Source organism: Undibacterium sp. TJN19 (genome assembly GCF_049339485.1).
GTDB lineage: Bacteria > Pseudomonadota > Gammaproteobacteria > Burkholderiales > Burkholderiaceae_D > Undibacterium.
The window spans coordinates 1-230,686 of sequence record NZ_JBMPPL010000007.1; the positions used below are offsets into that span (position 1 = coordinate 1).

Sequence of the window (230,686 nt, forward strand, 5' to 3'; positions counted from 1 at the left end):
ACCCAACTGCCGAATGGTCGGGCGAATGCGCTTCCCGAGCTTGATATAAAGCTTGACCGCTCGAATACGGTCTTCGTATGAATACATGAACTACCTCCAAGTAGTCCAAGTTATTGTCCGCACCCCCACTTTGCTGGATAAATTGCATCTACTGTGACCCACGTTTAGCACACAACCCTACTTATCTTAATGAGTAGGGAGCAGGATTGATTGACGTTGCATTACTAGGTTTTATTCGACGCTGGCACATTCCTGACCAGATTCCATTACGCGAGATCGCCAGACGACTGGGCATCTCTCGCAACACAGTCCGGCGCTATCCGCGCGACGCTATCTGCGCTCTGAAGTCACAGAGCCAGCCTATGCGGATCGACAAACAACAAGCGCCATCGATAAAAGTGCCATCGATAAATGTGCGTTGCAGCTTTCAAGCTGGCTTAAAACCGAAGCGAGCAAGAATCGTAAGCAGCGACGAAGCTTAAAACAACTTCATCTGGATTTGAAAAAACCGGGATTTGAAGGGGCGTATGACCCGGTGACAGCCTTCGCCAGGAAGTGGAAGGTGGATCAAACTGACAGGGTCAATTCAGCTAGCAAACGCACAAACTGAATTCAATTGCCTCTGGTGAACAATGTTTGGGTCTCATATTGATTAGTCATTCATAACTTTCTAGTTTGAATGTAGCTTCATATCGCTGCGGAAAAATTCGCAATTATTCTTGCCTGCAGTTTTCGCACAGTACATAGCAGTGTCTGCATTTTTTATCAAGGTTTCTGCATCCTCGCCATCGCCCGGATAAAGGCTGATACCGATGCTTGCCTTTGCATATAAATTTTTTTGCTCATGCTGAATTGGACGAAGTAATGCTGTCCGTATTTTTTCTGCAATCAGCGCTGCATCTTCTGCATACTTGCCCCCGACTAAAAGAATGACAAACTCATCACCACCATACCGGCTGACAGTATCAGAACTACGAACACAATCACCGAGACGCCGGGCAACGGATTGCAATAATGCGTCACCGCTGGCATGCCCCATTGAATCATTAATATGCTTGAAATTATCAAGATCCAGAAACAATACAGCAAGTCGTGTATCGTTTCTCTTGGCCAGATGAATTGCCTGCGCTATGCGGTCATTGAGCAGAGTGCGGTTAGGTAAATTAGTGAGGGCATCATGTTGCGCCAGGTGGGTCATTTTGACAGTCACCGCCTGGGTGATACTGACATCATGGAATACAATGACCGCGCCAGCAAGTTTGCCATCATAGTCATGAATGGGTGAAGCAGAATCTTCGATGTGGACTTCACTGCCGTCTTTCCTTATCAACAGTGTGTTTGCAGGCAAATCTACTATTTCATTCTTTTTCAAAACAAGGTCGACAGTGTTGATTTCTACTTGCCGGGTTTTACCATTAATTGTTTTAAAAATTTTTTCTATCTGGTGCCCATGTGCATCTGCTTTATCCCATCCAGTGAGATCTTCCGCTGCGCCATTGAGAAAATCAATTTGCCCGTTGATATCTGTGCATATGATCGCGTCACCAATTGAATTCAATACGATTTCAGCCCTTGCCTGTTCTTGGTAAAGCTGATTTTCTACATTCTTGCGCAGAATGATATTTTGTAATGATTGAGGAACCAGGCTATTCACAAAATGACCCTTTGATAAATATCCTTGTGCACCAAGTTGCACCGCTTCAATGGCAGCAGCCTCTTCTTCCTGAGCACTCAGGGTCATGATTGGTATAGTAGGGAAAGCTGCAAATAACTCTTTAAAAGTATTAATTCCCTGGCTATCAGCAAGTGACAAGTCCACCAAAATCAAATCGATGTCAGCTTTTCGCATTCGTAACAAGCCAGCATCAAGCCTGCTCAGACATTCGGTAAGAAAAGGACCGTCCCTTGAATGCCTGAGTGCATCCTCCAATATCTTTGCATCACCAGAATTATTGGTAAGGATAAGAATACGATATTCCATAGAGCCTACTTTTCTAACGAAAAAATGACTGACCTTAAGAAGAACATGCGGGATTAACCCAGCTTTATATTGGCTTTATATCGGGCGTGTCACTCCCTCATATAAGAATGCGACTTCAAGATATATATTCACCAGACTGAATTGACCGGCGCGGCAAATCTATAATAAATAGGCAACCATGACCTGGCACACTCTCGACTGTGAGCAAGCCTCCGTTTGCTTCTATACTACGTCTGGCAATAGAAAGTCCTAGACCCAGCCCGCTCCTGTTCAAGCCACTTTGGGTGAATGGCAGGAAAATTTCCCGTGCAGTGTCTTCGCTCATACCAGGGCCGCTATCCTGAACTTTGATCTGTATGCGTTCAGCAGTTGCATCAACACTGAGTGTGACGAGGCCGTCTTTACCGCTGAATTTAAACGCATTTTGTAATAAATTGCCAAGCGCCGAAAACAGCAAGTCCTTGTCAACATCAACCAGCAGTATTGAAGAAGTTTGCTCAACGTGAAATCTACAATGTAGCATTTCAGCTTCCAGCGAAGCAGAGTATTTCACCTCACTGATAAAATTGGCAAGGCTGAAAACAGCTCGGTGTAAGGTCATGCCAGGTCCAATACGGACCTCTGCAAGTGAACGATCAATCAGCCTGCGAAGCCCCACCAGGCTGCGATCCAGAACGCCACCGGTAGACCCCATCAAACCAACATGACCAGTCTTGATAGCAGCCAGCGCGAGCATTGCCGTGTTCAGATGATTGCGTAATTCATGCGCGAAGAAACCCAGGCGCTCATTTGTCTCCAGCGCTTGCTCATCTGCGATGACCAAATCGCGATGCTCACTGAATGAAGTCACTGCATCAGCAATACCATTATCCAGACAACGGTTCAGTGTACGGAATTCGCTGATTTCAAATTTCTGCCCAAGATCCATAGAGAGATCAGATACTGCCTGGCAAACATCGCCATAATTATGGACAACTTCATTAATCGTATAACCAAGCGTCAAGAGGTCCGCGCCATGAATTGCAGCCGACACGCCGATTTCCGCATGCCGGTCAGGATCGCCAGAAGCAGGGCCGGACACAGCCATGGCAATGGCTTCCTTCCCTTTGCTTTCAGCTTGCAGGGTGCGTATCAGCTGGTTAAGGAACATGGGGACACCTTGTTCCATTTGCTGCTTGTTTGCTGGTGTTCTGTTCGGACGGCTTGCGACTTTTTCGCGGCATCGTCGCTCAAGTTCGGCCCGGTTGGCGATTAAAAAATCGTGCATCATGGAAGACCTTATAGGTATCCCATGCCTGTCAATTGAAGGCCTGCGGCAAGTGCTGCTGTTTTGGGGGTTTACATCAATAGATATTGACGCATTCGATAATTATAGATGGCAAATTTCATAACGTCTGTGCGTTATCGCGCTTATAGAGCATATTTTTGAAGCTAAACCTGGGCGAGGTTTGAGAATCAATGACTTGATAGCGTGCGTTCAATTGGAAACTGCAATCATTCGGGAGTCGACTCACCGCTTAACATCGTAGTCGCTGACGTAAGCCCATCCCCTACCCGTAGCTGCGAACTTGATTGAGTATTTTTTACCGCTCAACTCAAAATTGCAATCCGCGCTCTTCTGATCTTCACTGACTTTACAATGTTTGTTTTTTATGTCTACCTCATCGAACTTGGACAGATCTAGGAAACTACCTTCACGCTTTTGTTCTGAAGCAGCGGCAGCGGCCTTCATTGCATAATCCGAGGGGGCCGCATCTGAACATGCTTGCAGTGAAAGCAAAATAGTCAAAGAACTCAACGCAAATAAAATTCGCATAGCATTGAAATGATTGGTAAAAAGTAAATGAAGTATACCACTTTCTATGTTTTTAATAGCTGCTGCACGATAATTTGTGTAGTCGCTGCTCTTAGATTACTAATTAATTCAGTTCGGCTAACAGATGCATTAAAGCATCCATGTCAACAGGTTTTACCATATGGTGCTCAAAGCTAGTGTCGATGTTCATTTAACTTTGAACTGCCGAAACAGCTAAATCAAGCACTTACAAAACGGTATGCAATTTAAGTCTGAACCATTTTTTCGTTTAACTCTGAATTCGTAGGGGTTTTTTTCATTTAAGTTTGAACTTTTATGGATGTATAAAGTAGATCGAAAATACGAGCTCGCGGATCGTAGATAGAATGTTGCTTATTAGTCAATTTTATGGACTTCACGTTTGAATGATGTTCAAGGTGTTGCAAATTTACTTCAAGGCATGACATAATATTTGGGAGGGCTTTTGCAGGAGCCTGCCACCCGTCTTAGCAAAGCTGTTGACAGCACTGCATGTAATGCAATTCCTTGTTGATGCCAATTTTTTGGCTCAAGAAGCGGTAGACGGGTGACGTTTTGTGAGGGCCAGGAAACTGTCATGACAAAAGAATCTTTACGCCCCTCTACTCTAATTGGCATTAAGTCCTTAGCCAAAGATCTCAAACTAGAGAAAAAAATCCAGCATTCAGAAGCGTTGAACCAGGCAGCAAGGATGGCCGGCTTCAGTAATTTTTCGCATGCGCAAAATCAGCTTCTCCCCACACTTGTAAAGCACAGTGTTTTTTTGACCGTTTATTGGCGTGATACGGAAACAAAAAAAACAGGTAGGGAAACGCTGACTTTGCAGCTTTCTAAAGAGTGGAGCGACCTAATTACGTCCAGGCACTTACAAATCGCGAGGGCGCTAAGCACATTTTTACCTGAAGGCCCAGACCATCTAGTTCGTCAAATTGCCACAGGCTCTCAATCTGCTGCTCGCAGAGTTATATGCGCTGCCGCTCGTACACTACAGTTTATAGATGCAACTAAATTGAGACCAAGTAAGGCGTATAGCCGCGTATTACCAAAAGGTATCTCGACCAATATTGTTCCTGAGAGCGACCACAGCAGTGTCTGGTTTTCTCCCGAAACTAAAAAGTATTTGTTCGCAGATGAACCTTATGAGGCTGCAGTGAAGAATAAACATGAGCAGCGTACAGCTTGGGCAATCAAGCATGACTTTGTGATCGAACGCCCATCTTGGCCCGGCATGTACAATCCTGACGGTGGGAGCCAGTTGTATCTCATTTCGGATGCAAAAAAAGGTATTCCACTTGCTCATATTCTTGCTGCTCTGAGTGATTTACCAATTCCAATAGTTGAGGATACTTGGAACGGAGAGTCGGCTGAAATATACCCTCGTTTTATCAGTCCTGGGCAACTGAAACATCTGACTGCGACAAAAAAAGAAACTATTGATGCACCGAATAAGCCAATCGCAGCACGAAAGTCCATGTCATTACCGGCGCGAAGGCAATTGGATTCGAAAAGGTCTCGCGATTTTAAAATGCCAGTAACGGGACACCGAGAAGTTGGTCGGTTACTCAAAAGCGTCCTCATCGTTTCTTTTCATAGAAAGGGTGTCTACAATCGTCTCAATCAAGTGCGTTCTAATCTTGATGAATGGGCTCATCGTGAATATCGTGAATTGCCAAGTCATCAAATCGTGGATTTCTATTATCGTGAAAATGGAATGACGTTTTCGCGGGCAATTTCTTCGCAAGAAAGAGAAAAACAGATCCGTAATCTCGAGGAGGCTAGGCGAATTTTGAGTGAGCATTATTTAAATTCTGCATCTCTCCGTCCTATGTTGGGCCGATTAGATAGCGCGATTAAGTCGATGCAAACCTGGAAGTGAAAATGCAGTAGGCATTAATTTTTGAAATAAAGCTGGATAGAAAGGAGAGCTGTTGCAGATATCCGATTAAGTAGCTACCGTACTTATTGACGATAACTCCAGTAAATACTATATTCAGTTTTTTTAAAGCAATATGAAGGTTCCACAGCCGACGCAAGGAACCACCCGCCAAAAGGCAACTTCTGGTCTAGCTAGATCTAAGTAAGAGAGTAAAAGGGATCGGAATGTATCAAGTAAAAGCCTCCGTTCGCGGAGGCTTTTACCCTTATGCTTTCTGAAAAAAAGGCATAAAATCTTTCCTTGCTGGTACTTGGAAATTTAGAGCATGCATATTTTTGACTTTGGTTTGAATTTGGTAGAAAATAGTAATAAGCTGCGTAGCAGCGTTAAAATGTAGTAAATGAAAAAGTAGCTAGGCTTAAAACTAGCATTTAAATGGCCCCTCCGCCAAGCGCAAAAAAGCAGCGCTGACAAACTGGTTTGTGTTTAGCAAACCTTATCTATCATTGGGCTGTAGGTATTCGCAGCTACTTTATATAGAAGACACACGCTCGCCCTAAATGCGGCGATCCATTCTGTCTTGCGTTGCCCCAAAACGCACTCTTAAATTTCAAAAAAAATTTTTTGCTTTCGACTTTTGGCGGCCAGGTCGATAAGCACGCACACGCCTAGAAAAAACGTGTATCCCCTGGCCATTAACGTCTGAAAAAAGGGTCAAAAAATGATTCCCAAAATTCCTCACGCCTGTGCGGCTGGCATCACCGTAGTTTGTCATTTTTTAGGAAAATGGCTGTATATAAATTTTGATCAGCCGTTACCTGTGATCGATGAGAATGATATTACTACTCTTCTGTTTTTGTGTAGCTGGTTGCAGGTGCTGCAAAGGCGTTTTGTAAAAAAACAAAAGGAGAAGGATAACAAGTAATTTGATGAAGGGAGGAGGCAATTTTTGCCTCCCTTTTTAAATAACAATGTCTCAGGGTTAGTTATAACGCTGACGTGAATTAGCTCTTCGTTTGCGAAAAATAACAATACGAAAAAACTCACAAAGATGCTTGATGCAGTCATTCTAGTGGAGGAATATTGCAGCCTGATAACTATAAGAAGGAGCAGCAAATTTTTAGAATTCTGTTGATGATCTGCAGTACAAGTGGGTAATTTCAAAGGATTCTGCAGTCAACGAAAACCCGTGGACCAAGTGTGAAAAACTTACCTCTGTATGAGCGGCTTTTCCATCCCCAGTAAGAGCCAATTAAACGACACATTGCTAGGGAAAAGTAGTACAAATATTATGGATGTCGGCTCAAATATAGATACAACTATTTGCGGTGAGAACTTCGCGTCAGGTTCACGTGGAAATTGGTTTTTACATGCGAGTCAAAATGCAGTAGCGCAAGTGTCTTCAGGTGACAGCTATTGCGACTTGCTGTATCATCCTTGAACAGAGTGTGCGTGAGTCTCCCCGCTCTTAAAATCCAGATGAGATCCGCGTAGGCGCCCGTCATGGCCGGCTTGTAAAGAGCAGATAGTGGCAGATTAGGTAGCGGCTAATCCTTTGTTCTCGGCCGTTCAGATAATTCCGAGAGGGGCAATTTCCCCCCCCCTCAGAACGGTATGTCTGTTAATTCAACATTCGAAATACATCATTCATTTAGCAAACGCCAGCATTTTTCTCCTATTCTGCCGTTCGGCGGTTTTTACATACTTGATCAGTTTTCCTAGAGCTTTTGTTTGCTTCGCACCTTTTGCCGTGGAAATAAATTTCTGTTCCTGAGTTTTGGCATGATGATCAATTGAGTTTAAGTGTCGGCTCCAGGTCTTCGCTCCAAAAAGAGGGAAAATCCAGGAGCTGTGCTCGATTGGTGCCTGGAGCAAATTGGCTCTGTATAAGTGGAACATCGACGGCAAGCTGAATTTTTCGTTTAATGGTTGAATTTCGTAATAGCCATGAACTATTGCAGCCATCATGCTTTGCTGTACCGTCAATTTTTCTGCACTGCATATGCTACCCACAGGGGGTGGTGCATTGATTGCATTTCTAAGGTCGAACTGGCAGAAGAAGCAAAATGCCAGATTTGGCATGGCATTACCAGAAACCAAAAGAGGATTTTTTAATTCTGGAATGTTAGTGCAGCGTGGGCACCGGGTCAGCAAGTTGATCAGATGTCTTGGACATATTTTCCAAAAATGGAACCGCCATTCGATACGATAAAAAGGTATCGTGTCAGTTTTTAAGCAGGACACACAGAAAGCGGTGACTGGCGACTTATTAAAGCCGGTTCTCACCTGGCCGTAGACATCTGCGTTGAATAAAATGGACTGATTGGTTGCCTTAACTAGGTGAAAATTTTCGATACCATGCCTTGTCATTGACATCAATCTGAGAATACCGTCAGATATCCTCTCACTATCTATGTCTTTTGGCGGTGCACATTCCAGGACCTGGAATAGCTTTTCAACAGATATACCTTGCCGTTGACAAAGGCGGTGTATCCACGAGGACAGCGTTTCCCCTTGAATTATTCTAGGTGCAACCAAGAAATTTTTTATGGTCATTTTAAAATAACCTCATTTGTGATAGAGGGTTCAAGTGGAGCAGGCTGGATTTAGGATTTTCTCGTTGTTTGCCTTGTAATAACAGTTGAGAAATTAAAGCCTGGTCTGCTGTGCACTCTGTTTCGTCGAGCAATGACCGTAAATTCGTTTCCGAAAACAGAGGCCGGATATTCCCGATGTTTTGCCGCGTCAAAATTTCTTCAAGCCGGGACAAGCTGCGCTCTATGCACCGGGCAGCGCGACGAGTGCTCAGGGCTTTAGCACCCGTGCCGACATCTACCTGATCTTCTGGGCATTTCTTGATGCCTGTTGCCCAAATAACTCTCAGTGCGCCATCGGTGGATAAGTTGTCCAGCAGGGAGAGTACTTGGCGGTAGTTGCCCGCATCTAGCAGCCATTCGCAATCAGGACAAATGCGTTCCTGCAGCCATGCTGCAAAGACTGCTGTTTCCTCATTGATTTCCAATTGCTGGCTTCGGCGGATGTCATAGCCACATTCACATTGGCAGACGCCAGGACGATCCCAGCTTAGAGGTTTTAAACAGCTCCCGCACCGATCAATCAGTTGCAACCCATGAAATGGGCAATTGGTCATCATCGAAAAGTCCCAGGATTTTCTGATGAAGTGGTTTTCATCAAGACACATGGTGCAAACCTGAGGATGACGGAATCTGAGTAAGAAACTTCTTTTGATGACGTGACCGTAAGCACTGAATATAGTATGTCCGCTTTCCTGGCAAGAAAAAATGCAAAGCTCTGGTGCGTTGACAATGTGGGCATCAAAAATGTAGGCAATATCCGGAATATGCTGTAACGACAGATGATGAATCTTCTGCCTATCGAATACTCGGGAAAGCCATTGAATGCCGCCCATGTGATTTGCCTCAAACATCCGTAGCACATACCCCATAAAGGACTCGTCATCGATCGGATCACTGCGTACAGGGAGTTTACTGGGGATCATGATTGCACCTTGAATGGGTTAGCGAGACTTGCTGATGTCCCAAATGTCGTTAAAAACGCAAATGAAAAATGCTCTTCACCGACTTTGTCAGCTTTTTTCTCCATGGCGTTGATTATGGCCGCAATGACCAGGTATTTCAGTGTGCGTGGTGATCCCTGTGTTGCGTTGTGCAGTTTTTTTGCCAGGCTTGGTAAGATACTGATATCAAATGTCGAAACCTGCATCTGGAATGCCTTTATAAATCCCTGCCATTCGTCCCCCCAGCCGAAAGGGCGAATCTGGAAGCGAGCTGGTATGCGCGAAGCAAACTGCGAATCCAAATGATGTAAATCACCCAACTCATCTGTACCAAAGACAAATACCGGGACGCCGGTTTTATCCATGATTTCTTTGAATAGGTCAGTTATCTCAGACGCTATAAATTTCCCTTTGCCCCGGAACAAATGCTGAAATTCATCGATGATGATGACCCGTACTCCTCGTTCCTTGATCGCTTGTATCAATACTGATTGCCGCAAGTCTTGTAGTCGCGTTGTCCTTAATCCGGGAGGATGCCCAAGTGCTTGCAGCATGCGGTCGATCATTGACCCCATATTTGGTGCTGCCGCAGCAGATATAGAGATGACCTCACTTTCTGTTTCCATCAAATCTGTTTTCTGGGTGTGCCGTCTGACGATAATATTGATAAGATGGGTTTTTCCGGATCCGGTTGGTGCAACGACGCTTGCGCCTAAAGGAATGCCGGAAGCTGAGCTTTGGTTGATCAGATTGCATATGCCGTCAAATGCAGCCTTGAATTGCGGATGCATCACGGTGATTGCATTGATCTGCTCTGAAATGTATTCGATATTCATAGGTAGACTCCTTAATCCAAAAGATAGGCATCAAAAGTAGGGATCACCACGTTTTCTTTGTGATGTTCTGTTGGGACACAGAGCTGGGATGGCGAAGGTGTTACCTGAACCGGATTGTCGGACTGCAGGCACTTAGCACTGCTTAGTCCGGCGAATTTCAAAGCCAGCTTGTTGTTCCTGTTTACTCCCTTGCCTCGTGACATACTCAGCCACATGTCGGCGAGATCGATTTTTGCCTGTAAATGTGTTTGATAATTTCCTGCTTTCATATGGGAGTTTTTGATATGCTCACGAATAGCTTTGTGCTGGATAATTGACAGGTTATTTGCATATTCTGGGTGACAGTTCGGTACATAAAGCCAGTCCAGGGTTTTAGGATGTTGGACGTAAACAAATCCAAGATTTTCCGGATCATATTTCACTTGAGTTTTGAATTTCAGCGATAGCTCCCGTCGGACTGATTGCAGTTCCTGACAATTGAAATGGAGACCAGGCATAACAATGCCTTCATTGCCAACAGTTAATGTTTTCTGGTGCGCCGCGATTAAGCCAAGACTATCCAAATTCGAGGGCAAGAGCGGAGGTGGTGTTTGCTCAAAACTTTCCCGAAATAAATCGATTGGTCGAGCTAAGGTCCTGGAATTAATTTTAAGTGGGTGGACATCGACGAAATACTGCAATAGGCCTTTGCAGAGATTGCTAAATGAGATACAAGCTGTTTTCTTTGGATCAAGCGCCAAGCTGTTAGTAACAGGTTTAAACACTTTCCCCTGATCAGGAAGGTGATACCCCAACTCACCGAAAAAACGCTCCACATTTGGCTTTAACCAGGGTTGTCGGACCGGGCAGTATTGGATATCTATATTGAGTTCCGTAGCTGCTGATACAAATTGCCGAGAATGGAATTCAAGACCGTTATCTACGACATACATTTCGCCAAGACCATAGCCGTACCAAGTCTGCTGAAGGAACGGAGCGTTGTCGGTGTACACGCTTTTTGGCATGATGCCGACTTTCATTGCGTTTAAGACAGGGGCAAGACCGGCGCCCGCAAATGAAATATAGAACCCAATGCAGTAGCTGCTGTAAGCATCGATGATGATGGTGATGACAGGACGACCCAAGGGCATTCCTGCAGCGTCTTCAACAACAACCATATCAAGGATAGTGTGATCGACCTCCAAGTATTGAAGTACTCGGATTGCTTCTGTCCCCTTTAGTGAATAGCGCCATTTGTTTCGTGCGTATGCAGCACCAAATCGATGGACGTCGCGAGTATATGGGCTTACCTGCAACACGCGCCGACGCAGTGAAGAAAGGCTAATGGTCTCTTTGGCTTGTCCTGCTTGTTTATTACCGGCTAGCTCCTTTAAGCGCCGATTCAAAATCATGGCCACATATTGGAGCGTCGGGCGACTACGCGTGAAATACTCCTTCAGCAAAACCTTCGTTATCTCCGCCTCTTGATCCTGGGAAAAAGCTTTAGGGCGCGATTTACTAAAATTTTTTGTGATAAGAGCGGATGGATTTGCACCGGACTCGTCCCACAAGCGTATCCAGACCATTGCAGTAGAAGCCGTAGGTATCTTATTGGGGTCGTTACTTTCTTGCGGGAGTTTCTTTAATATCGCTGAAATTGCCCTGCGCTGACCACGTGATATGCCATTCTTTTTGATCCATTTAACAATACGGATGCGGAACTCAAGCGCATTTTTATATTTTTCTGGAAGTGAATCGATGTTTGTCAGCAGTCCCGCTGTGCCATCATTTTTGGAGGTGTTTGCGTTTCCAGAAATGGCATCTCCGCCGATCACCGTTAATTTATGGCTAAAGATCTGACTCGTCACCTTGGCGATATCCCACGTGTAATTTTGGCGAGTAATTGGGTCTTCGAACTGGACGCGGTTCTGGTCTATCTTGCGCACAAACTCCAGAGTCTGGGTTCCACGACGCAGCGTCAAGCCAACTTGGAATGCAAACATCTTCATGATTAATCTCCATCGAAATAGGTTTAATGAGCGTGTTATCAGCCAGTGAAATACTGTCGTTGAACATGAGTGTTCTCCTGCCTAGCATATGTAGCAGAACTGTTTTATCGGCTTGCGCCATCTGCATGACGACGGCAATCGGCACGGGATCTGTCGTCGCTTGCATGACACGTAAAACTGCCTGTACTGATTGATCAGGAATGCTGCCTCTCGCGTATCGGAGGAGGAGCTCAATTTTGGCTGGCAGGTCTCCATCATCGATCATGCGGTCAGTGACCACATGGAATGAAAAGGTACGTTGTTTGAGAATGGACGAAACTTGGTTAAACATTTCAACTGATTTCTTGACGAATACTTCTGGTTTGACTTCAACGATTAGAGTTCTTCCTGAAGAAAATTTCACTAGAAAATCTGGTGTATAAGATTTGTCCTCTTCTTCCCCATAAGTCACTGTAAATGGCTGGTCGATAATGTGCTTTACGCCAGGCGTCAGTAGCATCCTTTGTATGAACCTGCGTTCAAGCTGGCTTTCATATTCAATGACTTCTTTTTGCAGCCAGCCACAAGACACTAGGCCAACGGTTCGATGAGGTGATCTTGTAATCACTTTGCGTTTGGGTTTCATAAGCAGCACCCAATGACAAGTGAAAGGGCTGTGGAGGGTATTACAAGCTGGGGCTGCAGCGACTCACGGTGATTACATCCAAGATAGCGTGATAACAAGGTTAGTCTGGCCGACTTGAGGGGCACCTGCCGTGCGAATAGATGGTTGAGTTCGACGAGTGCATACGCCTTCCGAAACAGAGGGAGAAGCGGGATTGATGCTTGGAAATATGCGTCCTTTTTCATGCGATTTCTCCTGCGTACAGGCGTGCGAGAGCGGTGCCCGCATGTACGCGATCACAAAAATGATAAAAAAGGGGTTGACGCGCGCGAGTGGCGCAGGTAGATTTGAGTTGTTGAGACAGAAATCTGGGATTCACCCCCCCGACATTAGAGCGCCTTGGTTTGCAGACCTTGGCGCTTTTTTGTTATGGGTCCATGTTTGATCCTCCTTTTGGCTGAGATTGGCTTTCTCTGAATATAGAATCAGATTCAGTCATAGGGTCTGGAGGCGCCTTCACGCCCAATGGTGCTGGTGAGGGTTTTAATCCAAGTGCAACGGCGATACGGTGGCTTTCTCCACGTTTTGCCTTTGCCCTGCCAGAAAGCACCGCATAAACGAGAAACGGATCAAATTCATGGGCGCGAGCCCACTCCCTAATGCAGGTGCCTTGCTCAAAAAAGCGCTGCTTGACTTCGTCAATGGCAGTCTGGGAAAGGCTCATGATTTAATTGATTAAATTTAAAGGAAATTGATTGCTATTTTGCAAAAATTACCGAGATTTATGATATTAGTTTATTGTAAACAAATATGAATATCAACAAGAACCCATCAAGCGGCTCAAAAAATTACAAAAACTAAGAGGAATTGCATACATAGCGCTTTATAAAATTTTTAAATATCTGATAAAAACATGCTTAAAAATCGAATTTGAAATATTTAAGAATGTATATAGGGGTTGACCGTCAACCCCTATATTTATGTACCTAAGGGTTGACCGTCAACCCCAGTGTGTATGTATCTAGGGGTTGACGGTCAACCCCTAGATGCGTATCTTTGGAAGGATTGCGGGCGCCCCTAAAAAGTGAGATTTTTTAAAGAGTTTAGATATGGCTATAGAAGACTTGGGGGCAGGTACTGCTCGAAGATTGTTGGAAGAGCGGACGCGGCTTGGATTGACCCAAGGTGCGCTGGCTGAGCTTGCGGGTTTGTCCAGGGTCAGCATTGCAAAATATGAGTCTGGCGGCACACTTCCTAGTTCGGAGGCACTTATTGCTCTTGATAGAAGTGGAGTTGATATCCGTTATGTCTTAGTTGGAATCCACTGCACGGGAGAAAGCGTTTTCCGGGATCGTTTTCGTGTTGCATTCGAGGAAGTTAGCCGACAGGCGAAGGCAAATAAAGAGACGCTTACTGATGCTGCCCACTTGGAATTGGCCTGGCGTATTTATGATGCGTTTGAGATTTTTGAAAAATACAAGCAGAACTAATTAGGTTGGATTGATGTTGTGCTGTTGTATCTGCTTTTGATGTCACGAACACTGTTTGAAGAGCCGCACCTCTGCAACAGATCATTAACCAATATTAATGTCTGGAAAAACATTTCGATCACTACATGGTGAATGTTAACGCAATGAATATTTGGAGCAGAAGTAGTGTTTTGGGTTCCATACCGAGATGGAGTTATACGGTGTACTTTAAATTTGCATTTAACAATTATCAACAAAGTAAGCTATTTTCATGACACTTTAACAATTGTCATGTAATCTAGTTATATTTATAATTTGCATGCAAAATTTACAATGATATATCCAATCTGTGTCGACTGAATTTGGATTTGCATGCTTGTCACGCAAATTTGCTTCGGCTTAATAGTGTCAGTTATCAAGGGTGTTCAGCAGTAAAGCTCACCTGAAAAATCATGAACTGGTGCTGTTTTTTAATTTCGGCAACTCGCATGAGCGGTATTTCTAACAAATTTTCTGAGCTTTAAGATATTGCTATCTATGGGAATTTACCAAAATGTTTCATAAATTCATGCTTTATCCGCTTTGGATGAATGGCCTGCAGACCATAAAATTGTCCTTCTTTTACACCGTACAACTCACAGCCACAATTGATCGATTTTCAACTCGATTGCCACAGCGATGATTTCGTCTGAAGATCTAAAACTTAAGCGCGCGGTTCAACTGCTTTGTTCTACCGGAATTCGTCGCCCACTCGCATCTGAGAGGATGCGAACTTGGCTGAAGCAATTTTCTTCTGGCCCAGAACATACCTTAGCGTTACTAATTCTGCGTCATCTGATCTATCGAACATCCAACCAGATAGAATCGTCTCTAACGCAGGCACTGCGTCGAATGGCATTGCACTTTGCGCTTAACGATAAGGATCGATCAACCATGTACTGGAGAGATATCCTTGAAGGTCGAGCACAACTGAATTTCTATTTTGGGCCACCGGAACATGAATATACTAGGCCTGGCAAAAGTGGTGAACTTATTATTCGGTTGTTAAAACAGATATTTTCTATTAAGTCCGAGCAGATAGAATATCCTTCTTCGAACAAAACACTTTCGACCAACGAACGGTTTCTCATGATTGACGATGGGACTTTCAGCGGCGACCAACTAAGTAAAATTATTGAGGCCAATTCAACGCTTATGAAAAGGCCTGGTCAGACAGGCGTCGTAGTCTCTATTGCGCACGAAAGAGCCCTTCAGCGGTTTGAGCGTGATTTTCCAGAAATCCCGGTGTTTTACGGCGAAAAGATGACTGAACAGGATGGGTTGGTGGCTATTTCTGAGCAATGGATTGTGGCAGGCAATTGGCCATATGGAAATGACTTGCCGTGCGAAGTCTACAATGAAATCGTCAAGAAGGCAGGATTTAAGACGGTCCAGCCGCTCGGATATGCTGGTCTAGGTCTCATGGTTGCTTATGAACATGGTATTCCTGATGATTCTTTGCAACTCCTTTGGGACAAGTCTGACTCGTGGACTCCTCTCTTCGATAGGTAAAATGGATGATAATTCTTGACCACGCAATTCTCGCTAAGACTCGTGCTGAGGAGCATGACGCAGACGTTTGGGGAAAATTCTTTATACCACCTTACTTCCATAAACTGGGGTTAAAGTCAGCAACGAAAGCAACCTATATTGTCGGTAAGCGTGGATGCGGAAAGACCATGTTACTAAAGTATATGGACTACCATACTGCGTTTTCCCCTCGTCGAAATGTAATTCCTAATGATGAACTAAAGCATGTCGGCATATATTGGCGAGTTGATACTCAGTTCTGTAACTCCCTTAAATCTAGAGGTTTAGATGAGACGGAATGGATATCTGTTTTTGAGAGCTACTTTTCACTTGTTGTATCTGTTGAGATTATTCGAGCTACTCGAGCGATTGCCGAAAGTGCATATCAAAACTTCACAGAAGCCGATTTTGCTAAACTAAAGTTTAGTTGCGCGACAGACTTCCATCCGGATTTTCCAACGGTACCGAGTGAACTTGAAAAATTCCTTGAGGGGCGGAGGCGTTTATTCTCGACATGGGCTTCGAATATGTCGTCGATGACCAAACCATTGCTGCCGCCAGGGCGCGCATTTATCGACGCACTTATTCTGGATCTAAAAAATACGCCTGCACTTAAAGATATAGCGTTTTATGTCTACGTTGATGAGGTGGAGAATTTAGTTCCGTACCAACGCAGAGTTCTGAATTCATATCTTAAGCACAGCCAAAAGCCGTTTATCGTCAGTTTCACATCCAAAGAACTCTCAGGGGAGAGCGCAACTACAGGCCCTGAGTCTGTCAATGCAACTCATGATTTTCGTCTTATTGCTCTTGATGAGCAGTTGGATGAGCAAAGTTGGAATGTTTTTTTTGCAGAAGTATATTTGGCCAACCTTGACTTGGCAGCTGGAAACGAGAATGGTTATTTTATTCAATCGGTATTGTCGCCTGACGGATTAGTCAAACGCCAGGTGGATGTCTATCGTGCACAGACATTAAAAACTATACGTGCACGCTTTCCATCAAAAACATCAAAGGAACTCGCGAAAGACGCTTTGGAGGAACCTCGCATTGAACGAATACTCATTGAGAGAATTGATCGAGCGCTAATGAAGAAAAAGACCAAGATCAAGGTCGATACTTTTATAGAATTCAAAAATGTGCCTGAAGCCTTAGTGATTGTGCCTGCATTGCTTAATCGCTCTACGCAAACTCCAGAGCGAGTGATTGAGGAGCTAGAGAAATACAGATGCGACGGAACAGGGGCATTTGAGACAACTTGGGTACACAATAATTTGGTTGGCGCGCTACTAGAACTCTACCGACCTTACCAGTCGATTTGTCCGATCTACAGCGGATTTGATACGTTTTGTACGATGGCTAGTAACAATCTACGCCACTTCCTTATACTTGCTTACAAGGCGCTTGAGGTCACGGAGCTGTTGGATGGAGATGTAGATATTTTCGCTATTGATATTCAGGCTAAGGCCGCGTATGAGGCAGCTGACAAGTTGATAGATGAGATAAAAACATTTGGTGAGTATGGAGAGCGGCTGCGTATGTTCGTTTTACGTCTGGGTGGTGCTTTCCGTGGCCTTCAGGCGCAACCAGCTATGAGCGAGCCTGAACAAAATCAATTCACCATTAATTCTGGGCGCGCTTTGTCACAAGAGGAAGTCAGATTCATGAGGGAGGCGATGAAGTATGCGATCTTGATTGAGCAGCTAGAGACCAAAACGAAGGGGGCGGCGGGTCGGGATACCGTTGATTATCAATTAAACCCAATTTACGCTCCCTACTTTCAGATTAGCTATCGTAGGAAAAGAAAAATCGAAGTGTCAGTTGAAGATTTTCACATACTTGCTCTTGGCACGGAAGACGAATACCGCGGATTCTGCTCTCGCTTGATTAAAGATGATTCAAGTCCGGCTATAACGTCGCAACAAATGGGATTGTGGTAATGGCTGCTACCGCTCATTTCTATTCCAGTAGCCACAATAGCGTTGTTCAGTTGGGATTGTCATCTGGTGGTGTGCTTTTCCACGGAACTGCCGTCGATGATCGCGGCGAACTTGCTGTAAACACTGAGGAAGCACCTACGCACGAGAAAGTGTTAGTCACCTACGATGTCGAGAATATGACTGTCAGTGTCGGTGGTATAGCTGCTAGTGCCGATGCATGTGCCGATCTTGTGCAACGTTATATGGATGGCCGACAAATCGTTTTGGAGGCAACTACATTGGGTTTTGCTGAATTATTCTGTATAACGCGGGCACTCATTGCGCTTGGTGTCAATACCTTTCACATTATCTATGCAGAGCCGGATAACTATACCAAACCTGTCGGCGGGGACTCGTACGCGCTATCAGAACTTATTCCAGGATACAAGCCTATTCCTCATGCAGTTGTTGATCTTTCAAGTGATGAGGTTGAGGCTGGTGTATTTTTCTTGGGTTACGAGCCTGACCGGATGGCCAGAGCTCTGGCGGAGTATCAGATGATTGCCGCAAAATCGGTAAAGGTCGTTTTTGGCGTTCCAGCGTTTCGTGCTGGCTGGGAACTCAATGCGATAGTTCCACATTTACCAATGCTTTCCGAACAAGGGGATTTTGACATTGCATATTGCTCTGCAAGCGATCCTGGTTCTGCCTTCGAATGTCTTGAACGGACTCGTGATTCTTTAACTGCAGGGGCGAAGATGTTTATTGCACCCATAGGTACCAAGCCATGCGGCATCGCCACTGCTGTATTTGCAAGTCTTTTTCCTTCTGAGACAGGAATAATTTTTGATCATCCCCGCAAAAAATCGAAGCGCTCGACTGGTGCTAACGTATGGCATCTATATGTTGTACGTGTTGACCGTGAGTAGTCCTTGTTTGTGATATCAATGGATCATGTTGCCTGGATGGCGTTGCGCAAGGAAATTGTCAGTGCTTCTTTGCGTGTACGCGGATTAATGTCCGCGTTGAATTTAGTTCTTAAGAGAGAGTGTAATAGTTCCGCAACGCAATTTTGGGGGCACGAATTGCTACGCCCCTTTTTGCTACGGTCGTTATCAACATACAATTGCATGACTATTTGAATACTGTTATTCTTTTTTGAGAATAATATTCTATGCATTATTTCTGTTGAAAACTTTATGGAACCTAAAGACATTGTCTGCACAGCATGGCAAAATTCGGGTTCATCTCAAGTAAGGTTTGCTGCGTTGTTGAGCAAGAGCCAGCCAATGCTGTCGAAGTATATCTCCTGCGATGCTGTTCCTCCCGTTGAGGTAATTATTCTTTGTATGAATAAATGCGGATTCCGATTAAGTCCTAATATATCCGCAACAGCACTTTTTGCGCGAATCCTAAAGGAGTTGTCTGGTGACGTGTTCGCAGATGCGCGATTAGCTATCAATCAAATCCTTGATTACATCGCAGGGCATAGTGATAGGATAGTGCGCCACTGATATGTCCTGAGAGAAAAGGAGCCAAATGAAATCACTCCAAACTGAACAGGCCAAACAAATGCTTGTGCTACAGGCCAGAATGAATGCTACTGTCAATCCCGATTGGCTAACGGCAGGCTATCCCTTCTTACGCGCGGTTGTGGTGGAAGTGAGTGAGGCACTTGATCATTTTGGGTGGAAGTGGTGGAAAAAGGAGCTTCCAGATATTGAGCAAGCGGGAGTTGAATTGATTGATATTTTGCATTTCATGTTGTCTCATGAATTGGTGCGAGCGCGGGGTGACGTCGAGTTGGCTGCCGTCCGCGTGGCGAACTCTTCAGATCCAAGTGTCAAGATCATCATATTTGACGGCACCCTGCACTCACTTGATAGATCGGATCCGCGACGTCTGCTTGAACTCTTGGCCGGTCTCGCTGTTTGCAGACGAAACGAGTTTTCCGTGTTGGAAGCCTGTTTTCAAGCATTGAATATGTCATGGGATACTGTTCTTGTTCAGTATATATCCAAAAATGTCTTGAATATTTTCAGGCAGGATAATGGCTATAAGTCAGGAAGCTATGTGAAGCAATGGAATGGGCGAGAGGATAATGTTCATCTGGTGGAAATAGTTTCATCAATGGACGTGAACAACAAATCTTTTAGCGTCGATCTATATAAAGCTCTAGGCGCTCGGTATGTTGCAGTGTTGAAAGCAGGATAAGGTTAAATTATGGAAGTTTATAATTGCAAATCACATGTCACCTCTTTGCTTTAGAGCTGCTTTTGCTGATTTGAGAAGTTGAATTTCTTCGATACCTGATTGTGGGTTTTAATGCATGCATATTGTTGCGCAGGCTTATTGGAAATATAATATGTGGGCTAAGTAATTTATCTGCTGCGCAATGCACTACAATATAGAAAGTAATATGACACTTGCTCCGCAGCTTGACTTAATTCGACCCGGCATGACTTCGGATAGCTGGGGACGTTATTACACGGCACCAGCCGTAAGCGACATTTTGGTTAATTTAATTGACCATGTGAAGCCAAAGCTCATTGTTGAGTTAGGCGTGGGACAGGGCTCCATATCAAGTGCAGCAGTTCGAAAGTGGGGAGGGGCTCGGTTAGTCACTGTAGATGCCGATCATAGTACTCGACCTGAGTTAAGTGATCACGGTGGTCAAGCCCATATGCACTACGTCCAAGACGCGTTGGATGACGAACTGGCAAATAAGATTGGTTTGTCTTTTGGTAGTGTGGACATCGGTCTGTGCAACCCGCCATACGTTCGTCCGAAGTGGCGAGCTGGTTATGGTGCCATTCTTGAAGAAGCCGGATTTTCCGGAGCTCTTGATTCAATACATGACGCCGGAGCAGATTTACTGTTCATCGCACAAAATCTCCGTTTTCTTAAACGCAAAGGCAAACTGGGATTAATACTTCCTGATGGATTGCTAACCGGCCAGAAATTCGAACGAGTCCGCGCAGTGCTTTTAAGGCAGCACCTCATTAAAGAAATTGTCCAGCTTCCCCGACGGGTGTTCAGCGGTACTGATGCACAAACTCATCTTTTGGTTCTTGCAAAGTCAGGCGGTACTACTGAACAAGTCGTGCTACGGAATTTATCCATGCAAGGTGAACTGTCCGCACCTCTCGTTATCCCAGCAGAGATTGCAGAGAAGAGGCTTGACTATGGATTTCATTTTTCAAGACAATCTGTAGCAAGTTCAACGAAACGTAGAAAAACGATGACCATTGAAAATATGGGGGCGTCGCTTCAACGAGGTTCATTTAGTTCCAATCAACTCGATTCTTTACCAGTTCCTATTTTTCATTTAAGTGATTTTCCCCGTCGTCTAGATGGCGTTTTTGCGCGGGTTCCTAAGAAATTTCTCAGGGCGGCTAGGACGTTAGGAAAATTACCTGGTCAAGTTCATATCGCAGAGCCAGGCGATATTTTGATCGCACGAATAGGTCGCAATTTACACGATAAAATTTGCTTGGTCGAGGGAGAGGGGTGTGTAATTAGCGACTGCATATACGCGTTGCGAGTGCCACCGAAATATCGTGACAGTATCATGCGGTTCTTTTCTAGCGCAGCTGGACGCAATGCACTTGAGACATTGGCTCACGGGGTTGGAGCAAAATATCTCTCTAGGTCAGACGTATTGCAAATGGCTTTGCCTTTATAAAGTAAAAATGAAAACAGCAGAAAACGACGGCGTTACAAAAGACGAAGATTTGGTGCTAGAACAACGGGCCGACTACATACCTGTCGAAGATTTGGTTTCCGAGACTGCACCTGATAGCGAGCTGTTTAAAAGCGTGTTAAAAGCTTTACTTACACCATCATTAAAAACAATTGTCGGTCCCCGCGGCTGTGGCAAAACCCACATGATGCGGTACTCTTGGATTACATGCCAAGAAGATCAGTCTAAGCCATTTTCAGTATATGTCTCCTTTAATAAATATTATCGGTTGGAGCCTCTGCTTGTATCAAGGGCATCGCCACCAGATGAATTTCATGCCTGGGCATTGGGGTTGGTAGTGTTGGCAACATACGGGAGTCTTGAGTACAAAGGGAAGAATGCGTCAGGTGTTGCTGAGATTGAAAAATTGCTTAGTCTGCCAAAACATCGTTTAGAACTGTTAATTGCGGCATTGGAACGAAACCAACCACTTTCTGTTGATGAGCTCGCACTTTCTAGGTCAATTACAGTTACGAAAGTTCAGCAATTGCTAGATGCTGCATGTGGCATCGCAGGGCGAAAACGGACAGTGCTCCTGCTTGATGACGCGGCACTGACACTTACGCCAAGCTATCTTATCGAACTACTTGATATTGTGCGTGCTCTTAAGTCTTCAACCATAGCTCCTAAAGCATCAGTCTACCCCGGAACAACTGAGTATAGCCCCCGCTTTCACGCTGGTCAGGACAGTACGGACGTGTTCGTTTGGACCTCTTTCGAAGCACCTACTTACGCATCAGATCTGGATCAAATTGCTCGATGTCGATTCCCTGATTTCGAGCTTTTTCCTAATGATATTGTTGAGATTTTGCGATTTGCGGCTTTTGGTGTTCCTCGTGCTTACTTAACGATGTTGCAGTCGTTTAAGGAGAATCGAAATAGGTCTATGCAAGCCCGAGTCAACCAGGTTATTGAGGATCACCTTTCGGCTAGGCTCGCAGAATTCCGTTCGCTTGCGACGAAAGTTCCAAAGTTTGCGAATCTACTTAGTGTGGGAGAACTCATTCTAAATGGCATGGTGAAGGCAATTAAGAGCGCGAATGATAGTCGAGAATTGGTCCAACTAATTGTTGGGGTTCCTAAGGAGGACCTTACCCCAATCGTTCGCCGCATGTTTCAATTACTAGTTGAGGCAGGACTCATCTTCGACGCCAAAGAAGTGAAACACGGTACTCCTGAGCGAATTTATCGACGATTCATACCACATGGCGCAGCCCTTCTCAGCAGCAGGGCACTAACTTCAGGGGATGCGGGAGGTACACTTAGAAGTACGGTCGATGCTATTCATGCTCGACGGGCAAAACATCCTATTCGTCGTAAGTTAGAAAAATACGTAGATGATATAGCGATTCTGAAAGATCTAGATTTTGCGCTCCCTCCTTGTCCTGCATGTGGTACAAAGCGGGTCGATGAAATGCAAAAATTCTGTAGCAATTGTGGAAGTCAGCTGATCGCAGTCTCGTCATTCGACGCTTGCTTAAACGTACAAATCGAGATGGTGCCTGCGTTGACGCAATTTCAAATTCGACAAATAAAAAATGATTTACCACAGCTAAAAACTATTCGTGATTATCTAGCTATGCAAAATCCCGTCGCTGAATTGATCACAGTATACGGTTTCGGTCGGCGTCGAAGTACTAAAATCGCCGATGTCTTGCATAGTTTTGTTGACGATTTTCTTTCCTAGCAAATGGCAACTAATAGCGTGTCAGCGGATTACTCCGCAATTACCAATATCGGCTCAATTGCAGCGAGTCCTTGCCCCAACACGGTAATTTTGTTCGATTGTACCTATTCCGAGACTGCGACTTCGGCAATCGATATTTATATTGAGAACTGCAAAGAGATTAATAAGCTTTGGACTGGCGCAGCAAGTGTTTCACCAGAATTTTCACGATTATTGCTTCTGGGGCATGTTTCTGCTGTTGAGGGATATTTCAGATCCGTTATTAGTTCAATTATAAATACCGATCAAAAGGCTCAGGCTGACGCGCATTCATATACCGTCCCTTTCGGCGCAGTACTTTATCAAAATAAAAAGCTACTGGCCGAAGCGTTACTTGAAGGCGTTTCATTTGCTAGTGAAGATGCGGTTCGTAAATCATTAATCAAATTCCTCGCGGTAGAGAAAATTCCGGAAAATTTGAAGACCTTGTTATTGGAGTTTGAAAAAATATGTCAAATGAGGCACTGCTGTGTCCATCGCTTTGGGAAACTTGGTACCCAAAATGGGATCGCGCTTGGTCTGGAAATACACAGCCAAGCTTTGGAAAAACCGCTAGCACTTGGAAAAAATGAACTGGCTGACATCGCATCTTGGTTAATGTCATTCGTAAAGGCCGTTAACAATTTCATGTTTCAAACACTACTCGACAGAAGCTGTAGTGAAAAGAATCCGTATCGGATCGCATGGAAGTGGATGTATTCGCGAGATTGTATAAAGTTTCTACGATTCTATAATTTGTTTGCATCCCAAAAGGATGCAATACCTTCCCCTGGTGCTGATGAGCTCTATAGAAGATTTTTGCTAGCAAGAAAACCTCGACCTAGGCCCAACTCTAGATGATAAATCGGACGTTTCATGTACTAGAATCTTTTGATGTTTTACATTCACAGCATTAAAAAATATAGGCCACATCAATAACGATGTCATAGCATCGTTTTAGATTTTAAAGCTATAATGACAACAATTGATAAAGTAAGTGGATCAGAATTTCACGCAAAGGCCACGCCTAATCCAGTAAAAATCGGTACTTTTGAACTATTAAGCAAGACATACTTGGCTGACTAGAATTTTTACAAACGATCTCCAGTGAAAAAATGGATTGACCCTTGAATGTCTTCTCCACGCATACGTTTATGTATGTTTATTCTAAATAGATACAATTGCCGCGATTTTCCGTTAGTGACTGCAGTGCACCTAACGGCAATACCAGTAAAGCACGGTATTAGTCTGAGCTTTCGCCTCAACACTATCCCAAATTGAAATGTATGCTGTTGTAGCATGTGCCCTTATAAAGGGGCACATGTCTACCTACGAATTCAAAGTTAAATGAAAAAAATTCAGAGTTAAATGAAAATCGACAGCTAGTTTCTGATGACCTTTGTCGGTCTATGTCATGGCCGTAAACGAGAAAAATTCAGAGTTAAACGGAAATCGACAAAATCGTCCTATTCTTAATAAATCAACAAATTTCCATCAATTTGAAAATGTCGCTTGCATAAATCACTGTTTTTTTATACAGTACTGCAAAACGCGGGAAATTAAACCTGCGCTTCATTTTCCACCGCCGCTTATTGAATGAAAGATAGTATGGACGATAAGAAACCTGAAAACGCCACAGAAAAAGCGAAGGCACTTGCCGCAGCTCTGGCACAGATAGAAAAGCAGTTTGGTAAAGGTTCAGTCATGCGTATGGCTGATGGCGAAGTGGTGGAAGAGGTGCAGGTTGTTTCCACTGGCTCACTTGGTCTAGATATTGCGCTGGGCGTTGGTGGCTTGCCACGTGGCCGTGTGGTAGAAATTTATGGCCCTGAGTCTTCAGGTAAAACTACGCTGACACTGCAAGCGATTGCAGAAATGCAAAAAATTGGTGGTACCTGTGCGTTCATTGATGCTGAACATGCATTGGACGTGGGTTATGCGCAGAAGCTGGGCGTGAATTTGTCTGATTTGCTGATTTCTCAGCCAGACACTGGTGAGCAGGCATTGGAGATTACTGATGCGCTGGTGCGTTCTGGCAGCGTTGACCTGGTTGTTATCGATTCGGTAGCGGCGCTGACGCCACGTGCCGAGATTGAAGGCGACATGGGTGACTCTTTGCCTGGCTTGCAGGCACGTTTGATGTCTCAGGCTTTGCGTAAGCTGACAGGCAGCATTAAACGTACTAACACCCTGGTGATTTTCATTAACCAGATCCGTATGAAAATTGGTGTCATGTTCGGTAGCCCGGAAACGACGACTGGCGGTAATGCTCTGAAGTTTTATGCTTCTGTACGTCTGGATATCCGCCGCACCGGTTCGATCAAGTCGGGCGATGAAGTGGTTGGTAATGAAACCAAGGTCAAAGTAGTCAAAAATAAAGTTGCACCGCCATTTAAAGAAGCGCATTTCGATATTTTGTATGGGGAAGGCACTTCTCGTGAAGGTGAAATCCTTGATCTGGGTGCGGACGCCAAGATCATTGAAAAGGCAGGGGCCTGGTACAGCTACAATGGTGAGCGTATCGGTCAAGGCAAGGATAATGCACGTAATTTCCTGAAAGAACGTCCAGAGTTGTCGAAAGAAATTGAAAACAAAGTGCGCGCACATCTGGGCGTGCCTTTGTTGCCAGCTTCGATAGCTGAGTAAGTACTAAGTTAAGTTTTAAGTTAAATGTTAAGTTTGGACTTGCGCAAGACCTTCTCAGGATAGGCAGCTTCGTACATTGTACGGCCCTCTCGGTTGGCTTTGTTGGGCGGGGTTTGCGCAAGTCTTATTCCCTGATCTGAGATCAGGCAGAAATGCTGATTGCTTGCGTGACAAGAGTTTCGCGGGTGGTCAGCGTTTTTGCTTTTAAAGTATGAAGAAACCAATAATTAGCCTGAAGGCCAGAGCCTTGCGTTATTTATCCATGCGTGAACATAGCCGCATGGAGCTTGAGCGCAAGCTTGCACCCTATGTGCAAGAGGGGGAGGATGTTGAAGCCGTATTGAATTTTCTTGAAGCGGCCAAGTATTTATCAGGCGAGCGCTTTTCTGAATCCCTGGTCAACCGTCGGCAGGCACGTTTTGGCAATAATCGCATTTTGGCGGAATTGCAAAGTCACGGTTTGCAGTCGCAAGATATAGATGCTGTCAAAGAAGGTTTGCAGGCGAGCGAGCAGGAGAGGGCGATACAAGTCCTGCACCGGAAATTTCGCACTGCCCCTGCTGATCATCAAGAGAAGATGAAGCAGGCGGCGTTTTTGCAGCAAAGAGGGTTTTCCAGCCGGGCGATACAAGCTGCCATGCGAGCACCCCGCGATGAAGATGAGATCGATTAACGCCAGCAAATGCGCAAGGTTTATCTTGGAACCCAGCGCTTCATTATCAAACAGGTAGCATATCAAACGCCCGCAGTCTTTCAGTCTCTCGTTCTCCAGTTCTCCAGTTTTAAAAGGCGCCCCAAAGCGCAAATGCCAGCTATCAGGATAATGCGCAGAGTTTGTCGCGAATCGCTGTATTGATAGCTTGGATTATTGTTGATGAAGACATCTATTTCATGCATCTCTCTAAGATGCATCTGATTTGATATTAAAAGAATCATGTTTCCGTAAGAAATCGAGTCAGGCTATTGCTTAAATTGTAGTCAGGTGGTGAGTTCCGTGCAGGTCTGTGCTAAACTCTTGTGGTTTTTTGCAGGGCCGCAGGAGCGGCTGTTATCGTAGAAGCTGCGGTAACGACACGCAATTGTGGCTATATTTATTGAGTATTCCGGTTTAGCCGCCAGCAGGCATGATGCCCTTATCTTCGTCAACCAACAGACGCGCCCTGAAGCACACGCGTACTATCCAGATCGAAGCGTTCGCGCGCGATGATGGATTGTGGGATCTTGACGCCCGTATCACTGACTATAAGCCCCGCGATATTACTCTCGCATCCGGCGTGCGCCCCAATGGCAGCGCGCTGCATGATCTCAGCCTGCGCATTACCATTGATTTGCAATTAACCATCGTTGACGTCGAAGCGTCTTCGGATGCGGTACCTTATCCGGGTTATTGTGAAGTCATTACTCCAGATTATAAAAAACTCATCGGTTTGAACCTGCTAAAACAATTTCGTCAGGGCGTCAAAGAACGCATGGCTGGTGTGCAGGGTTGCACCCACCTGACGGAAATGGCGCAGATTCTGCCCACCGCGGCTGTCCAGGCTTTTGCCGGAGATGTGATTGATACCCGTGATGGTGCAAGCGATCACGGTCAGCAGACGCAAAAACCTTTTCAATTAGATCGCTGCCACGCCCTTCGTACTGACGGGCCGGCGGTTGTCCAGTACTACCCGCGTTGGGCGACGATGTCGTCTGACGCGAAATCACCCAGCTAGTTTGTTTGTTTAATTATTTATACCTCAGTGTCTGAAGGGAAGTCGTATGAAAATTCATGAGTATCAGGGTAAAGAAATCCTCCGCAAATTCGGAGTGACAGTACCACGCGGTATTCCATGCCTGTCTGTTGACGAAGCGGTCAAAGCGGCTGAAACGCTGGGCGGACCAGTCTGGGTTGTTAAAGCACAGATACACGCCGGTGGCCGTGGCAAGGGTGGTGGCGTGAAAGTCGCTAAATCCCTGGAACAAGTGCGCGAATACGCTGAGGCGATTCTGGGCATGCAACTGATCACGCATCAGACTGGCCCTGAAGGTCAGAAGGTTCGTCGCCTGTTGATCGAAGAAGGCGCTGATATCAAAAAAGAACTGTATGTCAGTATGGTCACTGACCGTATCAGCCAGCGTGTGGTCTTGATGGCCTCCAGCGAAGGCGGTATGGATATTGAAGAAGTGGCAGAGTCACATCCAGAGCTGCTGCATTCTATCGCTATCGACCCGACCAATGGTCTGCAAGATGCAGAAGCGGATGACATCTCCCGCAAAATCGGCGTGCCTGAAGGCTCTATCGCTGATGCGCGCGTCCAATTGCAAGGTTTGTACAAAGCCTTTATGGAAACTGACTGCTCCCTGGCTGAGATCAATCCTTTGATTTTGACTGGCTCCGGCAAAGTGATCGCACTGGATGCAAAATTCAACTTCGACGCGAATGCCTTGTTCCGTCAACCAGAAATCGTGGCTTACCGCGATCTGGATGAAGAAGATCCAGCTGAAATCGAAGCTTCCAAATTTGACCTGGCTTACATCTCCCTCGACGGCAATATCGGTTGCCTGGTCAACGGCGCTGGCCTGGCGATGGCAACGATGGACACCATCAAACTATTTGGCGGCGAACCAGCCAACTTCCTCGACGTAGGTGGCGGTGCGACGGCAGAAAAAGTAACAGAAGCCTTCAAGATCATGTTGAAAAACCCAGGCCTGAAAGCCATCCTGGTCAATATTTTCGGCGGCATCATGCGTTGTGACGTGATCGCTGAAGGTGTGATCACTGCATCCAAGGCAGTTTCCCTGCAAGTACCACTGGTTGTGCGTATGAAGGGTACTAACGAAGACATCGGCAAGAAGATGCTGGCTGACTCTGGCCTGCCTATCATCGCGGCTGACACGATGGAAGAAGCAGCGCAGAAGGTTGTTGCTGCCGCTGCTGCTAAAGCTTAATAATCGCAAGGAACAGATATGTCCATCCTGATCAATAAAGACACTAAAGTCATCACCCAAGGTATTACTGGCAAAACTGGCCAGTTCCATACGCGCATGTGCCGCGATTACGCAAACGGTAAAAACTGTTTCGTCGCTGGCGTGAACCCGAAAAAAGCTGGCGAAGATTTCGAAGGCATTCCGATTTTTGCTAACGTATCTGAAGCTAAAGCTGCTACTGGTGCAACAGTTTCCGTTATCTATGTTCCACCAGCAGGCGCAGCCGCTGCCATCTGGGAAGCTGTTGAAGCTGACCTGGACCTGGCAATTTGCATTACCGAAGGCATCCCTGTCCGTGACATGATGATGTTGAAAGACCGCATGGCAAAGTCCGGCAGCAAGACAAAATTGCTCGGCCCTAACTGCCCAGGTCTGATTACGCCAGACGAAATCAAGATCGGCATCATGCCAGGCCATATCCACCGTAAAGGTCGTATCGGCGTGGTTTCCCGTTCAGGTACGTTGACTTATGAAGCAGTGGGTCAATTGACTGCACTGGGTCTGGGTCAGTCTTCTGCTGTTGGTATCGGTGGTGATCCTATCAATGGTCTGAAACACATCGACATCATGAAGATGTTCAATGATGATCCAGATACGGATGCCGTCATCATGATCGGTGAAATCGGTGGCCCTGACGAAGCGAATGCTTCTTACTGGGTACGCGACAACATGAAGAAACCAGTTGTTGGCTTCATCGCCGGTGTGACTGCGCCTCCGGGCAAACGCATGGGCCATGCTGGCGCGCTGATCTCTGGTGGTGCTGATACTGCACAAGCCAAGCTCGACATCATGGAAGAATGCGGCATCAAGGCCACGAAAAACCCGTCAGAAATGGCGCGTTTGTTGAAAGCCATGCTGTAAGTTTTTGACTTCAGGCAGGTCTTCAGAAAAGAGTCGCAAGTGTGCGACTCTTTTCGTTTCTGCCCGCTTTTTGTCACCGATTTTGCCGCAGAATTTTCTGATAACAAACATTGTCAAATAAGCAGTGCAAATTAAGCAGTGCAAATAGATTTCCTTAATGTTAAGCTTAAAAGCTGAGGAAAAAGCTATCCCAAAGTATCAATCTTGAATTGATATAAATTTATTAATTCAATTTTTTTAGTCAGACCGTTTATTGATGCCATACCAGCGTGTTTTAGAATTTGCCGCCCTTTCCGATAACGGACAAGTCAGGGCACATAACGAAGATGCCATCGTCGTGTGTGCTGACTACGGCTGCGCTATTCTGGCTGATGGCATGGGCGGCTATAACGCTGGTGAAGTCGCCAGCGCGATGACGGCGCAGATCATTGCCGAATACCTGTGTACCAAGATGGATGCGATCTGGTTCCCTTCCATGGGGCCGCGTCCGGTGGCCATGGCGAGATGGATTACTGAAGCCATTGAACTGGCCAATAGCAGTGTCTTGCATGCTGCGCTCACCAATCCTGAATGTGCGGGCATGGGTACCACCGTGGTCGTTGCCAGTTGTTTACAAGATAAGCTTTTATTGGCGCACGTCGGTGATTCCAGAGCTTATCGTTACAGAAATGGTGTCCTTAGCAGATTGACGCAAGACCATTCGGTCTTGCAAGAGCAAATCAATGCCGGCCTGATATCAGAAGAAGACGCCCGTTATTCATCTATCAAAAATTTAATTACCCGCGCAGTTGGTACGCAGGAACTACCGCAGATAGAGTTGCATATACACCAAACCATGGCTGATGATTTGTATCTGATGTGCTCGGATGGATTGACCGATATGCTAGGACATGATGAAATCCTCTCCTTGATAAAGCAAGACGCGAAAGACTTGAGCCAGTGCTGTGCCTCCCTGATTGACCGTGCCAATGATCGTGGCGGATTAGACAATATTTCAGTCATCCTGTTCCGAGTACTTGCTGAGCAAGACAAATCCTGGTTGCAAAGAACTTTTACCCGATAGTCCGGGGGAATACGAATTAAGAGAGATCTATGGCGAAAATTATCGTCACCTTTAATGGTTTAGTTCAGCAAGAGCTCAGCATCAGCAAATCACGTCTGACAGTTGGTCGCCGCCCCAGCAATGACATCGTCATTGATCATTTAACTGTCAGTGGCCAGCATGCCGCAATCGATACCTCGTCAAGTGGTTCTTTTGTGCTTGATCTGGGCAGCACCAATGGCACCATGGTTAACGGTCAGCCTATTAAAAAACATCTGTTGCAGCATGACGATGTCATTGATATAGGCAAATATAAACTGCGCTTTCAGGTAGAAAAAGATGCGCCGGTAAAAAATCCTGTGACCAATGTACCCAATGCGCCAAGTCCGTCGTCTCCGGTCAGCCAAGGTGCCAGGGTGAAAGTGCTGAGTGGTGCCAATGCAGGCAAGGAATTGATATTGTCCAAACCAGTGACAACCATAGGCAGCCCTACCGTTCAGGTGGTGGCTATCACAAGGCAAGCGCAGGATTATTTTATTGCCCATGTCGATGGTGCGACAAAACCGAAATTGAATGATCAGTTAATGGAAGCGAAACCAAAGCAATTGACGGATGGTGACGTGATCGAATTAAATGGCGCGAAACTGGAATTCATCTTCCGTTAGGCAGACTGTTACAGTTTGCCGGAGAAGCTAGTATTTGTTATGCAGATTTCTTGTATATTTATGTGATGCAATGTTGGTTACTATTATTTGGTAACGATCGTTACTTTTATTGTTAAATATTCGAATTTGGCCGCAAACTTATTTGTTAAATTGAAGCAAAAAATTATTTTCTTATCACCAATCTTCCGTTTATATTATCTTTATGTATGAGCCAATCTCGCATCTCGATCGCTTTATGTACTTATAACGGCGAGGAGTTTTTGCTAGAGCAATTGCAAAGTTTTCTTTTGCAATCGTTGCAGCCGTTTGAGCTTGTCGTATGCGACGATCTATCCACCGATAGTACCTGCGACATCATACGGCAATTTGGTGCTACTGCCGGTTTCCCCGTAAGTCTGCATGTCAATCAGCAACGCCTGGGATCCAGTCTCAATTTTGGAAAAGTCATTAGCCTCTGCAAGGGGGATGTCATTGCTTTATCTGACCAGGATGATATTTGGCACGTTGATAAACTAGAAAAAATCGCCAATATGTTTGTTGACGAAAGCGTTACTGCCGTCTTCAGTGATGCTGAAGTCACTGACGCATCATTGCAAGCACTTGGATATACCATGTGGCAGGGCCTTAAATTCGACATTCGTACCAGACGGCATATGCAGATGGGAGACAGTTTTGATATTCTGCTTAAACGTTTTTTGGTGATGGGGGCGAGTATGGCATTTCGTACCTCGCTGCGGGAAATAGTTTTACCGATTCCTGCAACTTGGCATCATGATGCCTGGATAGCATTACTGGCAGCGGCATGCGGCAATATCGTGCCAGTAGATGAATGCCTGGTGAAATATCGACAACACGGTAACAACCAGATTGGCGGACGAAAAGTATCCGTGCTTTCCCAAATACGTAACGCCCTGCAGATTAACAGGACTGCTTATTTGCGCGATGAATTGGCGTTGTGGATAAATTTACAGCAACGCTTGAATAACCAGCTGATTTCACCGAAACATCGTTCTGCCTGTGCTGAAAAATGTGCACATCTGCAAAGGCGCATGGATTTCCCTAAATCCAGATGGCAGCGTCTAGCTAGAATAGTCGCAGACGTATATTCTGGATCATATGCCCGCTATACAAGAAACTGGGGTAGTATCGCTTTGGATATCCTAATTAAATAACCAAGCCATCACGTCTTCGCTTGCTTCGTCCTTCTAGTTTAAAGAAAGCGATACTTTGTCCAGCGATTGATACTGTTGAATACTCTGACGCAAAAGAAAACAATCTGTCTCGTCGGCCAAGAGCCGGTCAGAATGGGTTTCAGGAAAATATGAAATAGCGGATAGACGCTGAAGCATTTCGTGCTGACGTCGACAATATCTTCATCAAGAAATTTATTTTTACTGGTAGTACTGCTGAACTGGCTCATTAACTGACGTGGGAAAAAACGGGTAATCACGGCATTGGCCATGATTCGTTCTGCGTCCGGTATGCTGGTACCTAGATGTTTTCTGGTCATCTGCACCAGATTGACACCAAACACTTCGACCAGGCGATAGCCGCTGCTGTTTTCTCTTAGTGCTGCAAAGATTCTGCTATTCACATATAAATGCTGCCTGCATGCCTTGAGTGCCGTGAAGGTCCAGCTAAGCTGGACCAGATAGGTATTGAGTTCAGTGTTGGGATCAAAGTCTGGCGTATAGGCGAGCACGGCCTCACGATTGATGACGTTCGCCGAAATAAATGTCAAAAAGACGTTGGTTGATTTGAAAAACTCATTTGAGTTCAGTAATCTTGCGCTGATCTCTTTAGGTGTCTTGCGCTCCAGAACGTGCTCTTGCTCATTGTGACCAAAACCATCATTGGCAAGATATAAAATGCCAATGTCCAAAGACCGGCATTGCTCCAGTACATAGTTAACCGTTCCTTGGTACATGATTTCATCATCACCGATTACCCAGAAATATTTTCCGTTTGCCTTGCTAAAGCCCTGGCAAAAATTTCTGTCAGCCCCGATATTTTCCGCGTTACGCAGGCTGATGAAAGGAAAGCCTTGCTGGATAAAGCTGGCTACCACTTCCTGAGTGTTATCTGTTGATGCATTGTCTGAAACAATCAGTTCCAGATCATCTGGCCATGCCGTCATTCCCGCCACAATAGACTGTAGCAAGTGCTGCAATAAACCCGCTCTGTTATACGTGGGGATATAAATGGATAGCACCAGTTTAGACAATCTGTTCTCCTTTCTTTGTTGCCTGCCATTCCAGCCGCTTGGTTTTGAAAATCCAGCAAGCCCAGATCAGTCCTATGCCCAATGTCAGGCAAAAATAAGCGATCATCATCCCGTTTGCGCCAAAGCGTTTGGTCAGTAGCAGGCTCGCAGCAGCGATCAACAAGGCCATGGTTAGTGAAAAGAACATGAACGGTTCTTCTTTGTATGAGCGCAGATAAATCGCCAGACCGAACACGATATGATTCACGATGGTTGTCAGTAGCAGCAATACAAACGGTAGCAGCGGCATTATCCTGGCGTTCAGCGGATGGTCGGCATGAAGTAAAAATAATTTGATGAATAGCAGACATAGCGCACCCAGGACTATCACGACCGTGGATTGTTTCAGAATACGAAAAAATAGACTATCCAGTTCATGAAAATGCTGTAGTGCCGCCAGTCTGCCAAATTGTGGTGCTTTGGTGTTAACCCAGGCGATGGCGATGGTGGAAATAGCGCTGACTATACTCAGGCTCATACCCATTTGCCCGGCCTCAATTGCGCCGCGATAAGCAAACAGGACTGGAACAAAAAACTGGAAAATGAAATAGCCGCTTAACCAACTGATGGCGATGCGCCATTGCAAAGGCCAGATTTCAGTTTTCCAGTCAATTTTATTTGTCGAAAAATAATGCGTGCCCAGTGCCTTAAAGAAGCGTGTATAGCTTAAACATAACCAGCACAGGCCAATCACAGCCATGACACTGCTCATGGCTGGCATAGCCAATAAGCCTGCGCCTGATGCCAGCATTCCCCAGCACACGATACTGCCACCTATGCCTTGCACCATACGCAAACGGGCAATCTGTGTAACGTGCCCACAACCTTCCAGCATGGCAAACACTGGTGTCAGCAAAATGTTGACAGCGGTCGCAACGATCAGCCACGTCCAGGCAGCCTCCCATGCAATCGATGGAGCTACAGCATTTTTGCCAAAAAAATAATAACCGGCGGGCAGGATGACGAAAATGATAAGTACAGCAATGACACCGTACCATCTGGCAATTAGACTGAACAGTGAATACAGGCGGCTCTGGGCTTTTTCATCCCCTTCCAGTATGTGGTCAGGACGCCAGGAAAGACGCGCCATCTCATGACTGGCAAATTGCATGACGACATTGCTCATGCCCAATTCAAATACGATCTGCAGGCCGATGATGCTGGCAAAAGTATAGTAAAAACCTTGTTCGCTGGTAGACAGGTGACGCGTGATAAGCCATAGCGTTACTAACGCAGCAAGCATGCTCCAGCCCCGACCTATCAATGTGTAAAGGATCGCGCGGTCAATACCTGTTCTTCTAAAAAAAATCTTCATCGACAATCGGTATCACACTTGATTATTGGTCCAATTATTGGAACTGGTATTTTCTATACACGACACACTCATGCTGAATGCCTGATTTTAATTTCAAGCAGTAAAATGAGGTGTTTGCATGCTTTATGGAATTTGTTGAAGGATGATTATTTCTTGTACCAGATAATTATCACTGCCATGTCTGATAGCTTTTAACCGTGTTAAGAAATCCCTGTTCCAAGCTGGTCTCAGGAGACCAGCCCAACGCATTTGCCAGATCAATATTCGGGCAAATGGCCTGTACCTGGCTTGGCACGTAGACGTCGTTGCTATCCCTATCGGTAAAGATAGTTTTCAGGTTCTTTTCCGGGAAAATGCCGACCAGTAACTGTGCCAAATCGCGAATGCTGATCTCTCCCTGTGGGTTGCCGATATTGTAGGCTTTGCCGTTTTCGCCCGACAACAGGATGGTGAAGAAACCTGCGGTCGCATCGGCGATATAGCAAAATGCCCGTTTTGCCAGACCATCACTCTTCATTTTGATATCGCGATTATGAAGAATGTCAGCAACAAAATCTGCAAATACACGGCCATCATCGAGTTGCATGCCAGGGCCATAGGTATGGAAGGGACGCACAATTTTTGCCGGAATCTTGAATTGATGATGCCAGCATACACACATGTTTTCACCCATGCGCTTGCTTTCCGCATAACAGGCACGAACATCCAGAGGATCGACGGCACCGTAGTCAGTTTCCGCCGTGGGCACTTTACTCGCTTGTCCGTAGACTTCGCCACTGCTTATATACAGAAAACCTTCGACTTGCTGACGCTTTGCCAGATCCAGCAAATGCGCTGTCCCCATCGTATTGGCGCTCAGTGTTCCAACCGGGTCGGTGGAATAATATTTGGGGCTGGCCTTGCTTGCCGCATGGATGATGAAATCCACCTGATGGTCGACATCAAATGCAGTGCTGATATCCTGCTTCAGACAAATCAGATCTTGCCTTGGTACATGGTGAGCGAATCGGATATTAAAATGATTCACGTCCCTGACCATGCAGATGACGGTGATTCCCATGCCCTTGGTTTCGTTCAGGAACAGCAATATTTCTACCATATAGGTCGCAAGAAACCCCGCTGCACCTGTGATCAGGACAGTTTTTCCACGCAGTTGTTCCCACGGCACGCAAGATGTATTGCTTAAACTCAGCATATCGGCTGCGACGATGGGGTGGCGCCTGAAATTTTTCTTGTTCGTCATCTGAGAGTGCGTTCGTTTTAATAGCCATTTGCATGAATATTGAGTTTCTCTGGGGCTGGGCCTTATCTTATGGCCAATGCTATTCATTTCATTCTTCTGGATGGAACTCTCTATGGTTGTCCAATAACTTTGAACTGAGATAGCTCGCCAGTTTTGAAAGCCCAATCAGATCCCGTTCTGCATCGCAAGTGTGCCAGGAACCATTATGTGCAAATGAAATCAACTGGCCTGCGGCTGCCAATTTTTCCAGCGGCTGGTTTTCAAGTGCGATATCAGCGGTGACGGCGAATTCAGGATTCCAGATGGCATACGTGAACAGGTAATAGCCGCCATTGATGCTGGCTGCTTCAATCACAGGCCGGGAGGCAAAGGCTCGCACCAGCATTTCCCCTGCGCGAACTCCCAAAATACGAAAACGCACTGGAAATTTAGTGGCTATCAAGGTCGCGGTCAGTCCACTGGTCTTGTGGAAGCGCATTTCCGCACTGAGATCAACGTCACACAAGGTATCGGAGTAGGTCAGGGCGAAGGATGGCGCATGTTGCAGCCAGAGTTTGCAAGCCAGCAGCCGCGCTGCTGTCGATGCATCTTCCGGCGTCAGCAGCAGGCGCGCGCGGCATGGGATGTTGCCTATCAGGATTTCGTAACAACCCGGATCGCCAGCCAGTTCAACACCACCGGCCTGTAGCAACGACAAGCGGAATTGTTCGTACTGGTAACCTGCCGGAAGAATGAAATCACTGGCGCCATGAATGACATATTGCAGCATGACCCACCAGAACAGGGGTTTTTCCTGTATCCGTACCAGTCCTTTATTCAGGCGTTGACCCTGCGTTACATTCAGTGTCACACCTATGCCACCACACAGGATGACGACAGGCACGCCTGCAAATTCATTGATAGGTTTATTCATCGTCAGTTCCAAAGTTCGCCAGCCCATTCTGCTGCGCAAGCTTGCTGATATGCTGTACGACATCATGCGACCCTACACAGTAATCCAGAGTCAGATGATCATCTGCATATTGCAGCTGGATTTCACACCCCGCTGCGCGGGCAATTGCCAGCGCGCCTGCCACATCCCAGATTTTTGCTGCAAAGCCGTAAGCCGCCTGCAGTTTGCCGGTGGCGGCCCAGCAGATATTGAGGGCAGCACTGCCAGTACGCAGACAGCCACGTGTACTTTCGTTTACTTGCCTGAACAGGGTATATTGCGGTTCGGGAACCCTGGCGCTGAAACTGGCTGCCGTCAATGCATCCTGTATGCCCAGATGTTCATGTCTGAAAGGTCGGCCATTCATCAAAGCGCGCTCTGTATTCAGCGTGAAGTACAATTCATTCAGGGCTGGTGCGCAGACGACACCAAGCCTGAAAGAACCGTTGTCCAGCAGACCGACTGACACGGCATATTGTGGCAGGCCATGTGAAAAATTAACGGTCCCGTCTATAGGGTCAACCACCCAGCAATTTGTACCCACAGGTATTTTCTGATCTGGATTTTCTTCTGAAATGACCGGCAGGCCGCTGAGACTCAGGCGCTTGATCAGCAGTTCGCTGATATCGATATCAGCCTGGGTGACGATATCGCGCAGGCTGCCTTTGTGGCTGACTGCTGCAGCACCATTGAAGCCATCAGCGATCTTGGTGGCGGCCAGTACGGCATCCAGTGCAATTCTGATGAGTTCGTTGTCATTCACATGGTTGTCAATACGAATAGCCACATTCAATCCTTTACGATTTCACGTAGTTCGGTGGTAATCGCTGCGATTTTTTCACGCAACATCAAATCCAGCGGCTCCCCCGGACGCAGACCAAGTACATAGCGGTTGAAGCTGGCTGTGTCCATGGCTTCATGCATCAGACCTATATGATGATCCGGGTCGTTGACGTCTTCAAACAGGACCGCACCGACTATGCCTTTCAGCAGATATTGTGGAAGTACACCCAGAGTCAGGCACATTTGGGCAGCGCCGATCAGACGACCATGCAGTTCAAGCTTTCTCAGTGGTTCACGGGCCACCCTCGCAACCGGATCAAACAAGAGCTGACAACGGAAACGCGCCAGTTCTTTTTCTGCATACCATTCCAGAAAATCGTGAGGAATATCCCATAGCAGTTTCAGTGCCTGCAGCATTTCTGTCATGGCCCCTTCTACGAGTTGCGCCGCACGCGGATGCATCATGGCTTCATGCACATACGTTGCACCCATCAGCGCACCCAGATAGGCGGCGATGCAATGTGGTGTGTTGTGCAGGTATAGCTTGGGGGTCCACTGTATGCGCAGCAGTTCTTCGCGTGACAGCAGGGCCATATCACCGTGAATGACGGCCGGGCAGGCTTCGACATACAGCACACCATTCTCGGTGGTAATGGCAAGCGGATCCTGCGCCAGCAAATGCGCTGGTGCCGTATTGGAGGTAATCACGTCGGGGACGGCGAAATAGACAGCATCGTGGCCGACTACACGTTTGGCGACAGCGACAGTCTCCGGTTCATTCTCACACATGATCAGCGGGATGGCAGAACCTGCCAGTATCTGCGCTGCCTTGCTGACATTACGTGGCCCTACAGAGAAAAAGCAGGCAATCGCATCCTGATGATCTGCCAGTTGAAAACTGGCTGGCGTGTAAGCTGCCAGAATATTGACCCGCATTTGCTGATACTCGTCGCCATTGACGCGATAGGTCGTGTAGCCACCGTGGAAATTGAGGTGATCGACAATGGCCGGATTATTATCGATGAATATAAATTCGTGGCGCGATGCATCCAATGTCCAGGGCAGATAACCACGCCCGATTGCACCTGCACCCATCAATAAAATTTTTGTCTTCATCAGGGTTTATTCCAAGGGCTCGGTGTACATGTTGGCGCGAAATTCTTCTCGGCTCAGTAGGGGCAGTAAATCTTCCAGGGGGCGTGAAGCCATAGTTCCATCAGGTTTGATGAAGGACCCCAGTTTGGGCATTAGATGCTTATGCGGATCAACCATGATTTCTATGATCTCAGGCAAATGATTCCCCAGGCTGGCACTAATGACATCTTTGACTTCACTGTTATTGTGTATGATGCGATGCTGCATGCCATAGGCATCGGCAATTTTTTTCAAAGAGGGCAGAGATACACCACTTTCTGCAGTGGAGCCGACATAACGGTTATTGAAATAATTTTCCTGAGTGACGCGTATAGCGTGATAACCGTCATTGTTGACAACAAAGATCTTCACTGGTAAAGCGTGATGTACCATGGTCTGCAGCTCTTGTATATTCAACTGAAAGCCTCCATCACCAACCAGGGTAATCGCCATTTTGTTGTCAAACGCAATGCTGGCTCCAATTGCAGAAGGCATGCCAAAACCCATTGCTGCCATGCCCTTGGCATGAAATACACGCTGTCTTACCTTGGGCTTGAAAGCCTGTCCCGATACCGTAAATGCCGTGCCGGAAGATCCTAATGGCACCAGCGCATCTTCTGGTAAAAGATCGGATAGTACATCGACAAAATAATAAGGATCAACCAGTTGTGCAGCACCTGCTTCTTCAAGTGTCGGAGCAACCGGGTAAGTATGTTTGATGCGTTGACAATAGGTGTTCCACTCAACTGGGGCAAGGATAGTTGATGTCTGGCTATTTTCCAGTTCGCTGATTAGCGCATTGATCAGAGCCTTGGCATCGCAACGTGAATAGCGGTCGATTTTCAGGAATGGTTTGCTGGCTTCTGCAGGGTCAAGATCAACCATGTCTACAAAAGCGGCTCTTCCAAAAGCTTCGACGTTATAGCCGGTATGTTGCACACCCAGGCGAGCACCTATGCTTAACAGGTAGTCAGCATTCTGGATGATAAAATTTGCATAACGCGGTCCATAGGCATTGGCACGGCCAAAATACCGTGGATGTGCTTCAGGCACCAGATCGATGGCGTTCCAGGTGGTTTGTACCGGTACTTGCAACAAACCCAGCAAATGCAAAGCGCTGTCTTTGGCACCGGCCAGCCAGACTCCATGACCAAGTACGATTAAAGGCCGTTTTGAATTGCGCAGATGGGTCAGGATTGAACTGACCAGTTCTTGTTCGGGTGCAGGATTCTGATCCGCCAGACCTTCGGTATGCGGGTCAAAACTGTGCAAACTATCTGGGTCTATCAACGCAGCCTGCACATCGAGGGGCAAATCCAGCCAGACTGGTCCGGGTCGTCCTGCACGTGCCAGAAAGCAGGCTTTTTCCAGTTCATAACGGATATCTTGTGCCTTCCCGACAAAACGTGCGTACTTTGTGGTGGGCGCGACGACATCTACGATATTGAACTCCTGAAAACCACGCTGACGCAAACCATGCAATCGTTGAGAAAACAAGGTTGATACCTGACCAGAAATGAAAAGCATGGGAACGCTGTCTGTATAGGCACCCGCTACCCCTGTCAATGCATTGGTTGCTCCAGGACCGGAAGTGACGAAGCATACGCCTGTCGCGTTCAGGCTACGGCCATAGGCGTAGGCGGCGATGGCGGCGGCCTGTTCATGATGCAAAGGAAAAGGAGTTAACTCACTACTGCCTACACTGTCTAGCAAATGCATCATGCCGCCACCAGATAGCAAGAAGACATGGCGGGAACCAGTTAGCTCCCTTATGCGTGAACATATATAGTCCGACACTTTAACGAGTTTTGATTTTTCAGTATTCATTTGCCTTCGCATTTTTCGTTGGGTGCCAATTAAATCGCATGATGTCGAATGTGATTTGTCTCAGCCATAAAGTTACATGACTGCGCCCAATTGCCAGGGAACGAATTCATTTTGGCCATAGCCGTGCAATTCACTTTTGGTCTTTCTTCCTGACGCTGTTGCCAGTATCGACTGAAAGATGCGTTCCCCCATTTCTTCTATCGTCGCATTGCCATCAACGATTTCACCGCAGTTGATGTCAATATCGGCCTCTTGCCGACGCCATAAATCACTGTTGGTAGCCAGTTTCAGAGAGGGGCTGGGTGCGCAACCATAAGCTGAACCGCGTCCCGTGGTAAAACAGATCACATTGGCGCCCCCCGCAACTTGGCCAGTAGCGCTGACTGGGTCGTAACCAGGCGTGTCCATGTATACCAATCCTCGCTCGCTGACCTGTTGCGCATATTCATAAACTGCGTTCAGATTTGAGGTGCCACCCTTGGCTACCGCGCCCAAGGATTTTTCCAGTATCGTGGTCAGGCCACCGGCCTTGTTGCCAGGTGCCGGATTGTTGTTCATTTCACCATGATTGATGCGTACATATTCTTCCCACCAATGTATGCGTTCCAGTAGTTTTTCGGCTACTGAGGGCTTGGCAGCACGGCGTGTCAGCAGATGCTCAGCCCCATAAATTTCCGGTGTTTCGCTAAGAATAGCAGTACCGCCATGTGCCACCAGCAAATCAACCGCATGGCCCAGTGCGGGATTGGCACTGATGCCGGAATACCCATCGGAGCCACCACATTGCAAGCCGACTACGATATTGCTTACATCGCAGGGTTCACGAATAATAGCATTTGCATTTGGCAAAAATTCCTTAACCAGCGCTATACCACGTTCTACGGCTTTGCCAGTACCGCCAACATCCTGGATATTGAAAGTTTTTAGATTCTCACCTTCATGCAAACCGCCCGCCTGCAACAGTAAGCCCATTTGATTGGCCTCGCAGCCCAGGCCGATCAGCAAAACAGCCGAAAAATTCGCGTGTAGGGCGTAACCTGTCAGCGTACGCTGCAAGATTTGCATACCTGCACCGTGATCATCCATGCCACAACCGGCGCTATGGGTAAGTGCCACAATGCCATCAATATTTGAAAATTCCGCAAGAAAATTGTTCATCTTGAAATAATCAGCGATGGCCCGCGCTACGGTTGTAGAGCAATTCACACTGGACAGTATGCCGATGTAATTACGCGTGGCAATCTGTCCGTTGCGACGGCGTATTCCCATAAATTCGGCATGCTGTCGCGGTATCTCTGCTTTGACATCTGCGCCTACCGCATAATCGCGATCGAAGTCACCCATCTCCAGATTATGGGTATGCACATGTTCTCCAGCCTGTATTGCTTTGGATGCAAAGCCGATAATCTGGTTATAACGACGTACTGCTTGTCCTGCGGCGATCGCGCGGCGTGCCAGCTTGTGCCCCGCAGGAATCAGTCCCTTGACAGAAATGCCATCTGCGTTGTTGCCACTTATCATTTGGGCGCGACAGATTGCCACGTCATCTTCAGGATGCAGCACGATAAGGCTGTTGGTGGTTTTTTCCTGCTTCATTTTTGCCTTTTGCGCTTAAAAATTCAGGCCAAGATAGCTTTCTATCTTGTGGGCTGCAAATTCCAGCATCTCTTGCGTTAGTGAAGGTTGCACACCTATCCAGAAGGTATTGTTCATAATATGGTCCGTATTGACCAGGTTTCCACTGATGCGGTAATGCGCTTCACGCATATAGGGCTGGCGTGTCAGATTGCCGGCAAAAAGCAAGCGCGTACCTACCTTGTTCTGATCCAGGTAAGTCAGCAAATCCAGCCTGGTTACCGGGCAGTTTTCTTTTAAAGTAATCGGGAATCCAAACCAGGACGGATCAGAATGTTCCGTGGCTTGTGGCAATGTAACAAATTCTTCGCAGGCTTGCAGGCGGGTTTTAAGGAACAGATAGTTCGCTTTTCTCGTTTCGATAAACTGCTTTGCCTTGTGCAGTTGCGCTAGGCCGCAGGCCGCCTGCATATCGGTAATTTTCAAGTTGTAGCCCAGATGGCTGTAGGTGTATTTATGATCATAGCCTTCAGGCAGGTCGCCTAATTTCCAGCAAAAACGTTTGCCGCAGGTATTGTCCATGCCAGGCGGACAATAACAATCACGACCCCAGTCCCGGAAGCTTTCTGCAATTGCCATTAGTTCTTCGTTATTGCTGAACACTGCACCGCCTTCACCCATGGTAATGTGATGGGCAGGATAAAAACTCAGTGTTGCAATATCACCAAAGGTGCCGACCATCTGCCCTCGGTAAGTGCTACCCAGTGCATCACAACAATCTTCTATTAACCATAAATTGTATTTTTTGCACAATGCGCTTACTACATCCAGATTAAAGGGGTTGCCTAACGAATGCGCTAGCATAACGGCCTTAGTTTTAGGACTAATTGCGACTTCTATCTTGCTGACATCAATATTATGAGTAATCCTGTCAATATCAACGAATACAGGCACAGCACCAAACTGCAAAATTGGATTGACTGTGGTGGGGAAGCCCGCTGCTACACTGATCACCTCATCACCACGTTTGATCGCACGGTCACCCAGTCTGTTGGAAGTCAGGGTGCTAAACGCCACTAGATTGGCGGAAGAACCGGAATTTACCGTGATCAGTTGTTTGACGCCAATGAAGGCTGCCAGTTCTTGCTGAAACTTTGCGTTAAAGCGACCAGCTGTCAACCAGCCATCCAATGCTGCGTCGACCATATTTTTGATTTCAGTCGCATCGAGTGATTTACCGGATGGAGGAATCGGTGTCGCGCCAGGCATGAATATGGCTGGCTTTAAAGCCAGGTTCGCGTACTGTTCGACCAGTTCGGCAATTTGTGCGCGTAGCTCTTGTTTTTTTTCAGTTTGTGTCATGTCGATTTAGCTTACCAGATACCGTCCTGGCACTTTAAAAAAAATCACCAGGTTTTCCACGGAGCCTGGCCAGAATTCCATAATTCTTCCAGATGATTCTTATCGCGTAATGTATCCATGGGATGCCAAAAACCCGGATGTTGAAAAGCCGATAATTGTCCGCTATTTGCCAATTTTTCTAACGGTTCCTTTTCCCAAACCGTTGCGTCATTTTCCAATAAATCGAATATTTTTGGTGATAAGACAAAGAAACCTGCATTGATCCAGACGCCATCGCCAGCTGATTTTTCGCGAAAATTTGTGACCTGATTGCCTTCAATATTGAGTACACCAAAACGTATCGGGGGTTTTGATGCGGTAACCGTTGCTAAGCGTCCCTGGGCACGGTGAAACTCAAGCAGTGCAGAAATATTCACATCCGCAACTCCATCACCATAGGTAAAGCAAAAATCTTCCTCATCGAGATAGCTGCGTACCCGTCTCAGACGCCCGCCTGTCATGGAATTCTCACCAGTATCAACCAGGCTGATGCGCCACGGTTCAGAACTATTTTGACGTACCTGCATAGCGTTACTGGATAGGTCAATGGTCACATTCGACGTATGCAAAAAATAGTTAGCAAAATATTCTTTGATCAAATAACCCTTATAGCCACAGCAGATCACAAAATCGTTAATCCCGTGTTGAGAATACGATTTCATGATATGCCAAAGTATGGGTTTGCCACCAATTTCTACCATAGGCTTGGGCTTGACGGTGGTTTCTTCGCTGAGCCGTGTACCTAGCCCACCCGCAAGGATTACTGCTTTCATTTTATTTGACTTCCTTGACGCAAAAAAGTTGAGTTTTTTTGACTGAATTTATTACCTTAAGGAATGCATTTTAACAGGCTATGACGCCGCTTATTCCTTTGAGATGATGTGCGACAAGGCCGTAGCGCTTAATTCTGCGTGTTATGTTGATAATCAGATGAAGAAGAGCGACCTTTTGCAAGCAGGCTGCTTTCCCTTTTACTGATATTTTAGATCAGGAACGCAATTTAGATGAAATTGAAAGATCAAGCTAAAAGATGGCCTGTTTCGGCATGGCCCTGCGTGAGTAGTGGGCTATCCTGATTTTGAAATAGTCTTGCAATTAATTGATCTTATTTGCAATATAACCGTATAAAAGCCTATGGCTTATTCATCCGGCTGATTTGTCCGCATGCGCTTCATGACGGCGGCCAGACTCTGCCAGGTCTGCCATCCTAACATTGCAGATTTTGCCACCGAATAAATGCGCCTGGGTGTCAATATGAAAACCGCGGCGCTGATCGCCACGCCAAGAAAAGGGCGATGCCTTACGGTATTGCTGACGGAGCTATACAGTTTCAGTGCATAGTCAGCGAATGACAGCGATTGCCGTAGTTCATTGGTATGTATGGCCATCAAGCCACGCAGTGCCTGACTCTTCAGTAAAAGAGCCTGGCGTTGCAGGGCGAGTTGTTCCTGGCGTTTTTTCATTTGCCTGCCTTAGTCCGGTGACTGACTGGCAGGCGATTCGCCACGCAGGGCGGCGCTGTCCTTCTTCAGTTCAGATAGCGTGAAAGCAAGCAGACCAGGACGGTTTCTGATGGCATTGCGCAGCCACAAGGCAATCAGGATTGCCAGCGCAGAAAACAGACCGAGCAAGCTGAACAAGACCGTATACCGATGGGCAGTATCCCAAAATGCGGCAATCAGCGTCAATATAGCCAGCATCACCGCGATGCCGGCAAAGAACAGCGCGGTCAGCGACCACAGCAGTGTGGAAAAAAAGCGTGAAAGCTCTTCTTCCAGCTCTACTGCGGCCAGTTCCAGGCGTGTGTGGACAATATTGGTGAGTGTTGCCGCCAGTTGTCCCAGCGAATCGAGTATCGCCATGTGTTTATCTGCTGCGACCGATCAACAGCCCCACCAGCAAGCCAACGCCAGCCGCAATACCAGCTGATTGCCATGGATTTTCTTTGACATAAACGTCGGTGGCTTTTGCTGCTTCTTTGGTGCGGGTGATGACCAGGTCTTCGATACGTTCGACTTCAGCCTTGGCGTTTCTCAACGTTTTTTCAAAACGGGCTTTGGCGGCTTTGAAACCTTCACCGGTTTGTTGCTCGGTGTTTTTTAACAACTCTTCCGCATCGCGAATGACAAGGTGGAGGTCATTCATCAACTGTTCTTTATGTTCGTCTACTGCACTCATGATTTTTCCTTTCAGTTTTGGGATGCGCTGTCTGCGTCGGGGTACTTCAGTCTAATCAAAAAGATCGATAAGAGCTTGTGTTTAGTCAATGATACACATTAACGATCAAATGCAATGTTAAGTAAGTAACAATCTCTTGTCTTACTTTACTGCATAGTCAAGCGCAACACCAGCAAAGATTGCTGCCCCCAGCCAATTGTTATTGCGGAAGGCGGCAAAACAGCGCATGCGGTCACGCTCTTTTATTAATTGGTAGTGATACAAGGAAAATGCAAGGGCAACACCCATGCCTGTCACAAAATAAGTGCGTAAGCCGGTTTGCCAGCCAACCAGCAAGATCAGTGCAAAACACAGTACATAGCACAACATGACAGCTATGACGTCATAGCTGCCAAAGGTAATGGCCGAGGTTTTGATGCCGATTTTAAGGTCGTCATCGCGGTCGACCATTGCATATTCAGTGTCGTAGGCCAGTGCCCAGAAAATATTGGCCAGCAACAGTATCCAGGCGGCCGTAGGCACAGTGTTTTGCACGGCAGCAAAGGCCATAGGTATGCCAAAGCCAAAGGCAATACCCAGATAAGCCTGGGGAATTGCAAAAAACCGCTTGAAGTAGGGGTAAGTACCGGCGATCAGCACGGCAGCAACCGATAATTGTTTGGTCAATGCATTCAAAGGCAGGATCAGGCAAAAAGAAATCAATGCCAGCACGACCGCAACGCCGACAGCTTCCTTGCCGGATATTTTGCCACTCGTCAGTGGTCGTTCAGCTGTGCGCTTGACGTGCTTGTCAAACTCACGGTCAGCATAATCATTGATGGCACACCCGGCTGAGCGCATCAGTGCCGTACCCAGGCTGAAAATCACCACCAGATCCGGAGAGGGATGACCGTTTGACGCTATCCATAAAGCCGTCAGGGTAGGCCATAGCAGCAAAAGTATGCCTATGGGTTTATCCAGTCTGACCAGTTTCAGGTATAAAGCCAGCCGTTGGCTTATGAAATGATAATAATTCATGCCGAACTTTGATGTTGCAAATGAAGAATTATAAATGCTATCTATACATGGCATGGGTCTCAATGCTATCTTAGGGTCTGTTAATACCGCAGCAATAAATACCGCAGCAATAATAAAAATCTTGATTACCAGTTTTCCGGGGACGAATAATGAAATTGCATACCAAACTGAGTCTGGCCAGTGCCGCTGTCTTCATGTGCTTTGCCAGCTCTGCCCAGGCGGTGACTGAAATCAGCTGGTGGCATTCCATGACTGGTGCGCTGGGCGACCGTGTTACTGCCCTGGCAGATCAGTTTAATAAAAGCCAGAATGAATACAAAGTCACGGCTGTCTATAAAGGCAATTATGACGAATCCCTGGCCGCAGGCATTGCTGCCTTTCGCGCTGGTAATGCGCCACATATCTTGCAGGTGTTTGAAGTCGGTACTGCAACGATGATGTATGCAAAAGGCGCTGTAAAACCGGTTTCGGAAGTCATGAAGGTGGCGGGCGAGAAATTTGATTCATCTGGTTATGTCGCTGCCGTAGCAGGCTATTACACCTCGCCCAAGGGCGAAATGTTGTCCTTCCCGTTTAATAGTTCAACCACCGTGTTTTACTATAACAAGGATATGTTTGCCAAAGCCGGCATGGACCCGAGCAAGGCTCCGGCTACCTGGCAGGAAGTGGTGGCCGCTGCCGCCCGTCTGAAAGCCAGCGGAGAAAAATGTGCCTACACCACAGGCTGGCAAACCTGGGTACACCTGGAAAGTTTTTCGGCCTGGCACAATGTCGAATTCGCCTCCAAGGGCAATGGTTTCGGCGGCCTCGACGCGCGCCTGAAATTCAACAGCCCGCTGCATGTGCGGCATATAGAAAACCTGGAAAACTGGGCCAAGCAAGGTTATTTCACTTATGCTGGCCGCAAAAACGAACCGGAAGCCAAATTCTATTCCGGTGAATGCGGTATGCTGACCTCATCCAGTTCTGCCTATGGCAACGTGGCGAAAAACGCCAAATTCAAGTTTGCTGTTGCCCCCTTGCCTTACTACTCGGATGTGAAAGGCGCGCCACAAAATACCATCATAGGTGGTGCTTCCTTGTGGACTATGAATGGCAAAAAAGTCGATGAATACAAAGGCGTGGCGAAGTTTTATAAATTCCTCTCACAAGCTGACGTACAGGCAAAATGGCATCAGGAAACCGGCTACCTGCCGATCACCAACGCGGCCTATGAGTTGACCAAAAGCACAGGGTTCTATGAAAAAACACCTGGCCCTGGCGTCGCTGTGCAGCAAATGATCGTCAAGACCACTGACAAGTCACGTGGCATACGCCTGGGCAGTTTTGTGCAGATACGCACCATCATGGATGAAGAACTGGAACTGGTCTGGAGCGGTAAAAAATCAGCCAAGGCAGCCCTGGACAGCGCCGTCAACCGCGGCAATGAATTGCTTGAGCGTTTCGAAAAAGCGAATAAGTAAAGTCAAGATCAAGACCCCTCACCACAGAGACACAGAGACACAGAGAAAAGCAAGAGAAAAACAAAACAATCAAAAACTCAAATAATGCCTTTGTTTTTCTCCGTGCTCCTCTGTGCCCCCTCTGTGTCTCTGTGGTGAGCTTTCAGGTCCAACTTATTAGAGGTTTTTTTGGAAAAGCGCGCACGGTTTCGTTCAGTTTGGTTACCCTATCTGCTGCTGATGCCGCAGATCGTAGTAACGGTATTGTTTTTTTTCTGGCCAGCATTACAGGCGCTGTATCAATCAGTCTTGCTGCAAGACGCTTTTGGCATGTCCACGCAATTCGTCTGGCTGGATAATTTCAAAAACCTGTTTGCTGATCCGACTTACCTGACCTCGTTCAAGACCACGGCCATGTTTTCTTGTCTGGTAGCAGTCCTGGGACTCAGCATTTCGCTGATGCTGGCGGTGTTTGCCGACCGCATTATCAAGGGCAGCAGTTTCTACAAGACCTTGCTTATATTGCCGTATGCAGTCTCACCCGTCGTCGTTGGCGTGTTATGGATGTTTCTGCTCAATCCCACCCTGGGTATTGTGGCCCATGCCTTGCGTCATTTTGGTATCGAATGGAATAGTTTGTTGAATGGTCAGCATGCCATGATATTGATCGTACTGGCGGCAGTGTGGAAGCAGATCAGCTACAACTTTCTGTTTTTTCTGGCGGGTTTGCAATCCATACCCAAGTCCCTTATTGAAGCAGCTGCCATCGACGGGGCAGGGCCCTGGCGGCGGTTCTTCAGCATTGTTTTTCCTCTGCTGACACCTACCACGTTTTTCCTGCTGGTGGTCAATATCGTGTATGCCTTCTTCGACACTTTTGCCATCGTTGAAGCAACTACGCAAGGTGGTCCCGGCAAAGAAACTGAAATCCTGGTGTTCAAGGTATTCAATGACGGTTTCAAGGGCGGTGACCTGGGTAGTGCTGCGGCGCAGTCGGTGATACTGATGACGATCGTGATTGTGCTGACCGTTGTGCAATTCAAATATGTGGAAAAGAAAGTGCAGTATTCATGATAGAGCGCCGACCTTTTCTGGGGCTGTTCAGCCACTTTATTTTGCTGCTGGGCGTTGCTCTGGTCGTCTTTCCCATCTATGTCGCCTTTGTCGCCAGTACGCAAACGGCAGAGCAATCAGCGCTGGCACCGATGTCGCTGATTCCGGGTGACCAGTTGCTGGTCAATATGAAAGCTGTGCTGGGCAGCGGCACCTCCGGCAATGTCGCCAGTAACCCGGTAGGGCGCATGCTGTGGGTCAGCCTGATATCTGCAATGATGATTGCTGTCGGCAAGATCTCGATTTCCATGCTGTCGGCCTTTGCACTCGTCTATTTCCGCTTTCCTGGTCGCGGCCTGTTTTTCTGGATGATTTTCGTCACGCTGATGCTGCCTGTCGAAGTGCGTATCAGCCCGACTTACAAGGTGGTGTCAGATTTATCCATGCTCAATACCTACGCAGGCTTGACGATACCGCTGATCGCCTCGGCAACAGCAACATTTTTATTTCGCCAATTCTTTTTAACCGTGCCTGATGAACTGGCCGAAGCCGCACGCATTGATGGGGCGGGGCCGCTGCGGTTTTTCAAGGATATCTTGTGGCCTTTGTCGCGCACCAATGTGATCGCATTGTTTGTCATCATGTTCATCTATGGCTGGAATCAATACCTGTGGCCGCTGCTGGTATCGACTGATCAGGATATGTACCCTATCGGTGTGGGCATCAAGCGCATGATCGCCGGCGGCGATGCCGCGGTGGAGTGGAATATGGTCATGGCAACCCTGTTGCTGGCAATGCTGCCACCGGCACTGGTCGTCGTTGTCATGCAAAAATGGTTTGTCAAGGGCCTGGTCGACTCGGAAAAATGAGGTTTTTGCTGATCAGCATATCAAGCGTACCCAGCATATTTCAGTCCTGAATACTTATTGGAAAAACGGAATACAACTATTTTATGGCTCAGGTTCATTTAAAAAACGTCAGAAAAACTTATGGCAAGGGTGATAAGGCAGTTGCCGTGATACATGGTATTTCCATCGATATTGCACATGGCGAATTCATCGTCATGGTCGGCCCTTCGGGCTGCGGCAAGTCGACTTTATTGCGCATGGTGGCTGGTCTCGAAGAAGTAAGCGATGGTGACATCGTGATAGGTGACCGCGTCGTCAATCTGCTGGAACCCAAAGACCGCGACATTGCCATGGTGTTCCAGAACTATGCCCTGTACCCGCATATGAGCGTTTATCAGAACATGGCCTATGGTTTGAAGATACGCGGCTTTTCCAAAACAGACATAGAAAGCCGTGTGCAGAAAGCAGCAAAAATCCTGGAACTGGAAAGTCTGCTGCAAAGAACGCCACGACAATTGTCTGGCGGTCAGCGGCAAAGGGTGGCAATGGGTCGCGCCATCGTGCGTGAACCGGCAGTGTTTTTGTTTGATGAACCCTTATCCAACCTGGATGCCAAATTGCGCGTGCAGATGCGGCTTGAAATTCAAAAGCTGCACAAGACCCTGGGAACAACCAGCCTGTATGTGACACATGACCAGGTCGAGGCGATGACCCTGGGCCAGCGCATGATCGTCATGAATGGTGGCGTGGCCGAGCAGATCGGTACACCTGCGGAAGTCTATACAACCCCGGCCTCCACCTTTGTTGCCAGCTTCATCGGTTCACCGCCGATGAACCTTTTGCGTGGCAAACTCAGCGCAAACGGCAGGCAGATACAAATCGGCGACGCCCTGGTGTCATTGCCGCTGGTGCAAAGCGAAGCAGAGCGCATCGCCAGCCGTGAGCTGATATTGGGGGTAAGACCAGAACACCTGTTCATAGGCATGCCGGGTTTGCCGCTTGATGTACAACTGGTTGAGTCGCTGGGCGCCGATTTGCTGGTACACGGCTTGTGTGCCGGTCAGCCTATGGTAATACGTACACCGACCGGAACGGCGGTCACCGCCGGCCAGCAGACTTCGGTCGGTTTTTCTGCTGATGCTGTCCATTGGTTTGATCCTGAAACCACCAAGCGTTATTGATCTGTCTTGTCTTTTCAATGGCGTAAACGCATTACACCAGTAATGCCGCTTTGCGGCTGTTCCTGTGTTGTCTTAAGGCGTCTGGGCGAGCGCTGGCGCGGCTGCTGGTGACATTCATGCCGCTGGCCCCTACATTGAAATGCGCGCTTTTTTCTGCCCGGTTTCCACAAAAATAACCCAGACCAAAAACGGTGACCGTCAGGCCGATACTGAGCAGATATCTGCCAAGACTTGCTAATCTTGTTCCCATTCTCATTTCCTTTGCGTAGAACTTGAACTTCATACTCCGATGGCGAGTCGAAGTGTCGCAATATTTAAAAATGAGTACCAGAAAATTGCCGAAAGACTTAAATTTCGATATCTTTGGTATTGAATTACGGTACTATTTGCAAAATTTAACCTTTAATGCGGAGTAGTGATGAGTTCACCCGAATTGGTCTTGAAGGTCTTGCGCTCAGAATTACGTGCGGCAGGGGTCACCTATAAAATGCTGGCAGACCGCATAGGGATGAGCGAATCAAGCATGAAGCGCATGTTTGGGCAAAAGGATATGAGTCTTTCGCGTCTGGCAGAGATCTGCAAGGCAGCAGGTGTCGCCATGGAGGACGTATTGCGGCAGGCGGCCGATGTGACGCCATATTCTGACACCCTGACGCTGGCGCAGGAACAGTCCTTGATGGCTGACCCCAAATTGTTGCTGATTGCCATTTGCTGTCTGGGGCACTGGACGCTGGAACAGATCATAGAGACCTATCATTTGTCAGAATCAGAATGCATCCTGCAATTGATCGCGCTCGATAAGCTGGAGCTGATAGAACTGCGCCCGCATAACCGTTATCGCCTGAACGTGTCACCAGCCTTTCACTGGCGGCCAGATGGGCCGATACAGAAATATTTCCGCGATGTAGTGGTCAGTGATTATTTTGCCGGCAGCTTTGACGGGCCGGGCGAAACCCTGTTGTTCGTGCCCGCCCGCGTATCATCACACAGCGCCCAGGAACTGGTGCAAAAAATCCAGCAACTGGCGGCCGAACTGGCACACTTGCATCAGGATGACCGGCGCTTGCGGCCAGAAGAACGCGATGGCTTTACTTTGCTGGTTGGTTTTCGCTCATGGGAGTTTTCTGCGTTTACTGCCTTGCGCCGCCCGGAGGTGGCGGCGGTCAAGGGGCTGACTCACCAGATAGGTCCCAGGAAAAGATAGAGCGAAGAACCATTGCCACGGGTGGCACCGGCGCCAAAAAACAAGGGCCCAAAACGCGTATCCACCGATATGTGTGCGCTGGCTGCCTGCTGTAAATTACCAAAACGCAAGGGCTGCCCATTACCATAGGCAGTGCCCAGTTCTGCTGAAAACCCCACCCTGATCGCCCCACCTACCGTGGTCGGCAAGGCACCTATCTTGCGTGCCAGCAGCAGACGGCCAAAAACCGTTGCATTGCCAGACAGGGAGTTGTTGGCTGTTCCTGACAGACGCAAAAAACCGCCCAGCGGATTCGGTGTTGCGCTGCGTTGTGAGCGTCCCCATTCCCCATACAGGTGACCCGCCCAGTCGCCGTACTGGAAAGCGGTCAGGATGTCGATCTCTGATTGTGCCTGCGATGGTTCACCCGGGCCTTTGGCCGGTGAACGTTCCCATGAAGAGGTAATCAGGTGACCACGCGTCGGGTACGCGAGTGAATCCAGTGTATCAAGGCGGAAGCGTATGTACTGCGTAGTATCAAAGTAACGCAGGCTCTCCTGGCCGGCGACGGCGGGTAGGAGCAGGTCAACCTTGCCAAAACCACGGCTGACACCAGCCTCGATGTCGCCCCAGTTGTCCAGCAGACACCCAAAAGTCAGGCTGGCCTGCGTGCCACGCACACCGACACGTGCGCTTCGGCGTCCTTCATTAAAGATATCGAGGCTGCGGCCATTGTATTCAAGCGAGGGCGCAACAAACCACGGTGAGCCTGCATATAAAGGTTGCCAGAACTGGGTGACAAGCTGGCGCTGGCTGCCTATGCGGGCAAGCGTGCGAAGTTCGGCACCATAGCTGTTGAGCGATGATGCGATATGCATCATGCTCAGGGCAAAACGGTTTTCATCGGCAAAATCGCTGGTCAGTTCCAGCCCCACGCGCAGGCGGTTGCGGCTGGAACTGGCTTCTGTCGGCCTGATCAGCACATCACGTTTGCCATCATTGTCGGTGATGATGGTTTCTACATTGTCGATGTCAGCGCGCGCGTACAATTTGGCCGATGCCTGCCGGATTTGTTCTGGCGTCAGCACCTGGCCTTCTTGCAGGCCAGTCTGGGTAATCAGGGATTTCGGGTTGATGTATTTCGGGCCTTCCACTTCGATTTTTGCCAGGGGCAATTTATTCGAAGAAGGCCTTGCAGTCAGCGTGCCATTGGAGCGCTGATACTCAAAGCTCGCATATTGTTCATCGGTGACACGCAAGACATTGAGCTGTTCACCCATTTTTTGCGTCGCCAGTTCACCTGCCTTGATGGATTGCTTGTATTCGGCAAAATCAAGAAAGCTGATACCCGACAATTCGGGTGCGATCAAGATATCCGTACTGCGCAGGTCCTTGATCGAACGCTGGACATTTTGCTCAGTCAGAATTTGCAGCATTTGCTTGGTCACATCAATGGCGCTGTTGAGTTCACTTTCTTTTGCCAGCGGTGTACCCACATTGACGGCAATGACGACCTCAGCGCCCATGTCACGTGCGAGCTCGACCGGTAAATTGCTGACCAGGCCACCATCGACAACCAGCTTCTGTTTGATACGTACAGGTGCAAACACACCGGGCAATGCCAGTGAGGCACGCATGGTCAGCAGCAAGGGGGTGTTTTTCAATTCCACCATTTCACCAGTCAGCAAATCAGAGGCCACCGAGCAAAATGGCAGCGACAACTGATCCACAGGCTGATCGCGCATGCCTTCAGGCATCAGGCGGGTCAGGGCGTTTTCCAGGGCGCCATTACCGGCGGCAGCAGGCGGCAGGAAAATGCCGGACTTGGTCACGGCAAATTCTATGCGCGACGGTAGCAGCAAGTCTTCTTCCTTGCGGCGGTAGTCAAGGTCATAGCGGGCAGGGCGGTCCGCCATGACACTATCCCAGTTGGTGTCGTGCACGATTTGTTCCAGTTCGTCGGCAGAGCGTCCGGCGGCATAGGCGCCGCCGACCACTGCACCAATGCTGGTGCCGACCACGATATCTACAGGAATGCGCATTTTGCGCAAGGCGCGCAACACCCCAATGTGAGCGAAACCCCGTGCACCGCCGCCAGACAAGACCAGCGCCACTTTGGGCCGGGCATTTGCCGGCAGTGGGGTCGCAGAAATGGTGACGGTATCGCCGCTGGTTTGCGCCTGACAATCACTGATCAAGGGTTTGTTGATCAGTCCGGCCAGTTCCATCAGTACGATCAGCATGGCCAGTTTTTTAAACAAAGGCATGTAGAGACGCTTTCTGTAAAAATAAGATGTCTGAATAGACAAATATCCTGTCATCGAGTTTCGCAAAAAGCTGAAGTATAGCGCTGTCGTCCTGACAATAGCGCATAAATGGGTGGGATTGCTTGTGCGTCCCCGATGGTGACGACTCGGTCGCTGTATTCAGTCGTGCGGGTTCACCAGTGCAGTCAGTACGTGATCACGCCAGACCCCATTGATTTTAAGGTAGGACCTGGCATAACCTTCTTTTTCAAAGCCCAGGCGGGCAAGCAGGGCGGCGCTGCGCAAGTTTTCTGGCACATAATTTGCCATGACGCGGTGCAGCCCCTGTTGCGTAAACATATGTGTAATTCCACCCTGTACGGCTTCCTGCATATAGCCTTGACCCTGATGTTTTTCTGCAATGGCATACCCCAGGTGGCAAGCATGGAAAACGCCGCGCACGATATTACTGAAGTTGCAGACGCCTATGACTTCTTCCCCAAGGAAAACGCAAAAATACCGGCCCAGACCGGCTTCCATCAGACGCAAATTAGCGTGCAGGCGTTCTTCACATTTTTCCAGGGAAAAGAAATCCGCATCGCGTGCTGGTTCCCAGGGGGCAAGATGTGTGCGGTTGCTGAGCAGGTAGTGCTGCATCAGCATTGCCTGTTCAGGCAATAACGCACGCAATTGCAGGCGTGCCGTGGAGATGGATTCTATGGGCATCGAAAACTACAGAAATTATTGATGGCCGGGCGCTTCGTCCAGCATGGTCACGCCAGGCAAATCACAGGCCAGGACGGCCTGGCGTATGGCCTCGATGGCGGCCTGGCGCGTGAAACTCTTACGCCATGCAATGACCACGCGCCTATTCGGCGCAGGCGCCTTGAAGGGCAGGTAACGCAGCATGCCGTCTTTGGTATCCAAATCGGGGACAGATGCCATCGGTAATACAGTGATACCTATGCCGGAAGCCACCATATGGCGTATGGTTTCCAGGGATGAGCCTTCAAAGGTTCTGGCGATACCGTCGCCAGCAGTGGAAAATCTGGCCATTTCGGGACAGACTTCCAGTACCTGATCGCGGAAACAGTGGCCATTGCCCAGCAAAAGCATGGTTTCGGATTTTAATTCTTCTGCCGACACTTCAGTACGCTTGGTCCAGGCATGGTCTTTTGGCATGGCAACGACGAAGGGTTCATCATATAGCGGCTGAAACATCATGCCCTGATCTGGCAGGGGTAAGGCCATGATGGCTGCATCCAGTTCACCCTGGCGCAGCAGTTCCATCAGCTTGACGGTGAAATTTTCCTGCAGGACCAGCGGCATCTGTGGCACCTGCTGTATCATGGTTTTGACCAGTGTAGGCAGCAGATAAGGGCCGATGGTGTAGATCACGCCAAGGCGAAAAGGACCTGCGAGCGGGTCTTTGTTTTGTTTGGCGATTTCCTTGATGGCAGCAGTTTGTTCCAGCACCCTTTCAGCCTGGGCAACGATCTGCGCCCCCAGTGGTGTGGTGGAAACTTCAGTGCCGCCACGTTCAAAAATCGTGACGCCTAATTCATCTTCGAGTTTTTTGATGGCAACAGAAAGGGTAGGTTGTGCGACGAAGCATGCTTCTGCCGCATGACCAAAGTGTTTTTGCCTTGCCACGGCAACAATATATTTTAATTCTGTGAGTGTCATGCCGTTAGTTTGGCACAGACTGCTTGCAGCGTCAGCAAGTGCTTGCAGATGATTGCAATTTTTATCTTGATTTAAGCGTGTTCAGCGGGAGTATTTTTTAACAGCATTGCCACATCTGGGCATTTGGCATGAAATATTCTCATACTCTGCCTGTTGAAAAATTTGTAGCGGTATAGCCGGTAAGGGCCATGCTGCCGTTACTTAGGGCTTTGCAAGGTTTAAATCGGCAGGCTATGTGCTTCGCCACGCAAAGCTGCACCAATTTGTTCCATATAAGCAGCTGCAAAGCGAGGCCCCTGCCTGGAATCACGCAAGGCCATATGCCAGTGCCCCAGTACCGTGGTCAATTGGGCTGCATCTTTTGCGCTTTCAACGCGCCGTACGACATCTGCCGACAACAGACCCAGGCAGGTTTGCGCGGTGGTGGTCATCAGAGCCTTGATTTTGCATAAGGTGTCGAGATCCTGTATCAAGGCTGTACTGGCAGGTTTTTCGGCGGCAGCCTGTTGCGTGGCATTTGCAGCCGGCTGTGGCTGAAATTCTGGCGTGTCAGTCGAGGTGATCAGTTCTTGCGTCGCCAGAAAATCAACGATTTCAGCCAGCTCCTGTCTGGGTACTGGCGTCAGCAAGGCACTCAGTTTCTTGCTGCCATCAAGCATGATCAGCACGCTGCGCTGCTTTAAACTCAAGCCCGCACGTTTATGCGTGAGTTCTTCACGACCCTTGTTGGTCTTGCAAAATACGCTATTCCAATGCGGGAAACCGGAATTACCCGCATGAATTGCCAAAGTGCCCATCTGCATACTTACTCCTGGAGCCTGATTCTTGTCAGGCGAGACAGTACGCGGCTTTTATGACGGCTTAATGTCAGCAACAGTATGTTAAAAATATATCGCCGCTGACTTCAGAACATGAGAAGACAGATTGTGTCACTGGGCTTTTATCTGCGCCATGGCCTTGCTCAATTCCAGATGCCCTTGGGCGGTGCCACTTTCCGGTACGATCTCTCCTTCGCGCTGGCGTACTTCTGCCAGTCTTGCCGCCAGTTGTTCTGGCGCGTCTGCTGCCCGGCCTATCCATACGCCTTGCGTCATGGTGATATTGGCTGCTTCAAAGCTGCCTGCTCCTGCGCATAATATGGCGCGGCTGGGCGCCTGTTCCGAGGCCAGTACCAGCATTGCTGGCACCACATCCGAGGCTTGCAAGGCTTTCAGCAATTCTTCAGGGAACAGGCTTTCCGTCATGCGGGTGGCCGCAGTCGGTGCCAGACTGTTCACACGGATATCGTATTTTGCGCCTTCGATTGCCAGCGTCTGCATCAGGCCCACCAGCGCCAGTTTGGCAGCACCGTAGTTGGATTGACCAAAATTACCATACAGGCCGGAAGACGACGTCGTCATCACGATGCGGCCATATTTTTGTTCTGTCATGATGGGCCAGACCGCCTTGCAGCAATGCACGGCCCCCATCAGATGCACATCAAGTACGAGCTTGAAATCAGCAATATCCATCTTGGCGAAACTCTTGTCACGCAAGATGCCGGCGTTATTGATAAGGATATCAACCCGTCCCCATTGCGCCATGGTGTCGGCCACCATCGCCTGCACGGCTTCAAAATCGGTGACCGATGCACCATTGGCTATTGCCTCACCGCCAGCTGCACGGATTTCTTCGACTACTGCCATCGCTGCGGCAGAGGATCCACCAGAGCCATCACGCGCACCGCCAAGATCGTTCACGACTACTTTGGCGCCACGCGCAGCCAGTGCCAGCGCATGTTCACGCCCCAGTCCACCACCTGCACCGGTGACGATCGCTACACGGCCTTTGAAATCTATAGTCATTTTTTCTCCTGATTTTAATTTTTGGGTTTGCCTGCTTAGGTACAGGGTGCTGAGTGTAGTCCAGCTTCAGAAATTGATCAAAATCTTTTCCATGGCGTGCGAGTCTGAATCAAATTTGATTGATCTTTTTGAAAGGCTGACTGAAAACATCATGTAGATTCAAGCAAGTTTCTTTTGCATGATAATCGCACCGCCAAATTCCGGGTTCAGCTCATACGGTGCAAAGCCTTCGGTACGATACAGATTTTGCGCACGGGTATTACCCTCCAATACTTCCAGCGTCATCTTGCAATAGCCCAGTTGTTCAGATAGGGCTGTCAAGTGCTGCATCATTTTATTGCCTATGCCCTGGCCGCGAAAATCAGGGTGCACGGCAAAGTCGTGGATATTCAATAAAGACTTGCAGGCAAAAGTAGAAAAACCTTCTATGCAAATCGCAAAACCGGCAGTCTCATCATTCACATAAGCGAGAATGGCGCGCACGGTATTGCGTTTTTTGAGTTCGCTAATGAGATTGGCTTGCGCATAATCCGACAAGGCTTCGCCGCCACCCATGGCGTCTAGCGCATACATATTGAGCATGCTGACGAGGTCTTTGGCATGCTGCGGGTTATTGACATCAACATTAACGATATTCAGCATGGTTTTTTATACTCTCAAAAATTCTTCTTTATATCCCAGCCAGCGCTCCAGGTGGGCAGCAACGGTGATGGGGTCATTTTTTAATAAATCATCAGCAAGATTGCGGGCTTTTTCTACCAGCCACTGATCTGTTTCGAGATTGGCAAAGCGTAACATGGCTTCGCCCGACTGGCGCGCACCAAGGAATTCACCAGGGCCGCGTAATTCCAGATCCTTGCGGGCAATTTCAAAACCATCACTGCTTTCACGCATGGTGGCCAGCCGCTGCTTGGCCGTGCCGCCCAGGGGGCCCTGGTACATGAGCAGGCATACACTGGCTGCCGCACCACGGCCAACGCGGCCACGCAACTGGTGCAACTGTGACAGGCCAAAGCGTTCAGCATGTTCTATCACCATCAAGCTGGCATTGGGCACGTCAACACCAACTTCAATGACTGTGGTGGCGACCAGCACCTGGCTTTCATTGCGGATGAAAGCGCCCATGACGGTTTGTTTTTCTGCCGGTTTCAGACGGCCATGTACCAGGCCTACATTCAATTCTGGCAGGGCGGCTACCAGCATGGCATGGGTGTCGGTGGCGGTTTGCAGTTGCAGGGTTTCTGATTCTTCTATCAGTGGACAGACCCAGTAGACCTGCTTGCCTTCCTGCCCCGCTGCCTGCACGCGGGCGATGACTTCATCGCGGCGGTTCTGGTCTATGACTCGTGTCACGATAGGCGTACGGCCCGGTGGCAGTTCGTCAATGACGGACACTTCAAGGTCGGCGTAATACGTCATTGCCAGGGTGCGCGGGATGGGTGTGGCCGACATCATCAACTGATGCGGCACCTTGCCTGCCTCGGTCTTGTTGGCCAGGTTCAGGCGCTGGCTGACGCCAAAGCGGTGTTGTTCATCCACAATGACCAGGCCCAGTTTCTTGAATTGCACGGTGTCTTGTATCAGCGCATGCGTGCCTATCACCAGTTGAGCTTCGCCAGAGCTGATGAGGGCATTGGCTGCTTCTTTTTCTTTCTTTTTCAGGCTGCCGGTCAGCCAGGCGGTTTTCACGCCCAGTGGTTCCAGCCAGGCGGCAATTTTCCTGAAATGCTGTTCTGCCAAAATTTCTGTCGGTGCCATCAGCGCCGCCTGAAAACCATTGTCAATCGCCTGTGCAGCCGCCAATGCCGCAACGATGGTTTTGCCACTGCCTACATCACCTTGCAACAGGCGCTGCATGGGAAATTCCTGGCGTAAATCGATACGAATTTCAGCTAACACCTTTTCTTGCGCACCAGTCAGTGAAAATGGCAGGTTGAGTAAAAAAGCATTGCTGAGTTCGCCTATCACAGGCAATGCATTCGCCCCCTTGCTGCGGCGGGTAATCTGGGCGCGCTTCAATGACAGTTGCTGTGCCAGCAGTTCGTCGAACTTCATGCGCTCCCAGGCGGGGTGTTCGCGTTCCATGAGGCTGTATTGATCGACGTCAGGCGGCGGATTATGCAGGGTACGGATACTGGTTTCAAAACCCTGCAGATTCAGGGCCGCCAGACGGGCATCTGACAGGGTATCGCGCCAGTTGACGCGTGTCATTGCATTGGCAATTGCCTTGCGCAACAAGGCTTGCGGCACGCCCTCACCGGAAGGATAAACAGGCGTCAATGCGGTCGCCAGTGGCGCGCCTTCATTCACGATCTTGTAATGCGGGTGTACCATCTCGGCACCGAAAAAGCCATGGCGCAATTCGCCCCGTGCCCGCACGCGTACGCCCACTGCCATCTGTTTGGTCTGGTTGCCATAAAAATTGAGGAAGCGCATGACCACCTGGCCGGTATCATCGGCAATGGTGACAACCAGTTGACGGCGCGGTCGGTACTGGATATCGCATTCGGTCACCAGGCCCTCAACCTGCGCCGTGCTGCCACCCCGCATGGCAGCGTCACGCATGCTGACAATTTCAGTTTCGTCTTCATAGCGCATAGGCAGGTGCAGCACGAAATCCATGTCTTTGCGCAGGCCGAGTTTAGCCAGTTTTTCACTGGCTTTGGCTGCCGGGCTCAGCGCCGCTTTAACCGGTGTGGGTTTTTTTGAGCTGGATTTTTTGGCTTTGGTCGCCGGTGAAGAGGTGTTGCCAGCCAGCCCGGCATGGGTGCTGGCTGGTTGTTCGTTTTCAATCTCTACGCTTGCACTTTGGTCTTCAGCGGCCATGGGGTGTAAAATGGTGGGTTTTGCTGTTAGCTTGTTTCTGCTGGCTTATTTATCCAGAATACATACAAAATTGCTACCGTCAGACAATTACCAGGGATTTTTGCATTTACGCTTGCTTTTACCTAGTATTGCCTTGATTATGGCGCATTCTACTGATTTTTTATACAGTGCGCAGCAGCTTTCTGGCTATTTATGCTGATTACTCTGAATTTTGTCGAATTTTTGCATGCGCTACTCCCTCAGTGATTTTGATTTTGACTTGCCCGATAACCTTATCGCGCAAACTCCCTTGCCTGACCGCACGGCGTCCCGCCTGCTGCATGTCGATGGCGATCAATTGGCAGACCGGCATTTTGCCGATGTCATTGATCAGCTGTCTGCCGGTGATTTGCTGGTATTCAATGATACCCGTGTATTGAAAGCACGTTTCTTTGGCGTCAAGGAAAGCGGCGGCAAGATACAGATGCTGGTAGAGCGCGTGCTGTTAAATAATGATAAGGAACGCAGCGTGCTGGCACAGATGCGCGCTTCCAAGTCGCCGCTGCCGGGCAGCAAAATCCGCCTGGCGGACAGTTTTGATGTCGTTGTCGGTGAGCGCGTTGGTGAATTTTTTACCCTGTACTTCCCGTCTGATATCTTCACCTTGCTGGAAACCTATGGTCGCCTGCCTTTGCCGCCATATATAGAACATGATGCCGATGATTTTGACGAGCAGCGCTACCAGACCGTGTATAACCGCGTGCCGGGTGCGGTAGCCGCACCCACGGCGGGCCTGCATTTTGACGAGGCACTGTTGCAGCGTTGCCAGGACAAAGGCATCAAACTCGCCTATGTGACCCTGCATGTGGGCGCAGGCACTTTCCAGCCCGTGCGTACCGAAAACCTGGCAGATCACCAGATGCACAGCGAATGGTATACCGTGCCAGATGAGACCGTGGCAGCTGTGCAGGCCACCAAGGCCGCAGGCGGCAAGGTGGTGGCTGTCGGCACCACCAGCATGCGCGCACTTGAATCTGCTTCGCAAACAGGCAGCTTGCAGGCCGGCAGCGATGACACCCGCCTGTTCATCACGCCCGGCTATGTATTCAAGACCGTAGACAGGCTTATCACCAATTTCCACTTACCAAAATCCACTTTGATGATGCTGGTATCGGCATTTGCCGGGTATGATCGCGTCCGCGCTGCTTATGCTCACGCTATCGCTCAACAATACCGTTTTTTCAGCTATGGCGATGCCATGCTGCTGACCAATTCCTCCGGGGAAGACCATGCTTGAATTTACACTGATCAAAAAAGATAAAACTACTGCTGCACGTCGTGGCCGTGTCAAAGTCAACCATGGTGAAATCGAAACACCTATCTTCATGCCGGTCGGTACTTATGGCTCGGTCAAGGCGATGTCGCCGCTGGAATTGAAAGAGATAGATGCCCACATCATCCTCGGCAATACCTTCCACCTGTGGCTGCGCCCGGGCACGGATGTGCTGAACAAATTTGGCGGCCTGCATGGTTTCATGGGCTGGGACAAACCTATCCTGACTGACTCAGGCGGCTTCCAGGTATTTTCGCTGGGTGCGATGCGCAAGATCACGGAAGAGGGCGTCAAATTTTCTTCTCCTATTAGTGGTGAGCGTCTGTTCCTGTCGCCAGAAATTTCCATGCAAATCCAGCGCGCGCTGAATTCTGACATCGTCATGCAGTTCGATGAATGTACACCGTATGAAATCGACGGCAGACCAGCGACGACAGAAGAAGCCGGCAAATCCATGCGCATGTCCCTGCGCTGGGCCAAGCGTTCCATTGATGAATTCAACCAGGGTGAAAATCCAAATGCCCTATTCGGTATTGTCCAGGGCGGTATGTTTGAACACCTGCGTGATGAATCCCTGGCTGGCTTAAATGAACTGAATTTCCACGGTATCGCCATCGGCGGCCTGTCAGTGGGCGAGCCTAAAGAAGACATGATGCGCGTACTCGCGCATGTCGGCCCCAAGCTGCCAGAAAACAAGCCGCATTACCTCATGGGTGTGGGCACGCCAGAAGACCTGGTAGCTGGTGTTGCCAATGGCATCGATATGTTTGACTGCGTCATGCCTACCCGCAATGCGCGCAATGGCTGGATATTCACCCGTTTTGGTGATATCAAGATCAAGAATGCCCGTTACAAGGAAGAAAAAGAGCCACTGGATGCGACTTGCGAATGCTATGCATGCAAGAATTTCTCACGTGCTTACCTGCATCATTTGCACCGCACCGGTGAAATCCTGGGCGCACGTTTGAATACGATACATAACTTGCATTATTACCTGGATTTGATGAAAAATATTCGTAAGGCGCTTGATGATGAACGCTTCCCTGAGTTCGTCCAGCAATTCCATGCGGACAGGGCGCGCGGAGTTTAAACCCGTTCTGCCGTCCTGGATAGCAAGTTTCGATACACGGAGGTGCTATGAAATGCCATCGTTTCACTGTTCTCGCCCTGTTTTTATTTTTTGCAACGCTCGCACAGGGTCGTGAAATCTACAAGTGTGTGTCGGCAGATGGTAAGACCAGTTATGTTGACAAGCCCTGTGACAAGAATGCGAAAAGTGCCACGGAAGTCATCATCAAAAACGATACGCCGTCAGCAGAAGATGTGAGTCAGCAACAGACGGACTGGAAGAAGAAAAGCGCTGAATTTGATGAGCGCCAGCAGGCCAGAAAACGCAAGGAAGAAGACGAAGCCTTTCAGTACCGCAAGAAAAAAGCAGATGAGCAAAGAGCTGCTGATCTCGCTAAGCGGCTGGCTGATGAAGAAGACAGAAGGCAGCGTGAAGCCGGCGCCCGTGCGGCAGCCAGGCGCGCGGCCAATAACGGATTTTAGTTGGGGTGCAGACTATGCCGCTTCCAGCAAAACATATACGACACATAAGCGTGCAAAGACCACGCAAAATTAAAAAGGTTTTCTATGAATTATCATCCCGTGATTATTGCAGGTGGCGGTATTTCCGGCCTGTATTGTGCCTGGCGTCTGGCGCAGGCCGGGCAAAAAGTGGTGGTACTGGAAGCCTCATCTGACCGCTGGGGTGGTCGTATAGAAACCGAAGACCTGGATGGGTTTATCGCAGAGTGGGGGCCGATGCGTTTCGAACCTACCCTGCAACCACGCTTTGATAAGTTGTGCCGTGATTTAGGCGTGAGGCTGACAGAATTCAGTGGCCCTGAAGGCGAAGAAGTCAATGCGCCTACCTATGATTTGCCTGTGGAAGAACTGGGTTTGAATTCGCTGCAATTGCTCAAGCGCGGCATCATGCTGGTGATGGGGCAAGACCCCAATGACCAGGCATGGATAGACAAGCAAACCGAAGCTGATTTCCAGCGTATGCGCAAGCATGCGCAATTGAATGGGCAGCCGCTGTGGAGTATGGGATTCTGGAACGCCATGTCGGCAGAAGGTGTGCTCAGTCATCTGGCGCTCACCAAGTTGCGTGACACCGGTACGTTTTATCACATGATTCCCGAAAACCTGAATGCGATAGAGTGGATCATCTGGTGGTTGCGCGCCTTGAAAACGGTCGGTCAGCAATTGGCCAGCGTTGATGGCGGTACTGCGAAACTGACTGAAAGCCTGATGGCCAAACTGCGTGGTTTGAGTAATGTGACGCTGGCTGGCGGCCATACGCTCAAAAGCTTCAAACAGGTTGCCATGGGCCAGCCCTTGCTTGAACTGGAAGTCGCTACCAAGAGTGGCAGCATACAGCTGCAAACCGACAGGCTGATACTGGCCTTGCCCAGGATGCCGCTGGTGAAACTGGCGGCCTGTTTGCCTGAGCATGTGTCATCTCAGCTGGATGCCGTCAATGGCTTCCCCATGTTGAAGCTGTTTTTTGTGACCGATGCGCCGTGGTGGGATTATTCCCAAAGACCGCAGCAATATGCAAGTTGCCTGCCGACCCGTGAAATTCATTATTTCCGCCGACCACAAAATCAGGACAAAGATGGTCATGGCATGGTGTTGTTGTATATGGATCGTCCGTCGACAGAATTCTGGAAGCACTATGTAATGGAATCTGACAGGCACGACCGCGCAGAAATTGATCAGAACGTCAAAATTGTTGATGCTTTCTCGCTGTTTGTCGCGCGTGACGTCAAGCGTCTGATTGACATCAAGCGTTCTGGTCTGAAGCTGACCGATCAGGCTCAGCATATGTTTGAAGAAAAAACACTGGAAGAAACGCGCGCCTATATCAAGAATTCCATCGTCACCTATGGCATACGTGATTGGGCCAGGGCACCGTATGGTGCGGCCAATCACGGCTGGCAACCAGGGGTGCGCTCATGGAAAGTCATGGATGTGTTCAAGGCATTTGACTTTGGCAGCGGCGCCAAAAATATCCACATCGTAGGGGAAGCCTATTCTGATTACCAGGGTTTCGTTGAAGGTGCCCTGAACAGTTCCGAACTGGCGCTGGCAACAATTAAAATCAGCTAGACAGCACTGTAATTTTAGCAATATCCAGCTTACATACCAAAGTATTGTTTTCAGAATGCAATAATGACAATCCAATTGAAGCTTGTTACACTTCTATTGCTTGCGGTCATGTGACTGCCTGATACCAGTGCCTGTGATGAAGTAGATAAGTAAAAACTAAGCACAAACCAAGTTCAACGGAGAAAATGAGTGAAAAAGAGTGCGCAACTGATTGCTGTGGTAGTGGCCCTGGCCGTGATTTATCCGGCAGCAGCCTGGTACACCGGGAAAAGGGTAGAAGCCAAATTAAAAGGCCCGCAGGCTCAGACAACGTCTTCGCCTTATGTCAAAGTCATCAAGGATGATTATCAGCGCGGTGTTTTTTCTTCGGTTCAGGATACGACGATAGAGATTGATCTGGCCAGTTTCCCCATGGGTAAAAAACCAGCTTTGCCTGGTGCAGATGCGCCAGTGCCCGGCACCCCTGAAGTTCCGGTACCAGATGCGCCAGTCGCAGCCGTACCAGAAGCACCGCCAAAACCCATACAACTGCATTTTATTAACCGTATTCAGCATGGCCCCTTGCCTGGTTTCCGTGGTTTCGGTGCCGCTGCGATTAAAACTGAACTGGTGTTTGATGATGCTGCCAAAGCTGAGTTGGCCAAAGTGTTCGGTACGGCCAGCCCATTGCAAATCAGCTCCAACCTGTCATATGGCGGTGGCGGGCATGTAGCGATTTCCAGCCCGGCCTTTACGACGACCCTTGAAAAAGACAGGGAAAAAATTGCCTGGCAGGGATTGACCATGGACGTGGACTTTGAGAAAGACTATAAAGCTTTCCGCGTGAATGGCAGTGCGCCTGGATTGGCCATGGAAAGCCTGGATGGCAAGTCCATCAAAATTGGTGCTATTACCCTGAAAAGCGATGTGACTCAGGCTTATCCAGGTACCTCATTGTATCTGGGCAAAACAGATGCATCCCTGCTCAGTATTGTCTACTCAGACAAGACCGATGCAAAAAAAGACTTTTCCCTGGATCAATTTACGCTGGGTTCTGATGTCAGCTCCAAAGATGATCTTATCGGTTTGATTGTCAGGATAGGTGTCGCCAAAATCTCTGTTGATCAGCAATCTTTCTCTGACCTGCATTACGACTATGGTGTAAGGCGCATACACGGCCCATCCCTGGCAAAAATGCTGGTTGCCTATTCCAATACGCCTGGTGAGCTTGAAAAGCTGGCTGCCGTTAAAACCGTTTGGGATGAAGTGGCACCTGCGCTTTTGCAAAAAGAACCTGAGTTGGTGCTGGAACGCATCAGCGTGGTGACCAGTGACGGGGAAGCAAAATTGTCCGGTACTGCGAAACTGGTCGGCGCTACAGCAACAGATTTGAGTAACCCCATGCTGATGCTGACCAAGGTACAGGCGAATGCGGATGTAGTGTTGACTGATACCCTGATTGCCAAGGTAGGCGGCGCTTCTCAAAAAGATCCTGAAGCACAAAAGGCCGCACTCGATGCCATGAACATGCAAATTGCTGCGTTGACAGAACAAGGCTTTATTGAGCGTAAAGGCAAGCTGCTGAGTTCCAAAATCGAATGGAAAGATGGCAAACTGACTATTAATGGCAAACCTTTCAGCCACTAATAAGCTTAGGTAATTAATTTTAATGCAATGCTGCACTGAAAATAATTGCTAAAACCGCCAGTAAGGAATGGGCTTGAGGACTTTTATGTCCCCAAGCCCATTTTTTATTGCTTTCGGGTTTCAATTTCCAGCTTTGACGGCACAATTGCAGGTATTTGCTGCGTCCAATGCTAAAATACGGGGCTTTGCCAATTGAAAAAATTTCTTTTGGCACGATATAGCGATAATTGCAACGAAATGTAGTCAGTTCCAGTCTTATCAAACTGGGTGCTTATTATTAAAATGACAGGAGTCTGAACGTGTTTATTTCCAACGCTTATGCACAAACCGCTGGTTCTTTTGGTGGCGGCGATATGTCGCAATTTTTAATCTTTGTGCCAGTCTTTTTGTTAATGTATTTCTTGATGATCAGACCACAGATGAAGCGTCAGAAAGAACAAAAAGCCACGATGGACGCGTTGGCAAAGAACGACGAAGTTGTGACTGTTGGCGGCATCCTTGGCAAAGTGACCAAAGTGACTGATACCTATGTCACCCTGGAAATTGCCAATGGTACTGAAATCATCGTCCAGAAAATCGCTGTGACCATGATGCTGCCCAAGGGCACGATTAAAGCGATTTAATCAGCACACACCGGCAACGCAGTCCCCTTTTAACAGGACTGCGTTGTGCTTTTTAGCTTCCCATTACTTTCCCCATTATGAATCGCTATCCACTCTGGAAGTATGTACTGATTGTGATTGCCCTGGTGTTTGGTGCGCTGTATACGGCACCAAATTTTTTAGGTGAATCACCTGCCGTGCAAATCAGCAGCGGCAAGGCCACAGTCAAAATTGACAGCGGCATGATGACGCAGGTAGAGCAGGCCCTGAACCAGGGTGGCTTGAAACACACAGGTGTCTCTTACGAAAATAACGGCGTACAGGGTACCGTACGTGCCCGTTTTGCCGATATCGATACGCAGTTCAAAGCCAAGGCACTGCTTGAGAAGACGCTCAATCTTGATCCTGCTGATCCTACCTACACGCTGGCGTTCAACCTGCTGCCAAATACCCCAAAATGGATGCAAAGCCTGCATGCCCTGCCGATGTATCTGGGGCTGGATCTGCGCGGTGGCGTGCATTTCCTGATGCAGGTTGACACCAAGGCCGTATTGAACAAACGCGTTCAGGGTTTGCTGACCAGTGTGCGTGGCACTTTGCGTGACAAAGATATACGTCATGCAGGTATCAGCCGTGAATCAGATCAGATCAAGGTCAAGTTCCGCGATGTTGAATCGCGCTCTAAAGCCAAGGCCGTGCTGGCCAGTCAAATGGCAGACGTTGATTTGGTGGACGTGGCAAGTACCGATAGCACAGAGTTCAATCTGCAAATCAGCCTGAAAGAAAAAGCGCTCAAAGAAGTCATATCCGAAGGCATCAAGCAAAATATTACGGCCCTGTCCAAGCGTGTCAATGAACTGGGTGTTGCCGAGCCTGTCATTCAGCAACAGGGCGCAGACCGCATTGTTGTGCAATTGCCTGGTGTGCAGGATGTAGCTGGTGCCAAGCGCATCATCAACCGCCTGGCAACGCTGGAAGTCCGCGTACTTGATGAAAATGTCATCGGGCCTGTCGATGCGAATACACCAGTGCCATTTGGTTCTGAAATGTTCAAGTCCAGTCGTGGTGAGATGCTGATATTGACCAAGGAACCTGTGGTGACCGGCGATGACATCACCAGTGCCAGCGCCAGTTTTGATCAGCATCAGCAACCCTCGGTCAGTGTTGATCTGAACGGTGACGGTGGCCGTAAAATGCGTGCTGCCACCGGCCCGCGCATTGGCAAGCGCATGGCGATTGTCCTGTTTGAAAAAGGCAAGGGCGAAATCCTGACAGCACCAACCATCAATGATGAGCTTGGTACGCATTTCATTATCACGGGTATGGGTTCGGCTAGTGCTTCTGCCGACCTGGCCTTGCTGTTGCGCGCCGGTTCGCTGGCCGCACCAATGGAAATCATCGAAGAACGTACGATAGGCCCGCAACTGGGTGTAGAAAACATCAAGCAGGGTCGCAATTCCACGCTGTATGGTTTTGCTGCCATCGCTGTTTTCATGATAGCTTACTACCTGCTGTTTGGTTTCTTCAGCGTCCTGGCTTTGTCATTCAACTTGCTGCTGCTGGTGGCGGCTTTGTCCTTGCTGCAAGCAACCCTGACTTTGCCTGGTATTGCGGCGATTGCGCTGGCGCTGGGTATGGCGATTGATGCCAACGTGCTCATTAATGAACGTATACGTGAAGAGTTGCGTGCCGGTAAACCACCGCAAAAAGCCATAGAAGAAGGCTTTGATCATGCCTGGGCAACCATTCTGGATTCCAATGTGACAACCCTGATCGTTGGTCTGGCCCTATTGATTTTTGGTTCAGGCGCGATACGCGGTTTTGCGGTAGTGCATTGCCTGGGTATTCTGACTTCGATTTTCTCCTCCGTATTTGTGTCACGCGGCGTGGTCAATCTCTGGTACGGAAGAAAGAAAAAATTGAGTGCAATTTCTATTGGCCAGATCTGGAAGCCAAAAGACGAATCTGCGAAATAAGCGCCAATTCATTTAAGAATACAGGAATTCATTATGGAATTATTCCGCATCAAAAAAGACATTCCTTTCATGCGCCATGCGCTGATATTCAATGTCATCTCTGCACTGACCTTTGTTGCCGCAGTGTTTTTCCTGCTGCACAAAGGCTTGCATTTCTCGGTTGAATTTACCGGTGGTACGGTCATGGAACTGACCTATCCAAAGGCTGCTGATGTCGATGGCATACGCAAAACCGTAGAGCATCTGGGATTTACCGATTCACCAGTTCAGCCTTTTGGCAAGGCGCAGGATGTGGTCATTCGCTTGCCGGTCACGAAAAAGGATGCGACGGTCACGGTTGCTGATACTGTGTTTGAAGCCTTGTGCAAGGTCGAAAATGGCAGTCTGACCAAAGTGGCCGGAACGGTGGAAAACGGCTCGGTATCAGAAAAGCAGGTGTGCCTTGATGCTGCCAAAAATGAAGCTGTCAAGTTGCAAAGGGTGGAGCTGGTTGGTGCCCAGGTTGGTGATGAACTGGCCCATGACGGCTTGATGGCCCTGCTGTTTGTGGTGCTGGGTGTGATGATCTATCTGGCCATACGTTTCGAATGGAAATTCGCTGTGGCAGCGATCGTTGCCAACTTGCATGACGTAATTATCATTCTTGGTTTCTTTGCCTTTTTTGAATGGGAATTTAACTTGTCGGTACTGGCTGCGGTGTTGGCGGTACTGGGTTATTCGGTCAATGAATCGGTGGTTATTTTTGATCGTATCCGTGAAAATTTCCGCAAGCAACGCAAGATGTCAGTGACTGAAGTCATTGACAATGCGATCACCAGCACGATTTCACGTACCATCATTACTCACGGTTGTACACAGATGATGGTGTTGTCGATGTTGCTGATCGGTGGCCCGACTTTACATTATTTTGCAGTTGCACTGACGATAGGTATTTGCTTTGGTATCTATTCTTCTGTATTCGTGGCTGCTGCGATTGCGATGTGGCTGGGTGTCAAACGCGAAGATCTCGTCAAGCCCCTCAAGGAAAAAGATGACACCGATGGTGCTGTTGTTTAAAACCATGCAAATCCGTCGCAAGCATGTAACGGAAGGTATCTAAAATGAAAGCCAGCCTGCGCGCTGGCTTTTTCTTTGTTAGCATTTCGGGTCTGAACTTTTGATGTTGAATTGAGTCCTAGCGCTGTGCCCGATAAATGATGCGGCATGACGTTTTCACTCTGCACTGGATAAAAATAATATGAGCAAATTCAAAACCCTGGTCATCGTTGCAGCAATTGCGGCTATCTCCGGCACTTCTTATACTATCTGGAAATCATCTGGCAAAGCCAGTGGTGAGAATCCTGCAAGCGGTAAATCTGCGACAGGTGCTGCTGGGGCCAATGGTGCAGGTGCCCAGAACCGTGCTGTGACTGTATCAACAGTCATCGCCAAAAAGAGTGATTATGATGTGCGTCTGACTGCGACAGGTACAGTCTCGCCGCTCAATACCGTAGATATTCGCCCACAGGTGACCAGTACCATCGCCAAAGTACACATCAAGGAAGGCCAGTTTGTACGTGCAGGAGACGTTTTATTTACTCTGGACAGCCGCGCTGACGAAGTTAATCTTGCCAAAGCGCAAGCGCAACTGGATAAAGACCTGGCGACACTGACAGACAATCAGCGCCAGTTAGTACGCAGTAAAGATCTGGTCGAAAAGAAATTTATTGCCCAAAGTGCTGTTGATACCAGCCAGACTTTGGTTGATACGCAACAGGCCGTTATCGCCTCCGACAAGGCCGCCGTGAATGCTGCCCGCGTAGCCCTTAGTTATAACCGTATCGTTGCCCCTTCAGCAGGACGTACCGGTATTATCAGCGTCTTCCCAGGCTCTCTGGTACAGCCGAGTACAACCGCTCCAGCGCTGGTCAGCATTACCCAAATGGACCCGGTCACAGTTACTTTCCCGCTGCCACAGCGTAATTTGCCAGATGCGCTGGAAAGCATGAAGCGTTCTGACAGCTTTGTGCAGGCCAGCTTGCCAGATACCGATACCAAATTCAAAGGTAAATTGCAATTTGTTGACAATACCGTTGATGCAGCTTCCGGCACCATCAAGGTCAAAGCCATATTCGATAACAAGGAATTGAAACTGTGGCCAGGCGCCTATGTGAACCTGGAATTAAGTGTGCAGACCCTGAAGGATGTGGTGGTCGTACCGCAAGACGCCGTGGTGATCGGCGCGCGCAGCAATTCTGTGTATGTCGTCAATGAAGAAGGCAAGGCGATCCAGAAGCCGGTTGTCGTCGTGCAAAGTTTTGGTGCAGATGCTGTGGTGACGGGTATCTCCGCCGGTGCCAAGGTCGTTCTTGATGGCAAGCAGAATTTACGTCCTGGTGTAAGCGTCAAGGAGCGCAATGGTGATGGTAAAGACGGTGGTGCTGCCAAAGCTGAAAAAGCCGGCAGTTCTTCTGCCAGTACGCCCGCAGTACCTGCATCTACAGCAGCGAGCGCATCATGAATTTGTCTGAGTTGTTCATACGCCGTCCGGTAATGACGGTATTGCTGAATCTGTCTATCGTTGTTGCTGGTGTTCTGGCTTATCGCTATATCCCGATTGCCGCCTTGCCCAGTTATAACACGCCTGTCATCAGCGTCAATGCCAACTTGCCCGGTGCCAGCCCGGAGACCATGGCGACTTCAGTGGCGCTGCCGCTGGAAAAGCAGTTCGCCACGATACCTGGTTTGTCTATCATCAGTTCCAGCAATACCCTGGGCTCGACTTCGCTGACGCTGGAGTTTGATCAAAACCGTAATATCGATGCCGCGTCCGTGGATGTGCAGGCGGCGCTGCTACGCGCGCAACGCTCGCTACCTGTCGACATGACATCGCCGCCATCGTATCGCAAGGTCAACCCTGCTGATGCACCGGTATTGTTCATTGCACTGACATCGCCATCACTGAGCCTGTCTGAGCTGACCAGCTATGCCGAGCATTTGATTTCGCCGAGCTTGTCGACACTCGAAGGTGTGGCGCAGGTAAATATCTTTGGTATCAAACGTTTTGCCGTACGTATCCGCGCCATGCCAGATGCTTTGTCTGCGCGCAATTTGACGCTTGACGAGCTGGCCGCAGCAATCCGCACGGCGAATGCCAATACACCGGTCGGTACACTCGATGGTGACAGGCAGACCCTGACGCTGCTGGCGAACAAACAGATGCAGAGTGCCGAAGAATTTGCCAATCTTGTCGTCAGTAACAAAGGTGGCCAGGTAGTCCGTCTGCGTGACGTGGCAAAGGTGGAAGACAGCTATGAACAGGTGAAAACAGCTGCCAATTTCAATGGTGAAAGTTCAATTACACTGGCAATCCAGAGGCAGACAGATGCCAATACGGTCAAGGTGGTTGATTCCATCAAGGCAGCCTTGTCGGGGTTCCAGGCGCAATTGCCGGCATCGGTCAAAATGAATCTGATCAATGACCGTTCGATATCGATACGCGATGCTTTGCATGATGTGAACCTGACCTTGATACTGACGATTTTCCTGGTGGTGATCGTTATTTTCCTGTTCTTGCGCCGCATGGTGGCAACGATTATTCCTACCCTGTCCTTGCCGGTATCATTGATCGGTGCTATCGCCTTGCTGTGGGGCTTTGGTTATACACTGGACAATGTGTCTCTGCTGGGTCTGACGCTGGCCGTCGGCCTGGTGGTCGATGATGCGATCGTGATGCTGGAAAACATCATGCGTCACGTTGAGCATGGCGAGCCACCGTTCAAGGCGGCACTGCAAGGTTCACGAGAAGTGGGTTTTACGATTATCTCGATTTCAACTTCGCTGGTGGCGGTGTTTATTCCCATCTTCTTCATGCCTGGTGTGATCGGTCAGTTGTTCCATGAATTTGCGGTCATCGTCAGCCTTGCCATTGTCGCTTCGGCATTTGTGTCGCTGACCCTGGTGCCCATGCTGGCCAGCCGGTTCCTGAAAAATGAACATGAATTGAAAGAACCGCCGAAAGCGATCGGCGTCATGCTGCATTTGTTTGAAACCAGTTTTAATGCTTCCTTGCGCTCTTATACCCGTGGCCTTGACCTGGCCTTGCGTCATCGCGGCATCGTATTGCTGATCGCATTGGCCACTTTTATTGCTACCGCTTATTTGTTCAATATCATCCCCAAAGGTTTCTTCCCGCAAGAAGATATCGGCCAGATCAATGTCTCCACGGAAGCTTCTGAAGAAACTTCTTTCCCGGCCATGGTGATTCTGCAGGACAAGGTCGCAAAAATCATACGTGATGATCCGAATGTCGCTACCGCAACCTCATTCAATGGTGGTGGCGGCGCACAAAACACGGGTCGCCTGTTCATCAATCTGAAACCGCGTGGCGAACGCAAGCCAATGAAAGATGTCGTTGACAGCCTGCGCAAGAAGCTCAACGAAGTGCCCGGCATTTCTGTATTCTTGCGTCCTACGCAAAACTTGCAACTGGGTGGTCGCGCCAGTAAGAGCCAGTATCAATATATTCTGCAAAGTGTGGAAGCCAGTTCACTGAGCGACTGGGCCATCAAGTTGCAGGATAAATTGCGCAATGATGCAGGCTTCAAGGATGTGACGACAGATTCGCAATTAAAGGGTTTGCAAGCTAGCGTGGATATAGACCGTGACCGTGCCAATGCGCTCGGTGTCAATATGGACAGCATACGCTCAGCGCTGTACAGCGCATTTGGTGAGCGGCAGATTTCCACGATGTACACCAATGTCGATAGTTACCAGGTCATCATGGAAGTGGCACCCGATGCCAAGAAAGATGAAGACGCCATCAATGGTATCTATGTGCGCAGCAATACCGGTGCCCTGATTGCCCTGAACAGCGTGGCAACCGTGAAACGTACAGTTGGCCCAACGGCGATCAACCACGTTGGCCAGTTACAGGCGGTGACGGTATCTTTCAATCTGGCGCCGGGTACGGCACTGGGTGAAGCGACGAACCGCATTGATAAATATCGTGAAGAAATCAAATTACCGGCATCCATCATTACCACTTACGGTGGTGATGCGGCGGTGTTCAAGGATTCACAATCGGGGCAGGTTATTTTGATCGTCGCAGCCTTGTTGGTGATTTATGTCTTGCTGGGCGTGCTGTATGAAAGTTATATCCATCCCATCACCATTCTGGCTGGCTTACCCTCAGCCGCGGTGGGCGCGTTGCTGACCTTGCAGATTTTTGGCGAAGACCTGACGCTGATCGCGACAATCGGTATTTTGCTGCTGATTGGTATCGTCAAGAAAAATGCGATCATGATGATTGACTTCGCACTGGATGCGCAAAGGCATCAGGGCATGACACCACCAGAAGCGATACGTGAAGCCTGTATCCAGCGTTTCCGTCCCATCATGATGACGACGCTGGCTGCTCTGGTGGGGGCCTTGCCGATTGCATTGGGTCTGGGCGCTGGTGCTGAATTACGTCAGCCGCTGGGCCTGGCAGTGGTTGGTGGGCTGATTTTCTCGCAAGCCATTACTTTGTTCATCACACCGGTCATTTACCTTGCGCTGGACAGATTCAGTGGTTCCGGCCCGGTTGTGGGTGACAGCCTGAAGCAGTAAGTGGTGTAAGCACGGCTGTGGTTTTGACATTTTTGTATTCGTATCATGCCTGCCATAGACATGGCATCGATACGAATACAAAATCACAGCATCAGAATTGTTGCTGACAGTACAGGTGCGATCTGTTTGATTCAGGATGACTTGACGTAATCATCATTGAGGTGCTGTTTCAGCTTCATCAGCGCTGATTCCAGCGCCAGATAATCATCATCAGTATAGGTCTTGAAGCGTTGCTTGCCAGCGTGAACGACCTTGGGGAAGATATCATCAAATGTGGCTTCGCCGACCGGCGTCAGTTTGACGTAAAGCTGCCGCCTGTCGTCATTGCCACGGTCACGTTGCACCAAGCCTTTTTGTTCCAGCCTGTCCAGTACACCTGTCAGCGTACCTTTGGTGATCAGAGTTTTTTCACCCAGTTCCTTGCAGGTCATGCCTGGTGTATTGCCCAATGTGGCGATGATGTCGAATTGGGAATGGGTAAAGCCCAGTTTGCGCACATTTCTGCCTGAGGCTTGCTCAAATAATTGCATGCATTCCGACAGGAGTCGTATGCTGCGCAGGTACCGTTCACCCATAGTAGGAATTTGAAATCTTATGAAGGTTTGATCCGCACCAGGGCGGATCAAACGGGATAATGCCCGGGTTATTGCAGCTTAATCAGCTTTGATGGCTTCTACCTGGATGGACAGTTTTACTTCTGGCGCAAAGCGTGGTGTGCCATAGTTCAGACCGAAATCAGTACGCTTGAATTCAGCGCTGGCATCTGCACCACAGGCTTCTTTCTTGAACATCGGGTGAGTAATGCACTTGAATTTATTGATCGTCAGCGTGACTGGTTTGGTTACGCCCAGCAAGGTCAGTTCGCCGACAACAGCCACTGGTGTATCACCGTCAAACTTGATGGATGTACCTTTGTAAGTCGCTGTCGGGAATTGCGCTACGTTGAACATATCTTTGGATTTGGCATGTTCATTCATTTTTTCATGACCGAAATCGATAGAATTGGCATCGATAGTGATATCCACAGTACCGGTTTTTGCCGCACGGTCAAGCACGATCTTGCCAGTGGTTTTGGTGAATTTGCCACGCCATACAGAAATACCCATGTGGTCGGCTTCAAAGCTTGGGTAGGTGTGGTTGGATTCAATGTTATAGGTTTGGGCAAATGCTGGTGCTGCGCTGATCAACAATGCTGCTGCGATTAATTTCGAGATGTTCATGCTTTACTCCGGTTAGATATGTGTGTTGGTGGTGAGTTTGCTACTGCGTTGTTTTTTACTTGTTTGCTGCTTGTTTGCTGCTTATTTGTTACTTTACTGAGTGGTGACTACGTGAAACTTGATCATGACTTCATCGGCAACCATGCCGGTATCCTTCCATTCGCCTTCGCCGATATTAAAAGCCAGACGCTTGATAGGCAGGCTGCCATCGAATACCTGGTTCGCCCCTTCTTTCTTTACCGTCAGTGGAAAACTCACATCCAGGGTTTTACCCTTGATGGTCAGTTTGCCGACCACGTCGAGTTTTCCGGCAGCGCCAGCTTTCATGGATGTGGAAACAAAGCTGGCCTTGGGGAACTGGGCTGCATTGAACCATTCTTTCTTTAGCACTTCCTTGTTGTATTCAGCGTCACCCAGGTCAAAACTGGTGGTGTCGATATCTACCGTGGCTTTTGATGCTTCAGGCTTGGCGCTGTCATAGTCAATGTTGGCACTGAATTTTTTAAATTTGGCATCAACCGGCACGTTCATTTGCTTGAAGACGATGCTGACATTGCTTTTTGCACTGTCGAGTTTCAAAGCAGCTGCAATCGCCGGGCTGGCAATGGCCAATGCGACAGCACTGGAAATCAGGATTTTTTTCATGGAGTAATGAGACATAAGAGACCTATTCTTTCCTTAATAAGCAAAATTACCGACCAGGACGCATGCGCAACAGCAAGCCGTCCTTGTCGATGAAATGGTGTTTCAAAGCGGCGGCGATATGCAGTAAAACCATGACCAGCATGACCTTGGTCAATATTTCATGCAGGTCTTTCAGGCTTTCCTTGATATCCGGGTTGGGACCCATCAATACTGGTAATTCAAACTGACCAAAATAGACGACAGGGTAACCCGCCGCCAGCGTGTAAAAATAGCCAGACAGGGGAACGCCAAACATCAGTACATACAAAAAGAGATGCGTGGCATTGGCTATCCTTGTCTGCCACAAGCCCATATTAGCCGGGTAGGGTGGTGCCTTGCTGAACAAGCGGCTAAGCAGGCGTATGGCAACAAAGCCAAAAACGGTGACGCCCAGCCATTTATGATAGGAATAATATTGCAACTTGGTAGGGCTGAATTTCATATCCGTCATGATGGTGCCCAGGGCAAAGGCGGCAACTATCAGTATGGCGATCAGCCAATGCAGTACGATGCTGGTGTTGGAATATCTTTGCGTTGGCATAAGTGCCCCTCTGATGAAAGAGATAATTAGTTCGAAGTAGAACTAATATAGCAAAAAAAAGGAAACTCTGCTGACACGTCAACATTTTCTGAGTGTAGCCTGTATTTGGCCAGGAAAACACGGCCATTAATATTTTGTTACCAATGAGTGTTGGTTTTCACTTCTCCCCGTGATAAGTTGCGCAATCAAAATTCGGAAATTCAGATATTTGTGCGTATCACCAAGGTTTTTCCCTGAATTTGTTTGATTCAACTATCATAGTCTCAAGTTGCCAATTTCATCATCCAGCTTATGAAGCCCATACAGTCAAAAACACTAGATAAAAAAATAGTTCATCCTGCCAAAGCGGTCATCGGTAATGTAACGGGGGCGGTAAGCGAAACCAAGGATTTGCTGGATCAAAGCGGGCCGCTGCACCCGGGCACCGGTCTCGCCAGTGGCGTATTGGCTTTGACACTGGCTTTCCTGTGTTTGCTGGGGGTAGTTGCCTTCCATTTTCCTCAATACCTGACGACGCCTGAACTACGTAAAAACTACTCGCCCGATGTAATACGGCATATTCTGTTTGCGGCCCTCGTGCTTTCAGGTGTGATCAGCTTGCTCAATATACTCTTCAACCGCCGCCGTGGTTTAAATGCCGTGGCCGCAACGCTGGTATTGGCCGCGGTGGCCTTTGGCGGCTCCCATGTGCCTGTCGCTGATTTTCCTGATCACACGCCTTACATCGGTTTAGACTGGTTCATCCTGGATTTGCTGGGCTCGACCATCATTTTTGTAGCGATAGAAAAAATCTTCCCGCTCTATAAAGGACAGTTGATTTTCCGCCGCGAATGGCAAACCGACATGGTGCATTTTGCCGTCAATCACTTCATCGTCGGCCTGGCCTTGTTGACCGTTAACTTCGCCATTCACCGCCTGTTTGGCTGGATGGCGCATGACAGTGTGCGTGACTTTGTGCAATCCATCTGGTTCTTCCCGCAGTTACTGCTGTGTATTCTGGCGGCTGACATGGTGCAATACTGGACGCATCGTGCCTATCATGAAATCCCGTTCCTGTGGCGCTTCCATGCAGTCCATCATTCAGCCAAGACCATGGACTGGCTGGCCGGTTCGCGCCAGCATATCCTTGAATTGATTTGCACCCGCGTAGGCGTACTGGGTGCTTTGTATGTATTGGGCTTTGATAAAACCGTCATGGATGTCTACATCATCGTGGTCGGCTTTCAGGCGGTGTTCAATCATGCCAATGTGCATTTGCCATGGGGGCCGATCAAGTATCTCATCGTGACACCAGATTTTCATCACTGGCATCATTCATCAGACGATGTGGCCATCGACAGGAATTATGCGGCGCATTATGCCTTTCTCGATCATCTGTTTGGTACAGCGATCAAAGGACAAAAGGGTTTTCCTGAGAAATATGGCGTGCAGGGTGACTATATGCCGGATGGTTTCGTGAAGCAGCTGATGTTCCCGTTCCGCTCGCAGAAGTAAATATTTTTTAAGACCAAAAAGCTCACCACAGAGGCACCGAGACACAGAGGAAAAGCAGAGAAAAACAATTACTTTTCTCTGTGGTGTAGCAGGGAAGGTGTGCGGTACACCGCACACCTGCGAAACGAAGACTGCTTGCAAGCAGTCTTTCCTTCCTCTGTGGTTAATGGTCTTCTTGGCTAACAATTAGATTGCTTTTGCCAGTTTCGCTGCAATACCGGTGTAGTTCGCCGGCGTCATTGCCAGCAGCAAATCCTTGGCTTCGCGCGGGATTGCCAGGCCTTCGACAAACTCCTGCAAGGCGGCTTTGGTGATGCCTTTGCCGCGTGTCAGTTCTTTTAATTGCTCGTAAGCGTTTTCAACAGCATAACGACGCATGACGGTCTGCACTGGTTCAGCCAGTACTTCCCAGGTCGCATCCAGATCGGCAGCCAGGCGCTCAGGATTGGTTTCCAGTTTGTTCAGGCCGCGCAGGCAACTGTCGTAGGCCAGCAGGGTGTAACCAAATGCCACGCCAATATTGCGCAAGACGGTGGAGTCAGTCAGGTCACGCTGCCAGCGTGACACTGGTAATTTTTCAGACAGATGGCGCAACAGGGAATTGGCCAGACCCAGATTGCCTTCAGAGTTTTCAAAGTCGATAGGGTTGACTTTATGTGGCATGGTGGATGAACCGATTTCACCTGCCTTGGTTTTTTGTTTGAAATACCCTACAGAGATATAACCCCAGATGTCGCGGTTCAGATCCAGCAAAATGGTATTGACACGCGCAAAGGCATCAAACATTTCAGCCATGTAATCATGCGGCTCGATTTGTATGGTGTAAGGGTTGTAAGTCAGGCCCAGGCGTTGCTCAATGACATTTTTGGAAAAATTTTCCCAGTCATAGCCAGGGTAGGCAGACAAGTGTGCATTGTAGTTACCGACAGCGCCATTCATCTTGCCCAGAATTTCGACTTGCTCTATGCGCTTGATGGCGCGTTGCAGACGGGCGACGACGTTGGCCATTTCCTTGCCCAGCGTAGTCGGGCTGGCGGCCTGGCCGTGCGTGCGGGACAGCATGGGTACGTCAGCATTCACATGCGCCAACTCCGTCAGCCGGGCGATCAGTTTGCGCAATACAGGCAACATCACCTCATTGCGCGCCGTTTTCAGCATCATGCCGTGTGAAGTATTGTTGATATCTTCAGACGTGCAGGCAAAGTGGATGAATTCGCTGGCAGCAACCAGCTCAGGCACATCCTTGACCTGTTCTTTCAGCCAGTATTCAACCGCTTTCACATCATGGTTGGTAACGGCTTCGATGTCCTTGATGCGTTGTGCATCTGCTTCCGAAAAATCAGCAACGATTTTATCCAGCAATGCAGTGGCTGCGGGAGAAAATGCCTTGATTTCATCGAAACCGGCCAATGCCAGTGCCTGCAGCCAGGACACTTCAACTTTAACGCGGTGATGCATGAAGCCGGCTTCAGACAAGGTAGTGCGCAAGGCATCGACTTTGCTGGCATAACGGCCATCAAGCGGGGAAAGGGCAGAAAGTGAGGATAAGGGCATGATGAGAGAGATTAGATGAAATGACAGAAAAGCTTGCGCAAAAAACAACGATACTTTAAATTTTGTAAATATACTTTCGTATGTATGAAAAGATTATATTTGCAATATAAAGGCAGGTTTTTTGCGTGGAATATGCGATTTTACCATTTGATTGCCTCTAATTCGCAGAATTGCTGTGTTATGGCCAGGTTGTTGCAGGGGCGCACTTACGCCCGCCAAGACTGGGTTTCTGCCTCTGCGATGCTATAATCCGCGCTAAACCATCTATCAGATATCTATGAAACTCATTGGCTCCACCACCAGTCACTATGTCAGAAAAGTCCGCGTTGTCATGGCGGAAAAGAAACTGGACTACACCTTCATACAAGAAAACGTCTGGGCCGCTGATACCACCATACAGCAATCAAATCCTCTGGGCAAAGTGCCTTGCCTGCTGATGGAGGATGGTGGTGCGATGTTTGATTCACGCGTTATCGTGGAATACCTGGACACACTGACACCCGTTGGCAAATTGATACCTGCCAATGGTCGCGAACGCGCAGAAGTGAAATGCTGGGAAGCCCTGGCAGACGGCGTGATTGACGCCGCCATATTGGTGCGACTGGAAAAAACCTTGCGTGCCGGGGATATGCAAAGCCAGGATTGGATGGACCGTCAGATGGGTAAAGTTAGCGCTGGCTTGAAAGCCATGTCCAGCGGGCTTGGCGATGCCCCGTTTTGTTCTGGCAACCATTTGACGCTGGCAGATGTCAGTGTTGCCTGCGCGTTGGGCTGGCTGACTTTCCGTTTCCCCGAGATCGAATGGCGTGGCGAGTATCCTAATCTGGCTAAATTATTCGACAAATTGTCGGAGCGTGCTTCATTTAAAGATACGCTGCCACAGCAATCATAAGCTTGTGACCGAGAGTTAAAAAGGGATGAAAGCCCAGGCTTCATCCCTTTTTTATTTGTTCCGGTCTTTGCGCCTTAATCTTTGCCAGATATTGATTTGGCAAAGACCTGTGGTTTATTCTTCTGTTGATAATTGTGATTGCAGGTAGTTCTGGATACCGATTTTTTCTATCAGTTCCAACTGGGTTTCCAGCCAGTCTATATGCTCTTCAGTGTCCTCAAGGATGGTCTGGAACAGATCGCGTGAAACATAATCACCGACTGATTCGCAGCAGGCGACGCCTTCCTTGACAGTTTTTTGCGCGGCAACCTCCAGGTTCAGATCACAACGCAGCATTTCTTGGGTGTCTTCCCCTATCATCAGCTTGTGCAAGGCCTGAAGATTCGGCAAGCCACCCAGCATCAGAATACGATCGATCAATTTATCGGCATGCTTCATTTCGCCTATGGATTCTTCATATTCTTTTTTTGCTATTTTTTCGAAGCCCCAGTGTTTGTACATGCGTGCATGCAAAAAGTATTGGTTTATCGCGCTTAGCTCATTGGTTAATTGGGCATTGAGCAGTTTGATGACTTTCACATCGCCTTTCATGGCTTTCCTTCCAGTTTGATTTTGTAATAGATATGCCTACATGATAGAGCATGTGCCGAAAAAAGAGAGGGCTGACGGCAATTTTTGCAGTCAGCCCTCTTTTGGTAAAGATTTTTGCTTGATTAGCTACTCAGCGAAAAATTGATTGTCGCCGTCGCGATGACTGTCAATGCCTTGCCATCTTCAAGATATGGTTTGAAAATGGCACGCAAAATGGCGGTTTTCGCTGCTTCGTCAAGGCGGTTAGACCCCGATGATTTTTGTATTTCTACGCGTTCTGCCACACCTTTTTCGTTAACCAGAATACGCATTGTGACTTTACCCTCTTCACCCAGGCGGCGAGCCATTGGCGGGTAGTCTGGTTGCGGAGCACGCAAATACTCCACGGCACTAATTTGTTTCGGTTGTGTGGGGGCAACAGGCGCCGCTACCGGTTCTGCTTTTGCGACAACCTGAGGTACTGCTACAGACGGCTGCACCGTAATCTGGTTTTCTGTTACCGGAATATTCACGACGGGGGTGATCGCTGGTACAGGTATCACCGGTGTCTGCAAAGGTGCCAGTTTTTTGGTAGGGACAGGCTCTGCTTTTGGTTTTGGCGGTTCTTGCTGCGGTGCCTGCGGCTGTATCATGGTCAGCACTACTTCTTTTGGCAGCATCTGAACGGCATGCGAAATCAAGCCATGTTGCAATGCATAAAACAGAGCCAGATGCGCGATGACGATGCCAGCAAACGAAATGATTCTTGAAGAAGGTGCTGGTGCAGGCGGGGATTCAAGGCGTAAAGAGAGCGTGGACATGATGTGCTTCAGGCAGCCAGTGGGTTGGGCTGAAAATGTAACTGGTGAATAAAGTTTTGCAGGCCAGATGCAGTAGTGGAATTTTTCTCCATGCATTCACGCAATACCTTGCGTGCGCAACCAGCACATTTGCCGCAGCAAGTGCCGACATCAAGTTGCTCACGCAATTCAGACATGGTGCTGACACCCATGGCAACGGCATGATGGATTTTTTTCTCAGAAACATTATTGCAAACACATACAATCATGAAACCAACTCCATTAATTCAAATTTCTTCCGGTCCCTGCCAATAACCAGGCAAGCCTGCTCATCTTGTTCTGCTGCTGCGGTTTTACTTCTACCAGTCTGGCCCACTGCTCAGACAGTTGCTGGCAAGTGGCTTTTAATACCGGCGCCAGATCTGGCAAATTTGCCAGTGCCTGCAAATGCCGCTCTATCACCGATGCCAGCCTGGCACGCGTCGGACCTGCTTCAGCCTCTGTGCTATTGGCCGTGTAATGCGACATCAGATGCAACACGGCTGACATCAGCAATTCTGGCTGCCGGGACTTTTCAGCCATATCTGGCACATTCTGGTTGAGTTGCGTTTCACTTGTCATGGCAACCTCTGGCAAAAAAACAGCACATCACTACTTTCATACTTACGGGTAGTTCTCTATCACGCCGTCAGTATCAGCTTGTTCAACTGCGTAATACGCAAGCGGTAAATACGGCCTTCGTGATCGATTTCAACTTCTCGTTTGTGCTGCATTAATTCACCGCTTTTCAGTCGGGGAATCTCTTTTTTAGGCGATACCGCAAGTTGCTCGGTGACGTCGCTGCGCTGATGAATAGCATCATTTGTGTTCATATTATACCTTGCAAATCTAAACGATAACAATTCTTATTTAGATTATTAAATATTCAAACACCTTTGGCAAGCGTTTTTTTAAAGTTATTTGACAAAATGCATGCCCTTTGCCGTTGCGTACTCATTGGCAACCTTATTGACAGTGCTAAGGGAGAGCCATCAAGAGGTCAATCTGACTTCCGCGAGAAGATGGGGGAAAGGGCCGAGTCTTGCCTGCCGTGATTACGCACGGAAAGTCAGGTTTGTAGAGGAGGGAGATATGGCAAGGCAGGACGCACTTGCCAGTTTTCAGGCTAGCAGCAGGTGGAAGTTGGCTGTTTTTAGGCTTTGGCAGGATGATTACCCATCGCTTCGCCCATGCATATACTTTTTGCTGGCGCCCATTGCGGGTTGAATTCCAGCGTATTTTTTGGAAAAAGCATGACAACAGTGGAGCCGAGCAGAAACCTTCCCATTTCTTCTCCCTTTTTCAATACGATATGTTGATCATCATAACGCCATTCACGTACGCTATTGCTGCGTGGCGGGTTGACGATGCCGTGCCAGGTCGTGGCCATGCTGCCGACGATAGTGGCGCCCACCAGTGTCAGTACAAAGGGACCAAAGGCGGATTCAAACACACAGACCACGCGTTCATTGCGGGCAAACAGGCCGGGCACGCCCCTCGCAGTGGTGGGATTGACAGAAAACAGCGCACCAGGCACATAAATCATACGGGTCAGGCGACCATCGCAGGGCATGTGTATACGATGATAATCGCGCGGGCTCAGGTAAAGTGTTGCAAAACTACCATTATGAAACCGGGCGGCAAGTTCGCTGTCACCGCCGACCAATGCCGTTGCAGAATAGCTATGGCCCTTGGCCTGGAATATCTGTCCCTCGGTGATGGGGCCAAACTGGCTGATTGCACCATCCACAGGGCTAAGCAAATCACTGGTGGCCAGTGGGCGAGCGTCAGCGTGCAGGGGACGGGTAAAAAATTCATTGAAGCTGGCGTAACTGCTGATATCAGGATTGGCCGCTTCATTCATGTTGACTTTGTATTTGCCAACAAACCAGCGTATCAGGCTGGTGCTTAATTTACCTGCTTTGGCATTGGCAATGGTGCCTGCAAAAACGGTCAGTGCCTGTTTGGGTAACAGATATTGTGGCAGGACGGCAAGACGATCAGACACGGTAAATAACTTTCAAAAAGTTCAGGTCAGCGATTATAACGTTGCCCTCATGGCTTGCGTCCATTTATTGACATGGATGTAAAGCAAGTCGTACATGATTTCTCCAGATGCCGCTTTTGCAAATGCAGAGGGCGTATGCTATCGTCAGTAGAAATATCTACTATTACCTGCCCATGCCCGATGACAGCCAGTTAATTTTGATCGATCAGGTTCAGATCGGAATGTTTATCAAACTCGATTTGAGTTGGTTTGAGCATTCTTTTCCGATGAATTCGTTCAAAATTACCAGTCAACAGCAAATCGATAACCTGATTGCGTTAAAGCTGAAACACGTCCGTTATATTCCATCCAAATCTGATCCCTTAACGCCCAAACAGCCTAACAAGATACCGGTCAGCGAAGCTGCCGCAGTGACAGCAACTGTATCGCCGTCAAGCCAGGTGTATGCCAGCATTATTGATGCCAAGCGTGCACGCTTTGAAAAATTGCAAAAACAGCGGGAAGAAATGGCTCGCTGTGAAGAAAAGTTTGTCCATGCGGCCACCGTCGTGAAAAGCATTAACAAACTTATCTTTTCAAAACCCAAAGAAACCATCATCGAAGCAGAAAAACTGGTGGAAACGATGGCAGCGGTCTTTTTGTCGGAAAATGACATTGTCATGCATTTGATACAACAGACTGCAAACAACGAGGAAATGTATTTTCACACACTGAACGTCTCGGTGTTAGCAATGATGCTGGCGAATGAAGTCAAATGCACGGCAGAACAAATCAAGGCAGTAGGCATTGCTGCATTATTTCATGACCTTGGAAAAGTAAATGTACCAGAATCGATATTGAATAAGACCACTGCCCTGACCAAACCAGAGCAGAATTTTTTTGAGCTGCATACACACTACGGCGTTGAAGTAGGGAAAAAAGCAGGTTTGTCCAGTGTGGTGCTGGACGTGATTGCCCAACATCATGAATACATGGATGGCAGCGGTTATCCCCGAAAATTGAAAGGAGAAGCCATTTGCATGGCGGCACGTATTGTGACGATTGCCAATGTGTATGATAATTTATGCAATCATAATGATATACGTCAGGCCATGACGCCGCATGAGGCCTTATCAACCATGTATGCCCACAGGCGTACGCAATTTGATGCGGCGATCATGGCGACGCTCGTCAAAAGCCTGGGTGTGTACCCGCCGGGTAGCTTGGTCAAGCTGTCGAATGAAGCGGTGGGCCTGGTCATGAATGTCAATGTTGGCAAGCCTTTGCGCCCGCGCGTACTGGTTTATGACGCTGAAATACCGAAAGAAGATGCCATCATTCTGGATCTGGCTGAAGAAAGTAAAGAGCTTTCCATTACCGGCAGTATCAGGCCTGGCCTGTTACCGCGGGCAATTTTTGACTATCTGAATCCGCGCAAGCGTGTTACTTATTATTCTGATGCCCAACAAAAAAAACCACAGGGTAGTACGCCTCCTGTAAAAAGCTAAAAGGAAACGACAGGTATATCGATGTCACACCCTTCATTTACGCTGAGCGGCGGCTTGCTACGCCATATCTTTGACCATAGCCGGGACGCGGTGCTGGTGGTTGATGCGCAGCAAATGCTTGTGCTTGACGCAGATCAAAATGCTTGCCGCATGCTGGGCTATCAACGCGATGAGATCATTGGGCAGGCACTGGCAAATATAGAGTGCTCATTGGAAGACGTTTTTTTCTGGGACAGTGTACGCAGTACCATTCTGGCCGATGGTAACGCCATTGCTGAAAGTGAATGGATCACACGTATCGGCATTACTTTTCCCATCGAAAAAAGGGTTTCCAGCTATCTTGAAAATGGCCGTGAGTTTTTTGTCATTCACGCCGAGGATATCACCCACCGGCGGACAGTAGCTGAAGGCCAGGTCCATCTGGCCGCGCAATTGCAAAGTTCGCTGGATGCCACTGCCGAAGGCATACTGTCAGTCGATCTGCATGGCAATATCATTAATCTCAACCAGCGCTTTACCCTGATGTGGAATTTGCCTGATGACCTCTTCGCGTCCAGGGACGAAGTGCAGATGTTTGCCTATCTCCGAGCTGCCTTGCTGGAAACAGACAGTTTTTTTGAAAGCATGCGCAAGATCAGGGACGACCCTAATCTGGAAACCGAAGATTTGCTGGCATTGAAAGACGGACGTTATTTTGTCTGTGTATCCAAGCCCGAATTTTTGCGTGACCGTCGTGTCGGCCGTGTATTCAGCATACGCGATATCACCCAGATGAAAGAGGCGGAATGCAGCCTGGTGATGGCCCGTGACGCTGCTGAGCAGGCCAGCAAGGAAAAATCACGCATGGTCGAAGCTTTGCTGGTTAGCGAGTCGCGGCTGCGCCGGCTCGTCAATTCCAGTCTCATCGGGATTATGCAGGGCCAGATGGAAGCTGATCTGACGGAAGCCAACGATGTGCTGTTGCAACTGGCAGGCATGCAAAGACAGGAATTTGCTGAATCCGGCATGAACTGGCTGCTGGCAACCACACTGGAAAGTCATGCTGCGCATAGAAATGCCCTGTTGGAAGTGCGTTCGTATGGACAGGCAAAGCCCTATGAAGGCGAACTGATACGCAATGACGGTGCCCACATCCCTGTCATGGTCGGGCTGGCGCAACTGGAAGGGTCTCTCGAAGAATGGGTGGGTTTTGTGCTTGATCTGACCGAGCAGCGCAAGGCTGATCGTATCAAATCCGAGTTTATTTCGGTTGTCAGCCATGAGTTGCGTACGCCGCTGACATCGATACGCGGCGCTCTCGGCCTGCTGGAAAGCGGCGTGACGGGGGAGCTGGCGCCGAAATCCATGCAACTGATTAAAGTGGCGCACAAAAATTGTCAGCGTTTAGGCGCACTGGTCAACGATATTCTGGACATGGAAAAACTGGCTTCCGGCAAAATGGTCATCAATATCGAGCGTTTCGATCTGGTGACGGTCACCAGGCAGGCGATGGAAGCCAATAGCAACTATGCGCAAGCGCTCAATGTGCGTTACCGCATTGTCTGCCACCCTGACCAGGCCTGGGCGATGGGTGATAATGTCCGGGTCATGCAGGTGTTTGCCAACCTCTTGTCGAATGCCGCCAAATTCTCTCCAGCAGGCAGGGAGGTTGAAATCCGTATTTCGGAATTTTCTGGCGTGTATAAAATTGAAGTGCAGGATTTTGGTCCAGGAATACCCGTCGCCTTCAGGGAACAGATTTTCAAAAAATTCGCCCAGGCCGACGGCACCAATACCCGCCAGCAAGGCGGGACGGGTCTGGGCTTGAATATTACCAAAACCTTTGTCGAGAAAATGGGCGGCGAAATTGGTTTTCTGACGGAAGACGGCAAAGGCACCACTTTCTGGTTTACTTTACTCGCCGCTGTGCAAAGGCGTGAGGATAGGCTCACTTGAACAGGCGCTTTTAATTTTTCAAGAATCGTTTCAAAGCCGCATCACATATCTTTTAACTAAGCGTTTGTTAGTTAAAATCTATTGGATATTTAAAATTCATAGTGATATGCTTTGATCCGTTGTGGACATATTGTTCACCTTGTCACGTCATCAGGAGAATTTAATGAAAACTGTAGGTCAAAAACTCGACGCATTCAAAGTTCCAGCCGCTAAACCAGGCTTTAACCATCATGAAGAAAATGGCGTGTCTGCATTCGAAGACATCACGGAAGCGTCTTTCCCAGGCAAATGGAAAATCATCTATTTCTACCCAAAAGATTTCACTTTCGTATGCCCGACTGAAATCGTTGAATTTGCCAAACTGACGAACGATTTTGCTGACCGTGACGCGATCCTGCTGGGTGGCTCTACTGATAACGAATTCTGCAAACTGGCATGGCGTCGTGAGCACAAAGACCTGGACAAACTGAATCACTATGCGTTCGGCGATGCAACTGGTTCTCTGGTCGACATGCTGGGTGTACGTGATGTTAACGCCGGTGTTGCTCTGCGCGCGACTTTCATCGTTGATCCAGACAATGTCATCCAGCACGTTTCTGTCAACAACCTCAACGTTGGCCGTAACCCGACAGAAATCCTGCGTATTCTGGATGGTCTGCAAACAGATGAACTGTGCCCATGCAACCGTACAGTAGGCGGCGCAACTCTGTAATTCAGAGGTTCAGCTGTAGATGTAAAATAAACCCGCTCCGGCGGGTTTTAAAACCACTTTTTGATAGGTAAATACTATGGAATTCTTGAATTTAATTAAAAGTCGTATCCCTGATTACGCCAAGGATATCCGTCTGAATATCGATGGCACCATCGCTCGCTCCAGCCTCGAAGGCAATGACGCGGTAGGCGTTGCACTGGCAGCAGCTTTTGCTGCAAAAAGCACGGTGATTATTGAAGCCATCAAATCCAGTGGTGCCATCAGCCCTGAAGAAATCAATGCAGCGCTGACCGCAGCGGCTTTGATGGGCATGAATAATGTCTGGTACCCCTATGTGGAAATGGCAGATGATGCCGACCTGAAAACCCAGGCTGCGCAATTGCGCATGAATGCCTATGCGACCAATGGCGGTGTTGATAAGCGCCGTTTCGAGATGTATGCCTTGTCGGCTTCCATCATCGGCAAATGCCATTTCTGCGTGAAATCGCATTTTGAGTTGTTGAAGAAGGAAGGCATGTCGACGACGCAGTTGCGCGATGTGGGCAGGATTGCAGCAGTTGTGAATGCCGCCGCGCAAGTCATTTCTGCAGAATAAGCGCTGACCAAGCTACTGCGCGACACGATTTTGAGCCTGCGATGCTCACCGTACTTTAGTACGGTTGCGCTTCTTAACTCAAACTCGTGCCGCTCGCTACGCTTACTCAGCGCTTCTTTCGTCGCTTAAATTGTGAATATATTTTAGCAAATACGCTGATTTTTACCGCCGCAAAGACCTCTTTCCATCATCGCGGCTACCGCGATTTCCTTTTGAAAATACTCAGCACCACCACGATCAGCAGCACAGGTAATAGAAATGGCGAGAAGATCATCAGGAAGAGGGCGCCGAACAGGACGAAAATTCCCACCAGCAGAAACGATACACCGGCAATTACCAGGGCTGCCATAAACAGGGCGAAGAGTAGCACCAGGCCAGCAATTGCCAGGCCACCCAATGTGATACCTGTTTCGGAAAATAGCTCGAAATCTTCTGTGTTCCAGTCAAAATTCCAATCGTTTGGCGTATCGAAGATATACCAGATGACCAGTAGCAAGATGCAAAAGACGGTGAAGCGGGCTGAGGATTTTTGTTGCATGATGGTCTGGGCAGCTACTCGTTGATATCAATAAAGGACGCATACCATTGATGCTTGTCAGAGCGTGGCTATCTGCGTATCTGCAAAGTATAGATGATCCGGGCAAGCCTACCCGGTAATCGGCATGTATCTGTCTCAGGTCTCATCTGTATAAATGGCGACGACAGCCTGACTGTCAACGTGCATGTAGGCGCGGTACATGCCCTCGGTATTGAACGGACAGACAATATGGCCCTGCGCGTCTATGCCTATCATGCCACCTTGTCCCTGGTATTGGGGCAGCTTTTTCATGATGACTTCTTGTGCTGCCTGCGCCAGATTATGGCCGGCATATTGCATCTGCGCGGCGATATCATGCAACGCCAGGCTGCGCATGAAGGCTTCGCCAGTACCAGTGGCAGACATGGCCGCTGTCTGATTGTCGGCATAACAGCCTGCGCCCAGCATGGCAGTATCGCCAACCCGGCCGGGTAATTTATTGGTCATGCCCCCGGTTGATGTGGCGGCTGCCAGGTTGCCATGCAGATCAAGAGCAACCGCACCGACCGTGCCCATTTTTTTGTCGGCATCGAGTGGCGCTGATTCCTGTTTGGCTTTTGCCAGTGTTGCGCCATCATGATCGAGAACGATGCCAGCGTCCTTTCGGGCCCGCAGCAGTTGTGCATGGCGTTGTTCAGTGTGGAAGTAGTCCGGTTTTTCGAGTTGTGCACCATGCTGGCTGACAAAATCTTCTGCACCTTGCCCCACCAGCAAAACATGCGGACTATGCTCCATGACGATACGGGCGGCGATGACGGGATTACGCAGGTGTTGCACACAAGCGATGGCGCCAGCCTGGCGTGTGCTGCCATCCATGATGGCAGCATCCATTTCTATCTTGCCTGTACTGGTGAAAACCGATCCCTTTCCAGCATTGAATAGCGGGCAATCTTCCAGCAGGCTGACGGCCAGCGTGACGGCATCCAGGGCAGTTGCCCCTTCGGCCAGTAATGCGTTGGCTGTTGTAATAATGTCGTGAAGGGCGGAGCGGTAAAGCAACTCCTGTTCTGCGCTAAGCTGGGTGCGTGTGATAGTGCCTGCACCACCATGAATGGCGATGCCTGCGCGCCTTGCGCCAGACATCAGGCTGGCCTGTCCATGTCTATGATTTTAATGGCCGCTGCTGCCTGCGATTTGCGCGTCGTTGCGTTTGGTTCCTGATACAACCACGGCAGCATGAACTTGGTCATTTCTGACGCGGCATGCACAGGTGCTTTGGCCTGATGGGCGACAGCGCTGCAAATGGCTTCGATCAGGCACAATGCAGCGCCTTCCGAATTGGGAGAAAAATTACGGCGGGTTTGCGCATACAGGGTGACATTCGCCAATGATGCCAGCGGTGAGCTTGGAGCATCTGTCAGCGCCAGTATAGGCACACCTTTTTCGCGCAATTGCTGCAAGATGGTGACTACGTCTTCTGCATAGCGTGGGAAAGATATGCCGATGACCAGATCGCGTTCTGTATATTTGAATAGCTGTCGTGCCACGTTTGACGGGCCACCTGAGCCCAGCGTGGATTGCACGGTATTGCAAAACGGGTCCAGGCTGTGCGCCATCAGGCCGGCCAGAAAGGCGCTGGCGCCATAGCCGACGATATAAATTCTTTCCGCATTCAGAATCTGGCGCACCGCATGGTTGCACAGATCCGGTGCCAGGCCACGGCGGGTCGCTTCCAGATTGGCCATGTCTTCATTGAGCGAACTGGAGATGATTTCTGTACTGGTTGCTGGTCGCTGGATTTCACTGCGCAGGTTATCGATAGGGGCCAGCATGGCTTCAAAACCATATACCAGCTCTGCGCGAAATTGCGGATAACCTTCAAACCCCAGTGCGCGGGCAAAGCGATTGGCCGTCGCGACCGAGATACCAACGGCATTGGCCAGTTCATCAATCGACATCGTGGCTGAGCGAAATACATTGGAAAGCACATAATCTGCCGCTTTTCTGTGCGCCTTCGACAGACTCATATAAACCTTGCCTATGCGTGCATTGACAGTACCACCTAGGGCTTGCGTATCAGGACGATTCATAGCGGCTGGCTTTTCCAGTGAGTTAGAAATGTAAATATAATTTCATAAATTTAAATTGTAAAGAAATGAATCATATCAAATCCAACAATGTTCGCTCACTGCACATTTTTATGTGAAAGTTGTTGTGCAACGCGAGATTTGTCAGAATAAACAATATTGGTCAAATTTTGTTCTGAAATTATGGCTAAAAACCCTAGCTTATCACTTGCATTCCAGCAACGCCTGAAGTCGGAGGTGGATTCAAATGAGGGTTTTTCTGATAATTTTATGACAGGTGCTTGCGACTTTGATAAGCCGCAAGCTGATGCGCATTAACGCACTGCTGTATCGATAATGCCGCCACCAAGGCAGATATCGCCGTCATATAAAACTGCCGATTGCCCAGGGGTAACCGCCCATTGTGCCTGTGGGAAAGCGAGTTGAAAGCGCGAAATGTCGCCATGGAAATCGCAGGCGACATCTGGCTGGCGGTAGCGTGTTTTTGCTGAAAGCGCGGATTGTTCCGGTGCCTGGCCCGATACCCAACTGACTTGCCCGGCTTCCAGTGACGATGACAGCAGCCAGGGATGATCATGCCCTTGCACGGCATACAGGGTATTGGCTTCCACATCTTTTTTAGCAACATACCAGGCATCGCTGCTGCCATCGGCATTTTGATGCGACTTGATGCCGCCTATGCCAATTCCTTTTCTTTGTCCCAGGGTGTAGAAACTCAGGCCCACATGCTGACCGATGATTTCCCCTTCCGGTGTCTGGATATCGCCGGGTTTATAGGACAGGTAACGGTTCAGGAATTCACGGAAAGGGCGTTCCCCGATGAAGCAGATACCAGTGGAGTCTTTCTTTTTCGCATTCGGTAACTGCAATTGCTCGGCAATCTTGCGCACTTCAGTCTTGTGAATCTCACCGAGCGGGAACAGGGTATTTGCCAATTGCTGCTGGTTCAGACGATGCAAAAAATAACTTTGATCCTTGCTGGCATCCATCGCCTTGAGCAACTGGAATTGCCCGTTCATTTCTCGCACACGGGCATAGTGGCCGGTGGCGATGTAATCGGCACCCAGCTTCATGGCGTGATCAAGAAAAGCCTTGAACTTGATTTCGGCATTGCACAGCACATCCGGGTTCGGTGTGCGGCCAGCCTGGTATTCACGCAGGAATTCTGCAAAGACGCGATCCTTGTATTCGCTGGCAAAATTGACGGCTTCAATATCGACACCAACCACATCGGCCACACTGACGGCATCTATCCAGTCTTCGCGGGTAGAGCAGTATTCTGAATCGTCGTCATCTTCCCAGTTCTTCATGAACAGGCCAATGACCTCATAACCCTGTTCTTTCAACAACCATGCCGAGACAGATGAATCAACGCCACCAGACATGCCTATGACTACTTTTTTCTTGCTCATTTTTGCGGTTCCAAGTTTCCAAGTGCGCTTGGATGGGTAAACAACAAGGCCAGCGGCGCGCGCCTGCCTTGCAAATAATCGTCTATGCACTGCATGACCAAAGGGCTGCGGTGCCTGTCTTGTGCTGCCACGATTTCATCGTAACTCATCCACAGGGCACGCAATATGCCAGTGTCAAGGGCGCGGTCTTGCGCCTTGCCCAATTCACCCGTAAAGGCAAAACGCAGGTAAGTGACTTCTTCACCCGTTTTGGGGGAAATGAAACGAGACAGATAGGTGCCTATCAGTGCTGTCGGTGTAAAGTCGTGGGCAGTCTCTTCCAGCGTCTCACGGATGACTGCCTGTTCCAGGCTCTCATCGGGGTCAAGATGACCGGCAGGCTGATTGATGCGGATACCATCGACGGTTTCTTCTTCAATCATGAAAAACTGTTGGTCGCGTTCAATAATTGCGGCTACAGTAACGGATGGTTTCCAAATGGCAGACATAGCTTCTCTCAATAAGTCCGATATTTTACTTTGTCGTCAATTTTTGTGTGGCAAACCAGCAAATTTGAAAGCGAATTAGCTAATGCGTAATTTATCTATGTCAGGAATTTACCAGTCATTGTAGTCGCTTTGGATTTGCGTCAAACTGGTGCAAGTTGATTATTTGTTCTCAAGTCTCTGTTTTTAAAAGATATTTTCATGTGTCGCAAATTGCGCCAGTTGAGAGCACAGCTACTTCAGAGTGATGGGCTTATATAAAATACAAAAAATAGAACGGTTGTGCTAAAAAACATTTTGCGTGTAATATCGTTGTCGAATACGAAATGTAAGATTCGGGTAAGGAAACCGGATCAGCAGGACGGGTAACGATGCTTAAGCCTTGGCCTGGTCTCGTCCACACGAAATTGATTTACTGAATTTAGCCACAGAATCCAGTCACCGAATTTATTCACATCAGGAGCAAGCTTATGAAAATCGGCATTCCCGCCGAGTCACGGCCGGGGGAGACGCGTGTCGCGGCAACCCCAGAAACCATAAAGAAATACGTCACAGCGAAGCATCAGGTGATTGTGCAGTCTGGTGCCGGTGTGGCTTCCAGCATTACGGATGAGGCTTATCAGGCTGCCGGTGCGCAAATTGGCACTGCTGCTGACGCCTTTGGTGCAGAACTCGTGTTGAAAGTGCGGGCACCTGATGCAGGTGAGCGCGCACTGATGAAATCCGGCACGGTGCTGGTAGGCATGCTCAATCCTTTTGATGCCGATAATATCGCTGCGATGGCGGCACATGGCCTGAGTGCCATTGCGCTGGAAGCAGCGCCACGTATTACCCGTGCCCAGTCGCTCGATGTCTTGTCTTCGCAAGCCAATATCGCCGGTTACAAGGCCGTCATGCTGGCGGCCAATACTTACCAACGCTTTATGCCCATGCTGATGACGGCAGCGGGTACGGTCAAGGCAGCACGTGTCTTGATCATGGGTGTTGGTGTTGCTGGTTTGCAGGCGATTGCCACGGCTAAGCGTCTGGGTGCAGTCATCGAAGCGTCGGACGTGCGCCCGCCAGTCAAAGAGCAAGTCGAATCATTGGGCGCAAAATTCATCGATGTGCCGTATGAAACTGATGAAGAACGCGAAATTGCCAAAGGCGTTGGAGGGTATGCCCGCTCCATGCCCGCCGCATGGATGGAAAGACAGGCTGCGCTGGTGCATGAACGTGCCAAACAGGCTGACATCATCATCACCACGGCGCTGATCCCTGGCCGCAAGGCACCGGTATTGATCTCTGAAGACACAGTCAAGGCCATGAAGCCTGGTTCAGTCATCGTCGATATGGCCGTAGAGCAGGGCGGCAACTGCCCCTTGTCTGAACTGGGCAAGACAGTCACCAAATATGGTGTACATATCATTGGCGAGCCAAATCTGGCGACGCTGGTGGCGGCTGACGCATCTGCGCTGTATGCGCGCAATGTGCTGGATTTCCTGAAACTGATCATCGATAAAGATGCCGCTCTGGCACTGAATCGTGAAGATGAAATCGTTGCTGCCACCCTGGTATGTTCAGGTGGTGAAGTCTTGAAGAAATAGAGTCAGGTTTTTAGTTACACAAGTTTTTAGTTATCAGTTTTAGTTATAAGTATCAGAAAGTAGAATGACCATGCAAAGAAATATGCTCCGCGCCAAAATTCATCGCGCAACTGTAACCCAGTGTGACCTGCACTATGAAGGATCGTGCGGTATAGATGAAGATCTGCTCGACGCTGCCAACATCATCGAAAACGAACAGATAGAGCTGTATAACGTCAACAACGGTGAACGCTTTTCCACCTATGCCATCCGTGGCAAGCGTGGTAGCGGTGAAATCTCACTCAATGGCGCTGCAGCCCGTCGTGTACAGCTCGGTGATTTGATGATTATCTGCACCTATGCGCCAATGACAGAAGAAGAGGCCAGGGTCTATCAACCGAACGTCGTTTTTGTTAACGCTAAAAATCAAATCACCAGCCTTAAAGCGTATAAATAGTTTTGCATGTCTTAATTCATTAAACAGAGAGGACATCATGGAAGTCAGTCATACCCTTACCAACCTCATCATCTTCGTGCTGGCAATTTATGTCGGTTACCACGTGGTGTGGACAGTAACCCCCGCTTTACACACGCCTTTGATGGCGGTGACCAATGCCATATCTGCCATCATCATCGTCGGCGCCATGCTGGCCGCCGGCTTGACGGAAGGTTTGCTGGCCCAGGTGATGGGCACGGTTGCCGTCGCGCTGGCAGCGGTGAATGTATTCGGCGGTTTTCTGGTTACACAGAGAATGCTGGAAATGTTCAAGAAAAAAGAGCCTAAAGCACCGAAGGAGAACAAATAATGAGCATGAATCTGGTGACGATGCTCTATCTGATTGCATCCGTATGTTTTATTCAGGCACTGAAAGGTTTGTCCCATCCATCGACGGCGCGCCGTGGTAATACTTTCGGCATGATAGGCATGGCGATCGCAGTGGCGACGACCATTGCCCTGATCGTCAAGCTGAAAAACGAAAGTGCAGGGGCCGGCCTTGGTTATGGTCTGGTCATTATCGGCGTGGTGGTTGGTGGTGGCATTGGTGCGACCCTGGCAAAACGTGTAGAAATGACGAAGATGCCTGAGCTGGTTGCAGCGATGCACTCCCTGATCGGTCTGGCTGCGGTGTGTATCGCTGTTGCTGTTGTGTCCGAACCATGGGTATTCAATATCGTGGCACGCGATCAGCCTATCCCGTTTGGTAACCGCCTGGAATTGTTTATCGGTACTTTTGTCGGTGCGATTACTTTCTCTGGTTCGGTTATTGCGTTTGGTAAATTATCTGGCAAATACAAGTTCCGCCTGTTCCAGGGCGCACCTGTCAGTTTCGCTGGCCAGCATCAGTTGAATCTGATCCTGGCAATTGCCATGCTGGCTTTTGGTATTGCTTTCTGCGTGACACAAAACTGGGTGCCATTTATCGTCATGGCAGCGATTGCCTTTGTATTGGGCGTGCTGATCATCATTCCTATCGGCGGTGCTGACATGCCGGTAGTGGTGTCAATGCTGAACAGCTATTCTGGCTGGGCGGCTGCGGGTATCGGGTTTTCGCTTAATAACTCCATGCTGATCATTGCCGGTTCGCTGGTGGGTTCTTCTGGTGCGATTCTGTCTTACATCATGTGTAAGGCGATGAACCGTTCTTTCTTTAATGTGATACTGGGTGGTTTTGGTGGTGAAGCGGCAACTGCTGCTACAGGTGATCAGGCGCAGCGTACCGTTAAATCCGGCTCTGCTGACGACGTGGCCTTTTTGCTCGGCAATGCTGAAACTGTCATCATCGTGCCTGGCTATGGCCTGGCGGTGGCACGTGCCCAGCATGCCCTGAAAGAACTGACCGAGAAACTGACGCACAAAGGCATTACAGTCAAATACGCAATTCACCCAGTGGCAGGGCGTATGCCTGGTCACATGAATGTGTTGCTGGCAGAAGCCGAGGTGCCATATGACCAGGTTTTCGAGATGGAAGACATCAACAGTGAATTTGGCCAGGCTGACGTGGTATTGGTGCTGGGTGCAAATGATGTGGTCAACCCCGCAGCAAAAGACCCCAAATCAGCGATTGCTGGCATGCCCATCCTGGAAGCCTATAAAGCCAAGACCGTCATTGTCAACAAGCGATCCATGGCTTCTGGCTATGCAGGGCTGGACAATGAGCTGTTCTACATGGATAAAACCATGATGGTCTTTGGTGATGCGAAGAAAGTCATCGAAGACATGGTAAAAGCAGTCGAGTAAAATTTTTTGCCATGACAAAAACCGCTGATTTATTCAGCGGTTTTTTTGTTTTTACCGTGCTGTTTTTTGCATTTGTGAGGTTGATATTGAGCAAGTAATTGCCTTTTGCTTGCAAAAAACATACGTTGGTATATATTGCAACAATTCTTGTCTTTATGTAAGGATACATTTCGCTGCTGATGTGGATGGCAGCGCGTCATACGTGGAACCCATTTCATCGATAAGTATGAGTTCCAGTCAAATCATATTCAGGAGAGGCATCATGAAAAAAATCTTAAAACTGATGATTATCATGGCATTGACCGGCAACGCTTATGCAGACGATATGAGCGATGCCAATCGCTTGTACGCCAACAAGGATTATGCAAAGGCGCTGCCCTTGTTCACCAAGCTGGCAAATGCTGGCAGTGCAGATGCCCAAACCATGCTGGGTGAAATGTACTGGTTCGGTGATGGTGTTGCGATTGATATCGGCACAGCTGAACAGTGGTTCGCAAAGGCCGCAAATGGGGGCAATGCCAAGGCCAGGCAATTTAATGAAGTGATCGCCCAACGTAAAATCCATGCGGCAGACATCGCTTACTACACCAAAAATTTTGATGGCCGCGATGTGCGTCTGGCAAATTATAATTGCGTGCAACCTGAATTCCCCCAGGTATCCAAAACCAAGGCTGAGGTCAATAAACTGACAGAAGCCGCGAATAGCTGGCAGGCATGCTACAACCGCTTTGTGACCAATTTCAATGCCGCCTTGCCTGCAGGAACGACTATCCCCAGGGAAATCGGCGGATTGATGAACGATCAGGAAATGGCGCAAGCAGTGGAATTGATGGATGCACGCTATAAGCAGATTGCAGAAGACACCAGGGAGATGGCACTCAATGTCAATAAGAGTCAAACGGCATGGAGGCTGGCAACCGAAAATTACATCTCTACAGAAGTTGTTGCGAAAAAATTGGAGCAGGATCGCATACAGCAAGAGGCCTTTGAGTCACGGATGGGATTTTTGGCAAAACAATCCGGCCCTATGGCTAACCGCAAGACAAATTAAAGAAAATGGTGCACAGAATGTGAAACATTCGTGCACCATTTCTTAAGCGCTCAGCATGAGGAAGCTACATCCTGACCAGCGTGGATTTGCCAAACAGGCTTTCGATCAGATCGACGGCCAGCACTGCAGTCTGGTTACGCACGTCGAGCGCCGGATTCAGTTCCACCACATCGAGTGACGCCAGCAAGCCCGTATCAGCAATCATTTCCATGCATAATTGCGCCTCACGATAGCTGGGGCCACCGAGCACAGCCGTGCCCACGCCGGGGGCAATACCCGGGTCCAAACAATCAAGATCAAAGCTCACATGCAAATGGGTGTCAGCATCCAGGTTTGCCAGGGCAGAAGTCATCACATTGCGCATGCCATATTCATCGATATAACGCATATCAAAGACCTGCATGCCCATTTCATGAATGAAGCGCCGTTCACCTTCATCAACACTGCGTATGCCGATCAGGCGGATGTCGGTTGGCTGTATCGCCGGCGTATGACCGCCATAGGCAATCAACTCTTTCGGGCCATGGCCCATCAGGCAGGCCACAGGCATGCCGTGGATATTGCCGGTCGGGCTAATGGTGGATAAATTGCTATCGGCATGGGCATCAAACCATAAGACGCGCAGTTTTTTACCAACACGGCGGCAATGGGCGGCCACCGCGCTGATGGAACCAATTGCCAGGCAATGATCGCCACCCAGCATCATCGGCATATGACCATCACGCAATGCTGTGGCAACAGCATCATGGACTGCCTGGTTCCAGTCTATCGCCTCTTTCAGATGACGAAGACCATTGACAGGTTGCTCCCAGGGATTGGCCGGACCATGCAGGTTGCCATGGTCGATGACTTTCAGTTGCCGAGCCGTCAGGGCTTCATTCAGGCCCGCTACACGCAATGCGTCAGGCCCCATGCCTGCGCCTCTGACACTTGCGCCAACATCGGTTGGCGCTCCAATTAAGGAAATGGTTTTCATTCGTTTAAGTTGTAAGCAGTGATGCCTGGTTCAGGCGTTTATCGGTACAGCATAATCTGTCGTGGCGCGGCTGGTAGCGGGTGCCAGGGCAACCGCCATTCCCATGCCAAACAGGTCTTTTGGGTTCATCATTTCAGGTATCAGGTCCAGTACCGGTGAGTTGGCTTGCATGACATATTTCTCCAGATAACGCATGGCAGAAAAATCTTCCAGCGCAAAACCGACCGAGTCAAAAACCGTCACCTGTTCTGCATTACTGCGTCCCGTTGCCTTGCCTTCCAGTATTTTCCATAATTCCGTCACCTGGAAATCTGCCGGCATCTGTTGCAATTCGCCTTCGATTCTGGATTGTGGTTCATACTCTACGACGACATGGGCGTTACTCAAAATATCGGCATGCAATTCAGTCTTGCCAGGGCAATCACCACCGACGCCATTGATATGCATGCCAGGTTCTATCATTTCCGGGGTCAGTATTATGGCATTGGTTTTATCTGCGGTAACTGTGGTAATGATATCTGCGCCTTTGACTGCTTCAGCAGTAGAACTGGCACGGATAATACGTAAATTCGGATAAGCACGTAAATTATGTATCAATTTATCAGTGGCTGCCGGATCAATGTCATAAACGCGCAACTCTTCTATGCCCAGCATGGCATGAAAAGCCACAGCCTGGAATTCACTTTGTGCACCATTACCTATCAGTGCCATGCTGCGGCTGTTGGGGCGGGCCATATAGCTTGCCGCCAGTGCCGATGTTGCAGCGGTGCGTATTGCTGTCGTCAGTGTCAGTTCTGACAGCAGACGTGGGTAGCCGGTATTTACGTCTGCCAATACGCCAAAGGCTGTCACCGTCAATAAACCTGCCTGCGTGTTTTTGGGGTGGCCGTTGACGTACTTGAATGAATATTGTGTGCCATCAGAAATCGGCATCAATTCGATGACCCCTACGTCGGAATGATTGGCTACCCTTGCCGATTTGTCGAAGGACTGCCAGCGTAAATAATCTTCTTTGATCATGCCAGCCAGACGCGTGATGGCGTCCTCGAGCCTGACTTTTTTCAAATGATTTTGCATCTCTTGCGTGCCGATGAAGGTCACCATAATGTTCTCCGTCTGTTTTTGGGATAGTGCGGAATACATTTCAGAGGCTATTGCGAAATCACCCTGGGATTGCGGACCAGCTTATTTGTCGTGCTGGCATATGACTATGTACGCACGGAAAATATTGCCAACATCCAACCAGACCCATTTCGCATCAGGCTCTTGCGCACCTGTTGTGCTATGTATTCTGTAGACTATTGTATCCAGTGGCACAGATAATTAGATTGCTAAATATGATGTAAATCGCATGTAAATAGAAATATAATTTCTTAAAAATGATATTTATGTGTTTTAATTTCATAAATATGGAAATTGATAAAATATCCCGTTATTGGGGTTGAATCGGGAGTTAAAAAATGGACGTGTATGACCGCAGTATTTTGCGACACTTGCAACAAGATGGCCGCATGAGTAACCTGAACCTGGCCGAGCGCATCCATCTTTCTGCACCGCAAACCTTAAGAAGGGTCAGGACGCTGGAAGAAAAAGGGGTGATTCGTGGCTATGTCGCACAAGTCGCCCCTCAGGCCATCGGTCTGGGTGTGATGGCTTTTGTGAATTTGTCACTGGACAGGGAACAGTTTCGCAATGTGCGTGAGGTTGAACGCAAACTCATGGCGTTTAATGAAATTATCGAATGTCATACCATTTCAGGTGACTTTGATTACATCCTGAAGGTGGTGGCGGCCGATTTGAAAAGCCTGTCGCAGTTTTTGACAGATACTCTTATGCAAGTGCCAGGCGTGGCTTCATTGCGGTCCATGATCTGCATGGAAGAGATCAAACCCGTCAGCGGCTTGCCCATAGAATAATGCCCTGCGGCCAACACGTTCTTAGCGCTGCCGGCGCAAATGCCGGTAACGTTCAGCCCGGCTGGCGATGACTGAAATCAGTGTTTCCGGGTCTATGGGTTTGCTTAAAAAATCATCGGCACCAGTTTGTATGGCCGTCATCTGCTTTTCAGTTTCAGTCGACAGGAAGACGATAGGCACATCCAGATAGCGATTATTCTGGCGTATGATTTGTGCCATCTCCAGCCCACTGCAAACCGGCATGTTGAGGTCAGTCAGTATCAGTTCAGGTTTGAACTTTTTCAGCGTATCAAGAATTTCGCCGGGGTTATTAATCGATATCACGTGCATGCCAGCGCTGCTGAGTATTGCCTCATAATACGCGGCCAGCATTTCATCATCATCTACCACCAGAATACGGTAAGCCAGCACTTCATTGCGGGCGATTTTTTCATCTATCTTGGCACTCAAGGCTTCTACATCCAGCGGCTTGAGAAAATAACCCTCTGCACCTTCACGCACGGCAGCCAGCCTTTGGGTGAAATCGTCCTGCGATGAAATATAGATGACAGGGAAACTGGAAATAAGCCTGTTCCCCAGCCGCAGCCGGGCGCGTTTCCCCGCTTCACTGTCTATATCCATCAGCAGGGCATGTGGTGCCCTTACCTGTATGGCTGAAAGCAATTCTTCCGGCTCGTGAAACTGTATTGCTTCATAGTGATATGCCGCCAGTGCAGTGGCCAATTGCTGTCCGGCTTCTTCATCTGAGAAGTACAGGTAGACCAGGTGGTGATAACCGGCCTGATTCGATTCTTCAAAAGATTCCATATTGGCTTTATCTTCAGCAGAATCGTCCAAATCCATATTCATGATATTTACCATTTATTCACTTTGATTGATCCGCGCAAGGGATGTGTGGCGATTACGGTCAGGTAATGATTGCGTACTCTTAAAGACGGGCGATTTCTCCCCACAGATGGCGCATGGTGAATTTCACCTGCACCTGATCTCTATGCAGCACTTCTCGAATTGCTATCTTGCTGGTATCACGTTTCAGCGGTACAGTCAGTGCCACGCCGCGCGGCCCCAGCAGGGAATGAACAAATGGCGTCGTGGTCATGGCACCCTTGCCAGTGACTACTGCGGTTTCACCATTGTCCAGTTTGACAAAAGTACCAATGGGATAAGTGCCCAGTTCGCGTATGAAAACAGTCACCAGCATCGGGTCTATTTTGGATTTTCCCTCAACGAGGATGTCTCGCAACGCCGCATTGGGTAACATTGATTTCCGGTAACTGCGGATGCTGACACGCGCACAATAGCGATCTGCGAGCGAAATGATCTTGGCATTTTGCGGTATGTCTGCACTACTTTTCTTGCCTGGGTAACCACTACCATCTTCACTTTCATGGTGGTGCAATACCCATGACAGCCATTCTTCACGGTCTATGCCGGCGGCACGCAACATGCGGACGCCTGTTTCAGGATGCTGGAAAATAAGTTCCTGTTCCGCGGCAGTCAATGCCTCGCTTTTTTCTTGCAGACGTTCTTGCTGGCGCAACATGCCGAGATTCATGGTCAGCGCGGCAGCGGCCAGCATGGCCAGCTCTTCTGGTGGTTTTTTCAGTGCGCGAGCAATCAAAAGTGACACGATGGCCGTATCGACAGAATGCCGGGTGCCATAGGTATCTTCCTGATTCAACAAAATATTACCCAGGGCGACATCGGGTGCCATGAATGCGGCAGAACCAACGCGTCTGGCCAGTGTCAGTAAATCTGCCTGGGCATTGGTTTCTGTGCTGAGGTTGTACAGAATGCGGCGCAGTTCAGTGCGCGCATTATTGATCATGCGAACTACAGACGGTGCTTCAGTCGCTTTTTCTACCGGTTTGCCATCTCGCAGATTATTATCACTTCTGTCGATATCGGCGAACAGGCCGCGCTCTATCAGCGCTGCCACCTGGCCTGCATGGGTGACAGTGAACCCCTTGCGCAACAATAGCTTGCCGTCACTGCCATATACATCCCAGGGCAAAGGCTGTCCTATCACGATATCAGACATACCTATGCGTCTTGTTGACATGCAACACCTCACTGGCTGTATTTCAAATCAAAAATCAGCTTGACCCCATTTGTTTCCGGGCAGGTAATTTATGCTAGCAGAAATTATTGCTTTTGCTTGTTATCGATTGTCAACAACAGCGATTTCTTGTTGTGAGATGGAAGAACGCAACAATATGCGGATTTTTTAAATCATTTAAGGCAGGAATTGTTACTTTTTTACTATGTTGACCGTTTCGCTCCAGCCAGCATGCAAGCAAAGAATATAAAAGTTGCTGCACCTATCTTGTTCATGCGCGAACCACCTTTTTCAGATGTCAGCCAGTTTTTTGCTCGTCCAGCAAACAAGGCATAACTGCTATGTATCAACATGATCAATGTGCTGTAAGTGAGCACTAATACGCAGAATTGCATCCCATAGCTGATGTCAGGATCAATAAATTGTGGAAAAATCGACAAGAAGAAAAATATGGCCTTGGGATTGGTTATCTGCAAAGACAGGCCCTCGAGAAAGCGCCGCTTAAAACTGGCTTCATGCGTGGTTTTTTCTGTAAATTGAAACGCGGGTGCACGCCAGAGTTTGATACCAAGAAAAATCAGGTAGGCTGCACCCAGGTATTTAAGTACTGCAAACGCCGTCGCCGATGCGGCAAGAACGACACCCACACTGGTGGCAGAAATTCCCGCCACGATCAAGGCACCGAAAGCCACACCCAGAATGCCACCAAAAGTGCCGCGAAAACCATAGCGCAGGGCATTGCTCAGCGTCATCACCACACCAGGACCGGGACTGAATATTGTAGCTGTCGCCATCAGCAGGAATAGTGGGTAAAGTTTCATCGTGGGCCTGTGCAAACGTGAGAAAAGAAGCTGAGATGATTGTACGCTGGTGTTGTTTGCGCACACAGATACAGAATCTCGCTAAATGATACTGAACAGGCTCAGATATACGTTTGCGTCTGATCGGGTTTTATGTCGAGGGGGAAGGGGATGAAGGGCTGGCGCCCCTCATGAATACAGCATCAAATATCCAGCATCAAATCTTGGAGATCTCTGATTGAGCGTTGCTGGCAATGCTGGTTTGGCGAATCGAAAAGCCAGAAACTCATTCGTACGTCAGTACGGCGGTCATCGCTGGCTCCGATAGCGTCGTGCTTGGCCTCAACAGAGCTTTCCTGGCGCGTAGCCCTATTTGCCAGTGTGAGCAAATACTACGGTGACGCCGCTAAAGAAATTTTAGTGTTTTTTTGCAAAACGCAGAGCGAATTTCTTGAAATGACGATAACTTGCTCCCAGGTCTTGCAAAAAATCCAGGGATTCTGTGATGGAGGCGCCTTGTTCGCTGAAACTGGTCTTGAATTCTTCATAGGCAGATTCCAGCACCACAGCAAGCTGGTGATTGTATATACGTCCGTAGTTCAGGTGACGTCTTTTTGTGCGCAATTTCATGGTGTTTCCTTTCAGTGAAGGGCGGATTATAGATGAATCCGGAAGCAGGGTGCGATTTGCCTGCGTGTCATCCCCCAGGCAAGCCGCTTATCTGATTTGCCGTTGTCAGCGCCAGCCAAACATCATTTGTTCTGCCAGCAATTTCTTCGCCGTTTTGCTGACATCCAGCATGCCAAGGCCAAAGCCTAACAAACCCTGGCTCAGTGAACCATCGGGGGCACTGGCAAAAACTCTTGCCATGCTGTCGGTGATACGTATGGTCAGCTTGCGGTCAGGCTGACGCTCGGCGATGTAGGCCTGCAAGGCAGGTGCCGGATCGCCATCGTGGCTGGGCAGGCGCAGCAGTTGCCGCGCGAGTATGAACGCATCGCGCAAGCCCAGATTCAAACCCTGGCCCGCTACCGGGTGCAGGGTTTGCGCAGCATTGCCTATGCTGACAATGCGCGCAGTAGCGTGGCTGTGGGCGTTTAAACCTAGTGGATAAGACAGACGTGCTGAGGCTTTTATAAAATTGCCCAGTCTGTGTCCAAAAGCCTGTTGCAAGGCTTGCCTGAACGCGCCGTCATCCAGCGCCAGCAAGCTCACCGCCAGTTCAGGCCGCACACACCAGACCAGCGCATAGCCATCTTCCTGCGGTAATAAAGCCAGCGGGCCCTGATCGGTAAAGCGTTCAAACGCCCGTCCGGCTATCGCCTGATCGCAAGTGACATGGGCGATGATGGCGGTTTGCTGATAATTGTGATGCTGGCTTTTTTCTCCCTGGTCAAGGAAGCTCCCACCTTCTGCCTGTACGACTATACCCGCGCTGATTTTGCTGACTTTGCCATCCGCCTGGGTGAGTGTCAGGCTGACCTGATCAGTGCTTTCGTCTACGCTGCTGACGGTGCAGGGTCTTTGTATCAATATCCCACTTTGCTCGAGCGCCGCCTGCATGGGGCGAATAATGTCGCCATAGCGGGCCACATAGCCCAGTGCTGGCAAACCGTAGTCACTGGCTTGCATCAGGCTGCGGCCAAAATGACCGCGGCGCGAGACGTGGATTTCACGTATTGCCGTCGCTTTGATTGGCCAGACGCCAGCGCTTTGCAGGATTTGCTGACTGCCATAGGACAAGGCAATCGAGCGCGCATCCTGCTCAGCCTGTTCCCTGGTTTTTGCATCGAACAAGGCAATACGGTTTGCTGCATAACCTTGCCTGCGCAGCTGTAATGCCAGCGCCTGCCCGACCGGGCCGGCGCCACAGATGGCGATATCAAAGTCCTGGTTGGTGGGATGCACGGTGCTTGTGGTATCAGGCATGACGCATTTCTGCTTCGATTTCTGCTACAGTTTTTGGGGTGGCACGGCTCAGGTTGACATGGCCTTCAGCGGTGATAAGGATATCGTCTTCTATGCGTATGCCGATGTTCCAGAATTCTTCTGCTATACCCTCCGCAGGACGCACATAAATACCAGGCTCGATGGTGATCACCATGCCCGGCTGTAAATGGCGGTAGGGTTTTTCATCGCCGGCTTTTTCTGTTTCTCGGTAGTTGCCGACATCATGTACATCCAGCCCCAGCCAGTGACCAGTACCATGCATATAGAATTGCCGGAAAGCGTTGCTTTCAATAGCGTCATCCACATTGCCGACCTTGTTCTTGTCCAGCAGGCCGGTGTCCAGCATGCCCTGGGTCAGTACACGCACGGCGGCATGATGTCCATCCATATAGCGCGAGCCAGGGTGCGCGCAATCCAGTGCAGCCTGTTGCGATGCCAGCACGATTTCATACAGGCGCCGTTGCGCTGGGCTGAATTTGCCATTGGCAGGGAAGGTACGCGTGATATCCGCTGCGTAGCTGTTGAATTCGCAACCGGCATCAATCAGGATCAGATCACCGTTCCTGATTTGCGCATCATTACTCTGGTAATGCAGCACGCAGGCGTTGGCACCGGTGGCAACGATGGAACCATACGCCGGTGATTGCGCACCCTGGCGACGGAATTCATGCAGTAATTCTGCTTCCAGTTCATATTCATATTTGCCTGGCCTGGCAATACGCATTGCCCGCGCATGGGCTGCGCCAGAAATGCTGGCGGCGCGTTGCATAAGGGCGATTTCAGTCGCCTCTTTTACCACGCGCATTTCATCGATCAGTTCGCGCACATCGACAGTCGCAGCCGGTGCCCTGATGCCACTGCGGCTTTTGCCCCGCACACTTTGCAGCCATTGCTGTACTTGCGCGTCGATATGCGGTTCTTGCGCACTGCTGTAAAACAGTTTGCCTGCATCAGCCAAGATATCGGGCATCGTTTCATTGATGCTGTCTATGGCGTAGGCCTTATCAAAGCCGAATTCTTTTTCTGCCGCAGCCGGCCCATAACGAAAGCCATCCCAGATTTCTCTTTCGAGATTTTTTTCGCGGCAAAACAAAATGCTTTGCTGCTGGCTGCCATTTGCAATCAATACAATCACTGCTTCCGGTTCGGTAAAGCCTGACAGGTAATAGAAATAACTGTCGTGCCGGAAAGGGAAGGTATTGTCGTTATTACGGATAAATTCATTGGCCGTCGGGATGATGGCGACACCGCCACCCTGGGCCTGTATGACAGACATCAGGCGCTGGCGACGGCCAGCATATTCAGCATGAAAGGGGGCATTGAGGGCATCGCGCATGGTCATCCTCTATTGAAATGCAGTGGTGCATTGAGCGCATCAAGCTGGTCTGGCGTGCCTAGGTTATGCCATTCACCGCGATACAGTTCACCGCCAATACGGCCAGCGTCTATGTGTTCACGCAACAGGGGGCCGAGTTTGGCATGGTCACCGGGGCGTATTGCGGCAAACATTTCAGGACGGTAGACGCCGACATTGGCAAAGGTATGACGTGGCGTACCTTCGTTCGACAAGCCCATCAAGGTCAATGCGAAATCTCCTGACGGATGAAAGGACGGGTTTTTTACCATATACAGCCAGGCGATATCGCGTTTATCTTCCGGATGTGGGTTGCCCCACGGGTCGCTTTCCTCCAGTGTATTAAGGCATTCAGCGAAATTGAAATGCGGAATATAGATATCGCCAGAAACAACGATGAAGGGCTGGTCACCCAGCAAGTGCAGGGCCTTGGCGATGCCGCCTGCTGTTTCCAGTGCCTGTTCTTCGGCGGAATATTGAATGCTGGCGCCAAAGCGCGAACCGTCACCCAGAGCGTCTTCCAGCATATGGCCGAGATGGGCATGATTGATGACCAGTTCAGTAATACCTGCCTTGACGAGATTCAGGATATGCCAGACGATCAGCGGCCTGCCACGCACCTTCAGTAAAGGCTTGGGGCAGGTGTCTGTCAGAGGGCGCATTCTTTCGCCGCGCCCGGCGGCAAGTAACATGGCTTTCATGATGCCGCCTTAGAAGGTATAACCAACTTGTGGCGCGTTGTCTTCCAGTTCATCGAGCAAGCGCAATAATGGAATCAGCTCTTTATAGCGATGTGCAGTTTTGCGTATATATTCCATGACGGTAGGGATATCACCCAAAAAGCGATCCTTGCCATCACGGTGCCACAGACGGGCGAATATGCCCAGAATTTTCAGATGGCGTTGCAGACCCATCCATTCAAAATCACGGTAAAAACTGTCAATGTCGGGTGCTACAGGCAAGCCTGCGCGTTTGGCTTTTTCCCAATAGCGTATGGCCCAGTCGAGCACGATTTCTTCATCCCATTGCACATAGGCGTCACGCAACAGCGACACCAGGTCATAGGTAATGGGGCCATATACAGCATCCTGAAAATCAATGATGCCGGGGTTGCCCTTGTCCATCCACATCAGGTTGCGTGAATGATAGTCGCGGTGCACATAGACTTGCGGCTGCGCCAGTGCGCTGGCCAGCAAGTGATCGAACACTTTGTCCAGCGTGGCATTTTGCGCATCCGTCAACGTGACGCCCAGGTGTTTGGCGATATACCATTCCTTGAAAATATTCAGTTCGCGCAACAGGAAAGGGCGGTCGTATTCAGGCAGGACATCGGGCTGGCTTTGCGCCTGCAACAAGATCAGGCTGTCGATTGCATCCAGATACAGTTTGTGGGCATTATCACTGTTCAGGATTTGACCATACGTGTGCAATCCCAGGTCAGTCACCAGCAGGAAACCCTGATCCAGATCATGTGCTAATACTTCTGGTACGGTCAGATTGATGTCTTTCAGCAGGTTTGCCATTTTGATAAATGCGCGACTGTTTTCACTGGAAGGTGGTGCATCAACACCTATTAAGCTGCCACCGTCTTCGCTGTCAATCCGGTAGTACTGACGAAAACTGGCGTCTGCTGACGCAACTCGCAGACTGTCAAGCTTCAGTTTATGTTCTGGCAGACTGCTCAGCCAGGATCGCAGGGCATCACGACGCTGTTCTTTTTCGGCTGCTAAAGCAGCAGAATTGACGGGTATTGCTGTGGATGGCATGTATAAAATTTAATAGAGTTGTGTTTGTCTGCATACTTCAAGTGGTTTTGCCAGCATTTCACCTATAATAGGCGACTGATTTCTGGTGCATTGTCTGTATGACATCGACCAGCATACTTGGCAAAACGCTCACTGACCACTGAATTCATGCGCAGGAAACCCGTATTATCTCACTCACCGCTGTTGTTTCCTACTATCCCGGCGATTCTCGTGTCGGTTTTGGTACCAGCCTATTTTTCGCAAGCATTGGCGCAGACTGTGCCTTTGACAGTGCCGCCGACGTCTGCGCCTGTAGAAAAGAAGGACATGACGGATGAGGCGCTGGCAAAGAAACAGCAAAACGACAAACTGCTCAACGATAAAGCCAGGCAGGATGACAGGAACGCGCCCATCAGTATCACCGCCGAGCAATTCAAGGGCAGGCCGGAACGCTTTATCAAGTTTGATAATGATGTCGAGGTCATCAAAGGCGGCACACGCCTTAATGCAGATCAGGCCACTTACAGCAACCTGGAAGATGAGGTGGATGCCTACGGCAATATCCGCATGCAGCGCTATGGTGACTGCTACACCGGTGATGCCATGCGCCTCCAGCTTGATTCCGGCGCCGGTTTTGTCAGCAATCCCATTTATAAACTGATCCGTAACAATGCCCAGGGGCATGCCGCCAGGATCGATTTTCAGGATGAGGAACGTTCCGTCATCACCATGGGTACCTACAGTACCTGTGAAGGCTTGAACCCGGACTGGTATTTGCAGGCAGACACGCTCAATCTTGATACAGGTCTCGATACTGGCGTGGCCGGTAAATCTGTGCTGTATTTCAAGGGCGTGCCTATACTGGCGACGCCATCGCTGACTTTTCCTTTGTCCGGCGCGCGTCATTCGGGCTTGTTGCCACCTGTTTTTGGTGCTTCATCCAAAGGCGGTGCTGAAGTCAGCATGCCCTATTATTTCAATATCGCCCCCAACCGCGATTTGACGATATATCCAAAAATGATCGCCAAGCGCGGCTTGCAACTGGGTCTGGAAGGCCGTTACCTGGGTGAGACCTATGCTGGAGAAACCAGTGTTGAAGGTTTGCTCAATGACAGGGTAACCGGCACGAACCGTTATGCGGTTGCGTCGGTACATCAGCAAAAATTATTGCCGCAGCTGGATTTGTCGTGGAATATCAATTCGGCTTCAGATGATAATTATCCTGCCGATTTCTCTCGTACTATCACCAAAACTGCGCAACGCCTGTTATTGCGTGAAGCAAGCCTGACGTATTACGGCTCGTTCTGGAACCTGGGTTTGCGCACTTCGAATTACCAGGTTCTGCAAGATCTGGCAGCGCCCATTGACCGGCCATATGACCGCCTGCCACAACTGCAATTGCATGCCGAACAGCATGACGTGATGGGGCTGGACTGGTCCATGGATACCATATTGACGCGCTTCTGGCATCCAACCATGGTGCGTGGCGACAGGCTGGTATTCAATCCGCAATTGTCCTTACCATTGGTGCAGGCGGGCGCATTTATCATCCCCAAGATTTCTTTCCATGCCACCAATTATCATCTGGTTAATCCGGCACCGGGTCAGGAAAATGATTTTCATCGCGTCGTACCGACTTTTTCTGTTGACAGTGGCCTGATATTTGAACGCAAGACGCGCCTGTTCAATAACGATCTGACACAAACGCTGGAACCGCGCCTGTTTTATGTGAACACACCGTATCGTGACCAGTCACGCATGCCGAACTTTGACAGCGCTGTTGCCGACTTTAATTTCGCCCAGATTTTCAGCGAAAACCGGTTTACCGGCCAGGACAGGATAGGTGATTCCAACCAGATCACGGCGGCGCTGATTTCACGTTATATCGAAAACAATGGGGACGAAAGCCTGAAATTGGCAATTGGCCAGCGTTTTTATTTCAATACGCAAAAAGTCACACTCGACAATACAGTCAGCCCCAGTCGTTCCGATCTGTTGCTGGCTGCAATAGGCAAGCTGTCCAGTACCCTGTCTGGCGAGATGGCCCTGCAATTAAGCCAGACCGACAGGCAGTCAGTGCGTGCCAACTATGGCATACACTGGCAACCTTCGCCTAAAAAGGTCTTGAATCTGGAATATCGTTATCAGCGCAATACGCTGGAGCAAATCGATGCGTCCGCCCAATGGCCTCTGGCTGATCGCTGGTATATGGTGGGTAGAAGTAATTATTCCATCATGGACAAGAAAATGGTGGATGGCCTGCTCGGTTTTGAATACAAGGCTGATTGCTGGTCCTTACGTTTCCTGGCACAGCGTTTTGCCACGACCAGCGTCAACAATACTTCGGGCTTTTCCATACAGCTGGAATTGAATGGCTTGGCGCGACTGGGTTTTGGTGCCAATCCGATTGATGCTTTAAGGAAAAACATTTCGGGTTATCAGTCAGGTAGCGAGCGCTAGACTTGCTCTGGTTTTATCTGAATGGCACGTTTATTTTTTTGCTGTACTAACAATTGTAGTGCCGTAGTAAGCTTTCGAACTGGCTGTTTGTTTGTGAAATGGGTGCGAACGTGTATATTGCAACTTTTGCCCCGCTTCGACACTCTATAACGGGACTTGGCTTAACAGGATTTTGGATTGATATGCGACATTTATTGCAAATGAAACAACGTAATTTACTCTCTGTACTGGCGGTTTCTACCGGCCTGCTCATCAGCTCCAGCGCTTGGTCACAAGTTAAATTGAGCCCTGTGGTCTCACCTCAGCCGCAAAACAAAACGCAAGGCAAGTCGCAAGTTATCAACAGCATTATTGTTGTCGTCAACGATGAAGTGATTACGCGCCAGGAATTGAATGAACGCATACTCGGGGTTGAGCTGCGCCTGAAAAAACAGGGCACACCCTTGCCTGACCGCGCTGATTTGCAAAAACAGTTGCTTGAACGCATGATTGTAGATCGTGCGCAAATGCAATTGGCTAAAGAAAATGGTATGCGCGTGGATGACGTCATGCTTGATCGCACCATGTTGCGGTTGGCAGAACAAAACAAGATGTCGGTGCAGGAGTTTCGTAATCAAATCGAGCGTGAAGGAACTTCTTACGCCAAGTTCCGTGAGGAAATCCGCGACGATATCCTGATGCAACGTATCCGTGAGCGCGAAGTCGACAGTAAAATTCAGGTGTCTGAAACTGAAATCGATAACTATCTGGCTGCTGAAGCCAATTCCAAATCAGCCAAACAAGAACTGAATCTTGCCCACATTCTGGTCAGTATTCCGGAAAATGCATCTGCCGAGCAAATCGCAGTGCGTCGCAAACGCGCAGAAGAAGTCTTGCAAAAATTGCGTGGCGGCGCTGATTTCGCCAAGCTGGCCGTGACTTATTCAGATAGCTCTGAAGCATTGAAAGGTGGCGACATCGGCTGGCGTGAACAAGACCGTTTGCCACAATTGTTTGTTGACGCCATCAGCAAAACCAAAGTTGGTGAATTTTCTGACATCGTCCGTAGCCCGAATGGCTTTCATATCGTCAAAGTGAATGGCAAACGTGCCCTCAATGACAGCAAAGCGCCTGCTGCCGTACAACAAACCCACGCCCGTCATATCCTGATCAAGGTCAGCCAGATTGTGACTGCGGCTGAGGCGACGCAGAAATTACGCGATTTCAAACAGAAACTGGAAGCCAAGACAGCGACGTTTGAAGATCTGGCAAAAACCTATTCGGCTGACGGTTCTGCATCCAAAGGTGGCGATCTGGGGTGGTTATATCCAGGTGATACCGTACCGGAATTTGAACAGGCGATGGACAAACTGGCCATCAACCAGATCAGCGACCCGGTCATCAGTCAGTTTGGCGTCCACTTGATTCAGGTTACTGAACGCAAAACCGATGAATTGTCAAAAGACAGGTTGCGTATCGCAGCGCGTCAGGCTGTACGGGAACGTAAGTCAGATGAAGCCCTGCAAGACTGGCTGCGTGAAATCCGTGACCGGGCTTACGTTGATTATCGTCTGGAAGACAAATAATGCCCCAGCCCAGTTTGCCGGTGATCGCGGTAACCGTAGGGGAACCAGCCGGCATTGGACCTGAAATTGCAATACGCGCAGCCTGGCAACTGCGCCATGAAATTCGCTCTGTTTTAATTGGTGATGCCGCTTATCTGTCCATGCTGGCGGGAGAAATTGACCCTGCCATCAACATGATGGGGCTGTCCGTGCAAGCCTTGCGGCACCATGGTTTGCCAGCGTCTGGCACAGAACGCCTGAGCATTATCGATACCCCTTTGAATGCCCATGTCTTTGCCGGTCAACTGGACCCACGCAATGGCCGCGCCGTCTTGCAGACCCTGGATGTGGCCATCGAAAGCGTGCAGCAGAAATGGTGTGACGCCATCGTTACTGCACCCTTGCAGAAAAGTACCATCAATGATGCGGGTGTCGCCTTTAGCGGGCATACAGAATATTTTGCCGAAAAAACCCATACTGCCCGCGTCGTCATGATGCTCGCTTGTGAAGCCAATGACGGTTTGCCGCAAGCGCTGCGCGTTGCGCTGGCGACCACGCATCTGCCGTTGAGCAAGGTGGCCGCTGCCATACAGTTTGATGATTTACTGCGCACCATAGAAATTATTCACACCGACTTGCGTGACAAGTTCGGTATTGCCCAGCCGCGTATTCTGGTGACAGGGTTGAATCCGCATGCTGGTGAAAACGGTTACCTGGGCATGGAAGAAATTGAAGTCATTACCCCTGTTATCCAGCACGCCCAAGAGCAGGGTATGCTAGTGACCGGGCCTTATCCGGCAGATACCCTGTTCCAGCAAAAATACCTGGCTCAGGCTGACTGTGTGCTGGCGATGTATCACGACCAGGGCTTGCCAGTGTTAAAGCATGCCAGCTTTGGCCAGGGTGTGAATATCACACTGGGCCTGCCTTTGATACGTACCTCGGTTGATCATGGCACGGCGCTGGATCTGGCCGCACAAGGTGTCGGCCATGCTGATATCAGCAGTATGATAGCTGCCATCCGGGCTGCTGCCGGTATGGCGAAAACGCAAAAAAATATATGAAACATATTCCCCGCAAACGCTTCGGTCAGAACTTTCTGACTGACGACATCGTATTAAGCCAGATCATTCGCGTGATTCACCCCGAGCCTGGTCAGACCATGGTCGAAATTGGCCCCGGCCTGGCAGCCATGACGCGCCTTTTGCTGGATGGGCTGACGCACCTGCATGTGGTTGAGCTTGACCGCGACCTGGTGGCTCGCCTGAAGAAAAATTTTGTACCAGAAAAACTGACTGTGCATGAAGGCGATGCCTTGCAGTTTGACTTTGCTTCCATTCCCGTTCCCGCTGGGCAGAAATTGCGCGTGGTAGGTAATTTGCCTTACAACATATCCAGCCCCCTGTTATTCCATCTCGCAGAAATTGCGCCATTGGTGGAAGACCAGCATTTCATGCTGCAAAAAGAAGTGGTTGAACGCATGGTGGCAGAACCTGGCAGCAAGACTTATGGCCGCTTGTCAGTCATGCTGCAGGTACGCTATCACATGGAATTGATGTTCATCGTGCCGCCAGAAGCGTTCGACCCGCCACCACGGGTAGAATCTGCGATTGTCCGCATGATACCCAAGCAGGGCGCCTTGCCTTGTGATATCAAGAAACTGGAAGAAGTAGTGACCAAGGCATTTTCACAAAGGCGTAAAGTGGTGCGTAATTGCGTTGCCGGTTTGCTGACCGAAGCAGATCTGGTCGCTTGCGGGGTTGACCCGCAAATGCGACCAGAAACCATTTCACTGGAAGCCTATGTGGCCATGGCTAATTTGCTGAGCGCCCGCTGAGGCCAGAGGCCACTGTTTCTGTTTTTTTTACAAGCCCGATCGTTGCAAGATTTTCTTGCGGTCAATCAGATACCTCAGTGGCCGGTAATATTTGGTCACCAGGCTATTCATGGTTTGCAGTAAAGTCGCGGGGTTGAAGGGTTTGACGATAAAACCGTTTGCCCCCGCCTTGATGGCGCTGACCACGGTTTCCTTGTTATTGCTGCCAGTGACCATGACCACCACAGTTTCTGGCGACAGGTTCTTGATATGTTCAAGTATCTCAAGCCCGCTGATGTCGGGCATCATTACATCCAGGCAAACGATTTCTGGAATGGTTTTCTGTAGCCAGTCGAGGGCTGCCACGCCGCTGGACGCTTCTCCCACGACATTGAATGCTTCGCTCGTCAGTATATGACGCAGCATCGACCGGCTGATGTCATTGTCATCCACGATTAAGATTTCTATATCCTGTTTGCTCAGCATGATCATCCTTTTCAGTCCGGCTAATCGAATTAATCGAATCTGGTTTCACCTGACTCTGCCATGATTTTGCGTCAAGGTCAGTATGACAGTGAGAATTCTGGTTTACGATAATTCCAGAACTGGCTTTTGTCTGCAAAAAAATGCACAAAATGGCAAATGTTTATTTTAGCAACGATTAACAACATCATAGGCACAATAGCTTGCCCTATAATTGAGTACACGAGATGGCCACACATGCAGTAACAAACCGACCTCAGGAAGACTATGAATATTACCCTTACGCCAGAATGGCAGGCACTGCTGGCTCATCAGCACCGGTTGGAAAAGCAGCACCTGCGTGATCTTTTTGCTGTAGATGCAGACAGGTTCAAACATTTCTCGGTCGAACTTGATGGCTTGCTCGTTGACTATTCGAAGCAGCGCATAGATCAGGCTGCACTCGACAGCCTGATGGCCCTGGCACGTTTATCCAAAGTGGAAGGCTGGCGTGACCGCATGTTTGCCGGCGAAAAAATCAATATCAGTGAAGACCGGGCGGTTTTGCACACTGCCTTGCGTCATAGCGATTTTACCGCTTTCCCGAATCAGGAAAACGATGTCATGCCGGAGGTGAGGGCGGTGCGCAAGCAAATGCGTGATATCGTTGAAAGAGTGCGTAGCGGCTTATGGCGTGGCTTTAAGGGTGATGCCATTCAGACGGTAGTAAATATCGGTATAGGCGGTTCTGACCTGGGGCCTAAACTGGCGACGCGGGCCTTGTCCGCTTTTCAGCATCCGAACCTGACGTTCTACTATGTGTCCAACCTGGATAGCGCGCATCTGGCTCCCTTGCTGGAAAAACTCGATCCGCGCACGACTTTATTCATCGTCGCCTCCAAAACTTTCACGACGCAGGAAACCAGCATCAATGCGCACACCGCACGCACCTGGCTGATGGCCGCAGCAATGGAAGAATGGGCAGTCGGCAAGCACTTTATTGCCGTCACATCCAGCCCGGCCAAGGCGCATGAATTCGGTATACCAGACAGTAATATCCTGGAAATCTGGGATTGGGTCGGTGGTCGCTATTCTTTATGGTCCGCGGTTGGTCTGTCGGTCGCCCTGGCGATAGGCATGGGTGGTTTCGAGCGCCTGCTCCTGGGTGCCGAGACCATGGACAAGCATTTTTGCCAGGCGCCGCTGGAGAAAAATCTGCCGGTGCTGCTGGCCTTGATTTCCATCTGGAACACCAACTTCCTCGGTGCTGAAACCACCGCGATTTTGCCATATAACGAATCCATACGTCACCTGCCAGCCTTCTTGCAACAGCTTGAAATGGAATCCAATGGCAAGACTGTGGGCCGCGATGGTGAAGCGCTGAGTTGCCGCGCCAACCCTATCGTCTGGGGTGAGATAGGTGTCAATGGTCAGCATGCGTTTTTCCAGCTGTTGCATCAGGGCGGCTGGTTGATTCCCTGTGATTTTGTTGTCGCCGCTTCCAGTGACTATCCCCTGCCTGGCCATCAGGCACCGCTGCTGGCGAACTGCCTGGCGCAGAGTGCTGCCCTGGCCTTTGGCAAGACAGAAAATCAGGCACGAGAAGAGTTGTCGCAAGCCGGTATGACGGATGACCAGATTGCCAAGCTATTGCCACACAAGGTGTTTGCCGGTAACCAGCCGTCCACCACGATCCTCATGCCCAGTCTTGATCCCTTCCAGCTGGGTATGCTGCTGGCCCTGTATGAACATAAAGTGTTTGTACAAGGCGTGATCTGGGGGATCAATTCTTTTGATCAGTGGGGCGTGGAATTGGGCAAGCAACTGGCCAACCGCCTGCTGCCAGCCATATTAGGCAATCAGGAATACGATTCTCATCTTGATACCTCTACCAGCGGCTTGATTGCTTATTTCCGCCGGCATGGGCATGTTTGAAATGTCCGTTAAAAATGATGGTGTAAAGTGCATCGAGATTGAAAGAAAGCGTTAAAGACGCTGAGATTTCGTTGACGCATGGCATCTAAATTGATATAAGGAAACATCATCATTTCAATTCGGGGTGTATCCATGTGGACTGGGATTTTTAGTGTTATCTCTTTGCTTATAGTAGTCAGTATGGTGGTTTTGATACGTGCCATGAACAAAGAAGCACGCCGCCCCGATCATCATCAGTAATGTTTTCGGTCATAAAAAAACGCAGACTAGTCTGCGTTTTTTTGTTTTTTTGTTTTGTTTTTTTTGTTAAGAAGCTGTTTACCAGCTTCCGGTATTTGGCATCGACAGCCATGGTTCTGCTGGCGCCAGTGGTTCGCTGGCCTGCAATAGTTCGATAGAAATATTGTCTGGCGAGCGCACAAACGCCATATGCCCGTCACGTGGCGGGCGGTTGATCGTGACACCGTGGTCCATCAGTCGCTGGCATGCAGCGTAAATGTCGTCGACACGATAAGCCAGGTGACCGAAATTGCGCCCACCTGTATACACTTCAGCGTCCCAGTTGTAAGTCAACTCGACCTGTGCCTCTTCATCACCGGCAGCCGCCAGGTATACCAGGGTAAAACGGCCTTTCGGATATTCTTTTTGATGTATTACTTCCAGGCCTAATGCGTCACGATAAAAGCGCAGTGACGCCTCAAGATCGGTGACGCGCACCATGGTGTGCAGGTATTTCATGCTTGTTTCCTAAAAATGTTCAAGTTTGCCTGAGCTAAAAACAGACAGCGATATCGGGCGCAGGGGATAAATTCTACAATGTCTTTGCCAACGGCGTTTTTGTCCGGATGACAGGCCTTATTTAATGCAAACTATCCTGATCTGTTTCATGTCTGTCAGACCGGACAAGACCTTTTCTATACCGTCCATCTTCAGTGTCAGCATGCCGTCTGCCAGTGCTGCGGTCAGCAGTTCTGAAACCCGCGCGTGATCCTGTATCAGTTTCTTGACCATATCGTTGGCGACCATCAATTCATGCAAGCCCAGGCGACCTTTATAACCGCTGTTGCAATGCTCGCAGCCTACCGCTTTGTATAAGGTAAATTTACCCTGCTTATCGGCATATTGCGATTGCCAGGTGGTGAAGACTTTCTTCTTGGCTTCCAGCTGGTTTTTAATGAAAGCTTCGGTATTGAGCAATTCTGCACAATATTCATCGAGCAGATCTTTCATTTCTTCTTTGGCAGGATGGTAAGCCTGCTTGCATTTGCCGCATAAACGCTTGGTCAGCCGCTGTGCCAGTATGCCCAGCAGCGCATCGGCAAAGTTGAATGGGTCCATACCCATGTCGAGCAGGCGGACGATTGATTCTGGCGCGCTATTGGTGTGCAGCGTAGCAAAAACCAGATGGCCAGTCAGAGACGCTTCCAGGCCGATAGACACGGTTTCCTTGTCGCGCATTTCACCGACCATGATGATGTCAGGGTCTGCACGCAGGAAAGCCCGCATGACAGTGGCAAAGTCCATCCCCGCCTTGCGGTTGACCTGCACCTGACGCAAGCCTTTCTGGGTGATTTCTACCGGGTCTTCAGCCGTCCAGATTTTGGTTTCCGGCGTATTGAGATGGCTTAGTACAGAATGCAGAGTCGTGGTTTTACCCGAACCGGTAGGGCCGCAGACAAAAAACAGGCCATAAGGCTTACTCACGACTTGCTTCAGGCGTTCAAGGTTGTAAGGCAGCACACCCAGTTTATCGATGGGAATAGGCTCGCCAGCAGCCAGGATACGCATGACAACATCTTCCATGCCGCCCGATGACGGTATCGTGGCAACCCGCAACTCGATATCATAAGGTCCATATTTCTTGAACTTGATCTTGCCATCCTGGGGTTTGCGGCGCTCTGAAATATCAAGGTCACACATGATCTTGATACGTGCGAGCAAAGCGCTGCGATAACTGGCGGGAATTTCGATATACGGTGACAGCGAGCCATCCTTGCGAAAACGTATCAGGGTTTTTTCCTTGCCTGGGCGCGGTTCAATATGGATGTCTGAAGCCCCTTGCTGATAGGCGTCGATAATAATTTTGTTAATCAATTTGACCAGTTCATTCTCGACTGCAGCCGATACATCTGCCAGTACTTTTTCGCCATGCTCATCGTCTTCATCTTCCATTCCAGACAGCAGGTCATCGACCGAGCCGGTATCGGCAGGGCCGCCGAAAAACTGGTCTACAGTCTGGCGAAATTCTTTCCGGGTGGTGACACGATAATTGATCTTGGAAGTGGCAAATACGTGATTGACCACATGGGTTGTATTGATATGCTCAGGGTCGATGGCCAGTACAGTCAGGCCGTTCTGGTCTTCCATGACAGGCAGCCAGGAACTTTGTTCCACGTACTGGCGCTTGAGCCTTTTGACCAGATCCACCGGGATAAGGCGGTCAGTTTTGAACGGCTCATAAGGGACGTTGAAATATTTCGACAAGGCTTGCCCAAGGCTGGCACGCTCTATATGAAATTCTTCGGTGAGCACATCTTCCAGGTCCAGTAAATTTTTGCGGGCCGAGCTGACTGCCAGCTCCAGATCCTGTGCCGAAATGATCGCTTCAGCCACCAGGAAATCAAACTTTGTGCGCGGTGTGGTGGTAGGCAGTGCCTTGCTTTTCTGGCAGAAGGCCACTGCCAGGGTTTCGCATAAAGCCTGCACACCCTCGGCTGCAATGGCGGTAAACGCATCACCAAAGCGGTGATTGATAAATTGAACTACACCAAGTAATTCGTCATTATGTGAATCAATAATCGGTGCCACCAGCATTTGCTTGGTGCGGTAACCGGTACGCTGGTCGACAGCGCGCTGAAACTTCAGATCAGGTGAATGGGAGCGTAATTCATTTTCATCATACACATCGCGCAAACTGATCATTTTGCGGGTCAGGGCGACGTGGCCAGCAATACTTTGCTCGGATATGGACAAGCGCAGGTCTTTAAAAGAATTCAGTCCGGTCTTGATCTTGGAAATCAGGGTGGTTTTGTCTTGCGCCACAACATAAATAGTCAGGCGATCACATTCAAACAAGTCGCATATGCTTTGGGACACGTCCAGCATGATCTGATCGAGCGCATCTGCACCGTGGATTTTATTGGTCAGTGCCTGCAATTTTTTGAAAAATACCAAACGATGGTCTAATCCTTCATTTGCAGCATTTACGACATTACCTGTAACCGCCATTCTGTTTCCTTGATTTGTCTGTTTCATCAGCCGCCATCAACCAAATTATCAGATAAAGTGCAATTGCCTGCTTGGCAATTCACTGGTAATTCAACCAATTGTTGTTCTCTGATACAAGTTTGTACAAAAATGTATCACGGAAGCGTGTTATATGACCAGAATACAGGCAGCATAGCGCTTAAGCCTTCAACTTTTACCTTTATCCGGGTAGCTTATAGACCGTGCTACTGCTAATCTGTTCATCAACGAACAAAGATATGTAATGGCAGGCTTGCGTGGCAGCTAAACTTTGTTGTCCTCAAAGAAAGTGTTAAGCTAGGGCTTGTTCAGATGTGGCGCATTGTCTGATGTAAATCGGGCAGCTTGTAACCTTTGCCGTAACAGTGGCTACACTATTTTTGTATTTATGAACTTAAAAATTCTTGGCTGTTCAGGTGGCATTGGTGGGAAAGAACCGTACACCACCACCATGCTGATCGATGGCGACATACTGCTCGATGCAGGAACCGGCTTATCCGGTCTGCACCTTGAGCAATTGGTCGCTATCGACCATGTCTTTCTCAGCCACTGCCACCTTGATCATGTCGCCGGCCTTGCCTTGCTGCTCGATGCTGTATTCGGCAAGCGCGCAACTCCTGTGACTGTTCACGCCAGCGCTGAAGTATTGCATGGGCTGAAGACCCATATCTTCAATTGGGTAGTCTGGCCTGATTTCAGCAGTCTGCCCAATGCAGAAACCCCCGCCATGCGTTATCAAGAGATGGCACCAGGTACAACGGTCGAATTGGATGGGCGCCTGATTACTTCGCATCCCGTCAATCATACCTCTGGCTCAAGCGCTTATTGGGTGCGCACAAAAGGGGCAGGCAAGGGGTTTTTGTTTACGGGTGACATGGCGTCTACACCCTCTTTGTGGAGAGAAATGGGTGGTCAGCCCGGCCTCGACATGGTCATCGTCGATTGCTCGTTTCCCAATGCCGAAGCAGAACTGGCAAGCTTGTCGAAACATTTTTGCCCGAATGCCTTGCAAGAGGATATTCAGGACGTGCCTGAGAGCGTGAATTTCCTGATATATCACCTGAAACCTGGCCAGGAAGTGCAAATCATGACAGAGCTGGACGCAATTAAAGTGAGATCTTTTAAAGCCCTGAAGGCCGGGGACGTTTTTGAATTTTGAATGATAAGCCAGGCAGGAAAATAATGGCATGCGGGAACGAATCCTGCTTGCCTGAAATCAGATATCGCACAGATGTCACCTGGTAATGGTATTTGATCCGGAGAAAGTGATTATGACTGCATTAAGCAGTAGCGAGATTGCGCAACGATTAGACAAGCTGACAGAATTAAGCCTGGAGCTCAGCAGTAATCATGACACGCCATTATTGCTTGAGAATATTTTGCGTTCTGCCAAAAGCATTACTTATGCCGATGGCGGCACCTTGTACCGTACCAGCCAGGACAAGCAAAGCCTGTGTTTCAATATTTCCCTGAACGACAAGCTCAATATGTATCAGGGTGGAGTCAGCGGTCAAACTGTTGATATTCCCAATATCCCGCTGATCGATGCGAACGGTAATAAAAACCTCAACGCCGTCGCTGCGTATGCGGCCAACTACAAGCTGTCGGTCAATATCCAGGATGTCTATACCGTAGGCGTCTTTAATTTTTCTGGTACGCGTAATTTTGACCAGCAGTTCAATTACAAGACACAATCGCTGCTGACCGTGCCGATGCATGATCATGAAGGTGAGCTGATCGGCGTCCTGCAACTGATTAACGCCACCGATCCTGAAACCGGCACACCGTGTCCATTTACCGAAACCGATCAGCGCTTCATCGAGGCACTGGCCTCGCAGGCTGCCATTGCGCTGACCAATCAGCAACTGATTTCGCAACTGGAAAACCTGTTTGTATCGCTGGTGCATCTGATAAATATCGGTATTGATGAAAAATCACCGCATACAGGCAGGCATTGCCAGCATGTGCCAGAACTGACCATGATGCTCGCCAATGCAGTGCACGAGACCAAACTGGGGCCGCTGGCACATTTTTCCATGACCGACAGGGACCGCAAGGAATTGTGGATGGCAGGTATCTTGCACGACTGCGGCAAGATATCCACGCCAGTGCATGTGGTTGAAAAATCGACCAAGCTGGAAACCATATTTGACCGTATTCATCTGGTTGATACCCGTTTTGAAGTCCTCAAGCGCGATGCCGAAATCCGTTTTCTGAAAAGTAAATGCGCCCTGTACCAGGCCCATGTCGATAATGAAAAGCTGATCGCCGAACTGGAGCAGGGTTTGCAGATTGAGCTGCAAAAACTTGACGATGCCAGGGCTTTTATCAGAAAACTCAATATCGGTTCCGAAAGAACCAGCCCGGAAGACCTGCAACGCGTGGCAGATATCGCAGCTTATCCGTGGACCAATGCCAATGGCGAACCCCGTGCCTTTCTTGACGCAGATGAACTGGAAAACCTGTCAGTACGTGCCGGTACACTGAATGCGCAGGAACGCGCCATTATCAACAATCACATCATCACCACGATCAAGATGCTGGAAGCCCTGCCATGGCCCAAGCATCTGCAAAACGTCCCTGAGTATGCCGGTGGCCACCATGAACGCATGGACGGTAAAGGTTATCCACGCGGCCTGCGTGCTGAACAGATGTCGGTACAAGCCAGGATCATGGCAATAGCTGATATTTTCGAAGCCCTGACCGCTAAGGACCGACCCTATAAAGATGGCAAGACACTGACAGAATCACTGGGCATACTCGGCCAGTTCAGTCTCAATGGCCATATTGACCCGGATTTGTTCAATATCTTCGTCAAGAAAAAAGTTTACCTGACCTACGCCGAACGTTTTATGGACAAGGCACAGATAGATGCAGTGGATGAAAGTAAAATCCCTGGTTATAAGGCTTGATTTTGTAGCTTGACATACCTGGCTGGAGGTAACTTGCGAAAAAATGTCAATAAATTGGCGCGATGGGGCGTTGGCCTGTTCTTTACTGCGTTAGCTGTATTGCAGGCAAACGCCTTTCTACCAATTACATTGGTAGACAAGATTGACACCTTCATTTACGACACGCGGATGAAGTTACAGCCCGCAGAGTTCAATGACGCCATCGTGATCGTCAATATTGATGAGAAAAGCCTTAAAGAGCTTGGGCAGTGGCCATGGAAGCGCATAGTCGTAGCGAACCTGATTGAAAAGCTCACTGATGAATATCATGTGAAAGTGGTTGGCATGGATGCGGCTTTTCCAGAGCCAGATGGTAGCTCCGGATTCCAGATACTCGAAAGCCTGGCAAAGAAAGAATTGAAAGATAGCAGCGGGTTTGCAGAACAAGTCGCCAGGCTCAGAAATGAACTGGATTTCGATGGAAAATTTGCCAGGTCTTTAACGGGAAGACCCGTTGTTCTGGGATATTTTCTGTCGAATGACGCCGATGTCATCTCTAAAGGGCTATTGCCCACGCCGGCATTCAGTGATGCTGATCTGGGCGGGCGTGTTATTGAATCCACCAGCTATTCAAAATACACAGCAAATCTCCCCCAATTGCAGGACGCCGCCATTGCTGCCGGCTTTGTCAATCCATCTCCTGACACCGATGGTGTGATACGCCGCATTCCCCTGCTGACCAAGGTAGGCAAAAATTATTATGAAGCTCTGTCCCTGGCAACAGCGAGGGTAGCACTTAGTGCAAGCAAAGTGAAACCTGTTTTCTTGAAAGCAGATGGTGTGAACTCGCAAGATTACCTGGATGAGTATGGCGTAATAGAAGCGATAAAACTGAATTCCTCACCAAATGTGAGCATACCTGTAGAGCCATTGTTGACTGCTTTAATCCAGTATAAAGGCAAGGGTGGTCCGCGTGGCGGTGGGTATGCCTATGTATCAGCCATTGATGTATTGAAGAAGCAACTGCCTCTGAAGACTTTATCCGACAAAATAGTTTTGATTGGAACGACCGCAGCAGGTATCAAGGATTTGCGTACTGCGCCAGTCGGGCTTGACTATCCGGGTGTGGAAATGCATGCGAATGTGATTGCTTCCATATTGAGCGGAGACTTTAAACAGCGCCCGGACACAAGCCGCGCTTTTGAAGTGATACAGGTAATTCTTCTGGGGCTAGTGCTGACGTTTGTACTTTCGCGTTTCAAGGCAGTTGCCGCAGTTTTCTTTACGCTGGCAACCTTGCTGCTGGTCACAGGACTGAATTACTGGATGTATTACGCCATGAATCAGGTGCTGCCTCTGGCGTCTGCCTTGCTGCTTATCGCAGCCTTATTTACCTGCAACATTGCGTGGGGCTATTTTATCGAATCCCGCAAATTACGCGGTGTTGTCAGGCGCTTCGGTGAATATGTGGCACCTGAATTGGTGGCAGTCATGGCAGAAGAGCCCGACAGCTATACCATGGAAGGTGAGAGCCGCGAACTGACCGTGATGTTTTCAGATGTGCGTGGCTTTACGACCATTTCCGAAAGCCTTAGCCCGGTTGATTTGCGTGAATATATCAACATCTACCTGACGGCGATGTCGGAAGAGATACGCGGCAATAGCGGCACGCTGGACAAGTACATTGGCGACGCTGTCATGGCATTCTGGGGGGCACCGGTGCGTCTTAATGATCATGCACGGCTTTCTGTATTGACGGCATTGAATATGCAAGTGATCGCTAAACGCCTGAGTGAAGAATTTGTCCAGCGCGGCTGGCCGGCGTTAAAGATAGGCATAGGCCTCAACACTGGTGAAATGCGCGTGGGGGACATGGGATCTAAAATTCGCCTTGCCTATACCGTGATGGGCGATGCCGTGAACCTGTCTTCGCGGCTGGAAGGCGTAACCAAATTATATGGCGTCGGCATCCTGGTTGGCGAAGCTACCAAACTGGCAGCGCCGGGATTTGCTTACCGTGAACTTGATCGTGTCCGCGTCAAGGGTAAAAGCCAGCCTATTTCGATTTTTACGCCGCTTGCTGAATCTTCTGCGCTCAGTCGGGAGCAGGCCGACGCTCTGGAACTGTGGCATAGCGCGCTTGCCTGTTTTCGTGCGCAACAATGGGATGAGGCGGAGCGCCTGTTCCGGGCTTATCTGGATCAGCATGCAGCTGACCAGGCCAGTCAGGTGTTCCTGGAAAGAGTGGAGCAATACCGGGATAATCCGCCGGGTGAAGATTGGGATGGCGTGACCACCTTCGCGAGCAAATTCAGCTCTTAGGCACTCAACAGTTTCCAGCCTCAATTGGCGTTGCCCATCATGTTTTTCCCGCTTACTGATTGACATCTTATTTTATTTTTTTGTTTTCTTATTTTCCCGAACCTGCTATCTGGCATTTGCCTTCACTCTCAACAAATAATAGCTGAGCACACCCAGTGCAATACCCCAACAGGCTGAACCCAGGCCCAGCAAACTGATGTTGGATGCGGTGACGATGAAGGTAATCAGTGCGGCTTCGCGCTCGGCAGGCTCGTTCATGGCATTGACCAGACCTGTCTGTATCGCTCCCAGCAGGGCCAGACCGGCGACGGTCGTGACCAGAGCATGCGGCAGGTGCAAGAACAGACGGGTCAACGAACCGGCAAAGCTGCCGATGATAAGGTAAAAACTGGCGCAGGCAACACCGGCGACCCAGCGTTTTTCTGGTTGTTGATGCGCTTCCGGGCCGGTACAGATGGCGGCGGTAATCGCAGCCAGGTTGACTCCATGCGAACCAAATGGCGCCAGTAGCAGGCTCACCAGGCCGGTGCCTGCCACCAGCTTGCCAGTGGGGGCTGATTCATAACCAGCGGCACGCATGACCGCTACCCCCGGCACTTGCTGGCCTGTCAGGCAGAGCAGGGCCAAAGGCAGACCCAGGCTGATGATGGCGCTGACAGAAAATTCAGGTGTCGTCCATACCGGCATTGTCAGGCCCAGATGCCAGGATAAGGTGGCAGCCGTATTCAAGTTTGCTACATCGCCCCATCCCAGCGCACCCCAGAGGGCGACGCCCGACAGCAAGGTTAATACAATCGCATAGCGGGCAGAATGGCGCTTGAACAGCAGATAGGCGATGAACATCGCAGTCACGAGGTAGGGCGCACCTGCAACTTCACTGCGGGCATTGGCAAATACGTCAACGCCAAAGCGAAACAGGATGCCTGCCAGCATGGCGGCGCACAAGCTCTTGGGAATCTTGCTCATCAATGTTTCGAAAACACCAGTGCTGCCGATGAGGAAGATAATCGCTGCGGCGACAATGTAAGCGCCTATTGCCTGGCTATACGACACACTGGCCAGCCCTGTCACCAGCAAGGCAGCGCCTGGTGTATTCCATGCGCAAATGACGGGAATGCGATAGCGCCAGCTCATCCAGCCGCCCGTCAAAGCCGCACCGATGGAAATTGCCCATATCCATGAACTGGTCTGTGCTGTAGTCAGTTTCGCTACCTGCGCAGCTTGCAGAACGATCAGCATGGGTCCGGCATACGATATCAGCACGGCGATCAGCCCGGCAAGTATGGCCGGAAACAAATCCAGCAAGGTGGCAGAAAAATCGGGCTTTATGGCAGCTGCCGCAGTGCTGATGGTGGTGGGGTTTGATGTATTCATGCTGTCAGTGTAGATGTATGCACGGGTATATTTGCTTACAGCAGCAGTCTGATTTATGCTGTACAGATTGATTGATAAAGGATCTGTTATGCAGCACAGTTACAGGCAACTGGCAGACTTGCTCAGCAAGGAAATCCGCGCAGGCCGCTATCAGGTTGGTGAGCGTTTGCCGTCAGTGCGCAGCTATGCTGAAACGCATCATTTCAGTGTTTCGACGGTGATACGTTGCTACCGCTATATGGAAAGTCAGGGCCTGGTAGAAGCACGCAACAAGTCTGGCATGTTTGTCGCTGACTGGAAAATCCAGAATGCCAGCGCAGATAAGACAACACAGGGCAAAAAGCAGCCAGCCCCACCCAGTGTCGAATACGACAAGCTGATTTCCTTGCAGCACAGGATGACAGAACTGTACTCGCTGACAGCACAGCCTTTGCATCTGGGCCTGCATCTGGCCAGTGCGGCACCGCAATGGTATCCATGTGAAGCGTTGTCCAAGATCGCCCAGCGTCAGTTAAGGCAACAGCCCTGGCAGATTGGTGATTACCCCACAGGTACAGGCTTGCCAGCGCTGAAAACAGGCTTGATTTCATGGCTGGCGACTTGTGGCATTGATCTTGAACCGGCTGATCTGCTGATCACCAATGGCAGCACCGAAGCATTGAACGTGGCATTGCGCGCAGTGGCGCAACCGGGAGACGCCATCATCGTTGAATCGCCCGTCTATTTTGGTTTGCTGCAAATGATAGAGAACCTGGGCCTGAAAGCCATAGAAATACCTTGTGTTCCCGGTGCTGGCATCAGTCTGGAAGCACTGGAATATGCGCTGGAACATCAGACTAGTGTACGTGCCGTGGTGGCGATGCCGAATTTCCAGAATCCGCTGGGTTGTGCCATGCCGGAAAAAAACAAGAAGCGCCTGTTGCGTCTGGTGGAGCAATATGATCTGGCACTGATAGAAGACGATGTCTTTGGCGATCTCTCACATCAGCAGGAAAGGCCATTGGCGATCAAGGCATGGGACAAATCAGGCCGCGTGATTTATTGTGGTTCATGTAGCAAAAGCCTGGCGCCGGCGTTTCGCATAGGCTGGATTGCAGGCGGGCGTTACCAAAGCCGCATCAATTCCCTGAAGCTGAGCAGTTCACTCATCACGCCGCTGTTTGAGCAGGCTGTGCTGGCTGAATACATGCAATCGGGTGCCTTGCCTTCCCACCTGCGCAAACTGCGTGAAAGACTGGTAGCGAATATTCCATTGGCGATTGCTGCCATACAGCGGTATTTTCCTGCCGGTACGCAGGTCGTCAGCCCTGCCGGTGGCTGGTGGTTATGGCTGGAATTGCCTGAGCACATAGACAGCCTCGCCTTGTTGCGTCAGGCAGTCGGCAAAGGCATCGCATTTACGCCGGGTACGCTGTTTTCCAGCTCAAGCAAATTTTCACATTTCCTGCGTATGAATATAGGGCGGCCCTGGGGGCGCGAGATGGAGCAGGGTATCAAGACCCTGGGGAAACTGGCGGCTGAATTGCATGTATAGAATAAAAATCATTGATACAGCGATGTGCCAAATTTACGATTTTTCAAACCAGTTCAGATTATTTTTGCCGCCTGCAATACTTGATCCCATTCCGGCACGGGCTGATACTCATCTACCAGAAAATCAATCAGCGCCCTGACCTTGGGGGTAACCTTGCGTGTAGCCGGGTAAAGCGCTGTGAAATCATTGAGCGGCAATTGCCAGTCTGGCAGTACCGGCATCAGATGCCCGGCGCTCAAGTCACGCCAGGCCAGAAAGGTGGTGTCATACACAATGCCAAGTCCACGTAAGGCAGCCTGGTGCAGGACCTTGCCATTATTGGATGCAAAGCCAGGGTTAATATCGATGGCAAGGTGCTCGCCCTTGCGTTCAAAATGCCAGGTATTACCCATTGTCAGGTGGCTGAAATGCAGACAGCGATGCTGTATCAGTTGCCCTGGGTGTTCAGGCATGCCGTATTTTTCCAGATAGGCTGGGCTGGCACATAATATTCCCCGGCACGGTGCCAGCCGGCGCATGTGCAGGCCAGGGCTGTCAGGTATGCCACCAACCCGTATGCTGAGGTCAAAACCATGCCGGAAAGGGTCGAGCAGATTGTCATCGACATGCAGCATGGGTTGCAATTTGGGATGCAGCAGGGCAAACCGTGCCAGCGCATCGGCCAGCCATTCGCTGCCAAAACTGCAGGGGGCCTGTATGCGTATGCCACCAGCCAGCTCATCGGTGGCGTGGCTGATGACCAGGCGGGCCTGCCTGGCTTGTTCCACGCTGGCAGTACACGGTTCCAGATAAGCCTGACCGAGTTCGGTCAGACTGACTTCGCGTGTTGAACGGTGTAGTAGCCTTGCCCCCAGTTCAGCTTCCAGTTGCATGATGTGCTTGCTGACCAGCGCACGGCTGATGCCAAGATGACGTCCCGCCTCACTAAAACTGCGGTGACGAGCGACTTCAATAAACATTTCCATTGCTTTTAATTGATCCATACGGCTATTGTCTTCATATTGAAGACAATCTGTCAACCATTGTTGGCATTGTGTGTGGTAGTCGTCATTCGTTAAACTTGCGTTAAATTAAAACACCGATCAAAACACCGGTTAAAGCACGCATCTCTTCATTGTGATCTCAGGAGCCATCATGTTAAACGCAGAACAAATTACCCAATTCCATCAAGACGGTTATCTGATTGTCCCCGGTTTTAAAAACGCTGCTGATATTGCTGCCTTGCGCGCACGTGCTGCGAAAATTGTTGACGCCTTTGATCCGGCGACATCGCAATCAATTTTCACTACCAAAGAGCAGGAAAAAAAGGTCGATCACTATTTTTTGAATTCTGCCAACAACATCAGCTGCTTTTTTGAAGAAGAAGCCTTTGATGAACAAGGCAATCTGCGTCAGGACAAATCCCTGTCCATCAATAAAATCGGCCATGCCATGCATGATCTCGACCCGGTCTTCAGTGCATTTTCACGTGGGCCTGCTCTTGCAAAAGTGGCCGAACAACTGGGCTTGCAGCAAACACAGATCTGGCAATCCATGTATATCTTCAAGCAGCCTGGCATTGGTGGTGAAGTACGCTGGCATCAGGATGCGACTTACTTTGACACCGACCCGATCAGTGTCACTACCTTCTGGTTTGCGCTGGAAGATGCGACCCAGGAAAATGGCTGCATGTGGGCCGAACCGGGCGGACACCGCAGCCCCATGCGTGAACGCTTTATTCGCGAAGGTGATCAAGTGCGCGTAGAGAAACTGGATAGTATGCCCTGGCCAGGTGATGCCACTGCGGTACCATTAGAAGTAAAAGCTGGCAGCCTGGTGTGCTTTCATGGCCTGCTCCCGCATTACAGTGCGCCTAACCGCTCCGCGGTTTCCCGTCATGCGTATACCTTGCACGTGACAGACGGCACGACCAGCTACTCGCCTTTGAACTGGATACAGCGCGATGCCGGTTTCCCTGTGCGCGGTTTTATCTGACCGGGGTAGCGATGACAGCAGAAATCCTGATCTTCGCCCCGCACTGGGGTAACGCGCATCTGAGTCGTGAAGCCTTCATAAAGCGCGTGCTGAAAGCCGGCTTTGATGGCATAGAAATGTCGCTGCCCATGGATGTTGCTGAGCGTGATGCCTGGGTAGGGGCTATAGCCGACGCAGGCTTGCAATTGATCGCCCAGCAATGGGAAACCGTATTTCATGGCGAGTTTGGCGCGCATAAACAAGCCCTGTCAGACCTGCTGCGCAATGGCTGTGCCGCCAAGCCGCTGTTTGTCAATACCCATACTGGTAAAGATTTTTACAGCTTTGCCCAAAACTCTGAATTGCTTGATCTGGCAGACAGCATTGCTGCTGAAACAGGGGTGGGCATTGTCCATGAAATTCATCGCAGCCGGTTTAGTGGACACCCTATGTTGTTGATGCCTTATCTTCAACAGCGCCCACATCTGGCATTGAATGCCGATCTGTCACATTGGTGCTGCGCGTGTGAATCCTTGCTGGAAGACCAGATGCATACGCTGGAAAAAGTGTTTCCCCATGTGCGCCATATTCATGCCCGCGTCGGCTATAGCCAGGGGCCGCAGGTCAATGATTTCCGTGCGCCTGAACATGCTGTCACCTTGCAACAACATATTTTGTGGTGGGACGCTATCGTGGCACAGCGCAGGGCTGATGGCGCAAAACAAATTACCCTGACACCAGAATTTGGCCCCGTCCCCTATACGCAGACACTGCCGTACACAAGCGAGACAGTGACAGATGCCTGGGAGTTGAATGTCGCTATGCTGGGACTGCTGCGAGCCCGTTACCAGAAGTAAATTGATGCTGTATCGCTAATTTTCTATGGCATTATGCGTAGTCCGACCGTAATTTGCCTTAAGGGAATTATGCAATACCTCAACCAGAAATTTGTTTTTACCAGACAAAAACGCCAACTTCTTTTTATTGAAAAGTTGGCTTACATCGCATTGGCGATCAGCCTTATCGGCTCTTTTGCCTGGTTATTGAGATGGGATTCCTTATATCTTGACCGCTTATATGCGGCCTTGTCTGCCAGGACTTATCGTGGCTGGATATACTTCATTGCGGCTTTTCTGACGTTGACAGTGCAATTTGCGATGCAATGGTCTTACCGTACCGCGCTTTTGATTGCCGACAGTGACGGCTTGCGCCTGGAACAGACTTCACCTTCGGCAATGGCCAATCTGTTTTTCTGGGGCCGGAAAATCAGTTGGGCTGATCTTGGCAAGGTTTCCTATATTTCACGCATGAAGGTTCTGCAACTGAATTCAAAAAAGAATGCTTTGTTCCCCTGGGCGATACGTGTCGGTGAATGGCAATTGCAGGCGGTACAGCCAGATCATGTAAATGATAAAGTCAAAAGCAAGAATGCTGAACCGGATCTGATCAGGGTATTTCGTGAACACGGTATCTTCGATGCCTTCCCCAAAGATCATCGTCTGGCAGCCATAGAATTTGATTTGATGGGACATCCCGTCACACGGAATTTATTGATACTAATGGCAGTGCTGATTGTCTATAGCGTAGGAGATAATTTTGCGCAAAGCGAATCCTGGGTGTTTTTCAACTCTGCTTACTGCCTGCCACACGTGATAGCCGGTGCGTTTGGCGCGCTGGTTTTTGGGCTCTACATGGGTTTTGGACGTTTTTCCCAGTCGTTGCCGGGTCGCATTGCTGCTGGCATGGCGGTCATGTTAGGGGTGATGATTGCTGTAGCCAGTTATGTTGGTGGCGTGCGTATCAATCAAGTTGTTGGCGGGCCTTTGCTGGAAGTTTCCTATAATCGTAATCTTACCTGTAGCGCACTGGTGCCGCAGGATAGCGCACAGCCCGTCATTGAATACACGGGTATGGCAAGGGCTTACTGGTGCAGCATTCCCGAGAAAGATGTCGTCAAGGTCAAGCTGCGCCGTGGCCTGTTTGGGTTTTATCAGGCTGATTTGAAAGAGCACAGCGTTGCCATTCGAAATTACAGACGAGAGCATTGAGTTTGATGCGCCAGGATGGGCATTTGTGAAGGCCGGTTCATTATCGATTGTTACAGATCGTGAAGGCCCGCAAGGACAGGGCAGGGATCAGTTAAAATCATTTCTGCTTTTCCCTCACTGACAAGAATAATGCCTCCGTGCAAGTCTACTTAAGATCTGTATATCTCCTTGTTTTGCCTTGCTGTCTGTTCATCATGGCAGGCTGCGCACGCACAGAATCTGTGCAGACACTGGAACGCCGGGACTTGATGCGGCTGGTATTCAAAGGCTGGGACAGCAGTCAGCAAAAATCCATCGTCAAGGCACCACAACTGAAAGTAGAGATACCTGCCCTGGCAGTACAAGGCATGCGCATGGATGCACTGCAAGTCGTACGTCTCAATGAAGATATAGCCGTCTTGCTGGTGAAAGGCGAAGCGCTGCAGCCCATAAGTTTAAATAATGGACCAGCATCAAGCGCAGTTTCTGCTGCTGCTGCTGCTGCTGCTGCTGCTGCGTCACTGACATCTGCTCCATCAACCACATCAGCCTCAATGGTGCAAACCCTGTTGGCCGCATACTGGTTCCAGCGTCGTGGTGAAGCCTGGTCGCTGGTGAACCGGCAAGATGTGGTGGAATGGCTGACCCCAGTCGGCCCGACAGGTGACAGCAAAATCATCGAGTTATTTCCCGGCAATTTCGCACTGGCGTTGGAACATGCGCAATTACAAAAAGCAGGGCAAAAAACTGAGCAAAACAACTGGCTCAGCTTGTATCGCATCACGTCTGACAAAGTTAGCCTCATGCTGGAGAAAGACAAAGACCTGGAGCTGGCGCAGCACGTGGAAAGTGCGCCAGAATGCACAAGCATGATGCGCCCCACCAAAGGCAAACATGCGCGCCTGCATGTACATGACATTGAACAGTCAGAACACAGCCCGGAACATGGTGCAGACCATGAGCTGCCGCATTGTTATGACTATCAGGCGAAATGGGAAATCGCTGACGGTATTGACACACCCGGCGATATCACTCTCAATTTCAATAGCAAAAACTATCGTTACCGGGAAGTGGGGCGCAGCACCGACAGCAATGGTGAACGCACCCTGAGCTATGATTTACAGATATCGGCGCAAAAGGGAAATAACCTTTATCACTTCAATGCCGACACGCAAAAATATCAATTGGTCGTCGCTGATAAAGTCAGGCGCAGCAAATAATTTGGCACGGGCTCTTAGAGCCTGCCCGCTGCTACCCATGTGATCAGCTCATCCAGTGCAGCTTTGGCCTTGATGGCTTCGTCATGATTGATCATGGCAACGACGATCCATTGCTGATCATTGATGTCCCTGACATAGCCAGCGATAGCCACCACATCTTTTAAGGTACCGGTCTTGATGCGCGCACGCATTTCTGCCGGGCTGCCTTTCAGGCGGCGGCGCATGGTGCCATCCAGCGAAGCGATGGGCATGCTGCTGGCAAATTCCGCATTCCAGTTACTGCGTGCAGCCACTTGCAGTATGGTCGCCATTTGCTGTGGGCTGATACGTTCTGCGCGCGACAGGCCTGAACCATTTTCCAGCACCAGGCCTGCATCACTGACACCTTGTCTGGTCAGCCATTGCCGTATGCGCGTCTCTGCTGCCTGCATGGTATTGGGCACGGGTTTGCTGGCTGATTCTGCCCCCAGGGTCAGGAACAGCATGCGTGCCATCGTATTGTCAGATTGCTTGTTGATGATGCGTATGATGTCGGCCAGGGATTCTGACTGGTGTTCTGCCAGCAAGACTGCTGAAGCAGGGGTTTTGCCATCACGCACCTGACCTTGCCAACTGCCCCCCATTTCTTGCCACAGGCTGCGTATCAGACGGCTAATGTATTCGTTGCGGTCAAGTATGTTGATATTGTTGTTGATCTTGCAGCGCCTAGGGAAACCGCCGCTCAGCGTGATTTCAAGCGCAGACCTGTTTTCTGCCTCATTGACTATTTCCACCAGCGGTGGCAACCATTCGTTTTCCCAGGCTGAACAGGGCAGGTCATTGAAATGCAGGTGATTGTTGACGCGCACTTTATCCAGGGGCGTATTCATGCGCACATCGATTTTTTCTGTACCAGCTTCTATAGCAAAACTGGTCAGGTTATTGTGCACCAGCAGGGCATCAGGTATGACGTTGTAATAGGCGTCTGGATACTGGTCGAACTGTGGCGCACCGACATCAGGCCGTTCAGGCTGGAAGTAGCTGCGGTCAAGTATGATGTCGCCACGGATGCGGCGTACGCCTTGCTGACGCAAGCTGCGCAACATGCTGCTAAGTTTGTCCCAGCCCAGATTGGGTTCGGCACCACCGCGCAGGTAGAGTTTGCCTACATAGCTGTCCTTGCTCTCCTTGTTTTCCTTACCTAAGACCTTGTCGCTGAACAACTGGGTTTTCCAGCGAAAGGTCGGCCCCAGTTCTTCCAGGGCAATCAGCGTCGTCAGCAATTTCATGGTTGATGCCGGGTTCATGCCACGATCTGCATTTTGTGACACCACCGGTACGCCCCCACTTGCCGGTAACACCAGCGCACTCAAGGACTGCGTCGGCACGCCGGTTTTATTGAAAACTGCCTCAACCGCAGGCGGCAGACTGGTTTGCGCGCTGGCGCTACCGGCAATCAAAAAAATCAACGCACTTGTGTGCAGATGACGCTTAAAACAGGCGTAAGATTTGTGCATGAGGTAAAAATCTGGCTAAAGTGCATACATTGTAAAGCAGGCAAGGCTGGCGACAGGGTTTGTGTGTTTTGTTGACAATGAAATTGTATTAGAAGCACATGCCCTGAAGTTATGTACTGAAATTTCCGTCATCCTGCCATTTTTCTTCCCCTAAACGACGATCAAATGAGACATAAGCCCTTGATTTCGTTATAATTTCGCCCTTTCCATGTCACCGGTGCCCGCCATGACCTTGCTTGCCAACCAGACCGAACTGCTCTCTCCCGCCAAAACTGTAGAAATTGGCCGGGAAGCGATCTTGCATGGTGCTGATGCCGTGTATATCGGTGGCCCTTCGTTTGGTGCGCGCCACAATGCCAGTAATGAAATCAGCGAGATAGCCAGCCTGGTGGAATTTGCCCACCGCTATCATGCACGTATCTTCGTCACCATGAACACCATCCTGCATGATTCCGAACTGGAACCGGCAAGGAAGCAGATACATCAGCTCTATGACGCTGGTGTTGACGCGCTCATCGTGCAAGACATGGGCATATTGGAACTTGACATCCCGCCCATACAACTGCACGCCAGCACCCAGTGCGATATCCGTGGCGTGGAAAAAGCCAAATTCCTTGGTGATGTCGGCTTTTCGCAACTGGTGCTGGCGCGTGAACTGACGATCAAACAGATACAGGCCATCAAGGCGCAAGTCGCCACGCCACTGGAATATTTCGTACACGGCGCACTGTGCGTCGCCTTCTCTGGTCAGTGTTATATCTCGCATGCCGACAATGGCCGCAGTGCTAACCGTGGCGATTGCTCACAAGCCTGCCGTCTGCCTTATACCTTGAGCGATGGCGAGGGCAGGGTAGTCGCTTATGAAAAACATCTGCTGTCGATGAAAGACAATGACCAGAGCCGCAACCTGGAAGCCTTGCTTGATGCCGGTGTACAGTCATTGAAGATAGAAGGCCGCTACAAGGACATGGGCTATGTGAAAAACATCACCGCCCATTACCGTTTGCTGCTTGATGAAATCCTGGAGCGCAGGCCAGAATTAACGCGTGCTTCCAGCGGCCATAGCCAGGTTGCCTTCACACCTAACGTTGATAAAAACTTCCACCGTGGCCATACCGATTATTTTGCCAATGGCCGCCTCGATGACATAGGCGCATTCGACTCGCCAAAGTATGTCGGCCTGCACCTTGGTTATGTCACGCGTATTACCGCGACCTTTTTTGAGATGGAAACCAATGAGCCCATGGCCAATGGTGACGGCCTCAACTATATGCTCAAACGTGAAGTTGCTGGCATACAGGCCAATACGGTTGAACGTGTCGGCGCGTCAGAAAATGGTGAAATCTGGCGCGTATTCCCCAATGAAAAAGTCGCAGAACTGGCTGGTCTGAAAGTTGGCACACTGATCAACCGTAATCGTGACCACCGCTGGGAACATGCACTGACCAAAAAATCCGCCGAGCGCCGTATTCCTGTCTATATGACTTTGACAGAACAGCCAGATGGCCTGCGCCTGAAGATGACTGATGAAGACGGCGTGACCTCTGAAGTCAGCACACAGCTCGCATTGGAACCCGCACAAAACCGCGACAAGGCAGAAGCAGGCCTGCGCGATAATCTCGCCAAGCTTGGCAATACCATGTTTGAAGCGGCCCAGGTCAACCTCGATTTGCAGCAGCCATGGTTTGTGCCATCCTCTGTCATCAACGCCTTGCGCCGTGATGCGGTGGCTGCGCATGAAGTCGCACGTAGCGCTGCATGGCAACGCCCTGAACGTACACCGGCAGTCGAACCACCAGTCGCCTATCCAGAAACAACCCTGAGCTACCTCGCCAATGTGTACAACCACAAAGCGCGCAGCTTTTATGAAAAACACGCCGTACAACTGATCGCCGCTGCCTACGAGTCGCATGAAGAAGCTGGCGAAGTATCACTGATGATCACCAAACACTGCCTGCGCTTCTCGTTCAACCTCTGCCCCAAGCAGGCCAAGGGTGTGCAGGGCGTACAAGGCCAGGTCAAGGCAGAACCGATGACACTGGTTACAGGTGAAGAAAAATACACCCTCAAATTTGATTGCAAGCCCTGTGAGATGCACATCATAGGCGCAATGAAAAAACACATACTGCAGGCACCACCGCCATCATCGGTGCAATACAGTACCGTGACCTTTCATAAGAACAGGCCGCAGACGGTGTGATGTTGTAATGGCTATAAATTGAAGGCTCAAAAAGTGGAAATGCTTTTTGGGCCTTTTTTGTATTGTAGGTCAGCGTTTGTAAAAATTCTGATGAATGGCTTATTGCATCAATGTGATAATCTGGAATAAGTTTTTGACATTAGCTTTTTGCAGTCACTTTTTTTGCCACTTTTTTGTTACTTAAGAAGGAGATACTGTGTTTATTAAATTCAAGTTGAAAAGCCTGGTTTACGCATGTCTGGCACTCATCATGCTAAAGCCAGCATTTTCTGCAGAGACTTGCCCACGACGGGATGCTTCTTTTCCCCTATCGGTTACAGTCTTCGACGGTACACCAGAAGAGCTTGCCAGTCTGGTGCCAGAAGAGAGCGGCAAACGTTCAGGTTATTGGTTGTTGGAATCTGTTTACGATCAAAAGCGTTCTGTTACGGTGCTCTGCAAATACGCCGATGGACATGTTGAGCGGGTTGATCTCAAACAAAGGGTCAGCAAATGCAACTATCAAATCAATAAAAAAAATCAGTTTAGTATTCAATGTAAGTAAATGCTGTCATCACTGGTGATTTTTCACAAGATCTGGCAACAGGCTGTGTGATGACTTAGTGTACGTAAATTGAAGGCGCAAAAAAAGCGAAAATGCTTTTTGGTTTTTAATTAAACTGAGGAATATATTCTTTACATGCATATCTATCCAATGACAAAAAATATTTTCAACGCATGCTGCATCTTGTTAATTTCACTTAACTTTGTAAGCGCACCAAGTTACGCCGATATTAGCAAAGGTGCTAGTGCGTATGCCCGCGGGAATTATGCGGAAGCATATGCAGAGTGGCTGGGCTCGGCAAATAAAGGTGAAATGATTGCTCAATATAATATGGGAATATTGTATTTGAGCGGCAAAGGGGTTGCGAAAGATATGAGCAAAGCGCGTGAATGGTTTACTAAAGCAGCAAAGCAAGGTCATGCAGAATCTCAATACAATCTTGCAGAGGTGCTCAGGGTAGGTGTAGGCGGTCCCGCACTTCCAGGCGAGGCATTCGCATGGTACCTGAAAGCGGCACAGCAGGGACTGGGCATCGCACAATGTTATGTCGGCATGAGTTATGAAGCTGGCGAGTTAATAAAAGCTGATATGGCTGAGGCTGTTGCGTGGTACCAGAAGTCAGCAGCGCAAAATGATTCTTGTGGTGAATATCACTTGAGCAGTTTGTATTTTTCCGGTAAAGGAATAGGGAAATCAGAAGAAAAAGCCATCGTATTATTAACGGATGCCGCTATTAAAGAATGGCCTGAGGCGCAGTCTGATCTGGGATATATGTATATGACTGGGAAAAGTGTGAAAAAGGATTTTTCCCAAGCTTTAAGCTGGCTTGAAAAAGCAGCCCTGCGAGGCGATGCCGTCGCTTTCGCCAACTTATCGGCCTTGTATGCAAATGGCACTGGGGTTGAGAAAAATTTGGTTATCGCATATGTCAATATTTTGATTGCATACAAACTTGCAGAGCAAGACAAAGAACGCAAGGCCTATGCTGCGGGACGTGACAATCTTGCCAGTAATATGTCAATAAAAATGATAGCACAAGCAGAGAGTCTGGCCAATAATTGGCATGCAGGCGACCAGTTGCCAAAAGCTGCTGCCGTGATTCCGTCGGATAAATAGTTGTCCGGTAAATATAAAGAAATCAATGCTCAAACAGGGAAAGACCGTACGGCCACATAGTCAAAAAAGATGACTATGTCCGCTTATTCGCCATTCGTCCTTCCATCATAAACAACCGGCTGGTTCTGAGTTGACCGATGTGTCTTCCATGTGGGGCGACCCGTCGGCGTGTTTGCGATTTATGGACGAGGGCAAGTCTGGGTGAGCACAGAATGGACAAGGCCAGATGGGTTGACCGAGGTTCACGCCATTGCTGTTGATACAGAGGCGATAGAGTTTGTAAAGGGTGCTTGAGCCAAGGAGGTGGACTAAGGATCACTGCAGGCAGTAACTTTGCCAATAGGCTTAGCGATGCAATCCCGACTCAATTCACCATGGCAGTTTTTCTGCAAATCTTAAAAGCCTATGATTGGTACCTTCTGAAAATCGCATATTGACTCTATCGTAAGCTTATTTTTGTTATACGTTATCGTACAACAAAATTTTGTACAAGTAAGTTAAATAATTATCTCCTCATCGTTCAACGCGGTTATTTACTATGAATCATGCAAGTGAACCTAGCTTCAAGTGCTGAGTTTTTCTGAAAACAATATTCATTACAATTCTAAGTTGTAGGACGTCCTATAACAATGTATAGTTTTAGATATATTTAACCCGGCCTTCGCATTGCGTTAAAGAGCTAGCAGCGTGACATGCCAAGAAACTATACAAATGGGGACAGGATGGACGCGCAAGCATTAGCAGCAGGCAGGCAGAACAGCCAGACACGCACAGGAACCCGCTGGGGTATCTTGCTCATTTTATTCATTGTGACGACCATCAATTATGCTGATAGGGCGTCTATTTCCATTGCCGGGCCGGAGTTAAGCAAGAGCCTTGGTTTGTCCACAGTACAGATGGGATTTATCTTTTCTGCATTTGCCTGGTCTTATGTGTTGGCGCAAATTCCAGGTGGATGGCTGCTCGACAGATATGGTTCAAAAGTGACGTATTTCTTCAGCATCTTCCTGTGGTCGCTGTTTACCATGCTCATGGGTCTGGTGGGGTTTTTGTCTGGGGCGATGGCTATCACCGTGCTGTTTGCGCTGCGCCTGCTGGTTGGTGCGGCAGAGGCGCCATCGTTTCCGGGTAACAGCCGCATTGCTTCTGCCTGGTTCCCTGTCAGCGAGCGTGGGTTGGCGGCGGCGATCTTTAATTCAGCACAATATTTTGCGACCGTGATTTTTGCGCCTTTCATGGGCTGGATTGTTCATCAATGGGGATGGGCCAGCGTATTTTATGTCATGGGTTCACTGGGCATCATGATGTCTGTCGTCTGGAAGTTCAAGCTGCACGACCCGCAAACGCATCCGCGCATCAATGCTGCAGAACGCCAGTATTTAAAAGACGGCGGGGCATTGATAGATCTTGAAACTGCACATCAGGTGAAAAAAACAGAACAGCTTGATACCCGGTCCATCATCAGGCAATTGCTGTCCAACCGCATGCTGCTGGGTGTGTACATCGGCCAATATTGCATCAATACGCTGACGTATTTTTTCCTGACCTGGTTCCCGGTGTACCTGGTGACAGAAAGACATATGACTATTCTCAAGGCGGGCTTCGTCGCTGCCATACCCGCCATCGCAGGCTTTATTGGCGGCGTATTGGGCGGTATCATTTCTGACCGCATGATCAAGTCTGGCATGTCATTATCCAAAGCCAGAAAAACACCTATCGTCATTGGCCTGCTCATGGCGATGAGTATGATATTTTGCAATTACATTACAACAGATGCCGTGGTCATCGCCACCATGTCACTGGCATTTTTTGGTAAAGGTATTGGTGCACTGGGTTGGGCTGTGGTTTCCGACACTGCGCCTAAAGAAGCGGGCGGGCTGAGTGGTGCACTGTTCAACACTTTTGGTAACGTCGCCGGCATTACTACGCCTATCGTCATTGGCTATATTCTGCAAGCCACAGGTTCATTTGCAGGTGCGCTGGTTTTTGTTGCCGCCAATGCTGCTATTGCTATCTTTTGCTATGTGTTTATCGTGGGCGATATCAAGCGTATGGAGTTTAATTCTGTGAAAGCGTAAAGAAAAAATAGCAGGGGCTCTGGGCGGCAGGTGTTGAGAAAAAGCGCATCCTGTCAGATGGAGATATCAGCCTTTCATTGCCGCCTTTCCAGCAGCGTACTTGAGCAAATCCCATGTAACCATCTGAGATGACAATTGTCATGCTGCTTTGCTGACAGCTGCTACTGATGCAGGCGGCCTGTTTCTTCTACACTGAAGCCTCACTCAAGAACGAAAGGCGGCCATGTCAGACTTACTCTCTTATTCTCAAATCGTTCCACTGGGCGCATTTGCTGTTGCTATTGCCTACGCCATCTGCAATGCCTGGATCAAGACCAGCCAGCACGAGACCGAGCTGCAACAGCGGACTATGGAACACCAGGAAAAAATGAAAGCGATGGAACTGGAAATCGCCCGCAGCCAAGCAGCGATGACGGATAGAAAGAGCCAGTTAGCCTGATTCGCAAACACGGATCTCACGCATGCCTGATTTGATCAGGCTCATCCGATTCTTTGTGGGAGCGGCTTCAGCCGCGAACCGCCTGAGACACGTCACAGGCAATATCACATATTTGAGAGACCTGGTGCAGTCCCTAAGCTTTACATTCGCAAAATTACGTTTCACTAATCGTACCTAATCGGGCTAACTTTCCCCTTGGGGGTACCCTGACTCAATCCTGCTCTTCAAAATGACTTTCCCAGTTTATGCAGATTGCGTCTCAGGTGCCAGCTTTAGTCAAAGCTTCCCCCGCGCTTGCAACGGGTGATTTCCCTGGATAGATGATTTTCTACTTAACGCCAGCATGCCTGCAAATCCCGCGACAATCAGCGCACCAGAAATGAATTCTGCCTGTGTCGCATGGATGCCAAGAATATCGAATACAGGATTGATGCGAATTTTTTCTATCAACAAACGCTCTATTCCAGCCAGCAGCATATACATGGCGAACAGCCAGCCGGCCTGGAAGGGGTTTTTCCTGAAAACCCATAACAAGGCAAAGCAGGTCATGCTCATCAAGACTTCATACATGGGGGTAGGGTATACACCCGGTGCGGCAATGATGGCGCCGACGATATTGTGATCATAGGTTTGCGCCCACGCCCACAATGGTAGCCAGTCAGGTTTCAATGCCATATTTGCCGCACTGCCCCAGTCACCGTCGCCTGATACCTGGCAACCGATGCGGCCTATGGCATAACCCAGCATCATTGCGGGTGCGGCCGCATCCAGCATGGGTCGCAAGGGCAATTGCCATCTTCTGACACAATACACACCTGCCAGTGTGCCAAGGATCAGTCCACCAAAAATACTCAGGCCAGATGTTGTGAATATCATTGCCGATGGATTGGCTAAAAATTCGTCGATATGTTCAAGCAGATGAAACAGCCTGGCACCTGCGATGCCGGCCAGCATGACGACCAGAGTGAGGTCGCCGACGATTTCCTGTGGCAGTATTTCAACGACAGTACGATTGCCTTGTTTCCCTTTGCGCTTTATCCTGGCAGCAGGAATAATTCCAAGGTCGTGCTTGCGTTGCAGTTCACGCTTGAGTACAGATGAGGCCACCAGCATGGCAATCGCGACAAAAAGGCCAAACATCGGCAAGGGCAGAGGAAGCGAAATACCAAACAAGCCATGCACTGCATCGGTTAAATAAGGGAAGGCCATGTAACTGTCTAATCAAAAAAAGATAATTTTAATCTTAACATGGGGTCTTATCGCAGTCGGTCTTTTAACTTGAACTCACGAAGCAGCTCTATTTGCTCTTAACTTTTCTCGGCACAAATTTATAGCTATTGTCGAAGCCATATTGATCAAGTTCATACATCTTCGCCATCTTCTTCACCAGATATTTTTGCATTGAGGCAGGCAATAAGAAAAAATTCTCTGTCGCCGTAGTCTGCCGTTCGCCGTCCAGTGTTCCAGTGATCGCACGTATGACGACCTTGCTCCCTTTGTAAAGCAGGATGATCTTGATGCGTCCGGAATAGGCATCCGTGTTGACGGCATTACTGTCTTTCTGGTCATAGACGCGGTAAACCAGAATGGGGTCAATCAAACCGTCGCCATCAATATCCTTGAGTTCTACAAGCTTGCTCCAGAATCCGATACCAGCTTCTTCGCTGTCCGCCTTGTCGCGAATACGCACAGGTAGACTGAAGGAGTTGTCGCTTTCCAGCGTGAACAAATGTGCTTCTACTGCGCTGGATAATTTTTCATTTGCATATACCTTGTCCTGTTTCTCGGTCAGGTACAGCACATGCTTGCCAGATTGATCGCTGTAGCAATAATGCCTGAAAACCGGTAACAATATCCTGGCTTTTTTCAACGTGTTCGCGCTCAGCATCATGGCATCGTCAGTACACTTTGGCTGGTATTGCCTGTCCTGGCCAATTGCCAGTGCGGGCAGGAAGGTGATCATGAAGGGGAGTAGAAATGCGGACAGTTTCATGGTAAATGCAGGTTGGAACCGGGCACTCAGGATAGCAAAGATAGGCAGGATCTGCTTCTCTGTGTGATGGCCATATAGGATCAGGCCTTGCTTACCAAAGTCTTGTCCGTCATTTTTGCCCGTTGCCATGCCCAGCCCGTGTACAAATGTATGGCGACAGCCAGGCAGCCATTGATAATGAGGGCGGTGCGTACACTGAGCAAGTGGACGGATATACCTGTAATCAAACTCCCTGATGACAGGCCGCCGCGCATTGCCAGCATATACAGACTGACGGTCTGACCGCGTAGTTGCGGGCTGGCACTGGTCTGTAAGATTGAATTGGCTGCTGTGTTGCTGGCTGTCATGCACAGACCAGCAAAAATCAGCAGGACAGGCAAGCCCCAGTACCAGGTATTTAATGCAGCCAGTACCAGCGTGAGGCCATACACCGCTGCCAGCCTTGCGCTGAAGCGGCGCAAATCAATTGCCTTGCTTATCAGCAGCAGGCTGAACGCGCCCAGCATGCCACCCACGCCAAAAGCAGCCATACCTATGCTGAAATGGGCGGCATCGCCTTGCAGCGACTCTTTGACCAGCACTGGCGTGAAGGTGATCAGTGGGCCGCACAAAAAACTGGTTGTCAGCACCGTGAGTAGTGCGCCGCGTAAATTGGGGTCGGCAATGATGCTGCGGGCACCGTTAAAAAGCTGTTTTCCGCTTGTCGCATCGGTGTTGTCGTAAACTGTTTTCCCTCGCGGCAGTATCCACAGGGCTACGGCAATAAAGGGCAGGTAAGACAAGGCGCTGATAGCGAAACACCCGGCAGCCCCCATGCTGACCAGCAGTATACCGGCGATAGACGGCCCCAGTATGCGCGAAAGATTGAACTGTATTGAATTCAGGGCGAGGCCCTGTGATATCTGCGCGTGTTCTACCAGACTGGGCACGATGGACTGGAAAGAAGGCATGGACAGTGCGTCTGTCACGCCAACGACGAGCGACAGGCAGATGATGATCCACGGATGTACCGCACCTGTCAGCAGCAATACCACCAGCAAGGTCGGGCACAGCATCTGTATTGACTGAAAGACGGCAATGATGCGACGCCGGTCACCACGGTCGGCCAGCACACCACCGATCAGGGTCAGCAAAAACGTCGGCGCGCCCAGGGCAAAACTGTCGAGACCTATCATGAAAGACGAAGCGCCAAGGCTGAGCAAAAGCCAGGGCTGGGCAACCTGCTGTGCCCAGGTGCCAATATTGGACAATAAGCTGGCAAACCAGAATGTGCCAAAGCGCCTGGTTCTTAACAGAGCAAAGGATGCCGGTAAATTGTTTTTTCGTGTTTGCGGTGTTTCCATGTCTGGGTAATCAGGCTTGAGCGTGATAGTAAGGTCTGCACCTGTTGAATAACAGGGCAGCCCTATGCTATCGCAGAAGACGTGGCTCCGGGTGGCAGCGTTACATTCTGAAATCTGATCACTGATTTACGGTCTTACTTAGTCACTTGGTCACTTGGTGACAATCGCAAATGTCCCCGGTGTCTTGTCGATCAGGCCAAAGAAACGCACGAGGTCTATCCTGCTGCCGTCCACTTTCAGGTCGTCACTGAACAGTGTGTCTTTTACACCTGCCGTGCCGGCCATCATCTTGATGAAGATGGGTTTGGTCAGGGAAAGGGTGGCATTGGCATCTTTGGCTGGCTCGGCCTTCTTGTGATGCAGCACGGCATTCTCTATCCAGAGGACGTAAGACTCTTTACTGTCGGTCAGTACCAGATTGACTTTGAAATCCTTGCCTTCCGCAGCTGCGCCATCAAGACCAGCGGCCATTGCTTCCAGAAAGCGTTCTATGGGTGTCTGGCTCAGCATTTCTATCATGCTGGCGCGGTTCACGCCTTTTTTGGGCGGGCCATTGCGCAATTCATTCGCGGCAGTCAGGTAGCTGTTGCGCCAGGTGGAGGCTTCTGCGGCATAGCCCATTTGTTCATAGGTACGCGCCAGCAGTTCTTTGGCTTTCTGGTTATTGCTGTCGGCAAAAACCACATGATTCAGCAGCTCTGCTGTCCAGCGGTAATCACCCTTGTCAAAAGCAGCCTGTGCTGCGCTGATCGCCTTGTCGGCACCACCAAATAATTCCAGGTAGTGTTTGGCAGATTCTTGTGGTGGCAGGCGGTTCAGGTTGGCCGGATTGCCATCGTAGGCCCCCAGGTAAAATTGATAGACCGCTTTGACGTTATGGCGCAGGTCGCCATAATAACCGCGTGCACCGAAATAGGTTTCCAGCGATTTTGGCAGCTTGATCTTGTCGGCAATTTCATAGGGTGTAAAGCCAGCATTGATCAGGCGTACGGTCTGGTCATGCGTGTATTGATAAACATCGCGCTGCTTGGTGATGAATTCTGCAATGCGTGCATGGCCCCATACAGGCCAGTTGTGCTGGCCAAAGTAGACATCGGCATCGGCACTGTGCACCAGTGCCTGTTCCAGGTAATTGCTCCAGCGTTGCGCATCGCGTGCCTTGGCGCCGCGTACAGGCAGCAGGTTATGCATGGTCTGTGCCAAGATTTCTGCGCCCGCATAGGCTTTTTTCTCAGGGATGACAAAGGTCAGTTCAGATGGCGCTTCTGCCCCGGGTACATTGTGGAACACAAAGCTCACACCATCCACAACCAGGTCTTGCGTAGACTGGGTAATCAATTGATTTGGTTGCAGCACGCCTATGCTGCCATAGGCCACACCCTTGCCAAGACCGGTATCAACCAGACCCCTGGCCGATCGTTCAAGATCTTTGCCGAACTGGTAGCTGGATCGCCTGGCCATGGCTGTACCGACCAGGATGTTTTCACTGGTGGCCTCTTCCATGAAACCATCAGGTGCAATCACAGGCAGCTTGCGGCTTGCTACTTCTTCCGGGGTGATGATGCCCAGGGCGCCGCCGAAATGATCGGCATGGCTATGTGTGAAAATAATGGCACTGACAGGTTTGTCACCAAGGTGCTTGCGTGCAAAGGCGAGGGCACTGGCTGCGCTTTCCCTGGATGTCAGCGGATCAATGATGATCCAGCCGCTTTTACCTTCGATGATGCTCATGTTGGCAATATCAAAACCGCGCAACTGGTAGATGCCATCCGTGACCTTGAACAGGCCGATCTGCGCATTCAGCTTGGCATGCCGCCACAGACTGGGGTTGACCGTGGCGGGTGCCGGGCCCTCTATGAATTTCCAAGCATCGAAATCAATCAGCACTTCACCAGCAGGCCCCAGGATTTTTCCTTCAGGGCGGGCAATCAGGCCATGCCTGGCATCTTCAAAATCTTGCTGATCATCCAGCGCCAGGGATTTGCCCATCTCTTCATTCGCCTTGATTGTGGTCGGACTGGCTTCACTGGCAGGGCCTGCGGCATTTTTCTGGCCACAGGCACTGAGCAGCGTGATGGATGTCAGCAGCATAGCAGAAACGGCTGCCATGATCGGTTTGCGGGGTTGATCGTGCATGGATGTCTCCAGATTTTAATTATTCTAAACAGATGTTTTGTTCAAGAGTGTAGGTTGACTGATTTTTGGTGTCCAATGCATTCTTCGGCTAAAATCAATGCAATGGATGCATTGGTGTTTTATCGCTCGTCCTGTTGAGTGGCAAGGGTTGGTGTTTCCATCTGCTCATGGACGATAAATCAGGGTAATTGCAAAAATGCTATCTGGATATGTCAGGGAATTGCAATGGAATTGAAGCGTTTAAAACACGTACTTGCCCTCGCAGATGAAAAGAATTTTGCCCGTGCAGCAGAGCGTGTGCATTTATCGCAATCTGCCTTGAGCCGCAGCATACAGGCAGCCGAAACCGAGCTTGAAATACAGTTGTTTGATCGTGGTACGACAGAAGTGACGCCAACACCGGCCGGACATTTTTTTATCGACAGGGCGCGCAAGCTGTTGTTTGACAGCCGTTGCCTGGAGCGCGATATCGAACTCTACCGCCAGAAGCAGATTGGTGACCTGGCCATTGGTGTCGGGCCTTTCCCTGCGGCGACCCTGTTACCGCTGCTGATGCCGGAATTGCGGCAAAAATATGCAGGCATACGTCTAAGGGTGGAAGTCAATAACTGGGAATATCTGGCCCAGCATCTGCGCAGTGAAGAACTGGATTTTTTTGTTGCCGACACACGCGACCTGCCGCCCGATCAGGATCTGGATATTCATTTGCTGGCACCGCAGCGCGGTGGTTTCTTTGTGCGGGCTGGTCACCCTCTGTTGAACAAGAAACGTGTCAACCCCAGAGATATCGTGCCTTTTGGGCTGGCTACCGTGCGTTTGCCCCAAGCGGTACGACAGGCATTGGCGCATCTGATGCAACTGGAGCCAGGCACCGCCTTGCCTATTGCGCTCGAATGCGATGATGTGTTGACGCTCAAACGTACCGCTTTGGAATCAGATACAGTACTGGCAGCGATCTATGCGGCGGTCAGCGATGAGATACAGCGCGGCCAGATGGTACCTATACACATGGCCGATGCGCCAACCATGTATTCAAAAGTCGGCATCGTATCGTTGCGTGGTCGCAGCCATTCGCCAGCGGCGCAATTTGTGATAGAACGCTTCCGGTCACTGGCTGAAGCCAATGCCAGGGAATAAGCCTGGCATTGCATTCTTAACTCCAGCTCAGGTCCGCGTGCGTCAAAGGCAATTGTCTCACCCGTTTACCGGTGGCCGCAAAAATCGCATTGCAGACGGCAGGTGCCAGCGGTGGAAAAGCCGGCTCACCCAGACCCGTCACGGGAAAATCGGTTTTCAGAAAATGTACTTCAATCTTCGTAGCGCTGTCTTTCATGCGCAGCAGTGGGTAATCCTGAAAATTGCCTTGCACCACGCGGCCATGCTGAATATCAAGCTCGGGGTACATCAGCGTGCTGATACCATCGAGGACAGAGCCTTGTACCTGATGTTCTGCCCCACTTAAATTGACGATTTGTGCACCGATATCGGTGACCACGACGACACGGTCGACTTTCAGTTCCCCTTTTTTGGAAACTGTCACTTCAGCCACTTCAGCGATATACCCGCGATGGCTGAAATGGAAAGCGATGCCTTGTCCCTGGCCACGTGGAAATTTTTTCCTGCCCCAGCCAGCCTTGTCAGCCACTTCCCGCAATACACGTTTCATGCGGCCCACATGATAAGCCTGGCCGCGCTCACCCGTGCCCGGCACGATGTCTTTGTTACCGAGGATATCGAGACGAAATTCCAGCGCATCGCGGCCCGCAGCATGGGCCAGTTCATCAATGAAACTGTGGAAGACCCAGGCAAACACATTGCTGCCCGGCGCACGCCACGGCCCCATGGGGATACTGGTTTCCAATGGGGTTTGTTCGAGCAGGCAATTTTCTACCCAGCGACCTGGAAATTCATCACCAGACAAACCCGCGCCGCTGCCGGGTTGCAAGACTGGCTTGCCATCGCGCATGACTTTATTGGCAAAGGTGACAAAGTGGTTGTGCCAGGCGACCAGCTTGCCCTGGGCATCAACCCCACCACGTAGAAAATGAAAACCACCAGCGCGGAAATGATCATGCCGCATATCATCTTCGCGTGACCAGGTCAGCTTCACAGGCGTATTGACGCGTCTGGCGATGGCAGCTGCTTCGACAATAAAATCAGAACTCAGGCGCCTGCCAAAGCCACCGCCGCTGCGCGTGATGTGCAGCTTGATTTTTTCCTTGGGTATATTCAGGGTTTCTGACACCAGCGCTTGCCCGGCTTCCGGGTTTTGCGTGGGTGCCCAGATTTCCATGCTGCCGTCTTGTGCATTGAAGCTGACGGTACAATTCTGAGGCTCCATGCTGGCATGAGAAATGAAAGGATAGCTATAGGCAGCTTCCACGATTTTGGCGGCATTACCGAAAGCTGCATTGACATCGCCATCCTTGCGCAGGGTATTGACACCTGCCTGCTTTGCCAGACCTTTGGCTTGGCTGCAAAAACCTTCCCAACTGTCTTGCGCTGATTTGCCTTCATCCCAGTTGACGCTTAATAATTTGCGGGCACTGAAGGCCGCCCAGGTGCTTTCTGCAATGATGGCTATGCCAGGCAACAGGCCACGCAGGTTGTCAGTACCTTCAATGATGAAGGCATCCCTGATGCCGGGCTGGGCTTTGATGACGTCGAGATTGGCGCTGACAGCCTTGCCGCCAAATACCGGGCATTTTTCATAGACTGCATACAGCATGCCGGGCAGTTTGACATCGATGCCAAACAAGGGCTTGCCGGTGACAATGGCGAGGTTATCGACGCCGGCAATGCGTGTGCCCAATAACTTGAATTGTGCCGGGTCTTTCAGTTTGACATCTTTGGCGTCCGGCACGGGCAGGCTGGCAGCTTTTACCACCAGCGAAGCATAAGTCAGCATGCGTTTGCTGGCAGCGTGATGGACTGCGCTGTCAGCAGCATGGCATTCTGCTGCCGGAACATTCCAGGTTTGCGCAGCCGCACTGACCAGCATCGTGCGTGCCGTTGCCCCCAGTCTATGGAATTCATTGTAATTGGTCGGTGTCGAAGTTGACCCACCGGCGCCCTGGCTGCCATAGGCCGGGTTCAGGTCGCCCTGGACGATGCGTACATCTTTCCAGCTGACTTCCAGCTCTTCAGCAATCACCATCGGTAGCGAAGTCTTGATACCCTGGCCGATTTCTGGTTGTTTGGAAACCAGGGTCACTGTGCCATCGCTGGAAATGCGTATCAGGGCGCTGGGCATGAAATCAGCCGCGGTATTGGCCGTAATGGCGTCTGCCTTGCTGATCTGCGCTTCGGCACGGCCTGCATCCACACCCAGGTAAGCCAGTATCAGCGCACCACTGCCGGCGGCTGAAGTACGCAGGAAATCGCGGCGGGAAACCTGTGTGGCTTTTTGCAACATATTGTCTTGTAAGGGCTTGTTCATTTTTGCACCTTCTTGCCGCTGGTTTCATGGGCCAGTTCTGCCGCCCGGTGTATGCCGGCACGTATGCGGATATAGGTGGCACAGCGGCACAGGTTGCCGGTCATGGCGCTGTCTATATCGGCGTCTGTCGGTTGCGGCTTGTCTTTCAGCAGGGCGGCGGCAGTCAGTATCTGACCAGCCTGGCAATAGCCGCATTGCGGCACATCCAGTTCTTGCCAGGCTCTTTGCAAGGGATGCATGGCTTTCGCATCGAGGCCTTCTATGGTGGTCACTTTTTGCTTGCCTACATTCGACACCGGCAACAGGCAGGAGCGGGTGGGCACGCCATTGATTTGCACGGTACAAGCACCACATTGTCCAACGCCGCAGCCGTATTTGGTACCGACCAGGTTCAGCGAATCGCGCAGTGCCCAGAGTAAAGGCGTGTCTGGCGCGACATCGACTGACTGCATCTTTCCGTTGATATTCAGGCTATATTTGCTCATTTGTGTCCGTCCCGTCGTGCATGTTGGCCAGCAGAAATTTGTCGTGCAAAATCAAGTGCAGCATAGGATTGTAAATGCTTTGTCCCGCCTTTGCTCAGACTGGCAGAACCAGCCCGAATGACACCGCTGAATGGCAATCACGGCAATATCAGCATGCCAGAATGCTGGAACGAGTTACGGTCGCCACGGCGATAACTGCGGAAGACATACTTGCCATCCTGGTTTTTGCTGCACAGGGTACAGGCTGAATGATGATCAATTTCTGTTATGCCTATCTGTTTTAGGGCGACTCTGGCCAGGAAGTTCAAATCCAGATGGCGGTGTGAAGGACGTACCAGCGTTGCATCAAGATCAGAATATTGCTGGACGAAGTCGTTTGCCAGTTCCTCACTGACTTCAAAGCAGCAGGCCCGAATGTGCGCGCCTATGGCAGCGACCCAGTCTTCTGGTCTTTCGCCACGCGCCTGCAATTGTTGCCATAGTGCGGCCAGAACACCATCTTTCATGCCACGCCAGCCCGCATGGGCAACCGCAATCATCTTGCCATCGCGACGCGCCAGCAAGATGGGCACGCAATCCGCAGTGATGACTGTCAATGGTATACCGGGTACGCTGGTGAAAAATGCATCGGCATCACCACACTGCTGATTTTTTTCAGTGACTTCAACGACGCTGGTCCCGTGCACCTGTATTTTTACCGGGACAGTGTCCCAATGTGTACAAAGGCTGCTGGGTACCAGTTCTCTGTTATTGCCAAAACCGGTTCGCAGACCGGGGATGTTGGTGAGTAAGGGACTGCTGTGCAAGACATGCTCCGGAAATGGTATTGGTGCCAAATTTTAACTAATTTCCAGCGAGTACGTTTGTACGATTGCCTGTCTTTTCACAAGACTTGTCGTAGCCTCAGATTGTCATGCCGTAGCGCAGTTTGAGTTTTTTTGAAATTTGCTTCATCAGCAAAGTCAAAGGATAAAAAAAAGAGAAAAAGAACAGACAGGCATACAAATAGACAGGCAGCATCAGTTGTGTATTGCCTGTGGTTTCGTTCAACCATAAACCCAATTGAGCCAGGCCGCCGGCATCGGTCGATGTCAAAAAAACCTGATTACGGCATTCGGCGCGCCAACTGCCGTCTGGCAGGCGATGGCAATAGGGTGCACCGTCATCGCCATCCTTTTGCCATAAGGCATGGGTGTCGGCCAGAAACCGGGACCGGGCGATGCCCCAGCTCTTTTCTGCCTTTTGCAAATGAGCGTTACGATGCCAGGCAATGACGGTTTTCGACAGGTATTTTTCCAGATCACCGCCGCGTCATTTCAGGCGGCGTGTAGTACCGGCAACGCTGCCTAAATTTCAGACGAAAGAGGTAGCAAACAAAGTTTTTTGCAAGAGCGAATCGATTCTTTGAACCAAGTATATTAGGGGTAGAAAATGGCACATTTATATGATAGATTGGCATCTATAATTAAAAAGTCAGCTCAAGATCCTGCTTGCCGTACAAAACTGCTGTCAGATCCAAATGGAACTTTGAGTGGTGATGGCGTCGACATCGGTGGTGCAAAAATTTTCATGGAATGGACAGAGATCACGAATGTCCTCAGTATCATGGTTGAAAATGGTGGTGCCAACTGGGCCGGCTCCATTGTTCTGAGCATCAAGAAATAAATCCCTGATGTAGAAATAGAGTACGTAGCTCATCTGAGCTATGTGCTGGTTATGCTCACTTCTTAGCCATCAACTATTTTTGTGTGTATGCATCTTGTAGTCCTCTATCAAACAAAAAATTTCCCCTTCACCGGGCAGGCTAAATCAGGCGGTTGTTAATACTGCTTGCGTGTAAGTTTTGAAGCCGACCATGTGTAGATTTTACCGAGCTCAGGCTTATCTTGAATCTTAGGAATTAAATTGAAAATTATCGCTTTTCCATTTGCAGGTGGAAGCAGCTATAGCTATGTCAGGCTGGCCAGTGAACACCAGTATGAATGGATAACAATGGACCCGCCCGGCCATGGCACGCGCATGCGTTTTCCTCTGTTGCAAACCATACCAGAGATTGTTTCAAACCTGCTTGAGCCCACGCTACAGGCAGCAGCGCAGGGGCCCTATGTCTTATTCGGCCATAGCATGGGTGCCTATGTCGCCCTGGCCATGCTCGACAGGCTGGTGGAAATGGGGGCCAGTTTGCCGCAAAGACTGGTGTTGTCGGGTGCAGTAGCACCGCATAAGCGATTGCCTCAGCGTCATTCTGAACTACCGGGCAAGGAGTTTTTTGACTGGATAGGCAGCATGGGAGGCATGCCCAAAGAAGTACTCTCAGAGCCACAACTGATGGAATTGATCGAACCTATATTGAGAACCGATGTGGCCGCAGTCGAAGCCTATTCCGATGCTTCAGAACGCCAGCACCAGGTGCTCGTACGCATCCTGCTCGGCAAGGACGACAAGGTCACCAAAAATGATGGTCACGCCTGGGTTGACTGTTTTTCTTTAAAACCGGAAATTCATACTCTGGATGGCGAACATTTCTTTTTGTTTGATGACGTGGAAAAAGTCCGGGCGCTGATCGCAGAGCCTTAGCAGACAGCGCTTTGGTGGAAAAAAAGCCCGGCTTCACATACATGAAGCCGGGCAATCAAGCTACAGGGGGAAGCTGATCAGAAGCGATACAAAACGGAAGCTTCGATGGCACGACCAAAGATAGGACGGGCAAAGACAACACTGCTGCCACCACCGATGACGCGGGAATTACCCTCGGTCAGGCCCAATTGATTGGTCAGGTTGGTACCTGCCAGACGGAATTCCAGATTGTCACCCAGACCCACCAGTACGCCTGCATCCAGCGTGTAATACTTGGGCAATGATTGCTGGTTTTCAGCATCGGCATAACGTGCATCGACATGCGTGTAAGTGCCATACAGTTTGATATCGGCATTGTCGAGCGGAATGCGATAGCTTGGTGACAGGCGGAACTGCAATTTAGGCTGACGCTTTACTTCATGACCCGTATTGGCACCATAGTTTTCGTATTTTGAAGACTGATACGCGCCACTCAGTGAAATCTGGAAGTTCTTGACCGGGCGCGCAGCCACTTCAAATTCCAGGCCTGAACCGCTGGAACCACCAATTGCCGTCACATTGCTGCCATCAGCCAGGAACTGCTGGAAAGACAGACCGGTAAAGGTGTTATGAAAGAAGGTCAGGTAAGCGCTGAATTGCTCGGTCACTGTCTTCAGGCCCAGTTCGTATTGCTTGACCTTGGTGACAGGTGCGCCAACGCCGTTGTCACGGATGGTATCAAACTGCGGCAATGCAAAACCTGAATTCAGACGCGCAAAAACGCTGAAGTTTTCCGACACCTTGTAATTGCCGCCCAGCGTGTACGACACTTCGCTGTCGGTACGGTTGACAGGTGTATTGCTGCCGCTCAGTACCGATGCGCTGTTGTTATACAGCGTCAGCGGGTTATTATCCAGGTCCACTGATTTGGCGTTGGAAATGACACCGTTGAGTCGACGGTTTTCTGTGCGTACACCGGCATCAACACGGACCCTGTCATTAATCTTCCATTCATCGGTGAGGAAGAACGCAGTGTTTTGCGCAGAGAAATTTTCATTGAGCGTGAAGAAAGAAGCACCATCATGACCATTACCGCTGACCACGACCCCATTGTTCAACGCCACATTGATAGGGCGGGCATTCGAAGTTGCTGTCATCAATACGCTGTTACCGAGATACCACTGATCTTTGGATGAGTAATCAGCATAATAAACACCACCTGTCAGGGTGTGATCTTTAACGATCTCTTTGCTGATGCGTAATTCATCGGTGAACGAGGTCAGTTTCTTTTCCACCGACCAGATGCCGGCCGACATCACCTGCTGGTCTGCGCTGACTGCTGCGCCACCATTCAGATAAGTTGCCGTGCCCGAAGTCGCCAGTTTGCCACCAGCCGCAGTCACGACATTGGCCTGGCCGTTGGCTGACTGTATCGCGCTGTTAATGTAAGACGCAGCACTGACCGGGCTGTTGCCGGTAAAGATCGCCAGGGTTGGCGCGTCACCTGAAAAATGATTGAGCTTGTTACTGACATTCCAGCCATTGATGTTTTGTGAAAAATCCACACCAAACAGGTTGGCCTGCAAGCCACGGCCATTGGCGAGGTCTTTCTGCAGGGTCTGACCCGGACCGACTTCCAGTGACACATTGCGCAGCTCGTTACTGTACAAAGAACCGGTCAGAGGATCAAAACCAGGGAAGGCACCTGGGTTACCGCCAGCAGTGCCCGCAGAAATCAGCGGTACGCCAGTGTAAAAAGTATTTTTGTCATTGACAGAACGCGCATAGAACGTCAGTTCACCCTGATCCAGTTTGCGGGTGACGGTGGCGGTGATTTGCCCACCTTCATCGGCCGGATATTGCCCGTCACGCACGCCTTGGGCGACGCGATAAAAGCCGCCTATGGTGCCATACCAGCCATCTGAAATCTTGCCACCATAATAGCCATCGATGCGGCGCAGGTTACCTGTGCCTACGGTAGCGCGCAAACTGCCTTCGGGTACGTCACGACCTTTCTTCAGCAAGAAGTTCATGGTTGCGCCAGGTTGCCCGTTAGAGAAAATAGGGCTGGGGCCACCGCGCAAAACTTCTACCCGTTCTATCGTGTCATCGATACGGAACAGGGATGAGCCTTCGAGAAAAGACAGGGTGGGTGGCGGGAACAGTGGCGAACCATTCATCTGTATCGTCACGAAAGGCGCATCGCCATCAATAGGGAAGCCGCGCACACCGATATTGGCACCGGCATTGCCACCGCTGGATTCTGCGTAGATACCCGGAACAATCTTCAGCAGATCAGCGGTGCTGCTGGGGGCTGCTTGTTTTACCTGTTCTTCAGTCGCCGTAGTGATGGAATAGGACGCATCAATTTTTCTTTGACCGCCGGCCCTGGCATTGCCAGTCACAACGATTTGCTGTACTTCTTCCGGTTTGCTTTCATTTGCGGGTTTGGTGGCTGTAGTACTGGTTTCAGCCGCTGCGGTCTGCGCCTGTGCTTGCGCCTGGGTCAGCAATGTCATCATGGCGAGCGTGATCGCCGACAACCGGAATTGGTTGTTACATTTCATTTGTGTGCTCCTGAATATTATTAAGGTTAATTGTTTTTAGCAGCTTTTGCATGGCCAGGCGTCTTTGCGCCTCTTCCATTGACTGGTCACTTCCTAATTGAGACAGGTACTTGTCAGTTACTTATACTGCGATTTCCCTTGTACTCAAGTGACTTGATGCTGAAAACAACTCCATTGAAACAAGAAATGTTATCGATGTCAATTTAAATGTTATCGATGTCATTTATTCGACACAAAGCCAAAACGATGAATAATTGGTGAAAATCTTGATTTCCGCAGAAAATTCAAGCAGTTCATCTGAAATGCATGAATGCTTCGTCTGTCACGTCGGGATGCACCGTGTCCAAACAAGCTCTGTCATAATGCGGCTTGCATTCTGCCGGGTACGGGCAGGTATATTTATCAGAATTTGTTGAGCACCGAGATGTATACTTCGGATAACAAATTCGGGCTTAAACTTCACACCTTAAATTGAAACGCACAAGAGCATTGCATGTCAGCTAAAAAGAAGGGTATTGCCAATTCTGAATCAGGGGTAACGATGGAACATCTGGCAGGTATTGCCGGTGTATCCACCATCACTGTGTCCCGTGCGCTCAGGAACAGCCCTTTGGTAACAGAAGAAACCCGCGAAAAAATCCGCAAGATCGCTGAAGAACAAGGTTACCGTTTCAATGTCAGTGCCAGAAATTTACGCCTGCGCCGCAGTCACTCTGTGGCTGTGGTCGTGGAGATGACGCCAGCCAGTGACAGACCCATGTCTGACCCTTACCCGCTGGAATTATTAGGCGGCATTACCCAGGAACTGACAACAGCCGGTTATAGTGTCGTACTGACTTCCATGCAGTTGATAGATACGCCACCAGTGCAGGGCGCTGATGGCCTGATACTCTTGGGGCAGGGCTCACATGGCGAAGCCGTACGGCATTTACAGCGTTCCGGATTGCCGATGGTGATCTGGGGCGCGCCGGACGCAAATCAACCTGGTATTGTAGTGGGCAGCGATAATCGCAAAGGCGGGGCCAGCGTGGCCGGGCGCTTTATCCAGCAAGGCCGCAAGAAGCTTTTGTTTTTGGGTGATATCAATCACGCCGAGATACAGGAGCGCTGTGCCGGCTTCATGGATGCACTGGGTGAGCAACAGCACGCAGTCAGCATCTTGCACCCCAAGGCATTTACCTTTGAAGCCGGTTTTGATTGCATGTCGGCCTATCTCAAGAAAAAAGATAAGAGTTTTGATGCCGTGTTTGCCGCCAGCGATTTATTGGCCATGGGCGCTATCCGCGCGCTCAATGAAAACAATCTGGCGGTGCCTGAACAGGTGTCTGTCATTGGCTATGACGATACGCCGGGTGCTGCCAGCTTTGTCCCCCCTTTGACCAGCGTGCATCAATACCTGCGCGATGGCGGCGTCTTGCTCGCCAAGAAGATTTTGGCGCTGATCAATAACGAGGCGGTTGAATCAGAAGTCTTGCAGACCCTGCTCGTGGTGCGCCAGACCTGAAGCTTGCGTTAGCTGAGCTTGTCACCTTAATGATGGGCAAACATTGCTGTCTGCTTTCCTTTTTCTACCTCACTATAGCTGCCCCCTATTGAGGTCCATAGGCAAGTCCAGCTTGCGTATGCCGTCTGCCCCTCTTTTTCGACGATTATCAAATAATTTATTTCCTTGATTGACTTTTCAAACCGGTTTAAATAAAATCAATTTCGAATCCAAACCGGTTTGAATAGAAAAATAAAGAATAAATACTGAATTTTTTACATTTATTCAGAAAAACCAGTCCCGCAAATAAATAAAGAACAAGGACACAATCGTGCGTAAAACAGATGCCCTGCATCATAAATACCCGCTGGAGACCTGGCGTATCAGCGAAAACAGTTTTGATAACAGCAACAACTTTCTCAGTGAAACCTTGTTCGCGCTTGGCAACGGCTATATCGGTTTGCGTGGCTGCCAGGAAGAATCCTATAAAGGGCCGTCAGGCACGTCGCTCAATGGCAGTTACCTGAATGGTTTCTATGAATCTGAAGCCATTCAGTACCCAGAAAACGCCTATGGCCTGGCGCGCACCAACCAGTTCATGTTGAACGTACCAGATGCCAAATGCATACAACTGTGGGTGGAAGACGAAGAATTTGATTTGCAACAAGGCAGCCTGGAAGTCTATCAGCGCCATCTGGACTTTCGTACCGGTTTGCTGACGCGTACGCTAGTCTGGCTGTCACCCAAAGGGAAAAAAATCCGTGTTGACAGCAAGCGCATGGTTTGCTTTGACAACAAGCACCTGTTTGTTATTTCGTATGAAGTGACGCCTCTGAATTTCAGCGGGCAAATTCGCATCGTGTCGGCTATCGACGGTGCGGTAAAAAATATCACTGCGGGTGATGACCCCCGTGTAGGCTCCGCAGTCAGTGGCCCCACACTGGCGCAGCTTGGCTTGTTTCAGTCTGAAGATTTTTCTGCCTTGCTGCATACAACACACAATAGCAAACTGTGTCTGGTAACAGCCATGCTGAATCATTTGCAGGTGGATGGTGCAATCTCTAGCAGCTGCAACCAGCAGGCAGAACGTCTGGAACAGCATTTCAATATCACTGCACAGCAGGGTGGGCTTATACGCCTGGATAAATTTTGCAGCTACCATTCTTCACGTGATTTTGCCGAAGCTGATTTGCCCGCGCAGAGCCAGCAGGTACTCACACAGGCAAGGCAAACAGGCTTTGCTGCGCTGGCAAAAACACAGGAAATGTATCTGGCAGATTTTTGGGCGCAAGCTGATGTACAGATATCTGGCGATGAAGCCTTGCAGCAGGGTATACATTTCAATATGTTCCACTTGCTGCAATCGGCGGGGCGTGACGGCAAGACCAATATCGCAGCCAAGGGGCTGACAGGCGAAGGTTATGAAGGACATTATTTCTGGGATACCGAAATTTACATCTTTCCCTTCTTTTTGTATAACAAGCCTGAAATCGCCAAAAAATTACTCGAATACCGTTATCAATACCTGCCGCAGGCGCGCAAGCGTGCCAGGCAGATGTCGCATGCCAGCGGCGCGCTTTACCCGTGGCGTACCATTGCGGGGGAAGAGTGCTCTGCCTACTTCCCGGCTGGTACGGCGCAATACCATATCAACGCTGATATCGCCTATTCCATCAAGCTGTATATGGAAGCGACCGGTGACATTGATTTCCTGTTGCAGCAGGGTGCTGAAATCGTTCTGGAAACAGCACGTCTGTGGATGGGGCTGGGTAACTACGCGCACATGGCTGGCCGCAAGGATAAGTCTTTCTGCATCAACGAAGTGACCGGTCCTGACGAATATACAGCACAAGTCAACAACAACTATTACACCAATGCGATGGCGCAAATGCATTTACGTTTTGCCGCAAACATCGTGCAGCAATTGCGTGAGCAGCATGGGCAAGACTTTGCACGCATTGCCGCTGCAATTGAATTGACCGAGGTGGAAGTAGCAGAATGGCAACTGGCTGCCGACAGCATGTTTTTGCCTTATGACAGCGAGCGCCAGATTCATGAACAGGATGATAGTTTCCTGTCCAAGAAGCCCTGGGATTTTAAAAATACGCCAAAAGAAAATTACCCCTTGCTGCTCAATTACCATCCGCTGGTGATTTATCGCCACCAGGTCTGCAAGCAGGCCGATGTCGTGTTGGCACTCCTGCTATTGAGCGAACAATTCGATATCGCTGACAAGCGCCGTGATTTTGATTTTTATGAAACTGTCACCACGCATGACTCTTCTTTGTCGACCTGTATCTTCAGCATTATTGCCGCTGAAGTGGGTTATGCAGAAAAAGCGTATGACTACTTCATGCAAACCGCACGTCTGGATATTGATAACACCCATGCCAACACGCATTACGGTGTGCATACCGCAGCAATGGCCGGTACCTGGCTAGGTATTGCCTATGGCTTTGCCGGCATGCGGGTTAAAAATGGCATGCCATCTTTTGCGCCAGTATTGCCACAGCAATGGCAGGATTACCAGTTTCATGTGCATTTTCAGGGACAGTTATTGCAGGTACAAGTCAAACCCGAAACAGTTGAATACCGATTGCTGAAAGGTACATCACTGGTTTTGCAACACCGAAGCCAATTATTGACTCTGACATCTGAGCAAGCCCGCATCTGCGTGGCCTTGCACGACAAGGAACTTGATCATGCTTAAATACCCTTATCGTGCCGTGATTTTTGACCTGGATGGTGTCTTGACTGACACCGCGCACTATCACTACCTCGCATGGAAACAAATAGCCGATGAAGTGGGGGCCTTCTTTGATGAGACGGTCAACGAGCAACTGAAAGGTGTAGACAGGATGGGCTCGTTGAACCTGATACTTGCCGCTTCAGGAAAACACTTTACAGAAGATGAAAAACTCGACCTGGCGGTAAAAAAGAACCTGCATTATCAGCAACTGATCGCCCACATCAGCCCGGATGATTTGCTGCCAGGTGCAGCACTGGCTTTGCAGGCAATACGTGATGCTGGACTAAAAACGGCCTTGGCTTCTGTCAGTAAAAATGCCCAGGCCGTGATAGAAAAACTGGGCATCAGTCAGCAGTTTGATGCCGTGGCAGATGCTGCATTCATCACCCATAGCAAGCCGCATCCTGAAATCTTTTTGACGGCGGCTGCACATCTGGGTGTAGATCCACAAGACTGCCTTGGCGTTGAAGACTCGATTGCAGGCATACGTGCGATCAGATCTGCCCATATGTTTGCCCTGGGCATAGGCAGCCCTACCGTGCTGACAGAGGCCAATGTCGTTATCGCTGGCCTGCATGAATTTAATTTACATGATTATCTTAAAAGAGACTTGTAGTATCAGTTGTATGCAGTGACAGGCAGCTTATGCAGTGATGTAGTTCAGGCAGTCATATAAAAACAAACACAAAAATAATAAAAATTAAAACCTTACGGAGACAGTATGAATAAACGGCGGATTATATTAGCCCTGTTTTTGCTTTATTTTGTTTTTGCGATATTACTCAATAGCGTAGGCACGGTTATTTTGCAGGTCATTAAATCCTATGGCATAGAGAAATCATCAGCCAGTGTGCTTGAGGGCTTTAAGGATATTCCCATCATCATCGTGTCATTTGCAGTAGCTTCATTCTTGCCGCGCATAGGTTATAAATATGCGATGCTGATTGGGCTGGCCATCGTCACTTTGAGCACCATGGCAATGCCTTTGCTGCCTGGTTTCTTGATGACCAAACTCCTGTTCCTGAGCGTGGGTGTGGCATTTGCACTGGTCAAGGTATCCGTCTATTCCACACTTGGACTGATCAGCACAGACAGAAAACAGCATGCCAGCCTGATGAACCTGCTAGAAGGTTTTTTCATGGTAGGCGTTTTAAGTGGCTACTGGATATTCGGTTATTTCATTGATGCCGACAACCCCACGTCACCAGTGTGGCTAAAGGTTTACTGGTGGCTTTCCGCCTTGTGCGCGCTCAGCTTTGTGCTGGTTGCCAGTACCCGTTTTGAAGAACATGGAAGTCAGCGCCCCCCTCAGGGTGGCAGCTTGCTCAACGATTTTGCCGGTATGTTAAAACTAATGACGCGTCCCCTCGTCTGTATGTACATCATCTCGGCTTTTTTATACGTCCTGCTGGAGCAGGGTATAGGCACATGGTTGCCGACCTTTAATAATGAGATACTGAAAATGCCAGTCGCCATGAGCGTGCAGGCAACCAGCATCTTTGCCGCCTGCCTGGCAATCGGCCGGCTGGGGGCAGGGGCCATCATGCGCAAGCTAAGCTGGTATGTGGTGTTGAATGTGTGTTTGGTCAGCATGGCTGCACTGGTTTTGCTGACATTGCCGCTCACGCATAATATTGTTGCCAATCCAGACCTGCGCTGGAGCAGTGCACCGCTGGCCGCTTTTATCTTCCCTTTGATAGGTCTGTTCATGGCACCGATTTATCCCGGCATCAATTCTGTGATGCTGAGTTCGCTGCCACAACGCCAGCATTCTGCCATGACAGGTTTGCTGGTCCTGTTTTCTGCCCTGGGTGGCACGACAGGTTCGATGATTACCGGCTATGTTTTCGGTGCCATGAATGGCCAGACAGCATTTTATTTATCCCTGCTGCCCTTAAGCTGCATTTTGCTGGCACTGTTCTTTTTCAAACGTGCGATAGATGGCCTGGGTGAAGCCGGGCAGGTCAATCCCGCGATGTGAACAGATGTCGCGGTTATAATCCTGCATTCACCTGAGATAAACACGCCTACCCATGCTTTCGTCACCATGCCCATGACCCTGAAGGAACTTGCCGCCAACCTGGGCATGTCCAAAACCACTGTCAGCCGCGCACTCAACGGTTACCCGGAAGTGGGTGAGGCGACGCGGCAAAAAGTCATGGCTGCTGCACGTCAATTTGGTTATGAAGCCAACCCCATGGCACGCAGCCTGGCTGTAGGGCGTACCAATGTGTTTGGCCTGATCTATCCCTTGCTGCCATCTGATCTGGGTGACCCCATGTTTTTGGGCGTGGTGGGCGGCATGGCTGAAGCGCTGGAAGCGCGCAAGATGAATTTGATGATTGCTCCTGTGTCGCCAGCGAATGAATTACCATCGTACGAACAAATGGTCAAAGGCCGCCGTGTTGACGGCCTGATCGTCAGCCGCACCCTGGTGCAAGACCCGCGCATCGCTTATCTGTCAAGGCAAGGCTTTCCCTTCATTGCCCATGGCCGCACCCAGCTGGACCGTCCTTACGCCTGGTTTGATTATGATAATGAAGCAGGCATCAAGCTGGCGGTAAGCCGCCTGCTGTCGCTGGGGCATCAGCGTATCAGCCTCATCAGCGCGCCGCTGGAAATGAATTTTGCCAGACAAAGGCGCGACAGCTTCATCAATGCCATGAGCGAAGCCGGGCTGGCGATCGATACCCGTCACCTGGTCGCAGACGCCATAGACCGGCGTAGCGGTTATCTGGCTGTGCAACAATTGCTGGCCAGTTCACCCAGGCCCAGCGCCATCATCGTCGATAACCATTTGTCGGGCGTTGGTGCCATGCGGGCGTTGATGGATGCCGATGTGGAAATAGGCAAGGAAATTTCTGTCATCGTCTGGGGCAGCATGGAAGATACCCTGGTCGGCTACAACGTCACCACCATAGACCAGCCCCGCGCCCGTGACGCGGGTAGCAAGATGAGCGAAATGCTGCTGGCGCTGCTCAACGGCACGCCCGCGGCTGAGCTGCAAGTGCTATGGCAACCAGAATTGCTTGCCGGTGCGACGACAGGCGTTTGCATTGGCTGATTATCTGCGGCTGTAAGCATGAAAGAAAAAGCCGTCATTACCATGGGCAATGACGGCTTGCAGATAGTTTCAGGCTTATTGGGCTTTCAGATATTCCAGCAAATCCAGCCGGTCTTCTTTGGTCAGCATCGGTAAATCACCTGGTTTCACTGGTGCTTTCGTTCCATATTCATGACCAAAATTGCGATTGCCATTCAACCTGGTGTCGAAGGTAAAACCTTCATAGCCCGTACTTCTCAAGCCCACTTTTTCGGCATCAAATTCACGCGAGCCTACCAGGAATTTTTCAGGGCGGCACTCTGCATCTTTCTGGTCTGCCGCGCAGCTTGCTGGCAGCAGCAAATCATACAAGGTCGGCACAGAGCCGTTATGCAAGTAAGGCCCGGTCGCCCAGATACCATTCAGCGAACGCCCTTTGTAGGCCTGTAGCGAAGAATAGGGCGTCATGGTGGTATCGGGGTTGTAATTGCCGTGCTTGTTGGAATCATGGATCTCATTACCAAACTGGGCCTGGATGATATTGTGCAGCCATTCTGCCCAGCGGCGTATGAAGCCCTTGTCTGCATCTGGTGTCGTGACAACACCGAGGGTGGCCTTGGTCAGCAAGGCGGCAATCGGGGCTTTTTTATCGAGCAGCACATCGCCCACACCGGCACCCACATATTGATTGCGCAGGATGCCAGAATACCCTTCGTATTTGATACTGTTGTCGGCCATGGTCGGGTCGGTGCCGACTTCTTCCAGCTTCGACATATGCGCCACCACACGGCGTTGTGGTGAACTGCGGTCTATCTCGGCATGGCAACTGACGCAATACTTATCAAACAGCTTTTCACCACGCTTGATGCGTACCTGATCCAGTTTGCCCAAAATCTGTTCCGGCCATTTGGGTGACTGCAATTCAGTTAACTGTGTCTCTATGCGGCGCAGGTTTTCGGTATTGACCGAGCTGTCGTATTCAACGACCTTCTTGGTCCAGCCCTGACCAGTAATCAACGAGGTCAGGGAGAAGCGCTTGCCTTCATGCCAGTCCAGCGAGCCAAACACACCGATGACTTCGCCGGTGTTACGCCCCAGTGGGCCAAGGCCGCCGTTACCGCCGAGGCCATTCCATTGTACATAATCATGCTGGGCAATATCCCACAGGAAGGGGTAACTGACCGGTGCATCCGCCTTGATGAATAATTCCTGTCTGAGTTTGACGATGTTTTTGGCCGATGTCGCAACTCTTTCGACGATCTTGTCGCGATCTGCAGAAGTAATGTCCTGACCTATGCCTGCCAGCGCTGTTTTCACTTCTTCTTCCGTCAGCACATTGTTCAGCACTTCTTCTATTTGCTGACGATTGAGCAGGTGTTCCAGCGTGCGGTTATAGATACGGCCAAAGGCATCCAGCCGTGCATAACCATAATCAACAGGGCTATGGTTGATGATGTTATAGCTGATCAGACGCAGCGTATAGGTTTTGATATCGGCGATGATATCGGCTTCACTGCCATAGGCCCCAAGCTTCATGACAGCCTGGACAAAGCGTTTTTGCACATCCGGCTTATCCCTGACGGCGATCATTGCATCGGTCAGCCCTTTCAGAAAACCGGCCATGTCAGAACTGGCCGGGCCACCATCAATACGCATGCCCGTGCCCTTGTAATTGATTTGCCCCGTATGGCAGGCTGCACAGGTAAAACCCATGTAGTTTTTACTCAGGTAATTGTCTTTGACAAAACCCACTGGCAAGGCATCCGGGTTACTCGACGTTTTTTTCTGTGGCAGATAGCGATAGCGGTTGATGTTTTCATCACTGCGAAACAACTCGGGCTTGTCAGCCTGTTCCAGTACCAGAAAAAAATCATAAGGCAGCAAATTGGAACCCTGCGTTGTCGTATAAAACCACAGGCTTTGCTCAGGCTTCCAGTTCTGATCCAGATAAACAATCTTGGCCGCGCTGTCGCCAAACACATCCTGTTTGACGGTGGCCGCACCCCGGTCAGGATCACTGTCTGACACTTCCCAATGCTGCGCCAGCACGATGAACAATGGTGGAATGATGAAAAGTAAAATGAGCAGCAGGAAACCGTGCCGTATTTTGAATTTTATTTTGGGGAGTTTCATGATGGCTTCCTGAATGGAATGGCGCGGGAAATCCGGTAAGTTGGAGATGTTATGGTTGCATTTTTACCATGCCTATATTTTAAGTGTTTTTTAAACAAAAAGGAGGCTTAACTTGCAAAAAATGTGTATTTTCAACAACATCGCTTTTGTTGTTAAAGTATTAACTGCTGATTTGCACTGAAAATTGCCCCAGTGCTGGATAAATTGCATCTATTGTGACCCACGTTTAGCACACAATCCTACTTATCTTGATGAGTAGGGAGCAGGAGTGATTGACGTGGCATTACTAGGTATTATTCGACGCTGGCACATTCGTGACCAGATCCCATTACGGGAGATCGCCAGACGACTGGGCATCTCTAGCAACACAGTCCGGCGCTATCCGCGCGACGCTATCTGCGCTCTGAAGTCACAGAGCCAGCCTATGCGGAACGACAAACAACAAGCGCCATCGATAAAAGTGCCATCGATAAATGTGCGTTACAGCTTTCAAGCTGGCTTAAAACCGAAGCTAGCAAGAATTGTAAGCAGCGACGAAGCTTAAAACAGCTTCATCTCGATCTGAAAGAACTGGGATTTGAAGGGTCGTATGACCCGGTGGCCGCCTCCGCCAGGAAGTGGAAGGTGGATCAAACTGACAGGGTCAATTCAGCTAGCAAACGCACAAGGAGAGCGCTGATCGTGCAAGATAATGGCCTCGTGCGCTTCACGTCCAGTCAGGGGCAATTTAGTTTAATCATAGAAAGTGATATACGGCAGTAATATTGAAATTAAATTAAGTTCATGTTTCAATGCGAGGGGGTGCGTTCGCCGTCTGCGCGGTGACTGCACCCTCCCAACTTCCTTTTGACGGAGCACACATGAAGTACGTTGTATCAACGCTCATATCAGTACTGACATTCGCGGCACCGCTGGCTGCCCATGCTAGTCCACGAATTGACCTGAAGAAGATCATCAAAGACAACATCGCGACCCAGAATCAAACACCCGCTGCCACACCTGCAAGTGGCGACACGGCAGACTCCGGAAAGTCGACCCCGTCCAGCAACGCAGGGGGCAGGAGTAACCGTCCTTCGCGTAATAGCTCGGAAGGACCCGATTCAACCGAGGTCAGCGCGGTCCTCGCCAAGCTGAAATTGCCAGATATTGCCGGCATCAAGATTGGCATGCACATCGATGAGGCACGTCGGCTTGCGCTCAAGGCCAATCCGAATTTCAAGTTCAAAAATACCGATCTAATGTGGATGAGTTCTAGTTTCAACGGTGTCGAGGCCGATGTGCGAACCACCTGGCCTGGCAACTCTTACGCCAGCGTAGAACAGTTCGTTCTGTTGTACAACGAGGCGGGGACTGTCTTCATGGTATTGCGCGCCTTTACAAGCCTGCCGTCAGACAAAGCGATCCCAGCGGACGTACTGCAGCGCTCGGTCGCAGCTAAATTCGATGCACAGGGAATCGACAACTCGACGCGTCGGGATTTTCTCGGGATAGCGCAGTGGCGCTACGACATGAACGGCAAACTAAGCATGAGGGACAAGGGGCCAAATACCGACAGTCCATGCCAGGGAAATTTGATACCCGGCGCCCCGGTAGTGAATGCGATGTTGCTCAATCCTTCGCCCAACTGTGCACTAAATATTATGGTGTCGGCGTACCCGGCCCCTAATTCGGGCTTGGTCGAAAGTTACGCCGTCTCCATGGCGGCCCCGTGGCTGGCACATGATCTTGGCGCTGTCAACGCCAAGGCTGCGGGCGTCGAAGCGAAGCGACGCGCCGAGCAAGACAAAGCCAAGGGCAATGTGCCGCAGTTGTAGGTGGGTACAGTGTGCCACCAAAGATGAGCCCGCGAAGGCCCGTAGAGAAACCGGGCACTAGCGTGATTGTTGTAGGTGCATTGCGTAACGACTGGTTGGAAAAATTTCCAACCGTTGTGCGAAACTATATTGGGTAGCTTTTGTATTTTGGTGGAGTCGGCGGGAATCGGCCATCCTGTTCAGCCATATCGTTTGCAAGCGCTATGTCGCTCGTGTGCTCGCCGCATGCGGCTCGAATTCCCCACTCTCCACTTTGCAGCTTGCAAGCTGCTCAGATTCGTGAGGCAGGTAACAGCACGCAGGCGCTGTTACCTGTCCGTACTCATCCCCGCGTCCCGCGGGTTCAATTTTGCAGATCGTCAAAATACAAAAGCCACCCGATGATGCCGGGTGGCTTTTCTATTTTGGTGGAGTCGGCGGGAATCGAACCCGCGTCCAGAAGCACTCTACAGACAGTTCTACATACTTAGTGCTGCCATTTGATTTAATCCTGACGACGCGGACGCACACGCTGCGGCAGGACGAGTTACCTATTATTTAATCGAGAGTCAAGTAACCCGGCTCAAGACGATTCCATATGAATGTCCTTACTGCTGTTGCCAGCCCACCCTATGGACGAAGTGGTGTAAGGTTAGCCGGTATTAAGCGGCTAATGCGTACGAGTTATCGTTTGCAGTTATATAGTTCAGATTGTATTTACGAGGTAGTCTGGCCTCGGTATGCCCTGCGCTGCTTTGCAACCCCTGTCGAAACCTGGTCGACCCCTAAGCATTGCTAGTATACCTCATATGCTGCCTGCTGCGCAGTATTCAAGAGTTTGCGGCCTGTAAATGTTTGGCGCGTATCAATTCCAGCAATTCCAGCGGGCTGTCGATGATGGCGTCGGCTTTCCAGTGTTTCGGTTCGGTGGCGCCACAATAGCCCCAGGCAGCGGCGATGCTGGTCATGCCAGCGGCTTCGGCGGCCTGGATGTCGCGCAGGTCATCGCCGACGTACCAGCAATTTTCTGAACGTATGCCTAACTGACGGGCGGCTTCCAGCAGCGGGGCAGGATGGGGTTTGGCATGCGGCGTAGTGTCGCCGGCTACCACGCAGCGTGCTTCCTGCAAATCCAGCAAGGGTATCAGCGGGCGTGTAAAGCGCATGGCTTTGTTGGTGACGATGCCCCAGCTAACACCCAGAAAATCCAGGCCTTTGAGCAGATCGGGTACGCTTTTGAACAGGCAGCTGTGTACGGCGATGGCTGATTCATACTGATCAAGAAATTCATCGCGCATGGCGATGTAATCAGGGTGTTCTGGCGTGATGTTGAAGCCAGCGGCCAAAAGCCCTCTGGCACCAGCGGATGCATGTGGTCGCAGGCTTTGGTAATGGGCGGGGGTCAGTTGGCGCTTGCTGCGCATGACATTGACGGCAGCGGCCAGATCGGGGGCGGTATCAGCGAGGGTACCGTCCAGATCAAAGAGTATTGCTTGAGGTGTTTGCATATGGGGGATCGAAAAACTGTCTGCCATCGTCAACTGTAGTTCAACTGTAATTCAGCTGTGTCGATGACAGGCGTGGTTATCTAAGTGCGGCAACAAATTCTGCAAGTTCAGGCCGGGCGGGTGCAGGCGACCATGTAGTTGACGCTGGTGTCTGCATTCAGTGCATAGATTTGGGTAAGGGGGTTATAACTCAAACCCTTCATCGCATGTAATTCAAGCCCGGCATTGCGTATGTCTTGTGACAGTTCAGCCGGAGTGATAAATTTTGCATAGTCGTGCGTGCCTTTGGGCAGCAATTGCAGCAGATATTCTGCCCCGATGACGGCAAACAAATAAGATTTCAGATTGCGGTTCAGGGTGGAAAAAAAGACATGCCCACCTGGTTTAACCAGTTTTGCGCAGGCTTTGATGATGGATGCAGGGTCAGGTACGTGTTCGAGCATTTCCATGCAGGTAACGACATCAAATTGCCCGGCTTCTTCTTCCGCCATGTCTTCGGCAGCGGTTTTTTTATAGCGTACGCTAATACCAGATTCCAGCCCATGCAAATCGGCGACTTTCAAGGCCTTGTCGGACAGGTCGATACCAGTGACTTGTGCGCCTTTTTTTGCCATTGATTCTGCCAAAATGCCGCCGCCGCAACCCACGTCGATGATTTGTTTGCCTGCCAGTGGTACGCGCTGGTTAATCCATTCCAGGCGCAGGGGGTTGATTTCATGCAGTGGGCGAAATTCAGACGTCGGATCCCACCAGCGATGGGCGAGGTCACTAAATTTTTGAATTTCTGCGGGATCAGCGTTGAGTGTGGACATGGTATTTACTTGGAAATGCCGTGAGATGGCATAAGCTGCAAAAGACGTATTGTAGGCGATTCAAGCTCAAGCCGCACTGAGGAAGTGCAAACTTGCGGCTCCATTGTATAAAGCGGATTTTCTCTTGATACAAATAAAAAACCCCGCCGTAGCGGGGTTTTCATCAGCAGCAAAACCGGAGTCTTGCTTACCAATTAATTACTTCAGGTTGCGTGTACCAACAACTTCGATTTCAACGCGACGGTTTTTAGCGCGGCCATCAGCTGTTTTGTTGTCAGCAACAGGTTGTTTTTTGCCTTTGCCTTCGGTGTAAACACGGTTAGCTTCGATACCTTTGCTTACCAGGTAAGCTTTGACGGCTTCAGCACGACGAATAGACAATTTTTGGTTGTATTCTTCAGTACCGACAGAGTCAGTATGACCAACAGCGATTACCACTTCCAGATTGATGGATTTCAATTTGGATGCCATGTCGTCCAGTTTGACTTTCGCTTCTGGTTTCAGAACAGCTTTGTCAAAATCAAAGAATGCATCAGCAGCGAAAGTCACTTTTTCAGAAGTAGGTGCTGGTGGCGCAACCGGTGCTGGTGGCGCTGGCTTTACTTCTGGAGCTGGTGGAGCAGGCGGTGCCGGTGGAACTGGTTGTACCAGTGGTGCGTCGCAACCTGGAACTGCATCAGCAGGTGTCCAGTAGCCAGTGCGCCAGCACAGGCCAAACGGATCACGGGCAATCACGCCACGACCATCTTGCACATAAGCGCTATATGGTGTGTTTGCCTTGATGTCTTGCTGGGCAGAAGCTGAAAAGGATGCAACTACGGACGCTGCGATAACGAGCTTAACTAAATTTTTCATATTTCTCCTCTCGGGTGAGATTATTACCGCAGATGAACTGCGCAAATTACTGCATTAAAACCTGATATTAACACGGCAATGATGACATTACTATTTCGTCAAACATGGTCCCTGTGATTTACCGACATTTTGCCATACTCATCAATAATAGGACGATAATTGTTAAATCGGCAAAGTTACAGTTGGTTAAATATGTCGCATTTTGACAACGAAGTGTAACTTTGCCAAGCTAATACCACTTCCTTCAGAGAAATCAACTGATTTGATTGCTCCGGTGCAGGCATGAACCTGCACGGGCTCTATTTTGCCATACCACGGCCTTCTATGACGACCCTGCGATTTGGGGCCAGACATTCTGCCAGTTTTTTCTTTGGCAATTTGTCATCACAAGCCTTGATCTGCTGAGTTTTACCCATGCCCATAGTGTCCATGGGGGCGTTGATACCTTTGCTGGTCAGGTAAGCAACCACGGCATCGGCGTGTTTTTCAGATAATTTCTGGGTTTGCGGGTGACTGCCGATCAAATCGGTATGACCAGACACAATGATCAGGTCAATCTTGGCGCAACTTGCCAGCTTGCCCAGCACTTCTGTTTCAATGAGTTGCTTCCCTTTGCTGTTGAGAACAGATTTATGGTGTTCAAAAATTTCATCGCTTTGCAGGGTAACGGCAAAGTCGCAACGTTTTGGCGGTGCAGGTGGTGTAACTGTTGTAATAACGGGTGCTGGCGCTGCTGACGGCGTAGTGACAGCAGGTTCTGCACCTTGTGCGGCTGAGGCTGGAGCCGATGTACTGGTGCTGGTCTGGGCAATGGCTGTTGAGACGGGCAAGGCAAATGCTGCGAGCACGCAAAGTGCTGTCAATTTTTTTAACATGGTTGTCTCCGTGAGGGATTTGAGGTGTTTATTTTTATGTTTTTGATTAAATCATAGATTTTTGCGAGCTGGCTGTCATTTGGGCGACAGTTGCCGTGCAGCATGTTTTCTTTGTTTGTATGCTGACTATTTGGAAATCCTGGCGTCCTTCGCCGTCATACATGCTTAGTTTGCCTGTCTGAATTGCTATAAATGGAATTCAGCAAACGAGGCATGCTAAAATCAAGAGTTAAACGCCAGGCTTAAGATGTCATAGTCATGGGTCAGGCGTTACCAATTAACCAAGCTCTAATTTGCCGGCCCGCCAATGGATCAATTCGCCAAAGAAACACTCCCGATTTCCCTTGAAGAAGAAATGCGCAAAAGCTACCTCGATTACGCGATGAGCGTGATTGTTGGTCGAGCCTTGCCGGACGTACGTGATGGCTTAAAGCCTGTGCATCGTCGCGTCTTGTTCGCGATGCATGAAATGAATAATGTGTATAACCGCCCATTCGTGAAGTGCGCGCGCGTGGTTGGTGAAGTTATGGGTAAATATCATCCCCATGGCGATGCATCAATTTACGACACGCTGGTACGTATGGCGCAGGATTTTTCGCTGCGATACACCCTTGTGGACGGTCAGGGCAACTTCGGCTCCATCGACGGCGACAATGCCGCGGCTATGCGTTACACCGAGTGCCGCCTTGACAAGATCGCTAATGAAATCCTGGCAGATATCGAAAAAGAAACTGTCGATTTTGTTCCCAACTATGATGGCAAGGAAAGAGAGCCTTCGGTTCTGCCTACCCGCATCCCGAATTTGCTGATCAATGGCTCATCAGGTATTGCTGTGGGTATGGCGACCAATATCCCGCCACATAATATTACCGAGACCATCAATGGTGCATTGCATGTCTTGCGCAATCCGGAATGTACGATAGATGAACTGATAGAGATCATTCCTGCGCCAGACTTTCCTACCGGCGGCATTATCTATGGTGTATCAGGTGTGCGCGATGGTTACCGCACCGGCCGTGGCCGCGTCGTCATGCGCGCCAAGACGCACTTTGAGGAATATGGCAAGGAAAACCGTACGGCACTGATCGTTGATGAGCTGCCTTTCCAGGTAAATAAGAAGTCTTTGCTGGAACGTATCGCCGAGCTGGTGCGTGACAAGAAGCTCGATGGTATTTCTGATATCCGCGATGAATCCGACAAGTCGGGCATGCGTGTGGTCATCGAACTCAAGCGCGGCGAAGTACCTGATGTGGTTCTGAATAATTTGTACAAGCAGACGCAGCTGCAAGACACCTTCGGCATGAACATGGTGGCCCTGATGAATGGCCAGCCTAAATTGTTGAACCTGAAGGAAATGCTGTCCTGCTTCTTGTCTCACCGCCGTGAAGTGGTGACACGCCGCACCCTGTTTGAACTGCGCAAGGCACGTGAGCGCGGCCACGTACTGGAAGGCTTGGCCGTTGCGCTGGCAAATATTGACGATTTCATTGCCATCATCAGGGCAGCGCCTACACCACCGATTGCGAAACAGGAGTTGATGACCCGCGCCTGGGACAGCTCCATGGTGCGCGAGATGCTGGTGCGTACTGCGGCTGATAATTCAGGCGGCATCGATGCTTTCCGCCCAGAGAATCTGCCCAAGCATTACGGCATACAGCCAGACGGCTTATATAAATTGTCTGACGATCAGGCGCAAGAAATCCTGCAAATGCGTTTGCAACGCCTGACTGGCCTGGAACAAGACAAGATTGTCAATGAATACAAAGACGTCATGGCCGAGATCGCCGATTTGCTGGACATCTTGTCCAAGCCTGAGCGCGTCACCGTCATCATTACCGATGAATTGACCCTGGCCCGCAATGAATACGGCGAAGGCAATAAAGACGTACGTCGTTCAGAAATCACGCATAACGCGACGGACCTCGAAACCGAAGACCTGATCACGCCACAAGACATGGTCGTGACCCTGTCGCATACCGGTTACATGAAATCGCAACCGCTTTCAGAATACCGTGCACAAAAACGTGGTGGACGAGGCAAGCAGGCCACTGCGACCAAGGATGATGACTGGATCGAGCAACTGTTCGTGGCCAATACCCATGATTACATCTTGTGCTTCAGCAACCGTGGCCGTTTGTACTGGTTGAAAGTATGGGAAGTGCCACAAGGCTCGCGTACTTCACGCGGCAAGCCTATCGTCAATATGTTCCCATTGCAGGACGGTGAAAAAATCACTGTCATCCTGCCTTTGTCTGGCGATAACCGTACTTTCCCTGAAGACCATTATGTGTTCATGGCTACCAGCCTGGGCACGGTCAAGAAAACACCTTTGACTGATTTCAGCAATCCGCGCAAGGCTGGCATTATTGCGGTTGATCTGGATGAAGGCGATTTCCTCATCGGTGCAGCACTGACCGATGGCAAACATGATGTCATGTTGTTCTCTGATTCCGGCAAGGCAGTGCGCTTTGATGAAAATGATGTCCGTCCTATGGGCCGTACTGCCCGTGGTGTGCGCGGTATGAATCTGGATGAAGGCCAGCAGGTTATTGCCTTGCTGGTGGCTGAAAATGAACAGCAATCCGTGTTGACGGCAACTGAAAACGGCTTCGGTAAACGTACACCAATTACGGAATACACACGTCATGGCCGCGGTACCAAGGGCATGATCGCGATTCAGACATCCGAACGTAATGGCAAGGTTGTGGCCGCTACTCTGGTAGAAACCACGGACGAAATCATGCTCATTACTACAGGTGGTGTGTTGATACGTACCCGTGTTTCTGAAATCCGTGAAATGGGCCGTGCAACGCAGGGCGTGACCCTGATTGCAGTGGAAGACGGTACCAAACTGTCAGGCTTGCAACGTATTGTCGAAACTGATGCGGATGAAACAAATAGTGACAGCGAAGGTAGCGCACCCGAAGCCGACGTAGCGGAGTAATGACTGATATGAGTACGACAACGATCTACAATTTCGCCCCCGGACCGGCGGTCTTGCCGAAAGAAGTTTTGCAGCAAGCCGCCGCTGAAATGCTGGATTGGCATGGCAGTGGCATGTCAGTCATGGAAATGAGTCATCGCGGTCCGGAGTTTACGTCCATCATTACCACGGCATTGGCTGATTTTCGTGAATTGCTGGCGGTGCCAGACAATTACAAGGTCTTGTTCCTGCAAGGTGGTGGCCTGGGTGAAAATGCGATCGTCCCGATGAACCTGATGGGGCGCAAGCCCCAGCCAGCCACGGCAGATTTTGTGCACACCGGTTCATGGACGGCCAAATCCATCAAGGAAGCGCAAAAGTACGGCAAGGTGAATATTGCTGCTTCTGGCGAAGCCACAGGCTATACCACCGTGCCGGCACGCGATAGCTGGAAACTGACGCCAGATGCCGCCTATGTACACCTGTGTACCAATGAAACCATAGACGGGATTGAATACCAGTTCACCCCGGATGTGGCGCAGGAAACAGGTGGTGCGCCTATCGTTGCTGATATGTCTTCGCACATCTTGTCGCGCGTGATTGATGTATCAAAATACGGTGTGATTTTTGGTGGCGCGCAAAAAAACATAGGCCCTGCTGGTTTGACGCTGGTCATCGTACGCGATGATTTACTTGGCCATGCCTTGCCATGCTGCCCCTCGGCGTTCAACTGGACTATCGTTGCCGAAAATGATTCCATGTATAACACCCCGCCGACGTATGCGATTTATATCGCCGGCCTGGTGTTTCAGTGGATTAAACGTCAGGGCGGCGTTGCTGCGCTGGAGCAAAAAAATATCGCCAAAGCGGCGCTGTTGTATGACTATCTGGATTCCACCGATTTTTATGCCAATCGCGTAGAGAAAAGCAGTCGTTCACGTATGAACGTGCCGTTTTTCCTGAAAAATGAAAGCCTCAATGCCGAGTTTTTGGCCCAGGCCAAGGCAAGCGGGCTCTTGCAGTTGAAAGGGCATAAATCAGTAGGCGGCATGCGCGCTTCGATTTATAACGCCATGCCTATAGAAGGCGTACAGGCTTTGATCAGTTTTATGCAGGCGTTTGCCAGCAAGCATGCTTGAATATTTAAGCCCTGGGCTTAAAACATAGGGCGTCTGTTTTGATTGCACTAGTGGACTGTCACAGTTCACTAGAGACAGACTCCATTAATTATTTTCATCGTCAGCCCTTTCTGAGCATGGTACTCACCATCACCTGGAAACCGTAGCGCTGATGAACCAGGTCAAAAGCCCGGCGAAAAAAGTATATCTGGCGTGGCACATGCGCTACAGTATTGCTGCCTGCCCACCTCTGTCAAACACGGTTTTTAGGTCATTATGAGCGACAATAAATTACTCCCCCTGCGCATCAAGATTGATGCCATCGATGCACAAATCCTGGATTTACTGAACCAGCGCGCCCGCGTGGCGGAAGAAGTTGGCCATGTCAAGGCAGAAACCAATGCCCCGGTATTTCGTCCTGAGCGCGAAGCCCAAGTCTTGCGCGGCGTGGCTGAACGCAATCCCGGACCCTTGCTGAGTGACGACATCCAACTGATTTTCCGCGAAATCATGTCGGCCTGCCGTGCGCTGGAGCGTCGTGTGGTCGTGGCTTTCCTTGGCCCGGTTGGCACCTTCAGTGAGCAGGCTGTCTATAAACAGTTTGGCCATGCCATCCAGCCTTTGCCTTGCGTATCTATTGATGAAGTTTTTCGTGCTACTGAAGCAGGCACGGCAGACTTTGGTGTCGTGCCTATCGAGAATTCATCGGAAGGCGCGATCAATCGTACCCTCGACTTGCTCTTGCAAACCAGTCTGGCCATCAGTGGCGAATTGGCGATACCTGTACAGCATAGCCTGATGAGCAAGTCTGGCAATATGGAAGGCGTCAGCCGTATCTGCGCCCACTCGCAAGCTTTGGCACAATGCCAGGCATGGTTGAACCAGCATTTCCCGCATGTGGAGAGACATGCCGTGGCATCAAATGCTGAGGCAGCACGGATGGCCAGCGGTGACTATACCGTGGCGGCGATTGCCAGTGAAATTGCCGGTCACCAGTACAACCTTGGCATCGTCTCTGCCCATATCCAGGATGACCCGCATAACCGTACTCGTTTTGCCGTCATTGGCCGTTTGCGTACTACTCCTAGCGGCAAGGACCAGACTTCCATCGTGCTGGCGACGCCGAACAAGGCGGGTGCTGTCTACAACCTGCTGGCACCACTGGAAAAACATGGCGTGTCGATGACGCGCTTTGAGTCACGTCCTGCACGTACCGGTAATTGGGAATACTATTTCTACGTCGACGTAGAGGGTCATGTGATGGACGCCAAGGTAGAGGCCGCCATGGCTGAATTGAATGATAAGGCCGCCTTCTTCAAGGTGCTGGGTTCTTACCCTTGTACAGTGTGAGTGCCTGATGCAAAAAGCTTTTCAACGCATAGCAATTTTTGGTGTAGGTTTGATTGGTGGTTCATTTGCCCTGGCTTTGAAAAAAGCAGGGGCAGTTGAGCAGATAGTCGGGGTAGGGCGCAGCCAGGCTTCGCTGGAAAAAGCGCAGCAACTGGGCATTATCGATGAAATCGCCGTGAATGCCGAACAGGCATTGCGCAACTGCGATCTGGTGCTGATCGCTGCGCCCGTCGCTCAAACCGGCGCGATATTGAAGGCGATTTATCCTCACTTGCAACACGATACGATAGTCACGGATGCTGGCAGTACCAAGGCTGATGTGGTCGCCGCTGCACGCGCCAGTCTGGGCGAAAAGATCGCGCAATTTGTGCCAGCACATCCTATAGCCGGGCGTGAATTGAATGGGCCTGAGGCAGCACTGGTAGATTTGTATGTCGGTAAAAAAGCCGTCATCACCCGACTGCCAGAAAATAGCGATGCGGATGTGGCAAGGGTGGCATGGGCCTGGCAGCAATGCGGTGCCATCATCCATCATCTTGAACCTGCTGCGCATGATGGTGTATTTGCGGCAGTCAGCCATTTGCCGCATTTGCTGGCGTATGCGCTGGTCGATGATATCGCCCGCAAGCCGCATGCAGATACCTTGTTCCAGTATGCTGCCAGTGGCTTTCGCGACTTTACCCGCATTGCCGGTTCATCACCAGAAATGTGGCGCGACATCAGCCTGGCGAACCGTGCTGCAATGCTGCAGGAACTGGATTCCTACACTGCCCGTCTGTCCGTCTTGCGCCAGCATCTGGTGGATGCCGACAGTGCTGGCATTGAGGGTATTTACGCCAATGCCCAGCGTGCACGCCATAACTGGATCAGCGCCATTGAGGCAGCCGAAAAACAGCAGCGCGAAGGTGGGGATTGACAGGTCTACGCTCGTCCCCACATCGACAAACTCAACATTGAATAAGACCATGACACAAGCAAGCAAACATTACCCGCATCATCTTGATCTGCAACCTGTCATGCAGGTGCAGGGTACAGTCAAATTGCCAGGCTCCAAAAGCATTTCCAACCGTACCCTTTTGCTGGCGGCGCTGGCAGAAGGCAAGACTCAGATCATGGATTTGCTGGCATCTGATGACACCCTGGTCATGCTGAACGCGCTGACGCAATTGGGTGTGCACTGGGAGCAGGATGGCGATAGCCAGAATTACACAGTCGAGGGTGTCAAAGGCCACTTCCCAAAACACCAAGCAGACCTGTTCATGGGCAATGCCGGTACTGCGATACGCCCGCTGGTTGGCGCATTGGCCGTATTGGGTGGTGACTATACTATCCACGGCGTGCACCGCATGCATGAACGCCCTATTGGCGACCTGGTAGATGCATTGAATGAAGCCGGTGCGCAGATAGAATATACCGGCAACCCTGGTTACCCGCCTTTGCATATACGTCGTGGCCATATTCATGCCCAGCGTTTGCAGGTCAAAGGCAATGTATCAAGCCAGTTTCTCACGGCCTTGCTGATGGCTGCACCTTTGATGGCGCGTGAGCATGATGTAACGATAGAGGTGATCGGTGAGCTGATTTCCAAGCCTTATATAGAAATCACCCTTAACCTCATGCAAAAATTTGGTGTGACAGTGGAGCGTAATGGCTGGCAGGCATTCACTGTCACCAAAGGCCAGCATTATGTGTCGCCTGGTGTCATCCATGTCGAGGGTGATGCTTCTTCAGCCTCTTATTTCCTGGCAGCAGGTGCCATCGCTGGCGGCCCTATCCGTGTTGAAGGTGTGGGCAAATCCAGCATACAGGGTGATGTGCGTTTTGCCGAGGCGCTGGAAAAGATGGGGGCAACCATCACCCGTGGTGATAACTGGATAGAAGCCACTTCGAATGGCGTCTTGCAAGCGATAGACATGGATTTCAACCATATCCCCGACGCTGCCATGACAATAGCGGTAGCGGCGCTATATGCCAATGGCACAACGACCCTGCGCAATATCGCCAGCTGGCGCGTCAAGGAGACGGATCGCCTGTCTGCCATGGCGACGGAATTGCGCAAACTGGGGGCGATTGTGGAAGAGGGCGCAGACTATATGACGGTCACGCCACCCGAGCAGATTTTGCCTGCTACTATTGATACTTATGACGATCACCGCATGGCAATGTGTTTCTCTTTGGCAAGTTTGGATGGTCGCGCGCGCCGTGGTGCTACTATGCGCATCAATGATCCAAAATGCGTCGCAAAAACCTTCCCTGATTATTTTGAGGTTTTCGCCAAGATTAATCATCAAGACCTGTTTTAAGGTATAAGCCTCATTTATGACAGCAAGCAGTCCCGTAATTACGATTGATGGTCCCACCGCGTCCGGCAAAGGCACTGTTGCCCACAGGGTAGCCAAGCATCTGGGTTTTCATTACCTTGATTCTGGTGCCCTCTACCGTCTGACGGCCCTCATGGCAACCCGTCAGCAAATTTCCCTGGATGATGAAGCAACAATTGCTACCATGGCAAGAACCTTGCCTTGTCGCTTTGTTCATGGGCATGTTTTTCTGAAAGACGATGATGTGACTGATGCAGTGCGCGCTGAAGAAGTGGGTGTTGCTGCCTCACGCATTGCTGTTTTGCCAGCCGTCAGGCAGGCGTTGGTTGATTTGCAGGTGGCTTTTCGCTATACACCTGGCCTGGTAGCCGATGGACGCGATATGGGAACCGTCATCTTTCCTGATGCCAGCCTGAAAGTTTTCTTAACAGCAAGTGCTGAAGCGCGCGCGGGCCGGCGATATAAGCAATTGATTGAAAAGGGAATTTCTGCTAATATGGAAAACTTGGTAAAAGATTTGATGGAACGTGATGCGAGAGACAGTGCCCGCACCACAGCGCCGCTCAAGCCTGCGCCAGACGCGATCATCCTGGATACATCTGAATTAACTGCTGAAGAAGCCGTCAATAAAGTGCTGGTCTGGTTTGCGCAAACACAGACGAACAACACTATATAAGCAATAGTATCTGGTGAAGTTTGCAGGTGTCGTTTCAAGTGCCTTTATTGACGCAAGGTTAATAAAGGGATGTTCAACCTAACCCGGTAAATAGTGTCTTTTGCACCGTTCCGGCTAACTTGTAAATACTATGTCTACTGTTTTCATGTCCCAAGATTTCGCAACCGGTGCAGATAGCTTCGCAGCTTTGTTCGAAGAATCCCTGTCACGTCAGGATATGCGTTCCGGTGAAGTGATTTCTGCTGAAGTCGTCCGTATCGACCACAACTTCGTGATCGTTAACGCTGGCTTGAAGTCTGAAGCCTTTATCCCTGTTGAAGAATTCAAAAACGACCAGGGCGACCTGGAAGTTAATATCGGCGATTTCGTTTCCGTAGCGATTGATTCGCTGGAAAACGGTTTCGGCGACACTATTTTGTCCCGTGACAAAGCTAAACGTCTGGCTTCCTGGCTCGCGCTGGAAAAAGCGCTGGAGTCTGGCGAGATCGTTACTGGTACAGTAAATGGCAAAGTCAAAGGTGGCTTGACTGTTCTGACGAACGGCATCCGCGCTTTCCTGCCAGGTTCTTTGGTTGATACACGCCCAGTTAAGGATACAACTCCTTACGAAGGCAAAACCATGGAATTCAAAGTTATCAAGCTCGACCGCAAACGTAACAACGTTGTGCTGTCCCGCCGCGCTGTTGTTGAAGCGTCCATGGGCGAAGAGCGTCAAAAACTGATGGAAACCCTGAAAGAAGGCACAGTGGTTACTGGTGTTGTTAAAAACATCACTGACTACGGCGCGTTCGTTGATCTGGGTGGCATCGATGGCTTGTTGCACATCACCGATCTGGCATGGCGTCGTGTACGTCACCCTTCCGAGGTGTTGACAGTTGGTCAGGAAATCACTGCAAAAGTATTGAAATTCGACCAAGAGAAAAACCGTGTTTCCCTGGGCGTAAAACAACTGGGCGACGACCCATGGACAGGTTTGTCCCGTCGTTACCCAGCGAACACACGTCTGTTCGGTAAAGTAACGAACCTGACCGACTACGGCGCGTTCGTTGAAGTCGAGCAAGGTATCGAAGGCCTGGTTCACGTTTCCGAAATGGACTGGACGAACAAAAACGTTGCACCGAACAAAGTTGTTCAATTGGGCGACGAAGTTGAAGTCATGGTTCTGGAAATCGACGAAGAACGTCGTCGTATCAGCCTGGGCATGAAACAGTGCAAAGCCAATCCTTGGGATGATTTCGCGATCAACCACAAGAAAGGTGACAAAGTTCGCGGCGCGATCAAGTCCATCACTGATTTCGGCGTATTTATCGGTTTGTCTGGCAACATCGACGGTCTGGTACATTTGTCTGATCTGTCCTGGAATGAAACAGGCGAAGAAGCTGTTCGCCGTTTCAAGAAAGGTGACGAACTGGAAGCCATCGTTCTGGCAATTGATGTCGAACGTGAGCGCGTTTCCCTGGGCGTTAAACAACTCGAAGGTGACCCATTCAATAACTACTGCGCAATGAACGACAAAGGCGCAATCGTTACTGGTACAGTTAAATCTGTTGAAGCCAAAGGCGCAGTAATCCAGTTGGCAGACGACGTTGAAGGCTATCTGCGTGCATCCGAAATCTCCCGCGACCGCGTGGAAGATGCCGGTACACACCTGAAAGTTGGCGACAGCGTTGAAGCCCTGGTATTGAACATTGACCGCAAAGCACGTGGTATCCAGTTGTCTATCAAAGCAAAAGATAGCGCTGATACACAAGAAGTAATGCAAAAAATGACTACTACTGATTCCAACGCAGCATCCGGCACTACCAGCCTGGGCGCTCTGTTGAAAGCCAAGCTCGACAATAAAAACTAAGCTTAAGTCATAAGGTTTTCACTATGACTAAGTCGGAGCTGATAGCTCGTCTGGCAGAGCGGTATCCACAACTGGTAGCTAAAGATGTGGATATCGCTGTCAAAACCATACTCGACGCCATGTCGGATGCCCTGGCAACAGGGCAACGCATAGAAATCCGTGGTTTTGGTAGCTTTGCACTGAACAGTCGTCCACCACGGATAGGTCGTAATCCCAAGTCCGGTGACAAGGTGATGGTTCCTGAAAAACGGGTGCCGCACTTTAAGCCAGGCAAGGAATTACGCGAGCGTGTTGATGCCATGGTGGGGCAACCGATACACGATGACTAAGTCAGGTTGACTAGTCAAAGATCGGGCTTCGACAGCGATGTAAAAATAAAAACGGCATATCGGTTTTCCGATATGCCGTTTTTTTTCAGTACAATGCTCTTTTCGGAAGCGCAAACCTGAAGTTTCGTTTTCCCTGCTTCTCCTCAAGGATGCAATATGAAATACATAGCCAGATTTCTTTTTGTCGTTTTATTTATCTTTTTCTTTGGTTTTGCCTTGAAAAATGATCAGATCGTGACTTTGCAATACTTTTTTGGTTATCAGCAATCTGCCCCGCTGGTGATCATGCTGTTGATATTCTTTACTGCCGGTGCCAGCCTGGGTGCACTGGCCATGGTGCCCATGGTGTTTCGCCATCGCCGCGACCTGCACAAGCATAAAAAGACCCTGGCCGAGATTGAAAAAGAACGTGAAGCAGTGCAAAGGGCAAGCACACAGGCTCCGCAGCCTGATAGCATTCGTAATACTTGAAAACACAATAAGAAAAAATACACATGGAATTTGAAATCTGGTGGTTACTCGGTATCCCCTTATTCTTTACTCTGGGGTGGGGTGCTGCGCGTATTGATATCCGGCAATTGATATCGGAATCCCGCAGCCTGCCCAGAGGATATTTCAAGGGTTTGAATTTCCTTCTGAACGACCAGCCTGATAAGGCCATCGATGCCTTTATCGACATCGTCAGACTGGACCCGGAAGCGGTCGACCTGCATTTTGCCCTGGGTAACCTGTTTCGCCGCCGTGGTGAAACTGAGCGTGCTATCCGTGTGCATCAAAACCTCTTGGCAAGACCGGACTTGCCGACTGAACAGAAAACCCAGGCCATGTATGAATTGGGCCAGGATTACCTCAAAGCTGGTTTGCTCGACAGAGCAGAAGAAACTTACAACCTGCTCGTCAATGGGCCGTTCGAAGCCCAGGCCAGGCGCGCCCTGCTGGAAATCTACCAGCGTGAAAAAGAATGGGCACGTGCCATAGAAGCGGCGAACGCCTTGCAGGAATGCGGTGCCGGTGGCAGGCAAAAAGAAGTCGCCCAGTTTTACTGTGAGATTGCGCAGGATGAACTGGTGCACAACAATGTCGATGCTGCCTTGATGACCTTGGAAAAGGCGCTGGCTGCTGACCGTCACAATGTACGTGCCATCATTTTGATGGGCGATGTGTACATGGCCAATGGCGATGCTGAAAAAGCAGTATCGACCTGGCGCCGTGTAGAGCAGCAAAGTGTGCCCCACGTGGCATTGGTGGCGCAGCGCCTGATGGATGGCTACCGCAAGCTCGACAAGTCGCAGGAAGGCCTGAATCTGCTCAAGAATTACCTCGCAGAAGCACCATCCATCGATTTGCTGGAAGTCGCTTTTAAAGCTACGCTGGAGCTTGAGGGCGTAGATGCCGTCAACAACCTCGTCAGTGAAGAATTGCGCCGCACGCCGACTCTGCTGGGGCTGGATAAATTGCTGGATGGCCGCATCATGGTGGTGCCACCGGAAGTCCGGCCGGAATTAACCATCATCAAGAATCTGGTGCACGGTTACGCACAAAAATTGGCACGCTATCAGTGTTCACATTGCGGCTTTAAGGCCAGGCAGTTTTACTGGCATTGCCCGGGTTGCAGCAAGTGGGAAACCTACCCGCCGCGCCGGACGGAAGAATTGAATGTCATGAACTAATGAATCCTGAAATTTTTTCATGAGTAAAGCCTGGTGCGATTTTGAGTTTGGTGATGTGAAAGATTCGCTATCGTGCTTGAGTGCGAAGCGCTTCTCAAAAACTGGCACTGCTCGCTATGCTTATAAAGAAATTCATGCATGGATACTCGTAAAACTTAAAGAAGTTTGAATAAGGGCTGTGATCTGAAAATCTATGTAGATGGCTGGATTTTCGATATGCAGAATGACTTATTTTTATTTGGTGATCAAAAAATGAAAATCACAATTATTGGTACAGGTTATGTCGGTCTGGTCACAGGTGCCTGCCTGGCTGAACTGGGGAATGACGTGTTTTGCCTCGATGTTGATCAACGCAAGATTGATATCCTCAACAATGGCGGTATCCCCATTCATGAGCCGGGCCTGGAAGAGATCGTGGCGCGCAACCGCGCTGCTGGGCGCATACAGTTTTCTACCGATGTAGAAGCCAGCGTCAAACATGGTGACGTGCAATTCATCGCTGTCGGCACGCCACCGGATGAAGATGGTTCTGCCGATTTGCAATATGTGCTGGCAGCGGCCAGAAATATCGGCAAATACATGGCAGGCTTTAAAGTCGTTGTCGATAAATCGACCGTGCCTGTTGGTACGGCTGATCGCGTCAGCGCCGCAATTTCTGAAGAGTTGACTACGCGTGGCACCAGCTTCGATTATTCGGTGGTATCGAACCCTGAATTCCTGAAAGAGGGCGCAGCAGTCGAAGACTTCATGCGGCCTGACCGCATCGTTATCGGTTGCGACCAGACGCCGCAAGGTGAAAAGGCGCGCAGCCAGATGAAGAAGTTGTATGCACCTTTTAACCGCAATCACGAACGCACTTACTGGATGGATGTGCGTTCTGCCGAATTTACCAAGTATGCTGCCAATGCCATGCTGGCGACGCGCATCTCTTTCATGAACGAACTGGCCAACCTGGCTGACCATGTTGGTGCTGACATTGAAGCTGTGCGTCATGGCATCGGCTCTGATCCGCGCATCGGCCATAGTTTCTTGTATGCTGGTTGCGGTTATGGTGGTTCCTGCTTCCCGAAAGATGTGCAGGCATTGGAACGTACTGCCCAGGATTATGGTTTGAACCTGTTGATTTTGCAGGCGGTTGAAGCGGTCAATGCCAACCAGAAGCAGGTGCTCGGTAACAAGATAAAGCAGCGCTTTGGCGACAATTTAAGTGGCAGGCATTTTGCCATCTGGGGTCTGGCATTCAAGCCAAATACAGATGACATGCGCGCTGCTTCTTCGCGTGTTTTACTGGGCGAATTATTGCGCCAGGGGGCGACTGTGGCGGTGTATGACCCGGTCTCCATGCAGGAAGCCAAGCGCGTACTGGAGCTGGATTTTTATGACGCGCCAGAGTTGCTGGCCTCTATCCGTTATGCCGCCAACCCCATGGATGCCCTGACCAATGCCGATGCCCTGGCGATTGTCACCGAGTGGAAGGCCTTCCGCAGTCCTGACTTTGATCAGGTCAAGGCACGATTGAAACAGCCTGTCATATTCGATGGACGCAATTTGTTTGAACCGACGGTCATGACAGAACTGGGTATTGAATACCATGGCATAGGCCGTTCAGTGCTGACCAATAAATAGGCTGTGCAGAATATGGATGTAATAAAAGATGCAACAGTGAAGCGTATTCTGGTCGCTGGCGATGTCATGCTTGACCGTTACTGGTTTGGTGAAGTCAATCGCATTTCGCCAGAAGCACCGGTTCCGATTGTCCGTGTGGAAAAGCGGGAAGAACGCCTCGGTGGTGCTGCGAATGTCGCCCGAAACGCTGCTGCCCTGGGTGTATCGGCAGCATTGATGGGCATCATTGGCGACGATGATGCCGGCAATAGTGTCGAGAAATTGCTCGAATCATCAGGCATACAAAGTTACCTCAGTCGCGACCCGCAGATATCGACCATCGTCAAGCTGCGCGTGATAGGTCGTCAGCAACAGTTATTGCGTATCGACTTTGAAGAACGCCCAACCGAGCATGTCTTGCGCGACAAACTGAACCGTTTCAATTCCCTGCTGGCTGGCTATGACGTCATTATCCTGTCTGACTATGCCAAAGGCAGCCTGGTCAATGTCAATGCCATGATCCAGGCCGCTACTGAAGCTGGCAAGCTGGTGCTGGTTGACCCCAAGGGTAGCGATTTCAAACGCTATGCCGGTGCCAGCCTGCTGACACCAAATAAGTCTGAACTCAAGCAGATCATCGGTGACTGGGCCAGTGAAGAAGAATTGATCGCAAAGGCACAGCAACTGCGCCAGGATCTGCAAATCAAAGCGCTGTTGCTGACGCGTTCAGAAGAGGGCATGACGCTGTTCACAGCTGATGGCGTGACCCATGTACCCGCCATGGCGCGTGAGGTATTTGACGTCTCTGGTGCTGGTGATACCGTCATCGCCACCATGGCCGTCATGCTGGCACAGGGGAAATCCATGCAAGAGGCTGTGGTCATTGCCAACCGGGCTGGCGGCATTGTAGTGGGCAAACTGGGTACGGCTACGGTGACGCGGGAAGAGCTCTTTCCTGAAGCTGTACAGTAAGATCGTAAGCAGCTTCCAAACGGCTCTGATGACCCGGAACGCCGGGTCATGATGTACTTGATACAGGTGAAGCCTACGTCCAGAAATATCAGCAAAGAGAATTATTATGCTTGCCTCAAGTATCAAACAGCTCGTTATTGCGATCAGCCTTGCTTTGCTGGTCGCGCCATCTTGCCTCGCATTCTCTTTGGAAGATAAGCAATCCACCGGGGTGAGTCTGGAAACAGGGTCTGCGCAGATTGAAAACGCTTTTTCTCCAGATGCCAAAGCAGAGGAGTTGGTACTCAAGGTCATCAACACCGCTGTCTCCAGCATCAGATTGGCTGCCTACTCATTTAGTTCGCCAGCCATAGTCAAGGCATTGCTCGACGCTAAAAAGCGCGGCGTCAATATCATGGTGCTGGTCGATTTTCGACGTAACCAGAAAAAACCTAATTGGACAGCCTTGAACCGCCTTGTCGCGGCAGGCATTGCTGCGCGTACCATTTCTGTGTATGCCATCCATCATGACAAGTACATCATTGCAGATGAACAAACTGTGCAGAACGGTAGCTTCAATTACACCCGCGATGCAGCAGAAGATAACAGCGAAAATGTCATCGTGTTTTGGCATAACCCAGAATTGGCGAAGTCATTTCTTCGCCACTGGGAAAGCCGTTGGTCGGCAGGTGTGGATTACAAAATCATGCCACTAGCGAAGTAGCCCTAAGAATTGCTGAAATACTTCAGGCAATCGCCCCAAAGCGAAAGCTCGATGCCACTACACCGCCAAAGATGTTTTCTTCATGGTAAACACAACTGGCAACCTCATCTTCTGCTGCGCCGAGTGCCACCATCAACGGTAATAAATGCTCTTCTCTTGGGTGGGCCACCCTTGCTGCCGGTGCTTCTTCCCACTGGATCAAACGGGCGACCCTTTCGGTCGTGCTGCTGGCGACCAGGGTATCCTGCAACCAGTCATCAAAACTTGACGAGGGTTCTTTCGCCAGTGGACCAAAGCGGCGCAGATTATGGTAACTAAGCCCGCTGCCTATGATGAGCACGTCTTCATCACGCAATGGGGCAAGTGCACGCCCCAGCGCCAGGTGTTCTGCCGGGTCCAGCCCCATGCGCAGTGATAATTGCACGACCGGCATATCAGCCTCTGGATACATGACAGCTAGTGGTGCAAATGCGCCGTGATCAAAACCACGTTGCGCATCAGCCTGTGCGGGCAAGCCTGCATCCCTGATCAGGCCCATTACCCGTTCTGCCAGCTTAGGCGAACCTGGGGCAGAGTAATGTACCTTGTAGGTATGCTCAGGAAAGCCGCCATAGTCATACAGCATGCCCGGCCAGGGATTAGTCATGACCTTGAATGCACTTTCTTCCCAGTGTGCCGAGATCATCAAGATGGCCTTGGGCTTGTGCGGCAATTGTCGTGGCATATCGACCAGTGACTCTTCCAGCACATGCATGGTTTTACGCATGTCTTCCATATAAGGCCAGGGGCCGCCGCCGTGCGAAATAAAGTAGGTAGGCAATTTCATATGAGTATCCTCCACAGGTCATTTGGTGCCGGGGCTTGTTTTTTCCAGTTGATTTTCATGAAGCCCGATGTAATTCATCATAATGTTTCCTTATCAGGAAATCGATGGTGGTAAAGTAATTGCATTGTTTCCAAAAAGTGCAACAATGATGTAGTGGGCTACGATGTACGGAGCTACGATGTACTGAGCTATAGGGGGCAGGAGATGGATGAACTGGATATCAGCGGCATCAGGGTATTTCGTGAGATTGTTGAGTCGGGCAGTTTTACGTCAGCTGCCGACAGACTGGAAATGGCTGCGCCCATGGTCAGCAAGCATATTGCCAGGCTGGAGCGCAAACTGGGCGCCCGTCTGCTGAACCGTAGCAGCCGCAGCATGAGCCTGACCGAAGCCGGAACAATATTTTTTGAACAGAGTCGACAAGCGCTGGATATTCTTGATGCCGCAATGGCTTCTGTGACCCAGGAAAGCGGCCCACCGCGCGGGGAATTGAAAATCAGTGCCCCAGTGTGGTGTGCGACCGCCAGTTTTGCCCAGATGCTTGCAGATTTCCGACGCGATTTTCCAGAAATACGACTTGACCTGCATCTTGATAATCATATGGTCGATCTGGTCGCGGATGGATTTGATCTGGCATTACGCGCTACCGCTGAGCTCTCACCATCCCTGATTGCGCGCCGCCTGTGCAGTGTCCCTTTTCACTTGGTAGCGACCCAGGATTATATGCAGCGTCACCGTAATATCCATGGTGTGGAAGAGGGTCATCAGTTTCAAATTGTGCTTCCTAACTATGTACAGCCAGAAAAGCTGACACGTACCACCTTGTCGGATGGCAGCCCGATTAAATGGGACGTGGTGATGAAATCCAGCGACACCACGCTTAGTTATCACTGTGTGCTGGCGGGGATGGGGACGGCATTTTTACCCGCCTGGCTGATACAACAAGACCTGGCCACAGGCCGTCTGGTTTTTGTTGATGGCGAAAACGCAGGGTTTATAGGCGACCTGTTCGCCGTCTATGCCAGCCGGCGACAGATGCCACCCAAATTGCGCTGCTTTATCGACTTTCTGATCGTGCGCTTGAATGACCAGGTTTGATCAGACGAAATCAGAAAATATGTGGAATACTTGTCAACGCCATGCTGACCTGCTTCGTTGATATGAGGGCAGGACAAGATGCAGTTTGACGATGTAACTGGAAAAAAACTTATTCAATTTATTTGGGAGTGTTCGCATGTTTAAAAAAATATTGTTTGCAATGATGGCTTTCCTGGCAGCTACCGGATTCGCATTTGCTGATGTTGATGTGAACAAAGGTGATCAGGCCGCACTCGATGGTATCAAAGGCATAGGCCCTGCCAAATCCAAGGCAATTATTGAAGAGCGTACAAAAAACGGCGCTTTCAAGGACTGGTCTGATTTTGAATCCCGCGTTAAAGGCATAGGCGATAAAAGCGGCACAAAATTGTCTGAAGCTGGTTTGACAGTCAATGGCCAGGCAAAATCGGGCGCGGCTGCCAAACCTGCTGCCAGTGCTGACAAGGCATCCAAAGCAGCGAAGGCTGCTCCGGCATCGGCTGCTGCATCTGCGCCCGCGCCTGCGGCATCGGTCCCGGCAGCTTCCAAGGCGGCTAAAGCTGACAAGGCTTCTGCATCCTCGTCCGCATCCGCATCCGCATCTGCATCGGCCAGTGCCAAAGACGGCAAGACAAAATAAGTTGTTCGTTGTTGTGTCAGGTGTGATAATCTGCTCTGCACCAAAACCTCCGGCCTTAGACCGGAGGTTTTTTATTTGCTTATTCGAATTATGTATAAGTGTGGATACGTGCAGTCTTTGCCTGAAAACTTGCTGATTTTCATAGTGGATTTGCGTTTCAATTGAAAAAACAGAGGTGACAGATCGCTGATCCTGTGCACTTTTGCGCCCTTATGCGGCAAGCATCTAAGGGTAACTGCGATTAGAATAAGACTTTGTTATTTCTACAGTCGCTCACCATGTCTTATCTGACCATTGAAGATACTATTGGCAATACTCCACTCGTGATGTTGCAGAGAATTCCCGGAGATGAAAATCGCCGCCGCAATAACATCATCCTTGGTAAGCTGGAAGGCAATAATCCTGCGGGATCAGTCAAGGACAGACCTGCGCTGTCGATGATCAAGCATGCTGAAGAGCGTGGCCGTATCAAGCCAGGCGATACTCTCATCGAAGCCACCAGCGGTAATACAGGAATCGCTTTGGCCATGGCAGCCGCCATGCGTGGCTATAAAATGATTTTGCTGATGCCGGAAAACTTGAGTATAGAGCGTCGTCAAAGCATGGCGGCTTATGGCGCACAAATCATGCTGACACCCAAAACCGGTGGCATGGAATATGCGCGTGATCTGGCCGAGCAAATGCAGACAGAAGGGCGTGGCGTCATCCTGGATCAATTTGCGAACCCTGATAATCCCCTTGCCCACTATGAAGGCACAGGGCCAGAGATTTGGCGCGACACCAATGGACAGATCACGCATTTTGTCAGCGCCATGGGCACTACTGGCACCATCATGGGCGTGTCTGCTTATTTGAAAGAGCAAAATGCGCAGATCCAGATTATTGGTGCGCAACCGGAAGAGGGCTCGCAAATCCCTGGCATTCGTAAATGGCCAGAAGCCTACCTGCCAAAAATTTATGACAAAGCCAGAGTAGATCAGGTTGAATCTGTGACGCAATCAGATGCCGAACATATGGCACGTCGTCTGGCTGTTGAAGAGGGAATCTTTTGCGGCATTTCAGCCGCTGGTGCCTGCGAAATCGCTTTGAAAATTGCGCAGAGCGTTGAAAATGCGACCATTGTATTTGTTGTCTGTGATCGCGGCGACCGCTATTTATCTACTGGTGTTTTTCCTGCCTGACAGGCTAAGACAAGCTTTCACATCCTGCACCCAGTCTTTTATTTAAAGATATTTTTGGGGTGCAGATAAAAAAATACCGAAATCACGCTTTTGGCGTGTTTTCGGTATTTTTCCATTGCAATAGTCATCAATAACATGACTATCAAACCGGGACAGAAAATTAAGCTGCGTCTTTTGGTTTGAATTGCTTGTCGCTGATACGGAACTTTGCGCGACGGTCACCCATCAGTTCGCGTAATTCTTTGATGCTGACATCACTGATTTCATGCATGCGAATCAGCAATGAAGCACCTACTGGCAGACGACGATGCCTGATTTTACTAATAACGGGTGGAGCAACTTCTAAAGCTCTTGAGAGTGCTGCATCATTTTTCAAATGCAATTGCTTGATCAGTGTATCCAACAGATTGTTTGGATCATAGTCGATTTCATCAGATTCAAGCTGGGTCAGATTTGCCATAATTACCTCGCTGTTTAGTTTATTGATGCTAAATTTAGTTGCTTCAATAAAAAATTAATCAAACGGTAATATTGTATCTTTAAAATAGAATTTGCTTATCAGAAAAATAGCAAACCATTGTTAAATCTCTTGACACATTGCCTTATTCATACGTAAATGTATCAACTAGATAACATTACTCTAGTTTAAAACATACTGATTAGCAATGTTTATTAGAAAAATTAATACGCTGGAACAACAACGGTTTGGCCGCAACAACTGGTGCTAAAATCTTTGATAATTATCTTATTTTTACCTGATTTCCATTGATCTCTCATTGTTTTTTTCTGGCAAGTGAGATCACATGACCCAGATCAAACACCGACATCGCGTAAAAGTAGCTGCGATTATATAGCGTGATGGCAAAGAAGTTTTCTGTCGCCAACCAATACTCTGTCGCTTCATTTCCGTTCTGCAAGTCAATGAGCCCATAGGCAATATTTGTCGGCGCTTCGCTGCTCGCAGTACTTGCAATTGTCTTTAATTCCTGCATCTGAAAGCTTGCAGTCAAACCTTTCCCCAATGCATTGGCAAGTGCTTCAGGCTGATCCTTGCTGATCAGGGTTGCCGGAAAGGCGATAGGTAAATTTCTTTTCCAGCCATGCTCAGCCAGGTAGTGGGCAACACTGCCGATTGCATCCACAGGAGAATCAGTTAAATTGATTTTGCCATCACCATCAAAATCGACAGCGTATTTCCTGATGCTGCCGGGCATGAACTGCGGCCAGCCTATGGCGCCAGCATATGAGCCCTTGAAGACAAAAGGGTCCAGTGAAGATTCACGCGCCATGAGCAGCATGTTTTCCAGCTCGCCCTGAAAGAACTGCATTCTGGCTTCGCGTGTTGGCGTATCCGGGTAATCAAATGCCAGTGTGGTCAGTGCATCCATCACGCGAAAGCTGCCTGTTTGCTTGCCAAAAATGGTTTCCACGCCTATCAGACCAACAATAATTTCAGCAGGCACGCCATATTGCTGTTCTGCCCTTGCCAGGTCATCGGCGTACTTGTCCCAGAATGCCACGCCGGCTTCAATGCGATAAGGCTCAACAAAACGGGCCCGATAAGCCTTCCAGTTTTTGGGTTTTCCTGGTGCAGCTGGCCGCATTAACTGTCTTGCCATTTCCACATAGCGAACCTGTTTGAAGATTGCATTCAGTTCAGTTTCTGTGTAGCCATGTTTGCTGACCATCTGGCCGATAAAGGCAGACACTTCTTTCCACTTTTCGAAATGGACATCGTCTTTTTTGATCGCTGATGTGCTTGCAGCTGTTGCTGTGGTCTTGGCTTTTTTTGTTTTTTTGTTTTCTGTAGCATGACTGTCTGCGGATGATGCAAGAGCAGTGCTAAAGACAAGTGCAGCTATGGTGGCAAATGCCGGGGAATGGAAAGATTTCAAAATACGTATCAGGGAAATTAGCGGCACTGAGCCAGCAAAGTTTTTAAACGCCGGATCACCAGGTTTTCCGGACCAGAATTCTTGCCGTAGCGGCTGGCGGCATACAATAACAGAAAGCGCTCTGCGTTTTCGAATTCGCTGGAAGGTAAAGCCAGGCGTAATCGTTGCAGATAGTCTTGCGGTCCTTCATGTTTTGCGCGCGGCGCAGCCTTTTTTTCCATCTTGCGACAGAAAGAAAAGTATACCTTATCAAGCGCAGAAATACGTGGCTGGTTGCGCATCATCGGCAAGGCAATCAGACCCAAAATCGCACTTGCCGCGATAAAAAACAGCAAGGTCATGTTGGCCCAGTCAATGTCAAGAAACCCAAGGGAATTCAGGAAGTTTTTTTGCTTGGTCTGGTTGTAATTCAGCACCCATTGATTCCAGGTATTGTTGACGGCATCCCATTGCATGCGCAAGTTGTTCAAGACCGAAATTCCACCAGGTCCAAAATTGACGAGGCTGGCAAATCCGGTGCGCTTGACGACATAGTTAAGCGACTGCATTACACGTTCTGGCGCAACTGCTGCGGTAGGATCCACCCTGATCCAGCCCTTGCCTTCCAGCCAGACTTCTGACCAGGCATGGGCGTCAGATTGCCTGACTTCGAAATAATCATCGACTGTATTCAGAGAGCCGCCTTGATAGCCGGTTACTACCCGCGCCGGAATATTTGCAGCGCGCATGAGCAGAACAAAGGCACTGGAATAGTGTTCGCAAAAACCTGCCTTGGTATCAAACAGAAATTCGTCTGCGCTGTGTTGTCCCAGACGTTTTGGTTCCAGCGTATACGAGAAGGAATCATTGCGAAAATGATTCAGTATCGCCATGATCAACTGCTGGTCATCCGGGTATTGGGCGCGCAATCTGGCCGCAAAGGCCATCGTGCGTGGATTGTAGCCCGATGGCAGGATCAAGGAATCAGATACCGTGTCTTTGTTGGCACCTGCTTCCAGTGTATAGGCCGGATATGAATCAATCTCATATCTTTGTCTTTGACTGGCTGGTCTTGCGCTGCGCAATTCCATTTGTGTATTGATCAATACACTGTTGGGTGAGGCTCCTTCGATCTGTGGCAAATTGGCAGGTAAATCCAGTGCGAATAACCAGTTCTGGCCATTCGGTTCGAGTATGATTTCCTGATGTATGCTTTTGCCACTATAGACAGCATGTTTTCTTAAGGTGCGGGGGCGAGGATCGTCTTGCGACCAGGTGCGCCCATCGAATGCGTTAAGCACAATGCCACGCCAGTATTGCAATGATTTTTCCGGTATAGGCTGAGTGAATTTGACGCGAAAGGCAATGTCCTCGGACAAGACCAGTTCACTGATATTGCCTGGCGCCATGGAACTGGATAGTCCGCTACGCGCTGATTGTGCATCGCCGGGCAAGCCCCATAGCGGGCCTTGTATGCGCGGAAATAACAGGAAGGCGATGATAGTTACCGGAATGGCCAAGCCTAAAATGCTGGCACCAAGTTTTAATCTTTGCCGAAGCGGTGGCACAACACCTGTGTAATGAAACGATAATTGCGCCGTCAAAAGAAGCACCAGTGCCAGCAAACTGATGGCTGCCGCACCGATGGTTTGCTGATAAAAAAAACTGGTCAGCAATAAAAAGAAACCAAGAAAGATCACCACAAACAAATCACGCTTGGCATGCATTTCCAGCAGTTTGCAGGTCAGCAAAAGTGCCAGCATGGTGACACCTGCTTCTCTGCCAAAGAAAGTTTTATGCGTCAAAAAAACGCCGCCCATCATGATGATGGCAATGGGCATCAATACCCACGAACGCGGCAGCCGTCTGCCATTCAGGGTCAGCCAGCCACGCCATACCAGCATCGCACCACAGGCCAGACTGACCCACCACTTCATATGTTCTGCATGCGGCAATAACACGAAACTGCACGCACAGATCAGTAGCAGTGTGTCAGATTTGTCGCGCGACAGTATGGTGCGAAATAAGGGGAGTTGCATAATCCTTACATTTCATAAAGTGCGAGTGCACGCAAACAGGCGTCGCAATGTTCCGGCCCCTGGGCGGGCAAAAAATCAATATGGCCAAGACGAAATCCATACATCATGCCATGCTGGTCGGCTTCCAGCACCCAACTGGTCATGCGTGATAATTTCAGTTCGGTATCCATATTGCGTGGCAGGGCGGCAAAATCGAGCATGACATCGCTGCCTGAGCCGCCAGAAAACTGCTTGGTGATGAGTTGTCCACCGAGACCAGTTTCCACCCTGGCGATTTGTTTCCATGCCAGGTGTTTGAGCGGGTCGCCCGATTGATAAGCCCTGACACCGGCAAAGTCTTCTTCGCCTGCGTGACCCTGAATTTCATTTTTTGCCTTACCTGACAAAGGCAGGGGCGGTGGGTTCAATTCGGGTTGTGGATAGACCAGCGTCTGCGCATCCGGCAGCCAGGTACTCCAGGCGCGTAGCAGGCCCAGGGGGAACCAGGTCTGCAAACGAATTCTTGGTATTGCCTGCCAGCCGCGCACAGTGGTTGGGTAACTCAGTTGTACTGCGACCTGGCTGTTTGCTGCTATGTCGACCGCTTTTTCAGGGTGGCCTTGCTCAGCAAAACCTACCCAGATGGCAAAGCGTTGCCGGGCAGTGCGATTGATCAGGTAGACGGTGTATTCGGTTTCTTCACCGGCAAATACCGATCTGGCTGAACCAGCTGCCAAGTGCAAATAGGCCAGATTGCGGAAGCTGAAAAAATTATTGACCATCCCTATGCCACCCAGTACATAGGTCAGTGCAAAGCCCAGATTAAGGTTGTAATTGGTGGCACCGATGAACAAGATCATTAAAAGCACCACAAAAGCCCAGCCCGCTTTGCTGGGCAAAGTGAACACACGTCGCTGCTTCAGAAACACTTCTCCGCTTTCTGGCTTGTGTTCCAGAAAAATCAGCTTGCGCAGTCGCGTCTTGATGGCTTTCAGCATGGCAGATAGAGCGCGATCAGACGCTGACGCGCTTCATCAACTGCACCAGTAATTCGCTGCTGGCACTCACTTTGCCTGTCATTGATTTTAAGGGGCGCAGGCGGTGTGCAATCACCGGTATCAATACTGCCTGCACATCTTCTGGCAGCACGTGGTCCCGGCCTTCCATGGCGGCCCAGGCACGGGCAGCCTGCAGCAGCGCAATTGAGGCGCGCGGGCTCATGCCTTCGGCAAACAGATCCCCCTGACGGGTGGCATGGGCCAGAGATTGTACGTAATCGATCAGTGAGTCTGAAGTATGGATCTGCCTTAACTGCTGTTGTGCCTGCATCAGTTCTTCCGCCTGCATCACTGCTGGCAATTGTGCCAGCAGGCTGCGTCTGTCTTCTCCAAGCAATAAAGCACGTTCTGCGGCTGCATCTGGATAACCGAGGGACAGGCACATCAAAAAACGGTCAAGTTGTGATTCAGGCAGCGCAAAAGTGCCAACCTGATGCGCCGGATTCTGGGTTGCGATGACAAAGAAGGGCTGGGGCAGGGCGCGTGTCTGGCCTTCCGCCGAAACCTGTCTTTCTTCCATGGCTTCCAGCAGGGATGACTGGGTTTTGGGTGTGGCACGGTTGATTTCGTCTGCCAGCAATACTTGTGCAAAGATGGGGCCGGGATGAAAAATGAACTGGGCTTTTTCGCGATCAAAAATCGAGATACCGATCACATCGGCCGGTAACAGGTCGCTGGTAAATTGCAGGCGATTGAAGCGTAATCCCAAAGAGATTGCCAATGCATGAGCAAGCGTGGTTTTGCCTACACCAGGTAAATCTTCTATCAATAAATGACCACCCGCCAGCAGGCAGACCAAAGCCTGGCGTATCTGCTGCTCTTTGCCGATGATGATGCTATTGACCTGTTTTGCTACTTTATGCAATTTGGAAAACATTTTTTTCCTCAAATAATGACGATCATGGCTAGTAAAAAATACAGTATGGGCTTTTACCTGAATGCACAAACAACCGGCAGCAATATATCTTTTGGCATGATTTTATGAGCGTCCTGTATGTCCGACAGTGTAAACCCAATTGTCAAAAACTGTTGCCCGAAGTGAAAAGTTTTACATCTGGGGGTTTGCAAAATCAGCAAAATAGGGTGAAACTAATGATAAGACAGATAAGATGAAGAGACATGACTACCGCGTATTACACCCATGCTGATTGCATGCGCCATGAAATGGGATCGTGGCATCCGGAATGCCCTGAACGTTTGCAGGCAATTGATGATCAACTCATTGCCAGCCGCATCAGTGATCTGCTTGAACACCGTGAAGCACCACCAGCGCTCGAAAGCGATCTGGCACGGGTGCATACCAGTGACGCCATTTACCGCATACGTGAGAATTGCCCGTCCGAGAAATCGGATTACAGTCATTTCCCGCTGGATGCCGATACTTCCCTGAATGCCTACACCTGGCGTGCCTCATTGCGTGCCGCTGGTGCCGCGGTTGCGGCCACCAATGCAGTCATTGATGGCGAGGTTGAAAATGCGTTTTGTTCCATTCGCCCCCCCGGCCATCATGCAACACCCGCAGAAGCCATGGGTTTTTGCATGTTCAATAATGTCGCCGTAGCCGCCAAGCATGCTTTGGAAGTGCGCGGTTTAAAACGGGTGGCCATCGTTGATTTTGACGTGCATCACGGCAATGGTACCGAAGAAGCCTTCCGTGATGACCCGCGCGTCCTGATGGTCAGTTTTTTCCAGCATCCGTATTACCCCTACACTGGTACCGAGCATCCGGCCAGCAATATGGTGAATATACCCGTGCCTGCGCATAGCTATGGTGATGTGGTGCGGCAACTGATTACTGAGCAGTGGCTGCCTGCCATGCGCGATTTCAAGCCAGAAATGGTGTTCATTTCTGCCGGCTTTGATGCCCATCGCGAAGACGATATGGGGCAAATGGGCCTGGTGGAAGCCGATTATGCCTGGATCACCAAAGAAATCATGCAGATCGCGAAAGAGTTTTCCAGCAAACGCATCGTCAGTTGCCTGGAAGGCGGATATAACCTGTCCGCCTTGGGGCGCAGTGTGGTTGCGCATCTTAAAGTACTGGCAGACCTGGATTGATGCATCATGATCAACACCAGCAGCCTGAATCCGCTGAAGACGGATCGTCTCTTGTTGCGCAAACTTGAACGCAGCGACATCGACAGTGCAGCCATTATCCATGGTGACCCTGCCACGAATATCCACAACCCCACCGGTGCCCGATCAAGGGCAGCAACAGAAGCGCTGCTGGACAACTGGGTTGGTTTCTGGGAGCAGCATCATTTTGGTTACTGGACAGTTTGTGATTTGAAAAAAACTGATGAGGTGCTGGGTTTTGGTGGCGTCATGCGCAAGCAGATAGGCGACATCACTGGTTTGAATATGTATTTCCGCTTCGCCGCTACCGCCTGGGGCAGGGGTTATGCAACTGAAATGGCCAATGCAGCCCTGCATGCAGCATTCACGGTATTGGATGAAGCCGCAGTCTATGGCCTGGTCAGACCCGCCAATACGGCATCACGCCGTACGCTTGAGCGCATAGGCATGCAGCTGTTCACAGAGACGGATGATGTGCCTGGCGAACCCGCCAGCCTCATCTATCGCATTTCCCGCAACGACTATCTGCAAATGAAACCGCTAACCCCTGAGGCAATATGAAAAATTTAAGATCGATAATGGTATTTGCTGTATCCGTGTTCCTGGCATTCAACCTGAATGCCAGTATCGCCCATGCGGCGGATGATGCCACCGTCGTAAGGGAAAAAGTCGGTCAGTTTATCGATGAGTGGCATGATGATGCAGCGCATGCGCGCTTGCGTTATTTCGACAAGATGGGAAAAGATGGTGTCTATATAGGCACCGACAAGACTGAACGCTGGACCCGTGATGAATTCAAGACCTGGGCCAAACGTTTCTTTGAAAGGCCTTCAGCTTGGGCATTTACATCGTTTAACCGTCACATCGCCATGTCAGATGACAAAAGCTGGATCTGGTTTGATGAGCAGCTCAATACCCAGATGGGTATCTGCCAGGCATCAGGTGTTATCCACCAGACTGCGCAGGGATTTGAAATCATGCATTACCAGCTTTCGCTGACCGTGCCCAATGAACTGACTGATTACCTGGCAGCAGGTGTGAAAAAGCTGGATGAGAAAACACAGAAAAAATAAATTTTTGTGTTTTTCTCGTGACATGCCATGTCATGCAAATCACGCACTTAATCAAGCATGGCCTGTAATTTAAGTGCTGTAGCCCAATTGCGTGAAGTGCTTACCGTGCCAGCCAGGCGTGTGAATGCCTTGCTGGCGGCACTATCGAGTACACCGTCTTTGCACCACAGATACACGGCCTTCTTGCCGACTGCAATTTGCCCGGCATAAGCAGGGACAGCCTCCAGCGACTTGCATTTTTCCAGTACTGTCTTGTCTTTGGCAAAGGCCAGCAAATAACGGGAAGGGTCGGTTGCTGAGCCGGCAAATGGCTCTTGCGCAATGGCGTCTTGCAGGTCTTTGGCGCTGATGACGATGACATCTGCCGTAAACCCTGCTTTTGCCATAATGGCGGCACTTAACTGATCGCCCCAACTGGTGCAACTCGCTTTGGCAGCATGAAAGACGACATTGCCGCTATTGAGTAAAGTACGCACATTGCTGCCACCCAAAGCTTCGACGATATCGCGCAAATCGGCCATGGCGATGCGTTTGGCCTTGCCGACGTTAATGCCGCGTATCAGGGCGATGTATTGTTGTGAGGTATCAGGCATCGTTGTTTAAGATGATCATTGGAAAAAGGGGGGGGGGGGCTGGCATAACATGCAGGAAATCATGCAGTAAATGCGTGTCAAACATAGTGTTTATGCCAAGTATAATTGGTTTGGGACAGACCGGTATTTTTCTCGCCACGTATTGATTAGCTCTGTAAGCATGGATGAAATGACCAATAATCTTTAATTTCATCTTTATGTGACAATTAATTTCCTCACATTGAAATTATATACTGGTAGGTAGTATGTCATTTTTTATAAAAATTTTATAATGAGTTTTTTCGCAATATTCATATACTCCCTATTATTTTATAAATAGCTAGACAAACAGGGCAAACTTCCGGCGCAAGCAAGGCAGAGTTCCGTACAATATCGCTTTGTTTTTGCTAAAAAGAAGAATAAGCATGTCCATACAATGGTTCCCCGGCCACATGAACGCCGCCCGCAAGAAAGCGGCGGAAACCATGGAAAACACCGATCTGGTGATAGAAGTGCTGGACGCCCGCATTCCGCAGGCCAGTTGCAATCCCATGGTCGAATCGCTGCGCAATTTTCGTCAGCGTCCCTGCCTGAAAATATTGAACAAGGCCGACCTCGCCGACCCCAATGCCACCAAGGCATGGCTGGATTTTTATAATGCCCAGAAAGGGGTATTCGCCGTCGCTCTCAGTTGCAAAAAACCTTCCGATGTTGCCAAGGTGCCCGGTCTGGCTTTGCAGCAGGCACCGCATCGTGGTGTGCCGACCAAGCCTTTGCGCATGATGATCATGGGCATTCCCAATGTCGGTAAATCGACACTGATGAACGCATTGCTGAAAAAACGTGTGGCCAATGTCGGTGATGAGCCTGCTGTGACCAAGACCCAGCAGCGCCTGTATCTGGGCAAGAACATGATACTGACAGATACCCCCGGTATGTTGTGGCCCAAGATAGAACACCCGACAGATGGCCTGATGCTGGCAGCCAGCCATGCAGTGGGTGTCAATGCGCTGATCGAAGAAGAAATTGCGACATTTCTGGCAGAACAGTTATTGCTGCATTATCCGAAGTTTTTAACTGCGCGCTATGGTTTCGATGTGGAAGGCATTGATGCTGTTTCTGTCATTGAAGGCGTTGCCAAAAAGCGCGCCTACAAACTCAAAGGCGGTGACTGGGATTTCGAAAAGGCGTCACATACCTTGCTGCTTGATTATCGCAGCGGTGCCCTGGGCCGCATCAGCCTGGAAACACCGGCCAGCCGTGCGCATTTGCTGGCAACCTATGTACCGCCGGTATTGCTGGGGCAGGGCAAGAGCGTGCAAACCGGTATGGAACCGGAAGAGGACGGCGATGAATGATGCGCCCTATGTGCTACGTACCGACACCGGTGCAGTAGCCACACTGACGCTCAATCGCGGCGAACGTTTCAACGCCTTGTCGGAAGAAATGCTGGCGCAATTATCGGCCGCATTCAAAGAAATTGCAGACGACCAGGCTGTGCGCGTGGTCGTACTCGCTGCAAATGGCAAGGCATTCTGCGCGGGTCACGACCTGAAGCAGATGCAAGAGTCACCCACAGAAAAATATTATAAAGACCTGTTCCAGCAATGCAGCAAACTGATGCTGGCGATACAAAAATTGCCGCAGCCTGTGATTGCCCGCGTCCACGGTCTGGCTACTGCTGCGGGTTGCCAGTTGGTCGCCATGTGTGATCTGGCAGTTGCAAGTGAGCAGGCGCGCTTCGCCGTTTCTGGCATTAACGTCGGCCTGTTTTGCGCTACACCGGCAGTCGCCTTGTCACGTAATGTCTCGCGCAAACAGGCGATGGAAATGCTGTTGACGGGCGATTTTATTGATGCGCAAACTGCATTGCAACGCGGTCTGGTTAATCGCGTGGTCAGTGCAGATGAACTTGACGCGACCGTGAATGAATTAGCTGCCAGCATCATCGCCAAACCCGCGCTGGCGATCAGCATGGGCAAGCAATTGTTTTACAAACAGCTGGAAATGGGCGTAGAAGCTGCTTATCAGCTGGCAGGGCAAACCATGGCTTGCAATATGATGGACGCTTCAGCGCAGGAAGGGGTACAGGCGTTTATAGAAAAACGTGTGCCTGCCTGGGGTAAATAATCCAGCCATTCTCCACTGTATTCGCGCTTTTAAAAACTCGCTTGATGCGAGTTTTTTCTTTTGTGGCTGATTTTTTGTTGCCTATTGCATGATTGGCGACTAATCATGGATTGTGCGCTTGCACAAATATAAGGCAGCAGAAAAGCGCATAATTTGCCTGGCCATCAACAATATGGCCATTGAACATAGACACGGGCCTTACCCGGCCGTGCTCTCAACAAGGCGGAGAAATCATGATAGTAGGCATACCCAAAGAAATTAAGAATAATGAATATCGCGTAGGCATGACACCATCAAGCGTGCGCGAATTGACCTCACGCGGACATCAGGTGCTGGTACAACAGGATGCCGGCAGTGCGATCGGTTTAATGGATGAACAATACCAGGCAGTCGGCGCAGAAATGATTGTAAGTGCGGCAGAAATTTTCCAGCGTGCCGACATGATCGTCAAGGTCAAGGAACCCCAGCCGGTTGAATGCGCCATGCTGCGTCCCGGTCAGATTTTGTACACCTATCTGCATCTTGCCCCCGACCCGGAGCAGACTGCTGCCCTTATCAAATCCGGCGCGATCTGTATTGCTTACGAAACCATCACCGGTGCCAATGGCGGCCTGCCGTTACTGGCGCCCATGAGTGAAGTCGCTGGCCGCATGGCCATACAGGCAGGTGCTGCACATCTGGAAAAATCCAAAGGCGGTATGGGCTTGTTACTGGGAGGTGTACCTGGTGTCGCTCCGGGTCATATCGTTATCATCGGCGCTGGCGTGGTCGGTACCAATGCCATGCAGATGGCAGTTGGTACAGGTGCACGCGTCACCATCCTCGACAAGAATGTCGATCGCCTGCGCCAGCTTGACCTGGTCCATGGCAACCGTATCAGCACCCTGTATTCCAGTGCCCACGCCATAGAAGAAAGCGTCATGTCCGCAGACCTCGTCATTGGCGGCGTGCTGGTGCCTGGTGCAGCCGCACCCAAGCTGGTCAAGCGTGACTTGATCGCCCGCATGAAAAAGGGCGCTGTCGTGGTCGATGTGGCGATTGACCAGGGTGGTTGCTTTGAAACCTCGCATGCCACCACGCACGCTGAACCTACCTACGTCGTTGACGGCGTGATCCACTATTGCGTCGCCAATATGCCCGGTGCAGTCGCCCGCACGTCCACATTTGCCTTGAATAATGCAACCATAGGCCATGCTGTCGCACTGGCGGGCAAGGGCTGGCAACAAGCCTTGCGTGATGATGTGCACCTGCGCAATGGGTTGAATGTCTGTCAGGGTAAAGTGACCTATAAAGCCGTGGCAGATGATCTTGGGTATGACTTTGTGAAGGCAGAGAGCTTGTTAAACTAAGAACCAGTCTCGCACAGTGAATGGCCGATACCTGGTAGCGGTCATTCACTGAAGTTTGCATGAGTTAAGTGCATCCAGGTGCAAGTGACAGGCCAAACACCACAAGGCCTAACATTAAAATAATGGCAACACATGCGCATTTAGATGGCATAATACCAAGGCATGTTCACTTAAGCATATCCAGTGATTTTCGCCTTTCAATAACAAAAATGCCGGTTAGATACCATGAAAACCCATTTGAAGACCTTGTTTTCCAAGACTGCTGATGTCGTCACTGAGACTACGACAACGGTTATTGGCGCAGCAGAAAGCACAAAAAATACAGTCGCTGATGCATTGCCTTCAAAAAAAGTGGTTATGCGCGGCCTTGGGTCTGCACTGATTGTCGGCGGTAAATTATTGATAGACCCACGTGCTGCTGTTGGCGAAATGGCGGTCTCGCTGGGACGTTCAATGATCAGCGACAAGTCGCCCGAATGGCTGCTACTTGAAGCCAATGAAGCCGGGTTTTTGCCCTTGTATCGCGGCAAGGAAGCCCTCGTCCGCGAAGCCTATTCCAGCGCAATCGCTGAGGGGCGTATTGTTATCCTCTGCCAGGTCATGGCTGCACAGGCAAGCGAATAGGGCATTGTTGCCTTGTCCTTTTCAGGTGCTTCATCCTCGGCCTTTATATTAACGGGCAATTAACCAGTAATTCACCAGACTTATGTTTGCTAACGAACATACGGTTTGCTGATGCAGCTTTATGCTTGTCAACATTAAAACAAGCATATCGCCTGGTTCGCTTAACTGCGCGATGTGTTACCGACTTCGCATCCTGACAGTTAAAGCCCTTATGCCCGCTCACTTCAAAAAAATAATATTGCCCCTCTCCATACTTTCTATACTCTCGCCCGTTTTATCTGGTCAGGCGAAGGCTGGCGAGACAGAACAACAAATGCTGCGTTGTTCTGTGCTTGGCGATGCCAGTGCACGTCTCAGCTGTTTTGATGCGCTCGCCAAGGCTGCTACCCCGGTGGAAGCTGACAAGGCAATTGCCAAGGCAGAAGCGGTACAGGAGACCGTGGCAGCACCTGCAAAAGCGCCTGAAACTGCGCCAGAAATGTCGCGTATGGTGCAGCGCTGGGAGCTGGATGAGGCGTCCAAGCGCGGCAAATTCGTGTTCCGTCCACATCATGACAATTACCTTCTGGTGGCCAATTACAGCAATGCCTCGAACGATGAGCCATTCAAGAATTTCACCCCTGCCGGTGTGAAATCCAAGCACGTGGAATTAACGTATCAACTGAGCATGAAAATGAAACTGGCTGAAGAAGTTGGTAGCTCGCCTGTTGATCTGTGGCTGGCTTACACCCAGCAAAGTTTCTGGCAAGCGTATAACCGCAGTGCGTCCAGTCCCTTCCGCGAAACCAATTACCAGCCAGAGGCCATGGCGATGATACCTGTCAACAAAAGCATAGGTGATTTCCAGATTCGCTACGTCAATTTTGGCCTCGTGCATCAGTCGAATGGGCAGACCTCGACGTTATCGCGCAGTTGGAACCGCATCTATGCCGAGCTCGGTGTAGAACACGGCAATTTCTCATTGAGCACCAGAGTCTGGCGTCGTCTCGACAATGCCAGATCAGATAACGACAACATCGATATTGTTGATTACATGGGGCATGGCGATATCCATGCCACGTACCGCGAAAAAGGCGGGCGTGAATTCTCCCTGACCGCACGGCGCAATTTCAGTACCGGCCATGGTGCTTTGCAAGCCAGTCTCGCCATGCCTATTACGACCAATTTGAAGGCTTATTTCCAGATGTTCTCAGGATACGGACAGAGCTTGATTGACTATAACTATTCACAAAAATCAATTGGCGCGGGATTCATGATTGATTTCTGAATGCTTTGATGACATTGTATTGTCTTGTATTGTCTTTTTCGGCCGGGTCAGCTGTAAAATGAATTGCTGAATGCAACCGCAGCTTTTCAAGGAAATGAAGACCATCATGATGACAATATTTGCAGTACCCGTTTTCGATGCCACCGTTATCGTCGATGATAATGAGTTATTCAAAGGACAGGGCTCGGCAAGGCAATGGGCTGACAAACTGGCGAAGGAACTGGGCATAGAAGTCGTCGCCAGAAAACTGGGTACCGGCTGGGCGTTATGTGGTGTGCTGGATGGCGTCGATTGTATCTGGGGCATCCACGGTCAAAGACTCAAGCGCATCAATTGATACACCTATGCGCGGATGCTGGTCATTGTTTTTGTTGTGTGACATTGGCCGTGGAACAGGTGTCAGGCATCCCCGGCAATTAAAGATTATTGTGGCGTGATTTTACGTACCAGATTGTTCCCACTGTCGGCCACATACAGATTGCCCGCGCTATCGATGGCAAGTCCGGTTGGATAATTGAAACTGGCCGCTGTTCCGTTACCATTGACTTTGCCCTGGCTGCCACTGCCTGCCAGGGTAGTGACCACGCCTGCTGCGCTGATTTTTCGTATCAACTGGTTGCGGCTGTCGGCAACGTAGACCGTACCTGATTTATCGACCACCACACCATTCGGAAAATTGAAGCTGGCCGCTACGCCATTGCCATTCGCGCTGCCGGCAATGCCGCTACCCGCCAGCGTGGCTGGCACGCCAGCAGGATTGATCTTGCGCACCACATGCGTACTTGGTTCAACTGCGTAAATATTGCCGTTGCTATCGATGCTGATGCTGCTCGCACCAACCGGCAGGCCAGGAGCCACCAGTATGTTGTTGACACCTGCCGTATTGATCTTGCGTATAAGGCTGTCTGACAGCACGCTGGCATACAGATTGCCACTACCGTCAAAGGCGACACCGCCCGCGCACGGACAGGTTTTGGAAGCGGCACTATTACCAGGCAAGGTGCTGACTGCGCCAGCACTGCTTATTTTTCGTACCAGACCATAACCATCAGCCACATACAGATTGCTGCCGGCATCCAGCGCGAGCCCATTCGGACGGTTGAAACTGGCTGCATTGCCAGCGCCATCGCTACTGCCAAGCGCGCCGCTACCGGCAAACAGGCTGACAGTGCCCGTTGCCGCGATCTTGCGAATGAGATTACTATTCTGCTCGCTCACGTAGACAGTGCCACTGCTATCCACGGCCAGCCCGACCGGAAAGTCAAAACTGGCACTGGTGCTGCTGCCATCGACACTGCCAGTGCTGCCACTGCCAGCGAGCGTAGTGACCGCGGCCACTGCGGGGTGGCAGGCAACGACGACACTGGTAACATCGGCGGCCACTGTACCAGAGTCGCCACTCAGGCTGCAAATGTCGGTGAAGCCCGGAGGCTGGCTCACGATACTGACTTTGTAAGCTGTTTTACTGCCTTGCTGGGTAGGGAAGGTGAAGCTGCTGGCTTTGGCGGGTATCGCCAGTGTGTCGCTACCATTCGATAACACCAGGCCCGCAGTCGTCAGGTTGCTGATACTGCCGCCGATGTTATAGCTGCCGGTACTGCCGCTGCCACCGCCGCCACAGGCACTGAGGAGCAAACTCAGGCTGACAAGCATGCCGTTTTGCAGGCGTTTGAAAGTGCAGAAATCTGGCAGGGAATATGTCATGGTTGACTTACACTCCGGTCTTGTCGGGTATTTGTAAGGGCTGTGCACGAGCTGTCTGTAGACTAACCAATCACTTTGCGGGCAAATGATTCCAGATAATCCATCAGGCCATCGGCTGCTTTGGCAGCCTGTTCTTCATTGCCCTTGGCAATCGCCTTTGCCACCAGCATATGGCAGCGTGCGCCTTCTTCTATGTCGCCTTCATGCTGGAATGCATACCAGAAGCGACGGCATTTGATAATCAGCGGGATGACGGCCGCCACGGCAGAAGGATTGCGGCAGGCTTCATGCACGACATGGTCAAGCGCCTGGTCGGCAGCCATATAGTCATTGAGGTCATTGCGCTTGGCAGCGACCAGCATCTTGTCTGCGCATTCAACAATATCTTTGCGATGTTGTGGCGTTGCGCGGCGTGCTGCACTGGCCCCGATCAGGCGTTCTATCACGCGGCGGGTTTCTATCAGCGTCATATGTTCGGCCGCTTCGATATCGCTGATGATCAGGCCACGTCTTGGCATCTGCTGTATCAGCCCATTGGATGACATGCGCATCAGGGCTTCGCGTAAAGGGGTGCGCCCCAGGCCTGTTCTTTCGACCAGTTCTGACTCGACCACAGGCGAGCCAGGCTTCAGTTGCAGGGTCACGATCATGCTTTCGATCGCGTCATAAGCAACATCAGCAGCACGCAATTTTGGGGCGTAGGTAGTAGTTTTTTCAGGAGTGGCAAGCATCAGATATCCATGTTCTGTATTTTGTATGGATTTTACCCGTTCATTTGCAAATTTTACCTTGTAAAATGTGACTCTTTTCAAATTCCAGCTGTTTTTTTACAGCTATCAGAGATTTTCAAGGACTGGCGATATATTCATTAAGCCATATTTGGCGCGCTTTATCCACTTTTGCTGATAAATTATGCAGAAATCGGCACAGTTATCGATTCCCCGCAGTTTTTGAGTTAAGCTCTCATTTTTAAATATAATATTAATATATTTAAAAATTGCCGTTTTGTAAATTACTTTAATGCTACTATTTTCACTATCGCGGAGTTGATCAAGTGACGTCTCATGTATCCGGCTTTCCTGCGCAAGAAAAGCGGCAACAGCTGGCCAGCCAGATGGCCAATGTGTTTTTTTCAGAATCCCTGTTTGATGCCATGCCCGACATCGTATTTTTTGTCAAAGACATCGACAGCCGGTATCTGGTGGTGAATCACACGCTGGTCAGGCGTTGCGGTGTGCGCGATAAAGACGCGCTGATAGGGCGCAAGGCAGAAGAACTTTTTCCGGCTTCACTGGCGGCCAGTTATGCCGCTCAGGACACGCTGGTACTGAGCGGAAAAAAAGAAATACATGACCAGCTGGAATTGCATCTGTATCCGAACCGTTCACCGGGTTGGTGCCTGACACAAAAAATACCCCTGCGAGACAGCCATCACCGCATCATCGGCATGACGGGCATTTCACGTGACCTGGCCATGCCTGACCAGCGCCATCCTGTCTATGCAAAGATCGCGGCAGCGGTAAGACATTTGAACCAGCACTATACACATACCATCGCGATGGCTGACCTGGTCAAACTGACGGGGCTGTCAGTGGCGCAACTGGAGCGCAATTTTCATAAGATATTTTCTTTGACCCCGCGGCAGATGATGGTAAAAATCCGCCTTGATGCCGCCTCCGGCATGCTGGCAGAAACTTCGCTGAGCATTACCGATGTGGCGGTCGCCTGTGGTTATCAGGACCATAGTGCATTTTCACGCATCTTCAAAGCGACGGTAGGTATGACACCCAGCGAATACAGGGATGTCATGGCCAGAGCTTGAAGCTCGGTTTTTCAAGCATGCCAGCAAAGCCCCGAAACTCTCCAAATCCGGACAGAAATCATACAAAGTCATTTGGACGACAATCTTTGTGACAGATGTGTTCTATCCTCTGGGCAACATATGCCTGTCCTTGCCAGATTCGCCTGTGCCTGAATTTCCTTTTTTATTGAGACAGATAGAAAAAGAAATTTGATGATTTGCATAAAATTAAAATATCCCTGCATGCTCAGGGTATAAAAACTGGAGACAAAATGGCTTTACAAATCAATCGCTGCGTCGCGATGGGGCGACTCTTGCTCGTCAATTTTTTACTTTGCTGCTCGGTCAGCGCTTACGCACAAAACAATGACATCGTGATTGGCCAGTCCACGGCCCTGACCGGTATTCTGGCTGAACTGGGTGTGCCTCATTCAACAGCGGCGAAGGCGTATTTTGACTATATCAATTCACAGGGTGGCGTGAATGGCCGCAAAATTCGCCTGATCACTTTGGATGACGCCTATGACGCGACCAAATCGATTGCCAATGCAAAGCAACTGATAGAAAAAGAAAAAGCTGTTGCCCTGTTCGGCATGCTGGGCACCCCCGCCAATACCGCCCTGACGCCGTTGCTGGAAGAAACCGGTATCATCAGTTTTGCGCCTGTCACCGGCGCAGAAGTGGTGCGCAAACCATTCAACCGCAAGATTTTTAATATCCGTGCCGGTTACGCCACCGAAACAGAAAAAATCATTGATCACCTGAACGTGCGCGGCATTAAAAAAGTTGGGGTGGTCTATCAGAACAATGCCTTTGGCAAAGAAGGGCTGGCAGGCATAGAACAGGCCGCGAGTAAATTCCAGTTGAAGCTGACCGTGGTTACCAGCATAAATAGCGATTCATCTGATCTGGACAAAGCTGTCAGCAGTATGGAAACAGCAGGCGTGCAATCGATCATACTGATTACCGCCGGTAAGCCTTCCAGTGATTTTATTCAGGCTTTCAATAAAAAGGTCAAAGGCATGCAGTACTTTGCCTTGTCGGTACTGGCTTCACAGGCGAGTATCAATACAATGGGCAAGGATGGTGTAGGCACGATTATTTCGCAAGTCCTGCCTTTCCCGTTTTCTGCGACGACTTCGCTGGTGCGTGAATACCAGAAAGTGATGAGCAAGATGGGTATCAAGGAATATTCGTATATAGGCATAGAAGGTTTTCTTGATGCCAAGGTATTTGTTGAAGCCATCAAGCGTGCGGGCCGCGATGTCAACAGTGAGCGCCTGATTACTGCACTCGAAGGCATGGGCCGCACTGACTTTGATGGTTTTGTCGTCAGCTTCAGCAAAACCAATCACCAGGGATCGGATTATGTAGAGCTGACCGTGGTTTCCAAGGATGGTCGCTTCCTGCGTTGATGTGGTGTTGATTATTGTTGATTATTTGTCGATGCCGCTCTGATTTTTGTCTTTGCCGCCTTAGCGTATGCCCCAGACAAAGGGGTCACGTTCATCCAGCAAAAAACTGGATTCGGCATTGACAAAGGCGCTGCCACGCAAGCTGGGTAACAGCTTGCCGTCGGCGGCGTAGCGGTAAGACGCTTCAAAGACACTGCCTATGATGCTTTCCTGCCGCCACACGTCGCCTTCTGCCAGCTTGCCATCAGCCGCCAGGCAAGCCAGTTTGGCGCTGGTGCCAGTACCGCAGGGCGAGCGGTCATAAGCTTTACCAGGGCATAGTACAAAGTTCTGGCTATGGTTATCTGAAGAGACAGGTACGCCGAATAATTCAACATGGTCGATCAATGCGCCGTTTTCACCGGTGATGCCAGCCGCCTCCAGCGCTTTTCTGGCGCGCCAGCTAAAGTCGGTCAGTTTTTCCACATTGCTCAGCTTTAAGTCTTGTCCGTGCTGGTCGATCAGGAAAAACCAGTTGCCACCCCAGGCAATGTCACCGCTGACCTGGCCGTATCCCGGCACGTCGATCTGTACTGCCTGGCGATATCGATAAGCTGCGACGTTATGGACAGTGACTGAGTTGTCTTCATGCAGTTCTGCTTCGACAATGCCTACCGGCGTTTCTATGCGATGCTTACCCGCACTGATTTTGCCCTGATAGGCCAGCGTGACGATAAAACCTATCATGCCATGGCCGCACATGCCAAGGTAACCGACATTATTAAAAAAAATCACCGCAGCCGTGCAAGACGGCTCAGATGGCATGCAGGCCAGTGCGCCAACGATGACATCTGAACCTCGCGGTTCGCAGACAGTCGCAGTGCGGAAGTGATCGAAATCTTCACGAAAAATTTGCAGGCGCTGTGCCAGGCTGCCATTGCCCAGGTCTGGGCCACCAGCAACGATAATCCGCGTAGGTTCGCCACCTGTGTGAGAATCGATTACTGATATTTTTTTCATATATTTTGTCATTGGTGAAAATGGATGCGAGCGCGGCAAGACATATAAAAGCACTTTGCATCATTTACTGTGGAATGTTGATGATGACAGCTTATGGCAAGCTGAGGGTTTCGTCTTGATGCAATTTTAGCTGGTAGACGACGAAATCAGCATAGTGCAAAACCAGTTGATGAAGCTGGCCAAAGCTGGTTTGCGACAAAGCGTACGGGGCAGGCAGCAAATCATTCGGGTTTGCCAGTGTTGACGAGGTTCTGGTAACGTTTGATCTGTTCGGCCAGCATACCGTTTGCTGCGGGTGCCATTTTTTCAAATCCGCCCAGCATATAACCGCCGACGCTATAGGTCAGCACCAGTTTGCTGCCGGTATTGCCCGTCTCGCCCATATTTGGCGCTTTCTGCGGGCTCAAGTCCCAGCTCATGCTGCCTGCCAGGCCTGAGCCTTGCATGGGACCCAAAGCGCCGGTCATGCGCAAACTTTTACCTGGTGCCACATAGACCACAGTCAAATGCTGTACGCCACCGCCATTCGGCAGTTTTTCACAAAAACAGCCGCCCGGGCGCGCATCAATGCTCAGGTTTCTGGCATCTTGCGAATAGGTATGAGAAGGGTTCCACCAGTTGGCCACCTGAGTGACGAGGATGTCATAGGCTTGTTCCGCTTTGACATTCAACTGTACCTCATGACGGATTTGAAAGCCATTGCCGCTGATATCGATTACTTCGGCAATGGCAGGGCAATTCAGACTGAGCAGGGCAGTAGCAATAAATAAACGAGATTTCGTGATCATGACGATAGCTTTTTAACTTATTTATAAATGAGTTCCTGATTTCAGTAGTGATTTGTCCAGACAGTATCAGGCGGCGACAGGCAATATCAGGCAGGAGTTCAAGAAACAGCGCAGAGCAATTTTTCGCCTTGCCTGATACTTTCAGATGGTAAAGTACGATTCGCATTTTTACCATGCGATAATCGTGTACTACCTGAAGAATCTTCGATAACCGTTGCATGAATCTGTTTCCAGCCAAAACTAAACGCAAAATGCCTGTTGAGATCAAAAAACGCCTGACTGGCGGTTTGATTATCTCTCTGTTGGTGCATGCATTTATCCTTTCTTTGCAATTTGGCTTGCCAGGTCTGGGCTTACCTGAACTGGAAGCACCCTGGAATAAACGACGTGCTGCCACGCCAGAAATCAGCATACAGATTGCCAATTCGACACCCGCAGCCACGCCTGCTGTAGAGCCATCCACCGCTATATCTACTAATTCCCCTAATCCTGCTTCAGCGAGTGCCGCGAATCCGCTGTCGGTATTGCCGCTTAATACTGCCGCAACGGCTACAGCTACGCCGTCAGCAGCGGCGACAGAACGTACAGAAAGCAAACCTGCGGTTGCCGGCATTCGCCTGGTTGCACCACAAAAAGCAGCACCTGTACCGGTGCCAGCCTTGGCAAAAGCGGCAAGCAAGCCACGTACAGCCAAAAAATTCACTACTGATGCAACGCCACCACTGGCACAAAAACGCAAGATGCAGGCAACTGATGTGCCACGCGTCATTGCCCAGAACAAGGTGCGCGATGATAATTTTGTCATGGCCGTGCCTGACCCTGATGAGCTGCCGAAAAAGGCAGAAGCAGAAGCTGAGTTGAAAAAGCAAAATGATGAAATGACACAAGCTGGTGTCGAGGAAGAAATCGAACAGGCCAAGGCTGCGAAGGCAGCAGAACAAAATCAGAAACGTAAAAAACGTGAAGAGCTGATGCGCAAGCAGACCGAAGAGCTGGCGCAACAAAAAACAGCCGACAATACTGCCCAGCGTGAGCAACTGGCAAAACAACTTGATGAAGATAACCGCAAGAAGGCAGACGAAGCAACACGCAGGTCAGCCGCTGCCCTGGCCTTGCAAAAACAACTGGAAGCTGAAGAGCAAAATCGCCGCGCTCAGCAAGAAGCTGCCAAAGCCGAAGAAAGCAAGCTGGCAGAACAGAAACGCCAGGACGATAACAAACGCCAGGATGAGCAACGTCAGCAAATCCAGTTAGCACAGGCAGCACAGGTACAAAAGGAACAACAGCAGCGTGAGCAGCAAGTAAAAGAGCAGCAACTGGCACTGGAAGCAGAAAAACGTAAGCAGGAAGAGCAGCGTCAGCAAGCGGCTGCCGTAGCCAGACAAAAACAGCAGGAAGAACAATTGGCAAAAGCCAGGACTGAAGAGCTATTGGCAAGACAGAAATCGGAAGAACTGGCTGCAAAACAAAAAGCAGATGAACAGGCTGCCCGTCAACGAGCCGAACAAACGGCGGCCGAACAAAAAGAACGTGAAGCAACACAGCTTGCCAAGGCCAATGCAGCGGCAGCGGCCGCTGCAGCCAACGCCGCAGCGAATAAAGCCAATGCGGCCAATGCGGCCAATAGCGCTTCCAACACCGCTTCCAATACCGGTGCCAACTCCCCGCTGAGTGCTGGCCCGAATGCCAGCTCCAACGGCAGCAACCCCGGTGGTAGTACCGCGCAGGGTGACAAAGGAAGCAGCTTTGTTTTACCCAAGAGTATTCTGGGTAGTGATCTGGCAAACCGTGCACGTGAGCAGGCCCGTGGGCTGGATTTATTGCGCGGCACGCCGCCAGCATCACGCGCTGAGGCTGAAGAAAAACCGCGTCGCCGCAGTGTCTTTGGTGGTCTTGATAAAGATGTGCCCGTGCGCTTGTATATCGATAGCTGGAAACAAAAGATAGAACGCAACGGCAACCTGAATTATTCGCAATTGTCCAAAGACAGGGCGCGTGGCGACCCCGTGGTGACTGTTTCCATACGCAGCGACGGTAGCGTCGAAGATATCACCATCAACCGTTCCAGTGGTCGCGCTGACATCGATGAGGCAGTGCGCAGGATTATTCGCCTGAACGCCAAGTACGCGGCCTTCCCGCCTAATATCGCAGCACAATATGATGTGATAGAAATACGTCGCATCTGGAATTTTGAAGAAAATTTAAGAATCATTGAAGAGCTGCGATGATGCGCTTATGTGGTGACTATCACTTCACGATGATTAAATCCAAATGCATTCCATGACAAAAATAAAACCATATTCCTATGTGTCGATAGGTCTCATCGGCATCAGCGTCGCCGTTGCCTTTATGTCTGGTCTTGGGACTTCATTTTCTGCTTTGCAGGACTTACTGATTTCTGAGCCAGGCCATGCTGTTTTGTCGGATATCCTGTCAGGACAGGTCTGGCGCTTGATTACACCAATCTTTATCCACTTTGGTTTGATGCATCTGGTCTTCAATGCCTTGTGGGTATGGGATCTGGGTATTGTGATCGAAAATAAAAAAGGCCTGTGGTTTTATACCGGCTTTGTTCTGGTGGCGGCCATTATCTCCAACCTGGCGCAATACCTGCTGTCTGGATCGCCACTGTTTGGTGGTTTGTCTGGAGTGGTGTACGGCCTGTTCGCCTATGTCTGGATACGCGGGCGTTTTGATACCAGTTTTGATGCAGGGGTGCGCAAGGCCACAGTGAATATGATGCTGGCCTGGTTTGTATTATGCTGGACAGGGTTGCTGGGGCCTATTGCAAACTGGGCGCATACCGCGGGCCTGCTGGCTGGTGCGGCCTGGGCTTATCTGGAATGCCGCTTGCTGGGTTTGAACACACTGGTGGATACTGCTGGCGCATCCGGCAAGCAGAGCCTGGAATATCTTTCAGCCGCTGATATCTTGAAACTTGAAGCACAAAGGGCCTGGGTCAAAGAGCAATATCTGCCAGAAGCCAGACATAAATTTGATACCGTTGCGGGAAAACTGGGCATCATCAGTGCGATTCTGAATCAAAAACCGCTTGTCTCGCGCCCCGTTGATGAACAGCAATCCCTGGAAGTCGTCTTCGCCGATGCGCTGGTACAAGAAACAGGTTTGGGATGGGCGATCGTGGATGATGACAGACAAAGAACGCCGGTACTGGTAAGCGCAGATGCGCCATTGATTGTCTTCCCGCTCATGCCTGCCAGCAAACTGAGTGCTGGTGCGGGTATCACTGTGATGGACGATCTGTTCGCCACCACGGTCGTATCCATTCGTCAGCGTTTGCAGGCAAGGGCGTAGATACTTATTTCACGCGCATAGTCCCGTTGACCAGCGTGATACTGCACCCGCCTATCCACGGATGCCTGTCCACATAGGTGACGCTGACGCGGCCGTCGCGTTTGAGCACCGTACCCTGCCTGACACTGTAATCCTTGTAATAGGCATTATTGTCGGCTTCGGCCTGCATCTGCTTTACCCAGGCTACGCAGGCATTGGCACTGCCGGTCACCGGGTCTTCCACCAGTTGCCCGTATTCCGGCAGGAGAGCGCGTACTTCAAAGTCGATGGGATTATTGATGTCGTTCGGCCCGTAAATTGTAATACCATCTGTGCCACAAATGCTGACCAGTTCCATGAAAGCGGGCAGGTTTGCCTCGACGGCCAGACATTGCTCGGCTGATTCAAGACGCACAACCAGCCATGAAATTCCCATACGTGCAATGACTGCGGGTATGACCAGATCCAGTGCCTTGATATTCAAGGCTTTCGCCAGCAAGGCGTGATGTTTTTCGTCCAGCGTTTGAAGTTCCGCATGTGGAGCGCGAAATGCCAGGCTACCATCAGACAGAATATTCACTGGCACCAGGCCAATGCCGCATTGCTGAATAATGACATGAGGGCTTTTGGTCCTTAAACCAGCTTCCAGCAAGGCATGCGCTGTGCCCAGGGTAGGGTGGCCGGCAAAGGCAAATTCTGATTCAGGAGAAAAGATGCGGACACGATAATCTGCGGCAGGCTCAGTGGCAGGTAAAACGAAGCTGGTTTCTGCCAGGTTGGTCCATCTGGCGATGGACTGCATTTCTTCATCGCTTAAACCTTCTGCATCCATGATGACTGCAACGGGATTGCCAAGGAACGGCACTGTGGTAAACACATCGACTTGCTTGAATTGACGCTCATTACGTTTTTCTTGCATAGGTCTTTATTCCATTACAGATGCCATATCTGGCTGCTGTCGTTTTTGCTGCCGTGGCGGGTCAATTTATTTTCAGTCACCATTCTGTGTTGGACTGCCTGTCAAGGCAGCGCGGTTGGTTTGGCGAGATAGCTGGATGAATAGGTTTTAAATTGTCCACCGTCAGTGTTAATTGAGGTCTGGTTGATTTCACCGGTGCTGAACACTGCGCCAATGCCGCCGACAGCCACCATCTCGCTGGTATGCGTGAGGAAATAACGCACGCGGTTGTCACGCCATTTACCGGCAGAACCAAATTGCGTAGATGCTACGCCAAGCGGTGTCTGCCACCATAACACCGGCAATTGCAAGCCTTCGTAATAGGATTTCGCCAATGCAAAATGTTCCTTGAAATTAGGTGAGGTGGTGTTGGTTTCATCCCAATACCAGCCCGTGCCAGCGCGTGTGCAATAGGAAACCTGTGGCAGGCTTTCAAAACAGCCTGCGTCCCTGTCCAAAGTTTGCATGACGATAAAATCTGCCTTGTCTGCGCCCAGCTTTTGCATATAGGAGAGGGCAGTTGCATGCAGATCACCAAACAGGGCCGGTGGGAAGCCGACATAAGCATTCGGCGCATATTTTCTGGCGATCTGTATCAGGCACTGGCTGACGCCGGCGACACTGTTGGGCAGATTGCTGCAATCAGCATCAATATTGACCAGTGCAAAAACGGTGGCCGGATCAGCATTATTGGAAAGCCTTTGTGCATAGCCCCAAAAGTCAGGTTCAAAATTGACCAGCGCGGGTTTGCCATAAATTTTCAATTGCTGGAACAGCAGGCGCACATTATTCCAATAGCCTGTCATGAAGGTATTATTGGCCAGGCCAGTCAGGTTACCGTCGCCATTGCTGGCCATCTGGTACAAGGTGAACATGGGTACGGCGCCCAGGGCATCTGCATTTTTGGCGACGATTTGTACATAGGCGCCAGAAGGGCTGTTCCAGGTCGGCCATGAACCAGCCCCGACACCGTTCAGGTATTGGTCATAGATATCCGGCGTGATCCCCTGCCTTTGAATATCCGCCAACTCGGCAGTACCGAGACCAACCAGAAAGCGCGTAGGCTTGCCCAGTTTGGCGGCCAGCGCCGCCGCTTTTTTTTCCAGCGTGACCACGGTTGTGCCAGTAGTTGTACCCGTGCCGGTGCCCGTCGTGGTTCCGGTGCCAGTCGTAGTTCCTGTTGTCGTGCCGGTAGTCGTTCCAGTGGTGGTACCTGTCGTCGTGCCGGTACCGGTTGTTCCAGTTGTTGTGCTTGTGCCGGTTGTCGTTGTCGCAGCAGAAGAGCTGCCTCCGCCACCGCAAGCACTCGTGACAAGCAACAGGCCGGTAGCCAGGATAAGTGGGATTTTCATAAGGCAGCTAACATAAGGGTAGATATTAATAATAGTCGATGCCGTTCGCCCTTGTCGCAAAAGAGGATTTACCTTGCTGGTAAAATAACAATCCTTCACAATGTTTGCATGTTGAATAGTCAAATTAAAAGAACAAGCTGTCCACGATGCCTGAGACCAGAGAGTGCCTGCCTGTGCCGCTGGATAGTGCCCTTGCCGAATGTAGTGGAAGTATTGATTTTGCAACATCCGCTGGAAGTCAACAATGCCAAAGGTAGTGCGCGCCTGCTCGATCTTTGCCTGCAAGATTCCCGCATGATTGCAGGTGAACAGTTTGACGAATCACTTTTGCAAGCTACCCTGTATGCGAATGACAAACAGCCAGTATTGCTGTATCCGGCTACTTCACTGAATGAAGCACCTGATCTGCAATATCAGCCCGTCGACCTGGTGTTGCAAGAACAGCTGTTGTCAGACCTGCGCCTGGTCATCATTGATGCCACGTGGCGCAAAAGTCGCAAGATGCTGTACCTCAATTCCCGCTTGCAGCAATTGCCCCGCCTGAGTTTGCAAGACATGCCAGCTTCGCATTACCGCATACGCAAAGCCCATGCGCCAGACCAGTTGTCGACGCTGGAAGCGACGGCTTATGCATTGATGCAGCTTGAACGGGATGAGGGAAAATATCAGCCGTTGTTACAGGCATTTGATGGTTTTGTCGGGCAACAGATGGGGTTTCGTCCGGCATGAAGAATTTTATTTTCTGTATGCCTGCCTGAGATGAAACGTTTCAACATTCTATTTATTGCGGAGTGATATGGGAACCTGGGGTGCTGCACTATACGACGATGATTCCGCCAGTGATTTGAAAAATACATTGGCACTACTCTGCAAAGTACCGGTAGATGGTGAACGCCTGCTCAACTATCTGAAACAGTTGCACGGTGAGCGCAATCCAGCGGATGGCGATGACGCTTTTTTCTGGCTTGTCACGGCAGATCAGTTTGAAAAACGTGGCATTGTGTGTACTGAAGCAAGTACAAATGCCCTGGCGATCATTGAACATGGCATCGACCTCGACAATGCGAGAGACAGAGGGGCCGATGAAAAATTTCTTGGCAAGCGTGCCAGGGTATTGGATGAACTGGCGGCCAGATTGAAGTCACCACGGCCTTTGCGCGACAAAAAAACGGCAGGGAAACCACCGGACATGGTTTTGCAAACGGGTGAAGTATATGCATTCCCGACCATGCAAGGGATGGGCTGGAATCCTTATCGCAATCTCGCTGAAGGGTCCTTCAAGGCAGATGGCTGGAGCGCCATGGTGGTACTGGATACGGGCAGGATGTTTGACTGGTTACCCTGGTGTGCACTGGCTTCATTGTCGGTTGATCCTGTAGTCAAGCCGACCTTGCATGATGCTGTACGCGGGCAAATGATTTTTCATCTGCAAACTTATGGGGCCGGGCGGTTTGTCCCCAAGCGCAAGCATGCTCAGGGCCTGGGTCTGGAGTTGCTTGGTCATGTCACGCTGGACCCGCTGCTGGTTGCACCACATTTGTCAAAATGGTCTGTTTCTACTGCTATCGCATGCGATTGGAGTATCGCCTACGCTGCCTATTCAGGAACTTACAAAGGCTTGCCGACAGGCTGTGAACTAGAGGCGCTGCTAAACACCGGTTGAGCGTGGAAATTCACAGGGATTGCCCCAGGTGATATGGGATTTGAGGACATAAAAAAAGCCCCGACGAATCGGGGCTTGAAGCTTTGGTGTTGAATCAAATCAGCGCATTAATTCAATACGCTAAGTTCATACCTTAAATCAAGACATTAATAATTGCATTACCTATCCCTATCAAAGCCGCACCAGAGATCAGACCCGCGCAGATGGGTTCACAACCTTCTACCCAGAAATCATGGCCTTTGCTGCCAGGCTGGCTATTGCGGCTACCCATCCACCAGAATATGGCAGCACCTATCCACATCGCCAGGCAGGATTCTGGTGGCAAAATAACGCCCAGGCCGATAGACACTGCGGACAGTGGGAAGCGGCCTTTGGTAAAGATACGCGCACATTCAATGAGGGTGGCTGCAACAGCAGCCACAATGATGGCTGTGATGGCAGAGGAGGGCAGGCTGCTGAAGCCTTTGGCGATCAGTTCTGCCACGCCTTTCCATTGCATTGCACCCGGGAAGGCAAATTTGTCAGACACTATGGTGGCAGTTGAGCGTACACCGTTGGCATCAGGCGGCAGGAACAGCAGGAAGTACAGCGGTACGCAAGCCAGTGCGCCAGAGAAGATGCCGATAATATGGCCTATCGCCTGCTGCCTTGGTTTTGCACCCAGCATATAGCCAGGCTTGATGTCTGACAGGAGATTAGATGCATTCGATGCCACTTCTGCCGTCATGCCCGCAGGTATCAGGTTGTTGGCTGGATTGGCACTGTCAATCGCACCCATGCTGAACTGGGTAATTTTTGACAGGGTGCTGGTGGGTGTCCATGATGTCAGCGCCATCGCATTGGCACAAATGATGGTCAATATGAATACCAGTGGCAAAGTGATGATGGACATGAACCATGGCACGCCAAAGAAGGCATGCGTAGTCCAGGCCGCCAGCACACTGAAAACAGGGATGCCGATGTAAGAGATCATCAAAGGCACTTCAATATGATCGAGGATATTGCTGGTCTTGTCGGTCTTGTTTTTGCCAGCTTTTTTGAAGATGCTGGTGAACAGCTCAGGTTTGGCTGCCAGGCTGATGAAGGACGCCACCACCATCATCGATACCGCCCACCACAGACCCCATTGATTGACGATCTCGGTACGCGAGATAGGGACGATCTTGCCAGTGGGGGCTATGCGTTCAACAATATCGCCACGCTGTATCATCCACGGTGCGAGGAAAACGAAGTTGATGATGGTACCCAGCAAGACACTGCTGGCGACACGTATTCCCATCAGACCACCTACGCCCAGCATGGCGGCATCAAGTGTCAGGCGCAGACCGAGTGCACGAAAATCGGTACCCAGTATCTTGGGGATCAGCAAATCATATTTGACAGCAGCGGTGTAGTAGTAATGATCGACACGTTCCTGGAAATGCCAGGCTTCGGTCATGCTGGTCCATTTATCCATGCGCAGGATCTTGAACTGTATCAGTTTCATCCAGCCATCGCTGGTGATCATCTGGTAAATTGCTGTCCACATGGCGCTAAAAGCCATCAGGCGCGCCTTGTACATGCCACTGGCAGCTTCGCCGGTGTACACGGCATCCAGCACGACGCCGCAGGCACGGCCTTCCGGGAAGGGTAACTGGTCTTCATTGATGAAGCGGCGCTTCATGGGGAAGGCCACCAGCACACCCAGAATGGAGCAAACACTCATCCACACCACCAGATGCCACCAGGTGACCACCGTACCGCTGATCAGCATATAGGCTGACAGCACGGTGTTGAGCGGCATGGTCATGTAACCGGCTGCGGTCGCGATGGATTGCGTGCAGTTGTTTTCAAGGATGGTGAAGTCCTTGGCGATACCCAGGTTGGCAAGGATTTTAAAAATCGCAAATGCCAGGATGACCGAGGTCAGGCCGACACCGATGGTGATACCAGTTTTTGCACCGATATACAAAGCGGTGGCAGACAGGATGCCGCCCAGCAGAAAACCGGTAAATGCCGAGCGTATGGTCAACTGCGCCATATCGCCCCGATAAATATTGGTGAACCACCACTCGTCCTTTTGGGCACGGGTCCAGGTTCGTATCTGCTCGTCGCTTAATTGTTGCAGCGCCATATTTTCTCCAAAGCGGGTAGTAGTGCTCGATGGTGATGTTGCCCGGCTTGCGATCATAGGTGCAAGATCATTGCAAATATGAAACAGCTTGCTGGAAATATGAAAATTTTCTTTCAGGTGCGGCAGTATCCAAGCGGGGGAGGTTCTCTGTCAAGCGGGCCGTTAAAAAATTGCTTCGCTGCGTTGTTCTATATGATTTATAGCAGGAATTGCATGTTGAAATGAGGATGTTCAATATGAAAGATATTAATATCATCCTATTTGTAGTCAGGTAAAAAATTAATTTAGCAATGGCGTGGCTGGGATTCGTGCGCCACGATGCCATTGATAAAGTACAAATACCTTTCTGCTTCCGGGTATCTGTACGGTGATTCTTGCTTGCAAGCGCTATTCGCGATATGCCTTCGCGTACTTTTCACCGCGTTGGCCTTTTGCCCAGTCTGCCATCAGATCATAAAATCCCGGAGTAACACGGGTATGCTTGCGCACGCCGTCTTTTGCTTCTTCATATTCCCGCATGCCGTGGTCGGTATTCGGGAAACGGTAAATCGTGATATCCCGACCTTGTTTGCGTAGACTTGTCAGCCGCTCCAAAGTCAACGCGCCCGGCGCTTGCCTGTCTTCATCTGCGAAGACCCACAACTGCGGGGCATCGACATTGCTTAACACCTGCATGGGATTGATCGACCAGTCGATATTCAGTTTGTCGAATTGTGGTACGCCGTGATGGCGCAGGTCGTCCACTGACATGCTCACGAGCACACCCGAATACCCTCCCTTTATGCCGGAAAACCAGGCTTCTTTTCCAAATTGATTTTGTACGCCTGCAAGCTCTTCCAGTCCCTCTTTTATCCTTGATTTTGCTATTTTTGCCGTGATGTTGGTTACCTTGCTGGCCTTGGCGATGACGTCATCGTCATAGCCGCGATCCCGTAATTCTTTTGTGACCTGAGCCGCATCCTGTTCTGTGATATCGACGACCAAACCGTAGCCAATGCCGAGAAACTCTGCTTTTGCACGAGCCGCCGCAAGCGGGACTATCCATCCTCCCTGGCTTAAACCTATGAGGCCAAACCGGCCGAACTGTCCTTCCGCCAGCCGTTTGGCCTCGTGCGACGCTGCTACCAGGTCGTCGGCCAACTGAGGGAAGTTCTGCGTATATTCTCCACTGGAAAGTCCCGTACCGCGTTTGTCATAGATAAAAACCGAAACGCCGCGTACGACCATTTGGTAAGGATCGCGTGCGCGGTCAATCCAGCCAGTACTTTCGGAACCATGCGCATAGACGACCAGCGGCGTGTTTTTTGTGGCGTCTGGCGGTACCATCAAACGCCCTGCGAGCATGACACCGTTTGATACGAATCGCGTATTGAATTCAGCAATGGCAACTTTCGGCCAGTGTCCCTTGCCTTCGATAAGTACTGCATTTTTTTCGCATTTGAGTATTGTTCCGGCATCCTGCATGTTGCCAACAATGCCATCGTTAAAGGTATAACTAAATCCTTTGTCTGTTTTTGTCAGCGCGACGAATGTCGTCTTATCTTTTCGAAAAACACCAGTTTCACAAAGCGTTGATTTCGGCAAGCCAGGTGAAGCTGTGGCATCCTGAGCAAAGAAAGTGACACCTGGCAGCAGAGATGAAGTCAGCAGGACGGACAATAGTATTTTCACGCGGTTCTCCGGTAGGAATAAGTGTCAGGGATGTTAGGCGATATCGTCGTCGCCAAGTTGCGCAATCCGATGAACACGGGGATTTAATGACTCAAGCATGGGATTTCAGCATTGACATGCTGTTTTTTTAAGTCACTCCTGGGCAAACGCTTGCCAGGCCACTTATGTCGCGTCTGAACGACTCGTTTTGCAAATTTGATATGCAGACCAAAACAAAAAGCCCCGCAACTTTCGTTGCGGGGCTTTGAGCAATGCGACTCTCAGAGAGCTTGTTGAGAGTAGCGTAGCAGCTATTACATCATGCCGCCCATACCACCCATGCCGCCCATGCCACCCATATCACCACCGCCCATGCCGCCGCCTGCTTTGTCGTCAGGCAATTCAGCAACCAGCGCATCAGTAGTCAGGATCAGGCCAGCAACAGACGCTGCATTTTGCAATGCAGAGCGCGTTACTTTAGCTGGGTCCAGGATGCCCATTTCTATCATGTCGCCGTAGGTGTCATTGGCAGCATTGAAGCCGTAGTTGCCTTTGCCATTGATGATGGCGTTAACAACAACGCTAGGTTCGCCACCGGCGTTAGCAACGATTTCACGCAGAGGTGCTTCGATTGCTTTCAGAACCAGTTTGATACCTGCTTCTTGATCTGGATTGTCGCCTTTGATGTCGCCAGCAGCTTGACGTGCGCGCAGCAGGGCAACGCCACCGCCAGGAACAACGCCTTCTTCAACAGCAGCGCGAGTAGCATGCAGAGCATCTTCAACGCGAGCTTTTTTCTCTTTCATTTCAACTTCAGTTGCAGCACCAACCTTGATCACAGCAACGCCACCTGCCAGTTTGGCAACGCGTTCTTGCAGTTTTTCACGGTCGTAGTCAGAAGTTGCTTCTTCGATTTGCGCGCGGATTTGTTTAACGCGTGCTTCGATACCAACAGCCTGGCCAGCGCCATCGATAACGGTCGTGTTTTCTTTACCGATTTCGATACGTTTAGCTTGGCCCAGATCAGCCAGAGTTGCTTTTTCCAGTGTCAGGCCAACTTCTTCAGCAATCACTTGACCACCGGTCAGGATAGCGATGTCTTCCAGCATGGCTTTGCGACGGTCACCGAAGCCTGGCGCTTTTACAGCTGCAGTTTTCAGGATGCCACGGATGTTGTTCACAACCAGAGTTGCCAGTGCTTCGCCGTCTACGTCTTCAGCGATGATCAGCAGTGGGCGGCCGGATTTTGCAACTTGTTCCAATACTGGCAGCAGGTCACGGATGTTCGAGATTTTTTTGTCGAACAACAGGATGAACGGGTTTTCCAGGATAACGGATTGTTTTTCTGGATTGTTGATGAAGTAGGGTGACAGGTAGCCACGGTCAAACTGCATACCTTCAACGATGTCGAGTTCGTTGTCCAGGGATTTGCCGTCTTCAACAGTGATCACGCCTTCTTTACCGACTTTGTCCATTGCTTTGGCAATGATGTCGCCGATGTTTGCATCGGAGTTAGCAGAGATGGAACCAACTTGAGCGATTTCTTTGTTGGTTGTTGTTGGCTTGGACAGCGTTTTGATTTCAGCAACGATAGCTGTAACCGCTTTGTCGATACCGCGTTTCAAGTCAGTTGGGTTGAAACCAGCTGCTACATATTTGAAACCTTCGCGAACGATGGCTTGTGCCAGAACTGTCGCTGTGGTTGTACCATCACCAGCGTTGTCAGAAGTGCGGGAAGCCACTTCTTTCACCAGTTGTGCGCCCATGTTTTCGAGCTTGTCTTTCAGTTCGATTTCTTTAGCTACAGAAACGCCGTCTTTAGTAACGGTAGGCGCGCCGAAAGAGCGTTCCAAAACGACGTTACGGCCTTTAGGGCCCAAGGTGACTTTAACTGCGTTCGCCAGGATGTTGACGCCATTGACGATCTTCGCACGTGCGTCATCGCCAAAAATTACTTGTTTAGCTGCCATATTAATTCTCCGAATTCTTTAATTGATATCGTGGATGTCGATTACTTCTGTACGACCGCGAAGATATCTTCTTCACGCATCACCAGAACTTCGTTGCCGTCAACTTTGACAGCCTGACCAGAATATTTACCGAACAAAACACGGTCGCCAACTTTAACGTCCAGGGCGCGAACTGTACCGTTGTCCAGCAATTTGCCAGGACCAACTGCCAGTACTTCACCTTGGTCTGGCTTTTCAGCAGCAGCGTCAGGCAGAACGATACCGGATGCAGTCTTTGTTTCTTGATCCAGGCGTTTCACGATCAGGCGATCGTGCAGGGGACGAAGGTTCATACAAGCTCCTTTAAATTTTGCGAGTAATTACTATTGGAATTCAATTAGCTGGAGAGGGACTTGTTAGCACTCTCTCTCAACGAGTGCTAAGTATATGGGCGAGGGGAAGGCTTTTCAAGAGCTAAAAAAGAGATAAACTAATATTTCTTTAATAATCAGTGACTTAGTTGCGATTTTGTATTGATACTTGTCCGCTTTTTAAAGCTGAATTGCTTTTTGGTAAGTAAAGATGTATTTTTGATATTGTATTGAGGCTGGGTAAAAATAATTTACCCAGACCCCAAAGACAAAAGTCAAACGAGTATTTGAGGCTACACAATCGTTAATGTGACCGGGCCAGCCAGCACGGAGTAGGCATCATTGTATAAATACCAGAGTGCATAATTGCCTGCTGCCAGGCTGGCGGTATTGAGCGTCACGCTACCCTGACTATTGCTGGCATATTGCCACGCCAGTGAGTTCAACGTGCCTGGCACCGCACCAGCCGCGTACACACCTATCCAGTTTTTTCCATTGACCTGTGCTGGCAATGCCGTGTAGGTGGCAACCACGTTGCTGCCGCGGGAAATGCGCGGTGTAGTGGTGGTCAGGCGGGCTACGTTACGGTTGCCGCCTATCAAGGGGTCTGTACGATTGTTATTGCTATTGCTATCAGTGGCTTCCACGTGACCGGCAACCCTGCGCAGGAACTGGGTATCAGCGCTGCTGGTGACGCTGAAGTCATACCAGCCAAAACTGCTGATCAAGGGATATTCCAGCCGCAGACTCTGGCCACCTGCCAGCGAATAGGTGTTTGCCAGGCTGCCATAGGCATTGTCGCTGATCGTAAAATTACAGGGCTGAACATTGTCGATATTGGACAATGTTAGTACCAGTTTGCCGCTGCTGTTATCGTGGACCGCCTGCACCTCAGGCTTGACAGTGGCTGCGGTGCTACCGCGCCATTCACGCAGGAAGCCATTTGGGCCACTGGCACTGAGTTGATAAGTATCTGTGCTCCAGTTCCAGATTTCTTTCTGGATTTGTTTGCCAGCTTCAACGGTGTAATACCAGGGGCCATCTGCACGTACTTTTGAATACACGATAAACGCGGCACCGGCCGTGCCACTATTGCTGAAACTCACTTCCAGTTGCTTGCTGCTGTTGAACCTGGCCTGAGCCGCCAGCAGATAGGGCAGGCGACACGCAGGGCGTGGCCCCTGGGCTTGCGCATAGGCTTCCTGATGAGGCTGGCTTTGATTGGCCGGTGGCACAGGATAGGGCTTGCCATTCACCGGCACGTAGCTGGCAGTCTTTGGCATGGTGGCCGGCCAGTTTTGATCCGGTGATTTAAAATCAAATGCAGACGTCAAATCACCGCAGACAGTGCGTCGCCATGGCGATATCTGTTTGCAACTGACGGAGGCCCTGTCCTTGCCCAGGCCATTGACCAGCCACTCTTCAAGAAAACGCAACTTCGACGTATGGTCAAAAACCTGGGAGCAAACCTTGCCGCCCTTGCTCCAGGGGGAAATTACCAGCATGGGAACACGAGGCCCCAGCCCTACCGGCTCGCTGCCGTATTTTTCGTAGGCGCCATTGTCGGCCAGCGTAGACCGACCCATGGCAGGGGTGATAGGCGGGATATTTGGAGGCACATGGTCAAAGAAACCATCGTTCTCGTCATACATCAGCAAAAACACGGTCTTGGCCCAGACATCGGGTTCTGCAACCAGAGCCGCCAGCAAGCGTGCCGTCAGGTTTTCACCGGCATTGGGGGAGTTGGGTGAATGTTCGGTGTAATCATTCGGTGCGCATATCCACGATACTTGTGGCAGGCGTTTGTTGCGCACATCATTGGCAAAGGCACTGACCAGACCATCCCCCTTGCTGCCTCCCACGCTGGCACCTGGTGCCAGGCTGCGTGCTTTCTGGTACAGCGGTGAGCTGCTGCTTAACTTGCTGCCGTCTGCATTGACGCGAAAATTCTTGAAGTAGGCAAGATAATTGTCACCGTAATTATCCCATTCCTGGTAGACCTTCCAGCTGACCTGATTGGCTTCCAGCACTTCGGCATAAGTTTGCCAGTTGGGTGCACTGGCCGTGACCGTGGCAGTGACATTGTCATTGGCCGGGTCAGCATTGTAATAACCCTTGGGGTCAATGTTATACAGGCTGCCCATCGCACCTAGCCAGCCCTGGCTGGTGCCAGTCAGCGAATACATGCGGTTGGGATCGGTCGCGCCAAAGATGGAGCAATGATAGGCATCGCAAATGGTAAAAGCATCAGCCAGTGCGTAGTAAAACGGCAGGTCGCCACGGTCAAAATAACCCATGGTCTGTACGGTTTTTTTACTGACCCAGGCATCCCAGCCCTGCCAGGTCTGCTGTGAGCCTTTCCAGGAATGGTCGGTACCTACCGATAGTGCACTGGTATTTCTGGCATCGAAGTGGAAAGGCAATACACTGCCACCTGCCGGATTGGGTTGTTGCCAGACCGGTGCGCCATTCGGCAGGGTAATGGCGCGCGGATCATCAAAACCACGCACACTGGCAAGGGTGCCAAAGTAATGATCAAAAGAGCGGTTCTCTTGCATGAAGATGACCACATGCGCAACATCTGCCAGGGTACCCGTCGCATTGTTGGCTGGCACAGCGAGTGCCTGCTGTATGACGCCAGGCAACAGGCTGGCACCGGCACCTGCGGCTGAAAATTGCAAAAACCTCCTGCGACTGCCAGAAATCATGATTTATCCCTTTAAGTGAAAGTATAGCGTGGTCAGCGTGATGTGGATGCTGATAATATATTTCAAATATGTCAGTGACGTGACCGTCATCAATAAATACGGTAGAGGATAAGTTGCAGCTACCGTGACTTTCATTTCTGAAAACCTGGACAGAAAGCCGCCGCCTTACGTGCTGGAGCGCAAGGGTATGATTGATTAGCTGGCAGTTGAAGAGACTTATAGTGCTGCGATTACGCAGCCAAAGGGGTAATTTGTCACAAGCTGATCCGGGCTTGCTTTATCAGAGTATTGGTCAGGCGCGCCAGCCTGGGCGTTTGCACTTTCCAGTGGTGCCAATACAAGGCGACATCTGCCGGCTGTTCCGGCAAAAGTCTGACTAACTGGTCTTTGCCTGGCAAAGTATTCAGCATCATTTCTGGAATGACACCCCAGCCCAGGCCCAGTACGATGGCATTGTTGTAAGGCGTGGTGGCGGGGATGAAATGGGTGGCATAGGCGTTTTCCTGCAAGCCAAAATGCTGGAGTAGCAGTTGGGCCTGCAATTTGTCCTTGCGGTTAAAAGTCAGTGCTGGTGCCAGCCTTGCGGCTTCACGTGTCATGCCTTGAGGAAACCAACGCGCACAATAATCCTTGCTTGCCAGGGCGTGATAACGCATAACGCCAAGAGGCGTAGCCTGGCAGCCGCGCATGGCTTGTGATTCGGCAGAAATACAACCCAGTACCATACCGCTTTCGAGTAAGTCATGGGTATGATCCTGGTCGTCGATCAAAAATTCGAGCAGGATATTTTCTGCAATCAGGAACTCGGACAAGGCTGGCAAGACCCAGCTGTTAAGACTGTCCGCATTGACGGCAATGGCGATGCTGATGGCAGCACTTTGCTGCCCGGCAAAATCGCTTTGCAAATCCTGCTCCAGTTCCGCCACGCGGCGCAGGTGTTGCAGCAGCTTTTGCCCGGCAGCACTGGGGCGGCAAGGGCGGCTGCGTATCAGCAGGGTATTCCCCAATTGCATTTCCAGCGCCTTGACCCTTTGCGAAACGGCAGAAGCCGTCAGGTTCAGGCTTTGTGCTGCGAGTTCAAAGCTGCCCCTGTCCACCACACTTAAAAAGGCTTCGCATTGGCGGCTGTCAAATCGATTTTGATTGGTCATATTAAGAAAATTTAATGAATTCGTAAATATTTTAAATTTACTTCATTTTAAAGCTTTTCCTGCGCAAAATAGCTGCATTAATCAATGAAGCAAGCAGACAGACAAGGAAGAGATGATGCTGACATTTATATTCAAGGGTATGGGCATGAGTGCCGGGCTGATTATTGCGATAGGCTCGCAAAACGCGCATGTCTTGCGCATGGGTTTGCGCAGGCAGCATGTAGGGCTGACGGTGCTGATATGCATTGCCTGTGAAATAGTGCTGATTGCGGCAGGTGTGGCGGGCATAGGCAGCATGATCAACAGTCAGCCGGTGTTGCTGGTGATCGCACGCTGGGGTGGAGCGGCTTTTCTGGCCTGGTATGGTCTGCGTTCTCTGCGGGCAGCCTTGAGCCAGCAAAGTCTGGTGATAGAAGCAGGCGACTTGACGCTGACAGCAGGCAAGGCGACTTTGGCGGTGCTGGGGGCGACCCTGCTTAACCCAAACACTTATCTGGATACCGTGGTCTTGCTGGGCGCTTTGGGCGGACAACAACCTGGTGATGGTAAATACTGGTTTGCAGTAGGTGCTGTCCTGAATGCCATTATCTGGTTTGTCGCCCTGGGTTTCGGCGCGCGTCTGCTGGCACCGTGGTTTGCCAAACCTGCCGCATGGCGCGTACTCGATAGTATTATCGGCCTGATCATGCTGGCGCTGGCATTGAATTTATTGTTGGCATGACGGCGGTTTGGGCAGGCGCATTGTTGACTAATCTGTTTTGTGATAAGTTCTGCGCATGAAAAGATTGTCCTGGCGTTTTTTGATTGCTTGCCTATTGCTGGTGCTGCTACCCCTTCAGGGGTTTGCTGCTGCTGGCAGGGTTACCTGCGCCATGGATTTGTTTGTCAAATCA

204 protein-coding genes and 1 other RNA gene (1 of these 205 cut by a window edge) are annotated in these 230,686 nt (G+C 49.9%); 107 read left to right on the plus strand and 98 right to left on the minus strand.

What is annotated here, in order from left to right; translation table 11 throughout:
• Positions 1-670: 670 nt before the first annotated feature.
• From ACO0LH_RS18350 to ACO0LH_RS18360, 3 genes are all read right to left on the minus strand, one after another.
• The gene (locus tag ACO0LH_RS18350; RefSeq protein ID WP_422942578.1) at positions 671-1,981 is read right to left on the minus strand and encodes a diguanylate cyclase domain-containing protein; all 1,311 of its coding nucleotides are present in this window, start codon (positions 1,979-1,981) and stop codon (positions 671-673) included.
• Between the two features lie 115 nt (positions 1,982-2,096).
• Positions 2,097-3,251, minus strand: a complete 1,155-nt coding sequence (locus ACO0LH_RS18355) for a sensor histidine kinase (protein ID WP_422942579.1) — start codon at positions 3,249-3,251, stop codon at positions 2,097-2,099.
• 240 nt (positions 3,252-3,491) lie between these two features.
• The gene (locus ACO0LH_RS18360) at positions 3,492-3,713 is read right to left on the minus strand and encodes a hypothetical protein (RefSeq protein WP_422942580.1); all 222 of its coding nucleotides are present in this window, start codon (positions 3,711-3,713) and stop codon (positions 3,492-3,494) included.
• Between the two features lie 679 nt (positions 3,714-4,392).
• On the opposite strand from ACO0LH_RS18360, the gene ACO0LH_RS18365 reads away from it, so the two are divergent.
• Both ACO0LH_RS18365 and ACO0LH_RS18370 read left to right on the plus strand, forming a co-directional pair.
• Positions 4,393-5,691: a DUF5623 domain-containing protein gene (locus ACO0LH_RS18365; RefSeq protein WP_422942581.1), complete on the plus strand. Its 1,299-nt coding sequence runs from the start codon at positions 4,393-4,395 to the stop codon at positions 5,689-5,691.
• A gap of 721 nt (positions 5,692-6,412) precedes the next feature.
• Positions 6,413-6,616, plus strand: a complete 204-nt coding sequence (locus ACO0LH_RS18370; protein WP_422942582.1) for a hypothetical protein — start codon at positions 6,413-6,415, stop codon at positions 6,614-6,616.
• A 722-nt stretch (positions 6,617-7,338) separates the two neighbouring features.
• On the opposite strand, the gene ACO0LH_RS18375 is transcribed toward ACO0LH_RS18370, so the two are convergent.
• From ACO0LH_RS18375 to ACO0LH_RS18395, 5 genes are all read right to left on the minus strand, one after another.
• Positions 7,339-8,247 carry a TniQ family protein gene (locus ACO0LH_RS18375; RefSeq protein ID WP_422942583.1) on the minus strand — a complete coding sequence of 303 codons (909 nt, stop codon included), beginning with the start codon at positions 8,245-8,247 and terminating at the stop codon, positions 7,339-7,341.
• Position 8,248: 1 nt separating this feature from the next.
• On the minus strand, positions 8,249-9,211 hold the full coding sequence (locus ACO0LH_RS18380) for a TniQ family protein (RefSeq protein WP_422942584.1): 963 nt from the start codon (positions 9,209-9,211) through the stop codon (positions 8,249-8,251).
• Positions 9,208-10,065 carry a TniB family NTP-binding protein gene (locus ACO0LH_RS18385; protein ID WP_422942585.1) on the minus strand — a complete coding sequence of 286 codons (858 nt, stop codon included), beginning with the start codon at positions 10,063-10,065 and terminating at the stop codon, positions 9,208-9,210. The genes ACO0LH_RS18380 and ACO0LH_RS18385 overlap by 4 nt, the downstream gene beginning before the upstream one ends.
• 1,827 nt (positions 10,066-11,892) lie before the next feature.
• Positions 11,893-12,678 (minus strand): Tn7 transposase TnsA N-terminal domain-containing protein, encoded by a 786-nt coding sequence (locus ACO0LH_RS18390; protein WP_422942586.1) that lies wholly within the window; start codon positions 12,676-12,678, stop codon positions 11,893-11,895.
• 406 nt (positions 12,679-13,084) lie between these two features.
• Positions 13,085-13,381, minus strand: a complete 297-nt coding sequence (locus ACO0LH_RS18395) for a DNA-binding protein (RefSeq protein ID WP_422942587.1) — start codon at positions 13,379-13,381, stop codon at positions 13,085-13,087.
• A 385-nt stretch (positions 13,382-13,766) separates the two neighbouring features.
• On the opposite strand from ACO0LH_RS18395, the gene ACO0LH_RS18400 reads away from it, so the two are divergent.
• From ACO0LH_RS18400 to ACO0LH_RS18480, 17 genes are all read left to right on the plus strand, one after another.
• Positions 13,767-14,147 (plus strand): helix-turn-helix domain-containing protein, encoded by a 381-nt coding sequence (locus tag ACO0LH_RS18400; protein WP_422942588.1) that lies wholly within the window; start codon positions 13,767-13,769, stop codon positions 14,145-14,147.
• Positions 14,148-14,804: 657 nt separating this feature from the next.
• Positions 14,805-15,677, plus strand: a complete 873-nt coding sequence (locus ACO0LH_RS18405; RefSeq protein ID WP_422942589.1) for a phosphoribosyltransferase-like protein — start codon at positions 14,805-14,807, stop codon at positions 15,675-15,677.
• A gap of 5 nt (positions 15,678-15,682) precedes the next feature.
• Positions 15,683-17,635 (plus strand): hypothetical protein, encoded by a 1,953-nt coding sequence (locus ACO0LH_RS18410; RefSeq protein WP_422942590.1) that lies wholly within the window; start codon positions 15,683-15,685, stop codon positions 17,633-17,635.
• A complete protein-coding gene (locus ACO0LH_RS18415; RefSeq protein ID WP_422942591.1) occupies positions 17,635-18,543 on the plus strand; it encodes a hypothetical protein in 909 nt (302 codons plus the stop codon). Before ACO0LH_RS18410 ends, ACO0LH_RS18415 begins: the two co-directional genes overlap by 1 nt.
• 270 nt (positions 18,544-18,813) lie before the next feature.
• Positions 18,814-19,128, plus strand: a complete 315-nt coding sequence (locus ACO0LH_RS18420; protein ID WP_422942592.1) for a hypothetical protein — start codon at positions 18,814-18,816, stop codon at positions 19,126-19,128.
• 25 nt (positions 19,129-19,153) lie between these two features.
• Positions 19,154-19,828 (plus strand): dUTP diphosphatase, encoded by a 675-nt coding sequence (locus ACO0LH_RS18425; protein WP_422942593.1) that lies wholly within the window; start codon positions 19,154-19,156, stop codon positions 19,826-19,828.
• 181 nt (positions 19,829-20,009) lie between these two features.
• On the plus strand, positions 20,010-21,299 hold the full coding sequence (locus tag ACO0LH_RS18430; protein ID WP_422942594.1) for an N-6 DNA methylase: 1,290 nt from the start codon (positions 20,010-20,012) through the stop codon (positions 21,297-21,299).
• A 7-nt stretch (positions 21,300-21,306) separates the two neighbouring features.
• The gene (locus ACO0LH_RS18435) at positions 21,307-23,043 is read left to right on the plus strand and encodes a zinc ribbon domain-containing protein (RefSeq protein WP_422942595.1); all 1,737 of its coding nucleotides are present in this window, start codon (positions 21,307-21,309) and stop codon (positions 23,041-23,043) included.
• Positions 23,044-23,046: 3 nt separating this feature from the next.
• The gene (locus tag ACO0LH_RS18440) at positions 23,047-23,922 is read left to right on the plus strand and encodes a hypothetical protein (RefSeq protein WP_422942596.1); all 876 of its coding nucleotides are present in this window, start codon (positions 23,047-23,049) and stop codon (positions 23,920-23,922) included.
• Positions 23,923-24,669: 747 nt separating this feature from the next.
• Complete coding sequence (recA, locus tag ACO0LH_RS18445) at positions 24,670-25,707, plus strand: recombinase RecA (protein WP_422942597.1); 1,038 nt, start codon at positions 24,670-24,672, stop codon at positions 25,705-25,707.
• A 211-nt stretch (positions 25,708-25,918) separates the two neighbouring features.
• The gene (gene recX, locus ACO0LH_RS18450) at positions 25,919-26,380 is read left to right on the plus strand and encodes a recombination regulator RecX (protein ID WP_422942598.1); all 462 of its coding nucleotides are present in this window, start codon (positions 25,919-25,921) and stop codon (positions 26,378-26,380) included.
• A gap of 454 nt (positions 26,381-26,834) precedes the next feature.
• Positions 26,835-27,419, plus strand: coding sequence for a DUF2889 domain-containing protein (locus ACO0LH_RS18455; protein WP_422942599.1), 585 nt, complete (start codon positions 26,835-26,837; stop codon positions 27,417-27,419).
• 31 nt (positions 27,420-27,450) lie between these two features.
• Positions 27,451-28,635, plus strand: a complete 1,185-nt coding sequence (gene sucC / locus ACO0LH_RS18460; protein WP_422942867.1) for an ADP-forming succinate--CoA ligase subunit beta — start codon at positions 27,451-27,453, stop codon at positions 28,633-28,635.
• A gap of 18 nt (positions 28,636-28,653) precedes the next feature.
• Complete coding sequence (sucD, locus tag ACO0LH_RS18465) at positions 28,654-29,535, plus strand: succinate--CoA ligase subunit alpha (RefSeq protein ID WP_186947208.1); 882 nt, start codon at positions 28,654-28,656, stop codon at positions 29,533-29,535.
• A 256-nt stretch (positions 29,536-29,791) separates the two neighbouring features.
• Positions 29,792-30,598: a Stp1/IreP family PP2C-type Ser/Thr phosphatase gene (locus tag ACO0LH_RS18470; RefSeq protein WP_422942600.1), complete on the plus strand. Its 807-nt coding sequence runs from the start codon at positions 29,792-29,794 to the stop codon at positions 30,596-30,598.
• 29 nt (positions 30,599-30,627) lie between these two features.
• On the plus strand, positions 30,628-31,242 hold the full coding sequence (locus tag ACO0LH_RS18475; protein WP_422942601.1) for an FHA domain-containing protein: 615 nt from the start codon (positions 30,628-30,630) through the stop codon (positions 31,240-31,242).
• Between the two features lie 206 nt (positions 31,243-31,448).
• On the plus strand, positions 31,449-32,414 hold the full coding sequence (locus ACO0LH_RS18480; RefSeq protein WP_422942602.1) for a glycosyltransferase family 2 protein: 966 nt from the start codon (positions 31,449-31,451) through the stop codon (positions 32,412-32,414).
• Positions 32,415-32,452: 38 nt separating this feature from the next.
• Here ACO0LH_RS18480 and ACO0LH_RS18485 read toward each other — a convergent pair whose 3' ends face one another.
• The 14 genes from ACO0LH_RS18485 to ubiA form a co-directional block, all read right to left on the minus strand.
• On the minus strand, positions 32,453-33,466 hold the full coding sequence (locus tag ACO0LH_RS18485) for a glycosyltransferase family 2 protein (protein WP_422942603.1): 1,014 nt from the start codon (positions 33,464-33,466) through the stop codon (positions 32,453-32,455).
• Positions 33,459-34,748, minus strand: coding sequence for a lipopolysaccharide biosynthesis protein (locus ACO0LH_RS18490; protein ID WP_422942604.1), 1,290 nt, complete (start codon positions 34,746-34,748; stop codon positions 33,459-33,461). Before ACO0LH_RS18490 ends, ACO0LH_RS18485 begins: the two co-directional genes overlap by 8 nt.
• 241 nt (positions 34,749-34,989) lie before the next feature.
• A complete protein-coding gene (locus tag ACO0LH_RS18495; protein ID WP_422942605.1) occupies positions 34,990-36,063 on the minus strand; it encodes an NAD-dependent epimerase/dehydratase family protein in 1,074 nt (357 codons plus the stop codon).
• Between the two features lie 88 nt (positions 36,064-36,151).
• Positions 36,152-36,976, minus strand: a complete 825-nt coding sequence (locus tag ACO0LH_RS18500) for a hypothetical protein (protein ID WP_422942606.1) — start codon at positions 36,974-36,976, stop codon at positions 36,152-36,154.
• Positions 36,969-37,781, minus strand: a complete 813-nt coding sequence (locus ACO0LH_RS18505; protein ID WP_422942607.1) for an inositol monophosphatase family protein — start codon at positions 37,779-37,781, stop codon at positions 36,969-36,971. Before ACO0LH_RS18505 ends, ACO0LH_RS18500 begins: the two co-directional genes overlap by 8 nt.
• A 2-nt stretch (positions 37,782-37,783) precedes the next feature.
• The gene (locus ACO0LH_RS18510) at positions 37,784-38,893 is read right to left on the minus strand and encodes a hypothetical protein (RefSeq protein ID WP_422942608.1); all 1,110 of its coding nucleotides are present in this window, start codon (positions 38,891-38,893) and stop codon (positions 37,784-37,786) included.
• Positions 38,894-38,899: 6 nt separating this feature from the next.
• Positions 38,900-40,738, minus strand: a complete 1,839-nt coding sequence (locus ACO0LH_RS18515) for a thiamine pyrophosphate-binding protein (protein ID WP_422942609.1) — start codon at positions 40,736-40,738, stop codon at positions 38,900-38,902.
• Positions 40,739-40,810: 72 nt separating this feature from the next.
• A complete protein-coding gene (locus ACO0LH_RS18520) occupies positions 40,811-42,334 on the minus strand; it encodes a UxaA family hydrolase (RefSeq protein ID WP_422942610.1) in 1,524 nt (507 codons plus the stop codon).
• Positions 42,335-42,349: 15 nt separating this feature from the next.
• Positions 42,350-43,675, minus strand: a complete 1,326-nt coding sequence (gene rfbH, locus ACO0LH_RS18525; RefSeq protein ID WP_422942611.1) for a lipopolysaccharide biosynthesis protein RfbH — start codon at positions 43,673-43,675, stop codon at positions 42,350-42,352.
• 44 nt (positions 43,676-43,719) lie between these two features.
• Positions 43,720-44,487, minus strand: coding sequence for a glucose-1-phosphate cytidylyltransferase (gene rfbF / locus ACO0LH_RS18530; RefSeq protein ID WP_422942612.1), 768 nt, complete (start codon positions 44,485-44,487; stop codon positions 43,720-43,722).
• Between the two features lie 366 nt (positions 44,488-44,853).
• Entirely contained in the window at positions 44,854-45,177 is a 324-nt protein-coding gene (locus ACO0LH_RS18535; protein ID WP_422942613.1) for a YqjK family protein, read from the minus strand.
• 9 nt (positions 45,178-45,186) lie between these two features.
• Positions 45,187-45,576 (minus strand): phage holin family protein, encoded by a 390-nt coding sequence (locus ACO0LH_RS18540; protein ID WP_422942614.1) that lies wholly within the window; start codon positions 45,574-45,576, stop codon positions 45,187-45,189.
• A gap of 4 nt (positions 45,577-45,580) precedes the next feature.
• On the minus strand, positions 45,581-45,892 hold the full coding sequence (locus ACO0LH_RS18545) for a DUF883 family protein (RefSeq protein WP_422942615.1): 312 nt from the start codon (positions 45,890-45,892) through the stop codon (positions 45,581-45,583).
• Positions 45,893-46,033: 141 nt separating this feature from the next.
• A complete protein-coding gene (ubiA, locus tag ACO0LH_RS18550; RefSeq protein WP_422942616.1) occupies positions 46,034-46,909 on the minus strand; it encodes a 4-hydroxybenzoate octaprenyltransferase in 876 nt (291 codons plus the stop codon).
• Between the two features lie 149 nt (positions 46,910-47,058).
• On the opposite strand from ubiA, the gene ugpB reads away from it, so the two are divergent.
• The 4 genes from ugpB to ACO0LH_RS18570 all read left to right on the plus strand — a co-directional run bounded on the left by ugpB (position 47,059) and on the right by ACO0LH_RS18570 (position 51,433).
• A complete protein-coding gene (gene ugpB, locus ACO0LH_RS18555) occupies positions 47,059-48,372 on the plus strand; it encodes a sn-glycerol-3-phosphate ABC transporter substrate-binding protein UgpB (protein ID WP_422942617.1) in 1,314 nt (437 codons plus the stop codon).
• 168 nt (positions 48,373-48,540) lie between these two features.
• On the plus strand, positions 48,541-49,425 hold the full coding sequence (gene ugpA, locus ACO0LH_RS18560; RefSeq protein WP_422942618.1) for a sn-glycerol-3-phosphate ABC transporter permease UgpA: 885 nt from the start codon (positions 48,541-48,543) through the stop codon (positions 49,423-49,425).
• Complete coding sequence (gene ugpE / locus ACO0LH_RS18565; RefSeq protein WP_422942619.1) at positions 49,422-50,273, plus strand: sn-glycerol-3-phosphate ABC transporter permease UgpE; 852 nt, start codon at positions 49,422-49,424, stop codon at positions 50,271-50,273. Before ugpA ends, ugpE begins: the two co-directional genes overlap by 4 nt.
• 83 nt (positions 50,274-50,356) lie before the next feature.
• The gene (locus ACO0LH_RS18570; protein WP_422942620.1) at positions 50,357-51,433 is read left to right on the plus strand and encodes a sn-glycerol-3-phosphate import ATP-binding protein UgpC; all 1,077 of its coding nucleotides are present in this window, start codon (positions 50,357-50,359) and stop codon (positions 51,431-51,433) included.
• A gap of 31 nt (positions 51,434-51,464) precedes the next feature.
• On the opposite strand, the gene ACO0LH_RS18575 is transcribed toward ACO0LH_RS18570, so the two are convergent.
• Entirely contained in the window at positions 51,465-51,683 is a 219-nt protein-coding gene (locus tag ACO0LH_RS18575; protein WP_422942621.1) for a hypothetical protein, read from the minus strand.
• A 168-nt stretch (positions 51,684-51,851) separates the two neighbouring features.
• On the opposite strand from ACO0LH_RS18575, the gene ACO0LH_RS18580 reads away from it, so the two are divergent.
• Positions 51,852-52,637 carry a helix-turn-helix domain-containing protein gene (locus ACO0LH_RS18580; protein WP_422942622.1) on the plus strand — a complete coding sequence of 262 codons (786 nt, stop codon included), beginning with the start codon at positions 51,852-51,854 and terminating at the stop codon, positions 52,635-52,637.
• Here ACO0LH_RS18580 and ACO0LH_RS18585 read toward each other — a convergent pair.
• The 7 genes from ACO0LH_RS18585 to recG all read right to left on the minus strand — a co-directional run bounded on the left by ACO0LH_RS18585 (position 52,610) and on the right by recG (position 61,218).
• Entirely contained in the window at positions 52,610-54,883 is a 2,274-nt protein-coding gene (locus ACO0LH_RS18585) for a patatin-like phospholipase family protein (RefSeq protein ID WP_422942623.1), read from the minus strand. The genes ACO0LH_RS18580 and ACO0LH_RS18585 overlap by 28 nt on opposite strands.
• A gap of 159 nt (positions 54,884-55,042) precedes the next feature.
• A complete protein-coding gene (gene rimJ, locus ACO0LH_RS18590; RefSeq protein ID WP_422942624.1) occupies positions 55,043-55,588 on the minus strand; it encodes a ribosomal protein S5-alanine N-acetyltransferase in 546 nt (181 codons plus the stop codon).
• Between the two features lie 15 nt (positions 55,589-55,603).
• A complete protein-coding gene (locus ACO0LH_RS18595; RefSeq protein ID WP_422942625.1) occupies positions 55,604-56,548 on the minus strand; it encodes a hydrogen peroxide-inducible genes activator in 945 nt (314 codons plus the stop codon).
• A gap of 218 nt (positions 56,549-56,766) precedes the next feature.
• On the minus strand, positions 56,767-57,351 hold the full coding sequence (locus ACO0LH_RS18600; protein WP_422942626.1) for a hypothetical protein: 585 nt from the start codon (positions 57,349-57,351) through the stop codon (positions 56,767-56,769).
• Between the two features lie 126 nt (positions 57,352-57,477).
• The gene (locus ACO0LH_RS18605; protein WP_422942627.1) at positions 57,478-58,392 is read right to left on the minus strand and encodes an SDR family NAD(P)-dependent oxidoreductase; all 915 of its coding nucleotides are present in this window, start codon (positions 58,390-58,392) and stop codon (positions 57,478-57,480) included.
• Positions 58,393-58,551: 159 nt separating this feature from the next.
• On the minus strand, positions 58,552-59,034 hold the full coding sequence (locus ACO0LH_RS18610) for a GNAT family N-acetyltransferase (protein ID WP_422942628.1): 483 nt from the start codon (positions 59,032-59,034) through the stop codon (positions 58,552-58,554).
• Between the two features lie 6 nt (positions 59,035-59,040).
• Positions 59,041-61,218, minus strand: coding sequence for an ATP-dependent DNA helicase RecG (recG, locus tag ACO0LH_RS18615; protein ID WP_422942629.1), 2,178 nt, complete (start codon positions 61,216-61,218; stop codon positions 59,041-59,043).
• A gap of 226 nt (positions 61,219-61,444) precedes the next feature.
• Between recG and queA the strand changes: the two genes are divergently transcribed.
• The 5 genes from queA (at position 61,445) to ACO0LH_RS18640 (ending at position 67,315) form a co-directional block, all read left to right on the plus strand.
• A complete protein-coding gene (gene queA / locus ACO0LH_RS18620) occupies positions 61,445-62,494 on the plus strand; it encodes a tRNA preQ1(34) S-adenosylmethionine ribosyltransferase-isomerase QueA (RefSeq protein WP_422942630.1) in 1,050 nt (349 codons plus the stop codon).
• A complete protein-coding gene (gene tgt, locus ACO0LH_RS18625) occupies positions 62,487-63,620 on the plus strand; it encodes a tRNA guanosine(34) transglycosylase Tgt (protein ID WP_422942631.1) in 1,134 nt (377 codons plus the stop codon). The genes queA and tgt overlap by 8 nt, the downstream gene beginning before the upstream one ends.
• 47 nt (positions 63,621-63,667) lie before the next feature.
• Positions 63,668-64,081, plus strand: a complete 414-nt coding sequence (locus ACO0LH_RS18630; RefSeq protein ID WP_422942632.1) for a DUF4124 domain-containing protein — start codon at positions 63,668-63,670, stop codon at positions 64,079-64,081.
• Positions 64,082-64,165: 84 nt separating this feature from the next.
• The gene (locus ACO0LH_RS18635) at positions 64,166-65,689 is read left to right on the plus strand and encodes a flavin monoamine oxidase family protein (protein WP_422942633.1); all 1,524 of its coding nucleotides are present in this window, start codon (positions 64,166-64,168) and stop codon (positions 65,687-65,689) included.
• 189 nt (positions 65,690-65,878) lie between these two features.
• Positions 65,879-67,315, plus strand: a complete 1,437-nt coding sequence (locus ACO0LH_RS18640) for a YdgA family protein (RefSeq protein WP_422942634.1) — start codon at positions 65,879-65,881, stop codon at positions 67,313-67,315.
• 19 nt (positions 67,316-67,334) lie between these two features.
• Here ACO0LH_RS18640 and ACO0LH_RS18645 read toward each other — a convergent pair whose 3' ends face one another.
• Positions 67,335-67,529 carry a hypothetical protein gene (locus ACO0LH_RS18645; protein WP_422942635.1) on the minus strand — a complete coding sequence of 65 codons (195 nt, stop codon included), beginning with the start codon at positions 67,527-67,529 and terminating at the stop codon, positions 67,335-67,337.
• Between the two features lie 85 nt (positions 67,530-67,614).
• On the opposite strand from ACO0LH_RS18645, the gene yajC reads away from it, so the two are divergent.
• From yajC to ACO0LH_RS18670, 5 genes are all read left to right on the plus strand, one after another.
• The gene (gene yajC / locus ACO0LH_RS18650; RefSeq protein ID WP_422942636.1) at positions 67,615-67,938 is read left to right on the plus strand and encodes a preprotein translocase subunit YajC; all 324 of its coding nucleotides are present in this window, start codon (positions 67,615-67,617) and stop codon (positions 67,936-67,938) included.
• Positions 67,939-68,015: 77 nt separating this feature from the next.
• A complete protein-coding gene (gene secD / locus ACO0LH_RS18655) occupies positions 68,016-69,893 on the plus strand; it encodes a protein translocase subunit SecD (protein ID WP_422942637.1) in 1,878 nt (625 codons plus the stop codon).
• A gap of 33 nt (positions 69,894-69,926) precedes the next feature.
• Positions 69,927-70,949, plus strand: a complete 1,023-nt coding sequence (secF, locus tag ACO0LH_RS18660; protein WP_422942638.1) for a protein translocase subunit SecF — start codon at positions 69,927-69,929, stop codon at positions 70,947-70,949.
• A 181-nt stretch (positions 70,950-71,130) separates the two neighbouring features.
• Positions 71,131-72,393, plus strand: coding sequence for an efflux RND transporter periplasmic adaptor subunit (locus ACO0LH_RS18665; RefSeq protein ID WP_422942639.1), 1,263 nt, complete (start codon positions 71,131-71,133; stop codon positions 72,391-72,393).
• Complete coding sequence (locus tag ACO0LH_RS18670; protein WP_422942640.1) at positions 72,390-75,482, plus strand: efflux RND transporter permease subunit; 3,093 nt, start codon at positions 72,390-72,392, stop codon at positions 75,480-75,482. The genes ACO0LH_RS18665 and ACO0LH_RS18670 overlap by 4 nt, the downstream gene beginning before the upstream one ends.
• Before the next feature lie 131 nt (positions 75,483-75,613).
• On the opposite strand, the gene ACO0LH_RS18675 is transcribed toward ACO0LH_RS18670, so the two are convergent.
• The 4 genes from ACO0LH_RS18675 to ACO0LH_RS18690 all read right to left on the minus strand — a co-directional run bounded on the left by ACO0LH_RS18675 (position 75,614) and on the right by ACO0LH_RS18690 (position 77,927).
• Positions 75,614-76,057, minus strand: a complete 444-nt coding sequence (locus ACO0LH_RS18675) for a MarR family winged helix-turn-helix transcriptional regulator (RefSeq protein ID WP_422942641.1) — start codon at positions 76,055-76,057, stop codon at positions 75,614-75,616.
• A gap of 78 nt (positions 76,058-76,135) precedes the next feature.
• On the minus strand, positions 76,136-76,702 hold the full coding sequence (locus tag ACO0LH_RS18680; RefSeq protein WP_422942642.1) for a YceI family protein: 567 nt from the start codon (positions 76,700-76,702) through the stop codon (positions 76,136-76,138).
• Positions 76,703-76,795: 93 nt separating this feature from the next.
• Positions 76,796-77,347: a YceI family protein gene (locus tag ACO0LH_RS18685; protein WP_422942643.1), complete on the minus strand. Its 552-nt coding sequence runs from the start codon at positions 77,345-77,347 to the stop codon at positions 76,796-76,798.
• A 46-nt stretch (positions 77,348-77,393) separates the two neighbouring features.
• Positions 77,394-77,927, minus strand: a complete 534-nt coding sequence (locus ACO0LH_RS18690; RefSeq protein ID WP_422942644.1) for a cytochrome b — start codon at positions 77,925-77,927, stop codon at positions 77,394-77,396.
• A 291-nt stretch (positions 77,928-78,218) separates the two neighbouring features.
• Between ACO0LH_RS18690 and ACO0LH_RS18695 the strand changes: the two genes are divergently transcribed.
• A complete protein-coding gene (locus ACO0LH_RS18695) occupies positions 78,219-79,421 on the plus strand; it encodes a sterol desaturase family protein (protein ID WP_422942645.1) in 1,203 nt (400 codons plus the stop codon).
• 186 nt (positions 79,422-79,607) lie between these two features.
• Here the strand turns inward: ACO0LH_RS18695 and purB are convergent, their stop codons facing one another.
• A complete protein-coding gene (purB, locus tag ACO0LH_RS18700; protein ID WP_422942646.1) occupies positions 79,608-80,975 on the minus strand; it encodes an adenylosuccinate lyase in 1,368 nt (455 codons plus the stop codon).
• Positions 80,976-81,252: 277 nt separating this feature from the next.
• Between purB and ACO0LH_RS18705 the strand changes: the two genes are divergently transcribed.
• The gene (locus ACO0LH_RS18705; RefSeq protein WP_422942647.1) at positions 81,253-81,867 is read left to right on the plus strand and encodes a glutathione S-transferase C-terminal domain-containing protein; all 615 of its coding nucleotides are present in this window, start codon (positions 81,253-81,255) and stop codon (positions 81,865-81,867) included.
• Positions 81,868-81,981: 114 nt separating this feature from the next.
• Here ACO0LH_RS18705 and bfr read toward each other — a convergent pair whose 3' ends face one another.
• The 6 genes from bfr to asd form a co-directional block, all read right to left on the minus strand.
• Positions 81,982-82,458, minus strand: a complete 477-nt coding sequence (gene bfr / locus ACO0LH_RS18710) for a bacterioferritin (protein WP_422942648.1) — start codon at positions 82,456-82,458, stop codon at positions 81,982-81,984.
• A gap of 122 nt (positions 82,459-82,580) precedes the next feature.
• Positions 82,581-83,258, minus strand: a complete 678-nt coding sequence (locus ACO0LH_RS18715; RefSeq protein WP_422942649.1) for a TonB family protein — start codon at positions 83,256-83,258, stop codon at positions 82,581-82,583.
• Positions 83,259-83,266: 8 nt separating this feature from the next.
• Positions 83,267-83,506, minus strand: a complete 240-nt coding sequence (locus ACO0LH_RS18720) for a (2Fe-2S)-binding protein (protein WP_422942650.1) — start codon at positions 83,504-83,506, stop codon at positions 83,267-83,269.
• Positions 83,507-83,519: 13 nt separating this feature from the next.
• Positions 83,520-83,858 carry a hypothetical protein gene (locus ACO0LH_RS18725; RefSeq protein WP_422942651.1) on the minus strand — a complete coding sequence of 113 codons (339 nt, stop codon included), beginning with the start codon at positions 83,856-83,858 and terminating at the stop codon, positions 83,520-83,522.
• 59 nt (positions 83,859-83,917) lie between these two features.
• The gene (hemP, locus tag ACO0LH_RS18730) at positions 83,918-84,109 is read right to left on the minus strand and encodes a hemin uptake protein HemP (RefSeq protein WP_422942652.1); all 192 of its coding nucleotides are present in this window, start codon (positions 84,107-84,109) and stop codon (positions 83,918-83,920) included.
• 320 nt (positions 84,110-84,429) lie between these two features.
• Positions 84,430-85,284: an archaetidylserine decarboxylase gene (gene asd / locus ACO0LH_RS18735; RefSeq protein ID WP_422942653.1), complete on the minus strand. Its 855-nt coding sequence runs from the start codon at positions 85,282-85,284 to the stop codon at positions 84,430-84,432.
• A gap of 107 nt (positions 85,285-85,391) precedes the next feature.
• On the opposite strand from asd, the gene ACO0LH_RS18740 reads away from it, so the two are divergent.
• The 4 genes from ACO0LH_RS18740 (at position 85,392) to ACO0LH_RS18755 (ending at position 90,013) form a co-directional block, all read left to right on the plus strand.
• Positions 85,392-86,771: an HD-GYP domain-containing protein gene (locus ACO0LH_RS18740; protein WP_422942654.1), complete on the plus strand. Its 1,380-nt coding sequence runs from the start codon at positions 85,392-85,394 to the stop codon at positions 86,769-86,771.
• A 21-nt stretch (positions 86,772-86,792) separates the two neighbouring features.
• Positions 86,793-88,706, plus strand: coding sequence for an ATP-binding protein (locus tag ACO0LH_RS18745; RefSeq protein ID WP_422942655.1), 1,914 nt, complete (start codon positions 86,793-86,795; stop codon positions 88,704-88,706).
• Between the two features lie 163 nt (positions 88,707-88,869).
• Positions 88,870-89,418 (plus strand): peroxiredoxin, encoded by a 549-nt coding sequence (locus ACO0LH_RS18750; RefSeq protein WP_110255121.1) that lies wholly within the window; start codon positions 88,870-88,872, stop codon positions 89,416-89,418.
• 76 nt (positions 89,419-89,494) lie between these two features.
• Positions 89,495-90,013 carry a carboxymuconolactone decarboxylase family protein gene (locus ACO0LH_RS18755; RefSeq protein ID WP_422942656.1) on the plus strand — a complete coding sequence of 173 codons (519 nt, stop codon included), beginning with the start codon at positions 89,495-89,497 and terminating at the stop codon, positions 90,011-90,013.
• 196 nt (positions 90,014-90,209) lie between these two features.
• Here ACO0LH_RS18755 and ACO0LH_RS18760 read toward each other — a convergent pair whose 3' ends face one another.
• The 5 genes from ACO0LH_RS18760 to ACO0LH_RS18780 all read right to left on the minus strand — a co-directional run bounded on the left by ACO0LH_RS18760 (position 90,210) and on the right by ACO0LH_RS18780 (position 94,517).
• Positions 90,210-90,551, minus strand: a complete 342-nt coding sequence (locus ACO0LH_RS18760; RefSeq protein ID WP_422942657.1) for a hypothetical protein — start codon at positions 90,549-90,551, stop codon at positions 90,210-90,212.
• A 135-nt stretch (positions 90,552-90,686) separates the two neighbouring features.
• Positions 90,687-91,673 (minus strand): isoaspartyl peptidase/L-asparaginase family protein, encoded by a 987-nt coding sequence (locus ACO0LH_RS18765; RefSeq protein ID WP_422942658.1) that lies wholly within the window; start codon positions 91,671-91,673, stop codon positions 90,687-90,689.
• Positions 91,673-92,620, minus strand: coding sequence for a MurR/RpiR family transcriptional regulator (locus ACO0LH_RS18770; protein ID WP_422942659.1), 948 nt, complete (start codon positions 92,618-92,620; stop codon positions 91,673-91,675). Before ACO0LH_RS18770 ends, ACO0LH_RS18765 begins: the two co-directional genes overlap by 1 nt.
• A 311-nt stretch (positions 92,621-92,931) precedes the next feature.
• Positions 92,932-94,029 (minus strand): tRNA 2-thiouridine(34) synthase MnmA, encoded by a 1,098-nt coding sequence (mnmA, locus tag ACO0LH_RS18775; protein ID WP_422942660.1) that lies wholly within the window; start codon positions 94,027-94,029, stop codon positions 92,932-92,934.
• Positions 94,026-94,517 (minus strand): NUDIX hydrolase, encoded by a 492-nt coding sequence (locus ACO0LH_RS18780; protein WP_422942661.1) that lies wholly within the window; start codon positions 94,515-94,517, stop codon positions 94,026-94,028. Before ACO0LH_RS18780 ends, mnmA begins: the two co-directional genes overlap by 4 nt.
• Before the next feature lie 467 nt (positions 94,518-94,984).
• On the opposite strand from ACO0LH_RS18780, the gene ACO0LH_RS18785 reads away from it, so the two are divergent.
• The 5 genes from ACO0LH_RS18785 to ACO0LH_RS18805 all read left to right on the plus strand — a co-directional run bounded on the left by ACO0LH_RS18785 (position 94,985) and on the right by ACO0LH_RS18805 (position 99,369).
• Positions 94,985-96,100, plus strand: coding sequence for a Re/Si-specific NAD(P)(+) transhydrogenase subunit alpha (locus tag ACO0LH_RS18785; protein WP_422942662.1), 1,116 nt, complete (start codon positions 94,985-94,987; stop codon positions 96,098-96,100).
• A gap of 70 nt (positions 96,101-96,170) precedes the next feature.
• Positions 96,171-96,536 carry an aspartate 1-decarboxylase gene (panD, locus tag ACO0LH_RS18790; protein WP_422942663.1) on the plus strand — a complete coding sequence of 122 codons (366 nt, stop codon included), beginning with the start codon at positions 96,171-96,173 and terminating at the stop codon, positions 96,534-96,536.
• A gap of 37 nt (positions 96,537-96,573) precedes the next feature.
• Positions 96,574-96,885: a proton-translocating transhydrogenase family protein gene (locus ACO0LH_RS18795; RefSeq protein ID WP_422942664.1), complete on the plus strand. Its 312-nt coding sequence runs from the start codon at positions 96,574-96,576 to the stop codon at positions 96,883-96,885.
• The gene (locus tag ACO0LH_RS18800) at positions 96,885-98,318 is read left to right on the plus strand and encodes an NAD(P)(+) transhydrogenase (Re/Si-specific) subunit beta (RefSeq protein ID WP_422942665.1); all 1,434 of its coding nucleotides are present in this window, start codon (positions 96,885-96,887) and stop codon (positions 98,316-98,318) included. Before ACO0LH_RS18795 ends, ACO0LH_RS18800 begins: the two co-directional genes overlap by 1 nt.
• A gap of 262 nt (positions 98,319-98,580) precedes the next feature.
• Positions 98,581-99,369 (plus strand): tetratricopeptide repeat protein, encoded by a 789-nt coding sequence (locus ACO0LH_RS18805; protein WP_422942666.1) that lies wholly within the window; start codon positions 98,581-98,583, stop codon positions 99,367-99,369.
• 64 nt (positions 99,370-99,433) lie between these two features.
• On the opposite strand, the gene rocF is transcribed toward ACO0LH_RS18805, so the two are convergent.
• Together rocF and ACO0LH_RS18815 are read right to left on the minus strand one after the other, a co-directional pair.
• Positions 99,434-100,345 carry an arginase gene (gene rocF / locus ACO0LH_RS18810; protein ID WP_422942667.1) on the minus strand — a complete coding sequence of 304 codons (912 nt, stop codon included), beginning with the start codon at positions 100,343-100,345 and terminating at the stop codon, positions 99,434-99,436.
• Positions 100,346-100,375: 30 nt separating this feature from the next.
• On the minus strand, positions 100,376-101,449 hold the full coding sequence (locus tag ACO0LH_RS18815) for an ornithine cyclodeaminase (protein WP_422942668.1): 1,074 nt from the start codon (positions 101,447-101,449) through the stop codon (positions 100,376-100,378).
• Positions 101,450-101,805: 356 nt separating this feature from the next.
• Between ACO0LH_RS18815 and ACO0LH_RS18820 the strand changes: the two genes are divergently transcribed.
• Entirely contained in the window at positions 101,806-102,261 is a 456-nt protein-coding gene (locus ACO0LH_RS18820; protein WP_422942669.1) for an Lrp/AsnC family transcriptional regulator, read from the plus strand.
• A gap of 21 nt (positions 102,262-102,282) precedes the next feature.
• Here ACO0LH_RS18820 and ACO0LH_RS18825 read toward each other — a convergent pair whose 3' ends face one another.
• The 8 genes from ACO0LH_RS18825 to ACO0LH_RS18860 all read right to left on the minus strand — a co-directional run bounded on the left by ACO0LH_RS18825 (position 102,283) and on the right by ACO0LH_RS18860 (position 110,190).
• Positions 102,283-103,110: a response regulator gene (locus tag ACO0LH_RS18825; RefSeq protein ID WP_422942670.1), complete on the minus strand. Its 828-nt coding sequence runs from the start codon at positions 103,108-103,110 to the stop codon at positions 102,283-102,285.
• Positions 103,111-103,189: 79 nt separating this feature from the next.
• On the minus strand, positions 103,190-104,323 hold the full coding sequence (locus ACO0LH_RS18830) for an HD-GYP domain-containing protein (RefSeq protein ID WP_422942671.1): 1,134 nt from the start codon (positions 104,321-104,323) through the stop codon (positions 103,190-103,192).
• 200 nt (positions 104,324-104,523) lie between these two features.
• Positions 104,524-105,141, minus strand: a complete 618-nt coding sequence (locus ACO0LH_RS18835) for a LysE family translocator (RefSeq protein ID WP_422942672.1) — start codon at positions 105,139-105,141, stop codon at positions 104,524-104,526.
• Positions 105,142-105,537: 396 nt separating this feature from the next.
• Complete coding sequence (locus ACO0LH_RS18840) at positions 105,538-105,750, minus strand: hypothetical protein (RefSeq protein WP_422942673.1); 213 nt, start codon at positions 105,748-105,750, stop codon at positions 105,538-105,540.
• A 105-nt stretch (positions 105,751-105,855) separates the two neighbouring features.
• Positions 105,856-107,049, minus strand: a complete 1,194-nt coding sequence (locus ACO0LH_RS18845) for an FAD-dependent monooxygenase (protein ID WP_422942674.1) — start codon at positions 107,047-107,049, stop codon at positions 105,856-105,858.
• Positions 107,042-108,406: an aminopeptidase P N-terminal domain-containing protein gene (locus tag ACO0LH_RS18850; protein WP_422942675.1), complete on the minus strand. Its 1,365-nt coding sequence runs from the start codon at positions 108,404-108,406 to the stop codon at positions 107,042-107,044. Before ACO0LH_RS18850 ends, ACO0LH_RS18845 begins: the two co-directional genes overlap by 8 nt.
• A gap of 2 nt (positions 108,407-108,408) precedes the next feature.
• Positions 108,409-109,125, minus strand: coding sequence for an N-acetylmuramate alpha-1-phosphate uridylyltransferase MurU (gene murU, locus ACO0LH_RS18855; RefSeq protein ID WP_422942676.1), 717 nt, complete (start codon positions 109,123-109,125; stop codon positions 108,409-108,411).
• Between the two features lie 9 nt (positions 109,126-109,134).
• On the minus strand, positions 109,135-110,190 hold the full coding sequence (locus ACO0LH_RS18860) for an aminoglycoside phosphotransferase family protein (protein WP_422942677.1): 1,056 nt from the start codon (positions 110,188-110,190) through the stop codon (positions 109,135-109,137).
• A gap of 117 nt (positions 110,191-110,307) precedes the next feature.
• Here ACO0LH_RS18860 and ACO0LH_RS18865 point away from each other — a divergent pair, with 117 nt between their 5' ends.
• The 4 genes from ACO0LH_RS18865 to rsmA all read left to right on the plus strand — a co-directional run bounded on the left by ACO0LH_RS18865 (position 110,308) and on the right by rsmA (position 116,010).
• Positions 110,308-112,629 carry an LPS-assembly protein LptD gene (locus ACO0LH_RS18865; RefSeq protein WP_422942678.1) on the plus strand — a complete coding sequence of 774 codons (2,322 nt, stop codon included), beginning with the start codon at positions 110,308-110,310 and terminating at the stop codon, positions 112,627-112,629.
• A 200-nt stretch (positions 112,630-112,829) separates the two neighbouring features.
• Positions 112,830-114,194: a peptidylprolyl isomerase gene (locus ACO0LH_RS18870; RefSeq protein WP_422942679.1), complete on the plus strand. Its 1,365-nt coding sequence runs from the start codon at positions 112,830-112,832 to the stop codon at positions 114,192-114,194.
• Entirely contained in the window at positions 114,194-115,237 is a 1,044-nt protein-coding gene (pdxA, locus tag ACO0LH_RS18875; RefSeq protein WP_422942680.1) for a 4-hydroxythreonine-4-phosphate dehydrogenase PdxA, read from the plus strand. Before ACO0LH_RS18870 ends, pdxA begins: the two co-directional genes overlap by 1 nt.
• Entirely contained in the window at positions 115,234-116,010 is a 777-nt protein-coding gene (rsmA, locus tag ACO0LH_RS18880; RefSeq protein ID WP_422942681.1) for a 16S rRNA (adenine(1518)-N(6)/adenine(1519)-N(6))-dimethyltransferase RsmA, read from the plus strand. The genes pdxA and rsmA overlap by 4 nt, the downstream gene beginning before the upstream one ends.
• A gap of 27 nt (positions 116,011-116,037) precedes the next feature.
• On the opposite strand, the gene ACO0LH_RS18885 is transcribed toward rsmA, so the two are convergent.
• A complete protein-coding gene (locus ACO0LH_RS18885; protein WP_422942682.1) occupies positions 116,038-116,475 on the minus strand; it encodes a response regulator in 438 nt (145 codons plus the stop codon).
• A gap of 264 nt (positions 116,476-116,739) precedes the next feature.
• Here ACO0LH_RS18885 and pgi point away from each other — a divergent pair, with 264 nt between their 5' ends.
• Positions 116,740-118,386, plus strand: coding sequence for a glucose-6-phosphate isomerase (gene pgi / locus ACO0LH_RS18890; protein WP_422942683.1), 1,647 nt, complete (start codon positions 116,740-116,742; stop codon positions 118,384-118,386).
• Between the two features lie 318 nt (positions 118,387-118,704).
• Here the strand turns inward: pgi and ACO0LH_RS18895 are convergent, their stop codons facing one another.
• Both ACO0LH_RS18895 and ACO0LH_RS18900 read right to left on the minus strand, forming a co-directional pair.
• Positions 118,705-119,124 (minus strand): VOC family protein, encoded by a 420-nt coding sequence (locus ACO0LH_RS18895; RefSeq protein WP_422942685.1) that lies wholly within the window; start codon positions 119,122-119,124, stop codon positions 118,705-118,707.
• 117 nt (positions 119,125-119,241) lie between these two features.
• Positions 119,242-121,614, minus strand: a complete 2,373-nt coding sequence (locus ACO0LH_RS18900) for an ATPase, T2SS/T4P/T4SS family (RefSeq protein ID WP_422942686.1) — start codon at positions 121,612-121,614, stop codon at positions 119,242-119,244.
• Positions 121,615-122,020: 406 nt separating this feature from the next.
• On the opposite strand from ACO0LH_RS18900, the gene ACO0LH_RS18905 reads away from it, so the two are divergent.
• The 3 genes from ACO0LH_RS18905 to ACO0LH_RS18915 all read left to right on the plus strand — a co-directional run bounded on the left by ACO0LH_RS18905 (position 122,021) and on the right by ACO0LH_RS18915 (position 126,845).
• Positions 122,021-122,791 (plus strand): MBL fold metallo-hydrolase, encoded by a 771-nt coding sequence (locus tag ACO0LH_RS18905; RefSeq protein ID WP_422942687.1) that lies wholly within the window; start codon positions 122,021-122,023, stop codon positions 122,789-122,791.
• 112 nt (positions 122,792-122,903) lie between these two features.
• Positions 122,904-124,544: an HD domain-containing phosphohydrolase gene (locus tag ACO0LH_RS18910; protein ID WP_422942688.1), complete on the plus strand. Its 1,641-nt coding sequence runs from the start codon at positions 122,904-122,906 to the stop codon at positions 124,542-124,544.
• A gap of 33 nt (positions 124,545-124,577) precedes the next feature.
• The gene (locus ACO0LH_RS18915) at positions 124,578-126,845 is read left to right on the plus strand and encodes a CHASE2 domain-containing protein (RefSeq protein ID WP_422942689.1); all 2,268 of its coding nucleotides are present in this window, start codon (positions 124,578-124,580) and stop codon (positions 126,843-126,845) included.
• 105 nt (positions 126,846-126,950) lie between these two features.
• On the opposite strand, the gene ACO0LH_RS18920 is transcribed toward ACO0LH_RS18915, so the two are convergent.
• The gene (locus ACO0LH_RS18920; RefSeq protein ID WP_422942690.1) at positions 126,951-128,219 is read right to left on the minus strand and encodes a benzoate/H(+) symporter BenE family transporter; all 1,269 of its coding nucleotides are present in this window, start codon (positions 128,217-128,219) and stop codon (positions 126,951-126,953) included.
• Positions 128,220-128,307: 88 nt separating this feature from the next.
• On the opposite strand from ACO0LH_RS18920, the gene ACO0LH_RS18925 reads away from it, so the two are divergent.
• On the plus strand, positions 128,308-129,753 hold the full coding sequence (locus tag ACO0LH_RS18925) for a PLP-dependent aminotransferase family protein (protein ID WP_422942691.1): 1,446 nt from the start codon (positions 128,308-128,310) through the stop codon (positions 129,751-129,753).
• A gap of 53 nt (positions 129,754-129,806) precedes the next feature.
• Here ACO0LH_RS18925 and ACO0LH_RS18930 read toward each other — a convergent pair whose 3' ends face one another.
• A complete protein-coding gene (locus tag ACO0LH_RS18930) occupies positions 129,807-130,736 on the minus strand; it encodes a LysR family transcriptional regulator (protein ID WP_422942692.1) in 930 nt (309 codons plus the stop codon).
• Between the two features lie 151 nt (positions 130,737-130,887).
• Here ACO0LH_RS18930 and ACO0LH_RS18935 point away from each other — a divergent pair, with 151 nt between their 5' ends.
• The 4 genes from ACO0LH_RS18935 (at position 130,888) to ACO0LH_RS18950 (ending at position 134,953) form a co-directional block, all read left to right on the plus strand.
• The gene (locus ACO0LH_RS18935; RefSeq protein WP_422942693.1) at positions 130,888-131,727 is read left to right on the plus strand and encodes a phytanoyl-CoA dioxygenase family protein; all 840 of its coding nucleotides are present in this window, start codon (positions 130,888-130,890) and stop codon (positions 131,725-131,727) included.
• A gap of 11 nt (positions 131,728-131,738) precedes the next feature.
• Positions 131,739-132,563 (plus strand): sugar phosphate isomerase/epimerase family protein, encoded by an 825-nt coding sequence (locus ACO0LH_RS18940; protein WP_422942694.1) that lies wholly within the window; start codon positions 131,739-131,741, stop codon positions 132,561-132,563.
• 135 nt (positions 132,564-132,698) lie between these two features.
• Positions 132,699-133,754 carry a hypothetical protein gene (locus ACO0LH_RS18945; protein ID WP_422942695.1) on the plus strand — a complete coding sequence of 352 codons (1,056 nt, stop codon included), beginning with the start codon at positions 132,699-132,701 and terminating at the stop codon, positions 133,752-133,754.
• A gap of 194 nt (positions 133,755-133,948) precedes the next feature.
• Positions 133,949-134,953, plus strand: coding sequence for a hypothetical protein (locus tag ACO0LH_RS18950; protein ID WP_422942696.1), 1,005 nt, complete (start codon positions 133,949-133,951; stop codon positions 134,951-134,953).
• A gap of 14 nt (positions 134,954-134,967) precedes the next feature.
• Here the strand turns inward: ACO0LH_RS18950 and dacB are convergent, their stop codons facing one another.
• Positions 134,968-136,449: a D-alanyl-D-alanine carboxypeptidase/D-alanyl-D-alanine endopeptidase gene (gene dacB, locus ACO0LH_RS18955; RefSeq protein ID WP_422942697.1), complete on the minus strand. Its 1,482-nt coding sequence runs from the start codon at positions 136,447-136,449 to the stop codon at positions 134,968-134,970.
• Positions 136,450-136,675: 226 nt separating this feature from the next.
• Here dacB and ACO0LH_RS18960 point away from each other — a divergent pair, with 226 nt between their 5' ends.
• The 5 genes from ACO0LH_RS18960 (at position 136,676) to ACO0LH_RS18980 (ending at position 142,826) form a co-directional block, all read left to right on the plus strand.
• A complete protein-coding gene (locus tag ACO0LH_RS18960) occupies positions 136,676-138,649 on the plus strand; it encodes a peptidase U32 family protein (RefSeq protein ID WP_422942698.1) in 1,974 nt (657 codons plus the stop codon).
• Positions 138,650-138,845: 196 nt separating this feature from the next.
• Positions 138,846-139,193, plus strand: a complete 348-nt coding sequence (locus ACO0LH_RS18965) for an STY0301 family protein (RefSeq protein ID WP_422942699.1) — start codon at positions 138,846-138,848, stop codon at positions 139,191-139,193.
• 135 nt (positions 139,194-139,328) lie between these two features.
• The gene (locus ACO0LH_RS18970; RefSeq protein ID WP_422942700.1) at positions 139,329-140,309 is read left to right on the plus strand and encodes a tetratricopeptide repeat protein; all 981 of its coding nucleotides are present in this window, start codon (positions 139,329-139,331) and stop codon (positions 140,307-140,309) included.
• 722 nt (positions 140,310-141,031) lie between these two features.
• Entirely contained in the window at positions 141,032-142,387 is a 1,356-nt protein-coding gene (locus tag ACO0LH_RS18975; RefSeq protein ID WP_422942701.1) for an MFS transporter, read from the plus strand.
• A gap of 223 nt (positions 142,388-142,610) precedes the next feature.
• Complete coding sequence (locus ACO0LH_RS18980) at positions 142,611-142,826, plus strand: hypothetical protein (protein ID WP_422942702.1); 216 nt, start codon at positions 142,611-142,613, stop codon at positions 142,824-142,826.
• 276 nt (positions 142,827-143,102) lie between these two features.
• Here the strand turns inward: ACO0LH_RS18980 and ACO0LH_RS18985 are convergent, their stop codons facing one another.
• From ACO0LH_RS18985 to ACO0LH_RS19000, 4 genes are all read right to left on the minus strand, one after another.
• Positions 143,103-144,035: a prolipoprotein diacylglyceryl transferase gene (locus ACO0LH_RS18985; RefSeq protein ID WP_422942703.1), complete on the minus strand. Its 933-nt coding sequence runs from the start codon at positions 144,033-144,035 to the stop codon at positions 143,103-143,105.
• 88 nt (positions 144,036-144,123) lie between these two features.
• Positions 144,124-144,819 carry a M949_RS01915 family surface polysaccharide biosynthesis protein gene (locus ACO0LH_RS18990; protein WP_422942704.1) on the minus strand — a complete coding sequence of 232 codons (696 nt, stop codon included), beginning with the start codon at positions 144,817-144,819 and terminating at the stop codon, positions 144,124-144,126.
• An 80-nt stretch (positions 144,820-144,899) separates the two neighbouring features.
• Positions 144,900-146,162, minus strand: a complete 1,263-nt coding sequence (locus ACO0LH_RS18995) for an MFS transporter (protein ID WP_422942705.1) — start codon at positions 146,160-146,162, stop codon at positions 144,900-144,902.
• Positions 146,163-146,312: 150 nt separating this feature from the next.
• Positions 146,313-148,298 (minus strand): alkyl/aryl-sulfatase, encoded by a 1,986-nt coding sequence (locus ACO0LH_RS19000; RefSeq protein WP_422942706.1) that lies wholly within the window; start codon positions 148,296-148,298, stop codon positions 146,313-146,315.
• A gap of 225 nt (positions 148,299-148,523) precedes the next feature.
• Here ACO0LH_RS19000 and ACO0LH_RS19005 point away from each other — a divergent pair, with 225 nt between their 5' ends.
• The gene (locus ACO0LH_RS19005) at positions 148,524-149,435 is read left to right on the plus strand and encodes a LysR family transcriptional regulator (RefSeq protein ID WP_422942707.1); all 912 of its coding nucleotides are present in this window, start codon (positions 148,524-148,526) and stop codon (positions 149,433-149,435) included.
• A gap of 16 nt (positions 149,436-149,451) precedes the next feature.
• Here the strand turns inward: ACO0LH_RS19005 and ACO0LH_RS19010 are convergent, their stop codons facing one another.
• The 4 genes from ACO0LH_RS19010 to ACO0LH_RS19025 form a co-directional block, all read right to left on the minus strand.
• A complete protein-coding gene (locus ACO0LH_RS19010; RefSeq protein ID WP_422942708.1) occupies positions 149,452-151,737 on the minus strand; it encodes a molybdopterin cofactor-binding domain-containing protein in 2,286 nt (761 codons plus the stop codon).
• Positions 151,734-152,222, minus strand: coding sequence for a (2Fe-2S)-binding protein (locus ACO0LH_RS19015; RefSeq protein ID WP_422942709.1), 489 nt, complete (start codon positions 152,220-152,222; stop codon positions 151,734-151,736). Before ACO0LH_RS19015 ends, ACO0LH_RS19010 begins: the two co-directional genes overlap by 4 nt.
• Before the next feature lie 137 nt (positions 152,223-152,359).
• Complete coding sequence (pgeF, locus tag ACO0LH_RS19020) at positions 152,360-153,028, minus strand: peptidoglycan editing factor PgeF (protein ID WP_422942710.1); 669 nt, start codon at positions 153,026-153,028, stop codon at positions 152,360-152,362.
• 97 nt (positions 153,029-153,125) lie between these two features.
• On the minus strand, positions 153,126-153,470 hold the full coding sequence (locus ACO0LH_RS19025; RefSeq protein ID WP_422942711.1) for a hypothetical protein: 345 nt from the start codon (positions 153,468-153,470) through the stop codon (positions 153,126-153,128).
• Between the two features lie 183 nt (positions 153,471-153,653).
• Here ACO0LH_RS19025 and ACO0LH_RS19030 point away from each other — a divergent pair, with 183 nt between their 5' ends.
• Together ACO0LH_RS19030 and ACO0LH_RS19035 are read left to right on the plus strand one after the other, a co-directional pair.
• Positions 153,654-153,887 (plus strand): hypothetical protein, encoded by a 234-nt coding sequence (locus ACO0LH_RS19030; protein WP_422942712.1) that lies wholly within the window; start codon positions 153,654-153,656, stop codon positions 153,885-153,887.
• A gap of 240 nt (positions 153,888-154,127) precedes the next feature.
• On the plus strand, positions 154,128-154,799 hold the full coding sequence (locus ACO0LH_RS19035) for a thioesterase II family protein (RefSeq protein ID WP_422942713.1): 672 nt from the start codon (positions 154,128-154,130) through the stop codon (positions 154,797-154,799).
• Between the two features lie 77 nt (positions 154,800-154,876).
• On the opposite strand, the gene ACO0LH_RS19040 is transcribed toward ACO0LH_RS19035, so the two are convergent.
• Positions 154,877-157,345, minus strand: a complete 2,469-nt coding sequence (locus tag ACO0LH_RS19040; RefSeq protein WP_422942714.1) for a TonB-dependent receptor — start codon at positions 157,343-157,345, stop codon at positions 154,877-154,879.
• A gap of 493 nt (positions 157,346-157,838) precedes the next feature.
• Between ACO0LH_RS19040 and ACO0LH_RS19045 the strand changes: the two genes are divergently transcribed.
• The 5 genes from ACO0LH_RS19045 (at position 157,839) to ACO0LH_RS19065 (ending at position 164,641) form a co-directional block, all read left to right on the plus strand.
• Positions 157,839-158,849 (plus strand): LacI family DNA-binding transcriptional regulator, encoded by a 1,011-nt coding sequence (locus ACO0LH_RS19045; protein ID WP_422942715.1) that lies wholly within the window; start codon positions 157,839-157,841, stop codon positions 158,847-158,849.
• Positions 158,850-159,159: 310 nt separating this feature from the next.
• A complete protein-coding gene (locus ACO0LH_RS19050; protein WP_422942716.1) occupies positions 159,160-161,538 on the plus strand; it encodes a glycoside hydrolase family 65 protein in 2,379 nt (792 codons plus the stop codon).
• Positions 161,531-162,193, plus strand: a complete 663-nt coding sequence (pgmB, locus tag ACO0LH_RS19055) for a beta-phosphoglucomutase (protein WP_422942717.1) — start codon at positions 161,531-161,533, stop codon at positions 162,191-162,193. Before ACO0LH_RS19050 ends, pgmB begins: the two co-directional genes overlap by 8 nt.
• A gap of 105 nt (positions 162,194-162,298) precedes the next feature.
• Positions 162,299-163,558 (plus strand): MFS transporter, encoded by a 1,260-nt coding sequence (locus ACO0LH_RS19060; RefSeq protein ID WP_422942718.1) that lies wholly within the window; start codon positions 162,299-162,301, stop codon positions 163,556-163,558.
• 72 nt (positions 163,559-163,630) lie between these two features.
• The gene (locus ACO0LH_RS19065) at positions 163,631-164,641 is read left to right on the plus strand and encodes a substrate-binding domain-containing protein (RefSeq protein WP_422942868.1); all 1,011 of its coding nucleotides are present in this window, start codon (positions 163,631-163,633) and stop codon (positions 164,639-164,641) included.
• Positions 164,642-164,716: 75 nt separating this feature from the next.
• Here the strand turns inward: ACO0LH_RS19065 and ACO0LH_RS19070 are convergent, their stop codons facing one another.
• Positions 164,717-166,753 carry a di-heme-cytochrome C peroxidase gene (locus ACO0LH_RS19070; protein ID WP_422942719.1) on the minus strand — a complete coding sequence of 679 codons (2,037 nt, stop codon included), beginning with the start codon at positions 166,751-166,753 and terminating at the stop codon, positions 164,717-164,719.
• An 860-nt stretch (positions 166,754-167,613) separates the two neighbouring features.
• On the opposite strand from ACO0LH_RS19070, the gene ACO0LH_RS19075 reads away from it, so the two are divergent.
• The gene (locus ACO0LH_RS19075; RefSeq protein ID WP_422942720.1) at positions 167,614-168,567 is read left to right on the plus strand and encodes a hypothetical protein; all 954 of its coding nucleotides are present in this window, start codon (positions 167,614-167,616) and stop codon (positions 168,565-168,567) included.
• Between the two features lie 405 nt (positions 168,568-168,972).
• On the opposite strand, the gene ssrA is transcribed toward ACO0LH_RS19075, so the two are convergent.
• The 5 genes from ssrA to ACO0LH_RS19100 form a co-directional block, all read right to left on the minus strand.
• Positions 168,973-169,332: a transfer-messenger RNA gene (gene ssrA, locus ACO0LH_RS19080) on the minus strand.
• 44 nt (positions 169,333-169,376) lie between these two features.
• Positions 169,377-170,054: an HAD family hydrolase gene (locus tag ACO0LH_RS19085; protein ID WP_422942721.1), complete on the minus strand. Its 678-nt coding sequence runs from the start codon at positions 170,052-170,054 to the stop codon at positions 169,377-169,379.
• A 107-nt stretch (positions 170,055-170,161) separates the two neighbouring features.
• Positions 170,162-170,866, minus strand: a complete 705-nt coding sequence (ubiG, locus tag ACO0LH_RS19090) for a bifunctional 2-polyprenyl-6-hydroxyphenol methylase/3-demethylubiquinol 3-O-methyltransferase UbiG (RefSeq protein ID WP_422942722.1) — start codon at positions 170,864-170,866, stop codon at positions 170,162-170,164.
• A 198-nt stretch (positions 170,867-171,064) separates the two neighbouring features.
• Complete coding sequence (ompA, locus tag ACO0LH_RS19095; RefSeq protein ID WP_422942723.1) at positions 171,065-171,721, minus strand: outer membrane protein OmpA; 657 nt, start codon at positions 171,719-171,721, stop codon at positions 171,065-171,067.
• A 299-nt stretch (positions 171,722-172,020) separates the two neighbouring features.
• Entirely contained in the window at positions 172,021-172,596 is a 576-nt protein-coding gene (locus ACO0LH_RS19100) for an OmpA family protein (RefSeq protein ID WP_422942724.1), read from the minus strand.
• A 307-nt stretch (positions 172,597-172,903) separates the two neighbouring features.
• On the opposite strand from ACO0LH_RS19100, the gene gyrA reads away from it, so the two are divergent.
• The 14 genes from gyrA to ACO0LH_RS19170 all read left to right on the plus strand — a co-directional run bounded on the left by gyrA (position 172,904) and on the right by ACO0LH_RS19170 (position 188,112).
• A complete protein-coding gene (gene gyrA / locus ACO0LH_RS19105; RefSeq protein WP_422942725.1) occupies positions 172,904-175,540 on the plus strand; it encodes a DNA gyrase subunit A in 2,637 nt (878 codons plus the stop codon).
• Positions 175,541-175,548: 8 nt separating this feature from the next.
• Entirely contained in the window at positions 175,549-176,658 is a 1,110-nt protein-coding gene (gene serC / locus ACO0LH_RS19110) for a 3-phosphoserine/phosphohydroxythreonine transaminase (RefSeq protein WP_422942726.1), read from the plus strand.
• Between the two features lie 255 nt (positions 176,659-176,913).
• On the plus strand, positions 176,914-177,987 hold the full coding sequence (pheA, locus tag ACO0LH_RS19115; protein ID WP_422942727.1) for a prephenate dehydratase: 1,074 nt from the start codon (positions 176,914-176,916) through the stop codon (positions 177,985-177,987).
• A 7-nt stretch (positions 177,988-177,994) separates the two neighbouring features.
• Positions 177,995-178,903, plus strand: a complete 909-nt coding sequence (locus ACO0LH_RS19120) for a prephenate dehydrogenase (protein WP_422942728.1) — start codon at positions 177,995-177,997, stop codon at positions 178,901-178,903.
• 49 nt (positions 178,904-178,952) lie between these two features.
• Positions 178,953-180,290, plus strand: coding sequence for a 3-phosphoshikimate 1-carboxyvinyltransferase (gene aroA, locus ACO0LH_RS19125; protein ID WP_422942729.1), 1,338 nt, complete (start codon positions 178,953-178,955; stop codon positions 180,288-180,290).
• A gap of 16 nt (positions 180,291-180,306) precedes the next feature.
• The gene (gene cmk, locus ACO0LH_RS19130; RefSeq protein WP_422942730.1) at positions 180,307-180,984 is read left to right on the plus strand and encodes a (d)CMP kinase; all 678 of its coding nucleotides are present in this window, start codon (positions 180,307-180,309) and stop codon (positions 180,982-180,984) included.
• A gap of 145 nt (positions 180,985-181,129) precedes the next feature.
• Positions 181,130-182,833 (plus strand): 30S ribosomal protein S1, encoded by a 1,704-nt coding sequence (rpsA, locus tag ACO0LH_RS19135; RefSeq protein ID WP_422942731.1) that lies wholly within the window; start codon positions 181,130-181,132, stop codon positions 182,831-182,833.
• A gap of 23 nt (positions 182,834-182,856) precedes the next feature.
• On the plus strand, positions 182,857-183,162 hold the full coding sequence (locus tag ACO0LH_RS19140) for an integration host factor subunit beta (protein ID WP_110256992.1): 306 nt from the start codon (positions 182,857-182,859) through the stop codon (positions 183,160-183,162).
• A 156-nt stretch (positions 183,163-183,318) separates the two neighbouring features.
• Positions 183,319-183,633 carry a LapA family protein gene (locus ACO0LH_RS19145; RefSeq protein WP_422942732.1) on the plus strand — a complete coding sequence of 105 codons (315 nt, stop codon included), beginning with the start codon at positions 183,319-183,321 and terminating at the stop codon, positions 183,631-183,633.
• A 23-nt stretch (positions 183,634-183,656) separates the two neighbouring features.
• Positions 183,657-184,832, plus strand: coding sequence for a lipopolysaccharide assembly protein LapB (gene lapB, locus ACO0LH_RS19150; protein WP_422942733.1), 1,176 nt, complete (start codon positions 183,657-183,659; stop codon positions 184,830-184,832).
• Positions 184,833-184,851: 19 nt separating this feature from the next.
• Positions 184,852-185,001 (plus strand): hypothetical protein, encoded by a 150-nt coding sequence (locus ACO0LH_RS19155; RefSeq protein WP_422942734.1) that lies wholly within the window; start codon positions 184,852-184,854, stop codon positions 184,999-185,001.
• Positions 185,002-185,084: 83 nt separating this feature from the next.
• A complete protein-coding gene (locus ACO0LH_RS19160) occupies positions 185,085-186,458 on the plus strand; it encodes a UDP-glucose dehydrogenase family protein (protein ID WP_422942736.1) in 1,374 nt (457 codons plus the stop codon).
• A 12-nt stretch (positions 186,459-186,470) separates the two neighbouring features.
• A complete protein-coding gene (gene rfaE1 / locus ACO0LH_RS19165) occupies positions 186,471-187,409 on the plus strand; it encodes a D-glycero-beta-D-manno-heptose-7-phosphate kinase (protein WP_422942737.1) in 939 nt (312 codons plus the stop codon).
• 106 nt (positions 187,410-187,515) lie between these two features.
• Positions 187,516-188,112 (plus strand): phospholipase D family protein, encoded by a 597-nt coding sequence (locus ACO0LH_RS19170; protein WP_422942738.1) that lies wholly within the window; start codon positions 187,516-187,518, stop codon positions 188,110-188,112.
• A 22-nt stretch (positions 188,113-188,134) separates the two neighbouring features.
• On the opposite strand, the gene ACO0LH_RS19175 is transcribed toward ACO0LH_RS19170, so the two are convergent.
• Positions 188,135-188,938 carry a DODA-type extradiol aromatic ring-opening family dioxygenase gene (locus ACO0LH_RS19175; RefSeq protein ID WP_422942739.1) on the minus strand — a complete coding sequence of 268 codons (804 nt, stop codon included), beginning with the start codon at positions 188,936-188,938 and terminating at the stop codon, positions 188,135-188,137.
• 204 nt (positions 188,939-189,142) lie between these two features.
• Between ACO0LH_RS19175 and ACO0LH_RS19180 the strand changes: the two genes are divergently transcribed.
• The 3 genes from ACO0LH_RS19180 to cysM all read left to right on the plus strand — a co-directional run bounded on the left by ACO0LH_RS19180 (position 189,143) and on the right by cysM (position 191,836).
• Entirely contained in the window at positions 189,143-190,036 is an 894-nt protein-coding gene (locus ACO0LH_RS19180; RefSeq protein ID WP_422942740.1) for a LysR family transcriptional regulator, read from the plus strand.
• A gap of 136 nt (positions 190,037-190,172) precedes the next feature.
• Positions 190,173-190,655, plus strand: coding sequence for a ComEA family DNA-binding protein (locus ACO0LH_RS19185; protein WP_422942741.1), 483 nt, complete (start codon positions 190,173-190,175; stop codon positions 190,653-190,655).
• A 278-nt stretch (positions 190,656-190,933) separates the two neighbouring features.
• Complete coding sequence (cysM, locus tag ACO0LH_RS19190) at positions 190,934-191,836, plus strand: cysteine synthase CysM (RefSeq protein ID WP_422942742.1); 903 nt, start codon at positions 190,934-190,936, stop codon at positions 191,834-191,836.
• A gap of 160 nt (positions 191,837-191,996) precedes the next feature.
• Here the strand turns inward: cysM and ACO0LH_RS19195 are convergent, their stop codons facing one another.
• From ACO0LH_RS19195 to ACO0LH_RS19215, 5 genes are all read right to left on the minus strand, one after another.
• Positions 191,997-192,296, minus strand: coding sequence for a hypothetical protein (locus tag ACO0LH_RS19195; RefSeq protein WP_110257001.1), 300 nt, complete (start codon positions 192,294-192,296; stop codon positions 191,997-191,999).
• A 313-nt stretch (positions 192,297-192,609) separates the two neighbouring features.
• Positions 192,610-193,545 carry a lytic murein transglycosylase B gene (gene mltB, locus ACO0LH_RS19200; protein ID WP_422942743.1) on the minus strand — a complete coding sequence of 312 codons (936 nt, stop codon included), beginning with the start codon at positions 193,543-193,545 and terminating at the stop codon, positions 192,610-192,612.
• Between the two features lie 203 nt (positions 193,546-193,748).
• The gene (locus tag ACO0LH_RS19205) at positions 193,749-195,749 is read right to left on the minus strand and encodes a transglutaminase TgpA family protein (RefSeq protein WP_422942744.1); all 2,001 of its coding nucleotides are present in this window, start codon (positions 195,747-195,749) and stop codon (positions 193,749-193,751) included.
• A gap of 5 nt (positions 195,750-195,754) precedes the next feature.
• Positions 195,755-196,726, minus strand: coding sequence for a DUF58 domain-containing protein (locus ACO0LH_RS19210; protein WP_422942745.1), 972 nt, complete (start codon positions 196,724-196,726; stop codon positions 195,755-195,757).
• 16 nt (positions 196,727-196,742) lie between these two features.
• Positions 196,743-197,663, minus strand: coding sequence for an AAA family ATPase (locus ACO0LH_RS19215; RefSeq protein WP_422942746.1), 921 nt, complete (start codon positions 197,661-197,663; stop codon positions 196,743-196,745).
• Positions 197,664-197,905: 242 nt separating this feature from the next.
• Between ACO0LH_RS19215 and ACO0LH_RS19220 the strand changes: the two genes are divergently transcribed.
• The 3 genes from ACO0LH_RS19220 to ACO0LH_RS19230 are packed head-to-tail and all read left to right on the plus strand — an operon-like array spanning position 197,906 to position 199,935.
• Positions 197,906-198,844, plus strand: coding sequence for a histone deacetylase family protein (locus ACO0LH_RS19220; protein WP_422942747.1), 939 nt, complete (start codon positions 197,906-197,908; stop codon positions 198,842-198,844).
• Positions 198,845-198,850: 6 nt separating this feature from the next.
• Entirely contained in the window at positions 198,851-199,423 is a 573-nt protein-coding gene (locus ACO0LH_RS19225) for a GNAT family N-acetyltransferase (RefSeq protein ID WP_422942748.1), read from the plus strand.
• Positions 199,420-199,935, plus strand: coding sequence for a nuclear transport factor 2 family protein (locus ACO0LH_RS19230; protein WP_422942749.1), 516 nt, complete (start codon positions 199,420-199,422; stop codon positions 199,933-199,935). The genes ACO0LH_RS19225 and ACO0LH_RS19230 overlap by 4 nt, the downstream gene beginning before the upstream one ends.
• 47 nt (positions 199,936-199,982) lie before the next feature.
• Here ACO0LH_RS19230 and ACO0LH_RS19235 read toward each other — a convergent pair whose 3' ends face one another.
• Complete coding sequence (locus ACO0LH_RS19235) at positions 199,983-200,528, minus strand: DUF1697 domain-containing protein (protein WP_422942750.1); 546 nt, start codon at positions 200,526-200,528, stop codon at positions 199,983-199,985.
• 404 nt (positions 200,529-200,932) lie between these two features.
• Here ACO0LH_RS19235 and ylqF point away from each other — a divergent pair, with 404 nt between their 5' ends.
• The 6 genes from ylqF (at position 200,933) to ACO0LH_RS19265 (ending at position 206,214) form a co-directional block, all read left to right on the plus strand.
• Positions 200,933-201,865, plus strand: coding sequence for a ribosome biogenesis GTPase YlqF (gene ylqF, locus ACO0LH_RS19240; protein ID WP_422942752.1), 933 nt, complete (start codon positions 200,933-200,935; stop codon positions 201,863-201,865).
• A complete protein-coding gene (locus tag ACO0LH_RS19245; protein ID WP_422942753.1) occupies positions 201,858-202,637 on the plus strand; it encodes an enoyl-CoA hydratase in 780 nt (259 codons plus the stop codon). Before ylqF ends, ACO0LH_RS19245 begins: the two co-directional genes overlap by 8 nt.
• Before the next feature lie 233 nt (positions 202,638-202,870).
• On the plus strand, positions 202,871-203,986 hold the full coding sequence (gene ald, locus ACO0LH_RS19250) for an alanine dehydrogenase (protein WP_422942754.1): 1,116 nt from the start codon (positions 202,871-202,873) through the stop codon (positions 203,984-203,986).
• 225 nt (positions 203,987-204,211) lie between these two features.
• Complete coding sequence (locus ACO0LH_RS19255; protein ID WP_422942755.1) at positions 204,212-204,610, plus strand: hypothetical protein; 399 nt, start codon at positions 204,212-204,214, stop codon at positions 204,608-204,610.
• 313 nt (positions 204,611-204,923) lie between these two features.
• Positions 204,924-205,877, plus strand: coding sequence for a phospholipase A (locus tag ACO0LH_RS19260; protein WP_422942756.1), 954 nt, complete (start codon positions 204,924-204,926; stop codon positions 205,875-205,877).
• 106 nt (positions 205,878-205,983) lie between these two features.
• Entirely contained in the window at positions 205,984-206,214 is a 231-nt protein-coding gene (locus ACO0LH_RS19265) for a hypothetical protein (protein WP_422942757.1), read from the plus strand.
• Positions 206,215-206,300: 86 nt separating this feature from the next.
• Here the strand turns inward: ACO0LH_RS19265 and ACO0LH_RS19270 are convergent, their stop codons facing one another.
• Together ACO0LH_RS19270 and ACO0LH_RS19275 are read right to left on the minus strand one after the other, a co-directional pair.
• Positions 206,301-207,581 (minus strand): hypothetical protein, encoded by a 1,281-nt coding sequence (locus tag ACO0LH_RS19270; RefSeq protein ID WP_422942758.1) that lies wholly within the window; start codon positions 207,579-207,581, stop codon positions 206,301-206,303.
• A 62-nt stretch (positions 207,582-207,643) separates the two neighbouring features.
• Positions 207,644-208,312, minus strand: coding sequence for a GntR family transcriptional regulator (locus ACO0LH_RS19275; protein WP_422942759.1), 669 nt, complete (start codon positions 208,310-208,312; stop codon positions 207,644-207,646).
• A 323-nt stretch (positions 208,313-208,635) separates the two neighbouring features.
• On the opposite strand from ACO0LH_RS19275, the gene ACO0LH_RS19280 reads away from it, so the two are divergent.
• Together ACO0LH_RS19280 and ACO0LH_RS19285 are read left to right on the plus strand one after the other, a co-directional pair.
• The gene (locus tag ACO0LH_RS19280; protein WP_422942760.1) at positions 208,636-209,403 is read left to right on the plus strand and encodes a helix-turn-helix domain-containing protein; all 768 of its coding nucleotides are present in this window, start codon (positions 208,636-208,638) and stop codon (positions 209,401-209,403) included.
• Positions 209,404-209,654: 251 nt separating this feature from the next.
• A complete protein-coding gene (locus ACO0LH_RS19285) occupies positions 209,655-210,797 on the plus strand; it encodes an ABC transporter substrate-binding protein (RefSeq protein ID WP_422942761.1) in 1,143 nt (380 codons plus the stop codon).
• 60 nt (positions 210,798-210,857) lie between these two features.
• Here the strand turns inward: ACO0LH_RS19285 and ACO0LH_RS19290 are convergent, their stop codons facing one another.
• From ACO0LH_RS19290 to ACO0LH_RS19300, 3 genes are all read right to left on the minus strand, one after another.
• Positions 210,858-211,796, minus strand: coding sequence for a 4-hydroxyproline epimerase (locus ACO0LH_RS19290; RefSeq protein WP_422942762.1), 939 nt, complete (start codon positions 211,794-211,796; stop codon positions 210,858-210,860).
• 221 nt (positions 211,797-212,017) lie between these two features.
• A complete protein-coding gene (locus tag ACO0LH_RS19295) occupies positions 212,018-212,584 on the minus strand; it encodes a hypothetical protein (RefSeq protein ID WP_422942763.1) in 567 nt (188 codons plus the stop codon).
• Positions 212,585-212,682: 98 nt separating this feature from the next.
• Positions 212,683-212,895, minus strand: a complete 213-nt coding sequence (locus ACO0LH_RS19300) for a hypothetical protein (RefSeq protein WP_422942764.1) — start codon at positions 212,893-212,895, stop codon at positions 212,683-212,685.
• On the opposite strand from ACO0LH_RS19300, the gene ACO0LH_RS19305 reads away from it, so the two are divergent.
• Positions 212,890-214,812 carry a TonB family protein gene (locus tag ACO0LH_RS19305; RefSeq protein WP_422942765.1) on the plus strand — a complete coding sequence of 641 codons (1,923 nt, stop codon included), beginning with the start codon at positions 212,890-212,892 and terminating at the stop codon, positions 214,810-214,812. The genes ACO0LH_RS19300 and ACO0LH_RS19305 overlap by 6 nt on opposite strands.
• 52 nt (positions 214,813-214,864) lie before the next feature.
• The gene (locus ACO0LH_RS19310) at positions 214,865-215,899 is read left to right on the plus strand and encodes a rhomboid family intramembrane serine protease (protein ID WP_422942766.1); all 1,035 of its coding nucleotides are present in this window, start codon (positions 214,865-214,867) and stop codon (positions 215,897-215,899) included.
• A gap of 4 nt (positions 215,900-215,903) precedes the next feature.
• Here the strand turns inward: ACO0LH_RS19310 and ACO0LH_RS19315 are convergent, their stop codons facing one another.
• Entirely contained in the window at positions 215,904-216,797 is an 894-nt protein-coding gene (locus tag ACO0LH_RS19315; protein WP_422942767.1) for a PhzF family phenazine biosynthesis protein, read from the minus strand.
• Positions 216,798-216,898: 101 nt separating this feature from the next.
• The gene (locus ACO0LH_RS19320) at positions 216,899-218,188 is read right to left on the minus strand and encodes a hypothetical protein (protein ID WP_422942768.1); all 1,290 of its coding nucleotides are present in this window, start codon (positions 218,186-218,188) and stop codon (positions 216,899-216,901) included.
• 108 nt (positions 218,189-218,296) lie between these two features.
• On the opposite strand from ACO0LH_RS19320, the gene ACO0LH_RS19325 reads away from it, so the two are divergent.
• On the plus strand, positions 218,297-218,917 hold the full coding sequence (locus ACO0LH_RS19325; protein WP_422942769.1) for a tRNA-uridine aminocarboxypropyltransferase: 621 nt from the start codon (positions 218,297-218,299) through the stop codon (positions 218,915-218,917).
• A 67-nt stretch (positions 218,918-218,984) separates the two neighbouring features.
• Positions 218,985-219,851, plus strand: coding sequence for a hypothetical protein (locus tag ACO0LH_RS19330; RefSeq protein WP_422942770.1), 867 nt, complete (start codon positions 218,985-218,987; stop codon positions 219,849-219,851).
• Between the two features lie 133 nt (positions 219,852-219,984).
• Here the strand turns inward: ACO0LH_RS19330 and ACO0LH_RS19335 are convergent, their stop codons facing one another.
• From ACO0LH_RS19335 to argP, 6 genes are all read right to left on the minus strand, one after another.
• Entirely contained in the window at positions 219,985-221,964 is a 1,980-nt protein-coding gene (locus tag ACO0LH_RS19335) for an OPT family oligopeptide transporter (RefSeq protein ID WP_422942771.1), read from the minus strand.
• A 387-nt stretch (positions 221,965-222,351) separates the two neighbouring features.
• Positions 222,352-223,635, minus strand: a complete 1,284-nt coding sequence (locus ACO0LH_RS19340) for an alpha/beta hydrolase family protein (RefSeq protein ID WP_422942772.1) — start codon at positions 223,633-223,635, stop codon at positions 222,352-222,354.
• A gap of 293 nt (positions 223,636-223,928) precedes the next feature.
• Entirely contained in the window at positions 223,929-225,584 is a 1,656-nt protein-coding gene (gene groL, locus ACO0LH_RS19345) for a chaperonin GroEL (protein ID WP_422942773.1), read from the minus strand.
• Between the two features lie 41 nt (positions 225,585-225,625).
• Positions 225,626-225,916: a co-chaperone GroES gene (gene groES, locus ACO0LH_RS19350; RefSeq protein WP_110257032.1), complete on the minus strand. Its 291-nt coding sequence runs from the start codon at positions 225,914-225,916 to the stop codon at positions 225,626-225,628.
• A gap of 311 nt (positions 225,917-226,227) precedes the next feature.
• Positions 226,228-228,642 carry a phosphocholine-specific phospholipase C gene (locus ACO0LH_RS19355; protein ID WP_422942774.1) on the minus strand — a complete coding sequence of 805 codons (2,415 nt, stop codon included), beginning with the start codon at positions 228,640-228,642 and terminating at the stop codon, positions 226,228-226,230.
• Positions 228,643-228,896: 254 nt separating this feature from the next.
• Positions 228,897-229,793, minus strand: coding sequence for an HTH-type transcriptional regulator ArgP (gene argP, locus ACO0LH_RS19360; RefSeq protein WP_422942775.1), 897 nt, complete (start codon positions 229,791-229,793; stop codon positions 228,897-228,899).
• A gap of 115 nt (positions 229,794-229,908) precedes the next feature.
• Here argP and ACO0LH_RS19365 point away from each other — a divergent pair, with 115 nt between their 5' ends.
• Positions 229,909-230,514: a LysE/ArgO family amino acid transporter gene (locus ACO0LH_RS19365; RefSeq protein ID WP_422942776.1), complete on the plus strand. Its 606-nt coding sequence runs from the start codon at positions 229,909-229,911 to the stop codon at positions 230,512-230,514.
• 151 nt (positions 230,515-230,665) lie between these two features.
• Positions 230,666-230,686, plus strand: partial view of a hypothetical protein gene (locus ACO0LH_RS19370; RefSeq protein WP_422942777.1) — the 5' portion only. The gene runs 291 nt beyond the window's last position; 21 of the gene's 312 nt are visible here — the first part of the coding sequence; its start codon is at positions 230,666-230,668; its stop codon lies beyond the right edge, outside the window.

Bases quoted from the DNA above. Each gene is read 5' to 3' on its own strand.
- ACO0LH_RS18350 (WP_422942578.1), bottom strand. From the start codon at position 1,981: ATGGAATATCGTATTCTTATCCTTACCAATAATTCTGGTGATGCAAAG.
- ACO0LH_RS18355 (WP_422942579.1), bottom strand. From the start codon at position 3,251: ATGATGCACGATTTTTTAATCGCCAACCGGGCCGAACTTGAGCGACGA.
- ACO0LH_RS18360 (WP_422942580.1), bottom strand. From the start codon at position 3,713: ATGAAGGCCGCTGCCGCTGCTTCAGAACAAAAGCGTGAAGGTAGTTTC.
- ACO0LH_RS18365 (WP_422942581.1), top strand. From the start codon at position 4,393: ATGACAAAAGAATCTTTACGCCCCTCTACTCTAATTGGCATTAAGTCC.
- ACO0LH_RS18370 (WP_422942582.1), top strand. From the start codon at position 6,413: ATGATTCCCAAAATTCCTCACGCCTGTGCGGCTGGCATCACCGTAGTT.
- ACO0LH_RS18375 (WP_422942583.1), bottom strand. From the start codon at position 8,247: ATGACCATAAAAAATTTCTTGGTTGCACCTAGAATAATTCAAGGGGAA.
- ACO0LH_RS18380 (WP_422942584.1), bottom strand. From the start codon at position 9,211: ATGATCCCCAGTAAACTCCCTGTACGCAGTGATCCGATCGATGACGAG.
- ACO0LH_RS18385 (WP_422942585.1), bottom strand. From the start codon at position 10,065: ATGAATATCGAATACATTTCAGAGCAGATCAATGCAATCACCGTGATG.
- ACO0LH_RS18390 (WP_422942586.1), bottom strand. From the start codon at position 12,678: ATGAAACCCAAACGCAAAGTGATTACAAGATCACCTCATCGAACCGTT.
- ACO0LH_RS18395 (WP_422942587.1), bottom strand. From the start codon at position 13,381: ATGAGCCTTTCCCAGACTGCCATTGACGAAGTCAAGCAGCGCTTTTTT.
- ACO0LH_RS18400 (WP_422942588.1), top strand. From the start codon at position 13,767: ATGGCTATAGAAGACTTGGGGGCAGGTACTGCTCGAAGATTGTTGGAA.
- ACO0LH_RS18405 (WP_422942589.1), top strand. From the start codon at position 14,805: ATGATTTCGTCTGAAGATCTAAAACTTAAGCGCGCGGTTCAACTGCTT.
- ACO0LH_RS18410 (WP_422942590.1), top strand. From the start codon at position 15,683: ATGATAATTCTTGACCACGCAATTCTCGCTAAGACTCGTGCTGAGGAG.
- ACO0LH_RS18415 (WP_422942591.1), top strand. From the start codon at position 17,635: ATGGCTGCTACCGCTCATTTCTATTCCAGTAGCCACAATAGCGTTGTT.
- ACO0LH_RS18420 (WP_422942592.1), top strand. From the start codon at position 18,814: ATGGAACCTAAAGACATTGTCTGCACAGCATGGCAAAATTCGGGTTCA.
- ACO0LH_RS18425 (WP_422942593.1), top strand. From the start codon at position 19,154: ATGAAATCACTCCAAACTGAACAGGCCAAACAAATGCTTGTGCTACAG.
- ACO0LH_RS18430 (WP_422942594.1), top strand. From the start codon at position 20,010: ATGCACTACAATATAGAAAGTAATATGACACTTGCTCCGCAGCTTGAC.
- ACO0LH_RS18435 (WP_422942595.1), top strand. From the start codon at position 21,307: ATGAAAACAGCAGAAAACGACGGCGTTACAAAAGACGAAGATTTGGTG.
- ACO0LH_RS18440 (WP_422942596.1), top strand. From the start codon at position 23,047: ATGGCAACTAATAGCGTGTCAGCGGATTACTCCGCAATTACCAATATC.
- recA (WP_422942597.1), top strand. From the start codon at position 24,670: ATGGACGATAAGAAACCTGAAAACGCCACAGAAAAAGCGAAGGCACTT.
- recX (WP_422942598.1), top strand. From the start codon at position 25,919: ATGAAGAAACCAATAATTAGCCTGAAGGCCAGAGCCTTGCGTTATTTA.
- ACO0LH_RS18455 (WP_422942599.1), top strand. From the start codon at position 26,835: ATGCCCTTATCTTCGTCAACCAACAGACGCGCCCTGAAGCACACGCGT.
- sucD (WP_186947208.1), top strand. From the start codon at position 28,654: ATGTCCATCCTGATCAATAAAGACACTAAAGTCATCACCCAAGGTATT.
- ACO0LH_RS18470 (WP_422942600.1), top strand. From the start codon at position 29,792: ATGCCATACCAGCGTGTTTTAGAATTTGCCGCCCTTTCCGATAACGGA.
- ACO0LH_RS18475 (WP_422942601.1), top strand. From the start codon at position 30,628: ATGGCGAAAATTATCGTCACCTTTAATGGTTTAGTTCAGCAAGAGCTC.
- ACO0LH_RS18480 (WP_422942602.1), top strand. From the start codon at position 31,449: ATGAGCCAATCTCGCATCTCGATCGCTTTATGTACTTATAACGGCGAG.
- ACO0LH_RS18490 (WP_422942604.1), bottom strand. From the start codon at position 34,748: ATGCTTGCTGCGTTAGTAACGCTATGGCTTATCACGCGTCACCTGTCT.
- ACO0LH_RS18495 (WP_422942605.1), bottom strand. From the start codon at position 36,063: ATGACGAACAAGAAAAATTTCAGGCGCCACCCCATCGTCGCAGCCGAT.
- ACO0LH_RS18500 (WP_422942606.1), bottom strand. From the start codon at position 36,976: ATGAATAAACCTATCAATGAATTTGCAGGCGTGCCTGTCGTCATCCTG.
- ACO0LH_RS18510 (WP_422942608.1), bottom strand. From the start codon at position 38,893: ATGAAGACAAAAATTTTATTGATGGGTGCAGGTGCAATCGGGCGTGGT.
- ACO0LH_RS18515 (WP_422942609.1), bottom strand. From the start codon at position 40,738: ATGAATACTGAAAAATCAAAACTCGTTAAAGTGTCGGACTATATATGT.
- ACO0LH_RS18520 (WP_422942610.1), bottom strand. From the start codon at position 42,334: ATGAAGCAGGAAAAAACCACCAACAGCCTTATCGTGCTGCATCCTGAA.
- rfbH (WP_422942611.1), bottom strand. From the start codon at position 43,675: ATGACACAAACTGAAAAAAAACAAGAGCTACGCGCACAAATTGCCGAA.
- rfbF (WP_422942612.1), bottom strand. From the start codon at position 44,487: ATGAAAGCAGTAATCCTTGCGGGTGGGCTAGGTACACGGCTCAGCGAA.
- ACO0LH_RS18535 (WP_422942613.1), bottom strand. From the start codon at position 45,177: ATGAAAAAACGCCAGGAACAACTCGCCCTGCAACGCCAGGCTCTTTTA.
- ACO0LH_RS18540 (WP_422942614.1), bottom strand. From the start codon at position 45,576: ATGGCGATACTCGATTCGCTGGGACAACTGGCGGCAACACTCACCAAT.
- ACO0LH_RS18545 (WP_422942615.1), bottom strand. From the start codon at position 45,892: ATGAGTGCAGTAGACGAACATAAAGAACAGTTGATGAATGACCTCCAC.
- ubiA (WP_422942616.1), bottom strand. From the start codon at position 46,909: ATGAATTATTATCATTTCATAAGCCAACGGCTGGCTTTATACCTGAAA.
- ugpB (WP_422942617.1), top strand. From the start codon at position 47,059: ATGAAATTGCATACCAAACTGAGTCTGGCCAGTGCCGCTGTCTTCATG.
- ugpE (WP_422942619.1), top strand. From the start codon at position 49,422: ATGATAGAGCGCCGACCTTTTCTGGGGCTGTTCAGCCACTTTATTTTG.
- ACO0LH_RS18570 (WP_422942620.1), top strand. From the start codon at position 50,357: ATGGCTCAGGTTCATTTAAAAAACGTCAGAAAAACTTATGGCAAGGGT.
- ACO0LH_RS18575 (WP_422942621.1), bottom strand. From the start codon at position 51,683: ATGGGAACAAGATTAGCAAGTCTTGGCAGATATCTGCTCAGTATCGGC.
- ACO0LH_RS18580 (WP_422942622.1), top strand. From the start codon at position 51,852: ATGAGTTCACCCGAATTGGTCTTGAAGGTCTTGCGCTCAGAATTACGT.
- ACO0LH_RS18585 (WP_422942623.1), bottom strand. From the start codon at position 54,883: ATGCCTTTGTTTAAAAAACTGGCCATGCTGATCGTACTGATGGAACTG.
- rimJ (WP_422942624.1), bottom strand. From the start codon at position 55,588: ATGCCCATAGAATCCATCTCCACGGCACGCCTGCAATTGCGTGCGTTA.
- ACO0LH_RS18595 (WP_422942625.1), bottom strand. From the start codon at position 56,548: ATGACACTCACAGAATTAAAATATATTGTTGCCGTGGCAAGGCAAAAA.
- ACO0LH_RS18600 (WP_422942626.1), bottom strand. From the start codon at position 57,351: ATGCAGATGGGCACTTTGGCAATTCATGCGGGTAATTCCGGTTTCCCG.
- ACO0LH_RS18605 (WP_422942627.1), bottom strand. From the start codon at position 58,392: ATGACTATAGATTTCAAAGGCCGTGTAGCGATCGTCACCGGTGCAGGT.
- ACO0LH_RS18610 (WP_422942628.1), bottom strand. From the start codon at position 59,034: ATGCTGAATATCGTTAATGTTGATGTCAATAACCCGCAGCATGCCAAA.
- recG (WP_422942629.1), bottom strand. From the start codon at position 61,218: ATGGCCGCTGAAGACCAAAGTGCAAGCGTAGAGATTGAAAACGAACAA.
- queA (WP_422942630.1), top strand. From the start codon at position 61,445: ATGCGCTACTCCCTCAGTGATTTTGATTTTGACTTGCCCGATAACCTT.
- tgt (WP_422942631.1), top strand. From the start codon at position 62,487: ATGCTTGAATTTACACTGATCAAAAAAGATAAAACTACTGCTGCACGT.
- ACO0LH_RS18630 (WP_422942632.1), top strand. From the start codon at position 63,668: ATGAAATGCCATCGTTTCACTGTTCTCGCCCTGTTTTTATTTTTTGCA.
- ACO0LH_RS18635 (WP_422942633.1), top strand. From the start codon at position 64,166: ATGAATTATCATCCCGTGATTATTGCAGGTGGCGGTATTTCCGGCCTG.
- secD (WP_422942637.1), top strand. From the start codon at position 68,016: ATGAATCGCTATCCACTCTGGAAGTATGTACTGATTGTGATTGCCCTG.
- secF (WP_422942638.1), top strand. From the start codon at position 69,927: ATGGAATTATTCCGCATCAAAAAAGACATTCCTTTCATGCGCCATGCG.
- ACO0LH_RS18665 (WP_422942639.1), top strand. From the start codon at position 71,131: ATGAGCAAATTCAAAACCCTGGTCATCGTTGCAGCAATTGCGGCTATC.
- ACO0LH_RS18670 (WP_422942640.1), top strand. From the start codon at position 72,390: ATGAATTTGTCTGAGTTGTTCATACGCCGTCCGGTAATGACGGTATTG.
- ACO0LH_RS18675 (WP_422942641.1), bottom strand. From the start codon at position 76,057: ATGGGTGAACGGTACCTGCGCAGCATACGACTCCTGTCGGAATGCATG.
- ACO0LH_RS18680 (WP_422942642.1), bottom strand. From the start codon at position 76,702: ATGAACATCTCGAAATTAATCGCAGCAGCATTGTTGATCAGCGCAGCA.
- ACO0LH_RS18685 (WP_422942643.1), bottom strand. From the start codon at position 77,347: ATGAAAAAAATCCTGATTTCCAGTGCTGTCGCATTGGCCATTGCCAGC.
- ACO0LH_RS18690 (WP_422942644.1), bottom strand. From the start codon at position 77,927: ATGCCAACGCAAAGATATTCCAACACCAGCATCGTACTGCATTGGCTG.
- ACO0LH_RS18695 (WP_422942645.1), top strand. From the start codon at position 78,219: ATGAAGCCCATACAGTCAAAAACACTAGATAAAAAAATAGTTCATCCT.
- purB (WP_422942646.1), bottom strand. From the start codon at position 80,975: ATGCCCTTATCCTCACTTTCTGCCCTTTCCCCGCTTGATGGCCGTTAT.
- ACO0LH_RS18705 (WP_422942647.1), top strand. From the start codon at position 81,253: ATGAAACTCATTGGCTCCACCACCAGTCACTATGTCAGAAAAGTCCGC.
- bfr (WP_422942648.1), bottom strand. From the start codon at position 82,458: ATGAAAGGCGATGTGAAAGTCATCAAACTGCTCAATGCCCAATTAACC.
- ACO0LH_RS18715 (WP_422942649.1), bottom strand. From the start codon at position 83,258: ATGTCCACGCTCTCTTTACGCCTTGAATCCCCGCCTGCACCAGCACCT.
- ACO0LH_RS18720 (WP_422942650.1), bottom strand. From the start codon at position 83,506: ATGATTGTATGTGTTTGCAATAATGTTTCTGAGAAAAAAATCCATCAT.
- ACO0LH_RS18725 (WP_422942651.1), bottom strand. From the start codon at position 83,858: ATGACAAGTGAAACGCAACTCAACCAGAATGTGCCAGATATGGCTGAA.
- hemP (WP_422942652.1), bottom strand. From the start codon at position 84,109: ATGAACACAAATGATGCTATTCATCAGCGCAGCGACGTCACCGAGCAA.
- ACO0LH_RS18740 (WP_422942654.1), top strand. From the start codon at position 85,392: ATGCCGCTTTTGCAAATGCAGAGGGCGTATGCTATCGTCAGTAGAAAT.
- ACO0LH_RS18745 (WP_422942655.1), top strand. From the start codon at position 86,793: ATGTCACACCCTTCATTTACGCTGAGCGGCGGCTTGCTACGCCATATC.
- ACO0LH_RS18750 (WP_110255121.1), top strand. From the start codon at position 88,870: ATGAAAACTGTAGGTCAAAAACTCGACGCATTCAAAGTTCCAGCCGCT.
- ACO0LH_RS18755 (WP_422942656.1), top strand. From the start codon at position 89,495: ATGGAATTCTTGAATTTAATTAAAAGTCGTATCCCTGATTACGCCAAG.
- ACO0LH_RS18760 (WP_422942657.1), bottom strand. From the start codon at position 90,551: ATGCAACAAAAATCCTCAGCCCGCTTCACCGTCTTTTGCATCTTGCTA.
- ACO0LH_RS18765 (WP_422942658.1), bottom strand. From the start codon at position 91,673: ATGTCTGGCGCAAGGCGCGCAGGCATCGCCATTCATGGTGGTGCAGGC.
- ACO0LH_RS18770 (WP_422942659.1), bottom strand. From the start codon at position 92,620: ATGAATCGTCCTGATACGCAAGCCCTAGGTGGTACTGTCAATGCACGC.
- mnmA (WP_422942660.1), bottom strand. From the start codon at position 94,029: ATGAGCAAGAAAAAAGTAGTCATAGGCATGTCTGGTGGCGTTGATTCA.
- ACO0LH_RS18780 (WP_422942661.1), bottom strand. From the start codon at position 94,517: ATGTCTGCCATTTGGAAACCATCCGTTACTGTAGCCGCAATTATTGAA.
- ACO0LH_RS18785 (WP_422942662.1), top strand. From the start codon at position 94,985: ATGAAAATCGGCATTCCCGCCGAGTCACGGCCGGGGGAGACGCGTGTC.
- panD (WP_422942663.1), top strand. From the start codon at position 96,171: ATGCAAAGAAATATGCTCCGCGCCAAAATTCATCGCGCAACTGTAACC.
- ACO0LH_RS18795 (WP_422942664.1), top strand. From the start codon at position 96,574: ATGGAAGTCAGTCATACCCTTACCAACCTCATCATCTTCGTGCTGGCA.
- ACO0LH_RS18800 (WP_422942665.1), top strand. From the start codon at position 96,885: ATGAGCATGAATCTGGTGACGATGCTCTATCTGATTGCATCCGTATGT.
- ACO0LH_RS18805 (WP_422942666.1), top strand. From the start codon at position 98,581: ATGAAAAAAATCTTAAAACTGATGATTATCATGGCATTGACCGGCAAC.
- rocF (WP_422942667.1), bottom strand. From the start codon at position 100,345: ATGAAAACCATTTCCTTAATTGGAGCGCCAACCGATGTTGGCGCAAGT.
- ACO0LH_RS18815 (WP_422942668.1), bottom strand. From the start codon at position 101,449: ATGGTGACCTTCATCGGCACGCAAGAGATGCAAAATCATTTGAAAAAA.
- ACO0LH_RS18820 (WP_422942669.1), top strand. From the start codon at position 101,806: ATGGACGTGTATGACCGCAGTATTTTGCGACACTTGCAACAAGATGGC.
- ACO0LH_RS18825 (WP_422942670.1), bottom strand. From the start codon at position 103,110: ATGAATATGGATTTGGACGATTCTGCTGAAGATAAAGCCAATATGGAA.
- ACO0LH_RS18830 (WP_422942671.1), bottom strand. From the start codon at position 104,323: ATGTCAACAAGACGCATAGGTATGTCTGATATCGTGATAGGACAGCCT.
- ACO0LH_RS18835 (WP_422942672.1), bottom strand. From the start codon at position 105,141: ATGAAACTTTACCCACTATTCCTGCTGATGGCGACAGCTACAATATTC.
- ACO0LH_RS18840 (WP_422942673.1), bottom strand. From the start codon at position 105,750: ATGAAATTGCGCACAAAAAGACGTCACCTGAACTACGGACGTATATAC.
- ACO0LH_RS18845 (WP_422942674.1), bottom strand. From the start codon at position 107,049: ATGCCTGATACCACAAGCACCGTGCATCCCACCAACCAGGACTTTGAT.
- ACO0LH_RS18850 (WP_422942675.1), bottom strand. From the start codon at position 108,406: ATGCGCGATGCCCTCAATGCCCCCTTTCATGCTGAATATGCTGGCCGT.
- murU (WP_422942676.1), bottom strand. From the start codon at position 109,125: ATGAAAGCCATGTTACTTGCCGCCGGGCGCGGCGAAAGAATGCGCCCT.
- ACO0LH_RS18860 (WP_422942677.1), bottom strand. From the start codon at position 110,190: ATGCCATCCACAGCAATACCCGTCAATTCTGCTGCTTTAGCAGCCGAA.
- ACO0LH_RS18870 (WP_422942679.1), top strand. From the start codon at position 112,830: ATGAAACAACGTAATTTACTCTCTGTACTGGCGGTTTCTACCGGCCTG.
- pdxA (WP_422942680.1), top strand. From the start codon at position 114,194: ATGCCCCAGCCCAGTTTGCCGGTGATCGCGGTAACCGTAGGGGAACCA.
- rsmA (WP_422942681.1), top strand. From the start codon at position 115,234: ATGAAACATATTCCCCGCAAACGCTTCGGTCAGAACTTTCTGACTGAC.
- ACO0LH_RS18885 (WP_422942682.1), bottom strand. From the start codon at position 116,475: ATGCTGAGCAAACAGGATATAGAAATCTTAATCGTGGATGACAATGAC.
- pgi (WP_422942683.1), top strand. From the start codon at position 116,740: ATGAATATTACCCTTACGCCAGAATGGCAGGCACTGCTGGCTCATCAG.
- ACO0LH_RS18895 (WP_422942685.1), bottom strand. From the start codon at position 119,124: ATGAAATACCTGCACACCATGGTGCGCGTCACCGATCTTGAGGCGTCA.
- ACO0LH_RS18900 (WP_422942686.1), bottom strand. From the start codon at position 121,614: ATGGCGGTTACAGGTAATGTCGTAAATGCTGCAAATGAAGGATTAGAC.
- ACO0LH_RS18905 (WP_422942687.1), top strand. From the start codon at position 122,021: ATGAACTTAAAAATTCTTGGCTGTTCAGGTGGCATTGGTGGGAAAGAA.
- ACO0LH_RS18910 (WP_422942688.1), top strand. From the start codon at position 122,904: ATGACTGCATTAAGCAGTAGCGAGATTGCGCAACGATTAGACAAGCTG.
- ACO0LH_RS18920 (WP_422942690.1), bottom strand. From the start codon at position 128,219: ATGAATACATCAAACCCCACCACCATCAGCACTGCGGCAGCTGCCATA.
- ACO0LH_RS18925 (WP_422942691.1), top strand. From the start codon at position 128,308: ATGCAGCACAGTTACAGGCAACTGGCAGACTTGCTCAGCAAGGAAATC.
- ACO0LH_RS18930 (WP_422942692.1), bottom strand. From the start codon at position 130,736: ATGGATCAATTAAAAGCAATGGAAATGTTTATTGAAGTCGCTCGTCAC.
- ACO0LH_RS18935 (WP_422942693.1), top strand. From the start codon at position 130,888: ATGTTAAACGCAGAACAAATTACCCAATTCCATCAAGACGGTTATCTG.
- ACO0LH_RS18940 (WP_422942694.1), top strand. From the start codon at position 131,739: ATGACAGCAGAAATCCTGATCTTCGCCCCGCACTGGGGTAACGCGCAT.
- ACO0LH_RS18950 (WP_422942696.1), top strand. From the start codon at position 133,949: ATGGCAGGCTGCGCACGCACAGAATCTGTGCAGACACTGGAACGCCGG.
- dacB (WP_422942697.1), bottom strand. From the start codon at position 136,449: ATGCACAAATCTTACGCCTGTTTTAAGCGTCATCTGCACACAAGTGCG.
- ACO0LH_RS18960 (WP_422942698.1), top strand. From the start codon at position 136,676: ATGACCTTGCTTGCCAACCAGACCGAACTGCTCTCTCCCGCCAAAACT.
- ACO0LH_RS18970 (WP_422942700.1), top strand. From the start codon at position 139,329: ATGCATATCTATCCAATGACAAAAAATATTTTCAACGCATGCTGCATC.
- ACO0LH_RS18975 (WP_422942701.1), top strand. From the start codon at position 141,032: ATGGACGCGCAAGCATTAGCAGCAGGCAGGCAGAACAGCCAGACACGC.
- ACO0LH_RS18980 (WP_422942702.1), top strand. From the start codon at position 142,611: ATGTCAGACTTACTCTCTTATTCTCAAATCGTTCCACTGGGCGCATTT.
- ACO0LH_RS18985 (WP_422942703.1), bottom strand. From the start codon at position 144,035: ATGGCCTTCCCTTATTTAACCGATGCAGTGCATGGCTTGTTTGGTATT.
- ACO0LH_RS18990 (WP_422942704.1), bottom strand. From the start codon at position 144,819: ATGAAACTGTCCGCATTTCTACTCCCCTTCATGATCACCTTCCTGCCC.
- ACO0LH_RS18995 (WP_422942705.1), bottom strand. From the start codon at position 146,162: ATGGAAACACCGCAAACACGAAAAAACAATTTACCGGCATCCTTTGCT.
- ACO0LH_RS19000 (WP_422942706.1), bottom strand. From the start codon at position 148,298: ATGCACGATCAACCCCGCAAACCGATCATGGCAGCCGTTTCTGCTATG.
- ACO0LH_RS19005 (WP_422942707.1), top strand. From the start codon at position 148,524: ATGGAATTGAAGCGTTTAAAACACGTACTTGCCCTCGCAGATGAAAAG.
- ACO0LH_RS19010 (WP_422942708.1), bottom strand. From the start codon at position 151,737: ATGAACAAGCCCTTACAAGACAATATGTTGCAAAAAGCCACACAGGTT.
- ACO0LH_RS19015 (WP_422942709.1), bottom strand. From the start codon at position 152,222: ATGAGCAAATATAGCCTGAATATCAACGGAAAGATGCAGTCAGTCGAT.
- ACO0LH_RS19030 (WP_422942712.1), top strand. From the start codon at position 153,654: ATGGCACATTTATATGATAGATTGGCATCTATAATTAAAAAGTCAGCT.
- ACO0LH_RS19040 (WP_422942714.1), bottom strand. From the start codon at position 157,345: ATGAAATGTAACAACCAATTCCGGTTGTCGGCGATCACGCTCGCCATG.
- ACO0LH_RS19045 (WP_422942715.1), top strand. From the start codon at position 157,839: ATGTCAGCTAAAAAGAAGGGTATTGCCAATTCTGAATCAGGGGTAACG.
- pgmB (WP_422942717.1), top strand. From the start codon at position 161,531: ATGCTTAAATACCCTTATCGTGCCGTGATTTTTGACCTGGATGGTGTC.
- ACO0LH_RS19060 (WP_422942718.1), top strand. From the start codon at position 162,299: ATGAATAAACGGCGGATTATATTAGCCCTGTTTTTGCTTTATTTTGTT.
- ACO0LH_RS19065 (WP_422942868.1), top strand. From the start codon at position 163,631: ATGACCCTGAAGGAACTTGCCGCCAACCTGGGCATGTCCAAAACCACT.
- ACO0LH_RS19070 (WP_422942719.1), bottom strand. From the start codon at position 166,753: ATGAAACTCCCCAAAATAAAATTCAAAATACGGCACGGTTTCCTGCTG.
- ACO0LH_RS19075 (WP_422942720.1), top strand. From the start codon at position 167,614: ATGAAGTACGTTGTATCAACGCTCATATCAGTACTGACATTCGCGGCA.
- ACO0LH_RS19085 (WP_422942721.1), bottom strand. From the start codon at position 170,054: ATGCAAACACCTCAAGCAATACTCTTTGATCTGGACGGTACCCTCGCT.
- ubiG (WP_422942722.1), bottom strand. From the start codon at position 170,866: ATGTCCACACTCAACGCTGATCCCGCAGAAATTCAAAAATTTAGTGAC.
- ompA (WP_422942723.1), bottom strand. From the start codon at position 171,721: ATGAAAAATTTAGTTAAGCTCGTTATCGCAGCGTCCGTAGTTGCATCC.
- ACO0LH_RS19100 (WP_422942724.1), bottom strand. From the start codon at position 172,596: ATGTTAAAAAAATTGACAGCACTTTGCGTGCTCGCAGCATTTGCCTTG.
- gyrA (WP_422942725.1), top strand. From the start codon at position 172,904: ATGGATCAATTCGCCAAAGAAACACTCCCGATTTCCCTTGAAGAAGAA.
- serC (WP_422942726.1), top strand. From the start codon at position 175,549: ATGAGTACGACAACGATCTACAATTTCGCCCCCGGACCGGCGGTCTTG.
- pheA (WP_422942727.1), top strand. From the start codon at position 176,914: ATGAGCGACAATAAATTACTCCCCCTGCGCATCAAGATTGATGCCATC.
- ACO0LH_RS19120 (WP_422942728.1), top strand. From the start codon at position 177,995: ATGCAAAAAGCTTTTCAACGCATAGCAATTTTTGGTGTAGGTTTGATT.
- aroA (WP_422942729.1), top strand. From the start codon at position 178,953: ATGACACAAGCAAGCAAACATTACCCGCATCATCTTGATCTGCAACCT.
- cmk (WP_422942730.1), top strand. From the start codon at position 180,307: ATGACAGCAAGCAGTCCCGTAATTACGATTGATGGTCCCACCGCGTCC.
- rpsA (WP_422942731.1), top strand. From the start codon at position 181,130: ATGTCCCAAGATTTCGCAACCGGTGCAGATAGCTTCGCAGCTTTGTTC.
- ACO0LH_RS19140 (WP_110256992.1), top strand. From the start codon at position 182,857: ATGACTAAGTCGGAGCTGATAGCTCGTCTGGCAGAGCGGTATCCACAA.
- ACO0LH_RS19145 (WP_422942732.1), top strand. From the start codon at position 183,319: ATGAAATACATAGCCAGATTTCTTTTTGTCGTTTTATTTATCTTTTTC.
- lapB (WP_422942733.1), top strand. From the start codon at position 183,657: ATGGAATTTGAAATCTGGTGGTTACTCGGTATCCCCTTATTCTTTACT.
- ACO0LH_RS19155 (WP_422942734.1), top strand. From the start codon at position 184,852: ATGAGTAAAGCCTGGTGCGATTTTGAGTTTGGTGATGTGAAAGATTCG.
- ACO0LH_RS19160 (WP_422942736.1), top strand. From the start codon at position 185,085: ATGAAAATCACAATTATTGGTACAGGTTATGTCGGTCTGGTCACAGGT.
- rfaE1 (WP_422942737.1), top strand. From the start codon at position 186,471: ATGGATGTAATAAAAGATGCAACAGTGAAGCGTATTCTGGTCGCTGGC.
- ACO0LH_RS19170 (WP_422942738.1), top strand. From the start codon at position 187,516: ATGCTTGCCTCAAGTATCAAACAGCTCGTTATTGCGATCAGCCTTGCT.
- ACO0LH_RS19175 (WP_422942739.1), bottom strand. From the start codon at position 188,938: ATGAAATTGCCTACCTACTTTATTTCGCACGGCGGCGGCCCCTGGCCT.
- ACO0LH_RS19180 (WP_422942740.1), top strand. From the start codon at position 189,143: ATGGATGAACTGGATATCAGCGGCATCAGGGTATTTCGTGAGATTGTT.
- ACO0LH_RS19185 (WP_422942741.1), top strand. From the start codon at position 190,173: ATGTTTAAAAAAATATTGTTTGCAATGATGGCTTTCCTGGCAGCTACC.
- cysM (WP_422942742.1), top strand. From the start codon at position 190,934: ATGTCTTATCTGACCATTGAAGATACTATTGGCAATACTCCACTCGTG.
- ACO0LH_RS19195 (WP_110257001.1), bottom strand. From the start codon at position 192,296: ATGGCAAATCTGACCCAGCTTGAATCTGATGAAATCGACTATGATCCA.
- ACO0LH_RS19205 (WP_422942744.1), bottom strand. From the start codon at position 195,749: ATGCAACTCCCCTTATTTCGCACCATACTGTCGCGCGACAAATCTGAC.
- ACO0LH_RS19210 (WP_422942745.1), bottom strand. From the start codon at position 196,726: ATGCTGAAAGCCATCAAGACGCGACTGCGCAAGCTGATTTTTCTGGAA.
- ACO0LH_RS19215 (WP_422942746.1), bottom strand. From the start codon at position 197,663: ATGTTTTCCAAATTGCATAAAGTAGCAAAACAGGTCAATAGCATCATC.
- ACO0LH_RS19220 (WP_422942747.1), top strand. From the start codon at position 197,906: ATGACTACCGCGTATTACACCCATGCTGATTGCATGCGCCATGAAATG.
- ACO0LH_RS19225 (WP_422942748.1), top strand. From the start codon at position 198,851: ATGATCAACACCAGCAGCCTGAATCCGCTGAAGACGGATCGTCTCTTG.
- ACO0LH_RS19230 (WP_422942749.1), top strand. From the start codon at position 199,420: ATGAAAAATTTAAGATCGATAATGGTATTTGCTGTATCCGTGTTCCTG.
- ACO0LH_RS19235 (WP_422942750.1), bottom strand. From the start codon at position 200,528: ATGCCTGATACCTCACAACAATACATCGCCCTGATACGCGGCATTAAC.
- ylqF (WP_422942752.1), top strand. From the start codon at position 200,933: ATGTCCATACAATGGTTCCCCGGCCACATGAACGCCGCCCGCAAGAAA.
- ACO0LH_RS19245 (WP_422942753.1), top strand. From the start codon at position 201,858: ATGAATGATGCGCCCTATGTGCTACGTACCGACACCGGTGCAGTAGCC.
- ald (WP_422942754.1), top strand. From the start codon at position 202,871: ATGATAGTAGGCATACCCAAAGAAATTAAGAATAATGAATATCGCGTA.
- ACO0LH_RS19255 (WP_422942755.1), top strand. From the start codon at position 204,212: ATGAAAACCCATTTGAAGACCTTGTTTTCCAAGACTGCTGATGTCGTC.
- ACO0LH_RS19260 (WP_422942756.1), top strand. From the start codon at position 204,924: ATGCTGCGTTGTTCTGTGCTTGGCGATGCCAGTGCACGTCTCAGCTGT.
- ACO0LH_RS19265 (WP_422942757.1), top strand. From the start codon at position 205,984: ATGATGACAATATTTGCAGTACCCGTTTTCGATGCCACCGTTATCGTC.
- ACO0LH_RS19270 (WP_422942758.1), bottom strand. From the start codon at position 207,581: ATGACATATTCCCTGCCAGATTTCTGCACTTTCAAACGCCTGCAAAAC.
- ACO0LH_RS19275 (WP_422942759.1), bottom strand. From the start codon at position 208,312: ATGCTTGCCACTCCTGAAAAAACTACTACCTACGCCCCAAAATTGCGT.
- ACO0LH_RS19285 (WP_422942761.1), top strand. From the start codon at position 209,655: ATGGCTTTACAAATCAATCGCTGCGTCGCGATGGGGCGACTCTTGCTC.
- ACO0LH_RS19290 (WP_422942762.1), bottom strand. From the start codon at position 211,796: ATGAAAAAAATATCAGTAATCGATTCTCACACAGGTGGCGAACCTACG.
- ACO0LH_RS19295 (WP_422942763.1), bottom strand. From the start codon at position 212,584: ATGATCACGAAATCTCGTTTATTTATTGCTACTGCCCTGCTCAGTCTG.
- ACO0LH_RS19300 (WP_422942764.1), bottom strand. From the start codon at position 212,895: ATGCACCAACAGAGAGATAATCAAACCGCCAGTCAGGCGTTTTTTGAT.
- ACO0LH_RS19310 (WP_422942766.1), top strand. From the start codon at position 214,865: ATGACAAAAATAAAACCATATTCCTATGTGTCGATAGGTCTCATCGGC.
- ACO0LH_RS19315 (WP_422942767.1), bottom strand. From the start codon at position 216,797: ATGCAAGAAAAACGTAATGAGCGTCAATTCAAGCAAGTCGATGTGTTT.
- ACO0LH_RS19320 (WP_422942768.1), bottom strand. From the start codon at position 218,188: ATGAAAATCCCACTTATCCTGGCTACCGGCCTGTTGCTTGTCACGAGT.
- ACO0LH_RS19325 (WP_422942769.1), top strand. From the start codon at position 218,297: ATGTTGAATAGTCAAATTAAAAGAACAAGCTGTCCACGATGCCTGAGA.
- ACO0LH_RS19330 (WP_422942770.1), top strand. From the start codon at position 218,985: ATGGGAACCTGGGGTGCTGCACTATACGACGATGATTCCGCCAGTGAT.
- ACO0LH_RS19335 (WP_422942771.1), bottom strand. From the start codon at position 221,964: ATGGCGCTGCAACAATTAAGCGACGAGCAGATACGAACCTGGACCCGT.
- groL (WP_422942773.1), bottom strand. From the start codon at position 225,584: ATGGCAGCTAAACAAGTAATTTTTGGCGATGACGCACGTGCGAAGATC.
- groES (WP_110257032.1), bottom strand. From the start codon at position 225,916: ATGAACCTTCGTCCCCTGCACGATCGCCTGATCGTGAAACGCCTGGAT.
- ACO0LH_RS19355 (WP_422942774.1), bottom strand. From the start codon at position 228,642: ATGATTTCTGGCAGTCGCAGGAGGTTTTTGCAATTTTCAGCCGCAGGT.
- argP (WP_422942775.1), bottom strand. From the start codon at position 229,793: ATGACCAATCAAAATCGATTTGACAGCCGCCAATGCGAAGCCTTTTTA.
- ACO0LH_RS19365 (WP_422942776.1), top strand. From the start codon at position 229,909: ATGCTGACATTTATATTCAAGGGTATGGGCATGAGTGCCGGGCTGATT.